At 50.3% G+C, this 230,686-nt stretch carries 181 protein-coding genes, 3 tRNA genes and 1 other RNA gene (1 of these 185 cut by a window edge); 76 read left to right on the top strand and 109 right to left on the bottom strand.

All coding sequences use genetic code 11. The features are described 5' to 3' along the window. Positions 1 to 124: 124 nt before the first annotated feature. From HGH92_RS32875 to ychF, 4 genes are all read right to left on the bottom strand, one after another. A complete protein-coding gene (locus HGH92_RS32875; protein ID WP_168875069.1) occupies positions 125 to 1,777 on the bottom strand; it encodes an SWIM zinc finger family protein in 1,653 nt (550 codons plus the stop codon). Positions 1,778 to 1,867: 90 nt separating this feature from the next. Continuing rightward, a complete protein-coding gene (locus HGH92_RS32870; protein ID WP_168875068.1) occupies positions 1,868 to 5,200 on the bottom strand; it encodes a HEAT repeat domain-containing protein in 3,333 nt (1,110 codons plus the stop codon). Positions 5,201 to 5,401: 201 nt separating this feature from the next. Continuing rightward, on the bottom strand, positions 5,402 to 5,773 hold the full coding sequence (locus HGH92_RS32865; RefSeq protein WP_168875067.1) for a hypothetical protein: 372 nt from the start codon (positions 5,771 to 5,773) through the stop codon (positions 5,402 to 5,404). 146 nt (positions 5,774 to 5,919) lie between these two features. After that, the gene (gene ychF, locus HGH92_RS32860) at positions 5,920 to 7,023 is read right to left on the bottom strand and encodes a redox-regulated ATPase YchF (protein ID WP_168875066.1); all 1,104 of its coding nucleotides are present in this window, start codon (positions 7,021 to 7,023) and stop codon (positions 5,920 to 5,922) included. A 67-nt stretch (positions 7,024 to 7,090) separates the two neighbouring features. On the opposite strand from ychF, the gene HGH92_RS32855 reads away from it, so the two are divergent. Together HGH92_RS32855 and HGH92_RS32850 are read left to right on the top strand one after the other, a co-directional pair. Beyond that, a complete protein-coding gene (locus HGH92_RS32855; RefSeq protein WP_168875065.1) occupies positions 7,091 to 8,323 on the top strand; it encodes a nucleoside recognition domain-containing protein in 1,233 nt (410 codons plus the stop codon). A gap of 30 nt (positions 8,324 to 8,353) precedes the next feature. Then, positions 8,354 to 9,598, top strand: a complete 1,245-nt coding sequence (locus tag HGH92_RS32850; RefSeq protein ID WP_168875064.1) for a YeiH family protein — start codon at positions 8,354 to 8,356, stop codon at positions 9,596 to 9,598. 84 nt (positions 9,599 to 9,682) lie between these two features. Here HGH92_RS32850 and HGH92_RS32845 read toward each other — a convergent pair whose 3' ends face one another. The 7 genes from HGH92_RS32845 to HGH92_RS32815 form a co-directional block, all read right to left on the bottom strand. After that, positions 9,683 to 11,086, bottom strand: coding sequence for a SusD/RagB family nutrient-binding outer membrane lipoprotein (locus tag HGH92_RS32845; RefSeq protein ID WP_168875063.1), 1,404 nt, complete (start codon positions 11,084 to 11,086; stop codon positions 9,683 to 9,685). A gap of 11 nt (positions 11,087 to 11,097) precedes the next feature. Further along, on the bottom strand, positions 11,098 to 14,253 hold the full coding sequence (locus HGH92_RS32840) for a SusC/RagA family TonB-linked outer membrane protein (RefSeq protein WP_168875062.1): 3,156 nt from the start codon (positions 14,251 to 14,253) through the stop codon (positions 11,098 to 11,100). A 325-nt stretch (positions 14,254 to 14,578) separates the two neighbouring features. Next, complete coding sequence (locus HGH92_RS32835; protein ID WP_168875061.1) at positions 14,579 to 14,989, bottom strand: nuclear transport factor 2 family protein; 411 nt, start codon at positions 14,987 to 14,989, stop codon at positions 14,579 to 14,581. A 56-nt stretch (positions 14,990 to 15,045) separates the two neighbouring features. Further along, complete coding sequence (locus HGH92_RS32830; RefSeq protein ID WP_168875060.1) at positions 15,046 to 15,624, bottom strand: TetR/AcrR family transcriptional regulator; 579 nt, start codon at positions 15,622 to 15,624, stop codon at positions 15,046 to 15,048. 191 nt (positions 15,625 to 15,815) lie between these two features. Continuing rightward, entirely contained in the window at positions 15,816 to 16,313 is a 498-nt protein-coding gene (locus HGH92_RS32825; protein WP_168875059.1) for a PH domain-containing protein, read from the bottom strand. Between the two features lie 47 nt (positions 16,314 to 16,360). Next, positions 16,361 to 16,657 (bottom strand): MTH1187 family thiamine-binding protein, encoded by a 297-nt coding sequence (locus HGH92_RS32820; RefSeq protein WP_168875058.1) that lies wholly within the window; start codon positions 16,655 to 16,657, stop codon positions 16,361 to 16,363. Positions 16,658 to 16,897: 240 nt separating this feature from the next. Then, entirely contained in the window at positions 16,898 to 18,412 is a 1,515-nt protein-coding gene (locus HGH92_RS32815; RefSeq protein WP_168875057.1) for a bifunctional GNAT family N-acetyltransferase/carbon-nitrogen hydrolase family protein, read from the bottom strand. 154 nt (positions 18,413 to 18,566) lie between these two features. On the opposite strand from HGH92_RS32815, the gene HGH92_RS32810 reads away from it, so the two are divergent. Continuing rightward, a complete protein-coding gene (locus HGH92_RS32810; RefSeq protein WP_168875056.1) occupies positions 18,567 to 19,772 on the top strand; it encodes a glycosyltransferase in 1,206 nt (401 codons plus the stop codon). Here HGH92_RS32810 and HGH92_RS32805 read toward each other — a convergent pair. After that, positions 19,767 to 23,312, bottom strand: a complete 3,546-nt coding sequence (locus HGH92_RS32805; RefSeq protein ID WP_168875055.1) for a PKD domain-containing protein — start codon at positions 23,310 to 23,312, stop codon at positions 19,767 to 19,769. The genes HGH92_RS32810 and HGH92_RS32805 overlap by 6 nt on opposite strands. Positions 23,313 to 23,700: 388 nt before the next feature. Between HGH92_RS32805 and HGH92_RS32800 the strand changes: the two genes are divergently transcribed. Further along, entirely contained in the window at positions 23,701 to 25,038 is a 1,338-nt protein-coding gene (locus tag HGH92_RS32800; protein WP_168875054.1) for a lipopolysaccharide biosynthesis protein, read from the top strand. Between the two features lie 6 nt (positions 25,039 to 25,044). Then, on the top strand, positions 25,045 to 25,896 hold the full coding sequence (locus HGH92_RS32795) for a beta-1,6-N-acetylglucosaminyltransferase (protein ID WP_168875053.1): 852 nt from the start codon (positions 25,045 to 25,047) through the stop codon (positions 25,894 to 25,896). A 58-nt stretch (positions 25,897 to 25,954) separates the two neighbouring features. Here the strand turns inward: HGH92_RS32795 and HGH92_RS32790 are convergent, their stop codons facing one another. The 7 genes from HGH92_RS32790 to HGH92_RS32760 all read right to left on the bottom strand — a co-directional run bounded on the left by HGH92_RS32790 (position 25,955) and on the right by HGH92_RS32760 (position 33,482). After that, the gene (locus tag HGH92_RS32790; RefSeq protein ID WP_168875052.1) at positions 25,955 to 26,722 is read right to left on the bottom strand and encodes a class I SAM-dependent methyltransferase; all 768 of its coding nucleotides are present in this window, start codon (positions 26,720 to 26,722) and stop codon (positions 25,955 to 25,957) included. 6 nt (positions 26,723 to 26,728) lie between these two features. Further along, the gene (locus tag HGH92_RS32785) at positions 26,729 to 27,856 is read right to left on the bottom strand and encodes a glycosyltransferase family 4 protein (RefSeq protein ID WP_168875051.1); all 1,128 of its coding nucleotides are present in this window, start codon (positions 27,854 to 27,856) and stop codon (positions 26,729 to 26,731) included. A gap of 18 nt (positions 27,857 to 27,874) precedes the next feature. Further along, positions 27,875 to 29,776 carry an asparagine synthase (glutamine-hydrolyzing) gene (asnB, locus tag HGH92_RS32780; RefSeq protein ID WP_168875050.1) on the bottom strand — a complete coding sequence of 634 codons (1,902 nt, stop codon included), beginning with the start codon at positions 29,774 to 29,776 and terminating at the stop codon, positions 27,875 to 27,877. Beyond that, positions 29,764 to 30,690, bottom strand: a complete 927-nt coding sequence (locus HGH92_RS32775) for a glycosyltransferase family 2 protein (protein ID WP_168875049.1) — start codon at positions 30,688 to 30,690, stop codon at positions 29,764 to 29,766. The genes asnB and HGH92_RS32775 overlap by 13 nt, the downstream gene beginning before the upstream one ends. Continuing rightward, positions 30,674 to 31,888: a glycosyltransferase gene (locus HGH92_RS32770; RefSeq protein ID WP_168875048.1), complete on the bottom strand. Its 1,215-nt coding sequence runs from the start codon at positions 31,886 to 31,888 to the stop codon at positions 30,674 to 30,676. The genes HGH92_RS32775 and HGH92_RS32770 overlap by 17 nt, the downstream gene beginning before the upstream one ends. Next, entirely contained in the window at positions 31,888 to 32,574 is a 687-nt protein-coding gene (locus tag HGH92_RS34405) for a sugar transferase (protein WP_410493995.1), read from the bottom strand. The genes HGH92_RS32770 and HGH92_RS34405 overlap by 1 nt, the downstream gene beginning before the upstream one ends. A gap of 509 nt (positions 32,575 to 33,083) precedes the next feature. Next, a complete protein-coding gene (locus tag HGH92_RS32760; protein ID WP_168875047.1) occupies positions 33,084 to 33,482 on the bottom strand; it encodes a response regulator in 399 nt (132 codons plus the stop codon). A gap of 853 nt (positions 33,483 to 34,335) precedes the next feature. On the opposite strand from HGH92_RS32760, the gene HGH92_RS32755 reads away from it, so the two are divergent. The 10 genes from HGH92_RS32755 to HGH92_RS32710 all read left to right on the top strand — a co-directional run bounded on the left by HGH92_RS32755 (position 34,336) and on the right by HGH92_RS32710 (position 52,527). Further along, positions 34,336 to 36,492 (top strand): exopolysaccharide transport family protein, encoded by a 2,157-nt coding sequence (locus HGH92_RS32755; protein WP_168875046.1) that lies wholly within the window; start codon positions 34,336 to 34,338, stop codon positions 36,490 to 36,492. A 23-nt stretch (positions 36,493 to 36,515) separates the two neighbouring features. Then, positions 36,516 to 37,592: an acyltransferase family protein gene (locus tag HGH92_RS32750; RefSeq protein WP_168875045.1), complete on the top strand. Its 1,077-nt coding sequence runs from the start codon at positions 36,516 to 36,518 to the stop codon at positions 37,590 to 37,592. A 119-nt stretch (positions 37,593 to 37,711) separates the two neighbouring features. Further along, complete coding sequence (locus HGH92_RS32745) at positions 37,712 to 39,154, top strand: O-antigen ligase family protein (protein WP_168875044.1); 1,443 nt, start codon at positions 37,712 to 37,714, stop codon at positions 39,152 to 39,154. Next, positions 39,151 to 39,876, top strand: coding sequence for a TolC family protein (locus tag HGH92_RS32740; protein WP_168875043.1), 726 nt, complete (start codon positions 39,151 to 39,153; stop codon positions 39,874 to 39,876). Before HGH92_RS32745 ends, HGH92_RS32740 begins: the two co-directional genes overlap by 4 nt. 29 nt (positions 39,877 to 39,905) lie before the next feature. Beyond that, the gene (locus HGH92_RS32735; protein WP_168875042.1) at positions 39,906 to 40,706 is read left to right on the top strand and encodes a hypothetical protein; all 801 of its coding nucleotides are present in this window, start codon (positions 39,906 to 39,908) and stop codon (positions 40,704 to 40,706) included. Between the two features lie 7 nt (positions 40,707 to 40,713). Further along, entirely contained in the window at positions 40,714 to 41,289 is a 576-nt protein-coding gene (locus HGH92_RS32730) for a gluconate 2-dehydrogenase subunit 3 family protein (protein ID WP_168875041.1), read from the top strand. Positions 41,290 to 41,306: 17 nt separating this feature from the next. Next, complete coding sequence (locus tag HGH92_RS32725) at positions 41,307 to 42,491, top strand: glycosyltransferase family 2 protein (RefSeq protein WP_247655112.1); 1,185 nt, start codon at positions 41,307 to 41,309, stop codon at positions 42,489 to 42,491. A gap of 12 nt (positions 42,492 to 42,503) precedes the next feature. Next, the gene (locus HGH92_RS32720; protein WP_168875040.1) at positions 42,504 to 43,553 is read left to right on the top strand and encodes an acyltransferase family protein; all 1,050 of its coding nucleotides are present in this window, start codon (positions 42,504 to 42,506) and stop codon (positions 43,551 to 43,553) included. A 405-nt stretch (positions 43,554 to 43,958) separates the two neighbouring features. Next, a complete protein-coding gene (locus tag HGH92_RS32715; protein WP_168875039.1) occupies positions 43,959 to 50,687 on the top strand; it encodes a fibronectin type III domain-containing protein in 6,729 nt (2,242 codons plus the stop codon). A 139-nt stretch (positions 50,688 to 50,826) separates the two neighbouring features. After that, positions 50,827 to 52,527 (top strand): GMC oxidoreductase, encoded by a 1,701-nt coding sequence (locus tag HGH92_RS32710; RefSeq protein ID WP_168875038.1) that lies wholly within the window; start codon positions 50,827 to 50,829, stop codon positions 52,525 to 52,527. A gap of 76 nt (positions 52,528 to 52,603) precedes the next feature. Here HGH92_RS32710 and HGH92_RS32705 read toward each other — a convergent pair whose 3' ends face one another. From HGH92_RS32705 to HGH92_RS32690, 4 genes are all read right to left on the bottom strand, one after another. After that, the gene (locus HGH92_RS32705) at positions 52,604 to 54,025 is read right to left on the bottom strand and encodes a right-handed parallel beta-helix repeat-containing protein (RefSeq protein ID WP_247655111.1); all 1,422 of its coding nucleotides are present in this window, start codon (positions 54,023 to 54,025) and stop codon (positions 52,604 to 52,606) included. Positions 54,026 to 54,545: 520 nt separating this feature from the next. Then, the gene (gene metK, locus HGH92_RS32700) at positions 54,546 to 55,802 is read right to left on the bottom strand and encodes a methionine adenosyltransferase (protein WP_168875037.1); all 1,257 of its coding nucleotides are present in this window, start codon (positions 55,800 to 55,802) and stop codon (positions 54,546 to 54,548) included. 20 nt (positions 55,803 to 55,822) lie between these two features. Beyond that, positions 55,823 to 57,181, bottom strand: coding sequence for a DUF4270 family protein (locus HGH92_RS32695; RefSeq protein ID WP_168875036.1), 1,359 nt, complete (start codon positions 57,179 to 57,181; stop codon positions 55,823 to 55,825). A 52-nt stretch (positions 57,182 to 57,233) separates the two neighbouring features. After that, positions 57,234 to 58,052: a glycogen/starch synthase gene (locus tag HGH92_RS32690; protein WP_168875035.1), complete on the bottom strand. Its 819-nt coding sequence runs from the start codon at positions 58,050 to 58,052 to the stop codon at positions 57,234 to 57,236. Between the two features lie 110 nt (positions 58,053 to 58,162). Here HGH92_RS32690 and panC point away from each other — a divergent pair, with 110 nt between their 5' ends. From panC to HGH92_RS32645, 9 genes are all read left to right on the top strand, one after another. Continuing rightward, positions 58,163 to 59,026 carry a pantoate--beta-alanine ligase gene (gene panC / locus HGH92_RS32685; protein WP_168875034.1) on the top strand — a complete coding sequence of 288 codons (864 nt, stop codon included), beginning with the start codon at positions 58,163 to 58,165 and terminating at the stop codon, positions 59,024 to 59,026. 167 nt (positions 59,027 to 59,193) lie between these two features. Next, a complete protein-coding gene (gene panD, locus HGH92_RS32680) occupies positions 59,194 to 59,538 on the top strand; it encodes an aspartate 1-decarboxylase (protein WP_133811105.1) in 345 nt (114 codons plus the stop codon). Between the two features lie 42 nt (positions 59,539 to 59,580). Next, the gene (locus tag HGH92_RS32675) at positions 59,581 to 60,603 is read left to right on the top strand and encodes a lysylphosphatidylglycerol synthase transmembrane domain-containing protein (RefSeq protein ID WP_168875033.1); all 1,023 of its coding nucleotides are present in this window, start codon (positions 59,581 to 59,583) and stop codon (positions 60,601 to 60,603) included. Positions 60,604 to 60,851: 248 nt separating this feature from the next. Continuing rightward, positions 60,852 to 63,023, top strand: a complete 2,172-nt coding sequence (gene ppk1 / locus HGH92_RS32670) for a polyphosphate kinase 1 (RefSeq protein WP_247655110.1) — start codon at positions 60,852 to 60,854, stop codon at positions 63,021 to 63,023. A gap of 137 nt (positions 63,024 to 63,160) precedes the next feature. Continuing rightward, positions 63,161 to 64,060: an exopolyphosphatase gene (locus HGH92_RS32665; protein ID WP_168875032.1), complete on the top strand. Its 900-nt coding sequence runs from the start codon at positions 63,161 to 63,163 to the stop codon at positions 64,058 to 64,060. Positions 64,061 to 64,138: 78 nt separating this feature from the next. Further along, complete coding sequence (gene panB, locus HGH92_RS32660) at positions 64,139 to 64,954, top strand: 3-methyl-2-oxobutanoate hydroxymethyltransferase (protein WP_168875031.1); 816 nt, start codon at positions 64,139 to 64,141, stop codon at positions 64,952 to 64,954. Between the two features lie 557 nt (positions 64,955 to 65,511). Then, positions 65,512 to 66,582: a saccharopine dehydrogenase family protein gene (locus HGH92_RS32655; protein WP_168875030.1), complete on the top strand. Its 1,071-nt coding sequence runs from the start codon at positions 65,512 to 65,514 to the stop codon at positions 66,580 to 66,582. A gap of 42 nt (positions 66,583 to 66,624) precedes the next feature. After that, on the top strand, positions 66,625 to 67,515 hold the full coding sequence (locus HGH92_RS32650; RefSeq protein ID WP_168875029.1) for a DUF1338 domain-containing protein: 891 nt from the start codon (positions 66,625 to 66,627) through the stop codon (positions 67,513 to 67,515). Positions 67,516 to 67,538: 23 nt separating this feature from the next. Further along, positions 67,539 to 69,068: an aldehyde dehydrogenase family protein gene (locus HGH92_RS32645; protein ID WP_168875028.1), complete on the top strand. Its 1,530-nt coding sequence runs from the start codon at positions 67,539 to 67,541 to the stop codon at positions 69,066 to 69,068. 569 nt (positions 69,069 to 69,637) lie between these two features. Here the strand turns inward: HGH92_RS32645 and HGH92_RS32640 are convergent. Continuing rightward, positions 69,638 to 70,168: a hypothetical protein gene (locus HGH92_RS32640; protein ID WP_168875027.1), complete on the bottom strand. Its 531-nt coding sequence runs from the start codon at positions 70,166 to 70,168 to the stop codon at positions 69,638 to 69,640. A gap of 420 nt (positions 70,169 to 70,588) precedes the next feature. Here HGH92_RS32640 and HGH92_RS32635 point away from each other — a divergent pair, with 420 nt between their 5' ends. Then, positions 70,589 to 72,190 carry a S8 family peptidase gene (locus HGH92_RS32635; protein ID WP_211092816.1) on the top strand — a complete coding sequence of 534 codons (1,602 nt, stop codon included), beginning with the start codon at positions 70,589 to 70,591 and terminating at the stop codon, positions 72,188 to 72,190. Positions 72,191 to 72,270: 80 nt separating this feature from the next. Here the strand turns inward: HGH92_RS32635 and HGH92_RS32630 are convergent, their stop codons facing one another. From HGH92_RS32630 to bioD, 10 genes are all read right to left on the bottom strand, one after another. Continuing rightward, on the bottom strand, positions 72,271 to 72,684 hold the full coding sequence (locus tag HGH92_RS32630; protein WP_168875025.1) for a DUF4870 domain-containing protein: 414 nt from the start codon (positions 72,682 to 72,684) through the stop codon (positions 72,271 to 72,273). 74 nt (positions 72,685 to 72,758) lie between these two features. After that, an RNA gene (rnpB, locus tag HGH92_RS32625) (RNase P RNA component class A) lies at positions 72,759 to 73,126 on the bottom strand. Between the two features lie 117 nt (positions 73,127 to 73,243). Next, positions 73,244 to 74,299, bottom strand: coding sequence for a Smr/MutS family protein (locus tag HGH92_RS32620; protein ID WP_168875024.1), 1,056 nt, complete (start codon positions 74,297 to 74,299; stop codon positions 73,244 to 73,246). A gap of 147 nt (positions 74,300 to 74,446) precedes the next feature. Further along, on the bottom strand, positions 74,447 to 74,914 hold the full coding sequence (locus HGH92_RS32615; protein WP_168875023.1) for a DoxX family protein: 468 nt from the start codon (positions 74,912 to 74,914) through the stop codon (positions 74,447 to 74,449). 51 nt (positions 74,915 to 74,965) lie between these two features. Then, the gene (locus tag HGH92_RS32610) at positions 74,966 to 76,597 is read right to left on the bottom strand and encodes an amino acid permease (RefSeq protein ID WP_168875022.1); all 1,632 of its coding nucleotides are present in this window, start codon (positions 76,595 to 76,597) and stop codon (positions 74,966 to 74,968) included. A 174-nt stretch (positions 76,598 to 76,771) separates the two neighbouring features. Next, positions 76,772 to 77,743 (bottom strand): polyprenyl synthetase family protein, encoded by a 972-nt coding sequence (locus HGH92_RS32605; protein WP_168875021.1) that lies wholly within the window; start codon positions 77,741 to 77,743, stop codon positions 76,772 to 76,774. A 25-nt stretch (positions 77,744 to 77,768) separates the two neighbouring features. Continuing rightward, a complete protein-coding gene (gene rnr / locus HGH92_RS32595) occupies positions 77,769 to 80,744 on the bottom strand; it encodes a ribonuclease R (RefSeq protein ID WP_211092815.1) in 2,976 nt (991 codons plus the stop codon). A gap of 14 nt (positions 80,745 to 80,758) precedes the next feature. Next, on the bottom strand, positions 80,759 to 81,838 hold the full coding sequence (gene lpxK, locus HGH92_RS32590; RefSeq protein WP_317166469.1) for a tetraacyldisaccharide 4'-kinase: 1,080 nt from the start codon (positions 81,836 to 81,838) through the stop codon (positions 80,759 to 80,761). 2 nt (positions 81,839 to 81,840) lie between these two features. Continuing rightward, positions 81,841 to 82,422, bottom strand: coding sequence for a 5-formyltetrahydrofolate cyclo-ligase (locus HGH92_RS32585; protein WP_168875020.1), 582 nt, complete (start codon positions 82,420 to 82,422; stop codon positions 81,841 to 81,843). Beyond that, positions 82,419 to 83,060, bottom strand: a complete 642-nt coding sequence (gene bioD / locus HGH92_RS32580; RefSeq protein WP_168875019.1) for a dethiobiotin synthase — start codon at positions 83,058 to 83,060, stop codon at positions 82,419 to 82,421. The genes HGH92_RS32585 and bioD overlap by 4 nt, the downstream gene beginning before the upstream one ends. Positions 83,061 to 83,365: 305 nt before the next feature. On the opposite strand from bioD, the gene HGH92_RS32575 reads away from it, so the two are divergent. The 3 genes from HGH92_RS32575 (at position 83,366) to HGH92_RS32565 (ending at position 86,162) form a co-directional block, all read left to right on the top strand. Further along, a complete protein-coding gene (locus tag HGH92_RS32575; protein WP_168875018.1) occupies positions 83,366 to 84,724 on the top strand; it encodes a pyridoxal-phosphate dependent enzyme in 1,359 nt (452 codons plus the stop codon). A gap of 5 nt (positions 84,725 to 84,729) precedes the next feature. Beyond that, positions 84,730 to 85,515, top strand: a complete 786-nt coding sequence (locus HGH92_RS32570; RefSeq protein WP_168875017.1) for a helical backbone metal receptor — start codon at positions 84,730 to 84,732, stop codon at positions 85,513 to 85,515. A 203-nt stretch (positions 85,516 to 85,718) separates the two neighbouring features. Continuing rightward, positions 85,719 to 86,162 (top strand): ubiquinol-cytochrome c reductase iron-sulfur subunit, encoded by a 444-nt coding sequence (locus HGH92_RS32565; RefSeq protein ID WP_168875016.1) that lies wholly within the window; start codon positions 85,719 to 85,721, stop codon positions 86,160 to 86,162. A gap of 214 nt (positions 86,163 to 86,376) precedes the next feature. Here HGH92_RS32565 and HGH92_RS32560 read toward each other — a convergent pair whose 3' ends face one another. After that, positions 86,377 to 87,192, bottom strand: coding sequence for an alpha/beta fold hydrolase (locus HGH92_RS32560; protein WP_168875015.1), 816 nt, complete (start codon positions 87,190 to 87,192; stop codon positions 86,377 to 86,379). A gap of 135 nt (positions 87,193 to 87,327) precedes the next feature. Here HGH92_RS32560 and fbaA point away from each other — a divergent pair, with 135 nt between their 5' ends. From fbaA to HGH92_RS32540, 4 genes are all read left to right on the top strand, one after another. After that, on the top strand, positions 87,328 to 88,392 hold the full coding sequence (fbaA, locus tag HGH92_RS32555; RefSeq protein ID WP_168875014.1) for a class II fructose-bisphosphate aldolase: 1,065 nt from the start codon (positions 87,328 to 87,330) through the stop codon (positions 88,390 to 88,392). Between the two features lie 237 nt (positions 88,393 to 88,629). After that, positions 88,630 to 89,478 carry an acetyl-CoA carboxylase, carboxyltransferase subunit beta gene (gene accD / locus HGH92_RS32550; protein ID WP_168875013.1) on the top strand — a complete coding sequence of 283 codons (849 nt, stop codon included), beginning with the start codon at positions 88,630 to 88,632 and terminating at the stop codon, positions 89,476 to 89,478. After that, complete coding sequence (gene smpB / locus HGH92_RS32545) at positions 89,433 to 90,023, top strand: SsrA-binding protein SmpB (RefSeq protein WP_317166474.1); 591 nt, start codon at positions 89,433 to 89,435, stop codon at positions 90,021 to 90,023. Before accD ends, smpB begins: the two co-directional genes overlap by 46 nt. A gap of 39 nt (positions 90,024 to 90,062) precedes the next feature. Further along, the gene (locus tag HGH92_RS32540; protein WP_168875011.1) at positions 90,063 to 91,229 is read left to right on the top strand and encodes a hypothetical protein; all 1,167 of its coding nucleotides are present in this window, start codon (positions 90,063 to 90,065) and stop codon (positions 91,227 to 91,229) included. Between the two features lie 55 nt (positions 91,230 to 91,284). On the opposite strand, the gene trxA is transcribed toward HGH92_RS32540, so the two are convergent. After that, positions 91,285 to 91,581 (bottom strand): thioredoxin, encoded by a 297-nt coding sequence (gene trxA, locus HGH92_RS32535; protein WP_168875010.1) that lies wholly within the window; start codon positions 91,579 to 91,581, stop codon positions 91,285 to 91,287. Positions 91,582 to 91,727: 146 nt separating this feature from the next. Here trxA and HGH92_RS32530 point away from each other — a divergent pair, with 146 nt between their 5' ends. Beyond that, on the top strand, positions 91,728 to 92,294 hold the full coding sequence (locus HGH92_RS32530; RefSeq protein ID WP_168875009.1) for a methyltransferase family protein: 567 nt from the start codon (positions 91,728 to 91,730) through the stop codon (positions 92,292 to 92,294). 59 nt (positions 92,295 to 92,353) lie between these two features. Here the strand turns inward: HGH92_RS32530 and HGH92_RS32525 are convergent, their stop codons facing one another. From HGH92_RS32525 to HGH92_RS32505, 5 genes are all read right to left on the bottom strand, one after another. Continuing rightward, positions 92,354 to 93,850 (bottom strand): RagB/SusD family nutrient uptake outer membrane protein, encoded by a 1,497-nt coding sequence (locus tag HGH92_RS32525; protein WP_168875008.1) that lies wholly within the window; start codon positions 93,848 to 93,850, stop codon positions 92,354 to 92,356. Between the two features lie 10 nt (positions 93,851 to 93,860). Beyond that, positions 93,861 to 96,947, bottom strand: a complete 3,087-nt coding sequence (locus tag HGH92_RS32520; protein WP_211092814.1) for a SusC/RagA family TonB-linked outer membrane protein — start codon at positions 96,945 to 96,947, stop codon at positions 93,861 to 93,863. Positions 96,948 to 97,543: 596 nt separating this feature from the next. Further along, positions 97,544 to 99,259, bottom strand: a complete 1,716-nt coding sequence (gene aspT, locus HGH92_RS32515) for an aspartate-alanine antiporter (protein WP_168875007.1) — start codon at positions 99,257 to 99,259, stop codon at positions 97,544 to 97,546. Between the two features lie 56 nt (positions 99,260 to 99,315). Then, the gene (gene rnhA / locus HGH92_RS32510; protein ID WP_168875006.1) at positions 99,316 to 99,774 is read right to left on the bottom strand and encodes a ribonuclease HI; all 459 of its coding nucleotides are present in this window, start codon (positions 99,772 to 99,774) and stop codon (positions 99,316 to 99,318) included. Positions 99,775 to 99,892: 118 nt separating this feature from the next. After that, a complete protein-coding gene (locus tag HGH92_RS32505; protein WP_211092813.1) occupies positions 99,893 to 101,530 on the bottom strand; it encodes an acyl-CoA carboxylase subunit beta in 1,638 nt (545 codons plus the stop codon). A gap of 52 nt (positions 101,531 to 101,582) precedes the next feature. On the opposite strand from HGH92_RS32505, the gene HGH92_RS32500 reads away from it, so the two are divergent. After that, the gene (locus HGH92_RS32500) at positions 101,583 to 102,044 is read left to right on the top strand and encodes a DinB family protein (protein WP_168875005.1); all 462 of its coding nucleotides are present in this window, start codon (positions 101,583 to 101,585) and stop codon (positions 102,042 to 102,044) included. A gap of 128 nt (positions 102,045 to 102,172) precedes the next feature. Here HGH92_RS32500 and HGH92_RS32495 read toward each other — a convergent pair whose 3' ends face one another. Further along, positions 102,173 to 103,111, bottom strand: a complete 939-nt coding sequence (locus HGH92_RS32495) for a bifunctional helix-turn-helix transcriptional regulator/GNAT family N-acetyltransferase (RefSeq protein ID WP_168875004.1) — start codon at positions 103,109 to 103,111, stop codon at positions 102,173 to 102,175. Between the two features lie 195 nt (positions 103,112 to 103,306). On the opposite strand from HGH92_RS32495, the gene HGH92_RS32490 reads away from it, so the two are divergent. Further along, on the top strand, positions 103,307 to 104,752 hold the full coding sequence (locus tag HGH92_RS32490) for a sodium:solute symporter (RefSeq protein ID WP_168875003.1): 1,446 nt from the start codon (positions 103,307 to 103,309) through the stop codon (positions 104,750 to 104,752). Between the two features lie 101 nt (positions 104,753 to 104,853). Here the strand turns inward: HGH92_RS32490 and HGH92_RS32485 are convergent, their stop codons facing one another. After that, the gene (locus tag HGH92_RS32485) at positions 104,854 to 105,810 is read right to left on the bottom strand and encodes an ion channel (protein WP_168875002.1); all 957 of its coding nucleotides are present in this window, start codon (positions 105,808 to 105,810) and stop codon (positions 104,854 to 104,856) included. A 56-nt stretch (positions 105,811 to 105,866) separates the two neighbouring features. After that, complete coding sequence (locus HGH92_RS32480; protein WP_168875001.1) at positions 105,867 to 106,574, bottom strand: DsbA family oxidoreductase; 708 nt, start codon at positions 106,572 to 106,574, stop codon at positions 105,867 to 105,869. A 199-nt stretch (positions 106,575 to 106,773) separates the two neighbouring features. Here HGH92_RS32480 and HGH92_RS32475 point away from each other — a divergent pair, with 199 nt between their 5' ends. Then, the gene (locus HGH92_RS32475; protein ID WP_247655109.1) at positions 106,774 to 107,208 is read left to right on the top strand and encodes a winged helix-turn-helix transcriptional regulator; all 435 of its coding nucleotides are present in this window, start codon (positions 106,774 to 106,776) and stop codon (positions 107,206 to 107,208) included. On the opposite strand, the gene HGH92_RS32470 is transcribed toward HGH92_RS32475, so the two are convergent. Beyond that, complete coding sequence (locus tag HGH92_RS32470) at positions 107,209 to 108,132, bottom strand: NADP-dependent oxidoreductase (RefSeq protein WP_168875000.1); 924 nt, start codon at positions 108,130 to 108,132, stop codon at positions 107,209 to 107,211. It lies immediately after the preceding gene. A 120-nt stretch (positions 108,133 to 108,252) separates the two neighbouring features. Between HGH92_RS32470 and HGH92_RS32465 the strand changes: the two genes are divergently transcribed. The 4 genes from HGH92_RS32465 (at position 108,253) to HGH92_RS32450 (ending at position 112,637) form a co-directional block, all read left to right on the top strand. Beyond that, positions 108,253 to 109,581, top strand: a complete 1,329-nt coding sequence (locus HGH92_RS32465) for a DEAD/DEAH box helicase (protein WP_168874999.1) — start codon at positions 108,253 to 108,255, stop codon at positions 109,579 to 109,581. Between the two features lie 379 nt (positions 109,582 to 109,960). Then, a complete protein-coding gene (locus HGH92_RS32460; RefSeq protein ID WP_168874998.1) occupies positions 109,961 to 110,515 on the top strand; it encodes an RNA polymerase sigma factor in 555 nt (184 codons plus the stop codon). A 68-nt stretch (positions 110,516 to 110,583) separates the two neighbouring features. Beyond that, positions 110,584 to 111,636 carry a FecR family protein gene (locus tag HGH92_RS32455; RefSeq protein ID WP_168874997.1) on the top strand — a complete coding sequence of 351 codons (1,053 nt, stop codon included), beginning with the start codon at positions 110,584 to 110,586 and terminating at the stop codon, positions 111,634 to 111,636. Positions 111,637 to 111,659: 23 nt separating this feature from the next. Further along, positions 111,660 to 112,637: a helix-turn-helix domain-containing protein gene (locus tag HGH92_RS32450; RefSeq protein ID WP_168874996.1), complete on the top strand. Its 978-nt coding sequence runs from the start codon at positions 111,660 to 111,662 to the stop codon at positions 112,635 to 112,637. 3 nt (positions 112,638 to 112,640) lie between these two features. Here the strand turns inward: HGH92_RS32450 and HGH92_RS32445 are convergent, their stop codons facing one another. Beyond that, positions 112,641 to 113,528 (bottom strand): LysR substrate-binding domain-containing protein, encoded by an 888-nt coding sequence (locus HGH92_RS32445; protein ID WP_168874995.1) that lies wholly within the window; start codon positions 113,526 to 113,528, stop codon positions 112,641 to 112,643. 132 nt (positions 113,529 to 113,660) lie between these two features. Between HGH92_RS32445 and HGH92_RS32440 the strand changes: the two genes are divergently transcribed. After that, entirely contained in the window at positions 113,661 to 114,929 is a 1,269-nt protein-coding gene (locus HGH92_RS32440) for an MFS transporter (RefSeq protein WP_168874994.1), read from the top strand. 4 nt (positions 114,930 to 114,933) lie between these two features. Here HGH92_RS32440 and HGH92_RS32435 read toward each other — a convergent pair whose 3' ends face one another. Next, on the bottom strand, positions 114,934 to 115,917 hold the full coding sequence (locus HGH92_RS32435; protein ID WP_168874993.1) for a glycoside hydrolase family 43 protein: 984 nt from the start codon (positions 115,915 to 115,917) through the stop codon (positions 114,934 to 114,936). A gap of 138 nt (positions 115,918 to 116,055) precedes the next feature. On the opposite strand from HGH92_RS32435, the gene HGH92_RS32430 reads away from it, so the two are divergent. Continuing rightward, positions 116,056 to 119,274 (top strand): AsmA-like C-terminal region-containing protein, encoded by a 3,219-nt coding sequence (locus HGH92_RS32430; protein WP_168874992.1) that lies wholly within the window; start codon positions 116,056 to 116,058, stop codon positions 119,272 to 119,274. 90 nt (positions 119,275 to 119,364) lie between these two features. Here HGH92_RS32430 and HGH92_RS32425 read toward each other — a convergent pair whose 3' ends face one another. From HGH92_RS32425 to HGH92_RS32395, 7 genes are all read right to left on the bottom strand, one after another. Then, the gene (locus tag HGH92_RS32425) at positions 119,365 to 121,038 is read right to left on the bottom strand and encodes a RagB/SusD family nutrient uptake outer membrane protein (protein WP_247655108.1); all 1,674 of its coding nucleotides are present in this window, start codon (positions 121,036 to 121,038) and stop codon (positions 119,365 to 119,367) included. 2 nt (positions 121,039 to 121,040) lie between these two features. Next, the gene (locus HGH92_RS32420) at positions 121,041 to 124,052 is read right to left on the bottom strand and encodes a SusC/RagA family TonB-linked outer membrane protein (protein WP_168874991.1); all 3,012 of its coding nucleotides are present in this window, start codon (positions 124,050 to 124,052) and stop codon (positions 121,041 to 121,043) included. A gap of 444 nt (positions 124,053 to 124,496) precedes the next feature. Then, positions 124,497 to 125,741 carry an MFS transporter gene (locus tag HGH92_RS32415; RefSeq protein WP_168874990.1) on the bottom strand — a complete coding sequence of 415 codons (1,245 nt, stop codon included), beginning with the start codon at positions 125,739 to 125,741 and terminating at the stop codon, positions 124,497 to 124,499. Positions 125,742 to 125,774: 33 nt separating this feature from the next. Further along, on the bottom strand, positions 125,775 to 126,341 hold the full coding sequence (locus HGH92_RS32410) for a TetR/AcrR family transcriptional regulator (protein WP_211092812.1): 567 nt from the start codon (positions 126,339 to 126,341) through the stop codon (positions 125,775 to 125,777). A 129-nt stretch (positions 126,342 to 126,470) separates the two neighbouring features. Then, complete coding sequence (locus HGH92_RS32405) at positions 126,471 to 127,514, bottom strand: alpha/beta hydrolase family protein (protein WP_168874988.1); 1,044 nt, start codon at positions 127,512 to 127,514, stop codon at positions 126,471 to 126,473. Positions 127,515 to 127,535: 21 nt separating this feature from the next. After that, positions 127,536 to 129,956, bottom strand: coding sequence for an ABC transporter permease (locus tag HGH92_RS32400; RefSeq protein ID WP_168874987.1), 2,421 nt, complete (start codon positions 129,954 to 129,956; stop codon positions 127,536 to 127,538). Between the two features lie 151 nt (positions 129,957 to 130,107). Further along, positions 130,108 to 131,001, bottom strand: coding sequence for a hypothetical protein (locus HGH92_RS32395; RefSeq protein ID WP_168874986.1), 894 nt, complete (start codon positions 130,999 to 131,001; stop codon positions 130,108 to 130,110). Between the two features lie 101 nt (positions 131,002 to 131,102). Here HGH92_RS32395 and HGH92_RS32390 point away from each other — a divergent pair, with 101 nt between their 5' ends. Together HGH92_RS32390 and HGH92_RS32385 are read left to right on the top strand one after the other, a co-directional pair. Beyond that, positions 131,103 to 131,843 carry a glycine-rich domain-containing protein gene (locus HGH92_RS32390; protein WP_168874985.1) on the top strand — a complete coding sequence of 247 codons (741 nt, stop codon included), beginning with the start codon at positions 131,103 to 131,105 and terminating at the stop codon, positions 131,841 to 131,843. A gap of 43 nt (positions 131,844 to 131,886) precedes the next feature. Continuing rightward, positions 131,887 to 132,240 (top strand): hypothetical protein, encoded by a 354-nt coding sequence (locus tag HGH92_RS32385; RefSeq protein WP_168874984.1) that lies wholly within the window; start codon positions 131,887 to 131,889, stop codon positions 132,238 to 132,240. A 2-nt stretch (positions 132,241 to 132,242) separates the two neighbouring features. Here the strand turns inward: HGH92_RS32385 and HGH92_RS32380 are convergent, their stop codons facing one another. The 7 genes from HGH92_RS32380 to HGH92_RS32350 form a co-directional block, all read right to left on the bottom strand. Then, a complete protein-coding gene (locus tag HGH92_RS32380) occupies positions 132,243 to 133,421 on the bottom strand; it encodes a DUF1624 domain-containing protein (protein ID WP_168874983.1) in 1,179 nt (392 codons plus the stop codon). Between the two features lie 79 nt (positions 133,422 to 133,500). Continuing rightward, positions 133,501 to 136,761 (bottom strand): S41 family peptidase, encoded by a 3,261-nt coding sequence (locus HGH92_RS32375; protein WP_211092811.1) that lies wholly within the window; start codon positions 136,759 to 136,761, stop codon positions 133,501 to 133,503. A 187-nt stretch (positions 136,762 to 136,948) separates the two neighbouring features. After that, positions 136,949 to 137,392 (bottom strand): DinB family protein, encoded by a 444-nt coding sequence (locus HGH92_RS32370; RefSeq protein WP_168874982.1) that lies wholly within the window; start codon positions 137,390 to 137,392, stop codon positions 136,949 to 136,951. 11 nt (positions 137,393 to 137,403) lie between these two features. Further along, the gene (locus tag HGH92_RS32365; RefSeq protein WP_168874981.1) at positions 137,404 to 139,308 is read right to left on the bottom strand and encodes an AAA domain-containing protein; all 1,905 of its coding nucleotides are present in this window, start codon (positions 139,306 to 139,308) and stop codon (positions 137,404 to 137,406) included. A 308-nt stretch (positions 139,309 to 139,616) separates the two neighbouring features. Continuing rightward, positions 139,617 to 140,471 (bottom strand): YwqG family protein, encoded by an 855-nt coding sequence (locus tag HGH92_RS32360; protein ID WP_168874980.1) that lies wholly within the window; start codon positions 140,469 to 140,471, stop codon positions 139,617 to 139,619. Positions 140,472 to 140,482: 11 nt separating this feature from the next. Then, positions 140,483 to 141,127 carry a PAQR family membrane homeostasis protein TrhA gene (gene trhA, locus HGH92_RS32355; protein ID WP_211092810.1) on the bottom strand — a complete coding sequence of 215 codons (645 nt, stop codon included), beginning with the start codon at positions 141,125 to 141,127 and terminating at the stop codon, positions 140,483 to 140,485. Positions 141,128 to 141,199: 72 nt separating this feature from the next. Further along, complete coding sequence (locus HGH92_RS32350) at positions 141,200 to 142,198, bottom strand: hypothetical protein (protein ID WP_168874979.1); 999 nt, start codon at positions 142,196 to 142,198, stop codon at positions 141,200 to 141,202. A 95-nt stretch (positions 142,199 to 142,293) separates the two neighbouring features. Here HGH92_RS32350 and HGH92_RS32345 point away from each other — a divergent pair, with 95 nt between their 5' ends. Further along, the gene (locus tag HGH92_RS32345; protein ID WP_168874978.1) at positions 142,294 to 143,751 is read left to right on the top strand and encodes an SDR family NAD(P)-dependent oxidoreductase; all 1,458 of its coding nucleotides are present in this window, start codon (positions 142,294 to 142,296) and stop codon (positions 143,749 to 143,751) included. A gap of 34 nt (positions 143,752 to 143,785) precedes the next feature. Next, on the top strand, positions 143,786 to 144,763 hold the full coding sequence (locus tag HGH92_RS32340) for a ribonuclease inhibitor (RefSeq protein WP_168874977.1): 978 nt from the start codon (positions 143,786 to 143,788) through the stop codon (positions 144,761 to 144,763). 15 nt (positions 144,764 to 144,778) lie between these two features. Here HGH92_RS32340 and HGH92_RS32335 read toward each other — a convergent pair. From HGH92_RS32335 to HGH92_RS32320, 4 genes are all read right to left on the bottom strand, one after another. After that, positions 144,779 to 144,848 (bottom strand) — tRNA-OTHER (locus HGH92_RS32335). 129 nt (positions 144,849 to 144,977) lie between these two features. Further along, positions 144,978 to 145,049: transfer RNA gene (locus HGH92_RS32330), tRNA-Ser, on the bottom strand. 71 nt (positions 145,050 to 145,120) lie between these two features. After that, positions 145,121 to 145,477: a GIY-YIG nuclease family protein gene (locus HGH92_RS32325; protein WP_168874976.1), complete on the bottom strand. Its 357-nt coding sequence runs from the start codon at positions 145,475 to 145,477 to the stop codon at positions 145,121 to 145,123. Next, positions 145,474 to 146,073, bottom strand: coding sequence for a TetR/AcrR family transcriptional regulator (locus HGH92_RS32320; RefSeq protein ID WP_168874975.1), 600 nt, complete (start codon positions 146,071 to 146,073; stop codon positions 145,474 to 145,476). Before HGH92_RS32320 ends, HGH92_RS32325 begins: the two co-directional genes overlap by 4 nt. Before the next feature lie 252 nt (positions 146,074 to 146,325). On the opposite strand from HGH92_RS32320, the gene cfa reads away from it, so the two are divergent. Further along, positions 146,326 to 147,492: a cyclopropane fatty acyl phospholipid synthase gene (cfa, locus tag HGH92_RS32315; protein WP_168874974.1), complete on the top strand. Its 1,167-nt coding sequence runs from the start codon at positions 146,326 to 146,328 to the stop codon at positions 147,490 to 147,492. Here cfa and HGH92_RS32310 read toward each other — a convergent pair. Beyond that, positions 147,482 to 148,315 (bottom strand): class I SAM-dependent methyltransferase, encoded by an 834-nt coding sequence (locus HGH92_RS32310; protein WP_168874973.1) that lies wholly within the window; start codon positions 148,313 to 148,315, stop codon positions 147,482 to 147,484. The two genes, cfa and HGH92_RS32310, sit on opposite strands and share 11 nt — an antisense overlap. Before the next feature lie 308 nt (positions 148,316 to 148,623). On the opposite strand from HGH92_RS32310, the gene HGH92_RS32305 reads away from it, so the two are divergent. Together HGH92_RS32305 and HGH92_RS32300 are read left to right on the top strand one after the other, a co-directional pair. Beyond that, positions 148,624 to 149,853, top strand: coding sequence for a YncE family protein (locus HGH92_RS32305; protein WP_168874972.1), 1,230 nt, complete (start codon positions 148,624 to 148,626; stop codon positions 149,851 to 149,853). Then, on the top strand, positions 149,853 to 151,091 hold the full coding sequence (locus tag HGH92_RS32300) for a hypothetical protein (protein WP_168874971.1): 1,239 nt from the start codon (positions 149,853 to 149,855) through the stop codon (positions 151,089 to 151,091). Before HGH92_RS32305 ends, HGH92_RS32300 begins: the two co-directional genes overlap by 1 nt. On the opposite strand, the gene HGH92_RS32295 is transcribed toward HGH92_RS32300, so the two are convergent. Further along, complete coding sequence (locus tag HGH92_RS32295) at positions 151,080 to 151,823, bottom strand: class I SAM-dependent methyltransferase (RefSeq protein ID WP_168874970.1); 744 nt, start codon at positions 151,821 to 151,823, stop codon at positions 151,080 to 151,082. The two genes, HGH92_RS32300 and HGH92_RS32295, sit on opposite strands and share 12 nt — an antisense overlap. 6 nt (positions 151,824 to 151,829) lie before the next feature. Continuing rightward, positions 151,830 to 152,636 carry an aminotransferase class IV gene (locus tag HGH92_RS32290; protein ID WP_168874969.1) on the bottom strand — a complete coding sequence of 269 codons (807 nt, stop codon included), beginning with the start codon at positions 152,634 to 152,636 and terminating at the stop codon, positions 151,830 to 151,832. A 131-nt stretch (positions 152,637 to 152,767) separates the two neighbouring features. Between HGH92_RS32290 and HGH92_RS32285 the strand changes: the two genes are divergently transcribed. The 7 genes from HGH92_RS32285 to HGH92_RS32255 all read left to right on the top strand — a co-directional run bounded on the left by HGH92_RS32285 (position 152,768) and on the right by HGH92_RS32255 (position 162,963). Then, the gene (locus HGH92_RS32285) at positions 152,768 to 153,370 is read left to right on the top strand and encodes an RNA polymerase sigma factor (RefSeq protein WP_168874968.1); all 603 of its coding nucleotides are present in this window, start codon (positions 152,768 to 152,770) and stop codon (positions 153,368 to 153,370) included. Between the two features lie 95 nt (positions 153,371 to 153,465). Continuing rightward, positions 153,466 to 154,635, top strand: a complete 1,170-nt coding sequence (locus tag HGH92_RS32280) for a FecR family protein (RefSeq protein ID WP_168874967.1) — start codon at positions 153,466 to 153,468, stop codon at positions 154,633 to 154,635. Between the two features lie 328 nt (positions 154,636 to 154,963). After that, the gene (locus tag HGH92_RS32275; RefSeq protein WP_168874966.1) at positions 154,964 to 158,485 is read left to right on the top strand and encodes a SusC/RagA family TonB-linked outer membrane protein; all 3,522 of its coding nucleotides are present in this window, start codon (positions 154,964 to 154,966) and stop codon (positions 158,483 to 158,485) included. 14 nt (positions 158,486 to 158,499) lie between these two features. Continuing rightward, a complete protein-coding gene (locus tag HGH92_RS32270) occupies positions 158,500 to 159,951 on the top strand; it encodes a RagB/SusD family nutrient uptake outer membrane protein (RefSeq protein WP_168874965.1) in 1,452 nt (483 codons plus the stop codon). A 24-nt stretch (positions 159,952 to 159,975) separates the two neighbouring features. Then, on the top strand, positions 159,976 to 160,884 hold the full coding sequence (locus HGH92_RS32265; protein ID WP_168874964.1) for a hypothetical protein: 909 nt from the start codon (positions 159,976 to 159,978) through the stop codon (positions 160,882 to 160,884). 35 nt (positions 160,885 to 160,919) lie between these two features. Continuing rightward, the gene (locus HGH92_RS32260) at positions 160,920 to 162,041 is read left to right on the top strand and encodes a TlpA disulfide reductase family protein (protein ID WP_168874963.1); all 1,122 of its coding nucleotides are present in this window, start codon (positions 160,920 to 160,922) and stop codon (positions 162,039 to 162,041) included. A 316-nt stretch (positions 162,042 to 162,357) separates the two neighbouring features. Then, positions 162,358 to 162,963, top strand: coding sequence for a hypothetical protein (locus HGH92_RS32255; RefSeq protein WP_168874962.1), 606 nt, complete (start codon positions 162,358 to 162,360; stop codon positions 162,961 to 162,963). 367 nt (positions 162,964 to 163,330) lie between these two features. On the opposite strand, the gene HGH92_RS32250 is transcribed toward HGH92_RS32255, so the two are convergent. Then, complete coding sequence (locus HGH92_RS32250) at positions 163,331 to 163,516, bottom strand: hypothetical protein (protein WP_168874961.1); 186 nt, start codon at positions 163,514 to 163,516, stop codon at positions 163,331 to 163,333. A 155-nt stretch (positions 163,517 to 163,671) separates the two neighbouring features. On the opposite strand from HGH92_RS32250, the gene HGH92_RS32245 reads away from it, so the two are divergent. Beyond that, positions 163,672 to 165,315: an acyl-CoA dehydrogenase family protein gene (locus tag HGH92_RS32245; RefSeq protein ID WP_168874960.1), complete on the top strand. Its 1,644-nt coding sequence runs from the start codon at positions 163,672 to 163,674 to the stop codon at positions 165,313 to 165,315. A gap of 138 nt (positions 165,316 to 165,453) precedes the next feature. On the opposite strand, the gene HGH92_RS32240 is transcribed toward HGH92_RS32245, so the two are convergent. The 7 genes from HGH92_RS32240 to HGH92_RS32210 form a co-directional block, all read right to left on the bottom strand. Further along, complete coding sequence (locus HGH92_RS32240) at positions 165,454 to 165,780, bottom strand: hypothetical protein (protein WP_168874959.1); 327 nt, start codon at positions 165,778 to 165,780, stop codon at positions 165,454 to 165,456. 185 nt (positions 165,781 to 165,965) lie between these two features. After that, on the bottom strand, positions 165,966 to 166,931 hold the full coding sequence (locus HGH92_RS32235) for a DUF5996 family protein (protein ID WP_211092809.1): 966 nt from the start codon (positions 166,929 to 166,931) through the stop codon (positions 165,966 to 165,968). Positions 166,932 to 166,981: 50 nt separating this feature from the next. Next, positions 166,982 to 168,151, bottom strand: a complete 1,170-nt coding sequence (locus HGH92_RS32230) for an acyltransferase family protein (RefSeq protein WP_168874958.1) — start codon at positions 168,149 to 168,151, stop codon at positions 166,982 to 166,984. A 108-nt stretch (positions 168,152 to 168,259) separates the two neighbouring features. After that, entirely contained in the window at positions 168,260 to 168,562 is a 303-nt protein-coding gene (locus tag HGH92_RS32225) for a hypothetical protein (protein ID WP_168874957.1), read from the bottom strand. Between the two features lie 100 nt (positions 168,563 to 168,662). Next, the gene (locus HGH92_RS32220; protein WP_211092808.1) at positions 168,663 to 169,175 is read right to left on the bottom strand and encodes a hypothetical protein; all 513 of its coding nucleotides are present in this window, start codon (positions 169,173 to 169,175) and stop codon (positions 168,663 to 168,665) included. A gap of 203 nt (positions 169,176 to 169,378) precedes the next feature. Further along, entirely contained in the window at positions 169,379 to 170,293 is a 915-nt protein-coding gene (locus tag HGH92_RS32215; protein ID WP_168874956.1) for a helix-turn-helix domain-containing protein, read from the bottom strand. Positions 170,294 to 170,302: 9 nt separating this feature from the next. Beyond that, positions 170,303 to 171,196, bottom strand: coding sequence for an NAD(P)H-binding protein (locus HGH92_RS32210; protein ID WP_168874955.1), 894 nt, complete (start codon positions 171,194 to 171,196; stop codon positions 170,303 to 170,305). Between the two features lie 301 nt (positions 171,197 to 171,497). Between HGH92_RS32210 and HGH92_RS32205 the strand changes: the two genes are divergently transcribed. From HGH92_RS32205 to HGH92_RS32195, 3 genes are read left to right on the top strand one after another with little or no spacing between them, the layout of a single operon-like run. After that, the gene (locus tag HGH92_RS32205) at positions 171,498 to 172,904 is read left to right on the top strand and encodes a TolC family protein (protein ID WP_168874954.1); all 1,407 of its coding nucleotides are present in this window, start codon (positions 171,498 to 171,500) and stop codon (positions 172,902 to 172,904) included. Between the two features lie 33 nt (positions 172,905 to 172,937). Beyond that, positions 172,938 to 173,894, top strand: coding sequence for an HlyD family secretion protein (locus HGH92_RS32200; RefSeq protein WP_168874953.1), 957 nt, complete (start codon positions 172,938 to 172,940; stop codon positions 173,892 to 173,894). Positions 173,895 to 173,900: 6 nt separating this feature from the next. Next, positions 173,901 to 175,076: an ABC transporter permease gene (locus tag HGH92_RS32195; protein ID WP_168874952.1), complete on the top strand. Its 1,176-nt coding sequence runs from the start codon at positions 173,901 to 173,903 to the stop codon at positions 175,074 to 175,076. A gap of 34 nt (positions 175,077 to 175,110) precedes the next feature. Here the strand turns inward: HGH92_RS32195 and HGH92_RS32190 are convergent, their stop codons facing one another. The 5 genes from HGH92_RS32190 to HGH92_RS32170 form a co-directional block, all read right to left on the bottom strand. Next, entirely contained in the window at positions 175,111 to 175,662 is a 552-nt protein-coding gene (locus HGH92_RS32190) for a hypothetical protein (RefSeq protein WP_168874951.1), read from the bottom strand. A 42-nt stretch (positions 175,663 to 175,704) separates the two neighbouring features. Further along, positions 175,705 to 176,418: an intradiol ring-cleavage dioxygenase gene (locus HGH92_RS32185; RefSeq protein WP_168874950.1), complete on the bottom strand. Its 714-nt coding sequence runs from the start codon at positions 176,416 to 176,418 to the stop codon at positions 175,705 to 175,707. A gap of 86 nt (positions 176,419 to 176,504) precedes the next feature. Further along, entirely contained in the window at positions 176,505 to 177,206 is a 702-nt protein-coding gene (locus HGH92_RS32180; protein ID WP_168874949.1) for a LytR/AlgR family response regulator transcription factor, read from the bottom strand. Between the two features lie 23 nt (positions 177,207 to 177,229). Next, entirely contained in the window at positions 177,230 to 178,186 is a 957-nt protein-coding gene (locus HGH92_RS32175; RefSeq protein ID WP_168874948.1) for a sensor histidine kinase, read from the bottom strand. 232 nt (positions 178,187 to 178,418) lie between these two features. Further along, positions 178,419 to 178,772 carry a VOC family protein gene (locus HGH92_RS32170; protein ID WP_168874947.1) on the bottom strand — a complete coding sequence of 118 codons (354 nt, stop codon included), beginning with the start codon at positions 178,770 to 178,772 and terminating at the stop codon, positions 178,419 to 178,421. Between the two features lie 280 nt (positions 178,773 to 179,052). Between HGH92_RS32170 and HGH92_RS32165 the strand changes: the two genes are divergently transcribed. From HGH92_RS32165 to HGH92_RS32150, 4 genes are all read left to right on the top strand, one after another. Then, positions 179,053 to 180,300 (top strand): MFS transporter, encoded by a 1,248-nt coding sequence (locus HGH92_RS32165; protein ID WP_168874946.1) that lies wholly within the window; start codon positions 179,053 to 179,055, stop codon positions 180,298 to 180,300. 45 nt (positions 180,301 to 180,345) lie between these two features. Beyond that, a complete protein-coding gene (locus HGH92_RS32160; protein ID WP_211092807.1) occupies positions 180,346 to 181,080 on the top strand; it encodes a DUF2625 domain-containing protein in 735 nt (244 codons plus the stop codon). A 383-nt stretch (positions 181,081 to 181,463) separates the two neighbouring features. Further along, positions 181,464 to 181,739, top strand: coding sequence for a hypothetical protein (locus tag HGH92_RS32155; RefSeq protein WP_168874446.1), 276 nt, complete (start codon positions 181,464 to 181,466; stop codon positions 181,737 to 181,739). Between the two features lie 132 nt (positions 181,740 to 181,871). Next, a complete protein-coding gene (locus HGH92_RS32150; protein WP_168874945.1) occupies positions 181,872 to 182,258 on the top strand; it encodes a hypothetical protein in 387 nt (128 codons plus the stop codon). 209 nt (positions 182,259 to 182,467) lie between these two features. On the opposite strand, the gene HGH92_RS32145 is transcribed toward HGH92_RS32150, so the two are convergent. After that, on the bottom strand, positions 182,468 to 183,871 hold the full coding sequence (locus HGH92_RS32145) for a right-handed parallel beta-helix repeat-containing protein (RefSeq protein ID WP_168874944.1): 1,404 nt from the start codon (positions 183,869 to 183,871) through the stop codon (positions 182,468 to 182,470). Between the two features lie 356 nt (positions 183,872 to 184,227). On the opposite strand from HGH92_RS32145, the gene HGH92_RS32140 reads away from it, so the two are divergent. From HGH92_RS32140 to HGH92_RS32125, 4 genes are read left to right on the top strand one after another with little or no spacing between them, the layout of a single operon-like run. Next, positions 184,228 to 184,665: a lipocalin-like domain-containing protein gene (locus HGH92_RS32140; RefSeq protein WP_168874943.1), complete on the top strand. Its 438-nt coding sequence runs from the start codon at positions 184,228 to 184,230 to the stop codon at positions 184,663 to 184,665. Positions 184,666 to 184,704: 39 nt separating this feature from the next. Continuing rightward, positions 184,705 to 186,216 (top strand): AMP-binding protein, encoded by a 1,512-nt coding sequence (locus HGH92_RS32135; RefSeq protein WP_168874942.1) that lies wholly within the window; start codon positions 184,705 to 184,707, stop codon positions 186,214 to 186,216. A 1-nt stretch (position 186,217) separates the two neighbouring features. Next, positions 186,218 to 187,198, top strand: coding sequence for a beta-ketoacyl-ACP synthase 3 (locus tag HGH92_RS32130; protein ID WP_168874941.1), 981 nt, complete (start codon positions 186,218 to 186,220; stop codon positions 187,196 to 187,198). Positions 187,199 to 187,220: 22 nt separating this feature from the next. Next, positions 187,221 to 188,105 carry an MBL fold metallo-hydrolase gene (locus HGH92_RS32125; protein WP_168874940.1) on the top strand — a complete coding sequence of 295 codons (885 nt, stop codon included), beginning with the start codon at positions 187,221 to 187,223 and terminating at the stop codon, positions 188,103 to 188,105. A gap of 94 nt (positions 188,106 to 188,199) precedes the next feature. On the opposite strand, the gene HGH92_RS32120 is transcribed toward HGH92_RS32125, so the two are convergent. From HGH92_RS32120 to HGH92_RS32085, 8 genes are all read right to left on the bottom strand, one after another. Beyond that, a complete protein-coding gene (locus tag HGH92_RS32120; RefSeq protein WP_168874939.1) occupies positions 188,200 to 189,702 on the bottom strand; it encodes a RagB/SusD family nutrient uptake outer membrane protein in 1,503 nt (500 codons plus the stop codon). Between the two features lie 27 nt (positions 189,703 to 189,729). Then, positions 189,730 to 192,843 carry a SusC/RagA family TonB-linked outer membrane protein gene (locus HGH92_RS32115; RefSeq protein ID WP_168874938.1) on the bottom strand — a complete coding sequence of 1,038 codons (3,114 nt, stop codon included), beginning with the start codon at positions 192,841 to 192,843 and terminating at the stop codon, positions 189,730 to 189,732. A 308-nt stretch (positions 192,844 to 193,151) separates the two neighbouring features. After that, the gene (locus HGH92_RS32110) at positions 193,152 to 196,340 is read right to left on the bottom strand and encodes a PVC-type heme-binding CxxCH protein (protein ID WP_168874937.1); all 3,189 of its coding nucleotides are present in this window, start codon (positions 196,338 to 196,340) and stop codon (positions 193,152 to 193,154) included. Between the two features lie 40 nt (positions 196,341 to 196,380). Further along, positions 196,381 to 197,241 (bottom strand): ThuA domain-containing protein, encoded by an 861-nt coding sequence (locus HGH92_RS32105; protein WP_168874936.1) that lies wholly within the window; start codon positions 197,239 to 197,241, stop codon positions 196,381 to 196,383. A gap of 110 nt (positions 197,242 to 197,351) precedes the next feature. Then, positions 197,352 to 198,302 carry a 2-hydroxyacid dehydrogenase gene (locus HGH92_RS32100; RefSeq protein ID WP_168874935.1) on the bottom strand — a complete coding sequence of 317 codons (951 nt, stop codon included), beginning with the start codon at positions 198,300 to 198,302 and terminating at the stop codon, positions 197,352 to 197,354. Then, a complete protein-coding gene (locus HGH92_RS32095) occupies positions 198,299 to 198,787 on the bottom strand; it encodes a VOC family protein (RefSeq protein WP_168874934.1) in 489 nt (162 codons plus the stop codon). The genes HGH92_RS32100 and HGH92_RS32095 overlap by 4 nt, the downstream gene beginning before the upstream one ends. A 15-nt stretch (positions 198,788 to 198,802) precedes the next feature. After that, complete coding sequence (locus HGH92_RS32090; protein WP_168874933.1) at positions 198,803 to 199,969, bottom strand: mandelate racemase/muconate lactonizing enzyme family protein; 1,167 nt, start codon at positions 199,967 to 199,969, stop codon at positions 198,803 to 198,805. A gap of 7 nt (positions 199,970 to 199,976) precedes the next feature. Next, positions 199,977 to 200,861, bottom strand: coding sequence for a sugar phosphate isomerase/epimerase family protein (locus tag HGH92_RS32085; RefSeq protein ID WP_168874932.1), 885 nt, complete (start codon positions 200,859 to 200,861; stop codon positions 199,977 to 199,979). A 247-nt stretch (positions 200,862 to 201,108) separates the two neighbouring features. Between HGH92_RS32085 and HGH92_RS32080 the strand changes: the two genes are divergently transcribed. Next, a complete protein-coding gene (locus HGH92_RS32080) occupies positions 201,109 to 202,014 on the top strand; it encodes an AraC family transcriptional regulator (protein ID WP_168874931.1) in 906 nt (301 codons plus the stop codon). On the opposite strand, the gene HGH92_RS32075 is transcribed toward HGH92_RS32080, so the two are convergent. Together HGH92_RS32075 and HGH92_RS32070 are read right to left on the bottom strand one after the other, a co-directional pair. Further along, entirely contained in the window at positions 202,015 to 202,461 is a 447-nt protein-coding gene (locus HGH92_RS32075) for a DinB family protein (protein ID WP_168874930.1), read from the bottom strand. A 6-nt stretch (positions 202,462 to 202,467) separates the two neighbouring features. Next, positions 202,468 to 202,974 (bottom strand): RidA family protein, encoded by a 507-nt coding sequence (locus HGH92_RS32070; RefSeq protein WP_168874929.1) that lies wholly within the window; start codon positions 202,972 to 202,974, stop codon positions 202,468 to 202,470. A gap of 66 nt (positions 202,975 to 203,040) precedes the next feature. Between HGH92_RS32070 and HGH92_RS32065 the strand changes: the two genes are divergently transcribed. Next, the gene (locus tag HGH92_RS32065) at positions 203,041 to 203,439 is read left to right on the top strand and encodes a Fur family transcriptional regulator (protein ID WP_168874928.1); all 399 of its coding nucleotides are present in this window, start codon (positions 203,041 to 203,043) and stop codon (positions 203,437 to 203,439) included. Positions 203,440 to 203,477: 38 nt separating this feature from the next. Here the strand turns inward: HGH92_RS32065 and HGH92_RS32060 are convergent, their stop codons facing one another. After that, complete coding sequence (locus tag HGH92_RS32060; RefSeq protein WP_168874927.1) at positions 203,478 to 204,188, bottom strand: hypothetical protein; 711 nt, start codon at positions 204,186 to 204,188, stop codon at positions 203,478 to 203,480. A gap of 236 nt (positions 204,189 to 204,424) precedes the next feature. On the opposite strand from HGH92_RS32060, the gene HGH92_RS32055 reads away from it, so the two are divergent. Beyond that, positions 204,425 to 205,501, top strand: coding sequence for a heparin lyase I family protein (locus HGH92_RS32055; RefSeq protein WP_168874926.1), 1,077 nt, complete (start codon positions 204,425 to 204,427; stop codon positions 205,499 to 205,501). A gap of 28 nt (positions 205,502 to 205,529) precedes the next feature. Here HGH92_RS32055 and HGH92_RS32050 read toward each other — a convergent pair whose 3' ends face one another. The 8 genes from HGH92_RS32050 to HGH92_RS32015 all read right to left on the bottom strand — a co-directional run bounded on the left by HGH92_RS32050 (position 205,530) and on the right by HGH92_RS32015 (position 219,844). Then, positions 205,530 to 207,575 (bottom strand): GxGYxYP domain-containing protein, encoded by a 2,046-nt coding sequence (locus HGH92_RS32050; protein ID WP_168874925.1) that lies wholly within the window; start codon positions 207,573 to 207,575, stop codon positions 205,530 to 205,532. A 340-nt stretch (positions 207,576 to 207,915) separates the two neighbouring features. Next, on the bottom strand, positions 207,916 to 209,859 hold the full coding sequence (locus HGH92_RS32045) for a hypothetical protein (protein ID WP_168874924.1): 1,944 nt from the start codon (positions 209,857 to 209,859) through the stop codon (positions 207,916 to 207,918). A gap of 2 nt (positions 209,860 to 209,861) precedes the next feature. Continuing rightward, on the bottom strand, positions 209,862 to 211,559 hold the full coding sequence (locus tag HGH92_RS32040) for an FAD-dependent oxidoreductase (RefSeq protein WP_168874923.1): 1,698 nt from the start codon (positions 211,557 to 211,559) through the stop codon (positions 209,862 to 209,864). Positions 211,560 to 211,825: 266 nt separating this feature from the next. Continuing rightward, positions 211,826 to 213,202, bottom strand: a complete 1,377-nt coding sequence (locus HGH92_RS32035) for a RagB/SusD family nutrient uptake outer membrane protein (RefSeq protein ID WP_168874922.1) — start codon at positions 213,200 to 213,202, stop codon at positions 211,826 to 211,828. A 25-nt stretch (positions 213,203 to 213,227) separates the two neighbouring features. Beyond that, complete coding sequence (locus tag HGH92_RS32030) at positions 213,228 to 216,566, bottom strand: TonB-dependent receptor (protein ID WP_168874921.1); 3,339 nt, start codon at positions 216,564 to 216,566, stop codon at positions 213,228 to 213,230. 250 nt (positions 216,567 to 216,816) lie between these two features. After that, positions 216,817 to 218,001, bottom strand: coding sequence for a FecR family protein (locus HGH92_RS32025; protein ID WP_168874920.1), 1,185 nt, complete (start codon positions 217,999 to 218,001; stop codon positions 216,817 to 216,819). Positions 218,002 to 218,101: 100 nt separating this feature from the next. After that, entirely contained in the window at positions 218,102 to 218,713 is a 612-nt protein-coding gene (locus HGH92_RS32020; protein WP_168874919.1) for an RNA polymerase sigma factor, read from the bottom strand. A gap of 174 nt (positions 218,714 to 218,887) precedes the next feature. Then, the gene (locus tag HGH92_RS32015) at positions 218,888 to 219,844 is read right to left on the bottom strand and encodes a hypothetical protein (RefSeq protein WP_168874918.1); all 957 of its coding nucleotides are present in this window, start codon (positions 219,842 to 219,844) and stop codon (positions 218,888 to 218,890) included. A 248-nt stretch (positions 219,845 to 220,092) separates the two neighbouring features. Between HGH92_RS32015 and HGH92_RS32010 the strand changes: the two genes are divergently transcribed. Further along, on the top strand, positions 220,093 to 220,512 hold the full coding sequence (locus HGH92_RS32010; protein ID WP_168874917.1) for a hypothetical protein: 420 nt from the start codon (positions 220,093 to 220,095) through the stop codon (positions 220,510 to 220,512). 47 nt (positions 220,513 to 220,559) lie between these two features. On the opposite strand, the gene HGH92_RS32005 is transcribed toward HGH92_RS32010, so the two are convergent. Beyond that, positions 220,560 to 220,877 (bottom strand): hypothetical protein, encoded by a 318-nt coding sequence (locus HGH92_RS32005; protein WP_168874916.1) that lies wholly within the window; start codon positions 220,875 to 220,877, stop codon positions 220,560 to 220,562. Positions 220,878 to 221,316: 439 nt separating this feature from the next. Between HGH92_RS32005 and HGH92_RS32000 the strand changes: the two genes are divergently transcribed. Beyond that, positions 221,317 to 222,606 carry an FAD-dependent oxidoreductase gene (locus HGH92_RS32000; protein WP_168874915.1) on the top strand — a complete coding sequence of 430 codons (1,290 nt, stop codon included), beginning with the start codon at positions 221,317 to 221,319 and terminating at the stop codon, positions 222,604 to 222,606. On the opposite strand, the gene HGH92_RS31995 is transcribed toward HGH92_RS32000, so the two are convergent. Next, on the bottom strand, positions 222,575 to 223,471 hold the full coding sequence (locus HGH92_RS31995) for a helix-turn-helix domain-containing protein (RefSeq protein ID WP_168874914.1): 897 nt from the start codon (positions 223,469 to 223,471) through the stop codon (positions 222,575 to 222,577). The genes HGH92_RS32000 and HGH92_RS31995 overlap by 32 nt on opposite strands. Before the next feature lie 155 nt (positions 223,472 to 223,626). Between HGH92_RS31995 and HGH92_RS31990 the strand changes: the two genes are divergently transcribed. Next, positions 223,627 to 224,610, top strand: a complete 984-nt coding sequence (locus HGH92_RS31990) for an aldo/keto reductase (RefSeq protein WP_168874913.1) — start codon at positions 223,627 to 223,629, stop codon at positions 224,608 to 224,610. 136 nt (positions 224,611 to 224,746) lie between these two features. On the opposite strand, the gene HGH92_RS31985 is transcribed toward HGH92_RS31990, so the two are convergent. The 4 genes from HGH92_RS31985 to HGH92_RS31970 all read right to left on the bottom strand — a co-directional run bounded on the left by HGH92_RS31985 (position 224,747) and on the right by HGH92_RS31970 (position 227,895). Next, a complete protein-coding gene (locus HGH92_RS31985) occupies positions 224,747 to 225,820 on the bottom strand; it encodes an NAD(P)H-dependent flavin oxidoreductase (RefSeq protein WP_168874912.1) in 1,074 nt (357 codons plus the stop codon). 18 nt (positions 225,821 to 225,838) lie between these two features. Beyond that, positions 225,839 to 226,576: a nuclear transport factor 2 family protein gene (locus HGH92_RS31980; protein ID WP_168874911.1), complete on the bottom strand. Its 738-nt coding sequence runs from the start codon at positions 226,574 to 226,576 to the stop codon at positions 225,839 to 225,841. 4 nt (positions 226,577 to 226,580) lie between these two features. Then, the gene (locus HGH92_RS31975; RefSeq protein WP_168874910.1) at positions 226,581 to 227,123 is read right to left on the bottom strand and encodes a YceI family protein; all 543 of its coding nucleotides are present in this window, start codon (positions 227,121 to 227,123) and stop codon (positions 226,581 to 226,583) included. Positions 227,124 to 227,193: 70 nt separating this feature from the next. After that, positions 227,194 to 227,895, bottom strand: a complete 702-nt coding sequence (locus HGH92_RS31970) for a Crp/Fnr family transcriptional regulator (RefSeq protein WP_247655107.1) — start codon at positions 227,893 to 227,895, stop codon at positions 227,194 to 227,196. 170 nt (positions 227,896 to 228,065) lie between these two features. Between HGH92_RS31970 and HGH92_RS31965 the strand changes: the two genes are divergently transcribed. Beyond that, the gene (locus HGH92_RS31965; RefSeq protein ID WP_168874909.1) at positions 228,066 to 228,413 is read left to right on the top strand and encodes a 4Fe-4S binding protein; all 348 of its coding nucleotides are present in this window, start codon (positions 228,066 to 228,068) and stop codon (positions 228,411 to 228,413) included. Between the two features lie 345 nt (positions 228,414 to 228,758). Here HGH92_RS31965 and HGH92_RS31960 read toward each other — a convergent pair. Continuing rightward, positions 228,759 to 228,842 (bottom strand) — tRNA-Leu (locus tag HGH92_RS31960). 160 nt (positions 228,843 to 229,002) lie between these two features. On the opposite strand from HGH92_RS31960, the gene HGH92_RS31955 reads away from it, so the two are divergent. Beyond that, positions 229,003 to 230,274, top strand: coding sequence for a hemolysin family protein (locus HGH92_RS31955; RefSeq protein ID WP_168874908.1), 1,272 nt, complete (start codon positions 229,003 to 229,005; stop codon positions 230,272 to 230,274). On the opposite strand, the gene HGH92_RS31950 is transcribed toward HGH92_RS31955, so the two are convergent. Beyond that, positions 230,261 to 230,686: the 3' portion of an ABC transporter permease gene (locus HGH92_RS31950; RefSeq protein ID WP_168874907.1), read on the bottom strand. It continues 318 nt past the right edge of the window; the window shows 426 of its 744 coding nt (coding positions 319-744); its start codon lies off the right edge, out of view — the gene reads right to left on this strand; its stop codon occupies positions 230,261 to 230,263. The two genes, HGH92_RS31955 and HGH92_RS31950, sit on opposite strands and share 14 nt — an antisense overlap.

Raw genomic sequence — 230,686 nt, 5'->3', positions numbered from 1 at the left:
ATACCTGAATGACGAAACATCATTCGTCCCTTTTACGGGCGCAAGTGCAATCAATTCCTCTTTACAAAGATCTGTGTTTATTAACGAGCAGGCAAGTTAGAAAATAATTCTGAAAAATAAAATTTTATTGTGCAGAATTATTTTCAGCATGCGTCATACGCAGTGCCAGCATGTGTTCGCACGGCCCTTTGTACAACTTGTTAGTGTTATAAAAACTACAATCGCAATGTGCATCGCTGAGTCTTTCATCATTATCGATGACAATAACGGGATGGTATACACGATGTGTGCTTTTTACATTTCCTTTCAACTGTATGCCGGTACCGGGAATGTCCTGGGCGGTGAAAGTCACCCGTTTTTCCTGCACCAGCTGCGACGCTTCTGCTTCCAGCGGGTTGGCAAACCGCAGGGATTCCAGCGGCAGCGGGTCGCGGCTCAGTTCCCGCAGGCGGTACATGCCGCTATGCAGGTCAAAGATCACTTTGCCGGCTTGCGTATAGATACCCAGCGCGCCCAGTACAGTGGCTTTGTCCAGCCCTGTGGCAGCAGCGATGGTCTCCGGTTTGGCCATCCAGCGGGTTTGCAGGTCGGCAAACACTTTCAGTTTGGCGCTGTCTTCCACAATGGCACGAGGCGCCATCAAGTCAAACTGACCGGCACGTGACCAGTCATTGGCCGTCCAGCCGGAGAGCCCGAGGGTAAATTGCATATCCCCCAGGTCTGCGACGTAGAAAGACGGCAGACCGTTGCCGATAAGATGCACAGTGAATTTTTTGGCAATAGGGACCAGGCGTTCCAGTATCAACAGTCTCCTTCTGCCCCATATCCTGATTTCACGGCTTTGACCGCCCTTGTATATCGATCTCGCACACACGATTTCGTGGTTCCATGGTTCAAATACCGCCCGCACAGGTTTGCCCGGCTCCAATTTAAAACGGATGGAACGCGGACCGCTCTTTTCCTTGAAACGGCGCAGCCACAGGCAGAAATTATATACATCCATCGGGTGCAGGTCGAAGGTGGCGGCAGGCAGCGTCATAGCGGAACTTACCTGTAAAAAGCCTCTCACCCAGCTGTCCGGCAGATCGATTTTCACTTCATGGTACATTTCTTCCTGCGAAGTCTGTATCTGAAAACCTCCCGGGTCTACTTTAAAATCTGTTTCCTTATAGTCCCGGATTTTCTGGAACTCGTCATACAAAGCAGCGGAATAGTCGATGTTGGTAGTACCGCACCCGAACTCATTCACTTCCTTGAAAACGTTATAGCTGGCGCTCAGTTTACCATAGGTAGATTCATCCTGGCTAAAACATTCGAAGAACATTTCATCCGGATGCACCGTGATCACCGGGTCCAGTACAAACCAGGCATCCCGGTCTTTCTGGTACAGATAATCAAAATATTTTTTACGGGCGTTGTAAAAAGGGCCCATTACTTTATCCTTCTCTGCACTTACCTCCTTCAGGCTTTCGGAGAGCGCGGCAATCCGTTGGTTGGCAGCTTCTCCGTCGTAACCGTTCATATGTTCCGCCAGCCATACAGACTCCTGCTGGGCTGCCCATTCCTTATAGGCGGTTTTATCTTTGGGTTTAAAACGCAGGTCCGACACCACTACATCATGCAGTGCAGATATGGCTTCGCGGAAAGCGATTTTTTTATGGAGTTTTCCAACAAAAAAGGTCGGGTCACGGCGGGTGTCCGGGGCAAAGGAAATACCGGCAGATGTAGCATTGCTGTACACCTGTGAGTTGCCGCTATATCTGTAATTGAATAACATAAATCTATTTTCAGATTTTGTTATTTGGTTATTTCATCATTGAAAGATGGTATTCTTTCAAAATCCCAAAATAACTAAATAACCAAATTTCTAAATCGTTTGGGTTCGTACGGGCATTAACGTTATTGGCAGTGCAATATCGAACTGTTGCTGTATATCGCGCATGATCTGTATGCAGCGTGCCTTGTCAGCAATAGACACGGTAGCGGATATATGAGCGATGATCTCTCCGATGTAAGCAGCTGCTTCGGCAGACTTCAAGGCTTCTTTCTCCAACAGGTTAAAGATACGCTCTTTGGCTACCCTGGCTTTGTTGACACGGCTCAGCACAGAACGGAAATAATGCTCCATACTGCGCAGGTACTCCAGATTGTCGGTAGCATAGGCTGCCAGGTAATTGGTGGCAAAAACCTGCATGGCCACGCTCGGATGCTGGCTCAGTTTCAGCAGATAAGACGGTCCGTCTGCATCTTTGAAGAAACGCGTCAGCATTTCACGGCCGAAGGCCTGAATGTCCGGGCGCACGCTGTCGGCGATGGCCACGAGGGTTTCCGGCGTCCAGTCATTTTCGGAGAACTGCGTGCGGAAAAACTCCTGCGCAAAACGGCGGGTATCGTCCCATTTAGCGTCCAGCAGGCCGATGGCCGCGTCGCGCTCATAGCGCATACGGGCGGCATGCCGGTTAAAGAAGCCCCAGCTCCATTCACGCACCGCCAGCAGTTCGTGGCTGCCGGCAGCAATCACCTGTTTAACGGTCAGCGCTTCTGCCGGGATGTATTTATTCAATACTACCACGCCAAATTCCTGTGCAGCGCGATAGTTGGCATACAGTAAACGTAATGCGGTAGCGGTGTCTACGTCCTGCAGATGCCCTACCAGCTCATGGCTCAGGATAGCAGCGATATCATCGTGGATACCTTCTGAGGTTTCCTTGCGCATGAGGCGCGGCACCAGCTCGTTGACCAGATACACGGCCAGGCGGCTGTCTTTCGCTACCAGAGAGGCTATCAGCGGGCGTATTTCTTTTCGTACGTCCGCATACGGTGCCAGCACGATATCGAGCAACACCTCTGCCCTGCGCAACAGTTCCGCTTCCGGCATCGCTTTCAGGACAGACATGCCGGCCATTCTTACCGAAGCATGCTGGCTGGCCACCAGGTTACGCAGCAGCTGGTCTGACAGTTCTGCAAAATTCAGCTGTCCTTGTTTCATCACCATCAGACGCACGCCAAAAGCCTGGCAGGCCGGTGTGGGTGAGTTCATAAGGTCAGTGATCACTTTCATGTCCACTTCACGCAGGGCATCGGCGCAGAAATGTTCCAGGATCTGGCAACCATCGTTGAGGTTCTGGTTCACATCATCTGCCAGATTGTTGGACGCCAGCAATGCGGCAATCGCCTTACCGACGAGTGCGCGTGCCTTGTCGATGGGCAGATGTTCCGGTGTCAGTTGTTGCCGTACATAATTACGGACATCCTTATACGGATTAAATATCATCCGCATCAGGAAATCCGCGTCCCCGAAGCAGGCAGCCTTGTTTTGGTCTACCCAGTCGAGGCCCTGTACCCTGGCCACTTCCAGAGGGCTCATGGTAACGGCGTACAACAGGAAGAACGATAGGTTGGCCGGGTTATATTTTTCTTTTGCCAGTTCCAGGCCGAAGAGCGCGGGAACATTAAAATGGCTGATCAGCAGATAGTAGATCGTTTGCTCATCCATTTTGGCTTTCAGGTCTGCGTATTCGGGGTGCGATTTCAATTGCTCCATGGCAAAGAGATGCACCACTTCCATTCTACCGGCGATCAGCAGCTGCACAAACGCCTGTGGCATCTGTCGCCATAACTCCAGGTAAGGCACCTCGCTGGCCGGCGCCGCAGGAGCGGTTTCCGGCTGATAAGTGGGCGGTACCACACCGGGTGCCGGCGTTTGTTTCTCCCCGCCCAGCCAGCCGAACAGTTTCTGTAACAGCGTTCCTTTTTGCTGTGCTTTCACGGTATCGGGGTGGTCGCGGAGCATCGTCGCTTCACGCGTAATCTCACCTTTTTCATTTCTGTCCACCTGGAAACACCATGCCGTACCGTTGGAGTCCAGCTTCAAATCAGGATTGTTTCCCCGCAGAATATAGTTGAGGAATACGGCCTGCGCATGGGCCGGATACTGCTTATACCAGGTGGTATAGCGGCCATTGACCCAGCTGTATTGTTTGACTTGATATTCCTGCCTGGCATCACGCTGCTCTTCGTATTGCAGCAGCATGGCGGTGGCGAGGCGTACATATTCCATATCGCCTCTTTTGCCCGCTGCGCGCAGGTTACGGAGTACCCTGCGTCTCAGGTAGTTTCTTGTTTTGTTGGAATAAGCGAGGCGGGATCCCGGCTTTTTTATTTCCCTGGCTATTTTAAAAGTCTCCTGCAACTCCGGCACGAACACATTGGGATGATATTCGTTTCCATCATAGTCCAGTCGTTTGCCGGGATGGTTGAACATTGGCAGTTCCCTTTCAAACCTGACGGCCAGCGTACCTACGATTCCCTGATCGTCGCGCAGTTCGGCCTGTTTGAAAATATGGCGTATATGCTGGAAGTGGCTGGGGCGTAAAGGCATATGGACCAGGAAGCCGATGATAGCGTCCCTGACGGCCTTATTGTTATACGCCACGATATACAGGTCTTCCAGCATCGGGTAGTTGAGTTCTGATTTGACCATGACCAGCTGCTGTACCTCGTCGAAGATGGCCTGGGCATTATCACCGGCGATGGTTTGCTGCAATGATTCCGGCAGGCGGTGGAAATGGCTCTGTATATGCGCGTTGCGCTCCTCTTCGGGAAGCGTCAGTAGCAGGCCATTGGCGGCCAGCATCCGGATGTTCTGCGCATAGGAGCCGTTATCTGCATAGGAACGCAGTACCGGGACCGCAGCGGGATCGGCACATCTGCCGAGGGCCCAGAGCGCGGTATAACGCTGCATAGCATCTCCCCTTTCCATCAGTTTGATCAGATAAGGGACCGCTTCCTTGAGCTTACGTTCACCTGCTTTCCAGATCACACGCGATGTTTTCCAGGCAGTTTTATACGCGGGCTTATTTTCCAGTGCGCCCTGCAACCTTTTGAGAATAGCGGCATCTTGTGGATCGGCCACTACGGAAGTATCTACTGGTACAAAAGAAAGGTCCTGCACAGCTTCCTGCTCACCGAGATAACCTTTGCTGCGCTTTTCCTTTTCCAGGGCGTCAAAGATGGTGGTGGCGGCTGCAAGCGCTACGGGGGTTACAGTCTTGGTGCCTTCTTTCAGGGTTCCGAAGCGTTTTCCGTATCTAAAGTTAACAGTATATTGTTCCGGGCCAACTTCACAAAGGTCTATTTCATATGTTTTGTCCGAGTTTCCTTCCCGGAAAAACAGTTTTACATTCCTGACTAATCGCATGAGCTAACATTAAAATAGTGAGCTAAACTAATAAATAAGTTGTACTCCCCAAGTAAATTTTTTTCAACAGTTTTTTTGCTATGCCACAGAAACCAGTCTGGCACGTTGTTCGCACCAGTTGACACCAAACGAAGCCACAAGGCACATGATAAGAAAAGCGGTTAAGTAGTATCCCGGCAACCGCTTTTTGTTTTTGCAGTATTATTTAACCCATATATCTGAAGGGCGGGTCATCCATCCGCTGTCAGGGACGGCAGTGGTACTGTCCTTCAGTTGATAATCAAAATACATGGTGCTGACGCTCGGGAGCCAGACATTAAATTTCACCAGGTAACGTCCTCCCGCCGCTTGTGCCGTGGGATTATTGCCAGTAGCACCCGTATATTCAACACCGTTAACACGATATTTAAAATGCATCGTAGCGTAACGTCCGTATGACCTGCCTAGTGTTTCTCCGACTGTATAACGGGTATTTGTCCTTATCAGCACAGCGTCAGACAAAAGATATAATAACCCCAAAAGACTAATTAATATGCAGATGTAGACTAAAACTGACTGCAGTTTTAATTTCATGTCAACCTGTTTATTGTAATGATACGATTTTTAACGTCGATCATCTTTCAAAAAAAAAGAGCGTCTCATTTTATTGAGACGCTCCCGGTTTTGTTGTAACCTCCATGCATTTGAATATCATGAAAGGATTATTGTAACGGAAATGATTACACGTTGAAACGGAAATGCATGACGTCGCCGTCGGCCACGATGTATTCCTTGCCTTCAATCCGCAGACGGCCGTTGTCACGGGCAGCGGATTCAGAGCCATATTTTACATAGTCGTCGTAAGCTATTACTTCGGCTTTGATGAAACCTTTTTCGAAGTCGGTGTGGATCACGCTGGCGGCCTGTGGTGCTTTCCAGCCTTTGTGGATGGTCCAGGCACGCACTTCCTGCACACCGGCAGTGAAGTAAGTGATCAGGTCCAGCAGGTTATAAGCGGAGCGGATCAGGCGGTTGAGGCCTGGTTCGGTAAGACCGTATTCAGAGAGGAACATTTCCTTGTCGGACGGGTCTTCCATTTCAGAGATCTGCGCTTCGATGGTATTGTTCATCACGATCACTTCGGCGTTTTCCGCTTTCACCCCTTCTTTCAGGGCTTCGGAGTATTTGTTGCCGGTATGAAGAGACGCTTCGTCTACGTTGGCTACGTACAGCACTGGTTTTTCCGTGAGCAGGAACAGGTCGGCGATAGCAACGCGTTCTTCTTTGCTCAGGCCCAGTTCGCGGATATTGCGGCCTTTCTCCAGGTGTTCCTGGCATCTTTTCAGCACTTCAAATTCCGCTTTCGCTTTGGCATCGCCACCGGTTTTAGCCATTTTCTCAGTACGGGCAACTTTACGTTCCACGCTTTCGAGGTCTTTCAGCTGCAATTCAGTGTCAATGATTTCCTTGTCGCTCACCGGGTTGATGGCGCCTTCTTCGCGGAGGATGTTTTCATCTTCGAAGCAGCGGATCACGTGCACGATGGCGTCCACCTCGCGGATATTGGCCAGGAATTTATTACCGAGACCTTCGCCTTTGCTGGCGCCTTTCACCAGTCCGGCGATGTCCACAAACTCGATGGTGGTAGGTACGGTGCGCTGGGGTTGCACCAGCTCAGCCAGTTTGTCCATACGGTTGTCAGGCACGTCCACCTGTCCTACGTTCGGTTCTATGGTACAGAAGCGGTAGTTGCTGGCCTGCGCCTTAGCGCTGTTACTCACCGCGTTAAATAATGTCGATTTCCCTACATTCGGCAATCCTACAATTCCAACTTGCAAAGCCATTTTTTAAAATTTGCGCAAAGATAAGTTTATTTTAGTTTATTTGTTGCCAGAATAAACCAATAATCTAATGGCATTAAACTACGTTTGGCTGGGCTTTTTCCTGATAGCTTTTGTAGTAGCAGTTTTCAAGTCGGTGTTTTTACAGGATACAGCTATTTTTGGCGATATTATGAATGGTATGCTCGCCAGCGCCAAAACCGGGGCGGAGATCTCCATTGGACTGGCCGGCATTATGACGCTCTGGCTCGGTATTATGAAAGTGGGCGAGGCTGCCGGCATGATCAACCGCTTCTCCAAACTGGTTTATCCTTTTTTCTCCAAACTCTTCCCCCAGGTGCCGAAAGGCCACCCGGCCATGGGTTCTATGATGATGAACTTCTCCGCCAGTATGCTGGGGCTCGACAATGCCGCCACGCCCATGGGCCTTAAAGCCATGAAAGAGTTACAGGAGCTGAACGATAAACCGGACACAGCCAGTAATCCGCAGATCATGTTCCTGGTACTGAACACTGCCGGCGTAGTGCTGATCCCAACATCGGTGATCGCCCTCCGTAAAGCCGCCGGGGCGGCCAATCCGGCTGATATTTTTGTGCCCACACTGATTTCCACCTTTATAGCGTTTATTATAGGTATGTTCACCGTATCTGCCTACCAGCGCATCAACCTGTTCAAACTCCCTGTACTGGTGTTCCTGAGCGGTTTTGCAGCGGTGGTGACCGGCCTCTATTACTGGGTAAAGCATATGCCTGCGGACAAAATCGGCCCTACTATGAGCAATCTGGGGGGTGGTATCATCTTCTCGATCGTTATTCTCTTCCTGGGAGCAGGTATCGTCAAAAAAATTAATGTGTATGATAACTTTATAGAAGGGGCCAAAGAAGGGTTTCAGGTGTCAGTAAGGATCATCCCCTACCTGGTGGGCATCCTGGTGGCCATCAGCGTGTTCCGCACGACAGGCTGCATGGACTACCTCATCAACGCCATCGCCGGCCTCTTTTCCTGGATGGGCTTCAACACCGATTTCGTACCGGCATTACCGGTAGCCATGATGAAACCCTTGAGCGGCGGAGGCGCCAGAGGCCTGATGATTGAAGTGATGACCAACTACGGTGCGGACTCTTTCCAGGGTAAACTGGCCAGCGTGATACAAGGCACTACGGAAACCACTTTTTATGTACTGGCCGTTTATTTCGGCTCCGTGAATATCAAAAATACCCGCTATGCGCTGACAGCCGGACTGATAGCCGACTTCTTCGGGCTGCTGTCCGCTATCCTTTTGGGGTACCTCTTTTTTCACTAGCATTCATACGTGCGTATAAGTTATTAACCTATGTTACAACCTAAGAAAATTCATGAAGACTGGATTGCGGTGATCATCGCCTTCCTCACCATCACGCTGGTGGTGGCCGGGCTAAAGCCGGCACTTCCCAAATACGGCTGGTCTTCGGGTACTGAACTATGGAACCAGCTGACAAACACCGCTAACCTGATACATATCGGCACCCTCTTCCTCTGGGTAGCAGGCAGCTTGTTGCTGGCACGGTTCCTGGCAGGCGATTTCAAACCTGCCGCATTATTGTCCGGACTACTGGCCATCGTGCTCATTTCGCTGCTGGCCCAAATCATCACCGCCAATAAAGCCATTAAAGACCTGGGCATCGAGGTAGTGCTCTTTAGCCTGTTGCTGGGCCTTTTCATCAGCAATTTTATCGGGCTGCCGCAGTGGCTGAAACCGGCCCTGCAAACGGAACTGTATATCAAGATAGGGTTAGTGCTGCTAGGCACCAATATCATCTTTGGCGATATTTTACAGGCAGGCATGCTTGGTATTCTTCAGTCAGTGGTGGTAGTATTCACGGTTTGGTATTTCTCTTTCTGGTTGTGTAAAATGTTGGGGCTGGACGATGAATTCCGGATGATGATTTCCAGCGCCGTGTCCATCTGCGGTGTATCGGCGGCTATTGCCACTTCCGGTGCCATAGAGGGCGACAATAAAAAACTCTCCCATGTTATTTCCCTGGTGATGATCGTCGCCATCCCGATGATGCTGTTCATGCCAGGTATTGCGGTATGGGCCGGCATGTCGCCGGCCGTGGCGGGCGCATGGCTGGGAGGCACCATCGATACGTCCGGCGCCGTAGTGGCTGCAGGCACCAAACTGGGGGATGAAGCGCTGAAATACGCCACCATCGTGAAATTCTCACAGAATGTGCTGCTTGGACTGGCCGCGTTTATCATCTCCCTTTACTGGTCATACACAAAAAAGAAGGCCAACTACGAGAAGCCTACTGCGCGCACTATCTGGGAACGGTTTCCCAAATTCGTGCTGGGTTTTATCGTGGCCTCTCTCCTGTTTTCCTTCGTATTGCCGTCGCCGGTAGTTGCCGCTGCTAAAGGTTCGCTAAAGGAAATCCAGACCTACTGGTTTGCCCTGGCCTTCACCTGTATCGGCCTTGAAACAAAGTTTACCGATATCTTTAAAGTGGAAAATGGCAGGCCCGCGATGGCGTTTATTATTGCGCAGCTGTTTAACGTGTTCTTTACATTGATCGTAGCGTATCTTGTTTTCAGATAACCAATCATATATGATAAAGAGAGATGCCCGCCTGACATATCAGACGGGCATCTCTCTTTATATAAAATATACCTGGCGGGCCAATCAGCGGTCCCACCATATTTTATCGGTTAGTGTTACGGACGGCACATTGGCACCGTTGCGGCTTTTTTCGGAATCGGGATAAGCCACCCTGCGGATAAACGTCGGCAGTTGCGCGTTGACCGGCAGGTTAAAATCCTTGTACTGGTAATCATACCGGCGGGCATCGCTCCAGGCCTCCGGGTGCAGGAACATCGCCACATATTTCTCTTTTAGTATAAGCGCCAGCGTTAGATTGGCGGCGCCTACGCCTACCGCGGGGTTAGCAAGGTATGCATCCCGGTGGGCAGCGTCCACACCCAGCTTATTCATATTAACGGTGATACCCTGCAGATAAGCCTGATAAGCCTGGGTTTTGTCGCCACTGCGGAAAGCCGCTTCGGCCTGTATGAAACGCGCTTCCGCATTGGTGGCCACCAGCAGCGGGGCGCCGGGTTTGGAATAGAAGCCTTTCTGCGACAGGTAACATTCTTCACGGTTGGTGCCCGAGCCCACCCTGCCGGCGCCGTTGACGGTGCCGCGGTAGTCACCAAAACGGGTGGTGTCTGTAATGAGCGGGAGCCGCGGATCAAACACGCCGAAGGTATTGCCATTGAGCGCATTGACGAAATGGGCGCTCAGCCAGCCGTCGAGTAGATTATTGACGTTGTTCACAGCGGCCTGGTTCCACGGACTGAGGGACTGGAACCGTACCAACTGCGCGTCGTCTGCATTGTCCGTATAGCCGTTGGCGAGAGCCGCCAGCACAGCCGCCGGGTCATAGTTGGCTTTACGGGTAAGATGGTTCAGCAGCCTGGCTTTGACGGTATAGGCCGTTTTGATCCAGGCAGCCGGCTTACCGCTATGGATCAGATCTTTAGTGGCGTCCAGCTCATATTTGGAAGTGGTGCTTTTTAAGCGGGCAATACCATCGTCCAACAACGCGATACATTGCAGGAACACGCTGTCATCGGGTGTATACGCCGGTTGCAGGAAACTGGTATTAAAAGCCTGTGTGTAAGGCACCGCGCCCCACATGTCATTTAACGATTCCAGATTGATGGCCATCATCACTTCAGCCGCGCCTACGTGGTAGTCGGCGCCGGCACTACGGGCCTGGGCAATCAGGTCATGCAGGTCTGTCATGTTATCGTACAGTGCTTTCCAGGTACTGGTGTAGTCTGTCACTTCGTAGGTGTCGCTGGCACCGTTGGCATTGGGCGAGGCCAGGTATTGCACAAAGTAGGACGTGGTGTTGCCCGTACGGTACAGGTTATACGCAGTAAAATACGTAGTGGACGCCAGCAGCCCGTTCATAGGAGGCACCACCGCCTGATTGGGATTGTCATTGATGTCCAGCACCTTTTTGCAACCCGTGGCAAGCAGGGCGAACAACGCTATATATAATATGGTGTGTATACTTTTCATGATCGATCGGTTTAGAAGGTAACATTCAGAGAGGCCATATAACTACGTGTAGTCGGGTACGTGAAACCGGCGAAGGCATCTATATTGCTGCCGGCGTTCAGCGAGCTTGACTCCGGATCGAAGCCGGTGTATTTCGTATGCAGCCATAGGTTATTACCGGTGAAAGTGAGGCTGGCCGCTGAAATCAGGTGGGTGCGTGAGAGGAACTTCTGCGGCAGCTGCCATGAAAGGCTCACATTACGCAGCCGTATCCAGGAGGCGTTTTCCACGAAGTTTTCTGTTACCCCGCGATAGATGTTGCGGTAAAAGCCACCGCCATAATTACGGCCATCCGGCCCTTTGGCCTGCTGCAGGTACACCACCTGGCTGTTGGGCGTGCCGTCGGGCAGCACTCCGTTGAAAACCTTGCTGGTGAACCGGTCTGCGGTAATAGCCGATTCTCCGAAGGCAGACATGAAATTGGCCAGCTGGTTGTATTTTTTAGCGCCCTGGCGGGTGTCTATCAATACAGAAAGACTGAGTGGCCCGTAGCTGAAGGTGTTGGTGATAGCGCCAATCCACTTGGGCTGGGAGTTGCCCAGGTATTTCTGGCTGGAATTGATCATCGGGAAGCCAGCCAGGCTGCCACTGGCCGCGATCTGTATAGGCCGGCTGTAATCAATCAGGATGCTGTTGTCCGGCTGTCCGCCCATATAACGCTGGTAACTGGTGCCAAAGATGGCCCCCACCGGGTAACCGGGGATGTATTTCATGGTAGCAGTAGAACCTGCATAACCAAACTGGTTGCCTACCACTACTTCGGAAAGCCCTTTACCTAAACTTAATACTTCATTATGGTTAGCGGAAAAGTTAACGCGTACGTCCCACTGGAACTTCGTCTTTTTGATGGGTGTGGCATTAAAAGCTATTTCCACGCCGGTGTTGCGAATGGAACCTGCATTGGTGTAAAAATCTTCATAACCGGTAGCACTGGATAACTTCACAGGAATCAGCAGATCAGTGCTTTTGGAAGTGTACCAGGCAAAGTCAACGCCTATACGATCATGCAGGAAGCGCAGTTCGGCGCCTGCCTCAAAGGTATTGGTGAATTCCGGTTTCAATTGAGCATCGCCGTAGCGGTTGGCACGGGTCCAGCCGATCACGTTGTTATCGATGGGGCCATCGGTTAGCGGGATGTAGCCGGAGCCGGTATTGTAAGGCAGCGCGTCTTTACCCACCCTGGCCCATGAGGCGCGCACTTTGCCGTAGGAAAGCACGTTCTCCGGTATCTTCAGGTGTTCGGTAAAAAGATAAGACATGCTCACTGACGGATAGAAGAACGCCCTGTGGCCGGCAGGCAGCGAGGAGCTGATGTCTGTACGACCGGAAAGCGTAAGGTACAGCCAGCGGTCCCACGACAACGTCCAGTCGCCGAATACCCCGATGAGATAATAGTTTTCGAGGTATTGATTGGAAACGATTTTTTTGGCGTTCTGCATGATCAGCAGATCGGGGATATCGAGGGTGTCCCCTTCTGTGGCCAGGCGTTTGAGATGCCGGTCGAACAGGTCATGTCCCAGTTTCAGGTCAGACGTGAGTTTGGGCGTGATCTGGTTTTTGAAATTCAGGATGAGCGTAGAGCTGAGGGAGCGTTGGTTGGTCATGTATTCGTCCACGAAACCGAACCCATTGTCTGTATTGACCACTTCCCCGGTGATACCTTTTGGACCGGGGCCGGTATGGCGGCGGTTATCGGTGTAGAAATCGGTGCCGGCACGGTATAGGATATCGAGCCATTTAAATGGAGAATAGGTGAAGTTGATATTTCCGATAAGGCGGTTCACGTTATCTCCGTAACGGTTGGTGTACAGCGTATAGATCGGGTTGTCTGTAGCGCCATAGGTCTGTTGGGTGCCGTCGGGTTTGAGATAGTCCCGCATGTTCCAGCGGGGCGACCAGTAGATCATCTGTTCGCCGTAGCGGTCAGCGTTGGCGCGGTTACCGCCAGAGTTGATATAATTGAGGGACACGCCCATTTTCACCTTTTCGCTGAAGCGGATATCTCCGCCCACCCTGGCCGAGTAGTTCTGATAATTGCTGAACGGGATAACGCCGTTCTGGTTAAACTGCGATAACGATGCCGTATATACGACTTTTTCAGTGCCGCCGCTGATGGCCAGTGTGTTGCGATATTGAGATCCGGTGTTATAGGCTTGTTTGTAGTTATTGTACAGGGAAGCCGGATGGCTGGGATCCAGTTTGCGGGCCTCTTCCACTGTGGGGCCCCAGGCGGGCCAGAAGCTCTGGTTATCATACAGGCCGTTGTTGCCCTGGCTGTATTGTAATTGTACATCAGGGGTTTTGCCTACCTTATCAAAGCCCGCGGTAGTAGTGAAGCTCACGCGGGTACGGCCGGCTTTGCCGGATTTGGTGGTGATGATCACCGCTCCGCTGGCAGCGCGAAGGCCGTACAAGGCGGTAGCAGCGCCACCTTTCAATACCGAGATGCTTTCAATGTCATCGGGGTTGATGTCTGATGCGCGGTTGCTCATGCCACGGGTGTCGGCGCCGCCGGCGTTGCCAATGTCCGTGTAGGTATTGTTGTCCATAGTGATACCATCGATAACAAAAAGGGGCTGATTATCGCGGGTAGGGTCCAGTGAGTTGATGCCGCGGATGAGGATACGCGAGCCCTGGCCGGGCGCGCCGCCGCCGCTGGAGATCTGAACGCCGGCCACTTTGCCCTGCAGGGCGTTGACCACATTGGACTGTTTGGACTGTGCAAGGTCAGCACCCGAAACGTCCTGGATGGCATAACCGATGGCCCGCTTTTCCTTTTTGATGCCCATGGCGGTAACTACCACCTGGTCCAGACTGCGGGTATCGGGTTGCAGGGTTACATCGATGGTGGACTGGCTGCCGATGGGCACTTCCTGTGCCAGGTACCCTATAAAGCTGAATACGAGGATGCCGGGACCAGCGGGTGCTTCAATACGGAAACTGCCGTCGGGGCCTGTGGTAGTACCGCGAGCGGCGCCTTTAATCTGGACCGTTACGCCGGGTAAGGCGGTGTTGGTACCGGCAGCTGTCACGTGACCTTTTAGCATACGGGGTTGGGCGTGCAAATGAGAGCAGGGTAATAACAGGAAAGCGCCCACCACCAACATCAACGTGTGGATTGATCTCATGGTGTTTAGTTTAGACTTTGGTTTTATAAATGTGCAATAAAAGAAAAGATACAGCAAGGAAAATCGAAAGTCAATGCGACTCGCCCGCATTTATGTCTTTTTAAAACATAAAATTTAATGTTAATTATATACTACTGTAGATTAACAATCTATGATTTATTATTGGCAGGCTTTAAGAGAGAAGTACCGTGGAGGGCTATACGAAATATAACGGGGAGATTAACAGAGATAAATTTGTTGTGGCGACGCAGCGCTGTACAAGAGGGTCATTGTTTGCAATACAGGAAGGCTAACCGGTGCTCATTTGCGGCCAGCCTTCGTGAACTTACGCTGTCAATGCTTCCACCAGGTTATAACTGTCTTCCAGTAAAATGTACCGGGTGATCAGTCCATCTGTCACGGTTACCTGGATGGTGAAAAGGCTGTCGAACAATTTGCCGGTGCTCAGCATGCGGGATACCAGGTGGCCGGTTACGACAGCTTGGTCGCCATCATAGAATTTGCCGGTTATTTCGAAGGAAATGCCTTCGACATAGCGGAACAATTCCTCATAGAAACCCACGGCTTCTGCTTTGGTATTGCGGTCCCTGATCCAGGGCGCCTTTGCCTTGTTGCCGGGTATGCGCCATTCCACATTGTCAGCAAACAGGCTGGCATTTGCCTGATAATTTTTGGACGCCATGTTGTTCAAATACGCTTCTACTGTCTCTTTAGTCTTTGTTGTCAGTGATTCCATATGTCTGTTTTTTTGTGATTATTTTAAACCGATCGTTCCAAAATGAGGCAAAAAAATTATTTACGCAGGGAGCTGATTAAAATATTGATCATTTCGTTGACTTCTTTTTTACTGCCAGTGAGGACGTACCGCATATAGAAGCTGCTGCACGATGTGAGTATATAACTGGCAAGCATATCCGGAGCCGCTTCATTTTTCAGGTCTCCTTCGGCTTTTGCCCTGATGACCAGGTCCCTGAAAATAGACTCCAGCACTTCCGCGTTCTTTTTGATAAACGATGAAATGACAGGCTCTTCGTTGCCGAGTTCAAAGATCGTCCGCACGATCAGGCAGGCCTTTCTGTCCGTCACGGTTTGCTCCACCACATCCCGGATGGTAAACGCCAAAGCGTCAAAAGCGGAGGGTGCATTTTTGCCGGCACGGCGGTATTGGGCGGCTTTGAGGGCTGCATAGTTTTCCAGACATTTCAGAAACAATGCCTGTTTGTTTCCGTAGGAATTGTATACACTGCTTCTGTTCAGTCCCATCCTGTCCACAATATCGTGGATGGAAGTGGCGTGATAGCCCTTTTCCCAGAAGAGGTCCCGGGCTTTTTCCAGTTTTTCTTCGTACTCAAATTCCTTATTCCTTGGCATGCTACGAAGTTAAATATTTTAAACCGATTGTTCCAAATCAATTTACCGGGAGATGGAACAGGTAGTTTCTGAGAGCGGTCCAGGATGCAGGAGGCTGGCTTCCGGTGCGGGTAGAGGTCTGGAGGAGTGCGGGTTTTTCACGCAGAGGAACCGGCAGGCCTGAAGACAGGAGCCTTCAGGCCGCGGGCAATTTATTTAGCGGTATTGATGATACCGTTCATCGTCTTTACAAAGTCGTCTGCTGCGGAGGGGCTGATCACCCACTTCCGCGATTGTGATTCGATCAGGACCAGGTTTTCGCGGTTGGTGCACCAGCGCTGGTACTTGCCGATTTCGGCAGAGCGGTAGGTGCCCAGGTAACCGAAAATACCGCCGATGCCCAGCATGCGGCTGCTGGTGCCCAGTTCTTCTTCCGTGATGCTGCGCAGCCGCACAATGTCATCGAAGAGAATAGTGATGGGAAACAGCGCTCTCTGGATCACCAGGCCCTCGGCCGTAATTTTATAGTACCGGGGGCTCAGGCAGGCCGCCACGAGGATAGCCGGTATCAGTATGATCAACAAAATACTGGTCTTCACTGCCTCATGGTCTACATCGGTGATCTGCCGGCATAAGATGATCAGGGTAATGATGATGATCAGATTTGTAATGATTTTGGAGTTCCCATCCAATGTTGCGGCATACCTCATAAGTCCTGTCTTTGGTTTGTCAAGAAAGATAATGAAATTTAATTATATCAAGAATCGTACTTACCGGTTTTTTCTTCGATCGTTACGTCCTGATCTTTTTTTATCTGCATTTTTATATACACTAACAATTGGGATGCACCGGCTTTAAAACATACTTCCTGGGTTTTGCGAACCACCTCCATCAGCTCATCATAGGTGCCTTCCATTACTGTTTCAAATGGACATACCCTGTATTTTACACCGGAGTTATGAATCACGGCAATGGCCTCGTCCACCACGGCATATACCTGCTCCGAAGGCACGGAAGGCAGGATCTGAAGCGCTAAATTAATCTTATTATTCATCTTTTAGTCTTTATTTTAAAATTGATTATCAATATTTTACAGAAATTAACTATTGTGTGGCTTGAAGCAAAACAGACACTAAGCTAAACAATAATTGAAGGAAGTGCTCAAAAATCTATGGTAGAGATATAAATTACTACTTCAATCAATTATCATAAACATCTATTTATCAACAAAATACAAAAACAGACATAAAGTAATTATCTAATTAAAATCCTGGTAAACCGACTATCATCTACCCTACTTTTTAACCACCTGATAGAGATCATTTCGTATATCCTTCATCGTTTGTACGCTGCCAAATGTATGTAGTTCTTTCAACAACACCAGGTCAACATCTGCCACTACCACCATCTCCGTATTGGGAGTTGACTCCGCCTTTATTCCCGTTACCGGGAAGTTAAAATCAGAAGGTGTGAATACACAGGATTGTGCATACTGCAGGTCCATATTATTAACTTTTGGCAGATTACCCACACACCCCGCAATAGCCACATAACATTCATTTTCGATGGCCCTGGCCTGCGCACAGAAACGGACACGGTTATACGCATGCTGGGTATCTGTCATAAACGGCACAAACAAAATCTGCATTCCCTGCTCCGCCAGAATCCGGGACGGTTCAGGAAATTCGACATCGTAACAGATCTGGATGCCTATCTTTCCACAGTCGGTATCAAACACCTTGATTTCGGAGCCGCCCTTCATTCCCCAGGAGTACACTTCCCCCGGTGTGGGATGGATCTTGATGTACTGCTCCCAGGTACCGTCCCGGCGGCAGAGGTAAGATATGTTGTGGAGCACCTCATCGATGACGATAGGCATACTGCCGGAAATAATGTTCACATTATAAGATACAGCATGCTCAAGGAACCGGTCACGGATCGTTTCGGTGTGCTTGGCCATTCCGCGGATGGCCCCTGCCGGGTCCAGCTGGTTGAACTCCGCCATCAATGGCGCATTGAACAACTCCGGGAACACTACAAAGTCAGACCCGTAGTCACTCACTGCGTCAATGAAAAACTCCACCTGCTGCATAAAGGCTTCCAAGCTGCCATAATCCCGCATCTGCCATTGCACCAGTCCAATCCGGACGGTGGACTTATTATAACGGATGGTGTCACTGTCTTTCTCGTAATAAATATTGAACCACTGCAGCAAGGTGGCAAACCCTTTGGACGCCTCATCATTGGGCAGATAGTTTTTCAGTATCTTCTTAACGGTAAAGTCATTGGAAAACTGAAAGGTCAGGGTTGGATCATAAATCTCCTTGTCCTGCACCTTCTCGATATACTCCCTCGGCGTCATCCTGTCGGCATACTTTTCATAGTTGGGAATGCGGCCTCCGGCCACAATCCCTTCCAGGTTCAACTGCTCACAAAGTGTTTTGCGGGCATCATACAGCCGGCGCGCCAGTCGTCTTCCCCGGAAATCAGGATGCACAAATACCTCTATGCCATAAAGGATATCCCCTTTCGGGTTATGGGTATTAAAGGTATAATAACCGGTGATCTGTTCGTAGGTGTGGTTGTCCCCAAACTTATCATAGTCCACAATGATAGACAAGGCGCAACCCACCACCCGGCCGTTAACGGTCACGGCTATCTGTCCTTCCGGGAACAATTTGATCAGCCGCTGGATGGTAGTCTCTCCCCAGTAGCTTCCCGCCATATCGGGATAAGCAGACACCATCGATTCCCGGAGGTCCAGATAATCCGCGGCAGTAATATTTCTGATTTCAACTGTTTCTGACATATGTAATTATTATGCTTGTATTAATTTAACCTTTTCAGGCCGGATAAAGTTTATTTGTATGAACGGGCAGATTTCCCTTACTTTGCATTCCATCTGATTTTACCCATCCCTCCTCTGGACGACCTCTCCTTTTTTATTACCTACTGATATTGTTATGATGTCTGTTTATAACCGCGATATAGTTATTGTGGGCCTGCAACCCTGGTACACAAAAATTGGCAGCAACTGCAAAAGTCTTGCGGCCGAATTCTCCAAACATAACAGGGTATTGTATGTCAATGCCCCGATAGATCGTCGCACATTCTTCAATCGCCATGCCGGAGACGAAATCGGCCATCATAAGGAAGTCATCCGTGGGAAAGCCCCTTCACTGGTGCAGATCAGCGACAATATGTGGAACCTTTATCCCACTGCTGTTATTGAATCGATCAACTGGCTGCCGTCCACGGCTTTGTTTTCGGTCGTTAACCGCATCAACAACCGCCGCTTTGCGCGTAACATCCGTAAGGCCGCCCGGGAACTGGGTTTTAAGGATATTATCCTTTTCAATGACAATGATATTTTCAGGAGTTTCTACCTGAAAGAACTGCTGCAACCGTCGGTGTACATCTATTACAGCCGGGACAATATCCTGGCGGTGGATTACTGGCGTAAACACGGACAGACACTGGAGCCGCAACATATTTCCAAGGCGGATATCGGCGTGGCCAATTCACTGTACCTCGCCGAAAGGCTTAAAAAATACAATCCCCGGAGCCACTACATCGGCCAGGGCTGCAACCTGGAATTGTTCAATCCGGACAGGCCTATAGACACGCCGGCAGATACCGCCCATGTGAAAGGGCCGGTGATCGGTTATGTAGGCGCGCTCACCAGTTTAAGGCTGGACATCCCCCTGCTGGTCAACCTTGCATCGGAACAAAAAGACTGGAGCTTTGTGCTGGTGGGACATGAAGATGAAGATTTTAAAAAGTCACCGTTGCATGAACTGCCCAACGTACATTTTACCGGCGGCAAACCCATGGCAGAACTTCCGGCCTATGTAAAATCCTTTGATGTATGTATTAACCCACAGACGGTCAATGACCTGACTATCGGCAACTATCCGCTGAAGGTGGATGAGTACCTGGCGATGGGCAAACCGGTGGTCGCCACCCGCACCCCTACCATGAAGATGTTTGAGGATTATGTGTACCTGGCAGATGATCTCACCTCCTGGCTGCTGCAGCTGAAGGCCGCGCTGGAAGGCAACCGTCCCGAACTGGCGTCCGCCCGCAGGGCCTTTGCGCTCACCCACACCTGGGAGAACTCGGCCGCTGCGGTATATGAGGCTATCCAGGCCTATGAGGCCCGATTATAATTTTATGAAACGTTTCACTGATTTATAGTCAGTGTCTGTCCCCCTGATCTCCACAAAGTAGACACCGGCACCCAACGCACTAAAATCGAGGCTGGTGGTAAAAACAGCGTCCATCAGGAAAGCGAACTGTTTTACGGTGACGCCGTTGCTGCTGTATATCGTGATCCTGCCGGAGCGGAGGGAGCTGTGTTTGATTTTCAGCATGGCGCTGCCGCTGCCTGTTATCCTGTTGGGATAGAGGCTTACCGCTTCCGTGCCGTCGTCCGGTATGTCAGGGTCCACCACGGTGACTGTCTTGATAGCACTGGCAGTCAGTCCGCCGTTGTCTGTCACAGTTAACCGGAACGTATATACGCCTTTTTGCAGGCCTGTTGCTGTCGCCTTTGCCGCATTGGCGCCGGCGATATTTGCGGTGGCGGGGCCGTTCACCTGTTCCCAGCTGTACTTAACGATGGAGCCGTCCGGGTCATAGGAAGCAGTGCCATCGAGAATTACCACAGACACTACTTTTTCATCCGGCCCGGCGTTGGCCAACGGCGGGCGGTTGTCGCCGGGCTGCGGCAGAACGGTCACGGTTACACGTGCTGAGGCAGTGGCGCCGGCATTGTCTGTGACCGTCAGCTGGAACACGTAAGTGCCTGGCGCGAGGTTGGTGACAGCGGTGATAGCCGTAGCGGGGCTGCTGATAATACCAACCGCGGGGCCGCTTATTTTCTCCCACTTCCAGGCGGCGATGGAGCCGTCCGGGTCTGAGGACGCGCTGCCGTTGAGCATTACGCTGGCGGCCGGCGCCGTGATGGTCTGGTCTGCGCCCGCATTGGCCACAGGCGGTTGATTGGTACCGGAGCCGCCGGTTACCGTCACCGTTACGTTAACGGTGGCTTTTGTGCCCGCGTTATTCGTGACGGTTAACTGGAACGTATATACGCCCTGCACCAGTGAGCCGGCGGAGGTATTGCTGGAGATGTTATCTGCCAGCACGCTGGCAGAAGGACCGCTGATCTGTTTCCACTCATAGCCGGCGATAATGCCGTCGGGATCATAGGAGCTGCTGGCGTCCAGCTGAACGCTGTTGACCGGCAGTTTGACGGAGATGTTCGTATTGGTAACGATGACCGGTTGCCTTGCCGCGGTGGCCAGTACCGTCACTGTCACCAGGTCAGACGCACTGAGGCCGCGATTGTCTGTTACGGTCAGCTGAAAGACATAAGTACCTGCCGCCATGCCGGACACATTGGTAATGGCTTGCCCCGGGGCGGCGATTGTTCCGGCTGAAGGGCCGCTTACTTTTTTCCAGCTGTAGCCGGTAATAGTGCCGTCGGCATCAGAGGAGGCCGAACCGTCAAGTTTTACAGTATTTACCGGCAGGGAAATGAACAGGTCATTGCCTGCATTGGCAGCAGGGACAATATTATTGGTACCGTTCCTGAACTCATAGGCACCCACGTCATATTTACCGTCCTGGGGGCGGGAGGTGTTTTCCAGGTCAGTAGTCAACCCCAGGTCGGTCATATCACGGCCTGCGTCAATAGCTTTGGAGCCAGCCACCAGCCGGAAATTGCCGTTCGGCGCGTCCCCTATTCCTGCATCTGCCGGTGTTTTGAAGTTCAGATTGTTGGAGAAGTCAAACTTGATCGGATTGGCACCTTTGATGTAATAACCAGTCTGCGGATAATCCCACTGGGTGCCGTTGGCGATCACGAGGTTGTTGTACACCTTGTGCCCGACAGTAGTTTGGTCCGCATAGATTTTTATGCCATTTACCCCGGTATTGTAGACCGTGTTATTATAGATATATGCGGTGGCTGGTTCAAATACAATTTTATCGATTGCATTGATGCCTTCATAAGTAATGTTGGACACTACGTTATTGTAAACGGTATTAATTCCGGAGCCAAAGATCTGGATACCGGGATTGTAGCCTTTGTCAACGCGGTTATTGTAAATACTGAGCGTGCTGCCGCCGCCGCTCATAATGCCATATCCGTGCGCGCTGTTGCGGGCGACGGCATAGTTTACCACACGGTTGTCGTGTATCTTATTGGTGCCCAGGTCGGCCATGGAGATCTGGATACCGTCACTGCCCATGTTCTCCAGGTCGTTATTATAGACTTCAAGGTCCTGGATATGATGGGATTTCATGTTCTGACAGCTGCCGCTGGAGTACAGATAATGGGTGTTGCCAATATAGAAGCCTTCCCAGGTGGAGTTGCGGCAAAGCAGGTCATGGATTTTAATGTTTTTCATCAGAAAGGAACCTTCCCACCACTCGGGGTGGTCGCAGCTTTGTAACGTCTTTGCCTGTACGAACATACTGGCGTCATGCACGTAGACATGATGCACGTCGAAGTCAGTAGAGCCGTCACCGAAGAAGAGGCCGAACATTTTTTCCCCGTGCTGGTTGGTACCGTTCACATCGAATCCGTATGGCAGGCTGGTATCACCGGTACCTTCCAGTTTAAAATAGCTGCAGGTGGAAAACACAAAGGCCGCAGCGGTGGCGGTACTGTTGACGCCTACTCTTACCAGGCCGCCGCAGTTGGTGATCACGACCGGCTTATCGTTGGTGCCTGCCAACTTGCTGAACTGGATATAGTCATAATCGCCTGCCGGAATACAAAGCGTGTCTCCCGGATTGACGTTCAACTGTTTCATGGCGTCCGTATAATAGATACCGCTACCCCGGTTGGGTTGCACCACAATGCGCTTGTTGGCCGGCGGCGGTGGCGGGGTGGTATTAAGTGAATAGGACAACATCCACTCGTATACGTTCTGACCGCTGACCGGATCTTTATAAGTGGGGCTGTAGGCCTGTGTCCAGGCATCGTGGCCGCTGGCATTGAAGATGGTCATTTTTGCAGGTGGTACGGGAGCAGGCACGGAGCTGTTGATCTTATTGACCCAGTCGATGGTCCATTGCGGGTCCACATTGGGGTCGACTTTATTGTGGAAAGCCCATACCGGCGTGCGGTTGGCAGCTATGACAGCCGGCAGCTCCGGACGGTCGTTGACGTTATAGGCGCCGCATACTATGGCCGCTGCAGCGTATTGTTTGGCTTTGGTGCTGTTTTCCGAGATAACGCCCCAGGCCACGCCGCCTCCCATACTGATCCCGGTGACATATATTCTGTTAGGGTCTATACGGTATTTGGTTTGCAGGTAAGCCAATAACTTATGTACATCGTCTGACCCGGGCCATCTGATGAAAAGCGGAGAGATGACAATAAAGGAATAGTTCTGGCCATTCACGGAGAAGGATGCAGGAAACTTCCCTTCCTTTATCAGTTTAGGTATACCGTTGTTCGCCACGCCTGAAATAGGCCTGGGAACGGTGGGATTATTAGCGTCGTACTGCAATTCTCCTACCCCGTGGCAGAAGATGATCAGCGGGTATTTGTTGGTGTTGCTGTTATAGCCCTGCGGTAATGCTTCCAGATAGCCGGCAACGTTATTGACAGTTTGGGCAGGAAGGGTCACCTCCGTTTGTTGAGCGGAGACTGGTAATACAAGGGATAAAAAGAGCAGGCATACAATTGCCATGCTGAATAGTGTGTAGCGTTTTTTCACCAGACAACGGCTTTTCGTAAAAAATGGTTGCCTATTGCATTTCACGGGGCGATGATTCCATAGTTATCTCGAGCGGAGACCTAGCAATAGTATGGGCGCAAGATAAAAGAAATTGAACAACAAATATAAAAATTATTGTATATCTATTAATTTTAAAATTAAATTATTAATAAACAATTCTTGTAGCAAATTGATTTACAGATAAAACTTTCTTTTTTCGTTGCGCTGCTGCTATTTTATTTAACAAAAAATGTATCTTGCAGCCGAATTACACCATACCCGCGTCGGACATTGTTTCTGACATCTTCACTTTATCTGTATCCTGTTAAGAACCAACATACATTGATTTAATTGTTGATTCATGGGATTTAGTCTATTGGCCACTTTACGTAACCGACATTTTCACTCTCTGCTGGGCAATCTGGTCACCGCATTTTTTAATGTATTGTCTTTTGCCATTCTGGTCAGGGTGCTTTCCCTGAACGCCTTCGGCGAATGGGTACTGTTTATTGCCACCTACAATATAATGGACCAGATACGCACCGGCTTACTGCAGTCCGGTATCATCAAGTTCTACGCCGGCGTAGAGGAGGATACGGCGCGGGGCGTGGCTGGCGCGGCCTGGTATATTTCCCTGGCGCTGACGCTCGGTTATGTATTGTTGTCCGCCATCGTATATGCGGTGGCGTATGACCGGTTCAACGATACCTGGCACCTGTTTATCGGCTGGATCGGCATCCTCACATTGCTGTCACTTCCCTGGAACTTTGCCTCCTGGATATTGCAGGCGGAACACCGGTTTGATAAAATTGTACAGATACGGCTGGTACAAAACGGCTCTTTCCTTGTACTGTTAGGCATTCTGTTTGGATTGCATCGGATTTCCCTGCCCAATGTATTATATGCCTACGGCCTGAGCATGGCGCTGGCCAGTATCTACTGCTTCTTTTTCAGATGGACCCGCGTGCGCACCATGGTGTTCCGCACCCGTGAGCATAAAACGGCGTTGTTCCGCTTTGGCCGCATGGTGGTGGGCAGCATGGTTTCATCTTCCCTGATCAGTTATTCCGACAACCTGGTCATCCGCACCATGCTCAATCCTGCTGCTGTGGCTATTTACAGCATCCCGCAGAAATTCATGGAAGTGATCGAGATCATTCTGCGCAGCTTTGTGGCCACCTCCCAGCCTACGCTTTCCGCTGCGGCCAACAGAAAGGACTATGCCGGCGTAGCCCGCGCCTTTTGCCGTTATACCGGCACCGTCAGCATCCTGATCATTCCTTTTATCATTGTGCTGATCGTGCTGACGCAGCCACTGATCATCATCCTGGCAGACAAAGCCTACCTCGGGGCCACCGATATAGTACGCATATTCCTGTTGTCAGCCATCCTGTGGCCGATAGACCGCTTCATCGGCGTCACGCTGGACATGATCAATCTGCCGGACATCAACTTCTACAAGAATTTTCTGAAACTGCTGCTCAACATTATATGTGACGTAGCATTTGTATACTTCTTTGCTGATGTAAGGTCCGTGGCGCTCTCCTCTTTGCTCAACGTAGTATTTGCCGCCGCCTTCGGATATTATTTCGTCAAAAAACACCTGGACGTGAGCATCCGCGACATCTGGAACTATGGCTGGCTTGAGTGTATGGCCATGCTGGACAAACTGCGGAACAAGCGCGCTGTCACCAAATAACCACCCATGAGAATTGCATTTATCATACAGGTACATAAACAGCCGGCCCAACTGGAACGGTTGCTCAAAAGGCTGTCCCACCCGCGGGTGGACTGCTACATACACATCGATGCCAAATGTGCGCTGGCCGAATGGGAACAGGCGATTGCCCTGCCACAGGTATATCTGGTAAAAGAACGCGCCAACGTCACCTGGGCCGGCTGGGGCATTATACAGGCGTCGCTCAATGGCATGAGCGCCGTGTTGCGCTCCGGCATTGACTACAGCTGGGTAACACTGCTCAGCGGACAGGATTATCCGTTGCGGCCCATTGGTGATTTGATCTGTTTTTTGCAACAACAGACAGGGAAACAATTTATGAACGTCATCAGCGAAGAAGCCCTCCGGCCGATGATGAGCAAAATGGAACACTATCACTTTGTGGAATATAATTTTCCGGGAAAATACAAGCTGGCGCAATTGCTGACCGCCATGCTGCCCCGCCGGAAAGCACCGCTGGGACTGAAGCTTCACTGCGGCTCCGCCTGGTGGACGCTCACACTGGACTGCGTGCGGTTTTGCGTGGAGTATGAACAACAGCATCCGGCGCTACGCCGGTATTTCAGGCTCACCTGGGGCGCTGATGAGTTTATTTTTCAGACCATCCTGATGAACCATCAAGACTATCGTTCGCAGGTGACAGACTATTTGCATTACATAGACTGGTCTGCCGGCAAGGAACATCCGAAAGTGCTGGGCCTGGAGGACATCAATGCGCTGTTGCAATCCGGGAAATATTTCGCCCGCAAATTTGACCATGGTTCGCCCGTGCTGGACAAGATCGATACGCTATTAAACAACACTGTTGGCAGTCATTAAAGACGTGCCAACAGTGCGTACTAAAGCTGGGCAAAAAAGGTAGGATTTCTTTGGTATGTTATCTGTTTTTCTTCCACAGTGTATTAAAGCCGCCGGTAAAGCCCACCGGCAATAATTCTGCAATACTGCAATCCAGCGTCTGCAAGGCTTTCACCCGTTTAGTAACAATAGAGAACGGGAATACATCTTCCACAAAATTTGTTTTCGCGAAACGGACAATATGAAAATCGTTGGCCAGCGCCAGCGCTGTAAGGTCTTTACGGGTAAAGAACTGCACATGGTCCAGGTTATCGGCCTGTGACTGTACGGTAGTGCCTTTGAAGCCCAATCCCTTTTTCACTTTGTTGATAAACGACCACAGGCCCGGATTGTTACGTGCCTTCAACATTGGTTTGGTCACACATACTTCGCGGGGTCCCATACCGTTGGGCACCGTCACAACCAGGATACCGTTGTCTTTCAGCGAGGCATAGATAGTGCGCAGCAACACCTCGGGGTGATGCAGATGTTCCAGCACTTCGCTGCAGATAACCGCATCGTACTGTTGACCTTTGGCCGTCAGCTCTTCTGCGCTGATAGCCTCAAAGGCCACATTCGGCAATTTGTTTTTGCTGCGGGCCACATCAATGGTTTTCTGGCTGATATCGATGCCCAGCACGTTATAGCCGAACTGGCCAAGGTGCCTGCTGATAACGCCGTTTCCACAGCCCACGTCCAGTACGTGCGCGTTGGCCGGAATTTCTTTTTGCAGGCTTTCCGTAATAAAATTCAGACGTTTGATATCTGCAATCCTTTCGTATTCGTAGGTGATCACTGGCTGTGTCATGATGATTTATGATTTAAAAAGCTGGTGATAAACCGCTTCTATTTTTTTGGTAACCGCTGTCACGTTGTACCTGCTGCGTATAGCCGTGGCGGCGCTGAACTGTAAACGCTTGCGCAGCGTAGGGTCTTTGGTGAGCCTTACAATGGCCGAGGCCAGCGCACCAGGATGGGAAGCTGGTATCAGCAGCCCGTTTTCTTCATGGGTAATAGCTTCGCGGGTACCGTCCACATCAGAGGCGATCACTGCCTTGCCCATGGCCATAGCTTCCAGCACGCCGATAGGAAACCCTTCCCAGAGAGAAGGCAGACAATATATGTCGGCAGCATTCAGCACGGCCGGCACATCCTGCCGGAATTTATCGAAGATCACATGACCGGTAATGCCCAGTTCCTTTGCCGTATCTTCGGCGGCCTGCTTTAATTCGCCTTCTCCTACCATCAGCAGCGTGATCTTTGGCACCTGCGCCAGCACCTGCGCGAAAGCCCGGAGCATAGTCACCGGATCTTTTTGTAAAGTCATCCGGGCAATATAACAAACCACCAGATGGTCTGCCGGAATACCATAGGCAGCCTTCACATCAGGATAGACGCCTTCGGCATTGAATTTCTCCAGGTTCACCCCATTGGGGATCACGGTGGCCCTGAAAGCGCCAAACGCCTTCTGGCCGGTGTTGCGGTTGGAGTCCGACACACAGATGTTGTGTTGCACCATGCGGGTGATGAACTTCTCAGCAGTCACCCTCGCCCTTTTGGCCAGCGGATGCAGCCCTTCATGAAAAGACCATCCGTGGATGGTATATACTACCGGGATCCCAAGGCTTCGGGCCGCCCACAATATGTTTGTGTTGGCCCTGGTGCCATGGGCGTGTACGATGTCAATTTGATGCGAACGGATAAACTTTTTTACGGCCATCCATACAGACAGATCAAAGGCTTTGCTGCTGCCGATCACCTGCACCGGAATGTTCATGGACTGCAGCGCAGTGACCATTGGTCCGTCAGTGAAAGAAAGCACCACTACCTCAAACTGTGTTTTGTCCAGTGACGCCACCAGGTCCAGCACATGGCTTTCCCCTCCCCCTATCTTGCCCTGGCGGATCGTCTCCAATACCTTTATCTTTCGTTGTTGCGCCATTGATGCTTCGTTTGTTCCTTACAGTTTTGCTATCCACCGGTTATACCAAAGCTGGAAAACCAGAATGTTCCATAATTTCTGATGGCTCACCTTACCGCCTGACAGATATTGCTGCAACAGCTGTTGTATATGCGGGGCATGGAACAGGTTGGTCTTGTTCAGTCTTTCCGGCGACAGGTAATACTGCATCTGTTCTTTCAGATCGTCGCGGAACCACTCCTGCAACGGGGCGATGAACGGACGTTTGGGCCTGTCCATCAATGCTGGCGGGATGTACTTGTGAACGATCTGTTTGAGGATGTATTTATTGGTATTGTTTTTAACTTTCAGTGATGCCGGCACCCGGGCCAGGAACTCCACCAGGCGATGGTCCAGCATGGGCTCGCGGCCTTCGATGCCAACGGACATAGTGGCCCGGTCCACCTTTACCAGGTTGTTATCTGCCAGGAAGGTTTTGTAATCCACTGCCAGTAAGCGGTTCAGCGGATCATTCACCCCCGTCAGCTCTCCGTTGAGATCGAAATTGGTTTTGTAATTATCCGGCTGCCTGTCGGTGTAGCGGGCCACTTCGCTTTCCGTTAGATACTGCGCAATGTATTTCATGGCCTCCTGTGGCTTACCGGAAGCCCATATCAGCTTCATTTTTTCATACCGCGAGGAGAAATTGTATTGCTTGTTAAAGTACGGAATAACCTCCGGGTTCACCCAGCCCATGACGGTGCTAAGTACCTGCTGTATTCCTCGTGGCAGTTGACTGGTATATGACAGGGACTGATTGAACTTATTGTAACCCGCAAAAATTTCATCACCGCCATCCGCTGACAGGGCCACTTTCACCTGCCGGCTAGCCAGTTTGCTGACCAGCGTAGTTGGCACCGTGGAGTTGTCGGCAAACGGCTCGTCATAGATCTCCGGCAGCTGTTCCAGCACACCTTTTGCATCTTCAGGGCCAATAATCCATTCATGATGGTCTGTTCCCAGATGTTGCGCGATCTTGCGTGCCTCTGCTGATTCGTCCCACTGTTTTTCCTTATACCCAATGGTAAAGGTTTTAATACGGGAGGACGAGCCGTGCTGCAACATAGCCGCCACACTAGCGCTGTCATAACCGCCGCTGAGAAACACTCCCACCGGCACATCGGCCACCATGCGGTATTGATAGGCACTTAACATCAGCTCTTCGGTCTTTTCCAACACTTCATTTTCATGCAGGGTGGTCAGTGGCTGATGATAGGCATTTAATACATTCCAGTATTCTTTTTCTGTCGTCACCGCATTGCTGAGCGATATCTCCAACAGATGACCAGGCCTCAGTTTGCGGGTATCGGTATAAATGGTGTAAGGACCTGGTATATAGCTATACTGCAAAAAAAGCGACATACTTTTCACATCGATCTGCCGTGGAAAAAACGGGCATTCGCAGAGGCTTTTGAGCTCTGAACCGAACAACAGCGTACTGCCGTCCCAGTAGTAATACAAAGGTTTTACACCGGCACGGTCCCTGCAGAGGACCACTTTTTCTGCATTGCGGTCCAGCATTACAAAGGCAAACATGCCGATACAACGGTCCAGCACTTTTTCTTTCCAGGCATGGTAACCTTTAATCAGCACTTCGGTATCAGATGAAGACTGAAAGGTGTAGCCCAGCTTCTCCAGGTCAGCCCTGATCTCTTTGAAATTGTATATCTCCCCGTTAAAAACCAGGGAAAGGTGGGTGAAGTGCATCGGTTGATGGCCCAGCGCGCTCAGGTCCTGTATGGACAAACGGCGTTGTCCCAGGCCGATGCTCGCGGCACCATGTTCCATCACTTCATATCCTTTATCATTCGGCCCGCGATGTGCCAGCACATCTGTCATCCGATGCAGCATGTCTGCATCGGCTCTTTTTTTGAAGTCAATAAATCCTGCTATGCCGCACATGGGTCAGTATTACGTTTTAGGTGTGTAAGGTTCCACATGATTCCTTTCCAGAAGGCTTTGAGATGGGCCGATTCCCTTTTCAGTATAAACTGCAGGGTATTTTTGGGCACCGTCAGCAAAGAGAAATAAGCCATAAACACCATTCTGGCAGGCAGTTTCACGTTCCTTCTCATAAACAGCAACCGGTTACGGGTGATGTAATATGTTTTCAACGGACTGTTTTTGCCCGTTGTCATGGATTCTTTATGATAAATCAGTGATTTGTACTGGTAATAGATTTTATAACCCTGGCGCTTGAACTGCTCGCACCAGTCGAACTCCTCGTAGTAGAGAAAATACAGCTCAGGCATCAGTCCCACTTTTTCCAACGCAGCGCGGGATATCATCATAGCGCCACCGTGGGCGTAGTTGGTTTCTGATATTGTGTCGTATTGTCCTCTGTCCTCTTCCCTGCAGCCGATCATGCTGTTACGTCCGGTAAAGATGTCCACCGCGCGGTAACCGGCATATTCCAGCGTGCCTTTATGAAAGTAGTAGTGAAATTTGGGGCTTACTACGCCTGCGTCCGGATACTGGTCAAATATTTCCAGCAGTCCTTCTATGAGGCCCGGCGTAAACTCCGTGTCATTGTTGACCAGGAAGAGAAACTGTCCCCTGGCGGCTTTCACGCCGAGGTTGTTGCCGCCGGCAAAACCCTTATTGACCTGGCTGCAGATCACCTGCACACCGGGATAGGCGGCTTCAAACAAAGCTGTCGGATTTTCTTTCGAGGCATTGTCCACCACGATCACCTCTGTATGGCGGTAACTGTTTTTCGCCAGTGAATGCAGCAGGTCACAGGTCACCGCACTGTTGTTGTAGTTGACCGTAATGATAGACACCAACGGGGACGATATGTTATTTTCTGGCTGCATCTAACAAAGGATTATCGATTTCCGTTTTTGTATGTTGCGTGTGAATGAAAGTATTGTTGGCCCCTTTCAACCGGAACATCAGCGACACCATGATCCATACCGCTTTGGGCAGTCCTGTCAGTGCGGTGAAGAAATAGCGGGTAAAAAACAGGCGCGGTAACGGCAGCAACAGGCTGAGGATGTTGAGCAGAAAAACAACGGCCCACCACCACGCAGGTATTGACAATGACCGCTGCAGCAGGAAGGCCAGCGCTGTGCAGCACAGGAGGCCTGCCAGCAGGATCATTCTCGGCAACAAAATATTCTGGCATACGGCCAGGTTGAAGTAATTGACGTTGCCTTTCCAAAGCTGCGCCCAGCCTTTGCCCCAATAGGTGCGCAGGTAAACGAACTGGCTGGACACCCAGCGTTTGCGCTGGTTCTGGAATGCTTCGGAGCTTTCCACTTTTTCATCGAAGATGCAGGCATCTTCCAGATAATAAACGGGATAGCCTTTTTCTATCAACAGCAGTTGCAGCACCTTGTCAAAACCGCCGGTAGCCTGAATTTCCTTCAGGACGCTTTTCGCCAGCGGATAGTGAAAGGCCATACCGGAGCCTATCACGGAAGAAGAAAGTCCCAGTGCGTTGGCCCCTTTTCGGTACAGATGATTGGCCACGATTTCGTTTACCGCGTCCAGCACCGCAAACGGGCTGTCCATGTTTTTAGCTACGCGGCGCCCCTGAATGGCATGGTGGCCTTGCTGGTAAGCCTGATTGATCTTCTCCAGGAAAGATGTTTCCAGTACGTTGTCCGCATCGCAGATCAGCGCTATATCATAATCATCGCCCAACTGCTCAAACGCGGCGTTGAGTGATTTTGCCTTTGTGCTTTTATCGAATGACACCTCGACCACGCTGATGCCGTCCTGTTTCAACTGCCGCACCGTGGCAGGCTGCAGCGAATCTGCCACCACAATTGTCTCAAAGCTGGCGGCAGGATATGACTGTTTCGCATAGCTGCGGGCAGTAGACAATATAATGGCGTCTTCCCTGTAAGCCGGCACCAATATCGCGATACGCGCGTAGCGGACGTCGGCAGCCTGTGTGGCCGGTTTCTTTTTCCGGGCCAGACGGCCGGCCACAGACAGCACAAGATTATACAGTACACATGCCGCCAGGTAAGCAAACAGTAAAATTTCTATGAGGTGCAGCAACATTACACGTTATCTTTTTGTATCAGCGCTTTCGGTGTGTTCATGATCAACCACATATCATAAGCGAATGAATTGCGGTGTGCGTAGTTGATGTCCAGTTCTATCCTTTCTTCGGCAGACATTTCTTTTTTGCCGCGTTTGCTGATCTGCCACAATCCGGTGATACCGGCAGGCGCGATGAAACGTTCCGCCCACTCGTCGGTGGTAAGGGTGGCTGCTTCATACAGCGGCAGCGGCCTGTTGCCCACCAGCGACATGTCGCCTTTCAGTACATTGAACAGCTGCGGGATCTCGTCCAGGCTGGTATTGCGGAGAAAATTGCCGAGGCGGGTGATGCGCGGGTCGTTGGACACTTTATAGAACACGGCCCCTTTATCATTATTACCGTACTGATTGAGATGTTTCAGTTTGGCCAGCTGTTTGTCGGCGTCCGCCACCATGGTACGGAACTTATAGAACTTGAAGATCTTGTAGTTTTTGCCGGCGCGCGGAGAAGCGTAAAACACGTTGCCTTTGGATTCCAGCTTGATGGCTATTGCTATCAGCAGCATCACCGGGCTGGCGATCAGCAACAGCGAGGTGGAGGCAATGATATCGAAAGTACGTTTCAGGAAATAGCCCCAGCGGTTGCTTTTCTGCGCCAATACCGGGAGTGCGGGCTCCTGCTGTACCGGCGGCAGCTGCTGCATATTTTTAAACCTGGTGACGAACTCGATTTTACCGGGAAGATCGTTGAATGTTTCCCGGGTAATAACATCGTCCACAAAAGGAAACTCTTTTTTCAGCGAGCGGACACGGTCCGTCACCCTGTCTGTCAACAGAAAGAATGGCACCGCAGTCATCGCCGGCTGAAGCGTGAAGAATTCCTTCCATTGGGACAGCCCTGTTTCAAAACCATTGTTCACCCGGAAAACGATCGCAGCAGGCAAACGGCGGTACAGCCGTTTTAATTCAGTGATCACTTTCTCCGCTCCTGCCACATTGCTGACCAGCAGGTTTCTGAAATTGGGCATATCATCCGACAGTTTGTGCTGGAATTGTCCAACCATCAACACGGTTTTCTCATTTACCAGATCGCGAATAACAGCGCCGGTAGTCGCTTCCACATTCGGTACATTCTCACAGACAAAGGGTTGCAAAGTAGGTGTAGTAAGTTTATCCATTTTTTCGGGATTATATAACAGCAACATGATTTTGGTTATCCGGCAATAGCCACCAGCTGGCGGTTAATAGCCTGTCCCACCGTTTCCAGTAACCGCATCGGGTCAAATGGTTTTTGTACAAACGCATGTACATTATGGTATTTGTGTCCCAGCTCAGCATTGTGCATTTCCACGTCCGGCTGACTGGACAACACCACTACCGGTATATTCTGATATAAGCCACTGCCGGAAAGATATTCCAACAGTTCCCATCCGTTGATATTAGGCATCTGCAGATCGCTGACAATGCAATCCACTGCATTACCTTTACCAAGCCAGGTAAGTGCTACAAATCCATCAGCAGCCGATACCACATTATATTCCTTGCTCAACATTGCCTCCAGCAGAAATCTGATTGGTGCGCTATCATCAATTATCAATATTGTCTTTTTCATGACCTTATATTAAGAGACTACTTATCAATTTTTTTGTACTGCACGGATGCAGCATGGTAAATAAACATGATGGCTTTAAATGGGATAAGGTCAGGTGTCAGGTTAATCAGGTTAAGCGGTCTCTCAGGAGGATGTAGGTGAATTACTACTGCGACTCTAATCGCTGGCTATGGTGTATGTCGATAATTGTAATCGACGGGTGTAAAATTAGAATAATCCTTTTATCTCTAATCTATAATTTGGTAAACGGTAGTTTTTTCCCTGTAAAAGTCAGAAATTTCACTGTAAACGAAATTCATGTGCAACAAAAGCAACTGACAATGAAGAAATGAAACAACACACCATATATTACCGCAGGTGATTGTTATATAGTATATCATCAATTTAAGGATCACCAGCAACCTTAACTGATTCAGTTTCTCTGTACTATGAAATATTTTCAACCCGGATTTTTAATCGTTCACCAACAAAAAACTGCATTTCGCCCAAAAAAACGACTTCATAAAAAATTGCCTCGTAATTTAGCGCCGTAAACCGGATATGCCACAGGCCATTTATTACATGTCGGAACATATGCCGCACCCCGTAATGTCGCCGGTTTTTCACCTACACACCTATCTGACCACATCCTTCGACAAAACCAACTAGACGCTGGTTGGATTAATTTCTTACCCGTTTTATTTAAAGCAGACCCGCTGGAAAAATGCCAACACATTTTCACAGCAAACTCATACCAATTCGATTGCTGCGCTCAACCGGCGCGGAGATCCGGCGGTATACCGAACATGATTAAATGGATAAATGATAAAATTTCATAATTAATATGGATGTAATATATTTTATAAAGGCATTAATGAAGAAGAAGTGGTGGATCATCCTCAGTACCCTTGCTGCGGTAGTACTTGCCTTTGTGTTTACCATGGGAAGGCAGCACCTGTACGTGTCCAACGCGCAGATGTCTACCGGCTTCACCATTAAAGACCAGATCACCCTGAGAGAAGAGAACACCAATATATATGAAGCGGACGTGAAGTTCGAAAACGTGGTGCAGACCATCAACTCTCCACTGGTAATCGGACTGCTGCAATATCAGTTGCTCATCCACGACCTCACCAGCAACAAACCTTTCGTACACCTCACGGATAAAGATTTTAATACGCCGGAGTATAAGGTGTTCAATAAAACCGAAGCACTGCAGATCTGCCGCAATCATTTGGACTCCCTCCAGATGCTGAGCTCCTATCACCCGGATGAACGTCGTATTCTTGAGTACATGAAGCTGTGCAAATACGACTATGAGTCCATCCGCAAAATGCTGAACGTAGGCCGCCTTTCCCGGACCGACTATATCGATATTTCCTTCCGTTCACCCAACCCTGAACAGTCGGCCTTCGTGGTAAACACGCTGTACAGCGAGTTTATCCGCTACTACCGCAGCCTGCGTTCCGAACGCACCGTGGAAAACGTATCTACCTTCGAAGAGCTGGTCAACAAAAAGAAACAGGAACTGGACGCCAAAGTGGAAGCCCTTCGTATGTATAAATCCTCTGCCGGCCTGCTCAATGTGGAAGCCGCCAGCACCAATGAACTGTCGCTCATCAGCCAGCTCGAAAAAGGACTGCTCGACGAACAGGCCACCAGCAACACGCTGACCGCCTCCCTGCAAAACGTCAATGCACAGATAACCGCCGCCAGCCAGGGCAAAACCACCTACAGCAGCAATAATGATATTGTTTCCCTGCGCCGGCAGATCAATGACCTGAACGACGAATACCTGCGGACCGGCAGCAGCAACGACGCACTCGCCGAAAGGATCAAAGCATTGCGGAAACAGCTGCAGAACGCATCTTCCATCAGCTCCACCCCCACCGGTGCGGCTGTCAGCAAGGAAGAACTGCTGCAGAAAAAAGCCGGTCTGGAATCAGACCTGAAAGCATCCAATCAAAACATCGCCAACCTACAGGCCAAAATCAGAATGCTGAAAGGTTCAGTAGGCTCATACGCCAATAAGGAAGCCACCGTGAGCACCCTGCAACAGGAAGTGACACTGGCACAGGACGAATACAATAAACTGAAAGAAAAGCTCAACTCCGCTATCGATAACCGTACCGCTCCGATGGACAACTTCCGTCAGACACTGAAAGGCCAGCCGGCCTTCAAACCGGAGTCCTCCAAACGGATCATCATCATGGGCATGTGCGGACTGGCCATCTTTATGCTGACCACCATCAGCATACTGTTCCGTGAGTTCTTTGATTCTTCCATGAAGTCGCCCTCTATTTTTGAAAAAAACGTAGACCTCAAACTGATCAGCACCATCAACCATGCTGACCTAAAAAAATACAGCATCCTGGAAGTACTGCAACAGAAAGAAGAGAACTATGACGCCGTACGCAAGCGCCAGAACAGTTTCCGCGAATTCCTGCGCAAGCTGCGTTTCGAAATAGAAAACAGCGGCAAGTCCATCTTCCTGTTCACCAGCACCGAACCGCAACAGGGTAAAACGACGCTGGTACAGGCGGTGTCCTACAGCCTCAGCCTTAGCAATAAAAAGGTGCTGATCATCGACACTAACTTCTGCAACAACGACCTTACCCTGCAATTACAGGCCAGGCCGACGCTGGAAACGTTTTCTGTGGCCCCTGAGGAATTCAGCATTGAAAAAGTAAAGGAGATCGTTACCACTTACAGCGTAGAAAATATTGAAGTAATTGGTTGTAAAGGTGGCGACTATACGCCCGCTGAAATACTGCCTAAAAACCATCTGCTCAACTATCTTCCTCAACTGAAGCAATACTATGACTTCATTATCATGGAAGGCGCTCCGCTGAATGACTATACAGACAGTAAAGAGCTGGAACAGTACGCAGAAGGCGTAGTAGCGGTATTCTCATCCAAACTGTCCCTCAAACAGAATGACAGGGAGTCGGTCCAGTTTCTGGAAGGGCTCAATGGTAAACTGCTCGGCGCTGTGCTTAATAACATCAATGAGGATTACCTGGACCTATAGCATTCTGCCCCAAAAAAACACTAATGAAACTGACAGAGGCCATTCATTACATTTTTTCATTTCGCCCCCAAACATCGCGGCGTTACGCCTGGGTTGACTATGCGAAAGGCATTGCGATCATTTTCGTGCTGTACCGCCATGTGATTTATGGTTTGCTGTACACCGGCGCCAATATCAACCAGCTGATGATGGAGGCCAATGAAATGCTCTATGGCTTCCGGATGCCGCTGTTCTTCTTTTTGTCCGGGCTGTTCTTCGCCTCCAGCGTAAATAAGCGGGGACCGCAGAACTTCCTGATATCAAAAATCAATACGCTGCTGTACCCTTATCTGCTGTGGTGCATTATCCAGGTCACGCTGCAGATTTTATTTACGAATTATACCAATCACAAACTGACACCGGAAAATTACCTGGACATTCTCATTCATCCGAGGAGTATGCTCCAGCTGTGGTACCTGCTGGCATTGTTTAATGTATCAGTGCTTTACCTGTTCACCTCCTGCGTGCTGAAGCTCCACCCGGTAGTCCAGGTGTTGCTGGGGCTGGCAATGCTGGGCCTTAAATCGTATGCCGGCGATATCAGCACTATTTCCGACGTCATGATTTACTATATATACTTTGTGTTGGGACACCTGGCCGCGCGTTATTTCTTTTCCGAGCAGGTACAACGGCAGCTCACTTCTCCGCTGAAAGCGCTGGCGCTGGTGCCTGTGTTCCTGCTGGTGCAATATTACTGTATGTCACATACCAACATGAGCATCTACCTGTTTTCACTGCTGGCCATGTTGGGTGGATTGCTGGTGATCATGATCGCCTTCATCCTCGCAAAATATGAAAAGCTGAAAATACTGCAGACCATCGGACATTATTCATTATACATCTACCTGCTGCACCTGGGAATTATATTCCTGCTGCGGGTAGCAATCCTGAAAACGGGCATTCTCACCAACGTCCCGGTGATCACGGCCATCCTGGTGGCGGCGGGTCTCTTTGGCTCCATCATCCTGTACCGGTGCTGCCTGTTGCTGCGTATGAAATTTCTGTTCACCGGCCCGTTGAAAGAACGCGAAGTAGCGGCCGATGCAATGCGTACATCATGAAAAAAGAAAAAAGATTCATCAGCGAGGGATTACATCAGACACTGATCATTCTGTTTGCGGGCGTCATTATACTCCTGCTGCTGATCAAAACAATATTTCTCTAAAATCAGTCAGACCGAATGTTTGCGATTAAAAAAAATATTCTCCGCCTGTTGGTGGTGTTGCTCTGGATCGTGCTGATACCGGTGCTTACCTACGTGGCCTCGCTGGACCTGAAAATCGGGGTGGCCATGGTGGTAGGGATTATAGGCATGGCCATCTGTCTGATATGTGTGATCAACTACAGGCTGGGATATTATATTTTTATCACCATTACCCTGATACTTCCTTTGCTGGAAAGGATTTCAGGTTCCAGCCAAAGCGTTGGCGTGGTGATGGACGGGCTGCTGATAAGTACGTTGCTGGGCTGTATTCTCCGCCGGGGAGACAAGAGCGTTAAAAAGGTGCAGTTTATGAAAGATGCCCTGCTCATCTCCTTCTATCTCTATGCCATCCTGTTGATTATTCAGGTCGCCAATCCTGCCGGTCACCGGGTATTTGCCTGGTTCATCTTCTTCAGGGTTTTTGTGCGTAACATGATTTTCCTGGGACTGGGCCTGCATGTATTTAACAGTATGAAGGACGTGCGTACCTTCTTTAAGTTCTGGATAGCCATATGCACCGCAGCTGCGGTGTATGCCTGCCTGCAGCAATGGTTTGGACTGATGCCTTATGAAAGAGCGTTTATCGCCAAATATCCCAAGATGTTCACCACCACCATGATCATCTCCGGCATCCGCATTTTCTCCTTTATGTCTGATGCAGCGTCTTTCGGTATCATCATGGCCTGCAACATCATTATCTGCCTGATACTGCTGACCGCCAAAATGGTCAACCTGAACCTGAAAAGAAAAATACTGCTGATCGTCTCTATTGTGTTACAGGGGCTGGCACTGGGCTATTCCGGCACCCGTACGGGTTATGTGATGCTGCCGGTGGGACTGCTGCTTTTTTTACTGACTACCCTGCGCAACCGCAATACGATACTGATCGCCATTGCCTTCGGGTTTACAGGGCTGGTCATCCTCTTTGGCCCTTTCCACAGCAATGGCACCATCATCCGTATCCGAACTGCTTTCCTCGGGAAACAGGACGCTTCCATGGACGTAAGGGATGAAAACCGTCACCGTATACAACCTTATATCTACGACCATCCGTTGGGCGGCGGCGTAATGACCACCGGCGGCAACGGACAGTTGTTCTATCCCGGTCATCCGTTAGCTAATCTGCAGACAGACAACGGCTACCTGCGCGCGGTGCTGGAAACCGGCTGGGCGGGCGTTTTACTGGTAGCCGCCAATTTCTTCCTGCTGATCGCCATCGCCGTGCGGAACTACTTCCGGATAGACGGGGAAGTCAATAAACTGCTCATGTTGGGCATCGCCGCCTCCATGCTGGAGATGGCGCTGGCGCAATATGCCCAGGACGCCTCTACCCTGGTGGAATCCTCCATTATGCTGAATGCGCTCACTGCCATCGCTATAAAAGTAAAATATCTATACGCCTTAAATACTGAATCATGAAAAAAATGCTAACTACCGTTCTGGTAATGTGTATGAGTATCTTCGCCTTTGCACAGCTGCAGAAAAAAGATACTGCTGTGTTGTTAAAACTGCCGGCGGACCCCGTTACGGTAGCCCGGTTTAAAGAGAAGCTGGTGGAACTGGCACTGCAAAACCCCGACATCAGCCAGTATGCCATCAAAAAAGAGATCAACAAATATGAGAAGAACATGGCGGGAGCTGCCTGGCTGAACCATTTCACCGCTGCGGGCAACCTCAATGAGTTTACCATCAAAGGCAACAGCAACAACAACATTAACACCAACTACTACCCCCGCTACAACTTCGGTGTAATGCTGCCGCTGGGCAATCTCATCAAAATCCCCAACGATATCAAAAGAGTAAAAGCGGAAGGCCGGCTGCTCGACAAACAGCGCGAAGCCGAGGCGATGGCCCTGAAAGGCAAAGTGCTGGAGGCTTATGAAGAATATGCGGCCAACAAAAAACTGTATGAACTGCATATGCCATTGATGGAAGACGCGTTGCAGAACTTCAATCAGGCAGAAGAAAAATTCCGCGCCGGCGACCCCGCCGTACCGATCGAAATTTACAAAGCTTCTTACAGCGCCTACAATGGTGAAATGGTAAAACACATTCAGCTGGAAAAAGTGCTGCGTCAGTCCAAACTGATACTGGAAGCGCTGGTAGGCACCACACTGGAAAATGTGATGGCGCAGTTGTAATTGTTGTTTTGTATCTAAAAGAAATTGTTATGTATCGGAGAATAATGACTCTCATGGGCTGCTTGCTGACAGGGATCATGGCTGCGGGTCAGGATTATAGCCCGATGCGCAATACAGAAGTAAAGATCAGCCCCTGGCAGAAGAGACTGGCGCTGATCTATACGCCCGAAGAAAATGTGCCCGGTAAAAAGTACCCGCTGCTGATCTGTTTTCATGGGCGCAGCATTGCTGGCAAAGACCTCAGCAAAATTTTCCGGGAAGGCGTTACCCGCCAGCTGAAAGAAGGGAAAAAGATAGAAGCCGTCAACAAAAAAGACGGACAGCTGTACAAGTTCATCGTACTGGCGCCGCTGGCGGAGAGCTGGTCATTTGCCCCGCAGGACGTAAGCGCCATGCTGGATGACGTTATCAAAAATTATCCGGTAGACACCACACGGATGTACCTCACCGGCTACAGCGCCGGCGGATGGTCGGTGGAATCCGCCAAAACGCATGAAAGGGAACTGTCCAACCGTATAGCCGGCTGCGTGACCATGTCCGCCGCCAGGATAGACCCTCCCTATCTGAAACGCTATAAACTGGCCGCCGAAGCAGACATTCATACCTGGTATTTCGCAGGCGACAAGGACGACTATTTCCTCAACAACGCCAAAGAAGCCATCGACAGCATTGGCAAATACAAGCCCCGGCTCAACAAGCTGACCGTTTACCCGGGCGCCCATTGCTGCTGGCATTCCTTTTATGACCCACGCTACCGCGAAAACGGGATGAACATTTACGAATGGCTGCTGCAATACCAGAGCTATAATGCCATGAAGCGAAAAAAATAGGAACCTGATGAACAGACGGAAGGCAATTGCAAGATTACTGTTGTTTGGAGGCGCCGGGGCCGCTATCGCCGGCGGCGCCGGTTACCACTACTTCAATAAAAAGCCCGATCTCGGGGACCTCGACCAGTACCTGCCATTGATCGCAGAACTGGCGGAAGTGATCATCCCCGAGACCGATACACCGGGCGCCAAAAGCGCCGGCGTACACGACTTTATCGCGACCATGATACGCGACTGCTCATCGCGGAAAGTGCAGAACCGCTTTCTGTACGGGCTCGAAGATGTGGCCGCCTATACGCGGACAAAGTACGGAAAATCGTTTGTCCATTGCCGTAAGGAAGAAAAAGAGGCTGTCGTAGCACATTTTGAGAAAAAAAGCAGACCGTGGGAAGGACTGATGGGCAAGGTATCGTCACGGCTGTTCGGCGACCCGTTTTTTGTAACATTGAAAAAATACACCGTCATCGGCTACTGCACCTCCATGCAGGGCGCTACCAAAGCCATGGCGTACGAGTACATTCCAGGCCGTTACAAAGGTTGCACCCCGCTGCAACCCGGGCAGCGGTGCTGGGCAACAGAATAGGCATCTATTAGCGAACTATGATGATCACCGTCTACCTCATATTCTTTACCGCATTTTTTATCCTGTTCTACAACTACATCGGATACGGGATGCTGTTGTACGGGCTGATTAAAATGAAACGCCTGTTCAGGCCGGAAAAGGGCCCTGCCGCTCCTTTCGAGCCACCAGTCAGCCTCGTCATAGCCGCCTACAATGAAGCCGGTTTTATTGAGCAGAAGATCATTAACACCCTTCAGCTGGACTATCCGTCCGAAAAGCTGGAGATCATTTTTGTGACCGACGGTTCCACCGATGAAACGCCGGCCATCATTGCACGCCACCCTTCCGTCACACTCCTGCACCAGCCGCAGCGGCATGGCAAAACAGCCGCGATCAACCGGGCCATGAAACAGGTACAGCATCCTGTGGTGATCTTCTGCGACGCCAACACACTGCTCAACCCGGGCGCTGTAAAGCATATCGTGAAGCACTATGCCGACGAACATACCGGCGGCGTGGCCGGCGAGAAAAAAGTAATAGCCGGCGGCGTGGCCGGGGCTGCCGCCACAGAAGGCATCTACTGGAAATATGAGTCCTTCCTGAAAAAGATGGACGCAGAACTGTACAGCGTGGTAGGCGCCGCCGGGGAACTATTCTCCATCCGTACCGCCCTGTATGCGCCAGTAGAAGAAGAAGTCATTCTCGATGACTTTATCATCTCCCTCCGGATCAATATGGCCGGCTACCGCATAGCCTATGCGCCTGACGCCTATGCGATGGAGACGCCCTCTTCTTCCATGGAAGAAGAACATAAACGAAAAGTCAGGATCAGCGCCGGCGGCTTCCAGTCCATCGTGATGCTCCGCCCGCTGCTCAATATATTCCGTTACCCGCTGCTGTCGTTTCAATATATTTCGCACCGCGTATTGCGCTGGACACTCAGCCCCCTGAGCCTTCCGCTGCTGCTGATCAGCAACATCATATTGGTATGGGCCGGCGCCGGACTATTGTACCAGGTGGTACTGGCCGGACAGCTCTGCTTTTACCTCGCCGCGCTCACCGGTTATCAGCAAGCCAAAGCACATCGTAAATCAAAACTGTTTTATATCCCATTCTATTTTCTTTTCATGAACATCGCAGTATACCAGGGTTTCTTCCGGTATATCGCCAAAAAACAATCGGCCGCATGGGACAAGGCCCAAAGAAGTACACAAACGCTCTAAACAGGAACTGATATGGCAACAACATCTGTGGCGGACGAAACCGCTGTCAATAAACCCAAAAAGAAATTTATCGGCTACATCCACCATTTCAGAGGCATCGCCATCATCTATGTGGTGGCCGCGCACATTCTGGTACGGTGGCCGGACAATTCTGTTATCCACCGGATACTGGACCTTATCTGGCAGAACTCCACTATCCTCTTCCTGTTTATTGCGGGTTATCTGTTCCAGCACCTGTCGCACAAATTTGAGTACCGGGATTATCTGAAAAAGAAGTTCCAGAACGTTATATCTCCTTATCTGATCCTGTCGTTGCCAGTGATCGTCTACCGCCTGTATACGCTGGACGTGCCCGGCTTTACCACAGACCTGCATCCCGATTTCGCCACCTGGCCCCGCTGGGAACAGGCAGGCTATTATCTGCTGCACGGCGCGCACCTGCAGCAACTGTGGTTTATCCCGATGATTTCGCTCTATTATCTCATCGCTCCCCTGCTGATATACATGGACCGTCATCCAAAGTGGTACTATCTATTGGTCCCGCTGTTTATTATCTCCCTGGTGATAAAAAGAAGTGTGTTGAGCGATACCCTCGTGATGGCCGTACACTTCCTGTCTGTCTATGTCTTCGGGATGTTCCTCAGTCGTTATAAAGATGAGTTTCTCGAATTCGCCAAAAGAAACGTGTTGCTCATCACCGTGCTGCCCCTTGCCTTTATTATCGCCAATTACTTCGTGCCCGAATGGCTATACGACCGGTTTGACTTTACGCATAAGGTGCTCTTCTGCCCCTTCTATATTTATTGGTTATGGCGCTTTGAAAAATATGTGCCCAAATGGGTAGACACCCTGGCCGTATTGAGCTTTGGCCTCTATTTCGTGCACTATTTCTTTGTGTTGTTCCTGAGAGGAGTGAGCATGAAACTCATGCATGACGAAATTCCCGGCAACCTGCTCACCTGGACGCTCTCTTTCTTCTTTGTGATGATGTGCTCAGTCGCCGCCCTGAAAATCGCCAAAAAAGTCCTGGGCGATAAAAGCAAGTATTTTGTGGGATGCTGATTGCATTGTCATAATATATAATTTATTTTTTTGTCAACTGTAACGGCCTTGAATGTACTTTTTCATTCAAGGCCGTTTTCTTGTACTTCACCGATTGTTTTATGGTATTCACGAATTTATTCCCCGAAGAATGTGCATTATTTTCTATTTTGCGGGCCGATTGAAACATCTACTGGGATAAACTACTATGTCAATGTGTGAATGCCCAGGCTTTAATGTGATTTACCATCTCCTCTGCTGAAACCGTAAAGGTTTATTTACTGTCGCAACATTTAAACCAAAGGTTGCCTTGTAATTACTCCGTTAATTTTTTTGACCAGTCCCCTGCGAAGCCAACTAACATTATGCACGTCCGTTTCCGGATGCGTATAGCTAATCGATGTTCCTAATACTTAATGGGTATATATGAGAAAAATCTACTCTCTGATTACACTGTTCATGCTTATCAGCATGCAGTTCCTGATGGCGCAAACAGGCGTCCTCGACCCCAATGATCCGGTAGTGGACTATAATGCGTCCGCTCCGCCCACCCAGCCCGCCTGGAACCAGGTAGGCAAGTGGGTAAGAACAAAGCGGGTAAGCTTTACCTCCACGTCTTACAAAGCATACATCTACAACGGTATGCAGTTCCGCCTGAAATGGCCGAAAAATTATGACCCCGCCAAAACGTATCCCATTATCATTTTCTTCCACGGCATCGGAGAAAAGGGAACGATCTATGACAATGAATATCAGTTGTACCACGGCGGAGAACTGTTCATGAATGCTGTAGACAACGGCACTACAGATGCTTTCCTGTTCTATCCCCAGAACCTTTCAGGGTACTTCGGTCCCAGCTACTATGATTATATAGTGGACCTGTTGAACAAATATTTCATCCCACAGCTTCATGTTGACCCATACCGTATTTTTGTTCATGGTCTTTCCGGCGGCGGTAACGCCACCTGGGACTTTATCCAACGCTATCCCAAACTGGTAGCCGGTTCCACGCCTATCAGCGCGGCCACCAGCGATCTGGCCAACACCATCAACACCTGGAAATACACGCCCATCTGGTGGTTCCAGGGAGGGGCCGACGTCAATCCTCCTCCACAGATCGCACAATCTGTCTACAATCAGGCCATCGCCGCAGGCGCCAACGTCAAACTGAAAATCTTTGATGGCCAGGGCCATGGCGTTTGGTACAATGCCTGGCAGTACCCTGGTTATTTCGACTTCGTCAACGCCATCTATAAGTCAAACCCCTGGCCGCTTTTTGGCAGGACTGAATTTTGTGTGAACGATCCCATCAACGTAACACTGGGACTGACCGCGGGCTTCAACAATTATGAATGGCGCAAGGACGGCAACCTTATTACCGGCGCCACCTCCAATACGCTGACCGTTACCGGGATCGGTACCTATGACGCCAGGGTGTACAACGGCACTACCTGGTCCGACTGGTCCCATACCCCTGTAGTGATCAAAATCAAGACAGCCACTATCAGTCCCGCTATACAGATAGCAGGCCTTATGAGCAACGTGATCCCCACACCGGAAGGCAAGGACAGCGTAGTACTACAGGTGCCCGCCGGATACGCCAGCTATCTCTGGAAAAAATCGACCGACAATACCACTCTTGGCACCAACAATACTTTCGCCGCCAGACAAGCCGGTGATTATGTAGTGAAAGTAACAGAGCAATACGGCTGTTCCAGTGATTTCTCTGATCCTTTCCGCGTAGTGGCCGCCAATGGCACCAACGTACCGGATGCTATCTCCGCGCTCCAGGCTACCGCCGCCTCCAGGACACAGATCACGCTCAACTGGAGCGACAAGCCTAACCCTGCCTACAATGAAACGGCCTTTGAAGTATACCGCACCATCACTCCCGGTACCGGCTATACGCTGATCGCTAAAGTAGATGCGGATGTGGTGACTTATACCGACAACAATTTAAATCCGAACACAAAGTATTACTATATCATACGGCCCGTTAACAACAACGGCGCCGCACCGGTGAGCGCCGAGGTGAATGCCACCACCATGGTGGACAGCCAGCCTCCTACCGCTCCCACCAACCTGACCATCACCGGCTCTACCTCCTCTTCTGTGTCACTGTCCTGGTCACCATCTACAGATGATGTGGGCGTAGACAAATACGATATCTATGTGAACGGCGCCAAGTCATACACGGTCAACAGCGATCAGACGACCTTCCTCGTAAGCGGCCTGTCTGCCAGGACCATGTACGCCTTTACAGTAAAAGCCCGCGACCTTACCGGCAACGTGTCCAATGCCAGCAACCAGGTGACTGCAAGTACTGTTCAGAAAGGATTAAACTACAAATACTATAACGGTACTTTCAGCACCCTGCCTAACTTCAGCACTCTGACACCTGTTAAAACAGGCATCTCCGCCACACCGGACCTCTCTGTACGAACACAGGATGTCAACTACGCCATTCAGTGGCAGGGCTATATCACTATCCCAGTGACCGGTAGTTATAAATTCGAGACCACTTCCGATGACGGCAGCAAGCTGCTTATCGGCAATACCACCGTTGTCAACAACGATGGTCTACATGGCTCCACTACTGTGACCGGCACCATCAGCCTGAACAAAGGCTCCTACCCCATCACCATCAGCTTCTTCCAGCAAGGTGGCAGCGCTGCCATGCAGGTATTCTGGAGCAGCACCGCAGCGGGTATCAGCAGAACGGAAATTCCGGCTTCTGCCTACGCCGATACGATGACTATCGCCAATCCGCCTGCGCCTGCTACCAACGTAAAGGCCATGGCCGTATCTTTCAACAAGATCAATGTTACCTGGACAGACAACAGCAGCGACGAAACCGGATTTGAAATATACCGCTCCGAAAGCCAGGTAGGTCCTTTCCAGATCATAGCCACTACCAAAGCTAACGTTACCGCCTATACGGACAGCCTGTTGGCGCCGCAAACAACCTACTACTATCAGGTACAGCCCATCAGCCGTAATGGTAACGGCGGTTCCAGCCTGTCTGATATCAGTGGCCTGAGGTACGACTACTACGAAGCGCCCAGCTATTCCACTTTACCGGCGTTCACCGAAACACCGGTAAAATCAGGCATCACCTCGGCAGTAACCCTGGACATGCGCAACCGCGACGCCAATTATGCCATCAAATATTCCGGCTATATCAATATACCGACCGCCGGCCAGTACACCTTCTATACTGCGTCAGATGACGGCAGCCGCCTGTATATCGATGGCTTTGGCACCACCTACCAGCTTGTCAACAACAACTACGTACAAGGCACCACAGAACGCGCTTCCAGCAAAAAAACACTGACAGCAGGCAAACACCTGTTCTACGTTACCTACTTCCAGGGAACCGGCGGACAGGAACTGCACGCCAGCTGGGCGGGCCCCGGCATCGCCAAACAGGAAATACCTGCCAGCGCTTTTGAAAACACCAACATCAAAGCCACTACCCTGGCACTGCCGGCCAAACCGGCAGCACCGTCCGGCCTGAATGCCACCGCGGTATCTCCTAATACTATCAACCTGAAGTGGAATGATAACTCCGCCAACGAAACCGGCTTTGATATCTACCGCTCCGCCAATACCAACAACAACTATGTACTGCTGACCACCATCGGTCGCAGTGACAGTGCATACGCTGTGTACAGCGACACCGCCCTCACAGCCAACACCACCTTCTTCTATAAGGTAAAAGCGAAAAATGAAGGCGGCATCAGTGATTTCTCCAATGAAGCCACTGCCGTCACCCTCAACACTGTACCCGTATTCGCGGCGCTCGCTGATAAGAAGATGCGTTTTGACGCACAGCTCAATGTGCCCATCAACGCTACCGATGCGGACGGCGATGTACTGACCATCACCACCGCCAACCTGCCGGCATTCGGCGCGCTCGCGGTAGCTGGCAACGGTACCGGCAACATTACCTTCACACCTACCATCGCTGATCTGGGCTCCTATCCGATACAGGTGACCGTAGCCGATGGACACGGTGGCACCGTTACCCGGTCATTCACGCTGATCGTGGAAAACAATTATCCGCCGGTGCTCAGCAACATCTCCAATGTAGCCCTGGCAGAAAAAGGTTCCAATACCATCAACATTACCGCTACCGATGCCAACACATCGGACGTGCTCACCTGGAACGTGACCAACCTGCCGGCCTTCGCTACTCTCACTACCAACGGCGGCAACGCTACCATCGCACTCGCGCCCACCTATGGCGACAACGGCAGCTATCCTGTCACCGTTACCATCTCCGACGGCAACGGCGGCTCCGATACCAAAACATTCACCATCAACGTGACTGCGGTCAATCCCAACTACAAGCTCTCCATTAACTTCACCGAAGGATCTTATGTAGCGGCTTCTCCGTGGAACAACACCAATAAAAAACCAGCGCTCAACGATGTATTCGCCAACCTCATCGACCAGTCTGCCCGCAACACCGGCATCAGCATGACGGTGATGACCCCCTGGCAGAACATCAATGGCGGCACCAACACCAACAACCAGGGATATAATTCCGGCAGTAATTCCGGCGTATTTCCCGACAACGCGATGACCAGCAGCTGGTGGACCACCACCGATAAACAAACGCTGAAATTCAGCGGCCTGGACACCAACTATAACTACACCTTTACCTTCTATGGCAGCCGTATCGGCGTCAGCGACCCGCGTATCGCCGCCTATACGATCAATGGCAACACCGTTACCCTGAACGCCTCCGGCAATACCGGCAACACGGTTACCCTGAATAACATGAAAGCCGCCGCTGACAGTACGCTCAACCTTGATATCGCAGCTACCGGCGGTACCGGTTACGCCTATATCAACGCCATGACGATAGATGCCGTTTATAACGACGGTAAACCACCTGCCAAACCAGGCAACCTGACCGCCCGCAGCATCGCCAATGGCGTACGGCTCAACTGGACAGACAGGGCGTTTAATGAAACCGCTTACGAAATATACCGCGCTACCGCACAAACAGGGCCCTTCCAGCAATTGACGCCCAATGCCGCGGCTAACGATACCGCCTATACGGACCCGAATGTGTCCGGCGGCACTACCTACTATTATGTAGTCCGCGCCATCAACAGCCTCGGAGGCAGCCCGTCCGATACCGTAAGCATTGCATTGCCCAATATGCCGCCGGTAATCGATAACATCGCTGATATCAGCATGAAAACAGATGCTGTGCAGCAGGTGAATATTCACGCTACCGACGACCCAAGCGATGTCATCACCATTTCCGCCACAGGCCTCCCGGCATTTGCCACCCTGCAAAATACAGGCAACGGCACCGCCGTACTGAACCTGACCCCCGGAGCCGCCAACATCGGTATCTATAACATTACCATCAACGCGCAGGACAACAAAGGCGCACAAAGCAGCCGCACCTTCAAGGTACAGGTGACAGATAAAAACACCACCTCCATCTTCGTGAACTATAACCGCTTAGAACCAGCACCGGCGCCGTGGAATAACTTCAACAGCGCTCCGTTTGCCAATGCCGCGGTTACAAATATCAAAGATGAAACCGGCGCCGCCACCACCATCAGCGTAACACTGCTGGACGCGCTCACCGGCGATAACAACGTCGGCGCAGTGACTGGTAGCAACACCGGCGTGTTCCCCGACGTAGTAATGCACACCTTCTACTACGACCAGAGCGGTACCGCCAAACGCCTGCGTATCAGCGGCCTCTCTGCTACACTGAAATACAACCTCGTGTTCTTCGGCAGCCGTGACGCAGTAAGCGATAACAGAAATACCATCTATGCTGCGGGCGGCCAGTCTGTGACCCTCAACGCTGCCAGCAATACCCAGAACACCGTTCAGATCAACGGCCTCTCCCCTGATGCGAGCGGTAACATCGACTTCACCATCCAGCAGCCTTCCGGTTCCTTTGCCGCTTACCTCGGCGCCATGGTGATCCAGTCATATGTTGACAATGGTATTCCGCTGGCACCTGCCAATCTGGCCACAGGCGCACAAACCACCAACAGCATCCAGCTGACCTGGGCCGATAAGTCCAGCAATGAAACAGGTTTTGAAATCTGGCGTTCTACAGACCGCAACGGCACTTTCAGTAAAATCGCCACCACTGCGGCCAACGTCACCTCTTACACGAATACCGGGCTGGCATCCAATACCCTCTACTTCTATAAAGTAAGGGCCATCACCGCCACCCAGCAGTCCGACTACAGCAACATCGCTGCCGGCGGTACGCTCGCCTATGGTGTGTATATCAACTTTAATACGGTCAATCCGGCGCCGGCACCATGGAATAATACCAATGCGCTGCCGTTCCTGAACCAGACCATGAACAATCCGAAGGACGACGCCGGTAATCCTACCAGCTTCAGCTGGACCATCGTCGACAACTTTACCGGTACCAATCCTGCCGGTAAACAAACCGGCAACAACTCCGGTGTGTACCCTGACCTGGTAATGGCCGAATCCTACTACGTAGAACCAGGCGATACCGCTAAAATGCTCTTCACCGGCCTCGATCAGTCGAAGGAATACTCCTTCACCTTCTTCGCCAGCAGGGCCAGTGGCGGCACCAGGATCGGCGGTTACTCCATCAACGGAAGGACCGTGACGCTGGACGCTAACGACAACACCACCAATACGGTAACGCTCGATCACCTGTCGCCCGACCAGAACGGCCAGATGCTGCTCACCATCTATGTAGTGAACGCCTACGGCTACCTGAACGCCCTCGTGATCAAAGCCTACCCGAAAGAAGTAACGCAGACGCTGGCCAAACTCGGTGGCACCAATACCATGGCTACTGCCCCTAAAGGCAGCATCAGCACCGGTAACAACACCACCGGCAGCAACACCACCGACGTTACCCTGTCACAGGTATATCCAAACCCCTTCACCAGCTTCGTGAACGTAGGTCTCACGCAAAATGGCAAAGGCAGCACCCGGATGGCCCTGAAACTGCTGGACCTCAACGGCCGCATCGTCAACATGAAAGACCTCGGCCTGGTAGCCCCTGGCTCCTACCAGTTCAGAATGGACATCACCGGCCGTGAACTGACACCGGGCATCTACATCCTACAGGTAGTGGCAGACAATCAGACGGTGAAAACAGTAAAACTGGTGAAACAGTAAAACATCACTCCATATTAACTTTGAAAAAAATCCGGTGTAAAAGCCGGATTTTTTTCAATATCACTGATAGGAAAAAATCATACTTTATAGGACTTTTACATAACCAATTCATTTTTTTGTTAACACATAGCAGATAACCGTGGCAAACCTGAACATCAAAGCAACAAACGGCCATACATACGACGCGATCGTCATAGGCTCCGGCATCAGCGGAGGCTGGGCGGCGAAGGAACTATGCGAGAAAGGACTAAAAACACTACTGCTCGAAAGAGGCAGAAACGTGGAGCATGTAAAGGATTACACAACGGCCACGCTGCACCCGTGGGAGTTTAAACACCGCCTTAACAACCCCGAACAGGACAAACTGGAAGACCCCATACAAAGCGGCGCCTACGACGAAAGCAGCAAACACTTTTTTGTACGTGACAAGGAGCATCCCTATATACAGGAAAAGCCTTTCAGCTGGATAAGAGGGTACCAGGTCGGCGGACGCTCCCTCACCTGGGGACGGCAATGCTACCGGCTCAGCGACCTCGATTTTGAAGCCAACGCAAAAGACGGCCACGGCGTGGACTGGCCTATCCGTTATCAGGACATTGCCCCCTGGTATGATTATGTGGAGCAGTTTGCCGGCATCAGCGGCCAGGCAGAAGGATTGCCCCATCTGCCCGACGGACAGTTTCTTCCGCCGATGGAGCTCAATTGCCTCGAGCAGCATGTACGTGAACAGCTAAAACAAAAATACAACGACCGGCTGCTGACCATTGCCCGTGTGGCCAATCTGTCGCAAGGCCATAATAATCGCGGGCCCTGTCAATACCGCAACCTGTGTCACCGGGGCTGTCCTTTCGGCGGCTATTTCAGCAGCAACGGCGCTACGTTGCCCGCCGCCATGGCCACTGGCAATCTTACACTGCGTCCATTCAGTATCGTTACGGAGATCATCTACGATAAAAATACCCGCAAAGCCAGCGGCGTACGCATCATCGATGCCGAAACCAAAGAGAGCATGGAATACCACGCCCGCATCATTTTCCTCAACGCCTCCACCATCGCGTCTGCAGCCATCCTGCTGAAATCTGTTTCCGACGCCTTCCCTAACGGCCTGGGCAACAGCAACGATATGGTGGGCCGCCATCTCATGGACCATCACTTTAAAGTCGGCGCCATGGGAGAATACAAAGGGTTCAAAGATCAGTACTATGCAGGCCGCAGACCGGCCGGCATCTATATTCCCCGCTTCCGTAATGTGAACGAAGCCACCCGCAGAACGGACTATGTACGCGGTTTTGGATACCAGGGCTATGCGGAAAGGGAAGCGTGGATGGATAACTTTAAGATGCCGGGTTATGGGGACCAGTTTAAAAAAGACCTGACCAACCCCGGCAAGTGGGTGATGTGGCTTGGCGCCTGGGGAGAAATGCTGCCCTATGCCGATAACCGCGTAACCCTCTCCCCTTCTGACACAGACAAATGGGGCCAGCCGCTGGTACGCATCAGCTTTGATATCAAAGACAACGAAAAAGCCATGCGGAAAGATATGCGCAGCAGCGCGGAGGAAATGCTGGAGATGAGCGGACTTACCAATATTTCAGGATTTGATTACAACTACACAGGCGGTGAATGCGTGCACGAAATGGGCACCGTGAGAATGGGACATGATCCTAAAACATCCGTCCTGAATAAATGGAACCAGCTTCACGAAGTGCCGAATGTGTTTGTCACCGACGGCAGCTGTATGACCTCTTCTGCCACACAGAACCCGTCGCTGACCTATATGGCGCTGACAGCACGGGCCTGCGATCATGCCGTACAACTGCTGAAAAAAAATGAACTATAATTTGTCGTTGCCCGATATAAAAAAAGACCAAAGCAGACAAGTGCTTTGGTCTTTTTTTATGTCAATAATAATCTCGTTATTTTTTGCGGAAACCGGTCACTCCCAGTGCAGAACCGGCTTTGGGCGCAAAATAATTACCAACGTCCACCCCTGCGGCGTCCAGCGTGGGGAAACGGCTGTTAGCCTTGTCTCCCGTGCCTTCGATGGCGCCGCCGCCATTTTCCGTATATACGTAGGAGTTATAGGTGATCGAGCCGCCGCTCATACGGGGCTGGATAAACGCGTTATCTGTAACTGTCAATGCGGCCGTCATGCCCTTTTCACCGTTGATGCGCAGGGAAACGCCTCCTGTAAGCGCCACGGTGTTGTTGCTGATGGTCACCGCCGCCCGGTCGGTGCCTCTGAAGCTGATGCCGTCATTACCTCCCTGGCTGTTGTTCACAAAAAGGTTGTTGCTGATAACGTGTTTGGAACCGTTTTCACCGGAACCATAGAACTGCAGCAGTTCTCCCCAGCCATCATGCACGTAGTTGTCATGCACATAGGTATTGGTGGCACGGCCTCCGATGAGGATGCCGCCGTTGTGTGAACTGTTATGTTTCATGCCCCAGTTGGTCACGGTATTGTTGAACACTTCCAGCTGATCGATGGCCGCGGTCTGTATGCCATCGGCGCCGCCATCCTGTACGGCGTTGTTATAGATTTTTACATTATGCCATTTAATGGGCTGTACGTACTGGCTGCCGGGCGTAAAACCGGAGGCGTCGCCATAGTACGAAGTGTTGGCTGTCAGGTCCCAGTAGGTGGCCGTATGCCCGATGTACATGGCCTCGTTGTTGGTACCGCTGATGGCCACATCATGGATCAACAGGTTTTCCATCTGTGAATTGGGATAATAGGTGGTGGCGTCGCCTTTCACCGGGTCTGTCTTGGCCCATATGCCCGTACCGCCGTTACGGATGGTCAGGTTCCTGATTTCAATATTGTCGGTATGTTTGCTTAATACGAGGTTAAAATACGCATCTCTTGCGGGGTGGACAGAACCATCGATGATGAAGTCTGCGCGGGAGGATTCACTGCCTACCCTGATGTAATGGCAATTGATCAGGCTCAGTGCTTCCGCCCAGGAACCACCGTTCCAGTCGGGGTTGCCTATTTTCACCGAAGTACCGTCGAAATTACGGATGGTGATCGGGTTGCCTGGAGAACCATTCAGATTGGTAATGTTCACCGAATAAAACCTTCCTTTCAGATTGAGGGCGTCGCCGCCTTTATAGGGGCTTTTGGCGCCGTCTATTACGAGGCGGCCATTAGCGTCCGGCAACAGGGTATATTCCTTTCCCTTCACCGGCGGATTGGGCGTAGACGGCTGTTCCGGCGTGTCCTCATGAGGCTTCTCCGGTGTAACAACTGTTTTGTTGCAACTTCCGAAATAAATAATCACAATGAATGCAAGCTTCAACATAAGCAGTTTGGAAGTAAGGTGGTGCTTCTTCATGGTTCTTCAAGAAATAATGGTATAAATTAATCCCGCCAAGGCGGTTGGTTTGCTGGATACGGTCGGGCAGGCAATGGAGAAAGAGGGCCACTATAGCTGCATGCAGGCGATACAAAGCCTGATGTTTTTTATTTTTCAGCCGTGAAGATCAAAAATTTTTTGATAGAAAAATACCTGACGGGCTGCAGCAGTAATGTGGCTGAACGGTTAGACAATTTTTTTGGGACATATGCACCCGCGAAATGGTAGGTTAAAAAATGTACACCCACTCCGCAGACCCTTTCCTGCGCTGAAACACAGGACCACAAACCATATTAAATTATTTCATATATATTTATAGTATAAATATATAAAAAAATTTGAAGATTTTAAAGATTTTTTTTGCACCTGGTGAAAAGGGATAATGTTTCAGAAAATAGTTGCCTGGTCCTTTTAACCGGCAATGTAAAAAGCAGGAGGCGATTGATAACATGTTATCAATCGCCTCCTTATTATTTTGTACCGTAGGTATCAGTGTGCTTTACAGACCGAAAGCAGCTTTTACTTTGTCCACGTAGTCGAGTTTCTCCCAGGTGAACAGTTCTACTTGTACTGACTTTTCATTTTTCTTGCCTTTGTTGAACACTTTGGTGATTACCTGCGGATCGCGGCCCATGTGACCATAAGCAGCAGTTTCGCTATAGATCGGGTTACGCAGTTTCAGGCGTTGTTCGATAGCATAAGGACGCAGGTCGAAAATTTCTTCCACTTTCTTAGCGATCTCACCGTCACTCAGTTTCACCTTAGCGGTGCCGTAAGTGTTTACATACACGCCGCAGGGTTTAGCCACGCCGATAGCGTAGGATACCTGTACCAGCACTTCATCGCACACACCGGCAGCCACCAGGTTTTTGGCGATATGACGGGTAGCGTATGCAGCGGAACGGTCTACTTTGGAAGGATCTTTACCGGAGAAAGCGCCACCACCGTGCGCACCTTTACCACCGTAAGTGTCTACGATGATTTTACGGCCGGTCAGACCGGTATCACCGTGCGGGCCACCGATCACAAATTTACCGGTAGGGTTGATGTGATGTTGAATATCGTAGCCGTCGAACAGTTTTTGCAGCTCTGGTTTCAGTTTCGCTTTCACGCGGGGGATCAGGATATTGATCATGTCCGCCTTGATCTTCGCCAGCATTTCGGTATCGTCAGCGAAATCGTCGTGCTGGGTAGAGATAACGATCGTATCGATACGAACAGGTTTGTTGTCATCGGAGTATTCGATGGTCACCTGTGATTTAGCGTCGGGGCGCAGGTAAGTGATGTCTTTATTCTCACGGCGCAGGGCAGCCAGTTCCAGCAGGAGCTTATGGGCCAGGTCCAGTGCCAGTGGCATGTAGTTCTCTGTTTCACGGGTAGCGTAGCCAAACATCATACCCTGGTCGCCGGCACCCTGTTCTTCCGGGGAAGAACGGTCCACGCCCTGGTTGATATCAGGAGACTGCTCATGGATAGCGGAGAAGATACCACAGGAGTTAGCTTCAAACATATATTCACTCTTGGTATATCCGATTTTACGGATTACTTCACGGGCGATGTCTTGTACATCCAGGTAAGCTTCTGACTTTACCTCTCCCGCCAGTACTACCTGTCCGGTAGTTACCAATGTTTCACAAGCTACTTTGGAAGACGCATCATATGCCAGAAAATGATCGATCAGTGCATCAGAAATCTGATCTGCGACTTTGTCAGGATGTCCTTCTGAAACTGATTCAGACGTAAATAAATAAGGCATAAAAGTATGGATTAGCGATTTTAAGGTTTGGTATAAATGATTCGCAATTTAATGTTATACTGAGACAGATTGCTGCCACCAGCTTTTAAACGAACAATATCCGCAAAGCTTGTGCGAAGCGCCTGCAGTCGGAAACCAGAATTGGTTTCTTGTTTTTTAATTAACATTTGCAGGAAGGTACCAACGTTGAAAGAGTACTGGGATACCTGTACACCGCCGAAATTGGTGATCACTACTTTTTTGCCACCGAAATAATCATCGCCGCGAACGGTCTGGTCAATGACTTTTTTGAGGGTGTCGCCTACGCCGCTGTATTGCGATAACATAAGCCTGTCAGGGTCCGGGAAGACATTGTTCATATCGCCGGAGCCAACAGTGATCTGGGTAATCACCAGTTCAGCCTTGTTGATCACAGCGTTGGGGAAATTTTCCAGTCCGGGGATCAGCAGGTTGGTATACAGTCCCGGGGTGCCTTGCAGGAACAGGACACTGTCCCCTGCCGCATTGCCGGTATTGATAAATCTGCTGGCTTCCGAACCGTTATAGTTGCGTGCAATAAAATTAGCATGGCCGCTGTTGGCGCCAAAACCAAAGGTGGCGCGCAGCGAATCATCTGTTGAGTTCTTATAAAAAACGGTCAGCTTGGTATTGGCGCCGCTCATGTCGAAGTATAACATGTTGCGGTTGGCACCGGAAGTGGTGTCAGGCACCAGGGCAAAACCTTTCAGATAAGCACGGAAAGTGGAGTCGTTGGTAAAAGCGCCATCGGATTTCTGTTGCAGCAGATCGTTACCAAAAGCGTTAGACAGCTTAATACGCAGCTGGGCTGTTTCTTTGGTGCCGTATACACTGACAGAATCACGTATAGCCAACGGCGTTACCGTGGCGGTACCCAGCAATTCACCGGGGTTGTATTGTAACGGTTTGTTGTAAGCATAGTTGGAATCCCTTCTGAATCCCTGCTCAGACATTCTGTAAACGCGGAAAGTCTGTGCAGTGGTGGAGTCTCCCTTGTAGCCAAGATACGCCAATGACAATACCACGGAATCGAGGGTTTGTCCGGTACCTGAAAAGGTGAAGGCGCTGGAAGGCAGGCCTACCTGCATGAACACAAAAGCATGGGTTTTGCCAAAAACAGGGTCAGTGGTAATGGAGCCGAGTGCTTTCTCGTAGAAGTTATATCCGTTAAAGAACAGGGAGTCGTACTTGTAGATATTGTTAGCAACAATGCCGTTGATGGTCGTATCCTGCCCATTCACAAAGTCGCCCGGAGGAATAAGCCCCTTTCCGAGGATAGTAGACTCGTTGCATCCGGAAACACCGTACAACAGCGCAAAAGAAGCGGCTACAAAGCTAAGGTTCCTGAAATTAATCTTCACGCGTTAAGATTGTAAGTTTAAATGAAGTTGGCGAAAATTCACCAAATATAGGTTATTTACCAAGCAGTTGATTGTAAAGTGCCAGGTAATCAGCAAGATCATCATTGTCTTTTTTGTAAGGTAAGATGATTTTGCCTTTTTCCGCCTTCAGTTCATCCACAACTTTTTTCTCCACCTTCTCTCCGGCCAGTACCACTGCGTCAGCATACTTGCCGGCCCCTCTGTTTAACGCTGTATTGGTGCCCTCCTTAAAGAGCTCCAGATCTTTTTCCTTGATCTGGTTGCTGATGGTCGCCTTTTTGATAAAGGAAGCACCCAGCTTTTCCTTGAAGCTATTGGGGGACAAAGAATAAACAATTTTCGAATGGGCGAAAACCGGCTCCTTCTTGTATGCTGTTTTCAGATACATCGGGATCAGGGAAGTCATCCATCCGCTGCAATGAATAATGTCCGGCGGCCATCCGAATTTTTTAACGGTTTCCAGGGCGCCTTTACAGAAGAATACAGACCTTGCCGCATTGTCATCAAAAAACTCGTCATTTTCATCTGCAAATACGGTCTTCCGCTTGAAATAATCCTCGTTATCCAGGAAATACACCTGCAAACGGGCATTGGGCAAAGAGGCCACTTTGATGATAAGCGGGTAATCATCCCCGTCTATCACAATGTTGATTCCGGACAATCGGACCACCTCGTGCAAGCGGTGTCTTCTCTCATTAATAATTCCAAATCTTGGCATGATCACTCTCACCTCCAGGCCAGCCTCATTGGACTTAATTGCCATTTTATTGACCATTGCCGCATAATCACTCAGTTCCAGGTATGGCGACATCTCTTGGGCAATAAAAAGAATTCTTTTCTTTGTGGACATTTAACGCTGATTATTAATGCAGTAATTTTTAATTTGGCTTGCAAAATTACGGATTTTTTACGGAATATTGGCCAATCTGTCAGTTTTAACATCCTTTTAAGCAATGTTTTATGTATCTATTTAAGCGCAGCAATGACCTGAAGAAGCACCTGGACCTGGTAAGAAAAAGCAGCAAAAGCATTGGTTTTGTGCCTACTATGGGAGCCCTTCATAACGGGCACCTGTCACTTATTCAGGAGGCGAAAAAAGAAAATGACGTGGTCGTCTGCAGCATTTTTGTCAATCCGACACAATTCAACGATCCCAAAGATTTTGAAAAATATCCCATTACTATTGAAGAGGATATTAAGAAATTAAACGATGCGTCAACAGATATACTTTTTTTGCCATCTGTAGAGGAAATGTACCCGGAAGGACTGGCAGGCGGCGAACATTATGACTTCGGCGACCTGGAAACCATTCTCGAAGGCAAATTCCGACCCGGCCACTTCCAGGGGGTGGGTCGTATCGTACACAAATTACTGGATATTGTGCAGCCTCACAAGCTTTTTATGGGGCAAAAAGACATGCAACAATGTCTCATAATACGTAAATTACTACAAATCACCAATTCCAAGGTAGAATTGGTCGTTTGCCCTACCCTGCGCGAACCCTCCGGCCTCGCCATGAGCAGCCGCAATGAACGCCTCTCGCCTGCCGCCCGCAAAAAAGCCGTCGCCATCTATCAGGCACTGCTCAAACTGCGCAACGAATTCGGCAAAGGCCTCTTCCTCCTCGAAGCCGCCCGCGAAGCATTCGATGACCTGAAACAACAAGGCTTCGAACCGGAATATGTAGACATCCTCCTGCTCAAAGACGGCCACCTCGGCCATATGGACGAACCGCCCGGCGATCATACTGTCATTGCGGCCGTAGCCGCCTGGCTCGATGGCATCCGGCTGATCGATAACATGGTCCTCCAGGGTGATATATAATTTTCACTACCATAAACACAAAGGAGCAAAGGTGCGCACCTTTGCTCCTTTTCTTTGTACGCTTCGCCCTGCCACCCGCTGTCTCTTTGCGTAAAACCCTTTGCCGGAATACTTTTTTTACATAGCTTTGCGAACTGCTGATTTAGCAATTATAGTTCAGAATAATCATGCAAATAGAAATATTAAAGTGTAAGATCCACCGCGCGGTTGTAACAGAAGCTAACCTGCAATATGTTGGAAGTATCACAATAGACGAAGACCTGATGGATGCCGCCGGCCTGATCGAATACGAGAAAGTACAGGTGCTGAACGTCAACAATGGTGAAAGACTGGAGACGTACGTGATCAAAGGCAAAAGAGGCTCCGGCGTTATCTGCATGAACGGCCCCGCCGCCCGCCTCGTTGCTCCCGGTGATATCGTGATTATTATTTCCTATGCCACAATGGACTTTGAAGAAGCAAAGAAATATACACCTATTGCCATTTTCCCCAAGGAAGGGAACAAATTGTAATCCCTTTACCATAACATATCGCTAACACCCTAAAATCTTTGGATGATGCCCAAAACGCTTAAGAACGTCATTAAGTTTATATGCTTTTTCGGCATCGGGGTGCTCCTGATATGGCTGGTCACCAAAGACCTCACACCGGAACAATGGGACCAGATCAACGTCGCTTTCCGCAAAGCCAACTACTGGCTGGCCATCCCTGCCGTGGTGATGGGCCTCGTCAGCCACTGGCTCCGCGCTACCCGCTGGAAGCTGCTCATGAAACCACTGGGGCACCAACCCTCCACGCTTAACACGTTCTTCGCCGTCATGGTAGGATACCTCGCCAACCTGGCCGTTCCCAGGCTCGGGGAAGTGACCCGCTGCGGCATTCTGGCACAATACGAAAAAATACCGGCCGATAAACTCGTAGGCACCATGATCGCGGAAAGAGCTGTTGACATGGTCTGCCTCCTGCTGCTGATAGCTGTTACCATCCTCACGCAGATCGATGTCCTGGGCGCCTACGTCCATCACGACATCTACCTGCCCATTGCGGCTAAAATAGCCAATGCCAACGGTACGCAGCTCCTGCTGCTGGCCGCTGCGGTGATGGTGTTCATACTTGCCCTCCTCTGGCTGCTGCGCCGGTTTGCCCGCTCTAAAGCGGCCATCACTGTCAAAGCACTGGCCAAAGGCGTCATGGAAGGCATCTTGTCCATCGGCAAAATGGAAAACAAATGGTCGTTCATCCTGCAAAGCATCCTCATATGGGGCTGCTACCTCTCCCAGGTATATATCGGCTTCTATTGCCTGCAGGAAACCTCCCATCTCGGCATCAGCGCCGCCCTCGCAGTGCTCATGATCGGCAGCATCGGCATGATCGTCACCCCAGGTGGCATCGGCGCCTATCAGGCACTGGTACAAAAAGCCCTTGAACTCTATGGCATCTCCTACGTGATCGGGTACGCCTTCGGCTGGATCATATGGGTGGTACAAACACTGCTCGTGGTCTTCGTAGGCTTCCTCAGCCTGGTGGCCCTGCCCATCCTCAATAAAAAACAAACAGCGGCTCCGGCCAAATCCTGATCCATACCCTGCTACACTACACCCTTATAACAGCTGTGTATAAACGCAGTCGTGATGATCATGCCGTGCCCCCATGTCATCCCCATCCTTTTATTTCTGCACACTGCGCTGGTTTGACAGCTTTTTCTTAACTTTAAATTAATGGCATCACATCTGCGAAAGCTGTATTATCGTGGATTGAACAACGTGAATTTTTTGAATGTAAACCTGTTTGTATGAAGATGCCGCATACGGAGAATCTGGAAATTATGACACCAACTATAGTATCAAAGAAAAACACCGGCAAAAAAAATACGGTCAAAAAAACATCGGCCCAAAAGGCCCCGGTCAATAAAATCCTAACCCCTGCAGCCCCGGTAATCCCCACCAAAAAAATGATTCCCCGGGATATCAGCTGGCTGTCGTTTAACGCCCGCGTGCTGCAGGAAGCCGCAGACAGTACCGTCCCCCTGCGGGAACGTATCCGCTTCCTCGGTATCTTCTCCAACAACCTCGATGAATTTTTCCGCGTCAGGGTAGCCACCCTCAAACGCATGATGTCCATCAACAAGTCCAACAAAATGCACCTGGAAGAAAACCCGGGGAAAATACTCGACGACATACAAGCCACGGTAATAGACCAGCAGCGCGAGTTTGACCGCATCTGGAAAGACATCGCACAGGAACTGGAAACAATGCATATCTTCCTGCGGACCGAAAAACATCTCAACCGGGAACAACAAAAATTTGTGCTCAACTACTTCAATGAACAGGTGCGCACCAATATCATCCCGCTGATGATTGAAAGCATCCAGCAGTTTCCCATCCTGCGTGATAAATCCATTTATCTCGCTGTAGTACTGGCCCGGCAGGACAACTCCGTGCGTCAGAAATTTGCGCTGATTGAAATACCTTCCAACGTATTGCCACGGTTTATCATCCTCCCTTCCAAAGAAGGCGAACATGATATCATCCTGCTGGAAGACCTGATACGCTTCTGTCTTCCGCATATCTTCTCCTACTTCGGCTACGATAAGTTCTCTTCCCATATCATCAAGGTGACCCGCGATGCGGAACTGGACATCGACAACGATATATCCGACAGCCTTATCCATCAGATTGAAAAAGGCCTGAAAGACCGGCGCAAAGGCAAGCCCGTGCGGTTTGTATATGACAAGGACATCGATCCCCTGCTGCTGGAATACCTGATCCGCAGAATGGGCCTCTCTGGCAAAGACAACCTCATTCCCGGCTCCCGTATCCATAACTTCAAAGACTTTATGGATTTTCCGGAATCCATCTTTCCGCCACATACGCACCGTAAAACCTTTATCCATCCGCTGTTTGCCGATGCGCCCAGCGTGATGCACGTGATACAGCGCCAGGATGTGATGCTGCACTTTCCCTATCACTCGTTCGATACCATCATCGACCTGCTGCGGGAAGCAGCTATCGATCCGAACGTGTCTTCCATTAAAATTACGGCGTACAGGCTTGCCCGTAATTCCAAAATAGTCAATGCGCTGGTAAACGCGGCCCGTAACGGCAAACATGTGACGGTAGTGCTGGAACTGCGTGCCCGCTTCGATGAAGCGGCCAACCTCGACTGGAAGGCACGTCTCGAAGATGAAGGCGTAAAAGTATTCCTCGGCATTCCCGATACGAAAGTGCATGCCAAGCTGTGCGTGATCAAAAAAAGGATCGGCACCAAAACCGTGCAGTGCGGCTTTGTCAGCACCGGCAACCTCAACGAAAGAACGGCCCAGGTATATGGCGACCATTGCCTGTTGACCGCTAACCGCTCGGTGATCGCAGACATCAACCGCATCTTCTCTTACCTGGAAAGTCCCCGCCACGATGTCAAAATCCTGGAAGGCTGTAAAACACTGCCGGTAAGCCCGCTCAATATGCGTGATACCTACATCCGCCTGATAGACCGCGAGATCAAAAACGCCAAAAACAAAAAGAAAGCGGGCATGGTGCTGAAGATGAACTCCCTCTCCGACTCCCTGCTCATCGGCAAGCTCTATGAAGCGGCCAAAGCCGGCGTAGATATCAAGATGGTGATCCGCGGTATCTGTTGCGCTTACACAGAAAACAAAAAATGGAAAAAGGACATCACCGCTGTAAGCATCGTGGATGAATACCTCGAACATGCGCGCGTATTCATTTTTCATCATGGCGGCGCCGAAAAAGTGTACATCGCCTCCTGCGACTGGATGGTACGTAACCTCGACCACCGCGTGGAAGCAGCAGTGCCTATAACGGACCCGGATATACGTAAAGAACTGGTGGACATCATGAACATCCAGCTCAGCGGTAATGTAAAAGCCCGTATACTGGACAACGAACAAACCAACCAGTACAAGAAGGAAGGCGACAAAAAAATCCGCACACAAATCGAGATTTATAAATACCTGCACGACAAGCAGTACAAATAATATCTTTGGATTTCTGATTTCCGATTTATGACTTATTGAAGCAGCCATTTCATCGGGTCTCAAATCCCCAAATCGAAAATCAGGAAATCCCAAAATGAAAAGTGTTATTTTTGTGGCTTAAAACAGACTGATAATTAATGAAATTAGCTGCGATTGATATTGGTTCCAATGCTGCCCGGTTGCTGATCTCCGAAGCGTCACCCAACGGTGCGGGAACGATGGACTTTACCAAAGTGAACCTGATAAGAGTACCGCTGCGGCTCGGTTTCGACGTGTTTGACCATGGCTCTATTTCAGAAAAAAGGGCCACTCATCTGATAGACACCATCAAAGCATACAAACTGCTGCTGGACGTTTATGAAGTGAAATACCTGAAAGCATGCGCTACCTCTGCCATGCGTGACGCCTCCAATGGCAACATGATTTTACAGGAAGTAAGGACACAGACCGGTATTGATATCCAAATCATCTCCGGACAGGAAGAAGCGTCTTATATTTACGAAAACCATATTGCCGAACATCTCGACAAAACAAAATCATACCTGTATATTGACGTAGGCGGCGGCAGTACCGAGCTCACGCTCTTCAGCGGCACCCGTCTCGTTTTCAAAGAATCATTCAATATAGGCACCATCCGCCTGCTGCATCAGCAGGTGCCCGACAGTGCCTGGCAGCAGCTGAAGGATTTTCTCAAACAGCAGCTCAGGACCATCGGACCGGTGATCGCCATTGGCTCCGGCGGCAACATCAACAAAATATTTTCTCTCTCCAAACGCAAGGAAGGCAAACCGCTTTCGCTTGACACACTTAAAGATTACTATAAGGAATTCAGCGCATTTACAGTCGAGGAACGCATTCACCTCTATAACCTGCGGGAAGACCGTGCAGACGTGATCGTACCCGCCCTTCAGATATACATCAATGTGATGCGCTGGGCCGGAGCCGAAGAAATATACGTGCCCAAAATCGGTCTCGCCGATGGGCTGATACAGGCGCTGTACCGCGAAATAGCCGTTCCGGCCAATGGTTTCCAGTGACCACACATAAAATAATTTTCCTTTTTTCTTTTTATATCATAACCTTTGGGGGAATTTTTGGTATAAAACAACATTGCTATGTCTGTTCATAAGGACGTAAAGCGTATCACTACGCATGTTTTGCAGAAGATGAAAGTCGACGGAGAAAAAATCTCCATGATCACAGCCTATGATTTTTCCATGGCCAGGATTTTTGACGATGCCGGCATCGACGTTATCCTGGTGGGCGACTCCGCTTCCAACGTAATGGCCGGTCATGAAACTACCCTGCCTATTACGCTTGATCAGATGATCTATCACGCATCATCTGTTATACGCGCCATCAAACGCTGCTTTGTGGTGGTAGACCTTCCTTTTGGCTCCTACCAGGGCAATTCCAAGGAAGCCCTCAGTTCAGCCATCCGCATCATGAAGGAAACAGGTGCCCATGGCATCAAAATAGAAGGCGGCGAGGAAATCATTGAATCCGTAAAAAGGATCATCTCCGCCGGTGTTCCCGTGATGGGGCATCTGGGCCTCACCCCACAGTCCATCTATAAATTTGGCACCTACGCCGTAAGGGCCACCGAAGAAGCAGAAGCCAAAAAGCTGATCGCCGATGCAAAACTGCTCCAGGACGCAGGTTGCTTCGCTATCGTACTGGAAAAGATCCCTGCCTCCCTGGCCAAAGAAGTGGCCGAGGCGGTACATATTCCGATTATCGGTATTGGCGCCGGTAAACATGTAGACGGACAGGTGCTGGTGATGCATGATATGCTTGGTATCAACAAGGAGTTCAAGCCCCGTTTTCTCCGCCGTTACCTCGATCTTTACACAGAAATTTATGGCGCCACACAGGCCTACATCAAAGATGTAAAAACGAAGGATTTCCCGAACGACAACGAACAATATTAGTCATACTACCTGCCCTGACACCGCGTCAGCATTGTTTTAGCAGGTACTACCGGCACGCCGCAGGACTTTGGTCATCTTCCCTGTGCAAAGGGAAAATTGTCATAGGCCTGCGGCGTGTTTTATTGTTGCTTCCTCCGAAACCACCGCCCCTCCGCCTTGTCAGCCATATTTTTATCCAGCCTTCGAAAAACTTTACCCGCTTTATGCTGCTGTTCGGCAATTTTTCCCTATATTAGCTCTTTCATTATCATCAATGAATTACCTGTTAAACATACAACTCTCTCTTCTCTCCTATCTGCGGAGCACCTGCTCCCATGTGCCATGAGTTGGAAAGGCAGGTAATATTTTTTCCCTGAACATATTTTTCGTAGGTCCATCCCTGTTAGGGGTCCCTGTTGCGCTGTAACGGCCGCACCGGTATTAATTTTATTTAATACCGATATTATGCCCTGCAAACTTGGTAAATTTTACCAGGTGCTGTCCTCTTGTATAAGAGCGGGCATACTGTGCTTACGTTTCAGCCAGTATCTCTGTATTATTAATAATTCCAATAGATTATGAAACGTGTAATGATTATCGGCGCCGGCAAGATCGGCGAAACAGCTGCATTCCTGTTACAACAGTCGGGTGACTATCAGGTAACGCTGGCAGACAGTAACCAGGCATTGCTGGACAAATGTACTGATACCGGCATCGGCAAAACCAGACTGGACGTAAACGACGCTACAGCGCTGGAAAAAGCCCTGGAGCCGCAGGACATGGTGCTGAGCGCATGCCCTTTCTTTCTGAACGTCAAAATCGCGGCGGCCGCTGCCAAAGCGAAAACACACTACTTCGACCTGACCGAAGACGTGGCCACCACAAACGCTATCCGCGAAATTGCAGCGCAGGCGGATGTGAGTTTTATGCCACAATGTGGACTGGCGCCGGGTTTCATCAGCATCGCCGCTTATGACATCGCCAAACAGTTCGATACCCTCGATTCGGTAAAGCTGCGCGTAGGTGCCCTGCCACAGTTTCCGACCAACAGCCTGATGTACAATCTGACCTGGAGCACAGACGGCCTGATCAACGAATACTGCAATCCCTGCGATGCCATCTATGAAGGCGAACGCAAGGAGGTAATGCCTCTCGAAGGCTACGAACGTTTTGCCCTCGACGGTGTGGAATACGAAGCCTTTAATACGTCCGGCGGCCTTTCTGCCCTGGCGGAAATACTGGATGGCAAAGTATACAACCTCGACTATAAAACCGTAAGGTATCCCGGCCATTGCCAACTGATGAAAATATTGCTCAACGAGCTGAAACTCAATAAAAAAAGGGATGTCCTGAAGGAAATTATGGAAGATAGCATACCTTTCACCCCACAAGACGTGGTACTGGTATTTGTGTCCGTATCCGGTACCGTGAATGGCCGGTCGGTTCAGCGCTCCTACTCCCGTAAGATCTATAACCAGGAGATAGGCGGCAAAGACTTTACGGCTATCCAGCTCACCACCGCCGGTGCGGCCTGCGCAGTGATAGACCTCCATGCCAAAGGCCTGCTGCCGGGCAGTGGATTTGTAAAACAGGAAGACGTGATTTTCAAAGACCTGATCAGCAACAGGTTTGCTCAATATTATAATTAGCAGTCAGCCACAGGCTGGCCGCAGGAAGCTCAAACAAACGCCATGTTACAAGAAGTATTAAACGGCCTGATGAGCCGTTACCAGGAGCGGGTGCCGGACGTGTCAGCAGTGATCGCTGCCATGGTCAGCAACGGATTAATCGGGAAAGCGGACGATATCGAGAATGACCATATCGCCTTCCGTACCATGGGAGTACCGCAACTCGGCGTACAGTCACTGGAGAAAATTTTTCTCCATTACGGCTATACGAAAATGGACCACTACTATTTTGCCTCCAAAAAGCTGGACGCATGGTGGTATGCGCCGCCATTGCCGAAGTACCCGCGCATCTTTATCAGCGAGCTGCGGGTGACTGACCTGAGCCAACAGGCACAGGACATCATTACCAGTTATACCGATGAAGTAAAAGCGGACCCCGTCACGCTCCTGGACCTGGACGACAGCAAAGCCGTAGACACCTTCCTGCACAGTGGCCTCTGGCGTACGCCTACCCTGGCGGATTTCCAGGCGCTGGCTGCTGAAAGCGAATACGCCGCGTGGGTGATTTACAACCGCTATTACCTGAACCATTTTACGGTGAGCGTACATAACCTGCCCGCAGGATACAACACCATTGCGGAGTTCAACCAGTTCCTGGAACAAAACGGTTTTATTCTCAATGACGCCGGCGGAAAAATCAAGACCAGCCCCGATGGCAAACTGCTGCAAAGTGCTACGGTAGCAGGTATGATACCAGCCACCTTCGCCGGTGGCGAAACCATCAAAATAGCCGGTTCCTATGTGGAATTTGCGGAAAGGAAAGTGCTGCCCGAATTTGCAGACCTTCCGGCCGGCGCTGTCCGTCGCGAACACCGCCGGGAAGGCTTTGAAGCAGGCAATGCCGACAAAATCTTCGAAAGCACGTACTCCACCCAAACGAAAAAAAGTTCCTAATTTAGTTTACTAATACACCCACCATGGCAGATGATATTTTAAAAGCTTTTGGCATCAGCGCGCAGCAGAGCGGCGTCAGCACCGGCAAACACTGGCTGGAAGCCGGCGGAGCAGATATTGTGTCCGTATCGCCGGTAGACAACAAGACGATTGCCACCGTTAAAAGTGCAGACCGCAGTAACTATGACGCGGTGATCGCCGTAGCACAGGAAGCCTTCAAAGAGTGGCGCCAGTGGCCCGCTCCGAGAAGAGGGGAAATTGTGCGCCAGATCGGCGAAGCGCTGCGTGCACATAAAGAACAGCTGGGCCGCCTCGTTTCCTATGAAATGGGTAAAAGCCTGCAGGAAGGTTATGGAGAAGTACAGGAGATGATCGATATCTGCGATTTCGCAGTAGGTCTCTCCCGCCAGCTCTACGGCCTGAGCATGCACTCCGAACGTCCGGGCCACCGCATGTATGAGCAATGGCATCCGCTGGGTATCACCGCTATTATCTCCGCCTTTAACTTCCCGGTGGCGGTATGGAGCTGGAACTCCATGCTGGCATGGGTTTGCGGCAACGTATGTGTTTGGAAGCCTTCCGAAAAAACACCCGTGACCGCACTGGCCTGTCAACGTATAGTCGAAACCGTATTCGCCGCCAATAATGTACCGGAAGGCGTTTGCTGCCTGGTGACCGGCGGTCGCGAAACCGGCGAATGGATGTCCAACGACCATCGTGTTCCGCTGGTATCAGCTACCGGCTCCACCCGCATGGGCAAGAGCGTAGGCGCCGCCGTAGGAGCACGCCTGGGCCGCTCCCTGCTGGAACTGGGCGGTAACAACGCGATCATCGTATCTAAAGACGCAGACCTCGACATGACCCTCATCGGCGCAGTATTCGGCGCGGTAGGCACTGCCGGTCAACGTTGCACCTCCACCCGCCGCCTCATCATCCATGAAAGCGTGTACGACGCCTTTACCGCTAAACTGGTAAAAGCATACGCACAGCTCCGCATCGGCAATCCGCTGGATGAAAAGAACCACGTAGGCCCGCTGATTGACAAGGATGCGGTCAACGCCTACCTGAGCACTATCTCCCAGGTAAAAGAACAAGGCGGTACCTTCCTCGTGGAAGGCGGCGTCCTCGAAGGAGCAGGATATGAATCCGGCTGCTACGTGAAACCCTGTATCGCTGCCGTAGAAAACACCTACGCCATCGTACAGCACGAAACCTTCGCGCCTATTCTTTACGTGATGAAATACCAAACCCTCACCGAAGCCATCGCCATGCAGAACGACGTGCCACAAGGCCTCTCCTCTGCCATCATGACGCTGAACCTCCGCGAAGCAGAACAGTTCCTCTCTGCTGCCGGTTCCGACTGTGGCATCGCCAATGTCAACATCGGTACTTCCGGTGCAGAAATAGGCGGCGCCTTCGGCGGTGAAAAAGAAACAGGTGGCGGCAGGGAAAGCGGCTCAGACGCATGGAAAGCATATATGCGCCGCCAAACCAATACCATCAACTACTCCGACAAACTGCCGCTGGCACAGGGCATTAAATTCGACCTGTAATCAGCAGCAACAAATAACGAAAGGGCGTATCTGAAAGGATATGCCCTTTTTTATGCCCGGATGTCCCAGGGCTGAAGCCCTGGGCTACGTTCTGTGTCAAATCCTTTTCCGGCTAAAACCTGTTATGGGAGGCAAACATCTGGCGTTGAGTGACACGACGGACACGATCAAATCTATCCATGAAAGAAATTGAATCAGAACGTAGCCCAGGGCTTCAGCCCTGGGACAAAATAAAAGGCCGCTCCTTCCGGACCGGCCTCTCTATAATAGAAATTTTAAGAAACAATTTGTGGTTAAACCCTGGCTCTTTGCAGCTCCGAGGCAGTGCCCCGGAGCTTTTAACATTCATGTCAGGATGTGCTCCTCCCTGATCAGATTTAAAAGCGGTTGATAAAATTCTGCCTGCCTTGCAGGACCTTCCTCTACATACATCGACTTTACACAGTCTCCTCAGATTTTAAAAATAGTAGCGAGGTTAGAGAACCCCGCTTTTCGTTAAACGGAAACCATGCTTATGAGAAAAATATCCGATAGCGGGAAGCCATCAAATATTCTTCTGACTATAAATATTAGACTTTTTTTTGAATATTCATATTCAACTTTTGTGCTACGGCGGTATTATTTCCGAGCACCCTAACGATCAAAAAACGGCCGGATCCTTTATCATAGAGCGTTTTGACCGTTTTAGCCCTTACACCAAGGCTTCTGGCCATAGCCGGAATATTTTCCGGATTTCCACAAATCACGATTGTCTTGCCCTTGTTTTGCTTTACAATGCAGTCCAACACACAGTCCCGGGTCTCCTGGTCTTTCGTTACCCAGTAATAAACAGGCTGCAATTGCCGCAGTTCCGATAACGGCTCTACGGTCTGCAGGGCCTTGTTCACGTAAATGGTGTAGATAGCGGCCACGTCAATATGCCGGCAGGCTTCGGTAAATAAACGGGTCTGGTCCCGCCCTTCGTCACTAAGGCCGGCAGATGGTGAAGACTCTTCTTCTGCTGCATTCACAAAAATAACGGTGGTCACTTTTTCGGGGCCGGTGGCAACAGCCGCATTACCGGCAGCCAACAGGGTGGCTAGAATAGCAGTTTTCAGCATGACGGTAGTTTTTAATGATGAGGTAATACAAATCAAAAAAACATGAGGGAGTAATCCCACGAAATGGGCGCCTGTTGGGGAAGAGGACGTTACAGAGGAAAAGAAAGGAACCGGCGTAAAGGTAGGTTTTCCCCGCGAAATTATCGCAGTATTGTGATGGATGGCCAACAAGGCTGTTCAGCTTCCGGAGCCTGATAAGAATGGCCGTTTATATAATTTTCTCCCTTTAACCAACAAATAGCACGCTTATCATTAAAATTCGCCTGTTCTAAGGCTTTTTCTATACCTTTATTCGCATCATGATATTTTAATTATTAATTATAGAACATGAAATTGTTTAGTCGAGAGGTTGCAGTCTTGGCATGTGTTGCATTGACGGCTGCTTTTACAACGAAATCCAGTGCCCAGAGTAAAACCCAGGTGCCTAAGAACTGGCAGTTGCTGAACTACGAGACCGACAGTGTTTACGGCACCAACACCGAAAAAGCCTACAAAGAGATACTGAAAGGGAAAAAAAGCACCCCCGTGATCGTGGCTGTGATTGATTCTGGTATCGATACCCTCCATGAAGACCTGAAAGGCATCCTTTGGACCAACCCGGGCGAAATACCCGGCAATGGCAAAGACGACGATGGAAATGGTTACATAGACGATATTCACGGCTGGAACTTCCTCGGCGCCAAAGACGGCAGCAGCCTGAAAGAAGATTCCGATGAGGCCACCCGCGAATATTACCGCTACAAAAACAAGTACGGTAACCCGGACTCCACCCTGGATAAAAATTCCAAAGAATACGCCACCTGGCAGGCCTTAAAACAGAAAATAGAAAAACCCGGCTCCCAGACCAAGCTGCAGTATAAATCGATGGCCAAACTTCAGGAAAACGTCAATAAATGCGAAAATATCCTGAAGACATACCTTAACAAGGAAGACTTTACCGTTGGCCAGCTGGACAGTATCCAGACAACTAACCAGGACGTGCTCCTGGCACGTAACTTCATGACCCGCCTGCTGAAAAGCACCGGCGACGAGCCCGCTTCTTTTAGTGAGTTCAAAATGGAATTCGACGCTTATATGGGCGACCTGAAAAGAAAAGCAGAGGCCACTGAAATACCGCCCAACCAAAACCGCGAAAAAATCGTGGGCGACAAATACGAAGATATCACCGACACCAAATACGGCAACAATGATGTGATGGGCAAATTCGGTTTCCATGGCACCCACGTTAGTGGTATCATTGCCGCTGCCCGCAACAACGGCGTAGGTATTGACGGCGTGGCCGATAATGTTCGCATCATGGCGGTGAAAGCAGTGCCTGATGGTGATGAAAGAGACAAAGACGTGGCGCTGGCCATCCGTTATGCAGTGGACAACGGCGCACAGATCATCAACATGAGCTTCGGTAAGCCCTACTCCCCTCACAAGGAATGGGTGGACGAGGCAGTGAAATATGCGCAAAAGAAAGGCGTATTGCTGGTACATGCAGCAGGCAACGACGGCGCCAACAATGATTCCGTGCCCAACTATCCTAATCCGGATTTCGCGGACGGCAGCCCTCGTGCTGACAACTTTATCACAGTAGGCGCCAGCGGCAACGGACAAGGCCCTGATAAAGTAGCTGGTTTCTCCAACTATGGCAAAAAGAACGTAGACCTCTTCGCCCCGGGCGTGCAGATCTACTCTACCATTCCCGGCGGCAATAAATACGGCAGCGCCAGCGGCACCAGCATGGCTGCCCCGGTAGTTGCCGGTGTAGCAGCGCTCGTGCTCTCCTACTACCCGGACCTGAGCGCCCGCCAGCTGAAATATATCCTCGAAAAGAGCGCCACACCTCTTCCTGATGGTACCAAAGAGGTTAACAAACCAGGTACACAGGACGAGAAAATTAACTTCGCAGATCTCTCCGTGAGCGGTGGTGTCGTGAATACCTACGAAGCCTTAAAACTGGCTGCCACCATCAAAGGTGAGAACGTAAAGAAGAAACAACACAAAGCGAAAATGAAGCCGGTAAAGAAAAACTAACCGGTGTTCCAAATACTATCAACGAAAAAGGCGCGGATGTCCGCGCCTTTTTCGTTGATAGTATGTTGCTGTGCCAAAGACTATTTTACCAGTCTCAGCGAAAACGGATACTTATAGGAAGTTCCTTCATTCGCTTTCACCGCGGCGATAATGCTGAAGATAAGGTTCACCACCCATAACAGGCCATGCAGCCCGCCCCAGCTCCAGCTCCAGCCGTTGGAGAAAAAGAAACCACCGGTCATCCAGCTGCCCAATGACCACAAGCCATTGAAAATGCCGGCCAGCAGGGAGATCAGCACGCTGACCAGGCTGATGGTGATTTGAAAATTGATGGCTTCTTTGCCCTGGTCGTCCACAAAACGGGATTCATTGCGTTTGATAAGCCATAATACCAGCACAAGGATCACATTGCCGGCAGGCCTGAAAATCGCAGAGCCCACGATACCACCGAGGTGAATAAAAGTGCCCCAGTTACGTTCGTCTCTTAACGTCATAAAAAACAGGATTAATAAGGGTGAGAAGATAGGAGGTTTTATCGTAATATCAAAGCAGGAGAAAAGAAAAAGAAAAAAACTACAAACCTGTAAGCCGGATTCTGTCCCCTGGCAAGCCAGGGTTGCTATCATTTATCTGCGGTGACGCTCGCGCGCCCCCTGTATCTGCCTACCCTCGGACATCGGACGAGCAGCCCTCAGGCGTCCGTATACATGGCATTTCAGCACACAAGGTTTACCCGCACAAACAGTTACCTGCCTGCACCGTGGGCTCTTACCCCACATTTTCACCCTTACCCCGCCGAAACAGGGCGGTAATTTTCTGTGGCACTCTCTGTCTCCGGCAAGCCGGAGCCCACCCGTTAGGTGGTGTGTTGCTCTACGCTGTCCGGACTTTCCTTCCCTTCAGACAAGCCAAAGGAACGATAGCACGGTTTGTAGTTGGAGCGCAAAGGTACCGCATTTGAGCATTCAGGTGCAAAATATTTTAAACTTAAAACTCTTTAGCACCAAAATATTTAGGTGCTAAAGAGTTTTGTATGCAACTATTAATGTTCATTTATTTAAACGTGATCTCTGTAGCCCCGTAACCATACTTAGCATGGTACTGGTTTACAAAGTTCGCTACTTCCGGCGTCTGACGGAGGATCTGATGGATCTCGTCTTTCAGCTTGCCTTTGCCTACGCCGTGGATCACAATCAGGTTGTGCTGATGGTGGCTGATCGCTAAGTCCAGGTAACGCTGAAAAGCATTGAGCTGCACCGCCAGTATAGCAATATTGCTCATCCCCTTCCAGTTTTTCTCCAGGGCTTCGATATGCAGGTCTACCTCATGTTTGGGCTCCAGCGTCGTTTCCGGCTGCAGCTGTATCTTGCTCAGGAGGCTGGCGAAATTACCAGAACCTATCGTGGTGGCCGGTTTGGCCTTTTTTGCATTGGGCTGCTCTGCCGGCGCCGGCGGCTCTGGTTCCTTGTCCGGGAATTTCTCAAACAGGGTGTAAGTCAGCGTGGCTTCTGCTTTGGTACGCAGCTCTTCCAACTGTGTAAACATCTGTTTGGGCTTGATTTTCCAGGTCTTTTTCACGGAGGTGGCCAGCTTAGGCTGCGGCTCCTTCAGGAAAAACGTGAACTCAAACCGCGGATTATCATTCAGTGATTCAAAGATCAGGTCTGCCAGGTAAAAATGGTTATACGGCTGTATCTCATTCTTTATTTCCAGGTCCATCTGATTGTTGAGCCATATCTGAAAATAAAAGCGCATGGCATGCGGCGTATCGTTAAACAGGTGAAACTTCATCAGCTTCACAGTTTCATCGTATCCGTCAAATTGATATACCGGCAATACAGACAGGAACATGCCCTTGTCTGTTTTAAACACTTCGTATTTTTTCCGGTCTACTTTGATCTCATCTCCGGGAATCTGCCGCGGCTTTTCTTTCACCAGCTTTTGCTGGGTAAAACGATGGAAATAGGGAAAGTCTATCTGATCAAGGTATACCGGGAAAGTAGTGCCTTTCACTTCTATCATCACCATATTGTCATTGACAATGTCTACTACTGTGCCTTCTTCTTTTGAGCTTAACAGCAATATCTTGTCTCCAGTTTGATATTTCATATTTGCATTCTTCTGGGCACAAAAATAGAATTTTGACGGGGAAAAAGTGAGGAAGAGACAGGAAGATTTGATTTTGGGCGTGGCCGTACTTCTCCTGCGCCATAAAAAATGGTGGTACTCACAGGTACGCCTATATTAAACAACGGCTCAGAAATCGATGTAGGTATGCTTACGCTTCCTTTCAGGATGCCTGCGCATAAACTCGTCGACCGAGATGCGCCCGCTGCCAGTCACCGCAAAAATGATCAGCAGCACCAACACCACTGCAGACAGGCCCAACACAGGGTATACCTGGAACAGCCCTGTCCGTGAGTGTACGAACAACAAAGCTCCCAGCAATACCGGGATGTTCAACAGTGCGGCCAACCTGGTTTCCAGGCCCATGGCAATGAACAAGCCGCCTACGATATGCACAAAAACAATGTAGTGTGCAATAAAGAAGGCGAACGTAACCAGCGCAGGGCTTTGGTTGATCATAGTGTCCAGTGCGTCCCTGTTCATGATAAACAGGACCCCTGCCCACATCAGGAAAAGTCCCAGCGCCATACGTACAACGCTCAACCATACCGGGTGATGTGTATCACCCCATCGTGCAACTCTTTGTAGCGTGTTCATAAAACAGAATTTTAAAGAACTTGCTATTAAGTTACGAAAAATAACCCGGATTTAGGCCTGGCGAAGCTTACTGTGGCGGTAGCTGTAAAGGAAATAGATGCTGAGGCCAATGACCAGCCAGATGCTGAACACGATCCAGTTTTTCAGCGCGATCTCGGTCATCAGGTAAAAACAGCTGAGCAGTCCCAATACAGGGATGAGCGACAGCTTGCGTACCGCCGAGAACCAGGTGATCAGCACGGTTACAATGGCAAAGAAAAAGAAGGGAATATTGTGTTTCCATACCTCCCAGCCTCCGTCGAAAGACAGCCTTCTCAAAATTTCTCCACGGAAAAGCACCAGCAGTCCTATCACCAGCACAGGCACAATGATCTGGCCGTTGATATAAGGCAAACGGAACCGTTTTTCTGCGGTTTTCTCCTGTGGAGGCAACATCAGCACACCGCCGCACACGAGGATGAAGGCGAACAATGTTCCGATACTGGTAAGGTCTGTTACGATGGTGAGGTTCAGGAAAAGCGCCGGCACTCCTACAATGATACCGGTGATAATGGTAGCAAAGGAAGGTGTTTTAAACCGGGGATGGATTTTAGCGAATTTTTTCGGCAGCAGGCCGTCACGGCTCATGCTCATCCAGATGCGGGGCTGGCCGATCTGGAATACCAGCAGTACGCTGGTAGTGGCCACCACGGCGCTTACAGAGATGATATAGCTGATACCCGGCAGGTTCACTTCATTAAATACAAACGCCAGCGGGTCATCTACTTTCAGTTTGAAATAAGGCACCATGCCCGTCAGCACGAAGGAAATCAATACATACAGCACGGTACAGATAATGAGGGAGTATATCATGCCACGGGGCAGGTCACGCTGCGGATTGGCACATTCCTCTGCGGTGGTGCTCACGGCATCAAAACCGATATAGGCAAAAAACACGGCAGACACCCCCTTTAAAACACCGGAGAAACCATTCGGCATAAAAGGGCTCCAGTTGCCCGGGTTCACATAGAAGAAGCCCAGAGCGATCACAAACAGGATCACCAGGATCTTCAGTCCCACCATAAAATTGGCGCTGCGCTTACTTTCCCGGATACCCACATAAGCCAGGTAGGTGATCAGTATCACGATCAGAAAAGCCGGCAGGTTGACGATAAAAGGAATCCCGAATATATGCGGCGCAGCTTCTATAGTAGCCTGTGAAGCACTGTCATAATTGCTCGACAGCCAGTCAGGCAAAGCTATTCCCAGTCCGCGTAACAGGTTGTTGCAATAGCCGCTCCAGGATATGGCCACTGCGATATTACCAATGGCGTACTCCAGGATCAGCGCCCAGCCGATCACCCAGGCTGCCAGTTCGCCGAAGGTCACATAAGAATAAGTATATGCACTGCCGGACACCGGCACGCGGGAAGCAAATTCTGCATAACAAAGGGCGGAGAACCCGCAGGTGATGGCGGTGATCACAAACAGCAGGGACACGCCCGGACCGCCATGAAAAGACGCTTCACCAATAGTAGAGAAGATACCGGCGCCAATTACCGCTGCAATCCCCATCGCTGTCAGGTCTTTCACCTTCAGCACTTTATGCATGCCTACTCCTGTTTCAAGGCTGTCAGTCATTCCTTCATTGGCATCTTTGATAATAGTGGTCAGGGACTTCTTTCTAAACAGCGAGTTAGACATTGGCGACGGAATTACGTTTTAGTGTAGTCTTTTAATAAAAAAATCTTGCCCAGGACCGGTGGCCGGGAAATTGAATATATGAAAAATAATCATTTGACAATTTAATTATTTAATCATTTTTCCCCCTCCGGTCCTGAGAAAGACGCGAATATAATGCGATTTTGGATATAAAAATTACTGCTGGCGGTTTAACAGGAAGTCTGCCAGTTCCATCAGTGGCTTTTTACGGGCCGACAGCACGGCGATATCTTCGAGACGGGCGAAGGCCTGCTGTTGAAAACGTTCTTTTTCTTTTTCCGCCCAGACGTCCACCTTGCAGCTGCGGAAAAGGTCCAGCACCCTGGCCACCTTATCATCCGGGTTGGTTTCCATCAGTTTTTTCAGCTCTGCTTTTTGCGCCGCATTGCACAGCTCCAGCGCTTTCAGCAACAGGAAGGTCTTTTTATTGACGAGGATGTCTCCACCCTGCTGTTTTCCGAATTTGTCGGGGTCGCCGAAAGCATCGAGGAAATCGTCCTGTATCTGGAAGGCAATGCCGATATTTTTACCAAAAGCATATATGTGTTCCTGGTTACCTTCGCTGCCGCCGCCGATGATAGCGCCCAGCTGCAGGCTGGCAGCCAGCAGCACGGAGGTTTTCAGGCCAATCATGCGCACATAGTCATCATACTGTACCTGTTCTGGCTCCATCTGCTCAAAGTCCATGTCTATCTGCTGGCCTTCACATACTTCTTTCGCCGCCTTGTTGAACACGGTGATAATTTTCTGTTTGTACCTGGACTGTACCTTGTTGAGCATATCATACACATTGATCAGCATAACGTCGCCGGCGAGGATGGCAGCGGGTTCGCCATAGATCATGTGTACGGTCTGATGTCCCCGGCGGATGGGTGCTTTGTCCATGATATCGTCATGGATCAGCGTGAAGTTATGGAACAGTTCCACCGCGTTGCCTACCTGAAAGGCATCCTGGTGCAGATCATCAAACAGTTCGTTGCCCATCAGGCACAGTACCGGACGGATACGTTTTCCACCGATCTGCAGGATATGGGACGCTGCATCGTACAATCGTGTAGGTTCTTTCGGAAAATGCCATTGATCAAACTGCTGGCTGAACTGCGCTATTAACTCTTTAAATGAATGCATGTCAAATAGACGGTGATTTTATTATTTATTTCTTTGTTTTCTTTTTAGCGGCAGCTTTTTTCGGTGTCGCCTTTTTTGCAGATGCTTTAGCAGCCGCCTTTTTTGCAGGGGCCTTGGCCACCGTTGTTTTCACTGCGGCTTTTTTAGCGGGTGCCTTGGTGGCGGCTTTTTTGGCCGGTGCTTTAACAGCGGCCTTCTTTGCAGGCGTTTTACCGGCGGCTTTCTTTGCAGGCGCTTTAACGGCAGCTTTCTTTGCAGGAGCGGCGACCGCTTTTTTCGCAGCAGCTTTTTTAGCCGGTACTGCAGCTTTTTTGGCGGCTGCTTTTTTAGCAACCGGCGCTTTGGCCGCAGGTGCTTTTTTTGTAGCGGCTTTAGCTGTTGTTGTTTTGGCAGCCGGTGCTTTTACGGCCGCTTTAGCGGTGGCTTTCCCGGCAGCAGCTTTTGGCGCAGCGGTTTTGACTGTTTTTTTCTTTTCAGCCGGAGCAGCTTTGGCCACAGGTTTTTCGGTCGCTTTTTTAGCGCCGGCCTTAGCGGTGGTTTTCTTCTCTGTTTTTTTAACGGCAGGAGATTCCATTACCGGCTGTACAGGCGTTTCCGCCGCTTTTTTGCCGGTGTTTGTTTTTATTTTTCCGGGAGATGCCGGAGCCGCCGCTGGTGTTGCTTCTGCTGATACCGGCGCTGGTACTGCATCTGCCTGGGCCGCTTTGTCGGCTGCCTGTTTTTTCGCTGTTTTCTTTTTCTTCACAGGCGCTGTTTCAGCTGCCGGTGAAGGTGCAGGGGTTGCTGGTGGCGGCGTAGTGACGTCTACCACGTGCGTTTCCGCGATCACCTGGTCAACAACCGGTTCAGGCGGTATTTCCAGGGAAACGGCAGGCGCAACAGGCACTTCAGGCGTAAAGGGCCGTTTTTCCCTTGGCTGCCATGGCTGCTGCTGGCCGTGTTTTTGTTTTTTCTTTTTGTGGTCCCGGCGGCCTTCGCGGCGCTCATCGCGCTGACCGGGTTTAAATTCACGGCCGGCAGTAGCCAGTTCGCTGTCCAGCTCATAATCCAGCTGACGTTTGGCGAGGTTGGCGGCCACCACGCGGATAGACACTTTCTCCCCTATACGGAAACGGCGGCCGCTGGCCTGTCCTACCAGCGCATATTCTGCTTCATTGAAGGCAAACTCCTCCTTGCGGTTGAGATTATGGATACTCACCAGCCCTTCACATTTGGTATCTACGGTTTCCACCCAGAAACCAAAATGCGCCACGCCACTGATCACGCCTTCAAAGGTGTGACCAATAAACTGCTGCATATACTCTACCTGCTTGTATTTGTTGGCTGCCCTTTCGGCTTCCATCGCTTTACGTTCCATTTCAGAATCGTGCTTGCATTTGGTCTCCATCTGCTTGTCAGGATGGATATCGTCGGCCAAGCATTCGGCCACTACGCGATGTACCAGTACATCGGGGTAACGGCGTATCGGAGAGGTAAAGTGACAGTAGTCTTCAAAGCCTAGGCCATAGTGGCCTACGTTGTTGACCGTATAAATGGCCTTGGCCATGGTACGGATGCCCAGGGTTTCCAGCACGTGTTGTTCAGGCTTGCCCTGTACCAGCTGCAACATCCTGTTAAATGAACGGGCAATGCTTTCAGGGGAGCTCACATCGAACTTATAGCCAAACTTACTGGCGAAAGCGGCGAACACCTTGAGTTTGTCAGGGTCCGGCGTATCGTGCACCCTATAAGGGAAGGGCACCGGTTGTTTGTTGACTTTGATTTTGGACACATAAGTGGCCACGGTCCTGTTGGCCAGCAACATAAACTCTTCGATCAGCTGATGTGCTTCTTTGCTTTCTTTCACCACAATGCCGATTGGCTTGCCTTTTTCATCCAGCTTGAAGCGGACTTCCTGAGAGGAGAAGTTGATGGCGCCATGCGCAAAGCGCTCCTGGCGGAGTGTCTGGGCTATTTTATTGAGCAGCAGGATTTCCTTTTCGTAAGGTCCTTCTTTGGTCTCGATCACTTCCTGTGCTTCTTCATAGGTGAAGCGGTGGTCAGAATGGATCAGTGTCCGTCCTATCCAGTAATGTTTCACCTCTCCTTTTTCGTTCATCTGGAAGATGGCGGAGAAAGTGAGTTTATCTTCATGCGGGCGCAGGGAGCACAGTTCATTGGAAATTTTTTCCGGGAGCATGGGCAGTACACGGTCCGGCAGGTACACGGAGGTGGCGCGCCTGTCGGCTTCCTTGTCCAGTTCCGTGCCAGGCACCACGTAGTGGCTCACATCGGCGATATGCACCCCTATCTCGTACAGGCCGTTTTTCAGCGGCCGGATGGAGATGGCGTCATCAAAGTCTTTGGCGTCGACGGGGTCTATCGTGAACGTGAGGATGTTTCTGCAGTCCTTGCGTTTCCGTACTTCCGTGTCCGTTATTTCCTCTTTGATACCGGCCAGTTCGTTCATTACTTCAGTGGGGAAGTTGAGCGGGAAACCGGCTTCGATGAGGATCTCCTTCATAGCGAGGTCGTTGGTATCGCTGGCATCGAGGATTTCGATGACTTCGCCCACGGGCTTGCGGGTTTTCTCGCCCCAGGCCACCACTTTCACCACGGCTTTATCGCCGGACTTCCCGTTATTGAGGGAGTTGGCGGGGATATAGATGTCCGGCATGAACAGGCCCTTTTCCGTGATCAGGAAGCCGAAGCTTTTGCTCACCTGCAGGGTGCCGGTAAATTCAGTCTTGTTACGTTTAAGGATGTCCGTTATAACGCCTTCCTGGCGGCCATCGCCTCCGCCATGTTTGATCACGTCTACCAGGACTTCATCTTTATCGAGGGCGGTATTCAGGTTTTTCTGCTTTACCATGATGTCCCTGGCGAGGCCCGGTACAATCACGAAGGCCATTCCTGACCTTGTCAGTTCCACAACACCTCTGAAGGTTTTTTTCTGACCGGGCTGTTTTTGACCGGGGTGTTTCTGACCGGGGTGTTTCTTATCTTTCTTTTTCTTACTCATGTTTGGTTGTAGTCTTATTGACCGAAGGCCGGCAACTGCCGGGCCACATAGTCAAAAATAAAGTTATTAAATGATTCCGCTTCTCCGAAGAGGAACGAAATTTCCACTGGCATAACAGCTATTTGCAGGTTTTGTTCTGCCAGCTCTTTTTGCAGGAGATGCAGCCTTACTGCGTCTTTTTCTGTGGTGATGACCATCTTTTGTGTTCCGGGCAGGTCATCTCTTTCCTTTTTGATTTTTGCAATATCTTTTTCTGAATAGTAATAGTGATCGGGAAACGCCAGCAGGTACACTTTCTGATACTGTTGTTGCAGTTTTTCCAGGAGCGGTTCCGGCCGGGCGATGCCGCAGGCGAGTAACACCGAGGCCGAAGCAGGAACATTCACGGGCTGCCGGGTTGTCATATCAAATAATGCGCCGTACTGCAAGGTAGTAAAAAACAGCCGCTGACCGGGTAACGGATTGATTTCTTTTTCCAGCGCCGCTTTTTCCGCCAGGCTCATGTCCGGCGGACACTTGGAAACGATAATGCAATTAGCGCGCTGGTAACCGCTTCTTCCTTCCCGCAAACGGCCGAAAGGCACCACATGGTCGCGGGTGAACAGCCGGCTGTATTCGGTGATCATGATGTTCATGCCGGGTTTCACAGACCGGTGCTGGAAAGCATCGTCCAGCAGCACTACCTGGGTGTCCGGCTCGTCGCCCAGCAGTTGTGGGATGGCCAGCATTCTTTCTTCGCCCACGCACACTTTGATGTCCGGGTATTTAGCATGGAACTGCATCGGTTCATCACCGATGTCGGCGGCGGTGCTGTGTTCATCGGCCAGCAGGTAACCGCTGGTACGGCGGTTGTAGCCGCGGCTGAGCGTGGCCGTTCTGAAGTGGTCTTTGAGCAGGCGGATCAGGTATTCCACATGCGGCGTCTTGCCGGTACCACCTACTGACAGGTTGCCACAGGCAATCACCGGCAGGTCGAATTCCACGGCCGTCAACAGGCCTTTATCGTAGAAGCGGTTGCGGGCCCACATCACAAGGCCATAAAGCAGGGAGAAGGGATATAACAGTATTTTCAGGTAACTCAGTAGTTTCAGCACTGCTAAGGTTGTTTAAAATGATAAATAAAGTCGGGCGTCACCACCGTCTGCAGCGGTACGTCCCAGGGGTCGGCATCACTGATGCCCTCAATAGGGCCAAACAGCGAAAGGCCTACTGTACGCACATCGGGGCGGCACTGCTTCAGGAAACGGTCGTACATACCTTTGCCATACCCTACCCGCTGGCCCTGCTGATCGAAAGCCAGTAGGGGCACCATCACCAGGTCGACGGTTTCCGGCAGCACCGGATCGCCGTTTTCCGGCTCAGGGATACCGAAACGGTTTTTCACCAGCACCGTGTTGACATGCCACGCATAATGCAGCATATCGCCGGTTTTCATGTCGGCCTTTGGAAGCACCAGCTGTATGTCCGGATGCTGTTGCCGCAGCCATTGGGCCAATGGCCAGGTATCGACTTCTTTTTTTTCCGAAATGGGAAGGAAAAGATGCAGATAACGCACTCCCTGGTAATCCAGCTGGCGGGCGTGGGCCAGCAGCCGTTCGTTCAGGTCTGCCGCCGTGGCGTCTGGGAGGTTCAGGCGCTGCTCCAGGAAGTGTTTTCGTATATCCTTTTTGGTGATCATGCCAGTAACGCCTTTAAGGGAGCTGACAAAAGTTGTGCCTGTTGCTGCACAAATGCCATATTGACTTCCGCGGCCTGCGGGATACGCCCTATACGGGGATATCCGCTGAGCCGTACGATATCATCTTCATTTGTATGGTAATCGCCGCCAAAAATCCAGCCTATAACGGGAACGCCTGCATGTTGCAGTACCCGGGCCGTCAACAGGCTGTGATTAATGCTGCCGAGATAATTCTGTGCCGAGATAATAACGCCGGCGCCGAGATCACGGACCAGGTCCAGCGTCAGCACGTCGTCTGTCAGCGGCACCAGCAGCCCACCGGCGCCTTCTATCACGAGGGGCCGGCAGGCCGGTTGCAGCAGGCCCGCCTGTCTTACAATTTCTGCGGTATCGATGGTGACTTGTTCCATGCGCGCGGCCAGGTGCGGCGAGGCCGGCTCTTTTAAGACATATGCTTCCGGATGGCAAACGGTGATGCCTTCCGGCACCAGGGCCCTGACAGTCTGCGTGTCGGTGCCTTCTTCAGACCCTGATTGTACAGGTTTCCAGTAGTCGGCCTCCAGGGCGGTGGTCACACAGGCGGATATGATGGTTTTCCCTACACCGGTACCAATACCGGTTACAAATATTCGATTCATCTACGGCAAATATAACAGAGGAATTACGATTTACGAATTACGAATTACGAATGAAGGCTTGTTTTCAGGGTAATGACCACAGAGAACGTCAGATTTTAACATTTTTTAAATCTTGGACGTTTTCCATCAAATTACAGTTATTATTAAAAATAATTCATCTACCTAAATCATTATCAGAAAAACAAAAAGAAATCAGGGGATTCTGCCGATGGCCCGTTAAGCCCGGTTACAGCAATTTAATGGCAGCGACCTGTTTGTTTGGGCTTAATTCGTAATTTACAACTGTACACAACCTCATTGATTTTATGAAATACGCAGCAAACATTCTCGAAACGATAGGACATACCCCGCTGGTAAAACTGAACCGCGTAACCGCTTCCCTCCCCTGTCCCGTATTCGCCAAGGTAGAATTTTTTAATCCGGGCAATTCCATTAAAGACCGTATGGCCATTAAGATGGTGGAAGTGGCGGAACAGAAAGGCCTGCTCAAACCCGGCGGCACCATCATTGAAGGCACTTCCGGCAATACCGGCATGGGCCTCGCCCTGGCAGCCGTGATCAAAGGCTACAAATGTATCTTCACCACCACCGATAAACAGTCCAAGGAAAAGGTAGACATCCTCAAAGCAGTAGGCGCAGAAGTGATCGTATGCCCGACCAACGTGGAACCGGAAGATCCCCGCTCCTACTATTCCGTATCCAAAAGACTGGCTACCGAAATACCTAACTCATTTTACGTTAATCAATATGACAACCTCGCCAACCGCGATGCCCACTACGAGCAGACCGGCCCGGAAATATGGGAACAGACAGACGGCAAGGTAACACACCTCATCGTGGCCACCGGCACCGGCGGCACCATTACCGGCACCGGCAAATTCCTCAAGGAAAAAAATCCGAATATCAAAGTATGGGCCATCGACAGCTACGGTTCCCTGCTCAAAAAATATTTCGAAACCGGTGAAATAGATATGGGCGAAGTGTATCCCTATATCACCGAAGGCATCGGCGAAGACTTTGTGCCGCAGAACTACGATATGAGCGTGATCGACGCCTTCACCAAAGTGACGGACAAAGACGGCGCCGTAATGGCCCGCCGTATCACCAAAGAAGAAGGGATTTTCGTTGGCTACTCCGCCGGATCGGCCGTAGCAGGACTGATGCAGCTCAAAGACACCCTCAGGCCGGACGATGTGGTGGTAGTGATTTTCCATGACCATGGCAGCCGTTATGTAGGAAAAGTATATAACGACCAGTGGATGATGGAACGCGGCTTCCTCGACGTAAAAACCGTAAAAGACATTGTAGGCGCCCGCCGCAACATGCCGCTGGTCACCATCAACGCCGAAGAGAAAGTAAGCGAAGCCATTGCCAAAATGCGCAAATTCGATATCGAACATATCCCTGTCACCAATGGCAGCGACATCATCGGCGCTGTTTCAGAAAGTGGGCTGTTCAACAAGCTGATTGATAACCCGCACCTGAAAGATGCGTCCGTACAGGAAGTCATGCACGCTCCGTTCCCCATGGTCAACCCGGACACGCCGATAGAGAAACTGTCCGTTTACATCAATCGTGAAAACGGCGCCGTTATGACCAAAGACGAAAGCGGCGACCATCATATTGTAACCAAATACGACATCATTCAGGCCCTGGGCCGTTAACAACTATGTTCCGGGACCAACTGAACCGTACCATTCATCTGCCGGAGGCGCCAAAGCGGATTATCTCGCTGGTGCCTTCGCAGACAGAACTTTTATATACCCTCGGACTGGAAGAGGAAGTGGTGGGCATCACCAAATTTTGCGTGCACCCTGAATCGTGGTTCCGCAGCAAAACGCGCGTGGGCGGCACCAAGAACGTACGCATGGAAGTGATCAGGGAACTGTCTCCCGATCTGATCATCGCCAATAAAGAAGAAAATACCGCCGAAGACGTGATGGCGCTGATGGAGCATTATCCCGTATGGGTGAGCAATATACAGTCGCTCGAAGATGCCTGTGACATGATCACCGGCATCGGCGCCATTACCCGGAAGGCCGATGCCGCCACCCGGCTGGCAGACACCATCCGGCAACGTTTTGCGGCGTTACAACCGCTCCCCCGCCCCGTTCCCACCGCCTACTTTATCTGGCGCGATCCGTGGATGGCCGCCGGCGGAGATACTTTCATCCACCAGATGCTGCAACGCTGTGGCCTGCAAAACGTATTCGCCCACATACCACGTTACCCTGCCATCGACGAAGAACAGCTGGCAGCCAGCGGTTGCAGGCTGGTACTGTTATCGTCCGAACCGTATCCTTTTAAAGAAAAACACATGCATGAAATACAGGCCATTCTTCCGGATGCAAAGGTGATGCTGGTAGACGGTGAACTGTTCTCCTGGTATGGCAGCCGGCTGCTGGAAGCGCCGGCGTATTTTCAGGAGTTGTTTCAGCAAATAGCCCAGGACTGAAGCCCTGGGTCACACTGAGGGTCTTTTGCCGCATGGCTGTTTAGTGCCCGGGATTGTTTTGATGTACCGGCTTTTGGTTATTTCTTGCTTTGAGGCTGCCAACGGGCAGCTTTTTTTTATTTGTCTTATTTGTTTTCTGAGCAACCGTTTTGTTTTCTTCTCCGTAACAAGAGTATCTCTATTTTATTCACAAAACGCTTTTTATGGAAAGAAGGGATTTTGTATCCAACATCGGAATGACGCTGGCACTGGCTTGTGTTGGCGGATTAGCGGCCTGCAGCAAGGGAGGGGACGGTTACGGGTCCTCACCACAACCAACGCCGGGCGGCCCTAATGCTAAGCTGTCGCTCAACCTGAGCACGGACCTTCCTAACCCCGGTGACTTTAAAATCTCCAACGGGGTGATCATCATCCGTACCGGTACAGGCAATACGGCGGCGGATTTCACGGCATTATCCAGCACGTGCACACATCAGGGATGTACCGTTGCCACGTTCAACAACACTACGAAACTGATAGAATGTAATGCGCCTTGCGGCCATGGCAGCAGGTATACGACCAGCGGCGCAGTAAATACCGGTCCGGCTACAACAGCGCTGACCGCCTATACCATTACCGTTAGCGGTAACACCTTAACTGTTGCCTGATGCAATGAAAGAGGACATTTACGGCTGATAGCGGAACAGGTAAACCGTATCAAAAAACGGGAAGTGACAGGCCTTGGCAATTCAATTGCCGTCCCGGCCTGCTTTTCACGATTAAAACCGTGGAAAGCAGGCCGCAAAAACATCTCCGGATTATGAGCAGCCAATCATCAGAAGAACCTGAATCAGAACGTAGCCCGGGGCTTCAGCCCTGGGATTAATGTTTTATCAGAAAATCCACCACCCATGCGGCGAAGTGGGTTGAGCGCATCACGCTGTTGTGATCGCCGGCCACGGTGCCATGCATGCCGCGGGGCATCATGGCTGCGAGTGGGCCGCCGGTGTCATTATCTTCATCTTTATCGCCTCCTATCACCAGTACCGGCTGTTGCACCTTCGCCAATTCGGATGGTACGGTGGCGGGCTGGCCCCATTGCATCAGCGCCAGCGCCCGCTGGTCTAACCCTTTCGCCTGTACGTTTTTGACCATGGCTGCCAGTTCCGGCACATCTTTTCCGGAGAGGGCCTCATAAAATTTCAGCCGGCGTGGCCATGCAGGGTCGGTGAAGCCGGTGCCGATGCCGCCGAGCACGGCGCAGGTCACCCTGGGGTCCAGCACCAGCAAACGTGCCGCGATGATAGATCCGCGGGAATAGCCCACTACTTTGTACGCCGGCAGTTGCAGATGGCGGGCAAGACCAATGATATCGCGGGCTTCCGCGTCCTGTGCGTAGGCGAGGCTGTCATGCGGATGGCCGGAGGCGCCGTTGCCTCGCAGGTCCGGCGTGATCACGCGGAACCCGTGTTGCAGCAGGGAGTCGTATAAGGGCGTGGCACGCCATGAATCACCGCTGCCCATGAAGCCGTGTACCAGTATGACCGGTTCTCCGTTTCCTTTGACAGTATAATGAATGCGGGTACCATCAAAAGAAGAAAAGTAATTGATGGAATCGTTTGCATTCCGATCAAACCGGCCAGCGAAGAGTGTTTTAAAGGAAAGCAGCAATAATGCGGCGCAGCAGATTTTACGCATAGCAGTAAGGAATAAGAGCTTAAAATACATTTTTCCGCCTGTATTTTTCAGCGGAGATAAAAATACATTTCGCTATAAATCTTATTTTTTACTGTGTATATTTGCTTTCCTAAAAAAACAAATACATTTTAAAGTATGGGAAAATACAGAGCTGGCGTATTATTCGGCGAAGAGCTGGATGCGCTGTATAACGATGCCAAAGACAACGGATTTGCTATGCCTGCCGTGAACGTAGTGGGGACCAACTCAGTTAATGCGGTACTGGAAACGGCTGCCAAAGTAAATTCACCGGTTATTATACAGTTTTCCAATGGCGGCGCTCAGTTTTACGCCGGTAAAGGTATGCCGAACGATAAGCTGCAGGCCAACATCGCTGGCGGTATCTCTGGTGCGAAACATGTACACGAAGTAGCGAAATATTATGGTGTTCCGGTTGTGCTCCATACTGACCATGCCGCTAAAAAATGGCTGCCATGGATCGACGGCCTGCTGGATGCCGGTGAAGCTTTCTTCAAACAAACCGGCCAACCGCTGTACAGCTCTCACATGCTGGACCTCTCCGAAGAGCCTATCCAGGAAAACATCGAGATCTCCCACAAATACTTTGAGCGGATGAACAAGCTGGGCATGTCTATCGAAATCGAGCTGGGCGTGACCGGCGGTGAGGAAGATGGTGTGGACAACTCCGGCGTGGACAACTCCAAGCTCTATACACAGCCTGAAGACGTGGCTTACGCTTACGAAGTACTGTCTAAAGTAGGCAGCCGCTTCACCGTAGCTGCTGCATTCGGTAACGTACACGGCGTATACAGCCCGGGCAACGTGGAGCTGCGCCCTGTGATCCTGCAGAACAGCCAGGAATACATCCAGCAGAAATTCGGCACCAAAGCTAAACCGGTTTACTATGTATTCCACGGTGGCAGCGGTTCTCCGAAACACCAGATTGCTGAAGCACTGGGCTACGGCGTTATCAAAATGAACATTGACACTGACATGCAGTGGGCATTCTGGGAAGGCGTGCACGACTACTACGAAGCGAAGAAAGAATACCTGCAGAGCCAGCTGGGCAACCCCGAAGGTGCTGACAAGCCTAACAAAAAATACTACGATCCGCGCGTATGGCTGCGCAAAGGTGAAGATACCTTTGTAAAACGTCTGGAAGAGGCGTTCCGCGACCTGAACTGCATCAACAGAAACTAATACCAGTATCTCCGAAAGGATGCCTGAAAAGCGCCCGCCGGACTGATATTTCAGTATAACCGCCTGAAGCGGAAACAAAGCGAACTTATATTAAAATAATCGCTTTTGTTTCCGCTTCATTATTAATGGTTAAAATAAAACAATTTCCCTCATTTTCGGGACGAGATTCTGACAACTGTTTGGTTTTATGCATTAATTCGTATCTTGCACCACTATTTTCTAATCTAATAGTAAAATATGTCAAGCTGGTTTAAGCGAATTAAACAAGGCATCTCCACTTCCACCAGTGAGAAGAAGGAAGCACCGGACGGGTTGTGGCACAAGTGTCCTAACTGTAAGAAAACCACCACTGTTAAGGATCTGAAGGAGCATTACTACGTGTGTGATAAATGTAACTATCACAACCGTATCAACTCCAAAGAGTATTTTGAGATTATTTTCGACGACAATCAGTTCGAGGAACTGTTTTCCAATATTTACCCGACCGATTTCCTGGGCTTTAAAGACCTGAAACCTTACGCTGACAGGCTGAAGGACGCACAAAAGAAATCCGGCCTGAAAGATGCCATGACAGTTGGCACCGGTAAGGTAAACGGATTGGACCTGGTAGTGGCCTGTATGGACTTCAACTTCATCGGCGGCTCTATGGGCTCCGTGGTAGGTGAAAAAATCGCCCGTTCCATTGACTACTGCATCGTGCACAAAATGCCATTGATGATCATCTCCAAATCCGGCGGTGCGCGTATGATGGAAAGTGCTTTCTCCCTGATGCAGATGGCCAAAACTTCCGCGAAACTGACGCAGCTTGCTACCGCCAGACTGCCTTTTATCTCCCTGATGACCGATCCTACTACCGGTGGTGTGACCGCCTCCTTTGCGATGCTGGGAGACGTAAACATTGCGGAACCAGGCGCCCTGATTGGCTTTGCCGGCCCCAGGATCATCAAGGAGACGATCAAAAAAGACCTCCCTGCTGGTTTCCAAAGCGCTGAGTTCCTGCTGGAACACGGCTTCCTGGACTTCATCATGGACCGGAAAGAATTAAAAACAAGACTGGCCAACCTGCTCAGTCTCTTCAAAAACTAGATAATCATTTTGGGATTTTCGAATTTTTTGATTTTGGAATTTTTGGAGACCGTCAGGTCGATCAAATCACGAAATCAAAAAATCGTAAATCCCAAAATTTTCACCCCATGGCCGAATTAAGAAACAGATCAGCATATTTTGAGTACGCAATAGAAGAAAAATTTATTGCGGGAATGGTATTGACAGGAACAGAGATTAAGTCTATCCGCGCCAGCAGGGTCAGTTTTAATGATTCCTTTTGTTATTTTTCAAAAGGAGAATTGTTTGTTAAAAGCCTGCATATCGCCGAATATTCTCACGGCACCAGCGCCAATCACGATCCCCTGCGCGAAAGAAAATTGCTGTTGACAAAACGGGAATTGAAAAAAATCGAGAACAAGATCAAAGAACGAGGCTATACCATTGTTCCGCTTCGTATATTCATCACGGATAAAAGTCTTGCCAAAATGGAAATAGGTGTGGGCAAGGGTAAAAAACTGTACGACAAACGGGAATCTATCAAACAACGTGAGTCTGACAGGGAATTACGCCGCCAGATCAAATAGCCACCGCTGCAAGCAACGTCACTGCATAAATCCTGTCCCTTGAATACGATTAGTCTACCTTTCCGTTCTGCCGGCATAAGGGGAATGTTATGCCTGTTGGCCTGCCTCCTCTTATGGGGCTGCCGCTCCGGCGAAAAACTCTACAACAAAGGCAAATACGACGACGCTGTGGCCGCTTTCGTCAAAAAACTCCAGTGCAGGCCACAAGACGCCACCGCCCTGCAGCTGCTGCCGGAAGCCTATCGCCAGGCACAAAGACTGCACGACGACCGGGTCAACGGTTTTCTCCGCTCCAACAATCAGCTTAAATGGGAACCGGTACGCAATGAATACCGCGCCATGCAACGGCTGTACGATCTCATTCACAGTTCCCCCGCCGCCTTGCAGGTGGTGACCCCTAAAGATTATCGTGACGCCATTACCGGCGCACAGGAAAACGCCGCAGAAAGCCGCTATGACCGCGGTATGGCACTCATGGAACGGGGCGACAAGGCCAGCGCCCGCAAAGCCTACGAGGAATTCGCCGCCTCCCTTAAACTGATCAGCAATTACCGCGACGCCAAAGAGCGCATGGAAGAAGCCTTTCAGGCTGGCGTGATACACGTGGTCGTGAGTGAAATAGATGTGCGCTCCCCCTTCTTCCAGTTCAGCGCCGACCAGTTCCGCGACTACCTCGTGCGTACACTGCAACAACGTAGCATCAACCGGTTCGTGGCCTTTTATGACGAACGTTTTGCCCGGAACGAAAACCTGCAGCCCGATCAGTACATCGCCCTGCGCTTCCAGGACTTCGTAGTGGGACAGACCTTCGTGGACCGCCTCCAGCGCGATGTCTCCAAAGAGATCGTTACCGGCACCTCCAAAGACACCTCCGGCAAAATCATCAACATATACACTACCGTTAAAGCCACCCTCTTCATCACCAAAAAAACCGTAGTGTCCAAAGGGCTGCTGGACTATCAGATCACCGATACCAATAACGGCCGCTTACTGCGCACAGACCGTATTCCGGGCAGCTACACCTGGCTCAACCAGTTTGGCACCTATCGCGGCGACTACCGCGCACTGAGCGATGAAGACAAAAAAATGATCGGGGGCCAGGACGTAGCGCCACCACCACCGCAGGACCTTTTTATCGAATTCACCAGACCCATATACGATCAGCTGGAAAGGGATTTAAGAAGTTACTACAGTAACATCAACTAAATAAAGAAGGCCATGATTACGCAGGTAATCATGGCCTTCTTCCTTATATCTTAAGTTACAACAGCGGTGTCAATACAGGTATCAGCTGATGTGCCGGCACCACCCCGCTCTGGCGCCACGCCAGCTTTCCATTTTTAAACAACAGCATGGTAGGCACGCTGCTGATCTGCCATTGGGCCGCCAGCTGCTGGTTTTTATCGATATCGATTTTAATGATGCGAAGCTTGTCTCCAAATTTGTCTTTCACCTCTTTCAGAATGGGTGGCATCATCTTGCAGGGGCCGCACCAGACGGCAAAACAGTCGATCAGCACCGGGGTGTCTGACTGAAGTATTGATTGCAGGTTTTCCATAGCGCACTGATTTAATCCACCTGCAAAATAATCTTTTTTAAAGACTTGATAATGGACGAGTTGGAGACAACACCGCCTGCACCACTTGACTGCATTGAAAACATTTCATACATTAGGTATATCTGTAATTTCAAATCACCCCGTCAATGAACATATTATCCTCTGTCATCTACATGATCTGGTTTCTTTCCGAGATATTATTACACAGAATATTACGGGGAGGGGCGCCAGACGATCAAAAGAAAAAAGACAAAGGCAGCCTCGCCTATATCTGGATTATTATCCTGGTCAGCATCAACACAGCCGTATACATTTCTTACAAGACAAAGTTCCCTATACTGCAGCAGGGCAGCCTGATGAACTATATCGGCCTGTCAGTTATCCTGGCTGGCATGGCACTGCGCTTTTATGCCATTGCATCACTGGGCCGGCTGTTTACCGTAGTGGTAACCATCCGTAAGGACCATCATATCAAGAAAGACGGTATTTACAGCATTCTGCGGCACCCCTCCTATGCAGGCTCCCTGTTGTCTTTCCTGGGTTTTGGCCTGTCGCTCAACAACTGGACGGGACTGGCCATAGCGTTCGTCCCGGTGCTGGCGGCCTTTATCTACCGCATGAACATAGAAGAAAAAGTGTTGACAGAACAGTTCGGCAACGAATATGCGGAGTACATCCAACAGACCCGTCGCATTCTTCCTTTTATCTATTAAAAGCATAAAAAAAGCCTTTGGAAAAACTTCCAAAGGCTTTGATTTATGAAGGATAAAAACTAGTTGTTGATATTGGGATTGTTCTGCAACTCAGCGATGGGAACAGCGAACAGGTAGTAAGAGCTGTTTTTCACAAAAGCGCTGCCGTCAGGCAGTTTCAGCGTACGGTGCCCTACCCCGCGCACCTGCACTATAGAACCATCCGGCTGCGGTACATTGATGATACTGTCAGCACCGGTGTAAGACTTAAACGGTTTCCTTACTACGGTACCGCCTGTACGAATAATATCCACCAGTGAGAAACCTTCGCCCCACAATTCCTTTCTTCTTTCCAGCAGGATCGTGTCGGTCACGGAACCGCCGCCGCCGTAGAGATGGGAGTTGCGCGCTGTTCTGAGCACATTCAGCACTTCTGCCGCTTTAGTGGCATTGCTGGTGCGCGCATAGCCTTCTGCTTCGATCAGGTACATTTCTGCGGAACGCATCAGCACCACATCAGACACCATTGCACCGGGATCGCGGAAACGGAATTTTTTGTACAGCAAAGCGCCGGGACCGCTGGTGCTCCACTGGAACAAACGGAAACGCACATCTGTGCTGTCAAAATAGCCCTGGAACCACGGATCGGCCTTAAAGCTCTTATAGTAAGCCACCGGTGTGGAAACGTCCAGGAAATTAAACGTAGAGGCAGCCACGTTCTGGCTGGGAGTCTGCGGCTGGCCCCAGATCCATTCCGGATTGCTGACATCGTTGAAGCCTTTGTTATAGTCATCGCCGGACATCAGCGGATAGCCATTGCGTGCCGCCACAGCAGCAGCGATGGCTTTGTCAGGCTGGTTGCTGTAGAGATAAGCACGTGCCAGCAGACCGTTGGTCACATTAGCATCAATTTTGAATTTCTGCGTACCGCTGCGGCTGTAGTCGGTGAGCAACGGCACAGCAGCCTGTAAGTCACTGATGGCCTGTTGATATACCTGTGTTACTGTAGATCTGGCTTTACCGGGAGTAGACGGATTAGCCGGATCTGTGTAAATAGGCACTGATTTACCACTGGCATTGGTGGTAACACCGAAAGAATAAAATTCTGCCAGCGTCAGGTAGCACCAGCCTCTTAAAGCCGATGCCTGTCCCTTCAACAGCTTACGTTTGGCATCATCGCCAGGCACCTTATCTATTTTAGACAGGAAGTTGTTACAGTTATCGATGGTTTTGTACAAGATGGTCCAGTAGGCACTTACCCTGTTTTTGGTATTATCCGCCATTTCGTTAAAGGTGTACGAGTCCCTGAAACCATAAGAGGTGGTCAAAGCCACATCGCTGCCCATGGCGTCGCTGGTAAGGTCCAGCGATTTGATGCCCGGAACGGCGAAGGTGAAGTAGGTTTCAAACATGTATGCCCAGATCCCTGTCAGCGCAGTCTCCGCGTTATCAACAGTGTTAAACACCTGGTCATCGGGCACGGCATTGGTAGGCCGCGTGTTCAGGTAATCCTTGTTGCAGGCTGCGAGAACAGCTGCGGCGAATATAGCGATGAATAATAGTCTGTTCTTTTTCATGACACAGTTTTTAGAAGCTCAGATTAATACCGGCAGATACGGATTTCACGGCCGGGTAACGATAGTAGGTAGTACCGCCAACAGTCTGTTCAGGGTCCATGCCTTGATGGTTGTACAGCGTGAACAGGTTTTCTCCCTGTACGTACACCGTAATATTGTTCAGGTGTGCCCTTTCCATCAGTGTTTTCGGCAGTGAATAACTGAGGTTCAGGCTCTTCAGTCTGGCGTAGGTGGCATCGTACAGGAAACGTGTGGAAGCGCCAGTCCAGCTGGGCGCTACCGTGTTCACCTGTGGTACGTCCGTATTGCGGTTGGTGGGTGTCCAGGCGTTCAGCACTTCTGTGGACCATGCGCGGCCGGCGGAACCACCCAGTCCCATCAGGAAAGTATAATCATTGTCCAGTACTTTACCTCCGATGCTGTACACGATCAGGAACGACAGGGAGAAGTTCTTGTAAGTGAACGTATTGGTCAGGCCGCCATACAGGTCTGGCAGCGATGAACCGGAATAATACAGGGAAGCCTGGCTATAGTTGCTGGTATCCTTGATGCTCCCGTCCGGATTGGTGTATTTCCACTGTGGCGCACCGGTATTGGGGTTCACTCCTGCCCACTGGCGAAGGTAAAAGTCATAGATGGATTTACCCACGGAGAGCTTTTTGGTACCCACGATGATATCCTGTTGAGGCAGGCTGGTCACCTTATTGCGGTAATGCGTCATATTAAGATCGATGTTCCAGCTGAAGTTTTTTGTGCGTATAGGCGTACCATGCAGGTTGAGGTCTATACCGGTATTTTTCAGCGCGCCGATGTTTTCGTCAACCGAGGCGTATCCAATAGAAGGTGCTTTAGGCCTGGAGTACAGCAGGTCCTGCGATTTGCGGACGAAGAATTCTGCGCTGCCGCCCAAACGATTATCAAACATAGCCCAGTCCACACCGATATTGAGGTTGAGGTTTGTTTCCCATTTCAACCTGTCGTTGAACAGGAATTCGCGGAAAGTACCACCCAGTCCGAGATTGCTGTTAACAGAGTACAGCGGCAGGTAGTTATAGTAGCGGTTGGGACCGAGGTTGTCGTTACCTTGTCCACCGTAACTGGCACGCAGTGTCAGCAGATTGAGCCAGGAGCTGTTTTTCAGGAAAGTTTCTTCTGTCAGTTTCCAGGAGGCGCCTACTGACCAGAAAGTACCCCAGCGGCGGTCCGGTGCGAAGCGGGAAGATCCATCGCGGCGCAGGGAAGCAGAGAAGAAATATTTTCCGGAGTAGTCGTACTCAGCTCTTCCAAGGTAAGAGCTTTGCGTATAGCTATCACTGTAACCGGTAAAACTGCCAATCAGGGCCGCATCCGCCGGTTCATCGATACCAGGTACAGAGAACCCGGTTTTGTTGCCTTCGAGGTAAGTGTATTTGAACTTATAGGCTTCCTGGCCCAGCAAAACGTTCAGATGATGTTTTTCATTGAAGGTAGTCTCGTAAGTCAGGAGGTTGTTGAAAGTCCAGCTGAACGTGCGATAGTTGCCTTTAACTACGGTGCCGCCTACTTCAGCGTCAAAGCCGAGGGTAGGGTTCGTATAGTCGTGGCCCACGCGGGAAGAGTAATCTGCGTTATAGCTGGTTTTGAATTTCAGTCCTTTATAGAGTGTTGCTTCAGCATAGAAGCGGGCAGACACGTCGTCACGGATGGTATCATGTTTATCGATGCCGGAGGTTTGTACCAGATTGGTACGGGGATTGGCCGGGTCCGGGCGGTAGTCGCCATAGTCGAATATTTTTTGTCCTTTAGCGTCAAGGAGATAAGAGCCGGTATTCGGATCACGTTGATAAACCGGGTACATAGGGCCCATCAAACGGCCATAGTTCACGTAGTTGTCGCTGCGGCTGTCTTCAGATGGAGGTGCCTGTTGATCCGAGTGGGAAGCATTCAGGTTGAGGCCTATTTTCAACCATTTGCGGGCATCTACGTCGAAGTTGGAACGCACCGTGTAACGTTTGAAGCCGGAGCCCAGGTAAATACCCTGGTCATCGAGGTAACCACCGGAGATGAAGTAGCGGGTTTTATCTGTAGCGCCGCTGATGGCGATATTGGCTTCTGTGCGGTGACCGGTGCGTTGCATCGCTTTGTCCCAGTCATCGTTCCACAGTGGTTTAGCGCCGGCTACCAATTTGCCGTCGGTGCCTACCGGCTGCGGGAATGCACTGCCATAGGGGTTAATGCCCAACTCTCCCACCAGGTCGCGGCTGGCGTTTTTAGCAGCGGTGATGGAGTCCTGGCTGCCCAGGTTTTCGTTGAACAATGCGCGCCAGTACATCGGGAAGTATTGATCGGTAGACATCCTGTCATAATCTTTCACCGCTCTTTTAGAGAAACCCTGACTAACGCGAACGTCTATATTACTTCCTTTGGCTTTTCCTTTTTTAGTGGTGATGATGATGACGCCATTGGCACCGCGTGAGCCGTACAACGCAGCAGAGGCCGCGTCTTTCAGTACGCTGATGGACTCGATATCATACGGGTTGATGGCGCTGAGGTTGCCGCCGTAAGGCACCCCGTCTACCACGTAGAGCGGATCTGCCGAAGCGTTGATAGAACCAACACCACGGATACGGATAGTAGCATCAGAACCGGGCTGACCGCTCTGGGATGCGCTTTGCACGCCAGGCGCCAGGCCCTGTAAGGCTTTGGTGACACTGGATACCTGACGGTTCTCCAGTTCAGCGCCCTTTATCTGTGATACCGAACCGGTGTAAGAGCTCTTTTTAGCAGTACCATAAGCGATCACTACTATCTCATCAATATTTTTACCGGCTGATTGCAGGGTGATGGTCAGTGGGGCAGTACTAACAGGTACTTCCTGTGGTGTCATGCCTACATAACTGATGACCAGTGTAGTGGCGGCCGGGTCTGTAACTTCCAGCCGGAAAGAGCCGTCAGGGCCGGTCAGCACACCTTTCGTCGTACCTTTAATGACGATGGTGGCGCCGGGCAAAGGTTCTTTGTCTTTGGCCGACAGGACGGTACCCGTAACGGTACGTACCTGCGAAAAAGCTGCCAGTGGGCCCAGCAGCAGTAGAAGAATCAGCAATCGTTGTAACATAAGTTCTATGTTGATTGGTTTAGAGAACGAATAAAGGCAATAACAGTCCTGTACCTGCTATAAAGCAGATAACACCAGCTTAGCCTCCTTGTATTATTTGTACGGTGACAGTTATCTTCCTGAAGCAGCTAATGTTGCTGTAACCGGTTGTTTCGGAAGATCTGTTGTGCAGAAAGCGATTTTGATTTTTAACAACAGCAACAACAACTTTGGTTGATGCATTCAACGGACTGGTTCTTCATTTCCATAATCGGTTTCCTTTGTCGTTTTTTCTTCATCATATTACTCTATTAATCCTATAGACTAATGGAGCCGCAAAGCTAGGGTGTTTATACGTAAACAACAAAAGATTTGTTAAAAAAGTTGAACTATGATGAAAAGGATTACTACTGATTCGCCTGATTATTAGGATGAACGGTTGCCAATAACGGCGTTAGTGCTGTATTTGAAGTGGGCTGGTCCTGTCTTTATTTTTCGGGCGGCGTGATCACCAATGTGATGGTCTGATTATGTTTTTATCTAGCTGCTTATTTAACGTCAGTTGTCTGCATATTACCCCTATCATACAAATATCTGATCACCTGACTAAAAATGTCTTAGCCTTTGTGCATCAGCAATACAATGATCACACCGGAAGTAGTAAGCGTGATGTTGGCCACGGCATACGCCACCGTATAACCCAGGGCAGGCACTTTACTGTTGAGCGCATCCTGTACCGCCAGCAACGGCGCTGATTCATCGTGGGCGCCGGCACACGCTCCCAAACCAATGGCAGGATGAAATTTGAAAACATATTTAGACAGGAACAACGCCACCACCATAGGCAGCAGGCTTAACACCAATCCTGCGAGGAAAAGTGTAAGGCCTTCCTGTTTAAGTCCCTGTAAAAAACCATCGCTGGCGGTAAGCCCTACGATAGCGATGAATACGTGCAGTCCCAGTTTTGTCAGCACCCATTGGGAAGAAGACGGGATATATCCGAAACGCGGATTCACGCTGCGCAGCCATCCGAAGAAAAGCCCTGCTATCAGGGCTCCTCCGCTGGTGCTCAGCTCTATCGGCACATTGCCAATACGCACGCTCATAGCGCCTACCAACGCGCCTAACGCGATGCCGCCTGCCAGATACGGAATATCCGTTTCCACGCCTACCCGTTCTTTAAAGCCCAATATAGGCACTGCGAGGTCTAATTCCTCCTGTATGCCCACCAGTTCGGCCACATCACCTTTTTGTACAATGGTGTTGGCTTCCAGCGGTATCTCGATACCAGACCGTGTGATTTTCCGGACACTGATGCCATGCAGTTGTGGCCGGCGCACCAGCACCTTGATGGGTTTATTGATTGCCGTGCTTTTATTGATCACCACATTGATGGCCTGCACGGGGAACGTCAGCAGATCAGCATCAGCCACTTCCCTGCCCAGCATGTCGCCGGAGGCAATAGCGGCTGAACGTTGCCCGCCAACAGCGATAATATCTCCCTGGCGAACCACAAAATCCTGTGGGGTGGCCATCATCTCCCCTTCCCGCCTAACGCGCAGGAGGTACAACACTCGTTTTTTCCGGCGAAAAAATGCTTCCAGTTCACCCACCGATTTTCCTTCTTCCCCCACCAGCTCACTGTTGACGAGGTAAGCCCTGAACGCCACATGGTCGTAGGCATTTTTGATATCTCCGTCTTCCTCCGTGCTCGTATCAGTAAGGGTGGCCTCCAGTTTGCGTGTTTCTTCTATCAGCTTCTCCCTGCTGCCTGACATGAACCAGGGACCTATAACGGACAGAAACCAGCTGGTACCGGCTGTTCCAAAGATGTAGGTCACTGCATAGGCAACAGGGATCTGGTTGACCAGCCGTTCTTTGTCAGCTATACTGATGTTGAGTTCATTGATAGTATTGGAAGCGACACCGATAATAGCGGAGCAGGTGTTGGCCCCGGATATCAGTCCGGCGGTGGTGCCAGTATCAAAATGCAGGATGGAAGCAATTACCCAGCAGAAAAAAAGACTGCTGCAGCAAACGATGAAAGAGAAGGCCGCTATCGGAAGGCCGTCTTTTTTCAGTCCCTGGAAAAATTGCGGACCGATGCTGTAGCCGGTACAAAACAGGAACAACAGGAAAAAGATGGATTTGGCTGCGCCGGGGATTTGGATGTGGATACCGCCAATGACGATGCCTACCAACAGTACACCGGTGACAGTGCCGAGCGTAAATCCTTTAATGCGTAGTTTGCCCAGGAGAAAACCTATGAGCAGGGTTAACATGACAGCGATTTCCGGGTATTTCTGAAGCGTTTCTATCAACCAGGTAAGCATAAACGAAGTTTTTCCGTTTATATTACAATCCGGGCCGTCAGTTGGTTCGGCGATGGTTAATTTCCGCTTTCGAAGCCCTGGTCTATCAGCCAGTTGCCGCTATCGGCGGCCTGTGTGGCCAGTTCATCGCAACGGTTGTTGAGCGGGTTGCTGGCATGGCCTTTCACCCATTGCATTTTGACTTTATGTCTTCTGTAGAGCGGAATGAAACGCATCCACAGGTCTTTGTTCTTTTTATCTTTAAAACCGGTTTTTACCCAGCCCCATATCCAGCCTTTTTCGATACTGTCCACTACATATTTACTGTCTGTAAAAATGGTCATTTCCAGTCCTTCTTTCTTTAACGCCTCGAGTGCGGTGATCACCGCCAGCAGCTCCATCCTGTTGTTCGTTGTTTTACGGTATCCCTGTGATAATTCCTTGCGCACACTTCCCCATAATAATACCACACCGTAGCCACCGGGCCCGGGATTGCCGCGGGAGGCGCCATCCGTATATATCTGCAATTCTGCCATAGCGCGCAAATATAACGCTCATTTATAAATTTTGACATTTAGTTATTTTGATATTTAGTTGACCTCTTTAGAAGGAAGGCAGTCAACTAAATATCAAAATAACTAAAAGATAAAATAATCAGACCTGAAATACTCCTACGTTAAACGGCTGTTCCACGGGTGCGTTGTTGGCTGCTTTGATACATTCTGACACATGCCTGCGCGTATCAGCGGGATCGATGATATCATCCACCCAAAGGCGGGCAGCGGCGTAGTAGGGAGTGGTCTGACTGTTGTATTTGTCCGTGATTTCCTTGAGCAGGCGGGCTTCTTCGTCCGGGGTGATTTCCTGTCCTTTTGCTTTGAGGGAGGCCACCTGGATCTGCAATAATGTTTTAGCCGCCTGTTCACCGCCCATCACCGCAATTTTAGCAGAAGGCCATGCAAAGATAAAACGGGGATCATAGGCCTTGCCACACATGGCGTAGTTGCCCGCGCCGTAGGAATTACCGATGATGATGGTGATTTTGGGCACCACGGAATTGGACACCGCGTTGACCAGTTTAGCGCCGTCTTTGATGATGCCGGCATGTTCGCTGCGGCTGCCGACCATGAAGCCGGTTACGTCCTGCAGGAACACCAGCGGTATTTTTTTCTGGTTGCAGTTCATGATGAAGCGGGCAGCCTTGTCGGCGCTGTCGTTGTAGATAACGCCGCCCATCTGTAATTCGCCTTTGCGGCTCTTCACTATTTTACGCTGGTTGGCCACGATGCCTACCGCCCAGCCGTCGATGCGGGCGTAACCGCAAAGGATGCTTTTACCATAGTCCTGTTTGTATTGATCAAAAGCGGAATCGTCCACGATGCGGCGGATGATGTCGAGCATGTCATACGGACGGGAACTGTCTGACGGCAGCACGGCGTGCAGTTCTGCTTCGGGCTGTGCCGGCGCCACCGGCGCGATGCGGTCAAATCCGGCAGTGGGCCCCTGCCCTATTTTGCTGACGATCCGTTTTATCTGATCGAGGCATTCTTCGTCTGTTTTGAATTTGTAATCGGCGATACCGGAGATTTCGGTATGGGTAACAGCGCCACCTAACGTTTCCGCATCTACGTCTTCACCGATAGCCGCCTTTACAAGGTACGGGCCGGCGAGAAAGATAGAGCCGTTGCCTTCCACCATCAGCACTTCATCGCTCATAATGGGGAGATAGGCGCCGCCCGCCACACAACTGCCCATTACGGCCGCTATCTGGGTGATGCCCATGGCGCTCATGCGGGCGTTGTTACGGAAGATGCGGCCAAAGTGTTCCTTGTCAGGGAATATTTCATCCTGCATGGGCAGGAACACGCCGGCGCTGTCTACCAGGTAGATGACCGGGAGATGGTTCTCCATGGCTATTTCCTGTAAGCGCAGGTTCTTTTTGCCCGTCATGGGAAACCAGGCGCCGGCTTTTACTGTCATGTCGTTGGCCACGATCATACACTGGCGGCCGCTTACGTAACCGATGCCGCCAACTGTGCCGGCAGCGGGGCAACCGCCGTATTCGGGGTACATCTCATAGGCAGCAAAGGCGCCGATTTCAATAAAAGGAGTGTCTTTGTCTATCAGATATTGAATCCGTTCCCTGGCCGTCAGCTTGCCCCGTTGGCGGACCTTCTCCAGGCTTTTTTTCCCGCCGCCCTGTTCGATGGTGCCGAGGCGCTGTTTCATAGTGCTGATGGCCAGTCTCATGGCATCTTCGTTCTTGTTCGTTTCCAGATCCACTTGGTTCATAACGTTTGGGTTTTACTTTAAAAATACCGACAAATAAGTTAAATTACGAATTATGCAGCTTACAGAACACCTCGCTTCTTCCATAGAAGCGTTATACAATGGGAAACCCTGGCTGGATGTAACTTTCAGGGAACATCTTTCCCGGATAGACGCACGTCAGGCCGTAAAAAGCCTGAACGGCTCCAATAACATCTGGCAGATCGTGAACCATGTTATCTTCTGGCATCAGCGGGTAGAGCGGTATATGCATAACGAACCGCCGGAAAAAGACGGAGACCTTCCGGACTTTTATATGCCGGAAAACCATGGGGAGGAAAACTGGCAGGCCACCATTCACCGGCTGGAGCACTCATTTGACCAGATAGCCGCCACTATCCGTAAGTTCCCGGAAGCAGCCCTGTTTGATACCTTTCCAGGCACCGATAAAAAAGCCGTTTATTATTTACAGGGCCTCGCAGAACACGATGCCTACCATTTGGGACAGATAGTTTTGCTACGTTTATATAATCCCTAAAAAATTACGAATTACGAATTACGAATGGAGGATCCTTTAATGGAAAGGTTAGTTAGTAACCTACCGATAAGGAGGTCCTCCATTCGTAATTCGTAATTCGTAATTCGTAATTTGTAATTTGTAAATATCTATTGGGTAAGGTCCATATCATACCGTTGTTCATACTGTTGCTGGCCCCACAGCTGCAGGAACTTCTCTCCCGTTTTCCGGAAGCCTGCCTTTTTATAGATGTCGATGGCAGTGTTTTGCAGGCTGGTGGTCATCAGATATACGTTCTGATAATTTTTCTCCCGGCAGAAGGCGATGGCTTCTGCAAAAAGGCGTTTTCCCAGTCCGCGTCCCCGGTAATCGGGATGCACAATGAACCAGCGCAGCTGGGCCAGGTAACGGGAAGAGCCCAGTATGGCCACCGCTCCCACGATCCGGTTGTCCGCAACGGCCAGAAACACCCTGTCTTTGTTGGTGTTGTAGGTGGTGAGAAAATCCTGGAACGTTTTGCACACATAGGATTCAAATTCAAAGTTATAGCCACACTCCTTCGCGTACAGTTCTCCATGCAGGTATATCAGGTATCCGATATCGCCTGGTTGCAGATCGTAACGGATACGGATATCCGAAGTTGGCGCCGCGGCGCTGTTGCCTGACAAGACAGTTTCGATGGTTTTCATGGCGCCGGTGACCTGTTGCCGTTGGGACATTTCCAGTGGTTCCAGTATCTGACGGATCTGTTCCGATGATCTTTCATTGAGGCCGGTCATCATTTTCCTTCCTTTAGCGGTGAGTTGCAGGAAGAAGGTACGGCCGTCGGCGGGCGACTGCTGCCGGGTGATCAATCCGGCGGTTTCAAATTTCTTCAGGATACGACTGAGGTATCCCCCGTCTATCTTCATCACAGCGATCAATTGACCGGAGGTGCATTTTTCCTGCTCCCCGATCTCATATAACACCCGCACTTCCGAAAGCGAATATTTGGTTTCCAGGATGTGCTGGTCCAACAGGCCCACTACGCCTGTATAAAAGCGGTTAAAATGGCGAACATCCGCTATCAGTGTATCATTGGGTGACATAGAAATTTGTATTTCAACCAAAAATACGAAAATACTTGACATAGTCAACTATTTTGTTTGACAAAAGCAAATAATCATAACAAAGGTTAATAGTGTAAAAAACACCCCTGCAACATACATACACTCAATAGGGTAAGATGTTATATTTGTGATTTAGCACTGTATATTGTGTGCGGTCTTGATTAAAACTCATTTATGTCACCAGGATTATTATTTTCGTTCGTCGTTGCTTACTTTGTTATTTTACTGATTGTCGCCTGGTACACCGGCCGTGGGTCTAACAATGACTCCTTTTTTATCGGAAACCGCAACAGTAACTGGATGCTGGTAGCGTTCGGGATGATTGGCACCTCTTTGAGCGGTGTTACGTTTGTCAGTGTTCCGGGGGCGGTTGGCAAAGACGCCTTTACCTATTTCCAGATCACGCTGGGTTACTTTATCGGGTACATCACCATTGCCTATGTGTTGATACCGCTTTATTACCGGCTGCAACTGACTTCCATTTACAACTACCTGAACACGCGCTTTGGGGTGATGTCGTACAAAACAGGGGCATCTTTCTTTATCCTGTCACGTACGTTGGGGGCAACCGCCCGGCTGTACCTGGTGGTGCGTATCCTGCAAGACGCCATCCTGTCCAGCTTTGGGGTCCCCTTCTGGCTTACTACCCTCATCATTCTCTTTATGATCCTGGTATATACCTATGAAGGCGGCGTGAAGACGATCGTGTATACCGACACCCTGCAGACCACCTGTATGCTGGCAGGCCTGATCATCTGCGTATTTTACATCCTGCATGCCATGCACATGGACATGGGCCAGAGTATCAGCGCCATGCAGGAAAAAGGGCTTACCCGTATTTTCGAATTTGATCCCAACAGCAAGCTGTTTTTTGTCAAACAGATATTGGCCGGAGCGTTTATCACCATAACCATGACCGGCCTTGACCAGGAGATGATGCAGAAAAACATTTCTGTTAAAACCCTGCGCGACTCCCAGAAAAACATGGTGTCCCTGGCATTTATCATGTTAGTGGTGATTGGCCTGTTCCTGTTCCTGGGGGGGCTGTTGAACCTCTACGGCTCACAAGTACAGGTATCTGCCAGCGGCGATGCGTTGTTCCCTGAACTGGCCCTGCGCCACATGCCTCCGGTGATCTCCGTGATCTTCATCATTGCGCTGATCTCTGCGCTGTTCCCCAGCGCTGACGGCGCCATGACGGCCCTCACCTCATCTATCTGCATAGACATCCTGGACATACAACGTCGCAGCGACTGGGACGAAGCCAGAAAAAAGAAGGTACGTCAGCGTATCCACCTGATGATGGCATTTATCTTCCTGCTGTTTGTCATGGTATTTGAATGGGTGAACAACCCCAGTATGATCGGCGTGATCCTGAAAGTGGCCACTTATACCTACGGGCCGCTGCTTGGCCTCTTCGCCTTTGGCATCCTGAGCAAACGGACCGTCAACGACCGCCTGGTGCCGATCGTTTGTGTGGTGGCGCCACTGCTCTGCTACGTGGTGGACACCAATCAATCCGTGCTGTTCAAACAGTTCCAGATTGGACTGGAACTGCTGATCATTAACGGCGCCTTTACGTATATCGGCCTGCTGATGATTTCCCGGAGAAAAATTTAGGGATTTTTTGATTTCCCAAACTGATAAAAGCGAAGACCAAAGCAGGTAGCTGATACCGCTTTGGTCTTCGCTTTTATTCGCAAAATCAAAAAATCTGTAAATCAGTTTGTTTCCCTGGATTTATTAAGCATGTGTAATTCCAGAATGGTGGTCCTGCCGTTTTCACTTTCCCGGTACATGGGAATAAACTTGCGGTTGAACTGTATCTCCTCATAGGTGTAGGAAGTACGTTGCAATACCGTGTTGGCGTATACATCGTTAAAGCCTTTTACCAGCACATAAATCTCCACGTCAGCGTTACGCATGTCTTCTGCGGTAAAGCCCAGCAACGGGCTGTTTTCATCGATGGGATGTACGACGGTCCAGTTCATGGAAAGGCTCTCTATTTTTCCTCTTTCCAGCGGCAGGGAGTAGAATTTGTATACCGGTGTACCGTTCTCCATTACCTGCAGACCGATCGTTACTGTTACGTCCACATTGGTGAGCGTATGGTTGTCTTTATAGGAGGCGAAGCGGAACATCAGGCCGGTCATGTCTTTATAGGGGCCGATCAGCGCATTGTCACTGAATACGAGGTGCGCCCTTGGCCTCGAGAAACGGCCATACATGAGACCGGTGGCCACCGCAAAGGAGAGAAAGCCCGACATGGCTTCGATGGCCGCCACCATATTGGCACCGTCGCCAATGGGATTTACCCTGCCATAACCTACTGTGGTAAAGGTTTCCGTGCTGAAGAAAAAAATCTCTTTTAATCGCATCCAGGGAGTTTGCCCGATGATGCCCTGGAACTGGTCTACCCCCAGCATCCAATAGATACCGGTGTACAACAGATTGATCGAGAAATAAAACAGGAGGATCACGCAGGTGAATTTCCAGGCCGGAAGGTTGAGCAGTGTGTGATAGACGCTAAACCGGTCCCAGAACGGGCGGCCTTCGCGGCGGATATTAAAGGTGCCGTCGCGGTTAATGAACCGGCCTCCGTAACCATTGGGATTGGTACCGAAGCCGGTCTCGTCATTTTGTTTGGAGAAAGGGTTGATCCTTTTAAGGAGCGACATAAATCAGATAGTTTGAACAACAAAGCTAATAAGATAATGTCATCTCCGGTCTGATCTTAATCACAAGTCCCGTCCAGTGCGCAGGAAGGCCCTTCCGTTGTTTCCAGCGTTGTGAGTGGCTGTGTTTTGCGCCATTCGCCAAACGCCTGCGTAAGCGCTTGTGTAAAGGCTTCTGACGGCTGTGCGCCAGATACGCCGTATTTGCGGTCCAGTACAAAGAAAGGCACGCCACGGGCGCCGAGCTGTTCCGCTTCCCGCACATCCAGGTTTACCTCGCCGGCAAACTCGCCGGACGCCAGCATATCCACCACCGCTTTGCGGTCCAGGCCTATTGACGCACCGATGTCTGTCAGCACTTCATGGTCCGCGATATTTTTTCCTTCCGTGAAATAAGCGATAAAGAGTTTTTCTTCTGCCGCATCACCCAGTTTCTGAGCCTTTGCCATTTGTATCAACCGGTGAGCATCGAAGGAGTTGGCCACCACCGCCTTGTCGAAGTTATAGGTCAGTCCCACTTCACTGGCCGACTGGGTTACCTGCTGGTGCATTCTTACGGATTGGTCCCGGGAGATGCCTTTATGTTCCGCCAGGTAATCATAGACATTTGTTCCCGGCGTGGATTTCAGGTCGGGGTTGAGCTGAAAGCTCTTCCACTCTACTTCTATCTTGTCTTTTTCAGGGAACTTGTCCAAAGCCGCCTCAAATTTGCGTTTGCCAATATAACAAAAGGGGCACATGATGTCTGACCATATTTCTACTTTCATCTTATTCATCTTTATTTTAAGAAACTCCTGCAAAGTTAATATATTTGCTATCCAAAAGTAAGCAGTTACCTTTAGGATAGTGCTATACAAAAAGTTACCGACTTTATTTGAGCATTTTGTCATTTAGATATTTATTCATCAAACAATTATGTATAATAAATATTTAAATCATAAAAAAATATCTAAATATAAAAATCGTATGGGAGCAGATATAACAGCAGAACATCCCCTCGCCCTAACAGCGAAAGAAAAATGTATGGAAACGGGAGACCACAAAGATTGCCTGGGCGTGATCATGCCGGTACGGGACGCGCTGGACGTGATCAACGGCAAGTGGAAATTACCGATCATTATTGCCATTTCCCGGGGACATAAACGCTTCCGGGACATCGAAAGGAACATACCGAAAATCACCTCCAAAGTATTGTCCAAAGAGCTGAAAGACCTGGAAGCACATAAGCTGGTCAAACGCAGCGTATTTGACAGTCAGCCCGTGAGCGTGGAATATACCTTAACGCCTTATGCCGACACGCTCAATCCGGTGATTGACGCTTTATATACATGGGGCACAGCACACCGGAAAACGATATTCGGGTCGGCGGCGGATGCGCAGGAGGTGAATGGGGCGCAGTGATTATTCCTCTATCTTCAACACGATCTTTCCTCTTCCCGGCCCGCCTAACTGGCTATAGTCCTGTGCTGCAGCGGCGCTGGACAACGGTACAAACACTTTCCGGACGTAAGGCCTGATGAGGTCTTTGTCCAGCAATTTAGCCACTTCCTGCATGGCATGCAGTGTTTTAGTTCCTGCCCATACCGCGCGGATACCGGCTGCTGCGGCCTTTTCCTGCGACGGTTGTTGCACAAGGCATAAGAGCATACCACCGGGTTTGACCAGCTGATAGGAGCGGTCAAGTGTGTCACCGCCGACAGTGTCCAGTACCACATCAACGGCAGCGACCTGTGTTTCAAAAGGCGCCGCCGTGTAGTCAATCACTTCAGAAGCACCGAGGGATTTCACGAATTCAGCATTTTCGGCTGAACTGGTGGCGATCACGTACGCGCCGGCATGATATGCCAATTGCACGGCGAAATGCCCTACCCCTCCAGCGCCGGCATGAATAAGCACCCGTTGGCCTTTGGTAAGTTTGCCCACATCGAAAAGTGCGCCCCAGGCGGTTTTAGCGCCACCGCAGGCAGCAGCTTCCTCGAAGGACAAATGCATGGGCTTGGGGAACAACTGTTCCGAAGGCACTACCGCGCAGGCGGCGTAGGAACCGTCTACCGCGCCGTATACGGCCTGGCCCACTTTCTTGTCGGTCACCCCTTCGCCGAGGGCCACTACCACACCCGAAGCTTCCACTCCCGGGATATAGGGCAATGGTTTTTGCATCATGCCCTCCCTGATTTTCCAGTCGATGGGATTAACCCCGCTGGCCACTATGTTGATTAACACCTCCCCTGGTCCCGGCGCCGGTACCGGCACCTCTTCCAGGCGCAATTGATCTGATCCGCCGTAGGCGTGCACGCGTATTGCCTGAACATGTATATCCTTCATACCAATAATATTTTGCTGGCTTAAATGTAACGAAAAGCTGTCAGGAATCATGCGGAATGGGCCTTTACAGCCACAGGCCAAAAATATTGTTTACCTTCGCCGTTCATATTTTGTAGAAACATGACATTTGGGGATTTAAATCTGAACACACCTTTACGCAATGCACTCGACGAGCTGGGCTTTGTAAAGCCTACTACCATACAGCAACGGGCCTTTTCCGTGATCATGTCCGGACAGGATGTTTGCGGTATTGCCCAGACCGGTACGGGTAAAACCTTTGCTTACCTGCTGCCTACGCTGCGGCAGTTTAAGTTTACCAAAGAGAAACATCCGCAGGTGCTCATTATGGTGCCTACCCGTGAGCTGGTGGTACAGGTAGTGGAATCCATAAAAAAACTGACCACTTATATGAGTGTGGAGGTAATGGGCGTATATGGCGGGGTGAACATGAATCCGCAGATGGCAGCGGTGCAGGACAAAGTCGATATACTGGTGGCCACACCCGGACGCCTATACGATATTATTCTCAGTGGCGCGCTCAAAGTGAAGTCCATCAAAAAACTGATCATCGATGAAGTAGATGAAATGCTGAACCTGGGTTTCCGGATGCAGCTGACCAACATTATGGACCTGCTGCCGCAACGCCGGCAAAACCTGATGTTCTCCGCCACTATCACAGAAGAGGTGGAAGCGATGATACAAACGCATTTCAACAATCCTGTTATGATAGAAGCGGCACCTACAGGCACGCCGCTGGAAAACATTGACCAGGTGCTGTACCGGGTGCCAAATTTCAATACCAAGGTCAATCTGCTGGAGTTGCTCATCACCCGGGACGAGACCATGGTCAAAACCCTCATTTTTGCGGGCACGAAAAAACTGGCAGACGACCTGTATGAGCAGTTACAGGCCAAGTTCCCGGACAAAGTGGGCGTTATTCATTCCAATAAAGAACAAAACCATCGTTTTAATACCGTAAACCAGTTCCAGGCAGGCGCTTACCGTTTCCTGATTGCGACAGATATCATTGCCCGAGGACTGGACATTGCAGAGGTAAGCCATGTGATCAACTTTGACACGCCGGAGGTACCGGAAAATTATATTCATCGTATCGGGAGGACCGGCCGTGCAGATAAAAAGGGGATTGCCATTCTGCTGACCAAAGACCAGGAGACAGAAGAACTGGCTGCCATTGAGGGGTTGATGAACTATAGCATCCCCGAAAGGCCCTTACCCGAAGACCTGGTGATTTCTGATGTACTGACCGAAGATGAGAAACCCAAAGTATTTATGCGCAATACGCTGGTGAAGGCGCCCAAGCGCGAAGATGCCGGCCCCGCTTTCCACCAGAAGCTGGCTAAAAATATGAAGACGAACCGTAAGATCAGCCATAAGGATAAAATGATGCTGAAATATGGTAAGCCTAAAAAACGCAAGCCTAAAAAGTAATCTTCCCGTGATAAAAATCGTTGGTCCCTGTCTTTTTTAAGACAGGGATTTCTTTTTGTTCATTTGTGTATTTTTTTCCACCCTCCCATGGGCCGTTTCCGTCCTCTAAATTTTTATATCTACATGTATATCAATCTATTATATTTTTTGTTAACAGCTCGTTAGCGGTTTAGTAAATCCAAGTACGATTAACAATTGATTAACAAATTCATTATCTTCCGGAAAATCCGTCGGACGGTTACAGATCGAATATACCTGAAAATTATGTTTGCCAGGAACAGATACCCAATCAATCATTACACTGTATGATGAAAACCAGCGCGGGACAGCTATTTCCGGGGCTTATACCCTCCCCCGGCAGCTTAACTGCATACAAAGCATGAATGTCCATCATGACGATATTGAATTACTGGCGGCCCTACAGACCGGTAGCGTAGAAGCTTTTGACCATTTCTACCATCTTTACCGTGAGTGGTTATTGATTACCGCCATGACCATACTCCAGGACCAGGAAGAGGCCCAGGAGCTGGTGCAGGAATTCTTTATCGATTTCTGGCAGCAGGCCTTATATAAGCGAATAGACCTCAACACGATACCCACGCTGAAGAATTTTCTTTTTGTGAGCATCAAAAACCGTTGCCTGAACAGGATTTCAAAAGACGAAACCCGAAAGAAGCGGCTCTCCTGGCTGCAGTATCCTCCCTACATAACTCCCGACAGCCGGTTGGAAAAGAATGAGCTGCGTGCGCAGCTGGAAGGCGCCATCAACCTGTTGCCCCAGAAACAGTCGCAGGTATTCCGGCTGGCCTACCAGGAACATAAAACCCGCAAGGAAATTGCCGCTGTGATGGACATCAGCGAAGAAACCGTCAAAAAACACGTGGCCTCCGCCCTGAAGACGCTTCGGCAACTGCTTGAAAAAATCCGCTTCTGAACTACCCCGCCCCGATAATATTTCTGTTATATTGATTGATGAAAAATCTTACGACCATATTTCAGTTAATGACCGAAAAGAAAGCCGGTATTATTTCGGCTGCCGATGAGGCATTACTGGACACTTATCTGGAAGAAGTACCGGAAGCCCGTGAAATGTGGAACACGATTGAAAGCGGCAAGCAATTGCAGGAACACGCGCCCTGGCGCAATACCTATAGCATTACCGATGGGCCGGTGCGTCCGCCACTGTTCAGGTGGGGCATCGCTGTCAGCATATTCCTTGCAGTATTTGCGGCTTACTGGTATGCTTATAGTCGATATGGCGTCACCGTAGCCGCCAATACGGAATCATTGCCAGCGTCGCCGGTGGCCACACTGGCCCTGGCCGACGGGACTGTTCACCAGTTGCCCGCCACACCGGCCGTCCTCACCATTGATCAGCAGCCACTGGCCGTACAGGCAGGCATGCTCTCCCTGCAGTCTGCCGTTAACCTGCCATCCGGCATCAATACCCTGACCGTTCCGGAGGCAAGCCACTATAAAGTAACGCTGGCAGACGGCACGGAAATCTGGCTCAATGCCGGCACAGAACTGAAGTTTCCCTTCAGCTTCACCAGGGCCGTACGGGAAACATTCCTGAAGGGCGAAGCCTACTTCCGGATAGCGGCCAATCCCAACCAGCCATTTGTACTGCAACTTCCCAACAGCACAGTGCAGGTACTGGGCACCAGTTTTCACGTCAATACCAAAGATCCCCGTCATATTCGTATATCCCTTACCGAAGGCTCCCTCCGTATGATCGCCGGCAGACGGCAGATAGTGCTGCAGCCGGGCCAACAGGCCATTTACAATGACAGCGCCCGCACATTTGACGTACAGCGCTTTACAGAACAGGAGGCCGATGCCTGGCGCAAAAAGCAGTTCTATTTTTCCAGCGTAACCCTTGCCGGACTGAAGACAATTGCCTCCCGCCATTATGGTCCCCATGGTGTGATAGACACCTCCCCGGCCATTCACAAGATATTCATCGCAAGCCCCGGCGGAGAACCATTTCCGGCCGGCATACTGCTGCCCGCCCCGGCGCACCCGGCGGAAGACAGTATGAAGCTGCTGCAATAGGTCCTGATCAAAACCATTTCCAAATGAAATCAACTACCAAAATCCTGTACATCGAAAGGGATGACACGACGTTTACGCCGCACCAGGACATTCCCGCTGCATTCCAGGGGCAACTCATCCCCTATGCGCGGTTTTATTACCATGAAGACAAAGACGGCTCTATCCTTGATCAGAACATCAGGGCCGGTGAATTCTCTATCTGGGTGCACAGCATTCAGATGCGGCCGGGCGTGCAGCTCCGCCACTACTCGCAGTACCAGGTGATCACCCTTCACGCGTACGACGACGTAGAGAGTATGCGGGGCACTATCAACAACCGCCAACAGCTGGAAAAAGAAGTCAGCCTCTTCAACGTTATGGCGGCTGAAGAACCGCCACTGCCTGGCTCTTCACAACCACTCAGCTTTCATATCAATATAGAACCTTACGCCCTGAAAGAGCTGGCACGGGAATTTCCCCTGCTGAGCGCACTGGCTGCCATTCCGGTTTCCAATGTGACAGAACCGCTGCATAAGGCGCCATTCCTCCTAAACCCTGTGAGCCGCCTGATACGTGACCGTATCCTGCGGGCCAAATACATCGGCAACAGCGCCTATAGTTTCTTTCGCCGCAATGCTGCCGACTTCTACGGCAACTACACCCGGCGGCTGATAGCACCGGCGCCCATTATGATGAACGAAGCCAAAAGGCAGCAGTTGTACGAGATTTTCCGCTACATCCTGGACCATCTTGATGAACCACTGACCTACAAAATGCTGCAACAGAAATTTGGCGTGGAAGAAGCGCTGCTACGCCGCCCGTTTGAGCAGGAGTTCCACCTGACCATACCGGAGCTGGTATTACAGGAAAAAATGGCCGTAGCTTTTGAAATGCTGAGCACCCGCAACACACCGGTGACCACCATTATGGACCGGCTGGGATTTACCAGTCTCAATACTTTCCTGACCACTTTTGATAAATATTTTAAGTACGGGGCACTACAGGTGATGGACGCACAGTAAGGACTACTGCTTTTGTTTTTCTATGCTTTTTAACAGCTCCTTCACGAAGAGGTCTGCCGCCTTTTTGCGGTAAGTCCCTTTCTGCCAGAGCACATAAGCCTTGCGCAGCAAGGCTTTGCCAGCGATAGGCACCGCCACCAGGTTTTTCCAGCCGTTGAGCGCCCGTTCATTCAGCAACGTTACCCAATGCCCGCCTTCCAGCATGGACAACAATGCATGCACATCATTGAGCTCAATTCTCACAGCCGGGTACACTTTGTGTTTCTCCAGCACCTCACTGAGGAAATCGCGGGAACTAAAGCCTTTAGAGGCCAGGATCATCTCCATCCCGTCCAGGCTTTTCAGGTTGATCTCCTTCAGTTGCGCCATAGGATGCTTTTTAGAGACTGCCATCACTACTTTGGAGATAAACAGCTCCTGGCTTTCAAACTCTTTGCCCGGCGTCAGCTGATGAAACGCCAGGACAAAATCCAGTTCAGACGACCGCAGCTTCCTTTCCAGTTCTTCCGTGTTGCCATAATGCACAAAGATGCGCAGGCCAGGATATTTCTCCGGAAAGGACGTCAATGCCGGCAGCAGCAGTGAAGTAAAAGCATAGGTGGCGCCGATACGCAGCTCGCCGGTGAGCAGATTTTGCAGCCCTTCTATCGCCTGTTTGCCTTTCTCCACATCGAGGAGTATTTGCCGGGCATGCAGCAGGAACACACTGCCTGCTTCCGTGAGCTGCACGTGTTTGCCCACACGGTCAAACAGCGGCATGCCCAGTTCTGTTTCCAGGGCCTTGATCTGCTGCGACAGGGTGGACTGTGTAATATACATGGCCGCTGCAGCCTCCGTAAAGTGGGCTGTTTCCGCGGCTTTCACAAAATAAGCCAGTTGCCGGAGTTCCATAGATCAATCGTTTTTACCAATGGATATCATTAAAACAATCTATTTTACAAATATATCGATCTGACCGAAATTTGCACCATCAGATTATTAAAAGGAATGCCTGGCATTCCCGCTTTCATAAATAAATTTTTGATGGATGTATTTCGCTCTTTAAAATCCCGGAACTACCGGCTCTTTTTTTACGGACAATCTATTTCCCTGATAGGTACCTGGATGCAGAAAACAGCTGCGTGCTGGCTGGTGTACCGGTTAACCAATTCCGCGGTACTACTGGGTGTGGTCAGCTTTGTCAGCCTTATTCCTTCCCTTTTCCTGTCACCTTATGCAGGCAGTTACATTGACCGCCATAACCGTTACCGCCTGATGATCATCACACAGGTGATTTCGATGGCGCAGGCAGGCGCGCTGGCGCTGATGATCCTGTTGCGGTTTTACAATATTCCCGGCATTATTTTCCTGTCGCTCGTACAGGGCATTATCAACGCATTTGATGTTACCTGCCGGCAGTCTCTGATGATGGAAATGGTAGAAAACAAGGAGGACCTTCCTAATGCCATTGCGCTCAACTCCACTATGGCCAACTTCGCCCGTATTGCCGGTCCGGCGCTGGCAGGCATTGTGCTGAGCACCTTCGGGGAAGATATCTGTTTTGCCGGTAACTTTCTCAGCTATGTCCCGGTATTGATTTCGTTGTTTATGATGAAGATGGACCTGCCCGTGATCGTGAAGTCAGAACGCAGTATCTGGGCAGAACTGAGAGAGGGATGGCAATATATTTCCCATGACAGGGACCTTTCCTCCCTATTGCTGATGCTTACCGCCAGCAGTCTGCTGGTGATGCCCTTCAACACCCTGATGCCTATTTTCGCCAAGGATATTTTTAACGGCAGCGCTAGGACTTTCAGTTGGTTTGAAAGTGCTGCCGGGCTGGGTTCCATTGCGGCGGCCATTTATATGGCGCAATTAAAGGCCGGTAAAGACCTGGTCAAAATACTGATCACCTCCAGCCTGATATTTGGTTTGAGCCTGGTGTTGCTCTCCTATGCCGGCTGGTTGCCACTGGCGCTGTTATTCATGACTTTGTCCGGTGTAGGCATGATGGCGCAGACCTCGGCCATCAATACTTATATCCAGACACACGCCATTCCGGCCATGCGTGCCAGGGCGATCAGTTACTACATCATGGCCTACCAGGGCATGATTCCTATCGGCAGTCTGCTGACAGGCCTGATGGCCCAGTGGATAGGCCCGCGGGCGACCGTATGCATTGCCGGGCTGACAGGTATTGTCGCTACTATTGTATTTGTGCAGCATCGCCGAAAAAGCCAGCCTGCCGCCCCCGGCATCTTTCCATCGTCCGGCAAGATGCTGACCAATGACCGCAACAGCGCCCGCGCCTGACCACTCAGAGTTTCAGCGCGGCGACGCCTTCCTTGGTCATCACTACCGGGCGGATGGTACCATCTGCATTAAATTCCATTTTATCGATGCAGGTTTCCCTTTCGTTGGCTCCTTTTTTGTCCAGCGGTGGGCGGTGGTACACGATAAACCACTGGTCGTGTTTGGCATTGTGAATCACCGAGTGATGGCCTGCGCCCCTGGCGATGGTTTCGTCCTGCTCCAGGATTTTACCGATGCGCTTAAAAGGCCCGACAGGACTGTCGGCGATAGCATAGGCCACACAATAGTCCGGGCCGGTCCAACCACCTTCCGACCACATAAAGTAATACTTTCCGTTCTTCATAAACATCGTAGGTCCTTCCACGTATTTTTCGGGTGTTATCTCCCGGAAAACAGTACCATCAGCAAATGGTATGAAGCCCGTAAAATCATCTTTCAGCCGGGCGATATTACAGTGCCCCCATCCGCCATAGATCAGGTAATAAGCCCCGTCTTTGTCCCTGAACACGTACTGGTCGATTGGTTGAGCGCCATGGAAGATACTGTCTACCAGCGGTTTGCCGAGATAATCACGGTAAGGGCCTTCTGGTTTGTCGGCTACGGCCACGCCTATACCGCCACGTTCGCCATTATGCTGAATATCGTTGGCGCCGAAGAAGAAAAAATACTGTTTCCCTTTTTGGACCACAGCGGGCGCCCACATTGCGCGTTTAGCCCATTTGACGGCGGCAGAATCCAGGATACGCGGATGTTTTTTCCAGTGGACAAGGTCATCGGAAGAAAAAGCATCGAAAAACACCTGTTGTTCATACGGCGCGGAAAAAGTGGGGAATATCCAGTATTTTTTACCGAGCACCATGCCTTCAGGGTCGGCATACCATCCCGGTATGACCGGGTTGCCGGCGTGGCCTGGCAACTTCGTTTCCTGTGCGTGCAGCGTCAAAGCCAGTGTGGTGGCTGCCAGCAGAGCAGCATATTTTTTCATCATACGATCAGATTTTCATCACCGCTAAAAATAATAAAGCAACTTTACTTATCCTGCAAAACTTTAACACATCCCCAACATCCGTCCATATACACCCCGCGCATATTTTAAATATTTTTACGCCTCAGAGTGGCCTTTAACATGAAAGCAGGAAAAAAAATCATCCGTGTGGTGCTGATATCGCTGGCTGCCTTGTTGCTGTTGACCGGCATCGCAGGTGGTATTCTGTACAGTCAGCAACAGCGCCTGACCCAACTGGCAGTTGACGAGCTGAATAAACAATTTGCCGGTGAACTGGTGCTGGAGAAAAGCAGCATCTCTCCTTTCAGCAATTTCCCCTATATGTCCATTGCCTTACACCATGTTCGTTTTTATGCCAACAAACGCATGGACGGGAAACCTTTGTACGAAGTGGAAAGGCTGTATGCCGGTTTCAGTCTCCCAGACCTTCTGCGGGGGCGCTACCAGGTGCGTATCGTTGTAGTGGCTAACGGTAACGTACATATTGCCCGTGCCGCCAATGGCGAAGTAGACCTGATCAAGGCACATGCCTTTAAGTCCGACAGCGTGGCTACTGCCGTCGCCGACAGCGCAGAGGCACTGAGCCTCGACCTGAAAAGGGTCATCCTGAAAAATATCGATGTGACTTATCTGGACGCCGTGTCCGGCTGGAAAATGGTGTCCCATATTGATAAAATGAAAACCTCTTTTAAGATGGAGGGCGATAGCATGGCGCTGGAACTGGACAGTAAAATGCTGTTCGATTTCACGAGCCGCACCGACAGCACGTTGTTCCGCAACCGCAAAGTGTCGCTGGACCTGAAAGGCAACTACGACCTCCGTAAAAACCAGCTGTTCCTCTCGCCCAGTACCGTCAAACTGGAAAATGCCAGTCTCTCGCTGGCCGGCAACGCCGTGCTGGGCAAAGAAACATGGCTGGACCTACAGGTTAAAGGCGACCGGCCAGACCTGAACCTCCTCTTTGCGCTGGTGCCGAACGACATCGCCACGATGATGGAAAAATACCGCCGCGACGGCCGCATCTTTTTCGACGGCACCGTCAAAGGGAAACTCTCAAAAAACGAGCTTCCCGCTATCAGGGTCAATTTCGGCTGCGAAAATGTATGGTTCCAGAACAAAAACATCGACCGTAAGGTAGATTCACTGGGCTTCAAAGGGTACTATACCAACGGCGACGCCCATACGCTGAAAACTTCCGAGCTGCACCTTCTTGGCATCAATGCCAGGCCGGGACAGGGTGTTTTCAGAGGTAATTTCGTCATGAAAGACTTCACTGACCCGCAAATCGTGATGCAGGTATATTCCGAGCTGGACCTGAAGTTTGTGGGCGAGTTCCTGGGCATCAAAGACCTGGAACAGCTGCAGGGACAGATCGCATTGAACATGAACTTCAAGGAACTGGTAGACATCCATCTTCCTGAACAACAGCTGGCCAAACTGAAAGAAGGCGTCCAAAGCGAGCTGACCGTCAGCAACCTGGAATTCCGTATACCCAACTATCCCCTGCCCGTTCGCAAAATGAACCTGCACGCGCAACTGCGCAACGGCAGACTGGAACTCGATTCCATCGCTTTTCGTATAGGCAGCTCCGATATAAAGGCCAGTGGGTCTGTCAGCGACTTGCCTGCCATCTTCCACGCGCAACAGAAGCCCATCGCCATCACCTTCAGGGCGTCCGGGGATGCCATTCATCCCGGGGAACTGATGCTGGCAGATAGTACCCATAAAGTACTAAGGCAGGAAGTGATTTCCGGTTTCCATATCGGCCTGGCGCTGGAGACGTCAGTCAAAGAACTGCTGCATCCCAACCCCTTGCCCAGAGGAACTTTCCGGCTGACTAACCTCGGCGCGGCCTTCAAACAATATCCGCATGCGCTGCATGATTTCGGCGCAGACATCACCATCAACGATACCAGCCTGCTGATACGCAACTTCAGCGGTCATATCGACAGCAGCGGCTTTGCCTTTAAAGCCAGGCTCAATAACTACCCGCTTTGGTTCAACAAAATCAAAAAAGGCCGTACCGAACTGGCGTTCGACCTGAAGTCGGACCGTATCGCCGTCAACGATCTGATCGGCCCGCGCGGGCGTAAGTTCATCCCACAGGGCTATTGGTATGAAGAAGCAGGAAAACTCTGGTTAAGGGCCAGGCTCAACATGCGTTATGACACCGTCTTCAAACGGGTAGACGCCCATATCGCCAATATTTCCGGTACGCTCAAACAACATCCGATACAACTGGAAAATATCAAGGGGAGAATTCGTTATGGCGCCAACCGCTATCTCGTTGTAGATACGCTCACCGGTAAAATAGGCACCACTGATTTTGATATGAACCTCAAGCTGTATGCCGGGCCTGACAGGCAGGGCAAAGAACGCAACAATTTCTTCAGCTTCAAATCACAGTACCTGAATGTGGACGAGTTGATGAACTATGACTTCGCAGATCATACCGCACAGGCCAAAGCACCGCTCAAACCCACTACCGTCCGGGAAAACGACAGTCTGCATGCCGCAGGCTTCAATATCTTCAAAATCCCCTTTAGTAATTTTGACGCGCAGGTCAACATCGGAAAAATACGCTATCAACGGCTGTGGATGAAGGAAGTACTGGCCAATGTGCATATGCAGAAAGACCAGCGCGTGAAGGTAGACACCATTTCCGTACGGATGGCCGGCGGCCATATCGGGATGCGTGGCGTCCTTAATGCCTCCGACCCCGCCAAACTCTATTTCCGCAGTGGTATCCGGCTAGACAGTGTGGACATGACCAGGATGCTGCTGAAGTTTGACAACTTCGGGCAGGACATGGTGCTCAACAACAACCTGAAAGGCAGGCTCTCCGGACATATCAAAAGTCATGTGCGGCTGCATCCGGACATGACGCCCGTGTTAAGCGAAACAGCCGCCCAGATGGACGTAGAGATCCACAACGGCGTACTGATGGATTTCGGGCCAATGCAGGCCATGTCCTCCTATTTCAAGGACAAAAACCTGCGCATGGTGCGATTTGACACCCTGCGGAATAAACTGACCTTTAAAAACGGAACACTGGAAATACCCAACATGAACATCAACTCTTCGTTGGGGTATATAGAAGTTTCTGGCAAACAGTCGCTGGACCTGCAAATGAACTATTACCTCCGCGTGCCTATGCGGATGGTGACACAGGTGGGTTTTCAGGCTTTATTTGGCCGTAAGCGGGAGGAAGTGGACGCTGACCAGGTAGACGCCATCGAAAGCGTGGACAAAGGCAAAAAGGGCCGTTTTATGCATATCCATATTTCCGGTACACCGGACAAGTACCGTGTGGGTCTTGGGAAAGCCAGGAACATTTGATCATTTAGTCATTTAAATATTTAGGGGGCCGTTTATGATAAACAGCCCCCTAAATATTTAAATGACTAAATGATTAAATAATCAAATGGCCTAATATCCCGGGTTACGGGTCAGTTTAGGGTTCAGCGCCAGTTCTATTTCCGGGATCGGGAATATGCGGCGGAACACATCATTGTCTTTCTGTTTAAAGCCCCATTGGCCTTCAAATTTACCGAAGCGGATCAGGTCATTTCTTCTCCATCCTTCCCAGGCAAATTCGCGGGCGCGTTCCACGAGCATGTCGTCGAGCGTGATACCGGCCACCGGTATAGTACCGGCACGGCTGCGGATTTTATTTACCAGCACATCGGCCGTTTGCAGTTCCCCGTTCACCGTTGTAGGCGCAGCACCGCGAAGGATCGCTTCTGCCTTCATCATCAACACATCAGAAAGGCGGAACACGGGCATATCGTTGTTCTGGAAGCGGGTGGACGTATTGATGTTTTTGTCGGGATAGAATTTGATAGAGCGAACGCCTTTGAGTTGTCCCAGCAGGTCGTTGCCTACGTCCAGTTTTCCTTCGCCGCCGGGTTTGAGTTTCATTTCCGGTGTAATGGTCACCCACCAGTCGATAGGCTGGTCAGGTCCCTGGGAGGAGGCATCGAGTGTTTTGGTGCTGGTGCGGACGATATTTTTTGAGCCATCTTTATTGTATTGCCCTCCTGCCAGCCAGGTGTTGTTGCGCACGTCGTTGGGCAGGTTGAAGAAAGCGTAGAAATCGGCGATGGTACTGAGCGCCACGCTGGGGCCGAAAGCGTCCGGCAGGTCGAACTTCGCTTTCAGGAAAGGATGCAGGCCGAAACGGGTAAAGTGGCAACCGGGGATGAGATTGGCGTCATAAGGAATGGCGAAGATGGTTTCCCGGATCTGCGGACCGTTGTCCGGTTTGAAGATCGAGCTGTAATCGCCGTCCAGCGTGTAGGGCGCGTTGATGAGGATACTGTCTGCCATGGCCACTGCGTCTGTATAACGGGGCGTACCGGTGTAGTATTCCGCGTTGAGGTACATTTTCTGCAGCAGGGCAAATGCCATCCATTTGGTAGCGCGGCCATAGGTAGAGCCGTCCACTTTGGTGGGCAGATCAGGCAGCGCCGATTTCAGCGAACTTTCGATGAAGGCGAAAACTTCCTTACGTGGTTTGGTTTCCGGCAGGGAGGCCACCGGGTACGTATCTACGATGGGAACGTTGCCGAAGGAGTCCATCATAAAAAAGTAGAACAAAGAGCGCATGGCTTTCAGTTCAGCGGTAGCAGTATTTTTCTGTGGACCATCCGGCAGGCTTTTGACGAGGTTCATCGCGTTGTTGGCGATATTGATGCCACCGAAGCCCCATTGCCACGAGCTGATCACAAAAGGCAGGTTGCCGGTCCAGGTATGCAGGTGCAGGAAGCGGTATTTACCACCGTCGTCGTAGTTACCGTCACGGGCGGGGATGATGGCTTCGTCAGTGCTCAGTTCCTGCAGCATCCAGTAGTCCACGCCGTAGCTGAAACCGGTACCGTTCATGAAGTAGGTGGCGTCGCCGGATTTGGAGTTGGCCAGCTGGGCATATACCGCGCCTACTGCCGCTGCGTAGGAAGCGTTGTTGGTGGGGAAGTTACCGGGCGTGTAACGGGATTCCACGTCCACATCCAGCTTGCGGCATCCGGACAGGGCCACGGCCGCTGCCAGGGTTATATTCAGTAATTTATGCAGTTTCATATTCATCAGTAGCTTAACGTTCATGATTAAAAAGTAGCGTTCACACCAAAAATGAAGGAACGGGTTTTCGGATAGTAGTTACGTACGTCGATACCCGGTGTAAGGCCGCCGAGGTCAATTTCCGGATCAATACCCCTGTAGTTGGTAATGGTAAATACGTTGTTAACGTTACCGTATACACGAATGGACTGGATATACTGGCTTTTCGTTTTGAAAGTATAACCCAGGGTGAGGTTGTCCATGCGGAGGTAAGAACCATTTTCCAGGAACCGGTCAGAGATCAGGAAGGAGTTTTTATCGTTGTAAGACTCTCCCAGCGTGAATTTGGAGATGTTGGTCATTTTAGCGTCGGTCGGTGTATTGATGGCTGCCAGCGTAGCGTTCAGGATTTTGTTGCCGGACACGCCACGAATGAAAATGGTCAGATCGAAACCTTTATACAGGAAGGTGTTGCTCCATCCGTAGGTGACTTTCGGTTGCGCGGAACCGGCAACCATCAGGTCAGCGGTGCTGGGCGAAGTGGTAACGGTGCCATCGGCTTTCTGATAGGTGGAGATACCATCTTTGTCTTTACCGAGGTAGTGGAACAACGTGAAAGTGCCGATAGGCTGGCCTTCCAGCACTTTCTGGCTCCAGTTGCCTGACTGCCCTTTACCACCGAGGATAGCAGTTGGGATATCTTTCAGGGTAAACTGATCGTTGGCCAGCGAGCTGATTTTATTGGTATTATGGGAAGCGTTGACAGTTGTTCTCCAGGTGAAATTCTTACCTCTGATCACATCTGCGTTCAGCACGATTTCCACGCCTTTGTTGCTCACTTTGCCTACGTTGGCCAGCAAGGTAGTGGCTATGTACTGCGTAGTGGACACCGGGTAGTTCCAGATGAGGTCGGAGGTTTGTTTATCGTAATAGTCGATAGCGCCGCTCAGTCTACCTTTCAGCAGGGTGAAGTCCACGCCCACGTTGAACATGGCGGTACGTTCCCATTTCAGGTCGGGGTTGGCGTTTTGTACCGGCGCGATGGCGTTGATCAGCTGACCGTTATCATAGTAACGGCCTACGGTGCTGTATTGCAGTTGCGCCGTGAGCGGATCGAAGCCGAGGGAGTTACCGGAGATGCCGTAGCTCACGCGGAGTTTCAGGTCATCCAGCGCGCGTACGGTTTTCAGGAACGATTCCTGGCTGATACGCCATCCCACTGATGCAGCGGGGAAATAGCCCCAGCGGTTGTTTTTACCGAAAGCGGAAGAGCCGTCATTACGCAGGGAGGCCTGTACGTAGTATTTATCTGCGTACTGGTAGTTGATCCTGCCGTAGTAGGAAATGAGGCGCAGCGTGGTGAGGGTGGTCTGTGCGGAGTTGTCGAATACGACTGTGCCGGCAGGTGGATTGCTGAGAGCGAGGTTGTTCCAGGAGAGCGCATCGCTGCCGAAGCCCTGGGTGGTTACGCCGAAACCATCGCCGCTACGGTCTTCCTGCCAGGAGTATCCAGCCAGTACTTTGAAGTTGTGTTTTCCGACGGTCTTATCGTAGTTGAAATAAGACTCGATGATATTACGGGTGTTTGCCCAGGCGATACGATTGGCCTTACCGCCGTTGCCTTTGGCGAGTACGGAGAGGCTGTTGTAATATACGTTGCGGTTAAATTGTTCGCGCTGTGTGGTGAGGCTGGCGGTATAGGTAAGACCGGGCAGGATCTTCACTTCTGCCAGGCCGGTGGCCAGGAAGCGGGAAGATTTGGTCTGGTCTTTATTATTAGCGATGAGTGCCACCGGGTTGTTGCTGCCTCTGATGTTGCCGGCAAAATCTTCCGTGAAGCTGCCGTCAGGACGTGTAACCGCCACCGTAGGCAGGTAGTTGAGCATATTGTACAATACCGCGTCTGGCACATTGTCCTGTTTGGTGGAAGAATTGAACACAGAGAAATCGAGGCGCAGACGGTCGTTGAAGGCACGTTGACCAACATTGGCCCGTATGCTCATACGGTTAAGGGCAGAGCCTTTGATGATGCCCGGGTTGTCGAGGTAGTTCACGCTAAAACCATAGGTAGTGGCTTTAGAGCCACCCATAACAGACAGGTTATGGTTCTGTGAAACACCGGTGCGTTGTACTTCGTTCTGCCAGTCGGTATTGACCAGTTTCTGTGTGCCCGGAACAGTGTCGTTGTTGGCTGGTGCCAGCACCTGTCCGTTGTCCGCGAGGTATTTACGGAGTTCGTCGCCGGTAAGCACTTCGAGGCGTTTGGCTACTTTTTCGATGCCTACATATGCGTTGTAAGCGATGCGAAGCTGGTCTGTTTTAGGGCGGCGGGTGGTGACCATGATCACGCCGTTGGCCGCTCTGGCGCCATATATGGCGGTAGAGGCACCATCTTTCAGTACGTCGATAGTGGCAATATCATCGGGCGCCACCAGGTCGATGGGAGCGCCAGGCACGCCATCGATCACATAAAAAGGCTCCTGCGCACCGGAGCGTAAGGTAGAGGGACCTCTCAGTATAACCGTTGGCGATTGGTTAGGATTCCCGCTTTTGGTGACAGTAAGACCGGGCACCTTTCCCTGCAGCAGCATCGAGGGGCTGCTGATCACACCTTGTGTGAATTCACCGGCGCTGACAGAGGAGATGGAGCCTACCACATTTTTTTTGCTGGTTTTACCGTAACCGGTGATGACCACATCATTGAGTTGGCGAAGTTGCGGTGCTAATGATATATGAATAGTGTGTTGTCCGCCGACCACTACATCTTTGCTGTCGTAGCCGAGGAAAGCGATGTGCAGCGTGGCATTGGAGCTGCTCACCTCCAGTTTGTACAGACCGTCAACGTCTGTTACAACACCTGTCTTGGTGCCGGCTTCAGATACACTGACACCGGGAAGCGGTTGTTTTTTTTCATCTGTAATTTTACCCTGGACACTGAATTTTCCCTGGGCGTGCGCATCGTGTGACAAGAGGCAGATGCATATGACCATGCACGTAAAAGCACAGAAAACCTTTACGTAAAAATTCAGCAGCTGGCTACTGAAATAAAATTTGTTCATAAAAGTGCGCTTTAATTTAGCTAGTGTGAAAATGATGATTGATTACCGGGCGTATATGTATGCCCGTGAAGAAATTCAAATGACGTGCGTTTCAGTTGTCAATTCGTGGAATCGTACATCTGTAAGGCTTTTCGGTTGATAAAGATGTTGTGACAAATGTGTTTTTTAATCGATTGCCCGAAGGATGATGTACATAAAGATCCACCATGCGAGTGCAAACTGACCGCAGTGACTTTCCTCATTGATAAGCAGGTTTGTAATAAAATTGATTTTGTAAAACTAGAACGTGGAAACAGGATTTAATAATGAAGCGTGTTACCAGATTATTAATAATTAAGAAAGAAAAAACAAGGTCAACCTGGGTGATCATCCAACTGAAAAAGAAATAAAAAAAGGTGTGGCCGATATGGACACACCTTTACAATTATTTTTTTGATTCCGCGCTTATGCTTTCTGCATCTGCATTCTGGCCTTGATTATCTCGCTCACGCGATACACCGTCCATATACTGACAAGGGTGAGTGCTGTCATCAGATAACCAACAATGTTATAATTTTCCAACGGACTGTATTTATCTTTCTGTACGACAATCATGCCTGCAATCGCAGCTGCAACTCCGCCTGCAATTTGTTGCAAGGAGGAATTGATACTCATGAAAGCGCCTCTGTCCTCCATTTGCGGCACAGCGCTGATGAGTGCATTACTTGGAATGCTACGTCCCAGGATACCGATCATCAGCAGGACGTTCCATGCCATAACGATCACAAAGGGCGTCTGACCAAGCCTTGTGTAGATGAGTGCTATGATGATCATCCAACCGGCACTCATGGCAAACAGTTTAAATTTATCAATACGGTCTGCCATTTTACCTACCAAAGGCAGTACCACCAGTGCCACTACGCCAGACACCATAAAGAGGACCGGCAGCTGTTCGTTGGTAAGGCCGAGGTTATTGACAGCGAAGGCACTACCGAAGGGCATCATCATGAAGCCACCCACAGACACCAGCGCGGTACCGGTATAACCGATCCGGTATTGTCTGTTGGCAAAAGTTTTCCATAAGTGCGCCAATGGAGATCTGTCTCTCTGTACCTTCAGGTGCTGGTTCACTGGTTTTAGTTTCACCTGTATCAGCACCATTACGAGCAGGGCAAAACCTGCTACCAGCAGGAACGGCATCCACCATCCGTAACGGTTGGCGAAGAAAAGGCCGATGGGCACGCCCAGCACCTGGCTGGCGCCAAAGCCCATCATCAGGTATCCCATCACACGTCCGCGGTGATGAATATCGAACAGGTCAGTGATGATGGCCATGGAGATAGAAGCGATCACGCCACCGAAAAGCCCGGTAAAGATACGTGCCGCCACCAGCAAAGGGTACGTGTGCGCGAGGCCGCAGAAGATAGTTCCCAGGATAAAGCCGCTGTAGAAAAACGTGAGCAGCTTCTTGCGATCAAAGCGGTCGGCAAAACCAGCCGTCAGCAGGCCGGAAGCCCCGGCACTAAAGGCATAGGCGGAAACCGCCAGACCAAATTGCTTCGGATTGAGGTCCATGGATTTCATGAGCAGGTCACCCATTGGCGACATGATCATAAAGTCAAGGATGACGGTGAACTGTGTCAGCGCCAATATCAGCACGACAAATTTTTGATACCCGGTGAAGGGGACCTTAGTAGTATCTTTTTGCATGGTAGTTTAATAATTGAAAATAAGGGCTGGAGATTATGGTTTTAAAGCTTTTACAACGACCTCAAATGTTTGCCGGATCAATTCGTCCGTCAGTTTAAATGGCTTTTTAGCAATACTACGTCCCTGATAATGAAAGCGCAGCAGGGTGTACAGCGGCGCAAACGCTACCGACCACCAGGCTTCCGGCGGAAGCGGAACAAGTTCTTTTCTTTTTATAGCACCATCCACAAAACGCACCATACTTTGATAGAACATGGAACTGATGGCCTCTCCTACTTTTTCACTATAGCTGGACATGTGTATCTTTTCGATGAACGATGATGACAACGGATTCTTCATCAGGTAGTATGCCCTGTTTTGCCACTGTTGCCACAGGCCTGTTTCAAAAGACTGGTCCGGATCAAAGTCTTTCAAAATAGCGTCATACAACCGGGTGCCTTCCTCTATGGCCACCTGCGTTATCAGATCGTCCTTGTCTTTGTAATAGATATACAAAGTGGCGACAGAGATGCCACAGGCTTTTGCGAGACTGTTGACTGAAAAGTTTTCAATACCATTGGTCGCTACCATCTGCATCGTCATGTTTCTGACGAGTTCCATTTTTTCCGTGTTCCGGGTCCGCATGATTTTTTCTACAAACGTTTGAGGATTCAAAAATAAGTGAATATTCGCTTACTTATGTTTTTTTGGTAAAGATTTTTTTTCGGGAGATAAGATGGCATTTTTCCGTTAGCGTACTTTCAGCCACTGCAGCAGGGCATTCAGCATTTGCGACTTGTAGTCGGTGGCATCCTGGGGGTTGGCTGTGTTCCGGAAAAAATGGTCCACGGGGTATACTTTGTAGGTGAGGTTTTTCTTACCGAGGCGCAGGAACTCGAGCGGCAGGTAATCGAGGCTGTAAATCGGGGAATTGGCATCGTGCATGCCTGCCACCACGAACAAGGGAATATTCAGCTGTGTGAACTGCTGCACCGGCGGCTCTGCGCCATAACTGGCCCAGCGTTGCCAGGTATTGCTCTCCCACTCCTGCCGGGTGTCCTGCGGATTTTTGTAGATATCTGCAAACAGTTGCAGCAACGAATCCACGCGCCGTTGGGCCGCTGCATAGGAAATGTGGCCTTTTATCGCTTCCTGGCGGGCATCCACGATGAAGTCGTACAGCTGATTGAGGCCGCTGCCGAAGATGCTGGCGCAATGGGTCACCCTTTTATTGAGCACAGCCACTTTAGGGGCCACCTGCCCTCCTTCTGAATAACCGTACACCAACACGCGGGCCGGGTCTACCGGAAACTTCGCGCAAACGGCGTCGATCACGCGGGAAGCCGCCTGGGCGCGCCATTCGAGGCCTCCTTTATGACGGTAGATATAAGGCATGGGCAGCAGCCGGTCCACATCTTCCATGGTCACCGTGTCCCGCTGTACCTGTATGGTATCGCAGAACGGTACGCCTGGTTTACTGATCATCACCACATGGAAGCGGTTGGCCAGTTTCAGCAGGTCGGCGTCGAAGGTGTTCATCACCTCCATCCGCCGCGGTTCCTTCACCAGCAGTGCCAGTGGCAGGTGCCCGGAGCCATCGAGGAGTAACAGCAGTGGTTTTTTAGTGTTAAGGCCTTCAGAAGAGATATAGTAACGGACATCCCCCAACGCTGCATCGTGCAGCGTATAAGCGTTCAGGTGATAATCCGCCGGGGTTACGGGTTGTGCGTACAAGCCGGTCGTCAGCCATAACAAAAGCAGACAACCGGCCCATCGGTATAAGCGAAACATCATACCCTTAATATACGAAAAGTATTAACGCAACGCCACCACCGGATTGGCCCTCGCTGCCTTTATTGCCTGGAGGCATATGGTGACGATGGTAATGAGGATGGCCAGGAAGGCCGTGACGGCAAATACCCACCATCCGATACTGATACGGTAGGCGAAATCCTGCAGCCAGCGGTCCATGATCCACCAGGCCAACGGTGACGCCACTACGATAGCCACCGCCACCAGCTTCAGGAAGTCGCGGGACAGCAATGCTACAATGCTGGCCACGCTGGCGCCCATCACCTTGCGGATGCTTATTTCTTTGGTACGCTGCTCGGCAGCATAGGTCACCAGCCCGAACAAACCGAGGCACGAAATCAGGACCGCGAAGCAGGTAAAGGAAATAAATATCTTACCGGTGCGCTGGTCTGCCGCATACAACCGGCTGAAATCATCGTCCAGGAAAGTGTATTGAAAAGGCTGGCCTTCCATACCGGCCACACTGTGGTACTTATCTTCTATGTTGCTGATCAGTGCCGGGATATCGCTGGTATGGATACGGAAAGCCATCATGTCCGGCCGTTTCGACAGCCGCATGACAATAGGCGGTATTTTAGTGTGGAGGGTGCCACTGTTGAAGTCTTTTACTATACCTATGATCCGCAGCGGTTTGCCTCCTTCATTATTTGCATACAGGAAACGGTCATTCAGGTCGCCATAACCCAGCAATTTAGCTGCTGTTTCATTGATCAGCAGGGCACTGCTATCGGATGGAATATCCGGCGAGAAATCCCGGCCTTTGGCGATCTGCATTCCGAGTGTTTTCAAATAATCCGCATCTACATGCCATTCGAACAAACCACTTACCTGCCCGGCGCTGCCTGCCGCATCTTTGGAAAAAATACTGGTGTTCATCACAGTGGACACCGGCAGTACGTCGGTCATGGTACCGGCTTGTACGCCCGGCAGTTTCAACACTTCGTCTTTAAAGGCTTCGGCATGTACCCAGAGCGACGCCGTATTTTTCAGTACCACCACCTGTTCGCGGTTGTAACCCAGTTTTTTGTTGCGGATATAATTCAGTTGACTATAAATGATCAGCGTACCCACGATCAGCATCACGGCCGTGGAGAACTGGAAGACCACGAGGCTGTTGCGCAGCCATCCTCCCCGGAAACCAATGGCCAGCTTACCTTTCAGCACCTGTATCGGCTCAAAGGACGAAAGGAAGAATGCCGGGTAACTGCCTGCCAGCAATCCTACCACAAAAACGGTGAGCAGCATGCCCAGCAGCAGCCATTTATTCAGCAACATGTCCCATGTAATGGATTTGCCTGCCACCTGATTGAGATAAGGCAGCAACAGTAAAGCCAGCACAATCGCTGCCAATGCGGCGATCAGGGTTGTCAGCATGGACTCTGTCAGGAACTGCGTAATGAGATTGGTGCGCTGCGAGCCCAGTACCTTACGTACGCCCACTTCCTTCGAACGTCCAGCAGAGCGGGCAGTTGAGAGGTTCATAAAATTCACGCAGGCAATCAGCAGAATAAATACCGCTACTACCGCGAATATATATACGTACTGGATATTGCCGCCCGGTTCCACTTCATTGGTAAATGGAGAATGCAGGTGTATTTTAGTGAGCGGTAATAAGTCATAACGAAAATGGTTGCCGCTTCTTTCCAGCTCTTCGATATTGCTGCCGACCATTTTTTTCAGCGGCTCGTCCATATAGTTTTTGGTCAGCGTTTTGAGATACCCGAGCAGGGTGGCTTCGCTGACGCCTGGCCTTACCAGCAGGTAGGTGTCGTAGTTGTCAGCCATCCAAGCAGTGTTACGGCTGTCTTCCAGGCTGGCCATCGACTTGATAAAATCGAAGTGGATATGTGAGGCCGCCGGCATATTCTGAATAACGCCGGTCACCAGGTAATCATCAGTATTATCAACGTGCAGGACCTTACCAATAGCGGCTTCCGTTTTACCGAAGTATTTCTCCGCTATTTTTTGGGAGATGACCATCGTATAAGGTTTGGTCAGCGCCGTTTTGGGATCGCCGGCCATCATAGGTAAGGTAAACACATCAAACAGCGTAGAGTCGGCGTAGCCGGCATTCTGTTCCATGAGCGTTTCATTGCCTTTTTTGACCAGGAACGAACGCTCTCCGAAACCACGCAGCCTTACATAATTTTCGATGCCAGGAAAGTCCTTCAGCATGGTAGCGCCCATCTGTGCGGGCGTGTACCGCTCACGAAAGGCATTACCGTTCACCAGGAAATCCGCATTTACGCGGTAGATGCGGTCTGCTTTCTGATGGTAGCGGTCATAACTCAGCTCGTCCACCACAAAAAGTGTGATCAGCAGACAGGTGGCCAGCGCCACTGCCAGTCCGAAGATATTGATAGCGGCATATCCCTTGCTGCGCGCAAGGTTCCTGACAGCGATTTTAAAGTAGTTCCTGATCATTGAACAGTTGTATGTTTATCACTGCAGTAAAAAGACAATGCCATGTTTTTACACATTGAAAACCAATATATTATCTTTTGCACTTCAAGATAAATGTACGGTTTTAAAACATGCGCTGTCCATTTCTGAACATTCGAAATCCGGATCTGGCTTAGTGTTCCATGATACGGTTTTCTCGTACGTCTCTGAGGTGTGTCATGATATGTTTTGGAAGCAACGGGCTATCGAAGGGCAGGTCTATCGATACTTTTTCAAAATCGCGGGCATGCTGTACGCGGTCAAAAATTTCGTAGAGGGCAATGGGCTCTTCCGTGAAGCTCACACAGGTACTGATGAAAGAAAGTTCATTGACCTGGAAGCCCGGGCGTTTCATTTTGTCTTCCACATCTTTCAGCCGGCCCACAAAATGGCGTTGCCGGATGAAAGTGGTGCTGTTCATGATGATGAAGAGATAATTGGCAAAGGAAGTGATTTTGCCATAATACATGTGGTTGTCGCGGCCGGTGCGCTCTACAAGGTATTCATCGCCGGAACGGTATATTTCCAGGGAAGAACGCCAGATACGGTCGCCCTCGTCCTGGTCACGCATGGGCAGGTTGCGGTTGTAGCAGTACCAGTAGCCTACCAGGTGCTCCAGCAGCTTATGGTTGACCGGTGCCAGCGGGATATTGATTTTTAATTCATGGAAAGGAAATCCTTCAGTAGCGGTGTTGATAAAATCGATGTAATTCGTATATCCCAGCGCGTTAGCAATGGTATTCAGCCGGGAGAAATTGGGGCTGCTGATAGCGGCCGCGGCGGTCCGGTTTTTCCATGGCTTTAGTTTTTTGATGATCAGGTGCTCGTAGAAATAATTGTCCCCGAAAGTGAGGGACGCTACTGACAGTTTTCTCTGTTTCCGCTGTTTGTCCAACAGGGCGTTAAATTCACCCGCAACATGCGCCCATTCTGTTTTAGAGACGTCTTTCCATTCTTTTTTACGGAGGAAATGCCAGGAGATATAATTCATCAGGCGTTCCAGGTTAACCAACTCTTCCCTAGTCATAATAATACGATTTTAAGACGAAAAAAAGACGCTGTAAGATAATCAGAAGATTCTAGTATTATGGGAAAAAGCGAATTTACTTTCAAATAAAAAACGAACATATGACAACAACCACAAACATCACACCCCGTATCCGCGAAGGGACGACATTCAGACAAGACCCGCTATGGCAAGGGATTACAGCATTTCAGTTGGATGATCCCACGGCAGCGCTTCCCTTCTCGCGAAAACTGGCCCGGGAAAACAACTGGGACGAACACTTCACCGGCAGGGCCATTGCAGAGTACCGTAAATTTGTCTACCTCTGCTGCATCTCCCCTACCGGCGCCTCGCCCTCCTATGTGATCGACCAGGTATGGCACAAGCACCTGCTTTACACGGAGAACTACTGGGAAGAATTCTGTACAAAAGTCCTCGGCCGGAAATTACACCACCATCCCTCCAAAGGCGGGCCGCCGGAACAGGCCAGGCACAACGACTGGTTCCAGGAAACCCTCCGGTCATATCAGACCGTTTTTGGCGAAAGCCCTCCTACAGACATCTGGCACAACAACCCACGCCCTCCACGAAAAAGCCCCCGCTCCTGCTTCTTTCCACGGCTTCTGCCTCTTCTCTTATTCCTTAGCCTGCTGCTGACGGGCTGTACTCCCGGTAACGCAGTATTTGGGCTGATAGTACTTGCGCTCCTGGCTTTTCATACTGTACGCAAAAACATCAAAGGCGAAAGCGGCGACGGCTCTTCCGGCAGCTCATGCAGCAGCGGCAGTTCCTGCGGAAGCAGTTGCGGCAGCAGCTGTGGCAGCGGATGCGGCGGAGGATGCGGTGGTTGCGGTGGCAGCTGAACCATCACCTGTAAACATTCTTTCACGTTAAAACAAATGACTTATGCGGACCATCTCAAAACAAACCAGCTACCTCTTACTGGCAGCCAGTGGCGCGGCCATCCTTATCTTCCTGAATTTTTATTATCACCGCTTAAATCCTTTTCACCTTGCAGGAAAGCAGTTCCTTGGTTTTTACAGCCTGTTGATACTGGCCACACTGGGCAATATCCTCTTGTTACGGCAACAGTATCCCCGCCTGGCCAGCCAGATCAATGTTTTCTGTCTCCTGCTGGGGATAGCGCGACTGATACAGGGCGCCTACCACCACAAGCCGGTCGGCTATCTGATATTACTGTTGTTATTCCCCATTATCACAGCGTTCTGGCTACGCGCAGGCAGCCATCCGACCTATTAACCTTACAGGTAACTTAACCACCACTGCCGGTGCGTGGACCTGTAACGGTCAAACCAACGGCAAGGCCTATACAAAGCCAATACCACCGCAGCCCACACAAGATATACTCCCGGCAACGCATATCCGAAATCGGCAGGCCGGAACCAGAACGGTATCTGCGCTATCTGCCCATGATGATATCCCGCCACAAAAAAAGCAATCACCAACACCGTGTGTAGCAGATAAAAATGTAACACGTAGTAGAAAAAAGGTACCCGGCCGTAAACCGCCAGTACACTGTTCTTCGCGTGTTGCAGCCTTTCAAATGCCGCCAATGCCAATAAAGCCGGCCCGAGGGTCATCCCGGCAAACTGCAGGGACGGCGGGTATTTACTTGTATCCAGAAACGATAATACATTGGACCAAAGATCAGGATAAATCTTACGGGGCACAGGATTACCATAGCCATTTATCCACCGCAACAGGACGAACATGGCTATCAGCGCCGTGCCGGTGATAATAAGCCGTTGTCTTCTCTTCTCTGCCGGGAAATCGCGGGTGAACCAGCGCCCGATGCAATAGCCTAACAACATAATGCCGGTCCAGGGTAATATGGCATAGAACGCGCCTATCAAATGAGTGGCATTAAGCGGCACTATTCCGCCGCGGGAAGTGAACAACATCAACCACATAACAGACGCCGGCCCTTCCGCAGGCAATTTCATATAGTCGATCACGTTATGCCCGAAGAACAGCAGCAAGCCAGCTGCCAGCACAGCGTTCCACGACCACCAGCTGAGCAGCCCCAATATGACCATGCTCCATCCGATGGCCCATATCACCTGTAGTATCACAAAGTTAAAGAAGGGGTTGAAAGTCAGCCCCAGCGTGATCACCGTTACTTCCACCACTACCAGCCACAATCCTCTTTTGATCAGAAATAGCGATGCCTCTCTTTTTGTTTTCTTTTGTGCCGCCAGGAAAGCAGAGACACCGGAGAGGAAAACAAAGGTCGGCGCGCAGAAGTGTGTGATCCAACGGGTAAAATACAGCATCATTGTAGTAGTGGCCGGATTGAGCGGATCTGCCGTCATGGCCGTACGATGAAAAAAATCGCGGGTATGGTCCAGCGCCATGATCACCATCACCAGGCCACGCAGCACGTCGATGGAAGCTACCCTGTAAGGAGAGGTTGTGTTCATGTGGACAGTTTTAAAAGTGACAGCCCGTTCGGTAGCAGTGTACCAAACGGGCTGACAATATAACGGTTAATAATATACGTTACCTGTTTTCATATGGTGGCAGCGCCGGGGCTTTGTATCCCTTTGTCTGCAGGAGCGACTTGATTTCTGTGATGGCGCGTTCGAGCTGCGGGTCGATGCCTTTGGCCATATCACCGAGGTTCTCATCCACCAGGATGTCGGGGTCTACCCCATGTCCTTCACGGAACCAGGTACCATCCGGGTAGAACATACGCATGGAAGGCGCTGTGATCTCTCCGCCGTCTATCAGGGTAAATCCTTCGGAGTAGCCGATAAGGCCGCCCCAGGTGCGGGTACCGATCAGTTTGCCCAGGCCTGTTCTGCGGAAGTAGTCGGGGAACGCATCACCGCCGGAACCACTCCAGCCGTTGATGAGCATCACCTTAGGCCCGAAATTGCCGATTGGTGGTGTGGACGTTGGCACCCCGCCACGGTTAGCAAAATAAGACACCGGCTTACGGTTCAGTATCTCAATAAAACGGTCAGGGATCTGGCCGCCGTTATTGAAACGTTCATCGATGACCAGTGCTGCCTTATTCCATTGTGCGGTGAACTGGCGCACCAGTTCATCCTGTCCGTCAATACCAGTGCTGGGCACAAAGATATAGCCAACCTGGTTATTGGTGGCTTCCGCCACATGTTTACGGTTGCTTTCTATCCAGGCCAGGTGGCGCAGGCGATATTCATTGCTCATGGTTTTCACCACCGCGGTTTTAGCACCATCAAAAGAAGGGCGGCTGTTATAGGTCAGCTCCACCGCTTTGCCGGCCAGGCCCTGAAAAGCGTTGAACGGCTCCGCAACGGTCGTCAGCGGAACGCCGTTGACAGCGAGGATATAAGCGCCTTCCGGAATATTGATGCCTGGTTCGTCCAGCGGGGAACGGGCTTCTGCATCCCAGTCAGCGCCGCGGACAATCCGTTTGATTTTATAGAATTTACCGTCTGCTTCCCAGTCAGCGCCGAGATAACCTACGTTCATCTGGCGCTGCGTTTCGAAGTCGCCGCCGAAGACATAGGCATGAGAGGCATTCAGTTCAGCAATCATCTCACCGATCACGAAATTTACTTCCTCCCGGGTGCGGGCGCCTTCAAGGATGTAGTTATATTTTCCCTTTATTTCATTCCAGTTCACCCCGTGCAGATACGGATCATAGAAGAAATCGCGTTCTACGCGCCATGCGTCGGTAAACACCTGTTTCCACTCCTGCATCGGATCGAGCAGCATCGTCATTTCATTGATGCGGAGATTTTTGTCAACTTTTTGGTTGGCGCCCAGGTCGATGATAGCATAACGTTCCCCGGTCACGAGGATTTTTTTGCCATCAGCGGACACCTGGTATTGACCGGCATCTTTAATGATATCTTTCTCTTCCCTGTTCTCCAGGTCGAAGTATTTGAGGGTAGACGGACCTTCGCCCGCGCCGGTATTGGGACCGTTGTTATACAATACTTTTCCTTTCACCGCCCAGAGACGGGAATAGTTACCGGCTTCCACGGGCAACAGGTATAAACGGGATTCAATATTGTCCAGGTCTATTTTTACTTCGCTGGTGTTCTTCGCTGATTCCCCGCCTTTCTTTTTATCTTCTTTCTTTTTGTCTTCCTTTTGGGGAGATGATTGCGCAGAGTCTTTACTCACCGTAACTTCATCGTTCTGTGTAGACATCACCGGCGGCACGTCCTTACGCAGGCTGATAGCCGCCACCTTGGTGGTATTGGCATAGATGAAGGTATTTTCCACATCGCTGTAGATGGGCTTGAATGTTCTGTTGGTGAACAGGTACAGGTATTTGCCTTCCGGGTCAAATACCGGATCGCTGCTTTGGTAATAATCGGCCGTCACCTGATGGCGTTGGTTGTTTGGAACATTATAGAGGAATACCGCGTTGTGCATGTTATCACAGTCACGGGCATACGCCAGCCAGCGGCTGTCAGCAGACCAGCTGCATTTCCATCCGCGCATGGCGCTTTCCTCGTAGCGTACGGCCCTGTCTACGTTGGTCACTTTACCTGTGGCCACCTCAACGATATTGATGCGCATTGTCTGGTCGATGTAAGCGATCTTTTTATTATCGGGCGACCAATAGGCGTGATAACGGAAGCCGGGGCCGAGGTGGGTCACCTGTTTGGCGGATTCCTCTTTACCATTTTCCGCGACCCACAGTTCATATTCGCCGGACTGGTCGCTCCACCAGGCAATCTGTTTGCCGTTGGGAGACCAGGAAGCGTCGCGTTCAGCAACGCCGCTGCTGCGGGTGAGGTCTTTTACGAAACCGTTTTCAGCGGGCAGGGAGAAGATTTCGCCACGGGCGCCGATCAATGCACGTTTGCCATCGGGGCTGATATCGGCATACTGGATGTCTTTATCAGCTTTGATGATCCTTGGTTTCAGCGTAGATACGTCTGTCGTGATATTGATTTTTACTTCTTTTGATTGTTGAGACCCGAGGGAGAAAGTATACAGTTTACCACCTGCTTCGTACACGATATCATCCGGCCCCAGGGCAGGCGTATGCACGTCGTAGTCGGAGTAGTGTGTCACCTGTTCAAAAGTTTTGGTATCTGTTTTATATCTCCAGAGGTTCATTCTTTTTTCCGGTCCGCGGTCAGACAGCAGATAAATATCGTTTTTGTACCACATCGGAAATTCATCGCCGGCTTCACTTTTAGCGGAAATATTTTCGGACAGGCCGGTATCAAAACGGAAGATATGAATATCGGCTTTCATACCGCCGCGGTAGCGTTTCCAGGTGCGGAAGCTTTGGGTACGGGTGGTGACAGCGATACTTTTACCGTCAGGAGAATAGCTGCCGAATTCAGCGTAGGCCAGCGGCAGTTTGACAGGCGCCCCACCGGTTTCCGGTACGGTATAAAACTGGTTAAACCGGTCTTTGGTACTTTCTCTTTTGGAGGCAAAAAGCACCTGTTTACCGTCCGGCGTCCAGTCCACCAGGTTATCAGCGCCACCGTGCTGGGTAAGCCTGAATGGTACGCCACCGGTGACCGGCATCACATACACATCGAGGTTACCATCGTAGTTGGCGGAGAAAGCCAGTTTGTTGCCATCCGGTGAAAAGCGGGGGAACATTTCCATTCCTGCCGGCGAAGTGATTTTAACAGCGGTGCCACCTTCTTTCGGCACCAGCCAGATGTCGTTGGCATAACTGAAAGCAATTTGTGTGCGGGAAACGTCCGGGTAGCGGAACAGGCTGGCGCTCACCTGCGCCTGGGATTGGGCAGTCAACAGGCATGACAGTGCCAGCAGAGCATTTTTCATCATAAGCGGTTGATTGTTAAAGGGTCTTCTCCAGAGCTTCTATTTTCCGGATAAACGAATGTAACAAAAACGAAACATTTAAAGTGATTTCTTTAAAGACAAGAATGCCGCAGAGAGGTTGCTTCCCTGCGGCGTTTATTTTTTTGTCATCAACGTAGTAGCGTTGCCGTTATTTTTTTTGAATAATTGTCTAGTAAGACACCAGCTGACGGAGATGGTGCTCCAGGTGTACCACATAGTCTTCGATGACAAAGGCGAGTGTAACCAGCCCGGCACCACCTGACACGCAGGTACGCTGCAACAGGCTTTCCGGTATATGCCGTGCAATGCCCAGCAGCAACCGGTTATAGCCCTCCCAGCTGGCAATCAGCTGTTGCCCGGACTGCAACTGATGATAGCTGTAGCGGTTCCATTCATTCTGATTGTATCCGATTACCGGCGTCTCTTCAAACTGTACCCGTACAAACCGCTGGTGGTTATTGGCAGCACTGTCTATCAGGTGTCCCAGGATTTCTTTTTTGCTCCATTTGGAAGGCAGCGGTTTAAAGGAGAACTCTTCTTCACTGATGTTTTTTAACAACGCGGGGATGATATCACACAGATATTCCCAACGTTGGAGACTGGTTGCTATCATACATTATTGTACTAAAGGTCCATAAATTCCCAGGCGCTCTGGTAGGCATTCTGTGCTTCCGCGTAGGCGATAAATCCGGCATAGAAAGGCAACTGCGACAAGGTGGCGCTGTCGCCTACCACGACGAGCTTTTTCCTGGCCCTGGTCATGGCTACGTTCATGCGACGTATGTCTGACAGGAATCCGATGTTGTTGTCCGCATTGCTGCGGGTCATGCTGATATATACCACGTCCCGCTCCTGTCCCTGGAAACTGTCAATGGTATTGACGGAGATGCTGGCAGCATGGGGCAGCAGTTCAGCGGCATGTTGCAGCTGTTCCTGCAGCAGGTATACCTGTTGTTTATAGGGAGAAATGATAGCTATCTCCGGGAAAGGGTTGTTGCCTTGCTGTGTTTTCCATGTGGCCACCAGCTGCAGCAGGTGGCGGAACAGGAAAGAGGCTTCTTCCGGATTGGAAGTACTGGTGCCTTCTGCTTTTTCATCGAAGCCGCAGCCGGCGGTATCCACAAATGCCAGCGGTACATCGTCTGCGAACAAACGGCGGGCAGCCACTGTGTGATGGGCTTTCAGTTTGTTTTCATAGAAAACGGAGGACGCATATCCCATGATCATTTCGTTCATGCGGTACTGTTCTTCCAGCAGCACTACGGCTTCCGGATGCAGCGCCACTGATTTTTCGAGGAGCGTATTGCTAAGCCCCTGCCGTGCCGCGTCGGGTGATTTGATGGTGGGCGGCAGCTGGCAATGGTCGCCGGCGAAGATCACTTTTTGCGCCTTGATGATGGGTATCCAGCAGGCAGGTTCCAGCGCCTGGCCCGCTTCGTCGATCACGAGGGTATGGTAACGCACATTCCGCACGGTATAATGATTGGCGCCCACGAGCGTGGCGGTGATCACCTGTGCTTTGGCGATGAGGTCATCGGTGATGTATTGTTCCGTTTTATCTACCTCTTTCATGATTTTATGAGCTTCATCAAAGAGGGCTTTGCGTTGTTCCCTTTCCGCCTTGCCGAAGTTGCGCTTGTATTTATGCGCCATGTTTTTAAACTCGCTGGCCTGTTTCTTCAGGCGCTTTACTTCCTTCATGCTGGCATGTTCGGACATTTTACTGTCGAGCGTGAGGGCTGACAGTCTTTCCGATACCCTGGCAGGATTGCCTACCCGCAGCACGTTAAGCCCCTCGTCTGCCAGCTTTTCGCTGAGCAGGTCCACGGCAGTGTTGCTGGGCGCCACTACCAGTATTTTCTGCTGGTCTTTTTTAATCAACGCTTTGATGGCCTGTACCAGCGTGGTGGTTTTGCCGGTGCCCGGAGGGCCGTGTACGATGGCCAGTTCATTGGCCGATAAAATTCTATTGACCGCTTCCTGTTGTACGGTGTTCAGTCCGGGCAGCGTTACCGGTGGCGTTGTGGTATCGAAAGTTGGCTTTTTTTCGCCGGTGAGGATTTTCACCAGGTGGCCTTCCGGCTTGTCTGCCAGTGCCATAGCCTGTTTCAGCGCCTGCTGCATTTCATCGTAGCTGTTGTCATCGAACAGCAGGTCGATGCCGAGTTTGCCGTTGTCGGCCCATTCCGGCAGTTCATCTGTGCGCAGCGTCAGTTTCAGGCGATTGCCGCCCTGGAAGGTGACGGTCCCTTCTATCCTGTCCTGTTGCGGATCATGGTTGGAAAACAATACCGCGGACACGCCAAAGCGCAACTGGTGGGTGATATCCTGATGGGTGGTACGTTCTACTTCTACGGTGAGATAGTCCCCACGGCTCATTTCCGTGCCTCTGATGGCCACCGGATACCAGGTGAGGCCGTTCGCCCTGCGTTCCGCGGCCGACGAACTGGCCGTGAGACGGAGCCAGGACTGTTTGTCCTCTTCACGCTCCTGTCGGAGCAGCTCGAGGAGATGATTAAAATAGGACATCTGTTCTCCTGATTTTATACGGATCTCCTGATGTCAACCGGCGGTGCAAGGTGAAACTGCAACATCAGACATCCGGAATATCTTATCTATTTAAATAAAAAATATATTACAAACTGTTTATCAATCTATAATATATAAAAACAAAAACCGTCTTATCAAAATAATAGTAAGACAGGCAAGGGCGCAAGTTAGGTAATGTCCTGGTCATTAGCATCATAAAAGCATCATATTCATGAGGCCTTCATGGCAAACCATGACCGGGGCAAAGCCCGACAAACACCGCAGCAGTGTTGTAGTTTGATAAAAGGTCAGGAGCTGTACAGCGTCAGATACGTTCTGTCAAACGCCCGGGCGCGCAGTGCTTTTTTCGGCATCATAAACTGTATACAACCGGCGTCCCACCAGCAAAATCCAACCTTCATGTCGGAATCTATCTGCAACAGCAGCATCATATCATCAATGGCCTCCTCCACTGCCTGCTGGTTGCCATTGAAGTGCTGTAACAGCGTGGCACGGGCATTCCTGGGGAAATAGTCATAAGGCTTGCCTGCCTCCAGGTACATGGCAGCCTCGATATTGTGGTCACCATGCTGCCCGTCAGCATAACCGCCAATGCGGCCTGCACCTTCGGTGAGATGCATGCAGAGGTCGTCCAGCGCGTCCATTTCATCTTCGGAAAGCTGGTCATAGTCTACATAAGCATAGTTGGGCGGCATGATAGAAGCGGCAGCAGAGAGCCTGTACCCGGTATACCGCTCTTCCTTCTCCAGGACAGTAGTACGGGGCGGGGCAGTGCGCTGCAGCCCGGTCTTATCTGCCACATATATTACCTTGTGAGCGATGTTACGCGCCTGTTGCATATCTCCCATAAAAAAATAGAGGATACCGGTGGAGGGCAGCAACTGTTGTGTGTCCTGCGGGTAAACAGATTCCAGGTCCAGCTGCGCAATGAAAGACATCGGTTCGCCATCATCTGTCAGCGGCCATTCAAAACCAGGTGGCAGGTCCGGCTCACCGGCTACACGGGAATTACCAATAAGCTGGTAGTCTTCCTTTTCTGCCAGCGTGAGATTAATAATGGGGCGGGCTGCGGAAAGCAGATAGTCCGATACTTCCGAGAGTTCAAATTCGTGGATTAACTCCTTATACTGTTCGATAGTCAAGGTTACAATATTTACATGGATAACAAAATGGCCACATAATGACACACAGCGCCGGAAAGCACCAGCAGGTGCCATAAGGCGTGCGTATATTTATACCTGTCCCAGATATAAAAAATCACGCCGATGGTATATAAACCGCCGCCTACGCACAACATCACAATAACTGAAAGCGGCAGTTCGGTAAAGAAACGTTTACCGCCCACCACCAGCATCCAGCCCATCACCAGGTAAATGATGGTGGAAATAATGTCGAACCGGCCGGTGAAAAATACTTTAAACAGAATGCCTATGGCTGTAAGTCCCCACAGGACCGACAACAGTGAGATACCGAAGGCGTTGTTCATATACACCAGCAAAAAGGGCGTATATGTTCCGGCGATCAGAAAATAGATACTGATATGATCGAAGATGAGAAATACTTTTTTGACGGCCGACTCCTGCGAAATATGATAGATGGTCGAGCAGGTAAAAAGCAGGATAAAACAAAAACTGTAGATGCCTGCGCCCACAATCCCCGGTGTATTACCGTGTGTGGCAGCGATGCTGGTCAATACCGGAAGGCCGCTGATACCGAATACAATGCCGATGGCATGTACCAGTCCGTTTACGATTTCCTGCTTCCGGGTATAGCCTGTTGGTGAAGCCGTCATTCCCATGAGTCAAAACATTTAACGGCTGTAAATGTAGGACAAAGCAGGAATGTGCCGTGATAGAGATTGTCTATAGCATTATCTTTTTTTGACAAATCCTCCAACCATTTCGCCGTTGGTGATGTCCAGCGAGGCACCTGCGTCATCATAGAATTTGCAGGTAAAGCGCATCTTTACTTTCACGCCATAGTAACCTGCATAGCCGGCCCAGTCTTCCGTGCTGACGATGGTAAAAGTACCATTAGGCTGACCGGTAGCGCCATTGAGCGTGCTCCAGTTCTTGCCGTTTTCGTCTGTCCAGACCAGCAACAGACCGTCGGTTAAAGTCTGGTTATTAACCGCCGCATATCCATAATTGCCGGGCTGGAAAAAGGTTTTAAAGTCCTGGTTGGTGACAGCGTCAAAGTTGGTCAGTTTACCTTTGGACATCAGCAGTTCTGTTTTTCCCTGTGGCAGGTTGTTACCGCCGGCCCATGCGATACCGGAACCCATTGTCACATCAGTGCCGCCGGTGGTTTCAGAGGTGAGCATGTAATTGTTGGCTGTTGCCACGTCCTGCTCATAATCTTTTCCGTTAGCCGTCAGTTTGTAATAAAAATCTGCCGGAGGAGGCGGCACATCGGGGCCGCTGCCACTCACCTTAACGGCTACACTGCAAGACGATCCTGTGGTCTTTAACGGGAAATTAAAAGTGCCTTCCTGTTGAGGCGTACCGCTGGCAATCAGCGTGATCGTATATTTGCCGGTGGCAGAGAAGCTGCCGCCGCCGGAGAATTCTATTCCATTGACGTTTCCGGTGGTCAGCGTCCATACACCGGGTATGGCCACCTGCACAGTTACCTGTATTTTTGAGCCGGCAGCGGTGGTGCCGACTTTGAAAGTGCCGGTAACCACGGCATCGGAGCAGCTGTTGCCCTGATGTTCGAGCCCATAGGTGGCCAGGTCTGCCGGCGGCACCACCGGACCTGTTCCCGCTCCCTCCCTGGAGAGCTCTTTAGAGCATCCCGTCGAGAAAACAACAGCCAGCAGGAAAAGGAAAATGTGGGCCAGGTGTATACGGAAACGTGCGTTCATCATCGTTATATTAATAGGGTATAATTACAAATATATTAACATAAATTAATAACATCTATCTTTAATCATCCAATTTATTTTTTAACCCGACGGAGAAGATGGAGCGAGCATTCACACAAGAAGAATGGGAAGCCTGTATAAAAGTGCTACAGGTATTGTCAAGAGACCCGGACCAGTCGCCGGACGATATGACGCTGAAAGGGCTGGTGACCAAGCTGTACAAGCGTGCCAAAAAAGACAACAAAGCCGCCGTAGCGGAAGCCAGGCTGGCAGCGGTGGCCACGCCGGCCGTGCGGATGACCTTACAGCGGTTGCAGCAGATATCGCAGCAGCAGGATATCCTGCGGCAGTACGATAAGAAAGAAGTGCTTTCCCAGACGTTGCTGTTCAGGAAATATGAGTTGCCCGATACCGGCCTGCCGGCCGATAAAAAAGAAGACCTGACACTGACCACCATGCAACGTTGTTATATCTGTCAGACGCCTTACCGGAAAGTGCATTTCTTCTATCATATGTTATGTCCTTCCTGCGCAGAGACCAACTACAGCAAGCGGTTGCAGCGTGCCGATCTTCGTGGGCGCGTGGCCGTAATTACCGGCGGACGCATCAAGATCGGATACCTGACAGCCCTGCGGCTGTTACGCGACGGCGCCCGCGTGTGGGTGACCACCCGCTTTGCCAAAGACTGCGCGTTGCGTTTCAGTGAAGAGAAAGACTTTTCCGAATGGGCGCACCGGCTGAAAATAGCGGCGCTGGACCTGCGCAACCTCGGGCAGGTGAACCAGTTCATACAACAGCTGTATGCCGAAGAAACACACCTGGACATCCTGGTACACAATGCCGCACAGACGGTCAAAAGGCCGACAGCCTTCTATCAGCATCTTTTCGCGACAGAAGAAGCGCCGCCGGAAACCCTGCCCGAAGCCGTACGCCGCTGCCTGGCCCCTGCCCCGCCCTTCCGTTACCTAGGCGACGCATGGGAACAGCAACTGCTGCCTGCCGAGATACACCAGTGTTTTCCTGAAGGGCAATATGACAAAGACCGGCAGCAGCTAGACCTGCGTTCCAGCAACAGCTGGACCCTGCGGCTGGATGAAGTGCCACCGGGCGAAATGCTGGAGACACAGCTGGTGAACGTTACCGCTCCTTTTATGCTCAACAGCAAACTGAAAGCGCTGCTGAAGCAGTCACCTTTCCCCCGCCGGTTCATCATCAACGTATCGGCCATGGAGGGGCAGTTCAACCGTGGCTCCAAAACGCCGTTCCATCCGCATACCAATATGGCCAAAGCCGCGCTGAACATGATGACGCGCACCTCCGCGCAGGATTATGCGCTGGACGGCATCTATATGAACAGTGTGGACACCGGCTGGATCACACAGGAAAATCCGCATCCCAAAAAGGAACGGCTATACGAAGAAGATGGATTTGTGCCGCCGCTGGACGAAACTGATGGCATGGCCCGCATCTACGACCCCGTGGTGTCAGGTCTTGCCAGCCCGGACATCCCGCTGTTCGGGCATTTCCTGAAAGACTATCAGCCTTATGCCTGGTAAAATGTATGTTGATCATCACCCGTAAAAAAATTATATGCAGCATAATACCGTTGTGTGCCCCGTTGATAACGTAAAGCACACCTTTTCTTTTCAACGCAGTGACCTGGGCCCGGTATTGCAATACCTGGAAAACAATGAGCCGCTGCCCGTTACCAACCTGGTGTTCCCGGTAGGCACCGTCACCACCGATGGACGGCTGGACATGTGCAAACAACAGCTGGGCGTGGAAGGGACGCAGCTGGTGACAGCCGCCCTGCGACAGAACACACAGATCAAACATATCCTGATGGGCACCAACGCCTTTGGCAATCCCGGTGCGCAGGCCGTGGCAGACCTTGTGTCTGTAAACAATACCATTGAAACCGTATACCTGGGCTGCAACTACATAGAACAGGCAGGCGCGCAGGCACTCTGTGAAGCCCTCAGCAGCAACCAGTCTGTAAAAAGCATGTGGCTCAAGAGAAACCCTATCGGCAGTCACAGTATGCCCAACATTGTGCAGCTGCTGCAACAAAATCCAAACCTGCGCACACTGGACCTGGTGAACACCTGTGCCGGCGAAGGTTTTTTTACACTGCTGGAATACCTGAAAGAAAATACGACAGTAGAAAGACTGTACCTGAGCGGCAATTATCTCACTGCTGAGATGATGATACCTGTCAGCGAAATGCTGGCGGCCAACAAACACCTGAAATCTCTTTTTCTGAGCGTTAACAATATCGGGGACAAAGGCGTGGCGCACCTGATACATGGCCTGAAACAAAACACCACGCTGGAACAACTCAGTCTGTCCAGCTGCGGCATTGAGGCCGAAGGCATGCAGCTGCTGCACGAACTGCTGAGCACCCGGCCCTACCTGAAATGGGTGGACCTGAGTTATGCCCCGTCCACCAAAGCTTTGGGCGCCAAAGGAAATTTGCCGCTGCACCTTTCCGCGATGAAAGATTTTCCGGCATCACCGGACAACTTTACGCATCCCGACAGTAAAGCGATTAAAAGCGTGTACCGTTAAGAGAGAGAAAAAGTGACAAACCGGGGAGAATCGAACTCCCACCCTCTGCTTGCTGGCAGATACTCTTCCATTGAGCCACGGTCCGTCACGGGTGCGAACATAGAAATAATTATCCATATTTCACAAAAGTAAAAGCCTGGCGTATGGCCAGGCTTTTACTTTTATCGTATAACCGTAAGAGTTATACAAAGGTTTCTGTAATAGGAAAATATTGTGGAGGAGTAGGGCTCGAACCTGCATCTCCGGGCGAGCAGCACCGGTGTTTTTCCATTTTAAACTATCCCCCTGGATAATGCGATAAAGCCGGAAAGGGCCAAACTTCATCGCGGCGCAATATAGTTAAATATCCGTAATGATTTAGCTTTTCTGCTGATGATACCCTTTCTGGTGATAGGGTTGCAGTTCTTCGAGGCATAGTTTATACAACGCCTGCACTTCCTTTTTATAGTCCACTGCCGGGTCATTGGTTTCTTTCAGTTCCTCTACGATCTCGTACGCAAAGTTATCTTCTCCCAGCAGGTTCCAGTCTTCCTGCAGGAACGCATTAGGGTGTGTATTGGACGACAGTTGCAGTCTGACAGAGTTCCATGCGCGGTCCAGGTCCATGCTGTGATGTATCCATATCCGGTCATTCTGTTTGTTGCGTACGCGGAACACGCCCATGCGGAAAGACATTTGCCGGTATGCGTCTTTCAGTTCTTTTTTTGATTTCATGTGTTCATCTCTTTAAGCTGGCTGTCAATAAATGTGTTGGCAGCCTTCAGGAAGGCCGGGTATCCTGAAGGGGTTTGCCGGTTGATGTATAACAACAACAGGCCGGAAAGCCCGTACAACAACGCTGCTTTTTTATTGGCCGCCGCGGTGGCGGTTACGGTTTTATTAGTGATAAGGCTTTTCCATTCTTCCTCACATAGTTTGTCCAGGAAGCCGGTGATCAGCGGAGCCGTGTCCGGTTGTTTGTTCAGGTCGGACAGTTTCTCCATGAAAAACAGTTCAAAAATGCCGGGGTATTGTACAAAATATTCGAGATAGGCCAGCAGGATAGCGCGTAGCTTCTTCTCTCCCTTTGCAGTTTTGGCGCTGCGGGTGGTCACGTAGGCGCTGCATTCCTCCTGGAAGTCCTGTACACAGAGAAACACCAGGTCTTTTACGTCCTTAAAGTAGTTGTACAATGTAGCGAAGGAATAACCTGCTTTTTCCGCGATGTTGCGTACGCTGACGCTTTTAAGCCCTTCGCTTTTCAGGATTTCTTTCGTTGCTTCGATGAAATACCCCCTGATGCGTTGTTCCTGTAAGGCCTTGTTCTTCATATTTACCTTTATCCGGGTTTTAATATCCGCAAAAATAATGAACACTGTTCAAATTTCAAAACAGCATTATACTAAAAAACAGACACCAAACTCTGGCGATGCTGCTACGGGCATGCAGGGACGTGGTTTTGCCGGCAGAATATCGTTACATTTGTTACAGGCGATCGTACCCCAAAAACGGCCCGACACCTCGGAAAAATCATTTTATCGGGAACAAATACCTCCCCTGGCCTGTTAACTTGTTATACAGCCATGAACAACGAAAAAACAAAAAGCATAGTCACCCGGCTGCTATCGGCAGCGGGTATCGCGGTAAATGGAAACAATCCGTGGGACATCCATGTATACAACGAAGATTTTTATTCCCGCGCATTGTACCAGGGTTCCCTCGGACTGGGAGAATCCTACATGGAAGGCTACTGGGACTGCCTCCGGCTCGATGAGTTCTTCTACAAAATACTGCGTTCCAATCTCGACAAAAGCGTCCGTAAAAGTCTGCGGCTGAAGATGGACATTCTGCTGGCGCGCGTGTTCAACTTCCAGCGGCCGGCACGCGCCACCCGTAACGGCCAGCGCCACTACGATGCAGGCAACGATCTTTTCCAGAACATGCTGGACAAAAGGCTCACCTATACCTGCGCCTTCTGGGACAACGCCACCACCCTGGATGAAGCACAGGAAAACAAATTAGACCTCTCCTGCCGCAAACTACAGCTGAAACCCGGCATGCATGTCCTCGACATCGGCTGCGGATGGGGAAGCTTCGCAAAATTTGCCGCCGAAAAATACGGGGTGACCGTAACCGGCGTCACCATCTCCAAAGAACAGGTAGCCCTTGGGCAGCAGTTGTGCGCCGGCCTGCCTGTCACCCTGCGGCTGCAGGACTACCGCCAGCTCAACGAAAAATTCGACGCCATTGTATCACTGGGCATGTTTGAGCACGTAGGTCCGCATAACTATAGCGAATATATGAAAGTAGCTGCCCGCTGCCTCAAAGATAACGGCCTGTTCCTGCTGCATACCATCGGCGGCAATGAAACGTCCGCTTTTACAGACCAATGGCTCAACAAATACATCTTCCCCGGTGCGGTCATTCCCACCATCCGGCAGATTGGCCAGGCCATAGAAGGCATTTTCGTGATGGAACACTGGGAGAACTTCAGCGTGAACTATGATAAAACACTGATGGCCTGGTACGAAAATATCACCGCCAACTGGGACAAGCTCAAAAGCCGGTACGACCAGACATTTTTCCGTATATGGAAATATTACCTGCTGTCCTGCGCGGCCTCTTTCCGGGCGCGGCATAGCCAGCTGTGGCAGATCGTACTGTCGAAGAACGGTGTGCCTGGCGGGTATCATGTTGCAGCCTCCCGCGAAAACAGTCCCCTTACGTACGCCAACACCATCAAGCCCTGACACCGGAGGTTACCCGCAGGCTCCACTCAAAATAGAGTTTACCGTCTATTACATGCCTGCCAACCCTGCCGGCTACTTCCGACCGGACAATCTCCTGCACCGGCAGCGGAATATCCTTTAATGCATTTACCACATCAGCACTCACCCGTGTTACATACTGCCAGTGGTCGTCTACAGAATTAAACTGTACAATGCCCGTCAGTACCTCTTCCTCTACGGATTGGAACTCCGCCGTTTCAAACCAGTCGGCCATCTCGCCAGGCTGCATACAGTGAAACATGCCCGGCACATGCTGATTATATAGTTTACGGCGGGTAACGGAAGCAATCGCGTCAAGTACAATATTGATCCACAAATTATGCTCCAGCAGTCCCCAGGCTGAAACAGCCAGTCGCCCACCAGGCTTCAATACGCGGTTAATTTCTTTCAGCCCTGCTGTAATATTCTTAAAAAACATGACGCCGTTTCTGCATACTACGGCATCGAATATACGATCATCGAAGGGCATATCAGCAGCATCGCAACAGACCACCTCGAAATTAGACAATCCGTTTTCTTTCGCTTTGCCCATAGCAATCTCCAGCATTCGTGGAGATATATCCGTGCCTGTCACCTGCGCGTCCGGATATAGTTGCGCTATATACAATCCTGGTTCTCCTGTACCGGTACCGACGTCTAATATCCGTCTGGGGGTTTGCAGATGAAGATGTTGCAACAACGCGGTTGTTACCGGTTTCAGAAAAAGGTTAATAACGATCTCCCATCGTTTCCGGTCATCTGACCGGTTATCCCAGTAATCGCCTGGGTGCAAAGCATTTTCCATGGTGGGTGGAATTAAAGGTTCACAAAATAAGTAACAAAACACTGCGCCGGCGAACGGTACAATCAACGCTAAAAGTAACGCATCCCTGCGCAAAGAAGCTTCAGTATCAAACTGCTGTCAGGGTTCGTTTTATACCGGTTACTTTTATTTCCCAAAGCTGAAACCTTTGGCTATTATCTATTTTCAGGTCCATCAGTTAGTTAGGACTAAAAACTTTACACGCTGGCACATCAGGTATGCAAGCTTATCCTTTGCATATAATGTTTATAAATTCACCCACCTGTATACACTTTTTAAAACAACCACGTATGTTAAACTTCAAATTGCTGATAAGAGTTCTGTTCTTCTGTTGCTGCCTGCACTTACTGCACGCCTGTAAAAAAATAGAAGACCCTGCCACCAAACAGAAAACCCTTTTCTTTATTGACTACCGGCATCTGGCCGGCGGCAGCGATGGCATCGCTGTAATGGAGCTGGACCCTGAATCGCCGGATTTCGGGAAGATATTGCACCGGACAGAGCTGGGAAAAGGCGTGCTGCCACACCACCTGTATTTCAACCGTGATGAAAAAAAGCTCTATACTACCGCCCTGGGTGGCAGTTACCTGTATGAGTTAAAAATGGAATGGAACCACGAAGGATATCCTGTCATCTACGAGGCCAACCCTGTCAACACCGGTGGCAATACAGTAGGAGAAGATATCTTCTTCACCCGTAACGGCCAGTACTGGGTAACCTTTATGGGTGGAAAAGGCGGCGTCCGCGACGGCAGCGTTGGCGTGTTCGACGCGCATAACAATCAGCTCATCAAAACCATCTCCTCCTCTATTGACGAGCATCCCGACAAATTCATCATGTACCCGCACGGCATTTCCATATTTGAAGATAAAAATCTGGCGATGGTGACCTCCACCATTCACCCCGATCTCACCAGCGGTATCGGTAACACCTGTACGCTGATAGATATGAACACCTACAATATCATTAAGACCTACCGCGTGGCAGACAGTGCCACCGACCTGTCCAGCCCGGTGGAAGTACTGTTGCTCCGCAATGAATACCCGCGTTACGCCCTCGCCAATACCATGATCGGCGGCGACATCTGGATGGCTGCATTTAATGACGAAGCCCGTCAGTACAGCGAATTTAAGCGGGTATTAAAAGGGGCCAACCAAGGGTTGGGCTGGGCGCTGGAATTTTATATTGCAGATGATAAACTGCTGTACGTAAGTTTTGGTCAACCCGGAAAAATCCTGGTGTTTGATCTGAATTACCTACCTGAATTGCGGCAGGTGCGAACATTACCGGCTGACAAGGGGGCGCACCACATGGCTTTCTTTAAAACCAGGTCAGGCCGCTCTGTAGTGGCCGTGCAAAACAACCTGCTCAACCTGCCCAATCTCAATGCCGGCACCATTGACGTAGTTGACATCAACACCGGTGAGAAACTGGGTACGGTTGATATGCGCAACAAATACCAGCTATTGCCCGAATCGATAGAAGGCACATTAGGCAAGGCACACTATATGCACCATTGATGAGGTACCGTTTACTTGTCATATTTCTGATCGTCACACTACAAAGGTTAAACGCACAACCGGCGCCTGTGCTTCCGCCCGACAGTATGCTGCCCCGTATAACACGCAGCCATCTGCTATTGCAGGCTTACGCGATGAGCGCACAGGCTTACCGGTGGCGCGCCCACAGCGCCCTGGCATGGGCGCCGCCGGTGGTGGGCGCCGGCACGTTTATGATCCCGTGGTCGGCACGCCGCGTGTATAATGACATTGCGCTGGGCAGCAGAATTGTGCAGGCAGAGCAGGCAATCCCACATCCGGCAAAGCTGCGGAGCCGTTACCAGTACCTGGCTTTTGAGGCAAACATGGCGCTGACCGCACAGACCATTGCCCTGAACCGGTTGCACTACTCCGCCCGGCAACAATATATCCGCCATGTGGCGGCACTGCAAAAGGCGGCAGCACTACGGCGTCAGGAACAGGTATTGTCTTTTATCCACCAGGTGGCGCTGGCACGGCTGCCTTACCGACAGGCACAGGTAGCAGCTGTAAGCACCGCTGCGGCAAGACTCACAGCGGTAAGTGATGATATACGCACACAGGAATCGCTGGCTGCCGGCACCAGGGCAAGATTGAGCAGCCTGTTATATCTCACCGGGCCTTTTACCACAGACAGCAGTTACACGCCGGCGTTTACGCCCGGCAACACAGACACCGTATCACTGGCGCAGGCCAACAAACAGGTATATCAGCTGGAAGAAGCCATACGATGGCGGTACCTGGAACAAAAGGCTGTACGGCAAGAGCAGCGGCCGGATTTCAACATTGGCTTTTATCAGTTCTTTCCGGTATCGCCGCTGGTACCCAACAATTTCAACATCATGGTGGGCATCAGGATACCGCTGGCGCCATGGGCGGCAGGCTATTACCGTCGGAAAACGCAGGCCATCGGGACAGACATCGCCGCACTGGCGCAGCAGCGCAGCGCCCTGTTGCAACAGACACAGGTCCGGCTAACGGTACTGGAGCAGGACATTCGCATACAACAGCAACGCATATACGGTATTACGGAAAAAATATTACCTGCGCTGCAACATGCGTTAGAGGCTGATATGGCGCGATATCAGGAAAACAGGCTGGACCTGGCTGCCGTACTTCGTTCCCTCGAAGCAGCGTGCGCGATGGAAGTACAGCTGTGTGACTACCGGCAACAGCTATATGAAATGACTATCGCATACGACCAGCTGCTATACCGCTGATGGTTTCTGTGCTGCTATCAATATAAAAATAGGGCGGCGGGTTTCGTCTTTCATTTCCGGGTATTTTTCCAGCACGGCCGGTGAAGGTTTGGGCTCTTCCACCCGGGTGATGATGAAACCGGCATCCAGCAGGCCGTTGATCAGTGTGGCTACCGTGCGGTGGTACTTTACCACGTCCGTGTCCAGGAAACGGGCCACCCGGCGGCCTTCGTCCTGGTAATGATCTACCGGCCAGTGCAGCCGTTGGCCCGCTGTACCGTAGTACCAGTCCTGCGTCTCCATGGCCGTAAATACAGGGTGTTCGGTAGAAAAAACAAAATGTCCGCCTGCCGACAGGCTATTGTGCACTTTGCGGCAGATAAGGTCATAATGCCCGGTATAATGCAGCGCCAGCGAGCTAAGTACCACATCGAAAGAACCGGGAGGAAAATCGATGTCTTCCATGGCTTCCCGCAGGTAGGTGATACCCGGGCCATTGTTACGCAGGCGTGCCTGTTCCAGCATTTTTTCGGAGAGGTCCATTCCTATTACGCTGGCGGCCTGCTGTTCCATCACATAACGGCAATGCCAGCCAAAGCCACATCCGATATCCAGTACCCGCTTGTCTTGCAGGGGCGGCAGCAGGCTACGGAACACTTCCCATTCCCCGGCCGCGTTCAGTCCTTCTACGGAGCGCGCCATCTGGCTGTAGTTTTCAAAAAAGCCGGGATCGTCGTACTTATTTTCTTTCATGGTGGTTTACAGGTTATCCCAGGGAATGGTTTCGTAGGCCCGTTCCAGTATGTCAGACAACGTATCGTTACTATGGTCAAACATATGTTGGTCGATCTGCGCAATCATTCCCCGATGGTTAACAGAGTTGGTATAAAAAGCGTTTTTATATTCGTATAGCTGTGACAGTGGCACATTGCGGTGGATGACCGCCACACCGTTGTTCCAGAGGCTGTCTGACAACAGCTGTACCATAATGCCCGGCAAGGCGGGTGTGGCCGGCAATACGATACTTTGTCCGTCGTAAAAGCCGACGTTCCAGATAGCACCTTCTGAGATGTGCTGTTGCTGATCGACGTACAGAACGTCGTCAAAACCGGCGTCCATGGCTTTTCGACGGTATGCCAGAATCCCGGAAACGATGCCGCTGTATTTAATTTCCGGCAACAGGCGTTCAAAGCGGGCGGACATTACTTTGATCGGTTGCGATGCCGGTGCCACCGCCGGCGTTTTGGTGACCAGCACCTGCAGGTCTTTTTCGCGGATGACCGGCTGGCCAAAAGCGGTCGTAAAAATATTCACCCGGAGCGAGCAGGACTCCTGTTCCATTGTGATCTGATGCAGACAATCGATAATATGCCGGTCCGGCAGCTGACAGCCAAACAGCTGCCGGCTGCTGCCAGCCAACCTCTCCAGGTGAAGGCGTAATCCTTTCACCTGTCGTTGTCTTACCTGCATAGCCGTAAAATGACCGTACTGCAACGCCATTAGTCTGGGCATATCCGCCATGGTGAGTGGTCTGCCGTCCAGTTCCTGTACAAACATATTGTCCATCCTTAAAGCTACTTAAAGTTTGGCAAATGCCCTGAAAGCGCCGGTGTTTGGGTTTTTAAAAAGATTTTGATACTTTAGCGCCCAAACCAGCCATACCAACTTTTGTGAGCCAGGGGACATACTTTTAACTGATGAAGGGCAGTCAATATAATGAAAGGGAGATCGTTGCCCGTATAGCCAAAGGTGATGAGTCCGCGTTTGCTGTCTTTTTTCGTCACCATTACCAGAAAATTTATGAAGTAGGACTGATGCTGACGCAGACGGAATCCGTAGCGGAAGAGCTGGTGCAGGATGTTTTCGTGAAAGTATGGAAACAACAGGCGCAGCTGCCGGAGATCATGGACATCCCTTCCTGGCTGTTCATCATTGCGCGCAACGACGCCTACAAGGCCCTGCGGCGCAGCACCCGCCTGAAGGTGGTCCTGGACACGCTGGAGCTTCCCATGCCTGTTTCCAACGAAACTGATGAACAGATTATTTACCGTAATTATCATGAGCTGGTGAACAAGGCCGTCAGCCAACTGCCCATACGACAGCAAACAGCCTGGCGCCTGAGCCGGGAGGAAGGATTGAAACGCGAGGAGATCGCGGCCCGTATGCAGATCCGTCCGGACACTGTAAAAGAACACCTCTCCCTGGCCGTTAAAAACATCCGTGGTTTTCTCGAATCGCATGACGCCTTCCTGATCGGGGCAGAGCTGATCTTTGTCTGGAGCCTGCATTCCCTCAATTAATTTTTTTTCGGAGACACCCCCCACCCGCTCTTCTTCCGGGGTCTTTATAATAACGGGACCGTACCACCTACTTATTACGCCCGCTTACAGCTTATATGGACCAAAATCGACTGGATTATTTATTTAGCAGGTATACTGCCGGCGAGGCTACGCCCGAAGAGCTTCGGGAGTTTGACATGCTGGTGCAGCAACCCGAACATGAAACAGTATTACATACAAAAATCGACCAGTTGTTCCTTGCCACCAGCGGAACAGCCACTATGCCGGAAAAGGCCATACAGGCCACTTTACAGCATATTACCGGAAAGCCGGCCTCTTCGTCCGTCGTTCGTTACCTGCGCCGCAGCTGGTGGGCTGCCGCCGTGGGGCTGTTGTTAACAGGCAGCAGCACGTGGCTGCTCACCCGGCCCCGCTATGAGATGGTAGCCCCTTTAGCCGATAAGGCGCCTGGCAGCCATAAAGCCGTGCTGACGCTGGCCGATGGCAGCACCGTAGCGCTGGACAGCAGCGGGCAGCAGGTCATCGGACAGCAGCAGACCACTATCCGGCAATCCGGCGGACAGCTGCAATACAGTGTACAGTCGCCCGGCGCCGTAGCCAGCTATAATACACTGACCACTCCCCGCGGCGGCCAGTTCCGGGTTATACTGCCCGATGGCACGATAGTATGGCTCAACACCGCTTCCGCGCTGCGTTATCCTACCGCGTTCAGCGGCGCCGACAGGACCGTTGAGTTGCAGGGAGAGGCTTATTTTGAAGTGGCCGCCAACGCCACGCAGCCTTTCCGGGTAAAAACAGCGGCACAGGAGGTACATGTGCTGGGCACCAGTTTTAACATTAACGCCTATACGGATGAAGCCAATACTGTCACCACACTGGTCAGCGGCCGGGTGAAAGTGAACACGCCCGGAAAAGATGCCGGCGTGATGCTGGAGCCGGGCCAACAGGCTATTGCCGCCCATAGCGGCAGTCAGCAGCTCAGCGTTACGCGCACGTTCGCGCCCGATGTTATCGCCTGGAAGAATGGGCTGTTCCTGTTCGACAATGCCGATCTGGCAACAGTGATGCGTTGTCTGGAACGCTGGTATGACATCGACGTAAAATATGAAGCGAAGCCCGATATACACTATACCGGGCAGATCGCCAGAAACCAGCCGTTGTCCAAAGTCATACATATGCTGGAGCAAACCGGCCAGGCCCGTTTCAGGCTTGTCACGGCCGGACAGGGACATCAGGCGAAAGATATGATCATCATCCTGGAATAAAAAATGGCAGGGAGGGCCATACCATGATATTAAATTAATACAAACCGCGATCTAAAAACAGCCACCATTAAAAAACCGGAAACGTTGGCGCGTTCCCGGTACATGCAAGATCTACATTGCCTGACGCCGGCTCGTATTCCATGGCCAGGCAGGATCATGATTTATTACAAACCATCATCGTAAATCCAAACGACACGAAGATATGAGAGAAAGTTTATTCTCCCAAGGGGGTTTATTGCCCCGTTGTATACCGATACCAACAACCAAAACTCCGACAGATCCCACCACCAGCCAGTCTGACCGGAACCGATTTAAAAAAGTGTTATTAATGATGAAACTTACAGGAATGCTGTTGCTGGCTTTTTGCCTGCAGGTAAGCGCCAGGGTATACTCCCAGAAAGTGACATTAACGGAGCGGAATGCCTCCGTACAACAGCTATTCAGCACCATCCGCCAACAAACCGGCTACCTGTTTCTGTACAGTAACGAAACGCTGAAAAACACGCATCCCGTGTCCGCACAGCTGACAGAAGTACCGCTGAAAGCAGCGCTGGACCATATTACCAGCAACCAGCCTATTACCTACAGCATTGAAGAGAACAATACCATCCTGATCAAACCCAAACCGGTAGCAGCAGCCAACGCGCCTGTTCTTCAGCGGATCAACGGCACCGTTCGGGACGAAAAAGGTGTTCCGCTCATCGGAGTGACCGTGAAAATAAAGGGCACCAACGGCGGCACAATCTCCGATGAACAGGGCAACTGGTACATCCAGGCCACCGATGACGCCACCATCCTGGTGTTTTCCTTCATCGGCTACAGCAACCATGAAGAGCCTATCAAAGGCAGAACAGTGATCAATGTAGTACTCAGACAACAAGACAAAAGCATGAGCGAGATCGTGGTCACCGGTTACCAGAAAGTAGAACGGCGCTCACTCACCTCTTCTATCACTTCTCTCAAAACAGAGAACCTCAAAACCATCAATCAGCCTAATATCGATAAGCTGTTACAGGGCCAGGTGCCAGGTATGGTGGTGATGAGCACTTCCGGCGCCCCCGGCGCCATGCCACAGATACGCATCCGCGGTACATCTACCTTAAGCGGCAACACGCAGCCGCTGTGGGTGGTGGACGGTATCATTCTCGATGATCCCATCAACGCTTCCGTGGATGACATCATGACCAACCGTAACCTGATCGCTTCCGGTATCGGCGGTATCAACGTGGAGGACATCGAATCCATCAACGTGCTGAAAGACGCCGCGGCCACAGCGATCTATGGTACCAAAGCCGCTAACGGGGTAATCGTACTGACCTCCAAAAAAGGTACGGCCGGCAAAACCCGTATCAACTTCACCAGCTTCGCCACCGTAGGCATGCGCCCGCGAATTGAAGATGCGTATATGATGAACTCCAAAGAAAGGATCGGCGTGAACCTGGAAATGATGCGCCGGGGCGTATTGACGGCCACCTCTCCACGCGCCGGTGAATACGGCACATCCACCGATTTCGAGCGTGCGCTGATAGATGTACATGACCACAAAATGAGCTGGTCGGATTTTGAGAAAAGAGTGAATCAGCTGGAACAGGTCAACACCAACTGGTTTGAATACCTCTTCCGTAATTCGTTCACCCACCGTCAGAACCTGAACATCTCCGGCGGTAACGAAAAAACGACTTTCTATCTCTCCGGCAGCTATATGGATGAACAGGCCACTGCATTACAGACCGGCATGAAAACCTACACCGGCTCCCTGAAAGTATATACCAAGCTGCATCCTACCCTTCGTGTAGGCGGTATGCTGGACCTCAACCGCCGGGATAACGGCAGCTTCTTTGCCACAGACTCCCGCGAGAACCCCTTTGAATGGTCGATCTATACCACACGTGCGCAGAATGCCTATGATGAAAACGGTCAGTACAACTACCTCTATTACAACGGCATTAAATACAACTTTCTCGAAAACCGCAACTATGGCTGGCGTAACTCACAAAACTTCAGCATCCGCGGAACAGTGGACATTGAGTGGAAACCTATCAGCTCCCTCATCTTCGGCAGCCTTTTCTCTTTCACCAATCAGAATACCACTGATGAAGATGTGGCTACCGAGAACAGCTATTTTGTAAAAAGCAGACAACGTGACGTCACCAACATTGTTAACTCTGTTGCAGTACCGTTATGGAAAGAAGGTGGTTACCGTAAAGGCAGAAACAACAATAATAAGTCACTCACACTCCGTAACCAGGTATCGTTTATGCCTATACTGAACGCCAACCATCGCTTTGATGTAATGGCCGGTCAGGAAATACGTACGTCCAAATACGAAGACGAGATGACCGAGATATACGGCTATGTACATGACCGTGGCCGTCAGCAGATGCCGCAGTTTGACCTGATGAAACAAATGGGCCGGCCATACTGGTCGGAAAGCCTGAACCAAAGCGCTGCCGTTTCTTACTTTGGTACAACAGGCTATACTTATAAAAACCGCTACACCGTTAGCTTCAACGCACGTACTGACGGCTCCAACCGCTTTGGCCTTCGCACCAATCAGCTGTTTCAGCCACTGTGGGCAGTAGGCGCCAACTACCAGATGAAAGAAGAAGACTTCTTCGCCAACAAAGACTGGTTAAGTTACCTGACGCTTCGCGCCTCCTATGGCAGCCAGGGCAACGTAGCCTCTCAGGCATACTCTGACCTGGTGGCCACCATCGGCAAACCGGACCTTGCCAACACAGACAACTATCTGGTGATAGACGCCCCCAGGAACCCCAACCTGAAATGGGAAAAGAACTATACCGCCAACGTAGCGCTGGAAATCGGATTGTGGAAACGCCGGGTGATGGCCACTGTAGAATGGTACCATAAAAAAGGCGTTGACCTGCTGGGCAGCAAACGTGTATCACAGGTTTCCGGATTCAGTACCCTGCAGGTAAACTGGGCATCCATGAAAAACACAGGCCTGGAATTCTCCTTAAGTACTATCAATATCGATACAAAGGACTTTCGATGGTCTACCAATATCAATGCCGGTTACAATAAAAACGAAGTGCTGGACGTATATTCCCTGCCTTCCGTTGATGGCCTGACCAATGCACAACGCTCCAACTATGCGGCTTCTGCTGTTGTGGGCAAACCTGTTAACGGCCTCTGGTCTTACCGTTATGCAGGGCTGAACAAAGACGGCCGTGCCACCTTCTATACCGCCAAACCCGGCGAAACAGTGCTCAACGGTATGCGTAACATAGACGGTCTTGTGTATTCCGGTTCTACCATGCCAACCGTACAGGGTGGTTTCACTAATACCTTCTCTTATAAAAGATTTACGCTGTCCGCTTTGTTCATCGGTAGTTTTGGTAACGTAATCCGGCTGCGTAATATCAGTGCCAACAATACCTTCGTCTTCCCCGAAACGACCCAAAACATGTCTACCGAATGGGTTGACCGCTGGCAGAAACCGGGTGATGAACAGCACACCAATGTCCCTAAACTGGAATCAGACAACAGTGTTCCCGGTCTGGCCGATGTATCACCCTACAATGCCACTATGTATAATAACAGTGACCTAAGGACTGTGAAAGGTGATTTTGTGCGTCTTCAGAACCTGTCTCTCAGTTACGACTTATATAATGCGCGCCTGCGTAAGAGTGGTATTCAAAATATGCGCTTCATGATACAGGGCAACAATCTGCATGTATGGAAGAACAGCGCATTAAAAGGCCAGGACCCTGAGGCCACGGGCTCGGTGATGAAATATGACCGTACCAGCAATGCTAACGTGTCTTTCGGCAATACCTACCTGCCACTGCCACGTTCTTATTCATTCTCTTTTTCCTTACAGTTTTAAAAACAGATGCCATCATGAAATTAAGATATCTGACGCCCCTGTTATTGTTTTCACTGATCTTCACCAGCTGTAATAAAATGCTGGACATCAAACCGGTGAACCGGATGATGCCGGTAAGCATATCAGATTACGAATCTGTTCTGGTGGGCGGTTACCCGCGGGTGGACTACTTTATGAAAACGGAATTGATGACGGACAACATGACCGCCAACCTGAACATAGTTGCCTCACCACAAAAGGAACTGGAACTTTGGTTTTCCTGGTCACCTTCTAAACAACCTGATGGCGGTGAATTAGATCCTTACTGGGGACAGCTGTATACCTCTATCTATTACGCCAACACTGTATTAGATAATTTTAACGACCGCCAGCCGGAGCTCAACGAGAAGGAGTTGTATGAAACGGTGAAGGGAGAAGCCTATGCCTTGCGTGCCTGGTGTTATTTCTATCTGGTGAACTTTTATGCCGAACCTTACAGTCCTGCTACCACTCAGGCTTACGGCGTGCCTATGCCACTCAGTGCCAAAGATGTTCATCAGCACACACAAAACAACGTACGCGAACCGTTGGGGAAAGTGTACGCACAAATCCTGTCCGACCTCGAGCAGGCCTCCGGTTTGCTGGCGGGTAAAAAGGCCCGTAATGTTTTCCGTATGGATGCCAGTGCTGTTGAGGCTTTACAGGCACGTGTACATCTCTTCATGGGTGACTACGACAAAGCCATCGCTGCTGCCACGGATGTAATCGTGAACAAGCCATTGTCTGATATGAATAACATGCAGACCTATATTGAAAGTGAAGGAAATGCCCGTGCATTTGCCCTTAACACGGGTTTTATCGATGCAGGAGATTATAAAAACGAAGTACTGTTTTTTACCGGCGGTACCGCTAATATGAATATCTATTATCATAGCAATACGGTGTTCAGGCCATCATTGGAGTTGCTCGCATTATGCAACCGTCCTGCCGGTGGCAGTGACTATCGTCGTTATATCTTTTCCACTTTTGCAGACCTGAATACCACAGATGGTAAACTGAACGGGCCAACGTTGTACAACATGTACGCCAAACAGGACAAGCCCTGTTATTACATCGGCCTGAAAGTGAGCGAGTGTTATGTAATACGGGCAGAAGCCTATGCCAGGCTAAAGCAAAAGGACAAAGCTATCGCTGACCTCAACACATTATTGGTGCGCCGTATACGGAAAGGCGAATTTGTACCGTTGAAAGCCGCTGACTTTACAGATGAGACTTTATTGAACCGTGTTCTCGAGGAGCGCCGTATAGAAACCGCCTTTGAAGGTGGTATCCGTTGGATGGACCTCAGACGGCTGGGTAAACCGGCCCTCTCCCATGTCTATAAAAACGGACAGATCTATGAGTTAAAACAAAATGACAACCGTTATCTCCTGCAATTGCCACTGTCAGAGATCAACAACAGTCCTTCTATCCCTTTAAACCCCTGATCATAACACAAAATGAGACAACACATGAAGCCGATATATGTTTCCATCCTCGCACTGGCAGCCTGCTTTACAGCCTGTTCCAAAGAAGAGCAACCAGGTTTTACGGCCGAACCAGGCGTTCAGCAACAGTTTACACCACCTGCTGACGCCCCTGCCGAAATCAAAGACATGTATGATCACTACGGTGTCTGGGTACGAACGGACTTCAAAGACTGGAAGGAAGTCACCAACGGTGTGCTGGCATCTGATGTCAATAACCGCTGGGGCGCCACCAAAATAGACGCTGACCAGCGCACGGCGGTAACGACCTATGCGCAAACATTGCTCTCCAACGTGTCCGATAAATTTGCCAAGCGGTATTTCCCGCTGGAGCTCTTCTTTGTAAAAACTTATAGCGCTCCGTTTTTCGACATAAATATCAGGGACCTCGGGCGCAGCCGCCTGATTATCTGCTGGCCCAATCATATGTATGGCGCGTTGCCTGTCACCGATCCTGTTAATCATTATTATCAGGACTCTGCACTGGCCCGCAGCATCTGGGGCTACCTGGGCAATATGTCAGCACTACGTTTTGACGCGCCTGTCACTGCATTTGTACTGGCTGGCAAGGCTTACGACAACGGAGCGGCAAGAGAGCTGGTATTCAAACAATATGAGAGGGACAGGGATCTGGAGGCACGTGACAAAGCCATGGACCAGATAGCCCTTAACGGTGGTTTTATAACTTCCCTCGGCAGTGTATCATTCGATAATGATTTCGGGGAATGGATGCGTTTACTGGCCACGGAATCCTATACCAACATCAAAGCCAAATACCTGGATAACAGTCCGGCCCGCGCCCGCAAGTACGAAGTGATCATCCGTTTCTTCAAAAGTTACGACTGGGACATCCAGGCAGCCGGCAACAAATACCGGGAGAAACTGGGCAATTAATTCATATATCAACATCAGCATAAACCAACGATCACATGAGAACATTAGCATTGACCACTGCCTGCTTGCTGCCCGTCCTGGCATTCGCCCAGGAAGGTCCATACACCATCACCGGCAGCATCGGCAAAGAGAACAAATTTGAGAAAGCTTATCTGTACAGCAGCAACAGCAAAGGCAGGTTGATTGACTCTGTTGCCATTAACAATGGTAGCTTTACCTTCACCGGCAAGACTGATATTCCCGCGAGAGCCTTTCTTTTCACCGGCAATACCCTCTCCTCCTCTTTCACCGCCAACCGCCTGGTGTTCTACCTGGAGCAGGGCAAAATCCGTGTAGAGAGCGCAGATTCCATCGCCAATGCCACCGTGAAGGGCGGCGCAGCCAATACCGTGCATCAGCAGTACAAAGCGGCTTCCCGCGACATCAACAAACGCTCTGATGCGCTCAGCCAGAAATATTATGCCACGCCGGCAGCAGAACGGGAGCAGGAAGCCTTCAAACAACAGTATCAGGCTGACAACAAAGCGATAGCCGCCGCACAGCAGAAAGTGGTGACCACCTTCATCAAAGCACACCCCAATACATCCGTCAGCCTCGATGCGCTGACTGAATGGGCGGGTTATGATCCGGACCCGGCAGTAGTGGAACCGGTGTTTAAACTGCTGTCTCCTTCCGTACGTAAAAGCAAAGCCGGCGAACATTTCGCCGCTCAGTTAGAAAGCCAGCGCAGGACCGCTATCGGCGTAGTAGCGCCGGAGTTCATCCAGAACGACACGCTCGGTAATCCTGTCGCGCTGAAAGATTTCCGCGGTAAATATGTGCTGGTAGATTTCTGGGCCAGCTGGTGCGGTCCCTGCCGCCAGGAGAACCCTAACGTGGTAGAAGCTTTCCATAAGTACAAGGATAAGAATTTCACCATCCTCGGCGTATCCCTCGACAATGAAAACGGCAAGTCGTTCTGGATGCAGGCCATCCATGACGACAAGCTGCAATGGACACAGGTATCTGACCTGAAAGGCTGGAAAAACGAAGCCGCCAAAATGTACGGTGTACAAGGCATTCCGGCTAACTTTCTGATTGGCCCCGATGGTAAAATCGTCGGTAAAAATCTTCGTGGGGAAGCTTTGGAGAAAAAGCTTGCTTCTTTATTACAGTAGTATTTCAGCAGCCGTTTCCATAAGGGGACGGCTGTTTTAATCAGCTTCAAAATAGTCTAGGTAACTTCAACGAATATACGAAATATAAAATAATAAACACAAACGTTCTATCCCACTCACTTTATACGCCCCTGCTAAAAAAACATCTATCTAAAAATAAAACAGCGAAGGTAAATAGTTATCTTAAAAAAGAACCTATATATATTTCTCAACCCAAATCAAATCCCCTATGATGACAAACAGTAAGAAAATTCTGTTCTTAGTCACCAGTGTAACCCTTCTTTTTTTCTCCTGTAAAAAGAACACTGATGATCAGATGGACTCTGAGCAGTATTACAAAGCACAACTTGAAAAACTAATCCATCTGAAGGAGATACCTTCTTCTTCTTCAGACGCAAAGAGCGCATCTTCATTTAAGACTTACAAAGAGGCTTATGAGGCATTTTCCTTTGTGAGAACGGGAGAGGTTTTTTCAGTTACTACAGCCGCCTCGCCGACAAAGCCACCTAAAGACAACGGCACCAATCAGGCCAGGATTGGTAACGTCGTACCGGACTATTACAGCATCACGCCCAATCTGACAACTTCCGTAGGCCCTACTTCGTCGCTAGGAGTCAACTTCACCCTTGACTTTCGCTGTCAGTGGGAAGAAGGTCCTAATCCGGATGAATGGATACCTAGCATCGTTGTCCTCGGTAAATCGCAGCCCATATATTATTACTCCGGTGTGGGCAAAATGACTAGCTATGGCTCCGTATGGTCAGGGCTTACCTTCAAAGGCAGAGTACAAGGCGAGACAGTAGTTGCCGGTACAACTACTTCCTGGTTCATAAATGTTGACGTGGGCGTAACTATTATACCTGCTACCCAACCAGGAGGAACGGCATATACGCAGTCGACTTTCCAGGCAAAATCTATTTAGCCTGGAAACGGCAAATATCGACTTTGTCAATTATATCCCCTTCTATGCGCTGAAAAGCCGGAGGGGGATCATCTACAAGTATTCTATCATAAATCAATTAACCTCCTATGATAATAAACAGTAAGAAGGTCCTTCTGTTGCGGCATCAATCAAGCCAGAATTGGCAATAACCAGACCGAATATTATAGTTTGTATGCTATCCTGTCGGTCAACCCAAACGGTAATTCAGATATATACTGCAAATTCACCATTGACTATAGCTGTCAATGGGAAGAGGTGTTCCCCGATTCGGATGAATGGATCCCAGCGTCGTTGTCATCAACAAGTCATGGCCAGAATGGTCAACTGAGGGCCTGTTTGGTCGGGACTAACCTTCCGCAGCCCGGTACAAGGTGAGATAATTGTTGCCGGAGTACCTTTCATCTGGCAAACGGACACCGAGGGAGGGGGCAACCATCGTAGCAGCTCCACCGGCCGGAGGAACACCGTTTACGTCCGCATACTTCAGGATAGTGCCGTAGTATAGAACAACAGGATGTACCGGAGATCTCATTAAAGACGCCCTCCGATACATCTTGTATCATACTTCTCGATCGAACATGTATAGGTTTGTATGATATTTTCTCCTGTTCATGTTCGTATAGCCCGGACAGTTACTTGATCTTAGAGGTAAATATCTTACATTTAAGTACACTAAATCCGTTGTTTATGTCTGCTCCCGGTTTCGATTTCGATCATGTTGGCAATCAGGTCCCTGTATTGGAGAACTACAACACTTTCACGACCCATCCCATACTGCAAAACACGCTGCAGGCCTATGGCGGCGGCTGGGCAGCGTCGCTGGCAACGGAGGTGGGGCAGCTGATGGGCAGCCACGAATTCCAGGAAGCAGGTACCCTCGCCAATACTTATCTGCCGGTACTGCATACCCATGACCGGTTTGGCAACCGCCTCGATACAGTGACCTACCATCCTTCCTATCACCAGATGATGGCGGCCGCTATCCGGCATCAGGTACATTCCATCGCGTGGACCACCAAAGAAAAAGGCGGGTACCTGGCCCACAGCGTGCTCTCCTATCTCAAACAACAGATAGACGAAGGCAGCAGCTGCCCTTTGACCATGACATTTGCCGTGGTGCCTTCGCTGCAGATAGCGCCTGATATCGCCCGTGAGTGGCTGCCGCTTGTTCTCTCCAACAGATATGACGAACGCCATATTCCCTACACGGAGAAACACGGCGTTACCTTTGGCATGGCCATGACAGAGCCGCAAGGCGGCAGTGATGTACGCGCCAATATCACCATCGCTCAGCCTGTTGGGGATGGTGTCTATCATATCACTGGCCGCAAATGGTTTTGCAGCGCGCCTATGAGCGATGCCTTCCTGGTACTCGCACAGGCGCCGAAAGGCCTTAGCTGTTTCCTGGTGCCCCGCTTCATACCCGACGGTACTAAAAACCAGCTGCGGTTCCAGCGGCTGAAAGACAAGCTCGGCAACCGTTCCAATGCCTCCGGCGAAGTAGAGTTCCACGGAACCTGGGGCCGTATTATCGGCGAAGAAGGCCGCGGTATTGCTAATATTATGGAGATGGTGCGCCATACGCGGCTGGACTGTGCCGTGGGATCTGCGGCCACCTTGCAGCGTGCCCTGGCAGAAGCCATACATCATTGTAAGCACCGGCAGACTTTCGGTAAATCGTTGCTCAGTCATCCGTTGATGCAGAACGTGCTCACTGATCTGGCCCTCGAATCAGCGGCAGCGACTACCTTCGCCATGCGGCTTGCCAAAGGGTTTGATGACGCGAAGACTGATGAGGCAGCGTTACATTTCACCCGCATTGCTACTGCAGCAGGCAAGTTCTGGAACACCAAACGCGCCGTGCTGGCCATGGGTGAAATTGTAGAATGCCTCGGCGGCAATGGCTACGTGGAAACATCTATCCTGCCGCGCCTCTACCGCGATGTGCCGGTCAACGCCATCTGGGAAGGCTCCGGCAATATTCAGGCGTTGGACGTGCTGCGCGCCATGCATAAAGAGCCACACAGCATGGAGGCACTGAGGCATTATTTTCAACAGGGCGCTCAGCTGCATCCCCTGCTGACGCGGCACCTGGAAGGGTTGCAGCAGTTGCTCTCCCGTCCGGCAGATTATGAACGCAACGCAAGAATTATTGTAGAAAAAATGTCACTGGCCATACAGGCAATTGAGCTGATACAAACTTCTTCTGCTACGGTGGCAGAGATGTTCGTTCAGGCACGGTTGCGGCAAGACAGGCAGTTGACATGGGGCGCACTGGAGGAGATGAATGGTTGGGAGGAAGTGGTGGCTACTGTGTACAACGGTGAATAAACAAGCGGATAAAATACCTTGGTAAGGTCAACAAACATAGGTGTTCATAGCTTTACACCCCGCCACAAAGGCGCCGTATCTCACGACAAAAATTGCATACCATTCTTATTTAGATGCGCCAAAACCGTCAGGCTAACTTTATTCAGTAGGCATCCCAGCATCGACAGCCGCCTGTTTTTCGATATCCTTCCACTTGTTATAATTGCCTTCATCCTTGGCCTGCAGGTATGCTTCGGCTACCAAACCGGCCCGTATATAGATCTGCATTTTGTCCCCTTGGCGTTTTGCTATTTCGTACTGCGTAACGACATCCTCTGCCACTTGATTTTCTATTTTGTTCAGATCCTCATGAGCCTTCTGTTCAAGGCCACCTCCAAAATAGAACCAGATGACAACTACGGTAGCAATGGATGCGACAATTCCCTTGAAAGCATTCCCAGGCTTTTTGTTTTGGTTGTTTTCCATCTTTTTTACCCAAACCTACAGATTGTCTTAATGGAATAATTACGGGAAAACGTAATGGGAGGGGCAAACTACTTAGGGCGAAACTATCTACACCAGGAGCATCTGCAACCTTTTTTTAACCAGAGCCGTTGAGTAAGCAATAATATACGTCGATAGTATTTTCATTATTATCCATCGCTATACGCTCATCCCACCTTATAACACCCATAAGCCTCTTCCAAATCCGAATGATCACATTCCAACGCCTTACGGTCCCAGTGACTGGTATTGGCGGCGGCTTCATAAGTAGACTGTAAAAAGGCCATCAGCGTAGCTTCCGGATCATCCGACTGCTGCACGGCGGCATAGGGCAACAGGAACTCGCCCATCTCCGGGCTATAGAAGGCTGCCGAGGGTTGTACCGGTTGCGTGGCAAAATCCGGCGCCGCCGGATAGGCATAGGAATAAAAGAACGCCTGTGGGGCCTGATCGTTGCCTGGCCAGAAGCCGCAGGAGCTCACCTCTTTGGAATAAGCCTCCTGCATCACCACCGCCGGCATATTCGGCATTTCACCCTGATGCTGTGGCGCATCCCGGCCAGAGAAGCGGGTGACGGCCAGGTCAAAAGCACCCCAGAAAAAATGCACGGGACTGCATTTGCCCGTGAAGCCGGCACGGAAACGGGTAAATACATTATGTATCCGCACCAGCGCCTGCCAGAAATGCTCTATCTGCTGCTGGTCGTACGACTGATGCAGCTGATCTTCTGTAAATGGAATAGCATCGGGCATTTCGCTGGGAACGGGATAGATGGTCACATCAATATCCAGTGACTGCAACTTGTCAAACAGCGAGGCATAAAAATCTGCCACTGTCCGCGGCCGCAGGCCTACGGCCTCTTTCTGTCCGCGGCTGGTGGTGATCACCAGCTGGTGGTGGATGAAATCAAAATCAATCTGGAAGATACCATGGCGATAAGGCATACTGCCGGTACTAAGGCCATAGGGATTGACATAGAGGGTAACATGCCAGGAATGGTTGAGCCACGGCATCTGGCGCAGGCGTATTTTGCCCACTATCTGCGTCCACAGGTGGACGGTAGCAAGCGTATCTTTCCAGCTGTTATAGTCGATGACCGGCCACTGGCCGGATGACAAAGTTGAGTACTGCATGATGGTCCTGATGTTTTCTTCAGGATAACAACCAAAACCCGTCAGGGGTTCTACAAATATTTACCGATGATGTTGTTTTTCCGCAGCAAGGCTGTCAGCCCCCAACTCAGTCCCCAACTGGAAACAAAGGAGAGGAGGAATTTAGGCCATGCTGTCAGCGGCACGTCCAGCAGTAGATACTGGCACCACAACACAAAGATATAATGCACCAGGTAGATGCCATATGCATTAGCGGAAAGTGATTGCCACCAGGCGTTGCTACGGTTCATCAGGCGCCTGAAGGTTGTCAGGAAAGCAATACCGCTCAGCGTACAGGACAGTATCCAGACAGACCGGTATATCAGCGTGGCCTGCGTAAGGCTCAGCGCTTTCCTGTCCATCATGGCCGTCAGTGGCGCTTCGCTGCCTTTCAGGAGCGTATATACGCCGAGGGCGGCTATTGCCCAGCACCACCAGTAACGCACAAACGCCGAGCCTTCGGCAAAAATACTGCGACCAAGGCCCGGAGTACCGATTAACATTCCCAGGAAAAAATAACCGAAATACAGCAATACGCGGCTCACCTGAAAATCAAAAGGCCCTATGCCGGTCCATTTCCCGGCATCTACCAGCAATACCATGGGAACGTACAATATCCAGCTAAAAAGAAACCAATACAGCAGGAGCCGTCCGGGTTGCTGCCGCCGGTTGGCCATCCACTGGCCCCAACGCGTTACTGCTCCCTGTAATAACGGAAACAACGCTGCTATTACCAGGTTAAATACAAACAACACCCAGATAAACCACGGCGGACCTACCGGCCATGCCTCTACGGTAAAGAAGTCCACCACATAGCCAGCAACATCATGTTTTCCATGTGCGATATAATAAGGCGGGTAATAGGCCAGCAACATCAACAGGGTAACCCCTACAAGAAAAGGAATGAACAAGCGATAGAAACGGTCGCGTATGAATTTACCCGCGCCTTTGTTTTGCAGGCTGCGGAACACAAAGATGCCACTGATCAAAAACATCAGCGACATAAAAAACACGTCGTTAAAATCTTCGAAAATATCCAACCCCCTGCTTCGGGCCACATCCACCACCGGATGCGTGGAACGGATATACGCTGTTTTATCAAACCAGGCAAAGGTGGTATAGGCCAGCGAGGAATGATGTGCTACTACCAGTACGGTAACGAATGAACGTAGATTGTCTACCCAGCTTGTTCTGTTGTCCATACTACAATGTATGCCATTTTTAATGGGTCTGGGGCATTTATGGTACCAGCGGCAAATATCATGTAATCATCCCGGTAAATTATTGTACCGGTCTTCTGTTGCCGCTTTTTATATGGCCCAGGTGCCCAGATCGAATTCCAGCTGGCCAATCACCTCATAAAAGTCTTTATCTGTGGCTTCTTCCTCGTCAAACAACCGCCGGATAATCGCCAGCTTCTCTGTGACGGGAATTTGTTTCTTCGGAAATTTATGCCGGGCCAGCGTTTCCAGTGCGTCTATTTCCGTACGCAGCGACTGCTCCAATGCTTCTTCCCGCATGGTGACGCGATGTTGCCAGTATAACCGCAGCTTATCAAGATGCGCAGATGCCTGGAAGATGAAAGGGGTGTCCGGGTGATTCAGGTCTAACATAATAACGAAAATACAGTTTGTATTCCGGATCTACGGCCGTTGATTTTGTTTTACCAGGGAGAACAAAAAAGGATTGCAGTGTCTGCAATCCTTTTTAATATCAATCGTCATCCCCGTGATGCCCATGCCCGTGCCCGTGGCCTCTCCCGCGCCAATGACCTCTTCCGTGGTCATCGTCGTCGTCATCGTCATGGTCACGGTAGCGGCGGTACCGGTCATCATGGCAATCGCGGATAAGGTCCTGGCGATCGTACCAGCCGCGGTACCTGCCATAGCGGCTGCGATAGTAGCCGGCATTCAGGTACGGCCTCGGGTCGTTGATCACCACTTTATAGCCGCGGTACAAATCGTAATGGTAGTAGCGGGGCAATGCGGGCGCAAACACCCAGTCACCCTCATCACGGTCGAAATAAATAAACTGACGGCGGGGAATGTAATAGTAGGCATCAACATCGGGCAGGTAGTAATATTCAGCGTAGTCGTAACCAACGGGGCCCCAAAGTGGCTGGCTGCCTACGTTTAAGTTGACATTAACACGGACCTGGGCTTGAGTTGTTGGTGCATAGTACATGCCAGCGGCCAACAGGAAGGCCATCACAGCAAGCTTCTTCATAAAAATACGGTTTATACTACCGTCTATGCCAATTTAATGCCAGATTCTGCCGCTAATGTCCGGTACCGGTGGAGCCACCGGGAAAATCACCCCGGGGAATTTCCCTGGCGGCAGATGACCAGTATTGGATACCTTTACCCGGATGCTATCCTTTTCATAGCTCCTTCTTTTCCCTCACTCATCAGCCTTTTATCCCTTCCCTATCAATTAAATGACTGCCGGAACGCCTGCGGCGAAAGATTCGTTTTGGTCTTAAACAGTTTACTGAACGACTGTGGATGCTCAAACCCCAGCTCATAGGCAATTTCACTGACCGACAAACTCGTGGTGGACAACTTTTCCTTCGCCTTTTTCAGCAGCATGTCATGGATATGATGTTGCGTGCTTTTTCCTGTCAGTACCTTCAGCAGGCCACTGAGATAATTGGGAGACATGTTCAGCTGATCGGCTATATACTGCACTGTAGGCAGCCCTTTGCCTGTGAGATCATCGCTGTTGAAATAGTCCGTCAGCAGGGCTTCCATCCTGTCCAGCACCTGGTGGTTGGCCATTTTGCGCGTCAGGAACTGCCGGTGATAAAACCGTTCGGAGTAGGTGAACAGCAGTTCCAGCTGGGCTATCATCACATCGTGGCTGAACTGGTCCATGTTGCCACGGTACTCCTGCGCAATATTCTGCATGATAGCGGAGATGATCGCCTCTTCTTTTTCAGACAGGTGCAGCGCTTCATGCACGGTATAGCCGAAGTACTCACAGCGGCCCAGCTTTTTTGCCAGCGGCGTATTCCAGAGGAAATCGGGATGGATCAGCAAGAGCCATCCCGTATGATTAAACTGACCTTCGCTCTCAATGGAAAACACCTGGCCGGGCGCCACAAAAAACATGGTCCCCTTGTCGAAATCATATTCCTGCTGCCCGTATTTCATCCTGCCCGCGAAATTACGTTTCAGCGCTACGGAATAGAACTCCTGTACAATATATTTAGGCTCGTCGTCTGCCAGCCATTTCAGGTCTTCGAAGTCGATGACGCTGATCAGCGGATGCCCGGGGCTGGGCAAACGCCGCAGCTGGTGCAATGCGCTGACCGTTTTCAGATGATATGGTTGTGTGCCTGCCATGTGTTTAAATTAGTTACTTTTTGCGAATACCGCAGCAAACTCCGTCGCAAAATCCTCTACTTTCACTTTCCCGATGGTCGCTGACGGATCGTTGTAGAAGTCTTCTGCCAGTATGCCGGAGTGGATGCTGTCGTACAGCTCTACGAGTGCGGCGGCTGTAGCGGCGGGCACGCCGTGCGCGTCCAGCTGTTCACGTACCGCCGTGCCCGGCACCACCTGCCATGCCAGGTCAGGCTTACCGATGGCTTTTCCCAATATGGCCGCCACCTCGTTGCAGGTGCGCTCATCACTGGTGAGGTAACGTACTTTTGGCGCGTTGTCTGTACGGACAATCTCCTCCGCCACCACTTCTGCAATGTCTGACGGAGATACCCAGAGCACTTTATCATCTCCCCCGTAGTTGGCGGCGATAAAGCCCAACTCCCGGATCATGCCGGCAAAGTTATACAGATTATAATAGAAGCTGGTGGGGCGTATATGCGTCACCGTCAGTCCCGGTACGGCGTTCAGGATTTTTTCTGAATGATGGGAACCCAGGATAACACCCGTGCCACGGTCCAGGTGCGCGCCAAAGCTGCTCAGGTACACGGCCCGCTTTACGCCGGCTTTGGCCAAGGCCTGTGCATAATTTTGCGCGATCCGGCTGTAATACTCCACCGGCGTTTCCTGCGTGGTGTAGTTGGGCGGTGTCATGCAGTACACCGCGTCAGCACCGGCAAAGGTCTTTTCCAGAAATGCCGCGTCGGCGAGAGAGCCTATGGCAGCCCTGGCGCCAAGCGCTTCGATGGCCGCCTGTTTGTCGGCGCTGCTGCTGATAACCGTTACGGTATGGCCTTTTGCTGTCAACTGTTGTGTCAATGGCTTGCTGATATTTCCCAGGGAACCTGTTACGATAATGTTCATGTGATATGTTTTTTTGCTGTTACAAAGTTCCCATACCGGTACCGTCCCTACGAAGCCAAATCTACTTTTGTTGTAGCCAAACGTATTATTTTTATCCGGGACCTTCGTTTTTTAACTAATTAATAAAAAACCCATATCAGTGCATCTCCTCCAGCGCAGGCCTCCCCCGAAGGGGGATTGATCAACATAACCTGTATTTTATATATATAAAAGAAAAAATTAAACATTGGTTTATTTTATGTGTTAATTCAAAGTAATAAGCTATGTTGCAACCATCTGTAGATTAAAAACGTGTATATCAATGAAAAGCAAGCTGTCATTCCTACTACTTTCACTGTTATTTTACCACTACGCCAAAGCACAAACGGCCCCCGGTTTCAAAGAGCTGCTTGACAGTGCCATGGTGCGGGATGCAGACCTTAAAGCCCAACAGACTAAAAACAAACTTACTGTACTGGACCAGCATAAGCTGAAAGATGTTTACCTCCCCACCCTGGAAGTTAGCGGTATGGCCAGTTATCTCAATGCCACCGCACATGTTATTTCCCCGGAGCTGAACCTGCAACCGTTTCTCAACATCCCCGAAGGCAAGTACAATAACAACATCAATGTATCGGGTTTTTCAGGGCTGGCCAAAGCGGACGCCAAAATGCTGTTGTATTCCGGCGGTAAGGTGCGGCAGCTCAACAAAGCACTGGAGGAAAAGCGGCAGTCCGAAAACATCCTGCTGGAAAAAACATCCGATGAAGTGGCGGCAGTCATCTCCCGGGCCTATGACCAGCTGGCACTGGTGCACCAGTCCAAAAAAGTATTGGACGAGGCTAAACGAAGACTGGACGCCAACCGCAAAACAGCCGACAAAGCGCTGGGATATGGACTGATCACCCCTTATGACCATAAGAAGATAGAGCTGGCGCAAGCCACCCTCGATTCCAAAATGGCAGAATATGAAGGGAAAAAAGAACTGCTGCTCACACAACTCGAAGTGCTGACCGGCATTGACAAAGAAAGACTGCGGCTGATAGAACCGGTACTAGTGCCTGTGGCCCTACCCGCACCACAGAAAACAATCGATCAACGTGCCGAGATACGCGCACTGGACCATGGCATTAATGCGTCCGGCTTTAAAATAAAGGCAGAACAAACCTGGTGGATACCGAAAGTACAGCTGATGGCATCTTCCTATTACATAGGACTGTATGGCGCCAGGATCAAGTCGTCCGACAATATCATCCCTCCTATTCCGGCTATCGGTTATCCCGGCCGCAAGCTGGACTGGCGGCCCACCAACCTCAATATCTTCCCGATGCTGACAGCCGGCGTAGGCTTTAAATGGGAGATCTTCGACGGCAGGGAAGGCAAACATGCGATCGAAACAGCCCGCATCGACAGAGAGCTGCTGCAAAACCAGAAGTATGACGCCATGCGCAAGCTGACCTTAAACCAGGCCAACAACCAGTCCAATTACAACATCGCCAATTCGCAGATAGCCCTGAAGAAAAAAGAGAAAGAGATGGCCACCAATGCCCTGGTACAGGCGGAGAAAGAATTCAGATACGGCATGTCCAAATCGACCCAGCTGATAGAAGCGGAAAACGACCTCGAAGCCGCAGAACTGGATTATCAGAACGCCATTTTCAACCAGCGCCGCGCCGCTGTGGAAGTGATGCGGTCTACCCAGGAACTGGACATCTCCAAATTGTACTAAGCCATCAACATTACTCAAACTAATTACTATAAGATGAAAAGAACTACACCCATATTATTGATCTGTTCACTGGCACTGGCGAGCTGTTCTTCCAAAAAGGCCAACAGCGACCGTTTCGAGGGCAAAGCCAAAAAAGATGTGGTGTCTTTTGCGCCGAAGGTTACCGGCAGAATCCTGAACATCTATGTTAAAGAAGGACAAAGCGTGAAAAAGGGAGATACCCTTGCCCTGCTGGACGTACCGGAAGTTTCCGCCAAAATAGCGCAGGCACAGGGAGCCGTGAATGCCGCCACCGCACAGGAGCAGATGGCGCGCAACGGTGCTACGGCCGATCAGCTCAAACAGCTCCAGGCGAAATACAAAGGATTAAAGGAACAATATGAATTCGCCCGGAAATCATATGAAAGGGCCACCAACATGTTCAACGACAGCCTCATGTCTCCGCAGTCCTACGACGAGGTATATGCCAAATACCAGGGCGCCAAAGCCCAGTACGACGCGGTGATCGCCGAACTGGACGACGTCAAAAGAGGCACCCGTGCAGAGAAAGTGAATATGGCCGCCGGTCAGGCATCACAGGCCAAAGGCGCTTTACAGGAAGCCAACGTGGCCTACTCCGAGCGTTACATCATCGCCACCAACGACATGGACATAGAGACCATCAGCCTGAACCCCGGAGAGCTGGCCACTGCCGGCTTTGCGCTGTTCAACGGTTATATCCCCGGCAGCACCTGGTTCCGCTTCACCATACCGGAAAGTAAAATTGCCGCCTATAAAAAAGGACAGGACGTAAAAATGAAAGTGCTGTATAACAACGAAGAAATAGACGGCACCATCGCTTATATCAAACAGCTGACCCGCTACGCGGACATTACCACCGCATTCCCCGACTATCAGCCGCAGGACGCGATCTATGAGATCAAGGTACAGCCCAAAGATGAAAGCAAGACCAAAGACATATTGGTAAATGCAAGTGTTTTACTGAAATAATCAGGCATGAAAGAATTTTTCCGATTGTTGAAACGGGAGTTTAAGCTGTTCCTCGGCAATTCCACCCTGCGCTCCGTGTTTTTCCTGGCGCCGGTGTTATACGCCACCCTGATCGGCTTTGTATATAAAGCCGGGAAAGTGGAAAATATACCCGTGATCGTTATTGACAAAGACAATACTCCGCTGTCCGCGCAACTCGTGGAAATGCTGGGCGACAATAAAAGCATTAAAACGCTGAAGTACCTGCAGGAGCCGGCCAATATAAACGACGAAGTGATAAAAAGGGAAGCTGCGGCCGTAGTAATGCTCCCTGCCCGCTTTGAAGCCGATATCCTGCAGAAAAAATATCCGGAAGTAAACGTGTACGTGAACACCAGCAATGTGTTGACCGCCAACTTCGCGTCCAAGGCGCTGCAGCTGACCATCGGCACATTCTCCGCCGGTGTTTCCATCAAAGGATTACAGAAGATGGGAATGCCCGCTGTCAGGGCTGCTACACAGTATGAGCCGTTTAAGACCAACTACATCACGCTTTTCAATACCACCAGCAACTACCTCATCTTTATGTGGCCCGCCATGCTGGCGGTAGTATTGCAACAGGTGATACTGCTGGCCATGGCCATCAGTTTTGCGGCGGAGTTCCAGCGGGGCTCTTTTGTGACCGAATATGCCGGTATGCGGCGTTGGGCTTTCCCGATCATGCTCATCAAGGTGATTCCCATCTGGACATTCTCCGTTCTTATTGTTTCCATTTATTACCTGATGCATATGTTCTTTAACGTGCCGCTGCCGGAGGGCATCCTCAGCTTCATATGGCTGACGGCAGTTTTTGTAGGCTCTGTATCGTTCATGGGCGTGTTTGTCAGCATACTGATACCGGACGCGTTAAAGGCCACACAGGTGTTGATGGTGATTGCATCGCCGGCATTCATCATCAGCGGTTTTACATGGCCGCTCAGCGCCATGCCGGCATTTGTGCAGTTTATGGCAAATATCATTCCGCTGACGCCGTTCTTGCAGGCATTTAAAATTCTGTTGATACAGAAAGGTTCGGTGGAACTAACGTTCCCCTATATACGGCATTTAAGTATCCTGTTGGTAATATATGCCATCCTGGGCTGGCTGGCATTAAAGATAAAACTGTGGTACCTGTTCAGGACCGCTAAAGAGAGTAAGTTGTAAGCTGGCCCGCTTACAACTTACCCCATCTGCTTTGTTAAAGTACCTGTGCTATATGATGCACATCCTGCGGTTGCGACAGCGGTTTGTAGCTGGTAATGGCCAGCTGTGGCTGTAACGCCACCATAAACGTATCATAAGTGTCTGGTTGGCCGGTCTGCTCGGGAGACACCAGCAGCAGCCGGTCGCCGATGATATGCAGCAGCGTAAACGGCGGTGTGATGTAATTCACCGCAACACGGTGCTGGCTGCGGTCTTCAATATCAGACTCGATCAGCTCCAGATGATATAGTTCAAAAGGCAGTTCTTTGCTGCCGAGGCAATCCGTCACCCCTGGAATCCTGTTGCCCAGTTCCTGTAGATACAAGCCCACTGCAAAGCCCACTTTATAATGCAACGAATTGGATTTCGGATTATGGGCTTTCAGCTCGGTGAATGTCCGGAACTGCTTATCAGGATTATATGCCTGCGACTGCATCAGGAATTCCACATAGGAATCTTCGAATATCTTCTTCTCTAAATCCCCGGTGGAAGCCGCATCTATGACCTGTCTGAAAGACAGGGTGATCTGCGCTGGCTGCGTCTTCATAAAAATAAATTAAATCGACTGGTAAGAAATTGGTTGAAAAAATTATCTGATGTTGATCGTATGATACAGGTTATATCCCCCGCCGGAAGCAGGTGTTACGGTAGCCAGTTCAGTTGCCAGTGAGTCGGAGATAATACCGTCGAGATAGTTGGTAGTGGGGTTCTGTCCGTGTACTGCATATAACGGTGTGCTGTATACGGCGGCGTTGATCGCGTCCGGGAAGGCGATCTGCGTAGTCAGGTACAAGCTGGTGCCGATAAATATCTGTGCATGCAGGTGGGTGCAACGGCCGGGGTACCATCCGGGATAGATAGACTGGAAATGTACCAAACCATTGGCATTGGTGTATTGCAGCCCTCTGCCGAAAAGACGGCCGACATTGTTCTGCACGCCCAGGTAGCCGTTGTTGACATAACCGGAATAATAACCGTCCTTGTCGCACTGCCAGATATCCACCCTTGCATTGGTCACGGGAGCGCATCCCCTGCTGACACTTTGCACTTTGATATCGATGTACAGCGGAAGACCGGGTTTGTTATCGGTGATGTTTACCCGGTTGATAGCGGAGCCACGGCTGTTGTACAGGGGATATGGACCGTCCATGTCGGGATCTGTGAGCACGCAGGCGGCTTCTGTCTGAGCACCGGCGGCAGCTGCTGCTTTAGGGTCTGTGTTGTCTTTTTTACAGGCTTCCAGCAATACAGGGGCAGAGATGGCTGTAACAGCCAGTGATCTGAGAAAATTTTTCCTTTCCATAAGATAAAAATTGTTTGACTAAAGATCTGTCAACCTCATTTTTTTATCAAGCAGGTATCGGTAAAAGCGAGCGATGTGCCGACGTATTATTTGCCGCCCCACTCCCGTATACTGTCCGCATAAGTGCTGCTGACGGGCAATGTGGCACCGGAATGCAGCAGCACTTTACGGTAGGCGATAGCACAGATACTGCGCACCGCTACAATATAGCTGCGATGGATACGCCGGAAGCGGTCATGCGGCAGCTTCTCCAGCACTTTCTTCAAAGGCATCAGCGTGAGCACCGGCCGGCCGCTTAACAGATGGATACGGATATAATCTTCCAGGCTTTCGATATATTCCACGTCGTCCAACCATATCCTCACCTGTTTATATTCCGCATATACGAAAAATGACTCTGGCTCACGGGGCGCAACAGCAGCCTGTTTGTAGTGGTACTGCATCATCGTTTTCTGCATGGTCCTTGAAAAACGTTCCATGCTGATAGGCTTCAGCAGGTAGTCCAATGCCTCCAGTTCAAACCCTTCATGGGCAAATCGTTTATGCGCGGTCGTGAAAATGACCATGGGTTTTTCCTCCAGGGAACGCACCAGATCGATGCCGGTGATATCGGGCATATTGATATCGATGAACAGCAGGTCTACCGGGCGGCAACGGAGGAATTCAGCGCCCGACAGTGCATCGTCGAAAGTCTGCAACAGCTGTAAAGCGGGGAACTGCGCGGTGTAGTTCCTGATCAGCTCCAGTGCAAGCGGTTCATCATCTATAGCGATGGCTTTTATCTTCATATAGGTGAATGAAGTAAATTGGGTTAATCTGTCAGTAATGTCAGTCTGACGGTATATAGGTTATTATCTGTGGTTATATCCAGTATGTGTTTTTGTGGATACAGTAATGCCAGCCGTTGCCTGGTGTTGGCAATTCCTACGCCGCTGCTGTTGACCGGCGCGGGTTCCCGGAAGATACGGTTACAACAGAAAAAAACAATCTGACGGTCTTTTATGCTCAGGCGGATAGTAACCGGTGCCGGCTGATGTTTACTGATGCCGTACTTAAACACATTTTCCACGAACGTCATCAGTATCAGCGGACTGATCTGTTTATGCTCCATCTCTCCGGAAACCTGGTAATCCACTGTTCCCGGCTGCAGACGGAGCTGTTGCAGGGCGATATAATCGCGGATACAGGCCTCTTCCTGCGGGAGCGGCACATAGTCTGCGATCACCTCGTCCGTAATGTAACGCATAATATTCGATAAGCGCAGAATACTGTCCGCAGTGTAATTATTTTTTGTCAGCGCCAGGGTATAAATATTATTCAGGGTGTTATACAGAAAGTGCGGATGTACCTGTGCTTTCAGGAAAGACAGCTCAGCCCTGATCTTCTCCCGCTCGGCGGTAAGGGCGCGCTGCTCGGTCAATTGCCAGCGGCGCGTAGTGGTGATGGCAGCGCCCAGCGCCATGATCATAAAGAAGATAAAGAGGCTGGTGATATCGATGACCGGCGGCACATACACCCACGCCGCCCCCTCCGGCGGCACCGCCCATTTCTGCCGAAGGAGCCGGTCGAACGGTTGCAGGAAAAAGATGCCCGCACATAACAGCAGGGCCATAGCGGCATAACCACCATATCTGCCCGGAATAAAAAATCCGGGCATCAGGTAATAGCGATTGAAATAGAACAGGCAGATGTAACAGCTGCAGAACAACCAATAACTGTAGTGCATGGCAGGCGCTATCAGTTCAGTATACCCCTTCCCGTTAGACATGAACAACAACGGGAATATCATAAACAACAAGCAACAGACGATATGAATACAGATTTGAGGGGCTTTCCAGGATAACATATACAAATTAAGGGAAGCAGCAGGGTTATTTTTCATGAGTGTCGATGAAACGGGGAAATGTACCGATCTATGGATGAAGATATAAAAACGGCACCCATCAGCAAAAAAGGCTGTAAGTCACTGACCTACAGCCTTTCCGGTTAGTTTACAAGTATTACACGGTGGCCCAGACCGCCAGCTCATATCCGTCAGGATCTTCGAACTGGAACCGCTGCCCGCCGGGAAAGCTGAAGATATCTTTTACGATCTTCCCTCCTGCTGCCTGTACCTTCGCCCTGGTCGCCTCCAGGTCTTCGGAATACAGCACTACCAGTACCGAGCCTTTTACCGGTGTACCGGTGGTGAAGCCGCCATCAACATAGTCACCTCCAAATGCCGTATAGCCCGGACCATAGTCGACAAACTTCCAGCCAAAACAATTCTGATAAAATTTTTTGGCGCGTTCGAGATCATTCGTGAGAAACTCAATGTACTGTACCTGTTCGTGTTTTAATTTGTTTGCTGTCATGGATAGCGTGTTTTTGGCAAAAATATATAAAGGGTGATATTGCCTGTTTGGAAAAAAACGACAAAATGCGGCACGACACAAGGTCCGGTGCAGTTGCGGTTTCCGGGCGATCAATCTGTTTTCAAGATACCTAAATTTCCCAATTGGATAAATTATTTTCCCATCCTGCTAACCACGTTGTTTCCATATGCACTTTTGCAGTTCATGTCCCTATTGACAATGTCGGGCTTATTACCGGCTTCGGACAGACTTCTTTATCTTTGTGGTCAGGCAAATTGCTATGGAAATTAAACTGGGATTAAAGGAAAACTGGCAGCAGTTCACGCTGCTGGTGCTGGTCAACATACTGGTAGGTGGTATGGTGGGCCTGGAGCGGACGGTAGTGCCGCTGGTAGGTACGGAGGAGTTTAAGATAGGGTCAGACATCGTGGTGTTTTCCTTTATCATCGCTTTTGGCGTGGTGAAAGCATTTACCAATCTTGTTTCCGGCGTGCTGGCCGACAAATACACCCGGAAGCGTGTGCTGATCGCCGGCTGGCTGGTGGGGCTGCCGGTGCCGTTCTTACTGGCCTGGGGGCCGTCGTGGAACTGGATCATCGTGGCCAATGTGCTGCTGGGCGTAAGCCAGGGACTGGCCTGGTCGATGACGGTCAACATGAAAATAGACCTTGTAGGCCCGAAAAAACGCGGGCTGGCCATGGGGCTGAACGAAGCGGCCGGCTATGGCGCAGTGGGACTGACAGCGCTGCTTACAGGTTACCTCGCGTCACACTACGGATTAAGGCCCGCCCCTTTTTACATCGGCATTTTTTACACCATTGCCGGCCTGATATTATCCATCCTGGTGATCAGGGACACGTGGCAGCATGCCCGCCTGGAATCCGCGCAGGTAGCGCAACAACACCTGCCTGGTGAACAGTTCCACAAACCGGATTTGTTATGGGTGTTCCGGGAAACATCTTTCCGGAACAGGAACCTCTTTGCCGTTTCGCAGGCAGGGCTGATCAATAACCTGAACGACGGCATGTCATGGGGTGTTTTCCCTTTGTTGTTCATCGCAGCCGGCGTAGGCCTGGAAGGCGTAGGCTGGATAAAAGCCGTATATCCGTTCGTGTGGGGCTTCGGACAAGTCATCACCGGTCCGCTGGCCGATAAGATAGGCCGCAAGCCGCTGATCGTATGGGGCATGTTTGTACAGGCATTAGGACATGTGGTCATCGGCCTGGCATTCTTTCCGCCGCTCACATCCGGGCTGGTAGGCTCTGTACTGCTGGGCATTGGTACCGCAATGGTATATCCCGCTTTGCTGGCGGCCGTGAGCGATGCAGCGCATCCCTCCTGGCGGGCTTCCTCCCTGGGCGTTTATCGTTTCTGGCGGGATATCGGCTACGCCGCAGGCGCCCTGATGGCCGGTATTGTGGCCAACTTCTTTGGGCTGATGTGGGCTGTGCATATAGCAGGCATTATCACCTTCCTCTCAGGCGTGGTGGTATTGTTCCGCATGAAAGAAAATAATGCCCGGCTGTAAACCGGATTCATTTACTTTGCGTACAACAGAACAGAATTTATTGTCATGATGAATGATTATCGGTTACAACTGCTTGGTGTGGCCCGCTTGTTTGCTACCCACGTTACTAAAAGACCACTGGAAGAATTGATCAACACCCATGAGCCTGGCTGGGAGCATGTCGTCTCCTGGATCAACAGCGCCACCAACAAGGTGGAAGTCCTGCCTGTTACAGCAAGCAAGGCCGGAGAAACTTTGTATGAAGCACAGGTGACCACCCGCTCTCCGATGGGCGCCATTATTTTCAACAGCGGTGGCATACTGGTAGATTACGGCTGGATAAGGATTCTGGGCTCGGGCCATCCTAAATTAAACAGAACGTTCCATACATGGAACAACGGCAAAACATCATTTCCCGAAGGCAATGCAGGTTTCATACTGATAGCTGATGACGCTGCCGGCGGTTTTTTCGCGATTAACGGCGGTGGCCTTGGCGAAGACTTAGGCAAAACATACTACTTCGATCCGTCGGCATTGACGTGGGAGCCGCTTGACCTCACCTATACCGAGTTTTTGCTATTCTGTTTTGAAGGAGATGTAGCGGGATTCTATCATGACCTTCGCTGGAAAGACTGGCAACAGGACGTGCCAGCGCTGGACGGCAACGAGGTCTTTAGCTTCTACCCCATGCTCTGGACAAAAGAAGGGAAAGACATCAATACCGTTCACAGAGCGAAAGTGCCCATAGAAGAGCATTACAGCTTAACTATACAAATGATGCAGGAGCTGAAAGGAGAATAGTAATCCTGGTTAAGTAATATTTCTATATATTTAAGTTGTCAAATCCTGTTTTCGATTGTTGCCCAAGAATAATACCTATGAGAGAAAGAACTCAACGTAGCATCATCCAAATTTCTGCGTTTTTATTGTTTACAGCTATATTATCCGGTAGTCAGACGGCCTCCGGCCAGCAGCCTGGAGGAAGCAGTCTTCCCTCCGCCACGCCTGTAAAAACTATATATACCAATAGTACAACAGGAGTTCAGGTTTTATCAGATAATGCAGGTACAATGAAATAATAAATTTTTTCTTTTTCCTCTTTAGGCAAGGCTTCAATATCTTCAATACGTTTAAGTAGTTTTTAATCCAGTACCATGCTGGCAGAGTAACTAATAATTTGAGCTATGGATATATACACATTCATTATGGAGTTTAGAGGGGGGACCTATATTAGTCAGGTCAAGGAAAATGATGTAAATACAGCCATGATTTTGTGGAGTAAAAGCCTTCAATTAACACAGGTGAAGTTTTTAGGGAGGAAAGGGATATTGGAATTACAAGATGAGATTAAAAGTGAAAGTCCGACCAGAATACGAGATGTTGACAATGTTTGGTGTTTCTGCCTTAGAATAAAGTCTGGTCTTTTGATGGTTAATGTGATCAAAACAGCAAAAGAATAAGAGATTTTTTTTGTAAACAAAATGATAAGTGTGCGGTGGCCCGGTACTATTCAGCAATGAATAATAATACAATCTCAAAAGCTGATTTTCTTGGAGACACAACTAGGTTTGGAGATGTTAAACTGGGAATTCATGAATATTCTTCTTTTTTTATACTTTATAATACCGTTTAATACAAATTATCAGGATAGGCAATATTCTCATAGAGACATTGTCTGTGCTTATTCATATACCGTTACGAAGCAATGGAATCTGAATTTAAAGGGGCAAGGAACCTTTAATTTAAAGTTCAGTAAAAAAGATACTCGTTATAAGAAAGAAACTGAATTAGATTTTTTAGGCACTTGGGAAAATAAGAATGATACGATCATATTAACCGTATCTACGCCTTTGCCGAATGACTGTGGTTTTAAAAATGCTAGTTATATTTTATCAAACAATACACTTAAATCACTAGTGATTGAAAATATCTGCTTGCCTGTAGTATGGGAATCAATTAAGACAAATAACGCAAATTGACTACTTGAACTTAGACAGATGTGAAAAGCTACCGGCACCGCCGGTAGCTTTTCACATCTGTCTACCTTCTAACAAGATGATAGGTCTTACTTCATTCTATTCCCATTTACCTGTCTATTTCTTTTTTATACAGCAGTTTCATGGTGTGACGTCGGTTAACAGCATCCCCTTTTAGTTATTCCCTTTCCCATTAATTACGCAGCAGTTGATCAGGGTATTTTCCTGTAGCCGGAGGCACCCATCGGAGATCCCGGATTCGGGAGATAATAATTGTTGACATCCACATTAGCAGCGGCCACTGTTGTGAAACGCGTGTTGGCATTAGCCCCTGTGCCTTCCGTAACAACACCGCCATTTTCCAGGTAGATATAGGCAGAAGGATAAATGACGCCACCACCTGTCAACGGTTGGATAAAGGCGTTTCCATTCACGATCTGTGCGCCTGTTTGACCGGTATACCCATTGATACGCAGCAGGGGACCTCCGGACCTGGCAATGGTGTTATTGGTAATTTGTACAATAGCATTGTTGTCGCCTCTCATGCCGACGCCGCTGTTTTGCGCCTGGTTGTCCCGGAACAGGTTGTTATGGATAATATGGTAGCCGCCACCCGCGCCGTAGAACTGGCACATCTCGCCCCAACCGTCATGCACGTAGTTGTCATGCGTATTGGTATTGGTCGTGCGGCCACCGATCAGGATACCGCCGTTGTGGGCATAATTGTGCTGCAGCGCCCAGTTGGTGACTTCATTGTTATACACTTCCAGCAGATCGATGGCGGATGTCTGGATGCCATCGGCGCCGGAGCCGGTCACATAGTTGTTGTAGATTTTAACGTTGTACCACTTGATCGGCTGTACGTAGAACTGACCAGGCGTAAACAGCGTATCGTACTTAGGCTGATTGGTGGTAAGGTTCCAGTAGGTAGCGGTATGGCCAATGTACATGGACTCGTTCTGTGTACCACTGATAGTAATATCATGGATGCGCAGGTTGTTCATGTAAGAATTGGGATACCAGCTGGCCGTGTCCGTTAATACCGGGTCTGTTTTTGCCCAGATGCCAGTGCCGCCATTGTTGATCGTCAGGTTTGCTATTTCAAAGTTGTCCGTATGATTCCGCAGCACCAGGTCGAAATAAGCCTCCCTTAACGGCTGTGTGGAACCATTGATCACAAAATCAGACTTGCTGTTGCGGCCGCCTAATTTGATATAATGACAGTTGTGAAATATCATCCCTTCTGCCCAGGAACCACCGTTCCAGGAAGGGTTACCAATGGTGGTCGCGCCGGCGGAGCCATTTCTGATAGTGATCGGCGCCGCAGATGAACCACTGAGATTAGTGAAATTAATACTGGCGAAATTGCCGACCAGGTTCAGCACATCGCCCGGCTGATAATAGTTGTTCGAATTATCTATGACCAAATAGCCCTGGGCATCCGGAACAAGGTTAAATTCCCGGCCCAACAGCAGGCCATTTTTGCTTTTGTCTTTCAGCACGGCATCTTCCGCCTGCATGTTTTTACGGCAGCCGGTGCCTGTAATGCTGTAAAATAATACAACCGCCATGAACATTGCACATGATGGAAGGTTAAACAGTTTGTTTGTTTTCATAAAATGTAATTTGGAACATTTTGAGACATGAAAAAGGGTTAAGGGAGTTAGGGACTTAGGGGTACATATACGGTTTTAAATATAATATTTCTGTTAGCGGAGGTGCGGACAAAACGCAGCTAGATTAGAATACAGGCCGCAAGAAAACTGATAATCAATATATTGTATACTATTATAAAAAGGGGAAATAATTATCCAGCTGCCGGACAGGTGGTTCGCGGGAATTTAAAAAATATCACTTGCAAATATAAATCAGTAGTTTTACTTTAGTAGAAATAACAACGGTAGTGCACAACGATTCCTATTGAAAAACCTTTGCGTTACCATCACATTTACAGACCCTCAAACATAACCGAATGAAAACCTTCATTGGCAAACACCTTATTGGTGCGTGGCGCCTGATTGGCTGCACAGACCAGGACCAGCACGGACATCCCGTTAATTTTTTCGGCACTGCTACTACAGGCATGCTTATTTACGACGACAAAGGAAACATGAGTGTTCAGATGATGGTCCCTGACAGGAAACTGTTTTCATCAGCAGCTATCGGTAGCTGGACACCTGAAGAGACCTATGAAGCCTTCCACGGCTACAATGCTTACTACGGCCGTTACCACGAAGAAACTCCCGGTGAAATCCTGCACGTGGTAGAAGGAAGTCTTTTTCCAAACTTTATTGGCATTCGCTTCGTCAGACATGCGGAGCTGGTAGACGATGAACTGACGCTGGTGACGCCACCGCTGCCTGTCAGAGAGCAGCAGGTTGTCTTCCGGCTTGTCTGGAAGCGGCTTTGATCAGTTAAAAATATTTTTCTCTCAAAATAACCATTTGTCATGTTTTATAATTTTGCGGAAGCCATGCTTTCCGCCCAGGAGGGGCATGCCAATCCCGCTCAGATTGTCTATCGGGATGAGGCCATCAGCGCTGCGTCGCTGGCAAAGCAGGTACAGCAGCTGGCCGCCGGGTTCAGCGGCATTGCACCAGAACAAAGGGCGTTGTTATTATTAAAAGACAAACCGTCTTTTCATTTCTGCTTCCTCGCCTTATCTGCCATGGGCATTGTCCCGGTACCGGTGAACCCGAAAACGGACCTGCCCACACTGGAGCATATGTTGCTCGACAGCCGGGCAGCAGTAGTGATAACAGACAAAGAAGAGTTGGAACGTATCCGTCCAGCGTTGGCGACGTCCCCTTTCCTGTCACCGGAGCGGATATTTACAGACGATGCCCTACCCTTCTCTGATGTGCCGGTCCCGCTGACCTACTATCGCCGTAAGCCCGGCAGCGTTGCTTTCTGGCAATACACTTCCGGCACCACCGGGAAACCCAAGGCAGTGCAACACAGCCAGGATGCCATGCTGGCCTCCACCCGGCATTTTGCGATGGAGACACTGGGCATAGGCCCGCAGGACAGGATCTACTCCATTGCCAAAATGTTTTTCGGATATGGCCTGGGCAACAGCTTCTTCTTTCCACTACTGACAGGGGCCAGCGTCTTACTGGACGATGCCTGGCCTGCTATTGACCACATCACGGCCAACATCGTGCAATACAGGCCCACCGTGTTTTTTGGCGTGCCTAAAATATATGCGATGCTGCTGAAACACCGTCCGCCGGGATTGCAGGAAGTGCTGCAACAGGCACGTGTGTTCTTCTCTGCCGGCTCCACCTTACCCGCATGGATATACGAAGCATGGATGGCCTATACCGGCAAACCTATACTGGATGGCATCGGAAGTACGGAGATCGGCCACGTGTTCCTCAGCAATTCACCGGCTTCCCATACTGCGGGCAGTACCGGTCAACCGGTGCCCGGATATCAGTTGCGGCTGGAATATGCCACAGAGCCGATTGGAGGGCAACAACAGGTGGGTGAGTTATGCGTCCATACTCCCTATTCACTGGCCGGCTACTGGGAAGACCCCGAGCGCACCAACCAAAAATTCCGCGACGGATGGTATTATACCGGCGACCTCTTCACGATGAAAGCCAACGGTACCTACAGCTACGTTGGGCGCAAGGACGAGTTGTTTAAATCCAACGGCAGATGGGTAAACCCATTGTCATTTGAAGCGGCGCTCATCAGTGCGGTGGAACATATAGAGGAATGTGTGCTGCTGGACCTTCCCGACGACACCTCTCTGACATGCACGTTACTGCTGCTCGTAGGCCGGGAAGACACCCGGGACGCCATCCTCGCATTTATCCGCGAACAAACGGAAAGCCACTACCGGCCGAAGGACATCCTTTATCTTCCGGAGCTGCCCCGTAATGCCAATGGCAAGCTGTCCCGCTCCTACCTCCGCTCTCAATATCAACAATACTTTCAAGCGAAAAATAATTAGCATGGCGATCATCATTTCGGGTGCGGGCCATTGCCTGCCTGTACCGGTCATCGACAATAAAACGATCGTTGACCGCATAAATACCACAGAAGATTTTATCCTCTCCCGCACGGGGGTGGTTACACGCAGACATATCTCCGGCGAAAAAGGACTGAGCGCGTTACTTGTGCCAGCCTGCGAGCAAGCGATAACACATGCAGGCATCGGAGCTTCAGACATTGATATGCTGATCGTGAATACGCTCAGCCCCGATCATCATGATCCCTCAGAGGCTTGCTTTATCCAGCCACAGCTGGGACTGGGGCATGTTCCCGTTCTCGATATCCGGGCACAATGTTCAGGATTGTTGTATGGCATGGAACTGGCGCGCCACCTCCTTCTGTCGGGGTCATACAAACATATCCTGGTGGCCTGCGGAGAGGTGCTGTCCAAAAGAATGGACACCTCCGATGCCGGCAGGAACCTTTCCATCCTGTTAGGTGATGGGGCGGGCGCCCTGGTACTCAGCAACAGCTCCGGCGCCTCCGGCGGTATCGTAGACCTGATCATCCGGGCAGACGGCAGCCGCTACGACCTGCTGTGGACCGCGGCGCCCGGCACCGCGCAGCAGCGCTATACCGACCAGACCGCCACGCCACATTTCAGGATGAACGGCCAGCCGATGTTTAAAGACGCCACGCAGCGCCTGTGCGAGATAGCGCTGAAAATACTAAACCGGCATCATCTTACGATCGATGACATCGACATTGTACTGCCGCATCAACCCAATCTTCGTATACTCGATGCCGTGAGAGAACGCCTTGCCGTGCCGTCGCACAAATTTGTCACCAACGTTGAACGCTACGGTAATATGGCTTCCGCTTCCGTGGCTGTAACGGTCAGCGAATATATCCGTGAGGCCCGTCCAGCCCCGGGCACGCTGGCGCTGGTGCTTACCTATGGCTCCGGCGCCACCTGGGGCGCTATGTTATACCGATTCTAAACCTAAAAAACAGCGATCACTTATGTGGATATACGAACCCTCAAAGGTCAACAATGACCTTTACATGTTAGGCACCAAAGCAAACCCGCTGTATTTGTTGAAAACCGGGCAGGAATGGTTGCTGATAGATGGCGGTATGCTGCGCGATGCCGCATTGGTACAGGCACAGCTGAAGGCAGTCGTCCCTGACGTCTCCCACGTCAGGCACTGGTTTGTTACGCATTCGCATTTCGATCACTGCGGACTGCTGGCGAACCTGCTGCCCGATGCCACCCTGTATGCCTCTGCAACTGCCATCAAAAATTTACTGACAGATAAATACAGGGCATTTATTTACAAACTTCAACGGAGCTTTGTGCCCGGAGATACAGGAGGGCATACCAGTAATCCCTACGACGCCCTGGCTACAAAAAAGTTTGTGCCTGTGGGAGATGGCGACGTCCTGACAATCGGCGAACATACATTTACGGTGCTGGCCACTCCCGGCCACAGCGATTGTTCTCTTTCCCTCTACAGCGACCATCAGTACCTGTTCGCCGCGGATGCCTTCGGGGAGATGATAGGGCCGGACGACTGGTTCCCGCTTCCCTTTCAAAGCCCGCCGCAATACCTTCAGAGCATCGAGCGGCTGCGGCAGCTGTCAGTCTCCCTGGTGGCGGTAGGCCATCACGGCCTGCTCACCGGTGAACATGCCGCACAAATTGCCGGCCATAGCCTGCGCACCACACACCAATACATACAATATTTCGGCGACATGCTACATCAACATGGAATGGAAGAAGGATCGAGACTAATCACAGAAAAATACGGGTACAACAGCAGTCCTTTTTTCACTGCACGCATGCACCAGACAAGCGTACAAAAGGTGATGGTCATTTTACAGGAAACAGGATATATAACGCAATAAAACAAACAGGCTTATAAGTACTGAACTTATAAGCCTGTTACTTCCGGAAGTCGCATCTCCCCCGAAAGGCAATGGGGTTACAAACATAAAAATCTTAGTATCCCTTTGTGGGCACGAGGTTGGGATTATTCCTCAGCTCTGTGCTGGGTATCGGGAACATCAGCTCTCTTTCAGTCAGCACCGGGCCATAGGAAAACTTATGCCCAACGTAGTTGTCAAATCCTTTCGTTGTCAGGTTAAACGCTTTACGCAAACGTACCATATCAAACCAGGTAACATTTTCGAAGCACAGCTCATACCAGCGTTCGCGCCACACCGCCTCGCGGAACTGTTCTTTCGTCAGCCCCGACAATGCCGGCAGCGTCGCCCTCGTTCTGATCTGGTTCACGGCATCATAGGCTTTAGCGCCCGGCCCGGCTACTTCGTTGGACGCTTCCGCATATACTAACAATATATCAGCATAACGGATCAGCGACCAGTTAAGATCACTATTGGCAGTGGAGGTTTGTGCGGCCACATCAAACAGTTTGTAGAGGAAATAACCGCCCAGCGCCACTTTCTTGGTCCTGTCATCCTGGTTGGTGAATTCGGTAAAAAAGAACTGTCCTTCCTTCACTCTTAAATCTGCCGGATCATATGATTTCACAAAAGCTTCTGTTGCATAAATACCGCCGGTTTCCGCAGAATAGGCGGAGATATTTTTGTTGTACGGAATGATCAGCGATTGCCAGCTGCCTGGGATGACCTGTGTTTTGTACTGGATCATAAAAATATTCTCTTCCACGTTTTTCTTCGCCGGGTTGTGCAAATCATAATAGGTATCGAACAACTTGTATTGTTTGGAATCCAGTACTTCTTCCGCTTTCTTTGCCGCCAGATCATAATATGGAGCGCCTTTTTGCAACGGGTATCCGGCCATGGTGAGATAAACCTTTGCCAGCAAGGATTTCACGGCGCCCAGGGAGGCTTTACCACTGGCGTCCACCCAGGGAAGGCCCGCATTCTCGGCTGTTATCAGATCATCTACGATCAGCTTATAGACATCTTCCGTAGATGCCTGTTTGGGACGTATCTGGTCAGATTTCAAATCTACGGGTTCCGTCACCAGCGGAATGTTGACGAACATCTGCACCAAATTAAAATAGTACCATGCGCGCATAAAATGCGCTTCCCCCAGCAGCTTTTTAAGCTCTGTCTGGTCCATATTGATCTTAGGGATCTTGGCAATGGAGAGATTGGCGTTGGTGATGCCTTTGTAATAGTTTCTCCAGTAGTTTTCTCCATAGCCGTTATCAGCGGTGTTGTGCAGGTCTTTGATGTAGTAGCTGTTAACCGCCTGTCCCAGGTCCGTCGCAGCCTGACCGGTGGCAAATTCTGTCATGGTCCAGGCAGCGCCGCCAAAATCGCCGCTCATAGGGTCCCGCAGGGCTGCATAGATAGCATTCACAGACGCGCGGGCATGTTCAGGCTTGGTGAAATAACTGTCTTCTGTATAATTGCTGGGATCTGATTCATCCAGAAATTTCCGGCAACCGGTCAACCATAATGTGCCTGTTGTTAATACCAGCAGTCCATATTTTATTATTGTTGCTTTCATGATTTCTAATTAAAAAATTACACAATACTATAATCCCACGTTCAGTCCCAGCATAAACACCCTGGGTTTCGGATAGTCGTACAAAGTCAGCCCCTGGTCGAAAGGAGAACTGGAGTTGGACACTTCAGGATCATATCCTTTAAATTTGGTGACCAGGAAAAAGTTCTGCACGGAAGCGTATACGCGCAGGCGGCTGAGTTTCAGCGCTGACACGGTTTTTGACGGGAATGCATATGCCAGCAGCAGGTTACGGCCACGGATAAACGAGCCGTCTGTTACCTTATGGCTGTCGTTATTGGTGGTGTAGTACGCGTTGATGGGGCGTATCTGTGCGATGGGCGTATTCTGGTTGGTTTCCGTCCATGCGTTCAGAACGGTTTTGTAGCTGTTGGCAATGCCCTGCCGGTCTTCCGCAGAGTGGATGCTTCTGTCGAGGACATCGTTGCCGTACATAAACTGCAGGTCAATGGTCAGCGACCAGGCCTTGTACTGGAAGGTGTTCAGGAATGTGCCATATCCGTCAGGAATACCTTTACCGATGATCACCCTGTCGAGGTCATTGATGATGCCGTCGTTGTTGATGTCTTTGTATTTGATGTCACCCGGCAGCATGTTGTACTTCTTTGCCTCGTCGGCCTCTTTGGTGCCCCATGTTCCCAGGCTCAGTCTTCCGAAGAAAGATCCCACGGGCTCGCCTACACGAATAATACCGTTGCCGGAATAGATGTCACCATTGGCCAGCGCCAGCACTTTGTTTTTATTGACGGAAATATTGAAGGTGGTGCTCCAGGAGAAATTATCTGTTTTGATATTGGTGGAATTAATGGCAAACTCCACGCCTTTGTTTTCCATGCTTCCCACGTTGGAGAAAATCTTATCACGACCGGTAGTATACGGTAAAGGCGCATCCAGCAGCATACCGTCTACCCTTCTGCGATACAGGTCCAGTTCCAGGTTCAGCCTGTTGGCAAACAATCCCAGTTCCATACCAAAGTCAATCTGCTTGGTTTTCTCCCATTGCAAACCCGGATTGGCGATACGGTCAATACCCACACCGGAATTACGGGCGCCGCCAAAAATCACGGTATAGTTGCCTAATCCCGCCAATGCCCTGTAGGCCGGAATTTCAGAGTTGCCGGTGGCGCCGTAGCTGGCACGCAGCTTCAGGTTCGAAATAACCGGAACGCTCTTCATGAAGTTCTCTTCTGTTACTCTCCAGGCCAGTGCTGCGGAGGGGAAGAAAGCAAACTGGTTGTCCCTGCCGAATTTGGAAGAACCGTCCATACGGCCGGTGAAAGTGACTAAATACCTGTTACGATAGCCATAGTTGACGCGACCGAAATAGGAATTCAGCCCGTTTGCCGTTGCCACGGAAGAAGGTGGTTGCGGACTGGAGCCTGCACCGAGATTATTGTATTTGTAATAAGAATCGTTGAACCCTTCTGTATTGGCCTGGTTCTCGAAACGGTCGATATGTTGCCAGGACACGCCAGCCATGGCATTCAGGGAATGTACTTTGGCAAATTCGCGGCTATAGGTCAGATAGTTTTCAAACTGCCAGGAGTTGTAGCGGTTATTGTTAACAGATGCATTACCGTTATCAGAGATATACTGCATGCCTTTCGCTGCAAAATAGTCTTCCCGCTGGTTGATGATGTTGGTGCCGAGGGTTGATTTCAGTTCCAGTCCGGGCGCCAGCTGAATATTGGCGTACATATTACCCAGGAAGGTTTGTGTATGCAGAATGGATATCCTGTCAGCGGCCACACGCAGCGGGTTGTCACCGCCTTCCATGCCCGGATAGTCCCTGTTGCTGGCCCAGGTGCCGTCTGCATATTTCACCGGGATAATAGGCAGCGCTTCCAGTACCTGGCGCATCATGGTGATGCCGCCGCCGTCCAGCTGGTCTACCTGTTTCTCCCGCTGATCGGTGTAACTCAGCGTGCCGCCGACTTTCAGCCAGTCTTTTATTTTACTGTCGAACACCAGGCGGCCGGCGTACCTGTCCTGCCAGGAGCCGCGTGCCAGCCCTTCCTGGCTGCGATAGTTCAAAAACGCGCCGACGCTTCTCTTTTCATCCCCATCGGTAAAGCCCAGCTGATGGTTTTGCGTAAACGCTTTCTGGAAGCTCTCATCCTGCCAGTCTGTGTCGTACAACGGGTTTCCCTGTGAATCGAACAATTTGGGGTTGGTGCGTTTCGTTTTGGGATCGGTGTATTTGGTACCGGTGGCCCAGCCTACAGGATCATATTTCTGAGCGTTGGCATAAGCCAGGTCTTCTACCGCTAAAAACTCTTTTGCATTCAGCAGTTCGAGTTTTCTGGGCAATACTCCGATGCTGAAATCAGGATCATAGGTTACCCTACCGCCGCCGGCGTTGCCTCTTTTCGTGGTAACGAGGATAACGCCGTTTGCCCCACGCGCACCATAGATAGCCGTGGATGACGCGTCCTTGAGCACTTCGATGGAAGCGATGTCATTGGGGTTGATGTAATCGATGGGAGTACTGCCGTTGCGTAAGTCTACCGGGTTCAGTATCACCCCGTCAATAACATACAGTGGGTTATTGGACACGCTTAAAGAGCTGGAGCCGCGGATGCGGATGTTGGTCCTGCCGCCGGGCCTGCCGGAGTTGGAGGAGACGTTCACCCCGGATACGCGGCCGGACAAGCTCTGGTTCAATGAAGACGCAGGCCGTTCCTGAAGCGTTTCCGCTTTAACGGTACCCACAGCGCCGGTCAGATCGGATTTTTTGGTCGTTCCATAACCCACTACCACTACTTCGTCTATCTTTTTCACCTGCGGAACAAGCCTGATCACCATGTCTGCCGTGACGGGCATTTCCTGGGTTACATAACCAATATAGGAAACAATCAACACAGCATCGTTGGACAGCCCTTTGAGCACAAAGTTCCCGTCACCGTCTGTCGTTGTCGCCTTTTCTGCGCCTTTCACTTTAATGCTCACACCGGGCACTCCCACACCGTTTTCCTCCAACACCTTACCGCGTACGTCCAGGAGCAGAACAGACGTTGCAGCATGGGCCTGCGTGACCATCGCTGTCAGCATGACTAAAGCGGCATAAATAATTTTCTGGCGTAGCGCCATCAGTTTAAGATTCAACGTGGAAAACTGTTTCATAGTTAAAAAGTTATCAGGTTAAATTTGATCGTTCCTGGTTTCCGGCACGTGGGCACAGACGGCCGGGCAATGGCAATAGCCGCCCACACCGGTGTATGACACCGGAACCAGCAATTAGAAAATAAAGGGAGATGATTGGCTTACAGTGGTTTTTTCTGGTTGATAAATATATACCCGACTATTATAATTAGATATCCTAACAATATTAAATATCCAGGCTGATACTTCCTTGTAATATTTTCGCTAAGTGAAATAGTAATTTAACAAGTTGACGGGCTCAATCAGGCGCCCGTCAACTTGTTCATGCATTATTTCCTTTCCATCGGATGCTCTGCCAGCAATTGTTCGGGGGAATAGAAGTCCTTTCTGCCTTCTATTTTCTTCCTGACCTGTTTTACCTTCTCCGGGGAAACGGCCGTTCCGCTGTTACCAAAACTGTTACGGACATACGTCAGTACTGCAGCAATTTCTTCGTCTTTCAGGAGGTTGCCGAATGGGGTCATCGGCACCTGGCCCGGGTACTTTTTATTGTTTACTTCTATCGGGCCCAGCATGCCTTTCATCACCAGCTTAATGAGGCGCTCCTCGCTGCCTGTCACCCACTGAGAATGAGCGAGCGGCGGGAAACCGGAGTCAGGAAGCCCTTTCCCGTCAGGCTGGTGGCATGTTCTGCAATACCCTTCTATCGAATAAATCTGTTTGCCCTGGTTAAACAGCGCCAGTTCAGCGCCTTTCAGTTTTACGCTGTTCCCCTCCTCGTTTTCATCCTTTACGTTCTCTCCTTTTAAGTGGGCCACTGCCGCGTCATAGGCATGTATCATCCATTCGTCGAGGGGCATTTTCTTTGCTTCTGCCAGAATAGGCAGGCCTTTTTCTTTTCCTATCCAGGAAGCGGCTACGATGGCCATCAGGCGTACACGGCTGTTTTCATCCCTGACGGCCTGCATCAGCAATTCCGCCTGGTCGGGCAACTGATGGCCGGTATAACGCACCACCTGTACCGCTGCCGCTCTTGCGTGATAATCTTTCGCTTTCAGCACCTGCTTTAACAGGTCCTGGTCTACTTTATTCATTCCCCAGCTCACCCACAGCCCTTCCAGCAGATGATGGTCATACCTGGGATCGTTTTTATCGAGATGGGACACCCATATCTTTAATTTGGCGAGTACTTCGGAGACATCGCGTCCTCTCAGTTCACGGCGTGTTCTGTAGCGGGTGCGGTACTCCGGCAATTTGAGATTATCGAGCAGCTCTTCAATGCCGGCCCCGGCTATATGGGCCGGTTTCACCAAGGGGCGTGACGGGTACGTAATGCGGTATATTCTTCCATGGGAGTGGTCGCGCAGCGGGTCGCGCGCATTGTGTTGCATATGCCCTATCAGGATATTGTGCCAATCGATGACATACAATGAACCATCGGGCGCAAATTCCAGGTCTACCGGCCGGAAATTGGGATCACCGCTTACGAGCAGGTCCATGCGGTGATGGCTTTTATAGCCTGTTCCATCGTCCTCTAAAGTGTGTTCTTTTGTACCGAGGAAGCCGATGGTATTGTTGATCAGGAAATCGCCCTGCACTTCATCCGGAAAATGGCGGCTGGACACGAACTCGAGGCCTGATGTGGGCCGCACCTTATGCTTCTCTTCCACCAGCTGTACCGACTTATGTGTATGCTGGCCGTATCTGGGCAATACCGTGCCGGGCAGCATCCAGCGTACGTCGGGGCTGGATGTTTCCGCAAAAAAAGGCTGGCCCCAGTCATCGAAGGCGATCCCCCACGGATTGGGTATTTCCAGTTGAGCCGTACGTTCCAGCTGACGGCGCCTGGGATCGTACCGGTAGAAACCGCCGTTGGTGGCGCGTACCGTGCCGTACGACGTTTCCACATGGGTATGCAGGAAAACACCTTCTCCGGAATAAATGGCCCCGGAAGGGTCTGCGGTAAAGGCGTGGCTGCTATGGTGCGTATCATGGTCATCGAAGCCGCTGAGCAGAATTTCCTCTTTATCAGCTTTATCATCGCCATTGGTATCGACATACAATTTAAGATTAGTGCCCTGCGCCACATACACGCCTTCCGGCGCTATCTCAAAGCCTATGGGCAGATGCAGGCTATCGGCGAACGTTATCTGTTTGTCTGCCTTACCGTCGTTATTGGTATCTTCCAGGATAATAATTTTATCATTCGGCTTGGCGTCCCCTGGTTTATAGTGGGGATAGCTGGGCATAACGGCCACCCATAAACGACCTTTATTGTCAAACGACATCTGCATGGGTTTGGCCAGATCGGGGAACTGCTCTTCGGAGGCAAACAGCTCCACTTTGTATCCAGGAGGCACTTTCAGCTGACGGACCGCTTCTTCTCCGCTGAGGTACCGGAGACTGCCATTCTTCGCCGGGTTGTAGTTGGTCTTAACAGGCGGCAGTACTTTGGTATATTTGTCTGCAAGCGCGATGTCTTTCTTCTGTCCTTTGGAAGCTGCCAGCCATACCGCGGAGTCCCTGACAGCCGTCATTTCACGGATTTTTTCAATTTCAGCGGGATAGTTGTCCGGCCCGTAAGGATCGTAGCGGCGGCCATATACATGCACCCCATTGGGGATTTTATAGTCGTTGAGCCACATCCAGTTTTTTTCCTTTACGGCGGCGTGTACCAGCTGCCTGTTGGCTTCAGCCTTAGGGGAAGCTTTCCCGAAAATCTGGTCTACCAGCAGGCTTCCCAGCTTTTTATACCCTTCTTCATTCAGTTGGGAACCGTCGATGGTCAATGGCTCCTTTGTCTCCCCGTACCATTTTTTAGAAGGCGTAAAGGCATCTACAAACAATACATGGTTCTCCTTTGCCACTTCCTCCATGGCCTGCGTGTATAAAGCCAGGTTTTCATTTTCCTTCTGCCCGTTGGGCAGATCATATTTATCAGAAAGGTCTTCGAAGGCGATCGGTGAAACGAGCGCCAGCTGCGGCGCTGAAGTGCCATTGTATTTCTGTTTCAGCGTCCATTTGATGAAAGCGTCCAGTTCTGCCTTGTAGGCGGCCAGGCCGGCTTTCCCTTCAAAGGATTCGTTGTAACCGAAAAAGGCGATGATCACATCTGTTTTGAGCCTCGTCAGCCATTGGTCCGGTGTTTCAAAGCGGCCCTGGCTGTGGTTGTCCATCTCCTCCACCTGTTTGGCCAGTTCCGGGCGGAACTTCTCCGCACCGGGAAAAGCCCAGGGAGAGTTACGGGCGGAATGAGGACGGAAGCCGGGCGTTTCGCCACCGTCGCACATATTGCGGATGAACAGGTTGTATTCCGGATAACGGACATAGAGTTCCGTTTCGAAATTATCGTAGTTGATCATTCTTGATCCCAGGTTATTACCAATCAGGGAGATGTGTGAGCCTTCGGAAACTGTGAGCGGGGCATGGCTGCCGGACTTACAGGCATCCAGTATCATGATCGCCAATACCAGGGACACAAGCGGTACATACGTACCGATTTTAGACAGTCTGGACATCGTACATAAATTTTAACGGGAATCAATAAACGTTGTGTGCTTATTTCGCCACACGGTAAGGCACGCGGATATCTATTTTGCCTTTCCATTTGCGGGGCACTTTCAGTCCCAGTTCATCATGGACAGCATTGATCACGAGACGCTGGAAAGGTTCCTGCCGGAAGTCTTCCGGGTGGCCCATCGTCGTCATAAAAATTTTACCGCCGAAGGAGTTGGTGCCGGTCCATGCCACGGGATTTTCGATAGCTTCCTTGTCGGGGTTGACCGCCTTGCCCATCAGCAGCCAGGTAGATCCTTTCACCGGATAGTCCGGTAATACGCGGTACAGCCAGGAGCGGACGTGGAAGTTCTTTGCCACACCTGTCAGTATCGGGTTGTTGGCCTGCGCAGGGATGATGCTGACATCCGTACTGCTTTCATGTCCGTAGTGTGTATGTTTGGCAACGCCCCCCCAGCCCGGAGGCGCGTTTAATGCAAATTCGCCGAAGGCGTTCCATTTTTCGCTGGCATGACCTTCCGGGAAATGGAAGGCATGGGTGGTGGTACGGAAGCCCATTACCGGTTTCCCGCTTTTCAGGTAGGCTTCGATATGCGCCAGCTGATCGGCCGGCAGCCTGCGCCAGCGCAGGTAAAAAACAGCCAGGTCCGCCTGCTGAAGGACTTCCAGGCCCGGAATATTTTCTTCGCTGTTATAATCAGGCGATGCTTTGAGCACAATTGTCTTCATGCCGTAATCCTTCTCCAGCGCGGCAGCGATAAGCGGCATCGTTTCTTCGCTGCTATACTCATGGTCTCCGGTCACAAACACTACCAGTGGCTTTTTCACCTTTCCGGAGGATTGGGCAAAGAGTACACCGGCAGTACCGGCGATAAACAATAAACAAAGGAGAATTTTTTTCATTGTGCGGCGGATTTTTACGCGCGAAGTGCGCAAAGATTTTTGTTTTAATTAAGTACGCAAAGGAGCGCAGATCATCTTTTGCTATAGTGCCTTTTGATCTTTTATTGTTTTTATTGAATCGCGTGCCGGTTGTAAATGCTTTTTGGATCAGGGCCTTTGCCCGTGAGTGCGGCCACTACGTTGTTGATGGTGACCATACATATATGCTTGTACGTGGTAGCGGTAAGACTGCCGGAATGTGGCGTGACAATTACCTTCGGATGATGCACCAGTTCCAGCGATTGTACCGGCGGCTCGTCCGGTAGTACGTCTGCTGCATAACCTGCAATGCGCTTTTCTTTTAAGGCCGTTAGCAGTGCAGCGTGATCTACCAGCGCGCCCCTGGCGGTATTGACCAGCAGTGCGCCGGCTTTCATTTGTCCGAGCTGTGCAGCGCCGATAATGCCGTTTGTTTCGTTATTGAAAGGAAGATGAAGACTTACCACATCGGAAGTTTGCAGCACCGCTTCCATAGACAGGAACTGATAGGGCAGATCGCTGGCCGACTTGCTCCAGTAGCAGACTTCCATGCCGAATGCTTCGCCCAGGCGGGCTACCCGTTTTCCGATATTCCCCATGCCTAGTATGCCGAGGGTTTTGCCGTTCAGTTCATCGCCGGCATATTGATTGCGCCAGCCCCAGTTGTCCTGTTTTACCTGCGCCACCGATCCGTACATATTACGTATCAGCATCAACATCAGCGCCAGCGTATGTTCCGCAATGGTGGCAGCGTTGCTGCCCGGTGCATTGATGACCATTATTTTTCTGGCGGAGGCTTCAGCAACGTCCACATTGTCCAGTCCTACGCCGCACCGGGCGGCTACCTCCAAATGCGGGCAGGCGTCCATCAGCGGTTTATTGATCTGCCCCTTCCCTCTTGTGATGATGGCATGGATATCCTCCTTATCGAGTGTTTCTTTTAAATCAGTGTCATTGTATCCCGTGAATACGTTCACGTGTTCCCGGAGGACAGCCAATGCCTCATCTGTAATAGTTTCCAGCAGTAGTACGTTTTTTCTCATCTGTCGTGATATAAAGTAGCATCATCTGACCGGTATCCCCTGAAATCGTTTCTGTTGGACACGTACAGCCCTTCTTCATAAAGTTCGTCCGTAAAAATACGCGGATCAATGTCAGCATCCGGTGAGGAAGATATTTCCACCAGGTTGCCTGCAGGATCACGGACAAACATCTGCATGGCGCCGTCCGGCAGTTTCCGCACCTTTCCCCATGGATTGATGTCAATTACGTTCAGTTCCTTCATGCGGAAAAAGAGGCTGTTAAAATCATCCACCTGCACACAGATATGCCCGCGGAACGATGTTTTGTCTTCCCATTCAGAAATATGCAATTGTTGTTCATCATTAAATTTGAAGAACATCACCGGGTAATCAAACCTGAAGGCCGCAAGTGGCGTTAAGCCCAATTCATGCTGATAGAAGGCACCGGCTTTCTCCAGATTGTCAACGATCAGCGTAACGTGGTTAATTTTAAGTGCTTTAGCCATATCTCTTTATTTACACTATACTTTTTGTTTAAAATCCCGTACAAAATCCCAGTCGGGGCTTACTCCCAGCCCTGGTGCAGTTGGCGCCGGCAGATGGCCGTCCGTCACTGTGATTTGTTCCTTTACCAACTCATACATCATAGGGTTTCCGCCGAGGGAGAACTCGATAATGGTGGCCGAAGGTGATGCGAAGGCCACATTCAGTCCGGCCATAAAGGAGAAAGCAGATCCCCAGCAGTGCGGCGCCAGCTCCAGCTGGTGTACCGTCGCCAGGTGCGCTACCCGCACGGCCTCGGAAATACCGCCAATGATGGCCGCATCCGGTTGTATCACATCAATGGCGCGTATGTCCAACAGTTCATTGATATCGAAACTGGTGTATTCACTTTCGCCGGCCGCGATGGGAATATGAGTGGACGCCCTTACTTCCGCGGTCCCTTTTCTGTTATCGGGGCTGATCGGTTCCTCAAACCAGTACAGGTTGCAGTCCCGCACGCCGCGGCAGAATTGTTTTGCTTCCGGCACGCTGAAAGTGCCGTGGGCATCGGTCATTAGTTTGATGTCCGGCCCTAGGGCGGCCCTGGCGGCTTTCACTCTTTCAATGCTGGTCTGCACGGTCCTATCCATAACGCCTACACGCATTTTAACGCCCCCGAAGCCTTTATCCACGTAGCCTTTCAGTTGCGTGCCGATATTGTCTGCGTCTGCCCAGCCACCGCTGGCATAAGCCGGCATCTTATCCCTGCAGGCGCCGCCGAGCAGGTCCATCACCGGTACGTTCAGCATTTTTCCTTTCAGGTCCCACAAGGCCGTGTCAATGCCGCTCATAGCAGATACCGTAAGCCCCCTCCTGCCAAGCACCGGGAACTTCCGGCCTCTTGACAACGCGTAATGGTCACGGGTGCCGTTATACATTTCCTCCCAGAGACGGGTGATATCTTTCACCTGTTTTCCAATTAAAGCAGGTTTCAGTTCATTTTCGATACAGTTTACAATCGAGGCGCATACTCCTGAAGATCCTACAGCAGCTTTGGCTTCGCCAAATCCCTGAAGGCCGTCTTCTGTTGTGATCACCACCAGCGTCATGTCGAAATTGGCCAATAATCCATAATCTGAAGTATGTTGTTTTTCTTTTGGAACGGGACAGCGCAACCAAAATGCCTCTACATTAGCTATTTTCATCAGTTCTCTAAATAAGTTTTGATAAAGTATTAAATGACCGGCTGGTCAGCATGGTGTAAAATGCTTCAGTAACGGACGAACTGCCGTGGTCTGCGAGGAACTTCGCCTGCTCAGGCGAGAGGTTTTCCGGGTGCTCGTCGATGGAATCCGGATACGGATTGGCCGGTGTTCGGTCCAGCGGTGAACAGAATTCCACGGACAGCACGCCATCATAGCCGGTCTCTTTTAAAGTGGCCACGATCTTCTCCCAGTTGAGATGGCCCATGCCTGGCGCCATGCGGTTGTTGTCCGCCACGTGGAAACCGGCCAGTTTTCCTTTCGCTTTTCTGATGGACGCATACATGTCATCTTCTTCGATATTCATGTGGAAAGTGTCCAGGCAAACACCGCAATTGGGCCCAACGGCCGCCGCCAGTGCTAGCGCCTGTTCAGCTCTGTTGATGAAGTACGTTTCAAACCGGTTGATGGGCTCTATGCCCAGCAATACGCCGGCCGCCTCGCTGTAATCGTAGATCTCCTTCAATGCGTCCACGGCCCATTTCCACTCTTCTTCCGGCCTGCCGTCGGGGACGATTTTACCAACGGTGCCTGGCACTACCGACACCATATGGCCATTCAGTTCCTTCACCATTTTCACCACATCTTTCACGTATTGTACCGAGCGTGCCCGTTGTGCTTCATCTCTGGCCAGCAGGTTGCGTTCTCCCAGCATCAGCGTTACGGAGCCCCAGCAGGACAGGCCATGGTCCTTCATGAGCTGATTGATGTGTTTTGTATCATATTGTTCAGGATTGCCGGCAATTTCCAGCCGGGTATATCCGAGCGCGGCTACTCTTCTGATGGTAGTCTCTATCGTTTCGGAGCGCATCCAGTTGTGTATTCCAAGTTCCATAACGCGTGTGGTATATAAGTGATAAAAAAATGCTGGTCACTGCTTATCCTCTAAGAACAGCCAATAGCAAGGCATTGGTCGTGCATCAATTGGTTGGGTCCATAACGGGAAAAGAATCATTGTCTCACAAACATATTCAGACTACCGTTGAAATAAAAGTACTGCATTTGCAAAATATTGATACTATATTTACCTTAATTCCGATTTCGTCCGTTAGAAAATAAATAGTGTACTAAAAACACCAATTATGAAAGTAGCCTACCGACACATCTCTAGCCCGGAAGATGCCAGCTTTGTGATCAAGGAATTTTGTCAGCCGCGCTTTACGAACACCTTTCATTTTCATCACGGGCATGAGTTGATCCTGATGGTAAAAAGTTCCGGTAAAGTATATGCGGGCAACAAGGTGATCAACTTCAGCGCGGGAGAGATCTACATGTTCGGTCCTGGCCTGGTCCACTGTTTTTGTAACGACAATATGCCTGCCGGCGCCGACGAAGAAGTGGCCCACGCCATCATCGTACAGTTTACCGAAGACTTCCTGGGCAAGGATTTTTTTGACAAACTGGAATTAAGGAAGATAAAAGAGCTGATGCAATTGTCTGAGCGCGGCATTCAATTCAGAAAAATACCGCCCGTGCTCAGTACGATGTTTTTTCAGTTCCAGGCCAACCAGCAAATGAAAAACCTGATCATATTGCTACAGCTGCTGGACGGGCTGTCTCAACAAAACAGTGAACATGTAATGTTATTGACAGACGACCCCAGAAAGATACATTATAAGGATGTGGATTCAAAGAAGCTGGAATCTATATTTAAGTATGTCCTGGAGAATTATCATACACATGTGGACAGTAAATCGGCCGCCTCACTGGCATGCATGAACGAAGCCGCGTTTTGCCGCTACTTCAAAAGAAGGACCAGCAAAACATTCTCGCAGTTCGTTAACGAAACACGGATCAGCCATGCCACCAAATTATTGATCGGCACAGACCATGGCATCGCTGAAATATGCTATGCCTGCGGGTTTGATAACATATCCTATTTTAACAGGCAGTTTAAAATCTACCAGGGCAAATCTCCCCGGGAATACCGGAAGGCGTTGGTGGAAAGTAATGCGGGGGCGCCCAGTTACCGGCCTACGGTAGACTAATCAGTCTTTCTCATAAAAAATAAAATCCGTCATGACCGGCTCCAGCGCCCCCTGCCGGAATTCCGTTGCTATCTGCGCCCGGTGATAGGTAGAATGGTTGATGATATGGAACAATATCTCAGAAACCTTTTTGCCGAAAGGTTTTCCTTTAATCTTAGGGTGTCGGATGATGTCATTCATTTCATACTGATCGATAATAGATAAAGAATGTTCATAGTTTATTTTATCGATATCCAGGCACTGTTGCAAAGTATGTACGTCCCAGATGCCGGGAACCACATCTCGCGCCGCTATCCGGTTATTCCAGGCCTGATGGCCATTGAGAATATGGCAATATAATTTCAACGCTTTCTCAGATGCCTTGTCAGCATTGGCGTGCAGCACATTCCAAATTTGTTGATTGACACCATGATTGTATTCAAATAATTCTTTGAAGAAAGTTTTCATAGCCTGTTATTGTTCTTTTGAAATCAGCGCTTCTATTTCTATTTCGATCATGGCATCGGGCAATCCCAGTTCTTTCACGCCGATCCAGCTGCCCGTCGGGAAACGATGCGTATATATTTTTTGCCGGTAGGCCGCGTTCTTTTGAAGTTCAGCCATGCTGGTAGTGTAGATGTTTTCCAGGATGACGTTATCGAAAGTACAACCGTAGTGCTTCAGCACTTTTTCCAGGCTGGCATAAACGTTCGTCATTTGTTGCCCGTAATCGCCCTTCCCTGTCAGGTTTCCTTTATCGTCTATGCTGATAACGCCGCCCACTTTCACAATGTTTCCCACTTTTACAGCCTGCGTATAGCCGTACATTTTTTCCAGTTCCGGGCGGAGCAGGAAATATTCCGGCCTGGCCTCCGTTTTTGGGGCTTCTTTCTTCGGTATTTCCTGGTTACAGCTGTACAGGGCAGCCGCTATAACAACCGCTGACAACGCTTTTCCGTATGCATGAATCTTTCTGGCCATGGTGGTAATTTTTTTGCAATAATAGCCAAAAATCTTATTATTGCAACTAAGTCGCAATAATAAAAAATGAAAAGAAGGAACACACAGGCCCAGACGGAGATCTTACAAGTGCTTAAAAGCACGGACAGAGCGTTAAGCCATGAACAGTTACAGGCAGCGCTGGAAGCTAAAGTTGACCGTGCCACGATCTACCGGGTGTTAAACCGCTTCTGTGAGGATGGGCTGGTACATAAAGTTATGGACGATGACGGCAAACAGCACTTTGCCTATTGTGCCGGTTGTGACAAACCGAACAATAAACACAACCACAATCATTTTCATTTTAAGTGCCGGAAATGCGGAACAGTGGAGTGCCTGCAAAACAAGGTACATATCCCTTTGCCGGAAGGGTATGTGATCACGGATTTTAACGGGATGATATTGGGGTATTGCAAGGAGTGCGCTGTCAATGAAGAAGGCTTGTAAGCTTCGCCTACAAGCCTTCTTCAGATCAGGAAAAAATATTACTTAGGTAAAGTGATGCTGATTAATTTCGTTGTGTCAATCCCGGTAGCAAGCTGTATCAGTCCAATGCCCGGAGCATAATAAGCCGCGTATTTACTGATGCCCTCAGACCTGGGGCCAACAAAGTGTCTTACGGTTTCCACCCGTGTTACATTCTGATATACTTTCTTTCCGACTGTGACCGTTTCTTTTCTGCCGGTAATTTTGTTGGTGCAGGTGGTCACACCGTCAAGTTCCGGCTTTTCCTCCACCCAGTTGTCTGCTTTACCATCTACCAGCTTCCATATCAGGGCTGCCGCTTTCGGTTGACTGGTGGCGTTTTCGAACTGGTAAAAGCCGTCCGGTTTAACCTGGTAATACAGCAACGAATCTTTGCCGGTGGAATTCTCCTGGAAGATAACATACCTGGCAGTGTCTGTAACGATGTTGGCTACACGCTGCACTGTAAATCCAACAACTTTACTTGACCAGATTTCTTTTGTCTCATAATTTAATTTCATACCGATGACATAAGGGAAATAGGCGCTGTCACCTTTGATATTGAGCGCAATTGTGTCTCCGGTAATGCTGCCAATAGGGTTTCCCGGACCAGTGCCCGTACTGGTGGAATCCTTCGGATCAACAGGTATAGGATCGGACTTATCAGATTTGGAGCAGGCTAGAATACCAACGGCAACAAGGCCAACAACAGGGATAAATTTTCTTAACATGAGCATTTCAGTTATACATATAATATAATTTACAAATATAACATCAACAAAAGAAAGTACATAAAATTTCGTTGTCAAGGAAACTATGCAGCCACTGTCGTTTGTCTCAGAAAGCAATTTAGCCGGCCCCTATTTTTCCAGTAATCCAATACCTGTTTTTGCGAAGATGCTATCTGTTTTATCATCGCCGGCGTATTATATTGGTTATCTCTCAATAACCCTTATAAACTACTGTTATGAAAACACCCCCGGCAATTGCCACCCTCCTGTTAGCCAGCAGCGCCTTGCTTACCCTGACGCATTGTACCAAAAACATGAACGGCCCTGACGGCCCCACTACCGTTACCGCCAACAACAGCACTGTTGCCACCATAGGCATACAGTCCCTCCTGTTTGACGGCGACGCTGCATTAGGCGCGTCCAACGTATGGAAAGTGCTCAACGTTGAAGGTGATGGCGCCATCACGGTAGACACCGACCCCGTTTACGGACAGGTATGGAAATTCTACAAACCGGCCGGCAGCCACCGTACGGAAGGACATGGCGCTAAAAACTATCAGGCCGCGGAAGGTGATGACATCTATATCGGATGGCGGTCGAAGCTGGACATACCGGCCAACCAGAATACCAACGCGGTATTCCAGTGGAAGGCCTACGGCTCCACCCTTCCTATGACGCAAAATTTCCCTATCGTTGTCAGCACCAACAGCTCCGGCAATCTTCACCTGATGCATTACGCACCCGGTAAGATAGGCACCGAAGTATGGGTTACGCCCCTCTCCCGCAACACCTGGAACTCCATGGTGCTGCGCATCAAAGTGTCCAGGGACGCCAATATCGGGTTCATAGAATTCTGGTATAACGGTGTCAAACAAACGCTGGTCAACGGTACGCAACGTTACCCTGCCCGTACCCTCGACGCAGATTTCTGCGATCCGAAATTCGGCGTGTACGGCGGCGATCCGGCCAACATCACCAACTATGTGCATGCTATCAAAATAGCGTCGTCCTATGCGGAGGCTGCTCCTGACGGCAACGGCAGTACGTTGTCTGCAACGCTGTACCAGAATTGCAGTTATGCCGGATGGTCTGCCGCCTTCGGCATCGGCGCTTATACGACAGCAGACATCACGGCCAAAGGCGGTGTCAATAATGACGCATCCTCGCTCAAAGTGCCGGCTGGACTGAAAGCCACCTTGTTTGACGGCGACAATTTCACCGGCGACTCACTGGTATTGACCGCCGACGGCAGCTGCCTGAAGAACAACAACTTTAATGATAAAGTGTCTTCATTAAAGGTGACGCCCAACTGATTCATTATACGTGTAGCCGTTGGGGTGACTAATGCCTGAAATGCTGGACCGGCGTCGTTGGGGTAGTATTGCCCGACGCTCCGACAGGCAGGCTGTTCGCCTCCCTGATCAGCTGGAAGATATGGTCTGGCCGCACCAGCACATAGTCCGCATTCAACGAGTTGGCAACGTTCTTAAAACTGGTAGGTGTTACGTTCTGCCAGGGTTGCGCCTGTATAATGATAAAGCGGGGACTGTTCCCGTTCCAACCGGCGGCGGCCGCAGCGATATGATCTTTCATCGCCTGTTCATTGGTACAATAATTACAGGAAAGTGCCATCCCGGGCAGACTGTTGTTATAAATCGTTAGTCCGCCGCCGGTATTCTGTCCTGTCATGCCCAACAGCGACGGAGCTTTCTGGGCGAAGGTCTGCCCTGTATTCTGACTGATACCGCCGGTGATGGTGTTCCATATGGTCACCACGCGGAAGCCTGCACGCTGGTTATACGATTCTGTTTTTGTCACAAACTGGTTTAACAGCTGCTGGTCAGTCCAGCTGTTGGGATACGTATAGCCGTAACCGGAAGGCCCCGAAATCAGGTTGTCATTATTGGTGGAAGTTTGCCACAGGTAGTTGAGCGCACCGGGCATAGCATCTACCATGGCTGGCGACAACGTCCACCCGATAGGCACTGACCCGCGGTCCGGATTGTTCCAGAGTTTACGCATCAGGTGTTCTATATACTGCAGGTTATCACCATCACTCAATATAAAGGCGACGTAGAGTTTATTTTGCAGCGGCGGTTTTGGCGGCATCGGTTTGATGTTGATCGTTCTCGGGGTGCCGCTGTGTAAGGTGAGATTAGTGCTCCAGTCGCTCGCAATAGTAGGGATGCCGTAGGTGGAAGACCGTTCCACGCCAGGGCCCTCTTCCGGCCACCATCCCATAAAATTGGCGCCTGCCGGCATCGTGCTGAGGAAACTGTTCAGCAGCGTGCTTTCCGCAGGCACGGCAGGGTCCAGCCATATCACTGCGGCACCCAGCGCGGCGGCATATTCCCGTAGCGCGGCTTTATGCACGTCGGGGTTCAGGCCTATCAGCACACGATGATCAAGGTTAGGCCAATAGGTACTATACAGCGTTTGGTACACTTGCAGCTTGCTGGTGAACTGTCCGCGTAAATCCATGACGATGGGAATATTATAAGGCGCGGCCGTCAACCGGGGCAGCAACAACGGTGATACCACCAATGCCCGCTTGTCTCTGGCCAGCATCGTGGCCAGGTTGACGGTATGTATCTGCGCCGGGTCATACACGATCAGGCCGGATATCTCGCTGCGGTATTTGGTGATCAGGCTCCATTTGTCGGCAACCTCCGACCAGTTCAAACCCAGGGACTGTAACCAGGTGTAGGGCCCTTCTGCAAAAGCATCGCCTTCGTAAGAGAAGATACGGGGCTGCGTTCTGTTGACCACACCTTTCAGGGATGCAAACAAATACATTTCCGCAGCAGTGCTGTTCTGCTGAACACCCACCCAGTCCACCTTTATGTAGGCCGCTCCCCGCCAGTAGATGCGCAACTCTATCGATTGATTATTGGCAGGAATTGTGAAGGGCAGCGTAAAATTCGTATAGTTCGACGCGATGGGAAACTGCTGCCGGGTGATGGTCTGCGAAGCAAGTACCTGCCCCGTGGTAGCGTTTCTTACATCGATATCTACCACCGGGTCATTGTTGGCGGTATTGTTATCGATCTTCATCCGGAACTCTGCAACGTTAGGCCCTGCCGGCAAACTGTTGTCATACGGGCCATAGACCATATGCTCATTGGGCGCGTCAATGCCTGTCTGGCATAACCATCCGTCAGTTTCCAGCCGGCCCGTTTTGTGGCTGAGCGCCGGGCCTTCTGCCTCCCAGCGGGAGGTGGACTCCCGCAACATAATTAAATCCTGCGTTTGTGCAGGCGCCGGAAAAGAAGGTAAAATCTGACTGGCCGGCCATGAGATCTGGGCGGTCAGGGAAGTGTTCCATAACAGCTGTATGGACAAAAACATAACTATGGCCCTGAAATACAAGTGTGTTGGGTTGTACATAGGTTAAAAATTAAAACGATAGTTAACAATGAGGGAATTACTGCGATAACGTGGAGAACAGAAAAATCGGGTTTTAGGTCAACCTATTTCAGTTTGATCTGTTCTATTATAAAAATAACCATTTAAACTTAAAAAGTATCATATGCAAGTCCAAACAATTCTGGAATCCGTAGTGCTGTTTATATTAATTATTCTGGTGGTCATTTCGGCTTTTATTACTTTACCCAACAGTCATCTGTAGCGGCTACATCTCCGCTGAAACACTGCCATAGAAAAAGGCTTGTAAGCTAATGCCCGCAAGCCTTTTCATGTAAAATCCCCGACGGGTACCGGCTTATTCTTAATACACCAGCTCCATTCTCCTCTCCAGGAACCCGTCTCCATATGCCACAGCGATACGGTCTCCTTTTTTGACCGCCACCTTTTCCCGCTCCAGCAGCAGGGATGATTTATCCGTTTTCAGTATTCCTTTAAATTCATTGCCGCTTTCTGACAGTAAGATCGTTCCCTTTTTCTCTCCGTTGACCAGCACGGTAAGCGGCAAAGACCGGCTTACCGGCGCCTGCCATAAAATATACAGGCCGTCTTTTTTACGGGTCAATGATACGGGATGGTTATCGTACCAGTTGAGCACCGCCAGGCTCATATTCCAGGCGGTGTTATGGTTGATCCATCCTTCGAGGTGCCGGTCTTTCCCCAGCGGGTTAAAAGGATACATCTCCGTTCCGGGCAAACAGCTCAATGAGCCGCGGCATAGTTCCAGCCGGGCGGTCACATCAACAAGAAATCCTCTGGGATACCCTTTGGAAATGCCTTTGAAGCCTTTTTCCGGATGATGGGCGGCATGTGCATTCAGCGGATTACGGCCATACAGATTATCGAAATGCGCATAGGCGATTTGTTCCAGGCGTTGTTTTTTCGCAGGGTCTTTCACGATGGCTGCGGCCAGCAGCGTGGAGGCAGGGAAACCGGCCACGTTGCCCACTTCATTGTATACCGGTACGGCCCAGGCGGTGTCATTGTCATATTTCCGGAAGTCCCACGCATTGTCGGACCGGCGCACCATGATATCTGCCCACTGCTCTATCTTGCCCTGGAGGCCCGCAGGCGCCTGGTCTTTGTAACGCAACAGGTAAACAGCGAGGCCGGACATCAGCATGTGTTCACTCATGCGCTGCCCTTTCGTTACCAGCGGATCTTCGAAATTCAAAGAGTCAATGATCCAGGCGACCTGTTTGTTGGCTGCCTGCAGATACGCCGCCGCGCCGGGAAGCTTCTCCCGTTTGGCCACTTCATACATCAGCAGATTGGGCAGTACGGAAAATCCCGGCGCATGGCGTCCTTTGGAGGTGCCTACTTCGCGTTGTACGTCCAGTAAACCGGCTTTCTCCCAATTGCTGCGGGCGAAATTCAAGGCCTGCTGGTAAAACTTCCGGGAGAACCACCTATCAACATACGGGTACGCATATAGGAAAAAAGCAAATTGCGCGAGTGTTTGCGGATGCAGCTGCCGGGGCAGTGAATCGCCGCTGGGGTCTTTGGTTTCGGGGTTCACCAGGTAATACCCAATACCCCAGTGCACATTCATCAGCACGTCGGGTACCTGGTTGCCCAACGGTTTATCCAACGTGGTAAAATATTTCCGGGCAGCTGCCAGCGCCGTTTCATCTCCGGGGCTTTGCACCAGTTTGAAGTCCGGTTTCATCACCATCGCCTTCAGGCTATCGTAGGAAATGGTAGCCGGCATGGCGTTATACGCTGCGGGGTTAGAAAGATACATCCAGACCAGTGAAGGCACCTCATAGGAGTAATAGGTACCATCCCGCCAGGGGCAGCCGCCGTAGGCAGAATGGTGCGTGCCCGTTATACTGCGGCTATCATTCATAAACCACACGGAAGGCTCCAGCGCTGCTTTTTCAATGAGGAAGGGCGCGATGTGGAATGGATACGACACCCCTTCCGGCAAATGGCCGCCTTTGACATGGACCACATAGGACTGCTGCGGGTCTGCCGGACTGAAGCTGGTAAAGTCGCCCACTCCCTGATGGGTCTTCCCCTTGTATAACGGCGTAGAGGCGTTACCGGTAGTAATGTAAAAATCGACGCTGCCCTCCGGCGCGGTGGGCACGGTAAAACGTTTGGGAGCCTGGGTGTTGTAACCGGTCTGGTTAACACACACCCAGTGCGCAGCAGGATGAAAAGTGGAATCCTGGGCAACAGCCATTGATACGGCGAACAATAAAGTGGAAACGGCCAGCCATGCCGACCTGATTTTTTGCATCATACTTACCGATTAAAAATGATCTGTCTGTCTTTTAATAAACGGGCGCGCAGCCTGTCATACGGCACATCCTGAACGGCGGTGTTATGGTCTATCGCAAGGCTCGCCGCTGTAGCAGCAGACTGTCCCAGCACCATAAAAACCGGTTCCATCCGGATAGAGCCATATGCTGCATGGGTGACGGACGCGCAAAGCGGCACCAGCAGATTCCCGCATTCGCCACGCCTGGGTATAATGGCCCGATAACTGATGCCAAAGGGCGCCGGTATGTGTACGAACATGCCGCCTTCGCTCGTAACGAAGCCGGTGGGCGATACAAAAAGTTTTATTGCGTGGGAGTCCATATGGTAAGAGCCAAGTCCCACCGGGTCTGGCGCCACCTCTTTGGCCAGTGCCGTGTGTTCCGTGATCACCACATCGCCGACCATGCGGCGGGCTTCACGGATATAAAGCTGGAACGGCCAGTTGCCTGTATCGGTAAACTCGTCTTTTGCCAGTCCCCATGGGATATAACGCTGACGCACAGCCGCCGGGATACGCGGATGGTGCTGCAATGTCCAGATCAGTCCCCGTTGCCATTGCTCATGCATGTTGGCTATATGCTCGCGGGTGCTGTAGTCCGCCTCCGGGTAATTCCAGCTCATGCCCACAAAGTCAGTGGAAATATAGCCGTTGTTGTTAGTATCGGTTTTGCCATTGGGCAGCCGGTCGAGTTTTAGAAAACTGCCCTGCAACGACGTTTTGAAAAAATCACTTTCCATCCCTCCTGCTTCGATGAAGCGGAACAGCAGCTCATACTGTTCGTCTTTGTAGCCTGCCGGCTTTTCTATAGATACCCGGTTTTCGGGGATATTGGTAAGACACAGCCGGTAGTTGTAAGCCTGTACCCCCTTGTCCCCGTCTCCCACATTTCCTCCCCGGTCGGGACACACGCGGTCAAGCAGGCCACTTTGCGGATTTCCCTTCACCCGGTACGGATCGATGCCTTCGGGGAAGCGCCCCGGAAGCGGCAAGGGGCGGATGCCATTGTTTGTTTCCTGATAACGGCTGTTGGGTTCCCGCCCAACTATGTAAGATACGCCGCACGCTGCCATCAGATCGCCTTCATACGTGGCGTCAATGAACATACCGGCCGTGAAAACACGGCCCGATTCCATCCGGATGCTGGTAATTTTGTTTCGCTCCATTTTCACGCCGCTGCCGCGGTCCAGCCGTTCGTTCTTTACCACGGTCACCTTTGCTTCGCTTACCATCTGATCGAACAGCCGTTCTGCCACAGAGGGTTCCAATATCCACATGGTTTGGTCATCGGGTGCCAGCGCAGCATGTTGTTCGGCCATGGCATGCTTTTTCTCCCATTTCCAGGCGCTATCGTTGCGGTAGTGTTTCCAGACGCGGTGGAAATACTCCCTTGCCAGTCCGCCGATGGTGTGCGGGTCTCCTACGTCCACCCAGCCAAGCCCCCCGCTGGTGAGGCCGCCCAGGTGTTTTCCCGGCTCTATCAACGCCACGGTCTTACCCATGCGTGCTGCCTGGATGGCGGCCATTACGCCGCCGCTCGTTCCACCGTAAACGACTATATCAAATACTGCTGTCGAAGCCGGAGCAGACAGGCCCTTCAGGGTGGCTGTATACGGGATCACTGCGCCCAGCGCAAGTATACCGGTCTTCCGGATGAAATGGCGTCTGTCTAACTGGTCCATCTGTTTAACTGTTGCGCTGCGGGAAACTCCCGGGATGTTGCAAGATGTTTTTTCATAACTGTGGGCCCCCGTCATCGCTGGGTCAACGCCCTGATGTCCGGGAATTGGTAATTTTCATAAAGAATTTGATGGGACAAAATATTTCGGAAGATATTTTTCATGGGAACGCTCCCATTTTCGTGGGACTGTTCCCATGGCGGAAGTTCAGGGCAGAAAAAAGGGCCGGTCTTTTGCAGACCGGCCCTGACGGGGTTAAACGGTTAATATCAATATCCTTTGTTCTGTGTCAGGTTAGGGTTCCTGGCAAGCTCTGTTGAATTAAAAGGCAGGTACAGGCGGGTAGCGTCTTTACCTTTCGCGGCCAGGAAAGGAATAGCGGTACCAAAGCGGCGCATGTCCTGCCAGCGGCGGCCTTCTCCCACAAATTCCCGTCTTCTTTCATTCTCCAGCTCTTTCAGGAAGGCAGCCGCATCGGCAAAGTCGCCGTTGCTTTTGGTGCCGGCCTTACGGGCCGTTCTCAGCTGGTTGTAGTAGGTCACGTCCACCACGCCTTTTCTGGCGCTGGCTTCTGCGGCTATCAGCAGGGCCTCACTGTAACGGATATACGGATAAATGGCATAGGTGGAAGAAGTGGATTGCAACGTATCTGTGGAGAACTTCAGCAGGTAGGTCACTTCCTGTCCGGTGACCGCATTACGTTGCCGGCGCAGCAACTGGCTCCGGATATCTGTTGGTTCGTACAATTTTACCAGCTCGTCGCTTATCCAGGTAAGCCCGGGGCTGTTTCCCTTAAACGGCGCGGCAGGGCTGTAAAAGGAGTACATGCCGTAGCGGTTGAAATTGTTGCTCAACGGCCCGTCAACCCCTCTCCACATCATTTCCCGTGACGTGCTGCCAAACTGGAACACTTGTCCATAGTTACTGTTTACCAGCGAGAACTTGCCGGAGCTGATCACCTGTTGCGCGAGATCGCCCGCCTCCTGATGTTTGCCCAGTTGCAGGTAAACCCTTGCCAGCAGCAGTTGCGCTGTTTGTTTACAGGCCGCATTGGAGGTAGTAAAATCCTTCAACAGGGGAATAGCTTCGGTAAGATCGGCGACGATGGACGCATACACTTCTGCTTCAGTATTTTTATCTCGACGGATTTTGTTGATATCCGTTTCTGTTTCCAACGTCAAAATAACGCCACCGTAGGTTTCCACCAGCCGTGTGTACTGGTACGCCCGTATCGTCAGCGCTTCCCCCAGCAAGGGCTGCATGTCTGACAACTTTTTGCTCCGGATATAATTGATGATAAAATTAGCGTTGCCGATGGACTTGTAGGCGCTGTTAATAGTGCGGCCATTGCCGAAACCATCTTCCACAGTAGGATTGCACGCATCATAACCAATCGGGTTAAACTGCGTAGGCGTGCCTCCCTGGATAGATACAATGTCATCACTATAAATGTCCCATACCGGGTAGGACTGGTAGTATACGCCATCAGGCTTATAAGCGCCCTGTAACAATAGCGGCAGCTGCTGCGGCTGTACGTGGTCCAGATCGATGGAGGTATCCGGTTGTGGTTCATCCAGTTTACCGCTGCAACCAGCCAGCGACAGTGCGGTAACAAATAACAACAGCGTTTTTTTATATGTCAGCATGTAATAATCTTTTTAGTAATTCAAATTAGAACCGGGCATTGATACCAATGGAAATAGTACGCGGCATGGGCACAATAGCCAGCTGCACGCCATTCTCCAACGCCTGTTCGGGATCTCCCGATTTCAGGCCTCTGTCTTTGATGACGAATATGTTCTGTACAGCTCCGTATAGGCGTAACTGTTCGAACGCCTTGCTTTTGACAATTCTTCCTGCAAAATCGTAGCCCAGTGTAAAGTTTTTAAACCGGAGGAAAGAGCCGTTGAAGAGAAATAAAGTAGATGGCCTGCTGTTCCAGTCCGACGTTTTTCCGGCGCCATGAGGTCCTGTCACTGCGCGGGGATAGTGGCTGTTGTCACCGGGTTTGGTCCATCTGTCCAGTACCCAGTCAGGCATGTTGTCCATCACACCGGATTCATCGCTCAAACCATAAAAGCGCGCGCCCTGGTCGCTGAGGTTATATATTTTATTACCGACGGTATATACGAACTGCGCGGAAGCGCTGAAACCTTTCCAGGAAGCGTCGAAATTAAACCCGCCGCTGAATTTGGGTTGTGAAGTGGGCACATAGATCATGTCCGCCTGGTTGATCACCCCGTCTTTGTTGACATCTTCGTATATCACGTCACCAGTTTGCGGATCAATTCCCAGCGCGTTATAAAGCTGAAGCATACCTACCGGCTGTCCTACTACCACAAATCCCATGGGGCCTCCCGGATAATAACCGGCGTAGTTCATGATGTTATCGCGCAATTCCGTGATGCGGTTGCGGTTAATATTACCTACAACTCCTACATTCCATTTGAAGCTGTTGGCTCCTGCGGCGGCGCTGCTATAGCTGACCGCGATGTCCACGCCACGGTTGTCCATAGCACCCAGGTTCACGCGCTGGCTGGAGAATCCGCCGGCAGATGCGGGAATGAATATTGAAGACAGCAGTGCGTCTGTTTTCTTCGTGTAATATTCCACGGTGGCGCTCAGCCTGTCGTTCAGGAAACGTGCTTCCACCCCGATGTCCTGTTGCCGCGTGCGTTCCCATTTAAGCGCCGGGTTACCCAGCCTGTTGTAGAGTTGCAGGGCCGGAGCGTTCAGATAGGTTTGTGTGGCCACCAGGTTGCTTACGTCGTTTAACCCAAGCGGACGGATATTACCAGTGATGCCGTAGCTGGTGCGTATTTTCAGGTAGCTGATCCATTTCTGTCCTTTCATAAAAGGTTCGCTGGACACCACCCAACCGGCAGAAACCGCGGGGAACCAGGCATAACGGAAATCTTTCAGCTTGGAAGAGCCGTCTCTTCTGACAGAAGCGCTGAACAGGTACTTATGGTCCCAGCTCATGTTGGTACGCAGGAAAAACGACTGTGAATTCTCCCTGAACTCACGGTTTTTGGACACAAAATTATTGTCGAAGCTGGAGGCATTTCCTGGTTTCCAGAGGCTCGGCGTGGAAGGGAAACCTGTCATGGAAAAACCGGTAACGTTATAGTTGTTATCGGTATACTCCTGCCCCAGCAACGCATCGCCTCTCCATTTGCTGACATCGAAACGATAGCTCAGCACGTTGTTCCACGTATAACGCAGCCCGTTAACGCCTTCATTTTTATATACGCCGCGCATGGCCTGTCCGTAGTAACTGATCGGGTTGTCGAAAGTCTCGCTGACATTATTGTTCTTAGATGCTGCCAGCATAGTGCGGAAGGAGAAGTTCTTTGGTAAAGTGATTTCCGCGAAAAAGTTACCAACATAATTCCAGGTGCGGGTAGTTTTGGCGTAGCCATCCCTGGTGGCATAGGGATGTTCCTGCAAACCGTACCAGTACCCATAGGTGCCGTCGTCGTTGTATTTGATTTCCTCAGGCATGTCAGGTCTGGCCAGCATAGCGTAATAAAGCGGCGCGTCTATATCTTTATCCAGCACATTGGAAATGCTGATATCTGCGCCGGCCTTGAACCAGTTGAATATTTTCTGTGTAACGGCCAGCTTACCGGAGTAGCGGGTAAAGCGGCCTTTGCCCACCGCATTGTCTTCGGAATACTGTCCGAAGGAAAGGTAGTAGGTAGTTTTATCGGTACCACCGGCCAGGCTGGTCTGCACATTTTTGGTGATAGCCTGCGAAGGCGTCACTTTCTTCAGCCAGTTGTTATCGGCCGTTCCCATGTCCAGGTTGTCGATCTGCGCCTGGATGAGGTCTTTTTCATTATTCAGACCGGCGATTTGTTCAGGAGTGAGCCCGCCGCCGGCTATTTGTTTGTCGATATCGCTGATCCTGTTGTTCCTGGCTTCTTTGAAGATCATGCTATATTGCTCGCTGTTCAGCGGGTTATAGTTGAAGACCGATTTTGTAGTGCCCCAATAGGCGTTCACGTTAACACGTGTTTTGCTGTTGAAGTTGCCTTTCTTAGTGGTGATCAGCACAACTCCCTGCGCTCCCCTCGCACCGTATATAGCCGAAGAAGCAGCATCTTTTAATACCTCAATAGATTCTATGTCCTGCGGATTGAGGTTGGCCAGGCTGTAATTGGCGTTGGCACCGTTGGATGCCGCGTCTATCACCAGTCCGTCTATTACGATCAGCGGGTTGGTGCCGCTGCCGGCCTCGTTGGTCTGTAATGTTTGCACGCCTCTGATGGTGAATTGCGGAACAGCGCCGGGCCTTGAGTCTCCCTGTTTTACAAACAAGCCGGCCACCCTGCCCTGCAGGCCGTTGACCGTATTGGACGACATGTTTTGTTCCGGCTGCACGGTCGCTACTTTGGCGATGGAGCCAGTCAGGTCTCTCCTTCTGGCGGAGCCATAACCAATTACTACTCTTTCATCCAGCGCCTGCGGCGCGATTTTTAATACTACTTTGAGAACGGGCCTGCTACCAACAGCTACTTCCTGTGCCTGATAACCGATGGAAGAAACCACCAGTACAGCGTCCGGTGCCACTTCGGGCAGTGTGAATTCTCCGTTGGCATTGGTGATAGCTCCTTTGGTAGTGCCTTTTACACCTACAGACACGCCTGGCACCGGCTGACCGTTCTCATCATAGATGAAGCCCGAAACCCTGATGGGTGGCGGCGGAGGGACAGGATTTTCCCGAATGATCACCATATTGTCCCGGATAATATAGGCAAGCGGCAGGTTGCGCAGACAGCTGTCCAGCGCCTGTACCAGCGTAACATCTTTCAGGTTAAGGGTCACCTTCTCTGCCTGTCGCAGCTGTGATGCGGTATATACAAAGGTATACCCGGATTGCCGGTGTAGTTCACTGAATACCTTGCTGACCGGTGCATTGTTCAGGGAGAGTTGCAGTCGCTGCGAATAGCCGGTGGCACTAAGCTGCATACAGGCTCCCAGCATAAGAACGGCGGATAACTTCATAATCCTCCACGGTTTGGTTGATAAGAAACGGAAATTGTTTCCGGCTTGGTTCCAAGCGGGTAAAATCATACTTTTGATTTTGGGTGATTAATAAATGATCATCAGCGTGATGTTTAAAATTACCCGCAGCACCCGGTGTTAGCAGCACCAGGTGCAGGTCCTGTTCATTAGCAGTGAACAGGATTTTTTACGGGATCACTATACGAATGGTTGGTCCGTCTGTTTATGGAAGGGCATTTTGCCCGTGGTATCAGGGATATACGGTCACTCGTTGTCCTTCGAGCCGGAAATGTACTTTCCCTGTCAGCTCCAGGATTTTTAACGCTTCCGCAGCGTTGGCGAAACGCGGGATCTCTGCATAAAACTGTTCGTTTACCTCTCCTGCATAGGCTACATCTATATTATACCAGCGGCTCAATTGCCGCATGATTTCCTTCATGGGGGCAGCATTAAAAATGAAGCGCCCGTTTTTCCAGGCCACTGCTTCATCCGTGTTGACCGGTGTGTTTGTCAGTTGTCCTGTGCGCCTGTTCAGCGCGGCCTGACAGCCTTTAGCCAGCGGCAGGCTTACCTCATGGTGTTTCACCACTACTTTTCCTGAGAGCAGCGTAGCATGCACAAATGCCTCGTCCGGATAAGCCGACACATTAAAAGCGGTGCCCAGTACTGTCAGCTCCATATCGTTTACCGTTACAAGAAACGGCCGGGCGCTGCTGGCGGCTACTTCAAAATAGGCTTCACCGGAGAGCTCCACCTTGCGGGCCCCGTTACTGAATGCTACAGGATAATGCAGACTGCTCATCGCGTTGAGCCATACTTTGGTGCCATCGGCCAATACCACGCGGAACTGTCCTCCTCTGGGCACTGTCAGCGTATTATAAGCCGGCTTCGCATCCTGTATGCCCAGCTGTTGGTAGGTCACCAGTCCGCTGTCCGTTTTCACGATGCGTACCTGGTTCCCCGTTATGACGGTGCTGTTCAGGGTACTGTCCAGCGTGATCACGGAGCCGTCTGCCATTGTCAGCGTAGCTTTGTTGCCTCCCGGCGGCAGTATCTCCGGCTTTGCGGCCTTTACCACTGCCGGTGCAGAAGGCGCCGCCGGTCCTGACTTCCAGAGGGCATAGCCGCCTGCCAGCGCCGCGACAAAGATGACCGCCGCAGCAGCGTAGCGCAGCAGTTTATGTAGCGGGCGTACGGCTGCACCAACGGAGACGGTGTGTTGTCTGTCTAAAATATCTCCAATGATCCGGGAAGAGGCTTCCTCCGTGAGCTGTGCTACCGGCTCGTAATCGGCCCATACACGCTCCAGCACCTGCTGCAGCGCAGCATCGCCGTCAGATTGTTCTATCCAGCGCGCAAGTTCTTCCTTCTCTGCAGGCGTACAGGCCTGCTGAAAAAACTTAGCCGCCAGGTAATCTATTCTCCCTTCGGACATGGAAACAGGTTTAATCATTCATACCAGGGCTGAAAATGCCCTGTAATACTATAGAGACAAGAAAACGGCGGGGTATGTCTAGTGTAAATTGAAATTTTTTTCAGAAGGGGGAATTTTCTGAGGCGGTCAGCAGCAGGAAGAACACCGGCAGCAGGTCTGTATGATTGCCCAGGCCTGTGCGTAGCGCCTGAAGCGCCTGCACCAGGTGTTTGTTGACCGTAGAAGGGGAAATATTCAGCAGGCTGGCGATTTCTTTATGCTTCAGTCCCTGTTCCCTGTTCAGGAGGTATACCTTGCGTTGCTGGGGAGGCAGGGATTCAATGATTTCGTGCACCCGTTCCCGTAATGCCTTAAATTCCACCTCTTCACCGGAAACGGAGGTGTGGGTGGTGTCTGGCCGGCTTGCCTCTTCTATAGGCAACAGCGTGGCCCGGGCCATTTTCCTGAAATCGTTGATGGCCTGGTTCTGTGCCATACGAAAGAGATAACTGTTAAAATGTACGATAGCGGCCAGTTTATCACGTTCTTTCCAGAGCCTGAAGAACACTTCCTGCACCACATCTTCTGCTGCCGGGCCGGAGCCGTTCAATTGCAGCATAAAGCTGTATAACTTCTGCCGGTACTTCATAAAGAGCGCCTCAAAGGCTGTTTCATCGCCTGCGGCAGCCAGCGCCAGCAGGGCTTTTTCATCCACCTCTCCTGCAATATTCATGGTTGGTCACTCAATTATTTCTAAAAATAGCATCTCTCGAAAACGGAACTGTAAAAATAGCTAATAAGCCGAAAGCATTAGCATCAATTTACAAAGCGTTCCGGAAACAACAAAACGAAAGCCTCACAGGGCCTGCCTGCGAGGCTTTCATCGCCCGTTACCGTTTCGGTATTGTCAATAATAGATATCTACGATGCCGTTAGGCGTACCCTGGGTCACCACTGTGGAGTGCTGGCCGCAGTCTGTAACAGGGTTGTCTATTGACCATGACAGGGGCGCCTGTGCGCCACCCACTCTCAGGTCGATACCACTGAGCCTTGTTTTGGCCGTATTGGGATAGTTGGAGCAGGTGACCACGCCATACGCTTCCAGCGACTCTGCCGCCCAATACAATGTGGGGATATTGTTGACCGTCAGGTTAATGGAAGGATAACCGGTAAACACGGACGTATAGCTGCGGGTGCTGCCACTGCCGCCTATCAGGCTCATAATACCCTGGAGGTTGGTGCCCGGATTGACGCGTATCAGATTGCTGTATACAGAGTTGTTACCGACGTACCAGTTGGCGATGGCCCAGTAGCTGCCGCCGCCGGCCGCAGAAGGTCCCCACTGCAACACCGGCTGCAGGATGTTGCTGGAATTCTGCAAGCCGTTGAACAGGAAGATGGTCTGTCCGGAATTCACTGCTGGCGCGGGTGGCACCGTCCAGCTGGTAGCGAAGTAGGAAATAGCAGAAGCCGTGTTATTGGTCCAGTAAGTGTAGGTGATCCAGCCGGAGCCCAGCGGGAACACGCCATTACCGGGCTTTTTGGACTTTTTGGGGTTGAACGGAATTCTGGCGTCGTCCTGTTCTATGGCGCCGTAATCCGCCAACACCTTGCCATTGCGGTCATACCTGCGCAGCCGGTTGCCTTCGCCGCTCAGGTATTCACCTGTTTCAATATGATGTACTTTCGATTTGGCCACCCAGCCTGCAGGAGTAAGCACCTGGTCCTGGTGGTCGTTTATTTGTGCCTTGTCGGCAGCAGCTGTTACTGCGTTATTATCCGCTGATGTGCCGTTCTGCTCTTTCTTACAGGCAGAAAATACCACAACACTCAACAGCATGAGGGAGAGGATGTATTTGCTCATAAATAGGGGTTTGGGTTAAGAAAATATGAGAAAAGGAGAAACGGATAGTTCGGGCTTCTACTAAAGTAAGCCAAACCACTGCGAACAGGCAGTATATCACGCCATGATGGCAGTATCAGCGGGTTATTACATCAACAGCCGGTGTCGGGGTCATATCCGGCTTGTTTCATCATAAAATAACATCAGATTACGGAAAAAAAATCTATCTTAAATAGGTATTTGAAAACCTGAATTTTAAATTTTAACCGATGAGAAAAACAATTGTTTTAAGTTTCCTGTCAACTTTATTTTTTGTCCAAAGCCATGCCGCTTCCGCTCCGGAAAAAACAGTAAACATATTGTCTGTAGCAGAGAAGCCTGCCGACAACGACAAGATCTCAACAACATTTAATGTCCGGATAACCCTGGTGGACATCCATGGGGCGCCGGTAACAGGCGGTTCAGGCCTGCGCGGCTACTGGGCACAGAACGTAGCCACCGGTGAGTATTATTACCCCGGCGGGCAGGAAGATGAAGACAAGTTTGAAAATCTGCCGGCTGGTACGTATACCTTTGGTGCATACCCCGGTAACTGGGACGGTGCTGTTTCCAAAACAGTGACGCTCAGCAGCGGCAATGTAGGCCCTGATGGCTACATTGTGGTAACATTAACCTATTGGGTAGAATAACTTACCTGCCAAAAGCAAATGAAAAGACTGGCCCATGGCCGGTCTTTTTATTTTTCCGCTTTCTGCGGGCGGGCAACTTTCTGCAGGCTCACATTCTCGCAAACAGCATATACTGCATAGAAGAACATCAGCGTGAATATGGTGTATTTGCTGGTATTAGCTCTGTTCACCACAGCGTAGATAGTGATACCTGCCAGGCAAAGCATCATTCTGCTGATCATAGCGCCGTATACACGGAGCATAAAAACAGCGTTGCTTTCTGCCTGTACGCCTTTGCGGCTCATGTTATAGGTGAATGCTGAAAGTAAAGCCAGCGCGAGGTTTCCGAAGAGTAGCACATTATGGTGAACACCATTGTCTAACATCCAGTCCTTAGATAAAAATAACGCGCCGTTCAGTAAAATAAAAAGGCCAATGACTCTAAAGTAAAATCTATCCCACATTTCTGTTCAAAATTCTGTTCCAAAGTTGTTTATGAGGGCGCAAAGTTAAGATCAAAAAAGATAACTGCAAAATGATGGCAGTAAAAAAAGAGTATTAATTAAATGTAATCATATAGGTCTTTTGCATGCTTTGATCAGTCGAAAACACATTCGGAAGCCTGTAAACCGGGTCTGGTCAAGTCTTCCGGCCGTTAAAACATTAAACACTAATCATATTTATATCATTTACCATTCGAAACAAGCTGCTTGTATTTCCTTTGCGAATCGCTCCTTCTGCAAGACAGATTCACTGCCTTCACTAAAAATCAAAACGGCCGATTTTTACTATTCTACAGGGTACCGTCATCCTAGTTTTGTGATCATGAATATCAAGAATAAAAAGATCGCTATCGTTGGTGGAGGCCCAGGAGGCCTCACCCTGGCAAGGCTCTTACAACTAAAAGGCGCCCAGGTAAAAGTATATGAACGGGACATCAATAAAGATGTGAGGATACAGGGCGGCGCACTGGACCTGCATACTGATTCCGGCCTCGCAGCACTGGCCAAAGCAGGGCTGATGGAAGAATTTAAAAAGCACTACCGCCCGGAAGCGGGACTGATGCGCGTGGTAGACGACCAGCTGACTATTCATTTTGATGAACATCAGACGGGCAAAAAAGAAACCTTCGGCGATACACACCATCGCCCGGAAATTGACCGTGGCCCCTTGCGGCAAATCCTCCTGGATTCGCTGGCGCCGGACACCGTTGTTTGGGACAGCCACATTTTATCGATTGAAAAAATACAGGGCACCTGGAAATTGGTTTTCCAAAACGGTCATACCGCTACTGCGGATATCATTATCGGCGCAGACGGGGCCAACTCGAAGATCAGGCCGTTTGTCACCGCTGTCAAGCCTTACTGGACAGGCATCACCATGCTGGAAGGATCGCTGAAAGACGGCGCCAGGACCGCACCGCTCATTTATGAATTACTAAAGGGCGGAAAGTTATTCGGCTACGGGAAAGAACAAACGCTGATCGTCAGCTCCAAAGATAACGGCAGCTTCGGATTTATGGCCAGCTTTAAATCCAATGAACATTGGGCGAAAGAAAGTGGTATTGATTTTACAGACCATCGTCAGGTCCTTGCGTGGTTTAAAAAGGAATTTTCAGCCTGGAACCCTGCCTGGTGGGAACTCTTTGAAAGCCCGGACACGACTTTCATTCCGCGCCCGCAATATTGCATACCACCAGACCAGCAATGGGAAGCCAATGCCGATATCACCCTGCTGGGCGATGCCGCCCACTGGATGCCGCCTTTTGCCGGCGAAGGCGTGAACATGGCCATGCTGGACGCGCTGCAGCTGAGTGAAGCACTGACTAACCCGGCATTCAGCGATACCAGACAAGCTATTGCCCACTATGAAAAGCAGATGTTTGCCCGGTTTGGCAAAATGGGCCAGGCGACGTTGTTTAATACTAAGTGGATGCATCAGCCCAATGCGTTGAAGGATATGCTGGCGATGTTTGGGAAAAACAAGTTTAAACAGGGGCTGTTCTTTATCAGGTATATTATAGAGGTCAGCGTCATTCCGGGCATTCGAAAAATCCTGGGAAGGCCACATGCGCAGGAAGTATTTAATTCATCATCCGGTAATCATTCGGCGTAACGCCTGCTTTTTGTTTGAACAGGCGGGTGAAATGCTGCGGGTATTTAAAGCCCAATTCGTAGGCAATTTCGCTTGCGGACTTATTCCTCTCAAACAGTCTCTCTTTCGCCACATCTATCACTTTTGACTGAATGTATTCCAGAGCGGTTTTCCCGGTTTCTTTCTTTATCAGGTCACCAAAATAGTTGGGGGACAAATGCAGGAATTCGGCGCAATAAGCCACGGAAGGCAAGCCCTCGCTCTGTGGTTTACCGGATAAAAAATAGTCATTCAACAGGTGTTCAAAGCGTTCCAGGACACCTTTATTTGCATTGTCACGCGTAATGAACTGGCGGTCGTAAAAACGGATGCAGTAATTGAGCAGCAACTCAATGTTGGATGAAATCAATCTTTTGCTGTGTTTGTCTATATTTTGATCGAGTTCATACCCGATTTTTGAGAAGCAGTCTATTACAATACTCTTCTCTTTATCCGACAGGTGAAGCGCTTCGTTTACATCATACGAAAAGAAAGAATAATCCTGCATATGTTTGCCCAGCGGAGTACCATTTATCAGGTCAGGATGAAAGAGCAACACCCAGCCCTTCAGTGCAAATAGTTCAAGTCCGGGTTGCACACCCACCACCTGTCCGGGCGCTATAAATATCAGACTTCCTTCCTGGTAGTCATAGTGCTTTCTTCCATAGCGCAATTGGCCACCGTTCAATTCCTTCAGGCCCACCGCATACAAATCAAAGTTGAATGATTTCGCGGGCACCGGTTGCGCTTTCGAGAGGTCAATCACCGTAACCAGCGGATGTCTGGTCGCTACTCCCCTCATGGCATTGTATTGTGCGACGCTGCGAATTTTTACAATCTCATCCATATGCTGCTCTTTTATAGCTACAAATTTACAGGTTCCGGCAAGCTTTTTTGACAGCTGCCTTGCCAATCAGTAAAACTGGTAAGAAAACCAGTAACGTGTATACAACAACAGCTTTCCCATCTCCATAATTTTGGAGCGAAAACAAACATACAAAAATGAAAACACGACAATTGGGAACATCAGGGTTAGCAGTCTCTGAACTTGGTTTCGGCTGCATGGGATTAAGCCATGGTTATGGTCCGGCAACAAATGAAAAAGATGCCATTGCACTCATTCAAGAAGCCTATGAATCGGGTATTACGTTCTTTGACACCGCAGAAGCGTATGGACAAGGCGCCAATGAGCAGTTGGTCGGGAAGGGATTGCACAAGGTACGTGACAAAGTGGTCATCGCCACCAAGTTTGGCTTTGCAAACGGCAGAAATACAGATGGTTTGGACAGTCGCCCCGAACGCATCAGGCAAGTGGCGGAAAACTCGCTCCGTTATCTGCAAACAGATTATATCGACTTGTTTTATCAACACCGTGTAGATCCGAACGTACCTATTGAAGACGTCGCCGGGACCGTAAAGGATTTGATAGCCGAAGGCAAAGTAAGACACTTCGGCATGAGTGAAGCCGGCGTGCAAAGTATACGAAAGGCACATGCCGTACAACCCGTGGCAACGCTGCAAAGCGAGTACTCCATGTTCTGGCGCGAACCTGAAATAGAAATCATTCCATTGCTTGAGGAATTAGGCATTGGCTTCGTTCCTTTCAGTCCGTTGGGAAAAGGTTTTTTAACGGGCAAGATGAATGCGGACACTAAATTTGACAAAACCGATTTCAGAAATATCCTGCCTCGTTTCAGCAAAGAAAATCGCGAAGCGAATCAAACCATTATCGATCTTGTAACCAAAATTGCCAGCGCACATAACGCTACGCCAGCGCAGATTGCATTGGCATGGCTGCTGGCGCAAAAACCATGGATCGTGCCGATTCCGGGAACTACAAAAATGAATCGCCTCGAAGAAAATACAGGCGGAGCAAACATCACCTTAAGCGATGCTGATTTGGTCAATATCAATAATGCTTTGGACAACATCAGCCTTCAGGGGGAACGCTATCCCGCAAACATGGCAAACCTGCAAGGCAGGTAAGCAAGTCATATTCCCGGTAAAAATTGACACCTGACAACATTAAAAGAGGCTTGTAAATGAATGTTTACAAGCCTCTTTCTTCGCAGGCTGGCTAAGTGAGCCCACAGGGGCAATAGCCTGGACCTTTCCCGTTGGATCATTTTGCGAATAAAGCGGTGGTCTCCATTACCAGCGCATGCATTAATGCGTCCGCCTTCCGGTGTTTCAATATGGGAGCGATCTGCCCACCCCAAAACTGGATCATATCCCATTGTTCTTTGTCTAACGCGGCTTTCCGCAGGGACGACATAAAGGGGCCCTGCAACGGGAAAGGCAGGAATCCCGCTTCCTTTCCTTTCGTCTCTTCCCCAAGCCTGCTGGTCAGTCCGCGTCCGAGCCTGCCGGTAAATGCGCGCGTCAGCGCTGTGTATTTTGCTTTTTCAGAGAACAACGCCTCTCTGTGCACAGGCAGTATATTGGATTCTTCACAGGCCAGGAAAGCTGTTCCTATCTGTACTGCGTCTGCTCCTAAAGTCAGGGCAGCTTTGATACCGGCACCGGTTGCAATTCCTCCGGCCGCTACAACCGGAACTTTCACTTTCTCCCGTATCAGTTGCACCAGCACAAAAGTCCCTGTTACGGAAGCTTCAGCTGAGCGAAGAAACGAAGGGCGATGCCCGCCGGCTTCAAACCCTGAGGCGATGATCATATCTGTACCAGTTGCTTCCAATGCAATGGCTTCATCCAACGTGGTGGCCGCTCCTACCGTGATGATCCCTCTTCTGCGGCATTGCTCCAGTACATCTTCCGTCAGTGTACCAAACATATAGCTGAATACTTTGGGCCGGATGTCCATGACTACCTGCAACTGATTTTCAAACCTGGATTGAAAAGGTGCGGGCTTAACAGGCACCGGCAGATCTAATTCATCAAAGTAAGGCTTAAACACCCGGACCCCCTGTTGATATTGTTCATCGGTAACCGCTCCGGTAACATCCGTATCCGACACCCATAAGTTGAGATTATACGGCTTATTGGTAGCTGCTCTTATTTGCCTGTCTATCTCCACGATCTCCTGCGGGCTATTGGTATATGCGCCATAACCACCCAATCCGCCGGCGTTTGAAACCGCAGATACCAACTGCGCTGACGAGAGATTCCCCCCGAAAGGCCCCTGCATAATAGGGTAATCAATACCCAATAACTCCGTTGCTTTTGTTTGATACCACATTGTGTCAATATAAAAAATCTAGTTTGAACTGTTTACTGTAGTCAGGAGAACAACATCTATCTTATCATTCACAATTTTCCCTTTCACAAACTCAAAAAATTTCCTGGCATGAGCAGATGTCCTATGCACCTCAAAAGCCGCGTCGTTCCTATATTCTTCGTAAATAACGACCGAAAGAGGCGAATCATTCCGTGTATTCACCACAAACTGCACACAGCCGGGTTCCCTGTTGCTCTCCGCTGCCATGGCAACAAGGGCTTCCTTCATCTCCTTCTGAAAGGCAGGAAGTATTTCCATATAGGCCACCACGTTAGCTTTATGTTCCGGTCCCGGATTATCAGATGAATTTTCAGAGGTCTGCCGAACGGCCGTGTCACTAATCATTTTATTGACCAGGACCCATTTTCCATCAATTTTATGAAAAGACAAAAATTCCTGGTAAACAAAGTCATACATCACCACTTTTACTTCGGCAATGGCAATCGAATTAACCACCCTGATAGAAAGTATCTCGCCCTTGAATGGCTTGCCGGAAGCTTTTGGGCTCTGTCGATTTTTAACACCATCCAGGTACTGAGGTAAATCTTTAGCATACGGCTGCCCTTTTACATCTCCCAAAACCAAAGTCCCGGGGTGATACACTGTGCTTAGCAGGGCAACGTCTCCCTCATATATACCTTTAAAGTAGCGACTCTCCAGCACATCGGATATCGCTAATGAGTCTTGTTTATTAGTTTCAGTTTCTACGATTGGCATATCTTCAGATTTGTGCCTGAGCAGGTACTTCCACTGCTTTTGCGGTTAACAGGATATTCAGCTCAAAGTCGTTGTAAATAAGCGTATCGCCAAGGTCCCTGAAGAAATTTCCAGAGCGGAATTTAATGCCGAATTTTGTGCGGTCAATGACAATGGTACCGGTTACGGTCAATGTATCATCATTCAGCCTGGTCTTTACCTCAAATGCCACGGGATCGGTAATGCCTTTAATGGTCAGATCACCTTTTATGTGATTGTCCTGTACAGAAGTGATTTCGAAACAGGCCTCCGGGTACTGTTCAATACCGAAAAAATCATCGGAAGCCAGGTGCCCGGCAAATTGGGCGTTGGTGGCAGGGTCTGTAATGTCCAGTATTTTAATGGATGTGGTATCCACCACAAACCTGCCGGCTGTTATTTGTCCATCCGCCAGGGAAAGTTCACCTGCTTTAAGCCGGATAGTTCCGTTATGGGCCCCTGTTACTTTTTTACCTATCCAATCAATGGTGCTCTGAGCAATTGCGATGTTAAATTGTTGCGTTCTCATTGCTTTGTATTTAAATGTTTCAAAATTTATGATACAAAGTAACGGCGGGATTTCCGGCTGATTAGGTGACTTACATCACATTCTTATGCGAATTGTAAAGCCGGCTTAAAGTTTCCCTGGACACTCCCAGGTAAGCGGCAATTAAATGTTTGGGGACAAGGTTATACAACTGGGGGTATAATTTCATTAGTTCCTCATAGCGGGTTTTGGCGTCATTATTCATAAACGATAGCAACCGCTTATGTGCAGCCACATACCCCCGGTTCGTACGCCAGCGAAAAAAATATTCAACCTGATGGATCTCCCTGCAGAGCTTTTCACGATCCGCATTGGATAAAGCCAGCAGCTCCACGTCCGTAATACAATCCACGTTGACAGTGGCTTTTGTCTGCGTATACAATGCATTGTAGTCTGACGCCCACCACGTAGGCATTGCAAACTGCAGGATGTACATCTTTACATCGTCATTGATAAAAAATGTTTTCAGGCAACCGGAAACAACAAAATATTCTTGGTCGACTTTATCGCCTTCCCGAATGACTACCTGTCCTTTTTTAAACGAAAGCGGTTTAAAATGACTAAAGAAATAATCAAACTCCGCTGGTGTAAGCGATGCAAGTTTGGTAATATGTTCTTTCAATAATTCACTCGCATTCATAATAAAAATAAAGTATTTGATGGTCCCTGGCGTAACAATCAAATATATAACATTGTATCGGAATGGCAGGAGAAAGCGGTAAAAACGATACTTAGCTAAAAGGCTTGTAAGCATCAACTTACAAGCTTCTTTATCTAAGTGCCCGGAACTGAATTCTTATCTAGCTAAGGAAGAATTAGTTGTGAGGTATTTGTTCTTTTTGGGTATGAAACTATTTTTCTCCTAATTTTATCAGGATATATATTTTATAATGAAGCATAGAAAGCTTCCAAATTAAAATTACTATGGCTATTAAAATTACAAATGAATGTATTTTCTGTGGAGCTTGTGAATCAGAATGTCCGAATAACGCCATCTATGAGGGCGGCGTAGAATGGGCAATAGCTGATGGCACAATGGTTAAAGGTGATTTTGTGTTGATGGACGGATCAATTATTGATGTCAGCCAGCGCAATGCGCCCCTGGCCACCGATCTGTATTATATCGTTTCAGATAAATGTACAGAATGTCAAGGATTTCATGAGGAACCCCAATGTGCAGTCGCATGTCCGGTAGACTGTTGTGTACCCGACGAAATGTGCCAGGAGTCTACGGAAGAACTGTTGGCAAAAAAAGATAGATTACATCCTTAATTAGAAAGCATAAAGAATTATCAGTAAGTGGTCGTCAGACGCAAATCGCTGGTACGTATACTGAACCTAAACGGGGAGAATGGCTAATTGCCTTTTTCCCCGTTGCTATTTTTGAAATTTAATTTTAAACCATAATTTAATAGAATATCCAGGGAATTCATCTCCCAATCAGGAATATGACATAGACAGTAATAAGGAAAATAGGTGGCAGCTCAAGAACGAGGAAATAATTTTTGTGTGTCAATTATGTGTCGCCAATAGTGGGTAGAAGCGGATAAAAGCGTACCAAAACGACATTGACACAAAAAAAATAGGTTGTAAGTCAAATACCTACAACCTATTACGTGCCCAGAACTGGATTCGAACCAGCACACCCTTGCAGGCGCTGCGACCTGAACACAGTGCGTCTACCAATTTCGCCATCTGGGCAACTGATATTGTGATCAGGGAGCGCAAAGATAAGCACTCGTTTTAATTCTCCAAATTTTTTGCTGAAATATTTTTTCAACCAGCGCTGACAAACGAGCTGAAAACCAGCGCTATAAACAATTGCAGCAGACAGTTGTTATCCTGTAAAGCAACATGACTTATGCTCTCTATTATCATTATCATCGTTCTCATCGCTTTTAACTTTTACTTCTCCCTGGCAGAAATAGGACTGATATCAGTAGATAAAGCAACGCTGAAAATTCAGGCTGATGGCGGTAATAACCGCGCCGCCAGCACCCTCCGGCTCGTGAGCGACCCAGACGAATTCCTCAGCGCGGTACAGGTAGGCATCACCCTGGTAGGCATACTGGAAGGGCTATACGGCGGAGATATGATGGCGGCACTGCTGGAACCGGTATTCCGCTCATGGCATATGGGCAACTACGGCGCACATCTGCTGGCACTGCTGATCGGCGTAGGGTCTATCACCTATCTCACTATTATCTTCGGTGAACTCATCCCTAAAACCCTCGCGCTGCTGGACCCGGAAAAAATTTCCTTCCTCATCACGCCGTCCATGATCATCTTTTCAAAGGTCGCCTACCCTTTTATCAAACTACTGACCAGCAGTACCAAGTATATCCTCGGACTGTTCCATATCAATACTATCCAGGAACAGAAGCTGACAGACAACGACCTGCGCGGCATGCTTGTCATGGCCTATAAACAGGGACTGATAGAAAAAGGGGAATTTATGCTGCATAAAAATATTTCGGCAGCCTACGACCTGCCGGCGGAGAACATTATGACGCCGGCCAGCATCGTGATGGTCCTCAAGGAAGACATGGCCCGTGAAGAGACAACTGAAACGATTAAACGAAGTACACACCGCACCTTTCCGGTAATGAACAGCGGCGGCGAGATCATCGGCGCCCTTATGATCAAGGACTTCTTTCTGGAGCCGGACAAACCTTTGCACGCACTGATCAGCCCTGTCTCCTACCTGTCGCTCAACCAGGGCATCTTCGACATGTTCCAGCTGTTGCGCCGCGAAAGCACCATCATGGGGGTGGTATTGAATGAATATGGGGAGTTTGAAGGCATCGTCACCTTCCACGATATCGTGTCCGGCCTGTTAGGCAATCTGCCGGGATATAATACCAAAGAAAGATTTTTAGAACAGCAGCCAGACAAAAGCTGGCTGACCAACGGTATCACCCGGCTGTCGTTTATCCGGGAAACGCTGAACATGGAATGGCTCCGGCCCTATGAAGAGGAAGATATTACAGTGGCCGGCCTGCTGATCAGTAAACTGAAACACATTCCTCAATCCGGTGAAAAAGTGACGATCAACCAGCTCACTTTTGAAATCAAACGGATGGACAGACACCGGATTGAGGAAGTGGTCATCAGGCAAACTAGTTCCACTTAAAGAAACGAATGCCCAGTATACCGAATACAGCTGTATATCCCAGTGTGGCCAGCAACGCGTAGGTGGCCTGCAGGTTCCAGGTGTCGGGCTGCAACGCGGTGCCGATCATACGATTGACCACGCCATAGGGCGACCACTGCACCATATCTTTCACGACATCGCCTAACACGCCGAAGTTGCCCAGCATGCCCACCATAATGAAGATAAAATATACCAGTCGCGTGGTGGAGTTCACCGTCTCAGGATTTTTAATCAGTCCCACGATCAGTTGTCCCAGGCTGAGGTACAGCGCGCCACCCAATACAGCGGCGAAGAAACCGGTCAGATAACCCAGCGGCGACAGCACAATTTTGTCTACCAGATTGCCAACAGCGAAGATGGCGATGGTCATGGCCATGATAGTGACTATCTG

The sequence above is a fragment of the Chitinophaga varians genome (genome assembly GCF_012641275.1).
GTDB classification, from domain to species: Bacteria; Bacteroidota; Bacteroidia; order Chitinophagales; family Chitinophagaceae; genus Chitinophaga; species Chitinophaga varians_A.
Note: the sequence above shows the minus strand (reverse complement) of the source record. Positions and strands in the feature narration are given on the sequence as shown.

Excerpts from the sequence above, each read along its gene's own strand:
- HGH92_RS32770 (WP_168875048.1), bottom strand. The coding sequence starts at position 31,888 with ATGTTGCTGCACCTCATAGAAATTTTACTGTTTGCTTACCTGGCGGCA.
- HGH92_RS32475 (WP_247655109.1), top strand. The coding sequence starts at position 106,774 with ATGGGAGCAGATATAACAGCAGAACATCCCCTCGCCCTAACAGCGAAA.
- HGH92_RS32415 (WP_168874990.1), bottom strand. The coding sequence starts at position 125,741 with ATGCAAAAAGATACTACTAAGGTCCCCTTCACCGGGTATCAAAAATTT.
- HGH92_RS32805 (WP_168875055.1), bottom strand. The coding sequence starts at position 23,312 with ATGGCAATTGTATGCCTGCTCTTTTTATCCCTTGTATTACCAGTCTCC.
- HGH92_RS32705 (WP_247655111.1), bottom strand. The coding sequence starts at position 54,025 with ATGAAGAAGCACCACCTTACTTCCAAACTGCTTATGTTGAAGCTTGCA.
- HGH92_RS32000 (WP_168874915.1), top strand. The coding sequence starts at position 221,317 with ATGAATATCAAGAATAAAAAGATCGCTATCGTTGGTGGAGGCCCAGGA.
- HGH92_RS32155 (WP_168874446.1), top strand. The coding sequence starts at position 181,464 with ATGGATATATACACATTCATTATGGAGTTTAGAGGGGGGACCTATATT.
- HGH92_RS32130 (WP_168874941.1), top strand. The coding sequence starts at position 186,218 with ATGGCGATCATCATTTCGGGTGCGGGCCATTGCCTGCCTGTACCGGTC.
- HGH92_RS32135 (WP_168874942.1), top strand. The coding sequence starts at position 184,705 with ATGTTTTATAATTTTGCGGAAGCCATGCTTTCCGCCCAGGAGGGGCAT.
- HGH92_RS32575 (WP_168875018.1), top strand. The coding sequence starts at position 83,366 with ATGAAATACGCAGCAAACATTCTCGAAACGATAGGACATACCCCGCTG.
- HGH92_RS32250 (WP_168874961.1), bottom strand. The coding sequence starts at position 163,516 with ATGAGATCTCCGGTACATCCTGTTGTTCTATACTACGGCACTATCCTG.
- HGH92_RS32240 (WP_168874959.1), bottom strand. The coding sequence starts at position 165,780 with ATGGAAAACAACCAAAACAAAAAGCCTGGGAATGCTTTCAAGGGAATT.
- HGH92_RS32690 (WP_168875035.1), bottom strand. The coding sequence starts at position 58,052 with ATGTCCACAAAGAAAAGAATTCTTTTTATTGCCCAAGAGATGTCGCCA.
- HGH92_RS32530 (WP_168875009.1), top strand. The coding sequence starts at position 91,728 with ATGAACATATTATCCTCTGTCATCTACATGATCTGGTTTCTTTCCGAG.
- HGH92_RS32220 (WP_211092808.1), bottom strand. The coding sequence starts at position 169,175 with ATGAAGAAGCTTGCTGTGATGGCCTTCCTGTTGGCCGCTGGCATGTAC.
- panB (WP_168875031.1), top strand. The coding sequence starts at position 64,139 with ATGTCTGTTCATAAGGACGTAAAGCGTATCACTACGCATGTTTTGCAG.
- rnr (WP_211092815.1), bottom strand. The coding sequence starts at position 80,744 with ATGAGTAAGAAAAAGAAAGATAAGAAACACCCCGGTCAGAAACACCCC.
- HGH92_RS32380 (WP_168874983.1), bottom strand. The coding sequence starts at position 133,421 with ATGAACACAACCTCTCCTTACAGGGTAGCTTCCATCGACGTGCTGCGT.
- panC (WP_168875034.1), top strand. The coding sequence starts at position 58,163 with ATGTATCTATTTAAGCGCAGCAATGACCTGAAGAAGCACCTGGACCTG.
- HGH92_RS32395 (WP_168874986.1), bottom strand. The coding sequence starts at position 131,001 with ATGACTAGGGAAGAGTTGGTTAACCTGGAACGCCTGATGAATTATATC.
- HGH92_RS32605 (WP_168875021.1), bottom strand. The coding sequence starts at position 77,743 with ATGCATTCATTTAAAGAGTTAATAGCGCAGTTCAGCCAGCAGTTTGAT.
- HGH92_RS32210 (WP_168874955.1), bottom strand. The coding sequence starts at position 171,196 with ATGAACATTATCGTAACAGGTTCCCTGGGAAATATCAGCAAGCCATTG.
- HGH92_RS32090 (WP_168874933.1), bottom strand. The coding sequence starts at position 199,969 with ATGAAAATAGCTAATGTAGAGGCATTTTGGTTGCGCTGTCCCGTTCCA.
- HGH92_RS32365 (WP_168874981.1), bottom strand. The coding sequence starts at position 139,308 with ATGTCCTATTTTAATCATCTCCTCGAGCTGCTCCGACAGGAGCGTGAA.
- HGH92_RS32070 (WP_168874929.1), bottom strand. The coding sequence starts at position 202,974 with ATGGCCAGAAAGATTCATGCATACGGAAAAGCGTTGTCAGCGGTTGTT.
- HGH92_RS32875 (WP_168875069.1), bottom strand. The coding sequence starts at position 1,777 with ATGTTATTCAATTACAGATATAGCGGCAACTCACAGGTGTACAGCAAT.
- HGH92_RS32115 (WP_168874938.1), bottom strand. The coding sequence starts at position 192,843 with ATGAAACAGTTTTCCACGTTGAATCTTAAACTGATGGCGCTACGCCAG.
- HGH92_RS32675 (WP_168875033.1), top strand. The coding sequence starts at position 59,581 with ATGATGCCCAAAACGCTTAAGAACGTCATTAAGTTTATATGCTTTTTC.
- HGH92_RS32265 (WP_168874964.1), top strand. The coding sequence starts at position 159,976 with ATGAAGCCGATATATGTTTCCATCCTCGCACTGGCAGCCTGCTTTACA.
- HGH92_RS32235 (WP_211092809.1), bottom strand. The coding sequence starts at position 166,931 with ATGCAGTACTCAACTTTGTCATCCGGCCAGTGGCCGGTCATCGACTAT.
- HGH92_RS32020 (WP_168874919.1), bottom strand. The coding sequence starts at position 218,713 with ATGAATATTGCAGGAGAGGTGGATGAAAAAGCCCTGCTGGCGCTGGCT.
- HGH92_RS32430 (WP_168874992.1), top strand. The coding sequence starts at position 116,056 with ATGAAAGCAGGAAAAAAAATCATCCGTGTGGTGCTGATATCGCTGGCT.
- HGH92_RS32725 (WP_247655112.1), top strand. The coding sequence starts at position 41,307 with ATGATGATCACCGTCTACCTCATATTCTTTACCGCATTTTTTATCCTG.
- HGH92_RS32855 (WP_168875065.1), top strand. The coding sequence starts at position 7,091 with ATGGCATTAAACTACGTTTGGCTGGGCTTTTTCCTGATAGCTTTTGTA.
- aspT (WP_168875007.1), bottom strand. The coding sequence starts at position 99,259 with ATGCTTACCTGGTTGATAGAAACGCTTCAGAAATACCCGGAAATCGCT.
- HGH92_RS32520 (WP_211092814.1), bottom strand. The coding sequence starts at position 96,947 with ATGTTACAACGATTGCTGATTCTTCTACTGCTGCTGGGCCCACTGGCA.
- HGH92_RS32870 (WP_168875068.1), bottom strand. The coding sequence starts at position 5,200 with ATGCGATTAGTCAGGAATGTAAAACTGTTTTTCCGGGAAGGAAACTCG.
- HGH92_RS32225 (WP_168874957.1), bottom strand. The coding sequence starts at position 168,562 with ATGTTAGACCTGAATCACCCGGACACCCCTTTCATCTTCCAGGCATCT.
- HGH92_RS32400 (WP_168874987.1), bottom strand. The coding sequence starts at position 129,956 with ATGATCAGGAACTACTTTAAAATCGCTGTCAGGAACCTTGCGCGCAGC.
- HGH92_RS32300 (WP_168874971.1), top strand. The coding sequence starts at position 149,853 with ATGAGGTACCGTTTACTTGTCATATTTCTGATCGTCACACTACAAAGG.
- HGH92_RS32025 (WP_168874920.1), bottom strand. The coding sequence starts at position 218,001 with ATGTCCGAAGGGAGAATAGATTACCTGGCGGCTAAGTTTTTTCAGCAG.
- HGH92_RS32830 (WP_168875060.1), bottom strand. The coding sequence starts at position 15,624 with ATGCCAAGGAATAAGGAATTTGAGTACGAAGAAAAACTGGAAAAAGCC.
- ychF (WP_168875066.1), bottom strand. The coding sequence starts at position 7,023 with ATGGCTTTGCAAGTTGGAATTGTAGGATTGCCGAATGTAGGGAAATCG.
- HGH92_RS32470 (WP_168875000.1), bottom strand. The coding sequence starts at position 108,132 with ATGAAGGATATACATGTTCAGGCAATACGCGTGCACGCCTACGGCGGA.
- HGH92_RS32160 (WP_211092807.1), top strand. The coding sequence starts at position 180,346 with ATGATGAATGATTATCGGTTACAACTGCTTGGTGTGGCCCGCTTGTTT.
- HGH92_RS32095 (WP_168874934.1), bottom strand. The coding sequence starts at position 198,787 with ATGGCTAAAGCACTTAAAATTAACCACGTTACGCTGATCGTTGACAAT.
- HGH92_RS32370 (WP_168874982.1), bottom strand. The coding sequence starts at position 137,392 with ATGATAGCAACCAGTCTCCAACGTTGGGAATATCTGTGTGATATCATC.
- HGH92_RS32165 (WP_168874946.1), top strand. The coding sequence starts at position 179,053 with ATGGAAATTAAACTGGGATTAAAGGAAAACTGGCAGCAGTTCACGCTG.
- HGH92_RS32200 (WP_168874953.1), top strand. The coding sequence starts at position 172,938 with ATGAAAAGAACTACACCCATATTATTGATCTGTTCACTGGCACTGGCG.
- HGH92_RS32840 (WP_168875062.1), bottom strand. The coding sequence starts at position 14,253 with ATGAGATCAATCCACACGTTGATGTTGGTGGTGGGCGCTTTCCTGTTA.
- HGH92_RS32755 (WP_168875046.1), top strand. The coding sequence starts at position 34,336 with ATGAAGAAGAAGTGGTGGATCATCCTCAGTACCCTTGCTGCGGTAGTA.
- HGH92_RS32790 (WP_168875052.1), bottom strand. The coding sequence starts at position 26,722 with ATGACACAGCCAGTGATCACCTACGAATACGAAAGGATTGCAGATATC.
- HGH92_RS32230 (WP_168874958.1), bottom strand. The coding sequence starts at position 168,151 with ATGGACAACAGAACAAGCTGGGTAGACAATCTACGTTCATTCGTTACC.
- HGH92_RS32275 (WP_168874966.1), top strand. The coding sequence starts at position 154,964 with ATGATGAAACTTACAGGAATGCTGTTGCTGGCTTTTTGCCTGCAGGTA.
- HGH92_RS32815 (WP_168875057.1), bottom strand. The coding sequence starts at position 18,412 with ATGTCAGAAACAGTTGAAATCAGAAATATTACTGCCGCGGATTATCTG.
- HGH92_RS32645 (WP_168875028.1), top strand. The coding sequence starts at position 67,539 with ATGGCAGATGATATTTTAAAAGCTTTTGGCATCAGCGCGCAGCAGAGC.
- HGH92_RS32665 (WP_168875032.1), top strand. The coding sequence starts at position 63,161 with ATGAAATTAGCTGCGATTGATATTGGTTCCAATGCTGCCCGGTTGCTG.
- HGH92_RS32245 (WP_168874960.1), top strand. The coding sequence starts at position 163,672 with ATGTCTGCTCCCGGTTTCGATTTCGATCATGTTGGCAATCAGGTCCCT.
- HGH92_RS32650 (WP_168875029.1), top strand. The coding sequence starts at position 66,625 with ATGTTACAAGAAGTATTAAACGGCCTGATGAGCCGTTACCAGGAGCGG.
- HGH92_RS32060 (WP_168874927.1), bottom strand. The coding sequence starts at position 204,188 with ATGTTAAGAAAATTTATCCCTGTTGTTGGCCTTGTTGCCGTTGGTATT.
- HGH92_RS32410 (WP_211092812.1), bottom strand. The coding sequence starts at position 126,341 with ATGGAACTCGTCAGAAACATGACGATGCAGATGGTAGCGACCAATGGT.
- HGH92_RS32195 (WP_168874952.1), top strand. The coding sequence starts at position 173,901 with ATGAAAGAATTTTTCCGATTGTTGAAACGGGAGTTTAAGCTGTTCCTC.
- HGH92_RS32040 (WP_168874923.1), bottom strand. The coding sequence starts at position 211,559 with ATGGACCAGTTAGACAGACGCCATTTCATCCGGAAGACCGGTATACTT.
- HGH92_RS32035 (WP_168874922.1), bottom strand. The coding sequence starts at position 213,202 with ATGCTGACATATAAAAAAACGCTGTTGTTATTTGTTACCGCACTGTCG.
- HGH92_RS32485 (WP_168875002.1), bottom strand. The coding sequence starts at position 105,810 with ATGTCGCTCCTTAAAAGGATCAACCCTTTCTCCAAACAAAATGACGAG.
- HGH92_RS32320 (WP_168874975.1), bottom strand. The coding sequence starts at position 146,073 with ATGAAGAACAAGGCCTTACAGGAACAACGCATCAGGGGGTATTTCATC.
- HGH92_RS32405 (WP_168874988.1), bottom strand. The coding sequence starts at position 127,514 with ATGATGTTTCGCTTATACCGATGGGCCGGTTGTCTGCTTTTGTTATGG.
- HGH92_RS34405 (WP_410493995.1), bottom strand. The coding sequence starts at position 32,574 with ATGCAGCAGCTGCCGCCGGTACAGCAGGAGCCCGCACTCCCGGTATTG.
- panD (WP_133811105.1), top strand. The coding sequence starts at position 59,194 with ATGCAAATAGAAATATTAAAGTGTAAGATCCACCGCGCGGTTGTAACA.
- asnB (WP_168875050.1), bottom strand. The coding sequence starts at position 29,776 with ATGTGCGGCATAGCAGGATTTATTGACTTCAAAAAAAGAGCCGATGCA.
- HGH92_RS32500 (WP_168875005.1), top strand. The coding sequence starts at position 101,583 with ATGCAGCTTACAGAACACCTCGCTTCTTCCATAGAAGCGTTATACAAT.
- HGH92_RS31995 (WP_168874914.1), bottom strand. The coding sequence starts at position 223,471 with ATGGATGAGATTGTAAAAATTCGCAGCGTCGCACAATACAATGCCATG.
- HGH92_RS32305 (WP_168874972.1), top strand. The coding sequence starts at position 148,624 with ATGTTAAACTTCAAATTGCTGATAAGAGTTCTGTTCTTCTGTTGCTGC.
- rnhA (WP_168875006.1), bottom strand. The coding sequence starts at position 99,774 with ATGGCAGAATTGCAGATATATACGGATGGCGCCTCCCGCGGCAATCCC.
- HGH92_RS32205 (WP_168874954.1), top strand. The coding sequence starts at position 171,498 with ATGAAAAGCAAGCTGTCATTCCTACTACTTTCACTGTTATTTTACCAC.
- HGH92_RS32795 (WP_168875053.1), top strand. The coding sequence starts at position 25,045 with ATGAGAATTGCATTTATCATACAGGTACATAAACAGCCGGCCCAACTG.
- HGH92_RS32140 (WP_168874943.1), top strand. The coding sequence starts at position 184,228 with ATGAAAACCTTCATTGGCAAACACCTTATTGGTGCGTGGCGCCTGATT.
- HGH92_RS32050 (WP_168874925.1), bottom strand. The coding sequence starts at position 207,575 with ATGTACAACCCAACACACTTGTATTTCAGGGCCATAGTTATGTTTTTG.
- HGH92_RS32295 (WP_168874970.1), bottom strand. The coding sequence starts at position 151,823 with ATGAAAGAAAATAAGTACGACGATCCCGGCTTTTTTGAAAACTACAGC.
- HGH92_RS32525 (WP_168875008.1), bottom strand. The coding sequence starts at position 93,850 with ATGAAAAAGAACAGACTATTATTCATCGCTATATTCGCCGCAGCTGTT.
- bioD (WP_168875019.1), bottom strand. The coding sequence starts at position 83,060 with ATGAATCGAATATTTGTAACCGGTATTGGTACCGGTGTAGGGAAAACC.
- HGH92_RS32630 (WP_168875025.1), bottom strand. The coding sequence starts at position 72,684 with ATGACGTTAAGAGACGAACGTAACTGGGGCACTTTTATTCACCTCGGT.
- ppk1 (WP_247655110.1), top strand. The coding sequence starts at position 60,852 with ATGACACCAACTATAGTATCAAAGAAAAACACCGGCAAAAAAAATACG.
- HGH92_RS32190 (WP_168874951.1), bottom strand. The coding sequence starts at position 175,662 with ATGAAGACGCAGCCAGCGCAGATCACCCTGTCTTTCAGACAGGTCATA.
- HGH92_RS32615 (WP_168875023.1), bottom strand. The coding sequence starts at position 74,914 with ATGAACACGCTACAAAGAGTTGCACGATGGGGTGATACACATCACCCG.
- HGH92_RS32390 (WP_168874985.1), top strand. The coding sequence starts at position 131,103 with ATGACAACAACCACAAACATCACACCCCGTATCCGCGAAGGGACGACA.
- HGH92_RS32810 (WP_168875056.1), top strand. The coding sequence starts at position 18,567 with ATGATGTCTGTTTATAACCGCGATATAGTTATTGTGGGCCTGCAACCC.
- HGH92_RS32085 (WP_168874932.1), bottom strand. The coding sequence starts at position 200,861 with ATGGAACTTGGAATACACAACTGGATGCGCTCCGAAACGATAGAGACT.
- HGH92_RS32440 (WP_168874994.1), top strand. The coding sequence starts at position 113,661 with ATGGATGTATTTCGCTCTTTAAAATCCCGGAACTACCGGCTCTTTTTT.
- HGH92_RS32145 (WP_168874944.1), bottom strand. The coding sequence starts at position 183,871 with ATGAAAACAAACAAACTGTTTAACCTTCCATCATGTGCAATGTTCATG.
- HGH92_RS32835 (WP_168875061.1), bottom strand. The coding sequence starts at position 14,989 with ATGGAATCACTGACAACAAAGACTAAAGAGACAGTAGAAGCGTATTTG.
- HGH92_RS32170 (WP_168874947.1), bottom strand. The coding sequence starts at position 178,772 with ATGACAGCAAACAAATTAAAACACGAACAGGTACAGTACATTGAGTTT.
- HGH92_RS32865 (WP_168875067.1), bottom strand. The coding sequence starts at position 5,773 with ATGAAATTAAAACTGCAGTCAGTTTTAGTCTACATCTGCATATTAATT.
- HGH92_RS32435 (WP_168874993.1), bottom strand. The coding sequence starts at position 115,917 with ATGATGAAAAAATATGCTGCTCTGCTGGCAGCCACCACACTGGCTTTG.
- HGH92_RS32565 (WP_168875016.1), top strand. The coding sequence starts at position 85,719 with ATGGAAAGAAGGGATTTTGTATCCAACATCGGAATGACGCTGGCACTG.
- HGH92_RS31980 (WP_168874911.1), bottom strand. The coding sequence starts at position 226,576 with ATGCCAATCGTAGAAACTGAAACTAATAAACAAGACTCATTAGCGATA.
- HGH92_RS32325 (WP_168874976.1), bottom strand. The coding sequence starts at position 145,477 with ATGAAATCAAAAAAAGAACTGAAAGACGCATACCGGCAAATGTCTTTC.
- HGH92_RS32760 (WP_168875047.1), bottom strand. The coding sequence starts at position 33,482 with ATGAAAAAGACAATATTGATAATTGATGATAGCGCACCAATCAGATTT.
- HGH92_RS32075 (WP_168874930.1), bottom strand. The coding sequence starts at position 202,461 with ATGAAAACTTTCTTCAAAGAATTATTTGAATACAATCATGGTGTCAAT.
- HGH92_RS32065 (WP_168874928.1), top strand. The coding sequence starts at position 203,041 with ATGAAAAGAAGGAACACACAGGCCCAGACGGAGATCTTACAAGTGCTT.
- HGH92_RS32495 (WP_168875004.1), bottom strand. The coding sequence starts at position 103,111 with ATGTCACCCAATGATACACTGATAGCGGATGTTCGCCATTTTAACCGC.
- HGH92_RS32055 (WP_168874926.1), top strand. The coding sequence starts at position 204,425 with ATGAAAACACCCCCGGCAATTGCCACCCTCCTGTTAGCCAGCAGCGCC.
- HGH92_RS32310 (WP_168874973.1), bottom strand. The coding sequence starts at position 148,315 with ATGGAAAATGCTTTGCACCCAGGCGATTACTGGGATAACCGGTCAGAT.
- HGH92_RS32640 (WP_168875027.1), bottom strand. The coding sequence starts at position 70,168 with ATGCTGAAAACTGCTATTCTAGCCACCCTGTTGGCTGCCGGTAATGCG.
- HGH92_RS32350 (WP_168874979.1), bottom strand. The coding sequence starts at position 142,198 with ATGATGAACGCACGTTTCCGTATACACCTGGCCCACATTTTCCTTTTC.
- HGH92_RS32150 (WP_168874945.1), top strand. The coding sequence starts at position 181,872 with ATGAATATTCTTCTTTTTTTATACTTTATAATACCGTTTAATACAAAT.
- HGH92_RS32180 (WP_168874949.1), bottom strand. The coding sequence starts at position 177,206 with ATGAAGATAAAAGCCATCGCTATAGATGATGAACCGCTTGCACTGGAG.
- HGH92_RS32010 (WP_168874917.1), top strand. The coding sequence starts at position 220,093 with ATGAGAAAAACAATTGTTTTAAGTTTCCTGTCAACTTTATTTTTTGTC.
- HGH92_RS32455 (WP_168874997.1), top strand. The coding sequence starts at position 110,584 with ATGACCGAAAAGAAAGCCGGTATTATTTCGGCTGCCGATGAGGCATTA.
- HGH92_RS32285 (WP_168874968.1), top strand. The coding sequence starts at position 152,768 with ATGAAGGGCAGTCAATATAATGAAAGGGAGATCGTTGCCCGTATAGCC.
- HGH92_RS32655 (WP_168875030.1), top strand. The coding sequence starts at position 65,512 with ATGAAACGTGTAATGATTATCGGCGCCGGCAAGATCGGCGAAACAGCT.
- HGH92_RS32745 (WP_168875044.1), top strand. The coding sequence starts at position 37,712 with ATGTTTGCGATTAAAAAAAATATTCTCCGCCTGTTGGTGGTGTTGCTC.
- HGH92_RS32340 (WP_168874977.1), top strand. The coding sequence starts at position 143,786 with ATGCAGCATAATACCGTTGTGTGCCCCGTTGATAACGTAAAGCACACC.
- HGH92_RS32620 (WP_168875024.1), bottom strand. The coding sequence starts at position 74,299 with ATGAAATATCAAACTGGAGACAAGATATTGCTGTTAAGCTCAAAAGAA.
- HGH92_RS32825 (WP_168875059.1), bottom strand. The coding sequence starts at position 16,313 with ATGAGGTATGCCGCAACATTGGATGGGAACTCCAAAATCATTACAAAT.
- HGH92_RS31955 (WP_168874908.1), top strand. The coding sequence starts at position 229,003 with ATGCTCTCTATTATCATTATCATCGTTCTCATCGCTTTTAACTTTTAC.
- HGH92_RS32345 (WP_168874978.1), top strand. The coding sequence starts at position 142,294 with ATGGAGCGAGCATTCACACAAGAAGAATGGGAAGCCTGTATAAAAGTG.
- HGH92_RS32375 (WP_211092811.1), bottom strand. The coding sequence starts at position 136,761 with ATGATGAAAAATGCTCTGCTGGCACTGTCATGCCTGTTGACTGCCCAA.
- HGH92_RS32045 (WP_168874924.1), bottom strand. The coding sequence starts at position 209,859 with ATGATGCAAAAAATCAGGTCGGCATGGCTGGCCGTTTCCACTTTATTG.
- HGH92_RS31990 (WP_168874913.1), top strand. The coding sequence starts at position 223,627 with ATGAAAACACGACAATTGGGAACATCAGGGTTAGCAGTCTCTGAACTT.
- HGH92_RS32105 (WP_168874936.1), bottom strand. The coding sequence starts at position 197,241 with ATGAAAAAAATTCTCCTTTGTTTATTGTTTATCGCCGGTACTGCCGGT.
- HGH92_RS32610 (WP_168875022.1), bottom strand. The coding sequence starts at position 76,597 with ATGTCTAACTCGCTGTTTAGAAAGAAGTCCCTGACCACTATTATCAAA.
- HGH92_RS32175 (WP_168874948.1), bottom strand. The coding sequence starts at position 178,186 with ATGTCTAACGGGAAGGGGTATACTGAACTGATAGCGCCTGCCATGCAC.
- HGH92_RS32735 (WP_168875042.1), top strand. The coding sequence starts at position 39,906 with ATGTATCGGAGAATAATGACTCTCATGGGCTGCTTGCTGACAGGGATC.
- HGH92_RS32080 (WP_168874931.1), top strand. The coding sequence starts at position 201,109 with ATGAAAGTAGCCTACCGACACATCTCTAGCCCGGAAGATGCCAGCTTT.
- HGH92_RS32820 (WP_168875058.1), bottom strand. The coding sequence starts at position 16,657 with ATGAATAATAAGATTAATTTAGCGCTTCAGATCCTGCCTTCCGTGCCT.
- HGH92_RS32720 (WP_168875040.1), top strand. The coding sequence starts at position 42,504 with ATGGCAACAACATCTGTGGCGGACGAAACCGCTGTCAATAAACCCAAA.
- HGH92_RS32715 (WP_168875039.1), top strand. The coding sequence starts at position 43,959 with ATGAGAAAAATCTACTCTCTGATTACACTGTTCATGCTTATCAGCATG.
- HGH92_RS32110 (WP_168874937.1), bottom strand. The coding sequence starts at position 196,340 with ATGTCCAGACTGTCTAAAATCGGTACGTATGTACCGCTTGTGTCCCTG.
- HGH92_RS32465 (WP_168874999.1), top strand. The coding sequence starts at position 108,253 with ATGACATTTGGGGATTTAAATCTGAACACACCTTTACGCAATGCACTC.
- HGH92_RS32480 (WP_168875001.1), bottom strand. The coding sequence starts at position 106,574 with ATGAAAGTAGAAATATGGTCAGACATCATGTGCCCCTTTTGTTATATT.
- HGH92_RS32125 (WP_168874940.1), top strand. The coding sequence starts at position 187,221 with ATGTGGATATACGAACCCTCAAAGGTCAACAATGACCTTTACATGTTA.
- trxA (WP_168875010.1), bottom strand. The coding sequence starts at position 91,581 with ATGGAAAACCTGCAATCAATACTTCAGTCAGACACCCCGGTGCTGATC.
- HGH92_RS32290 (WP_168874969.1), bottom strand. The coding sequence starts at position 152,636 with ATGGACAATATGTTTGTACAGGAACTGGACGGCAGACCACTCACCATG.
- HGH92_RS32560 (WP_168875015.1), bottom strand. The coding sequence starts at position 87,192 with ATGCGTAAAATCTGCTGCGCCGCATTATTGCTGCTTTCCTTTAAAACA.
- HGH92_RS32750 (WP_168875045.1), top strand. The coding sequence starts at position 36,516 with ATGAAACTGACAGAGGCCATTCATTACATTTTTTCATTTCGCCCCCAA.
- cfa (WP_168874974.1), top strand. The coding sequence starts at position 146,326 with ATGAACAACGAAAAAACAAAAAGCATAGTCACCCGGCTGCTATCGGCA.
- accD (WP_168875013.1), top strand. The coding sequence starts at position 88,630 with ATGTCAAGCTGGTTTAAGCGAATTAAACAAGGCATCTCCACTTCCACC.
- HGH92_RS32490 (WP_168875003.1), top strand. The coding sequence starts at position 103,307 with ATGTCACCAGGATTATTATTTTCGTTCGTCGTTGCTTACTTTGTTATT.
- HGH92_RS32775 (WP_168875049.1), bottom strand. The coding sequence starts at position 30,690 with ATGCAGCCAGAAAATAACATATCGTCCCCGTTGGTGTCTATCATTACG.
- HGH92_RS32255 (WP_168874962.1), top strand. The coding sequence starts at position 162,358 with ATGGACTCTGAGCAGTATTACAAAGCACAACTTGAAAAACTAATCCAT.
- HGH92_RS31970 (WP_247655107.1), bottom strand. The coding sequence starts at position 227,895 with ATGCTTACAAGCCTTTTAGCTAAGTATCGTTTTTACCGCTTTCTCCTG.
- metK (WP_168875037.1), bottom strand. The coding sequence starts at position 55,802 with ATGCCTTATTTATTTACGTCTGAATCAGTTTCAGAAGGACATCCTGAC.
- HGH92_RS32420 (WP_168874991.1), bottom strand. The coding sequence starts at position 124,052 with ATGAACAAATTTTATTTCAGTAGCCAGCTGCTGAATTTTTACGTAAAG.
- HGH92_RS32585 (WP_168875020.1), bottom strand. The coding sequence starts at position 82,422 with ATGATCACCAAAAAGGATATACGAAAACACTTCCTGGAGCAGCGCCTG.
- HGH92_RS32800 (WP_168875054.1), top strand. The coding sequence starts at position 23,701 with ATGGGATTTAGTCTATTGGCCACTTTACGTAACCGACATTTTCACTCT.
- HGH92_RS32570 (WP_168875017.1), top strand. The coding sequence starts at position 84,730 with ATGTTCCGGGACCAACTGAACCGTACCATTCATCTGCCGGAGGCGCCA.
- HGH92_RS32730 (WP_168875041.1), top strand. The coding sequence starts at position 40,714 with ATGAACAGACGGAAGGCAATTGCAAGATTACTGTTGTTTGGAGGCGCC.
- HGH92_RS32445 (WP_168874995.1), bottom strand. The coding sequence starts at position 113,528 with ATGGAACTCCGGCAACTGGCTTATTTTGTGAAAGCCGCGGAAACAGCC.
- HGH92_RS31965 (WP_168874909.1), top strand. The coding sequence starts at position 228,066 with ATGGCTATTAAAATTACAAATGAATGTATTTTCTGTGGAGCTTGTGAA.
- HGH92_RS32120 (WP_168874939.1), bottom strand. The coding sequence starts at position 189,702 with ATGAAAGCAACAATAATAAAATATGGACTGCTGGTATTAACAACAGGC.
- HGH92_RS32260 (WP_168874963.1), top strand. The coding sequence starts at position 160,920 with ATGAGAACATTAGCATTGACCACTGCCTGCTTGCTGCCCGTCCTGGCA.
- HGH92_RS31985 (WP_168874912.1), bottom strand. The coding sequence starts at position 225,820 with ATGTGGTATCAAACAAAAGCAACGGAGTTATTGGGTATTGATTACCCT.
- HGH92_RS32185 (WP_168874950.1), bottom strand. The coding sequence starts at position 176,418 with ATGGAAAGGAAAAATTTTCTCAGATCACTGGCTGTTACAGCCATCTCT.
- HGH92_RS32845 (WP_168875063.1), bottom strand. The coding sequence starts at position 11,086 with ATGAAAAGTATACACACCATATTATATATAGCGTTGTTCGCCCTGCTT.
- HGH92_RS32460 (WP_168874998.1), top strand. The coding sequence starts at position 109,961 with ATGAATGTCCATCATGACGATATTGAATTACTGGCGGCCCTACAGACC.
- HGH92_RS32385 (WP_168874984.1), top strand. The coding sequence starts at position 131,887 with ATGCGGACCATCTCAAAACAAACCAGCTACCTCTTACTGGCAGCCAGT.
- HGH92_RS32740 (WP_168875043.1), top strand. The coding sequence starts at position 39,151 with ATGAAAAAAATGCTAACTACCGTTCTGGTAATGTGTATGAGTATCTTC.
- HGH92_RS32100 (WP_168874935.1), bottom strand. The coding sequence starts at position 198,302 with ATGAGAAAAAACGTACTACTGCTGGAAACTATTACAGATGAGGCATTG.
- HGH92_RS32505 (WP_211092813.1), bottom strand. The coding sequence starts at position 101,530 with ATGAACCAAGTGGATCTGGAAACGAACAAGAACGAAGATGCCATGAGA.
- fbaA (WP_168875014.1), top strand. The coding sequence starts at position 87,328 with ATGGGAAAATACAGAGCTGGCGTATTATTCGGCGAAGAGCTGGATGCG.
- HGH92_RS32280 (WP_168874967.1), top strand. The coding sequence starts at position 153,466 with ATGGACCAAAATCGACTGGATTATTTATTTAGCAGGTATACTGCCGGC.
- HGH92_RS31975 (WP_168874910.1), bottom strand. The coding sequence starts at position 227,123 with ATGAGAACGCAACAATTTAACATCGCAATTGCTCAGAGCACCATTGAT.
- HGH92_RS32005 (WP_168874916.1), bottom strand. The coding sequence starts at position 220,877 with ATGTTAGACAATGGTGTTCACCATAATGTGCTACTCTTCGGAAACCTC.
- HGH92_RS32450 (WP_168874996.1), top strand. The coding sequence starts at position 111,660 with ATGAAATCAACTACCAAAATCCTGTACATCGAAAGGGATGACACGACG.
- HGH92_RS32015 (WP_168874918.1), bottom strand. The coding sequence starts at position 219,844 with ATGAGCAAATACATCCTCTCCCTCATGCTGTTGAGTGTTGTGGTATTT.
- HGH92_RS32030 (WP_168874921.1), bottom strand. The coding sequence starts at position 216,566 with ATGAAGTTATCCGCCGTTCTTATGCTGGGAGCCTGTATGCAGCTTAGT.
- HGH92_RS32850 (WP_168875064.1), top strand. The coding sequence starts at position 8,354 with ATGTTACAACCTAAGAAAATTCATGAAGACTGGATTGCGGTGATCATC.
- HGH92_RS32425 (WP_247655108.1), bottom strand. The coding sequence starts at position 121,038 with ATGAACGTTAAGCTACTGATGAATATGAAACTGCATAAATTACTGAAT.
- HGH92_RS32215 (WP_168874956.1), bottom strand. The coding sequence starts at position 170,293 with ATGGCAGGCACACAACCATATCATCTGAAAACGGTCAGCGCATTGCAC.
- HGH92_RS32270 (WP_168874965.1), top strand. The coding sequence starts at position 158,500 with ATGAAATTAAGATATCTGACGCCCCTGTTATTGTTTTCACTGATCTTC.
- trhA (WP_211092810.1), bottom strand. The coding sequence starts at position 141,127 with ATGGGAATGACGGCTTCACCAACAGGCTATACCCGGAAGCAGGAAATC.
- HGH92_RS32785 (WP_168875051.1), bottom strand. The coding sequence starts at position 27,856 with ATGGCGCAACAACGAAAGATAAAGGTATTGGAGACGATCCGCCAGGGC.